Origin of the sequence: Acinetobacter sp. Res13-Abat-PEC15-P4-01, assembly GCF_015676285.1 — a bacterium.
Lineage (GTDB): Bacteria > Pseudomonadota > Gammaproteobacteria > Pseudomonadales > Moraxellaceae > Acinetobacter > Acinetobacter nematophilus.
This window is the reverse complement of sequence record NZ_JADAIN010000010.1, coordinates 57,524-288,209: the sequence shown is the minus strand read 5'-3', so window position 1 is coordinate 288,209 and position 230,686 is coordinate 57,524. Positions and strand designations below refer to the sequence as shown.

219 protein-coding genes and 2 pseudogenes (2 of these 221 cut by a window edge) are annotated in these 230,686 nt (G+C 38.3%); 135 read left to right on the top strand and 86 right to left on the bottom strand.

The features are described 5' to 3' along the window. The 5 genes and pseudogenes from IMO47_RS04190 to IMO47_RS04170 all read right to left on the bottom strand — a co-directional run. Window positions 1-1,475, bottom strand: partial view of a dynamin family protein gene (locus IMO47_RS04190; protein WP_196076675.1) — the 5' portion only. 166 nt of this gene lie to the left of the window's left edge; 1,475 of the gene's 1,641 nt are visible here — the first part of the coding sequence; its start codon is at window positions 1,473-1,475; its stop codon lies beyond the left edge, outside the window. Between the two features lie 164 nt (window positions 1,476-1,639). Then, window positions 1,640-2,251 (bottom strand): hypothetical protein, encoded by a 612-nt coding sequence (locus IMO47_RS04185; RefSeq protein ID WP_104794855.1) that lies wholly within the window; start codon window positions 2,249-2,251, stop codon window positions 1,640-1,642. Window positions 2,252-2,730: 479 nt separating this feature from the next. After that, window positions 2,731-2,871, bottom strand: a pseudogene (locus tag IMO47_RS04180) (IS5/IS1182 family transposase); the annotation flags it as partial. Window positions 2,872-3,058: 187 nt separating this feature from the next. Further along, on the bottom strand, window positions 3,059-4,327 hold the full coding sequence (locus IMO47_RS04175) for an integrase family protein (protein WP_196076674.1): 1,269 nt from the start codon (window positions 4,325-4,327) through the stop codon (window positions 3,059-3,061). A 576-nt stretch (window positions 4,328-4,903) separates the two neighbouring features. Beyond that, entirely contained in the window at window positions 4,904-6,088 is a 1,185-nt protein-coding gene (locus IMO47_RS04170) for a hypothetical protein (protein WP_196077851.1), read from the bottom strand. A 209-nt stretch (window positions 6,089-6,297) separates the two neighbouring features. On the opposite strand from IMO47_RS04170, the gene IMO47_RS19845 reads away from it, so the two are divergent. From IMO47_RS19845 to IMO47_RS04160, 3 genes are all read left to right on the top strand, one after another. Beyond that, window positions 6,298-6,429 (top strand): hypothetical protein, encoded by a 132-nt coding sequence (locus IMO47_RS19845; protein ID WP_262557078.1) that lies wholly within the window; start codon window positions 6,298-6,300, stop codon window positions 6,427-6,429. A gap of 70 nt (window positions 6,430-6,499) precedes the next feature. Next, window positions 6,500-6,658 carry a hypothetical protein gene (locus IMO47_RS04165; RefSeq protein ID WP_165382332.1) on the top strand — a complete coding sequence of 53 codons (159 nt, stop codon included), beginning with the start codon at window positions 6,500-6,502 and terminating at the stop codon, window positions 6,656-6,658. Between the two features lie 12 nt (window positions 6,659-6,670). Then, window positions 6,671-6,892: a helix-turn-helix transcriptional regulator gene (locus IMO47_RS04160; protein ID WP_196074540.1), complete on the top strand. Its 222-nt coding sequence runs from the start codon at window positions 6,671-6,673 to the stop codon at window positions 6,890-6,892. Between the two features lie 4 nt (window positions 6,893-6,896). Here IMO47_RS04160 and IMO47_RS04155 read toward each other — a convergent pair whose 3' ends face one another. Further along, window positions 6,897-7,151, bottom strand: a complete 255-nt coding sequence (locus IMO47_RS04155) for a helix-turn-helix transcriptional regulator (RefSeq protein WP_042089598.1) — start codon at window positions 7,149-7,151, stop codon at window positions 6,897-6,899. A 113-nt stretch (window positions 7,152-7,264) separates the two neighbouring features. Here IMO47_RS04155 and IMO47_RS04150 point away from each other — a divergent pair, with 113 nt between their 5' ends. The 6 genes from IMO47_RS04150 to IMO47_RS04125 all read left to right on the top strand — a co-directional run bounded on the left by IMO47_RS04150 (window position 7,265) and on the right by IMO47_RS04125 (window position 9,877). Continuing rightward, window positions 7,265-7,780, top strand: a complete 516-nt coding sequence (locus IMO47_RS04150; RefSeq protein ID WP_151798512.1) for a hypothetical protein — start codon at window positions 7,265-7,267, stop codon at window positions 7,778-7,780. A 19-nt stretch (window positions 7,781-7,799) separates the two neighbouring features. After that, window positions 7,800-8,102, top strand: coding sequence for a hypothetical protein (locus tag IMO47_RS04145; protein ID WP_058967725.1), 303 nt, complete (start codon window positions 7,800-7,802; stop codon window positions 8,100-8,102). 27 nt (window positions 8,103-8,129) lie between these two features. Then, on the top strand, window positions 8,130-8,579 hold the full coding sequence (locus IMO47_RS04140) for a hypothetical protein (RefSeq protein ID WP_042089601.1): 450 nt from the start codon (window positions 8,130-8,132) through the stop codon (window positions 8,577-8,579). Between the two features lie 74 nt (window positions 8,580-8,653). After that, window positions 8,654-9,223, top strand: a complete 570-nt coding sequence (locus IMO47_RS04135; RefSeq protein WP_151798511.1) for a hypothetical protein — start codon at window positions 8,654-8,656, stop codon at window positions 9,221-9,223. Then, on the top strand, window positions 9,198-9,539 hold the full coding sequence (locus tag IMO47_RS04130; RefSeq protein WP_196074541.1) for a hypothetical protein: 342 nt from the start codon (window positions 9,198-9,200) through the stop codon (window positions 9,537-9,539). The genes IMO47_RS04135 and IMO47_RS04130 overlap by 26 nt, the downstream gene beginning before the upstream one ends. Window positions 9,540-9,598: 59 nt before the next feature. Then, window positions 9,599-9,877, top strand: coding sequence for a hypothetical protein (locus IMO47_RS04125; RefSeq protein ID WP_151798509.1), 279 nt, complete (start codon window positions 9,599-9,601; stop codon window positions 9,875-9,877). 109 nt (window positions 9,878-9,986) lie between these two features. Here IMO47_RS04125 and IMO47_RS04120 read toward each other — a convergent pair whose 3' ends face one another. Then, window positions 9,987-10,460 (bottom strand): hypothetical protein, encoded by a 474-nt coding sequence (locus IMO47_RS04120; protein WP_058967722.1) that lies wholly within the window; start codon window positions 10,458-10,460, stop codon window positions 9,987-9,989. Between the two features lie 297 nt (window positions 10,461-10,757). On the opposite strand from IMO47_RS04120, the gene IMO47_RS04115 reads away from it, so the two are divergent. The 4 genes from IMO47_RS04115 (at window position 10,758) to IMO47_RS04100 (ending at window position 15,032) form a co-directional block, all read left to right on the top strand. After that, window positions 10,758-11,531, top strand: a complete 774-nt coding sequence (locus tag IMO47_RS04115) for a hypothetical protein (RefSeq protein WP_058967721.1) — start codon at window positions 10,758-10,760, stop codon at window positions 11,529-11,531. Window positions 11,532-11,643: 112 nt separating this feature from the next. Continuing rightward, window positions 11,644-12,840, top strand: coding sequence for a site-specific integrase (locus IMO47_RS04110; RefSeq protein WP_196077566.1), 1,197 nt, complete (start codon window positions 11,644-11,646; stop codon window positions 12,838-12,840). Between the two features lie 59 nt (window positions 12,841-12,899). Further along, a complete protein-coding gene (locus tag IMO47_RS04105; protein ID WP_242052596.1) occupies window positions 12,900-14,003 on the top strand; it encodes a DEAD/DEAH box helicase in 1,104 nt (367 codons plus the stop codon). A 423-nt stretch (window positions 14,004-14,426) separates the two neighbouring features. Then, on the top strand, window positions 14,427-15,032 hold the full coding sequence (locus IMO47_RS04100; protein ID WP_196077850.1) for a hypothetical protein: 606 nt from the start codon (window positions 14,427-14,429) through the stop codon (window positions 15,030-15,032). 272 nt (window positions 15,033-15,304) lie between these two features. On the opposite strand, the gene IMO47_RS04095 is transcribed toward IMO47_RS04100, so the two are convergent. After that, entirely contained in the window at window positions 15,305-16,492 is a 1,188-nt protein-coding gene (locus IMO47_RS04095; protein ID WP_196074404.1) for an MFS transporter, read from the bottom strand. A gap of 133 nt (window positions 16,493-16,625) precedes the next feature. Here IMO47_RS04095 and IMO47_RS04090 point away from each other — a divergent pair, with 133 nt between their 5' ends. Next, window positions 16,626-17,210 carry a TetR/AcrR family transcriptional regulator gene (locus IMO47_RS04090; protein WP_196074405.1) on the top strand — a complete coding sequence of 195 codons (585 nt, stop codon included), beginning with the start codon at window positions 16,626-16,628 and terminating at the stop codon, window positions 17,208-17,210. A gap of 308 nt (window positions 17,211-17,518) precedes the next feature. Here IMO47_RS04090 and IMO47_RS04085 read toward each other — a convergent pair whose 3' ends face one another. Continuing rightward, entirely contained in the window at window positions 17,519-18,049 is a 531-nt protein-coding gene (locus tag IMO47_RS04085) for a porin family protein (RefSeq protein ID WP_196074406.1), read from the bottom strand. A gap of 459 nt (window positions 18,050-18,508) precedes the next feature. Further along, window positions 18,509-19,615, bottom strand: coding sequence for an OmpW family protein (locus tag IMO47_RS04080; protein ID WP_196074814.1), 1,107 nt, complete (start codon window positions 19,613-19,615; stop codon window positions 18,509-18,511). An 865-nt stretch (window positions 19,616-20,480) separates the two neighbouring features. Between IMO47_RS04080 and IMO47_RS04075 the strand changes: the two genes are divergently transcribed. Continuing rightward, a complete protein-coding gene (locus tag IMO47_RS04075) occupies window positions 20,481-21,044 on the top strand; it encodes a 1-acyl-sn-glycerol-3-phosphate acyltransferase (RefSeq protein WP_196076919.1) in 564 nt (187 codons plus the stop codon). A gap of 106 nt (window positions 21,045-21,150) precedes the next feature. Further along, complete coding sequence (locus IMO47_RS04070; RefSeq protein WP_196076918.1) at window positions 21,151-21,900, top strand: YebC/PmpR family DNA-binding transcriptional regulator; 750 nt, start codon at window positions 21,151-21,153, stop codon at window positions 21,898-21,900. A gap of 614 nt (window positions 21,901-22,514) precedes the next feature. Here IMO47_RS04070 and IMO47_RS04065 read toward each other — a convergent pair. Continuing rightward, window positions 22,515-22,988, bottom strand: coding sequence for an Lrp/AsnC family transcriptional regulator (locus IMO47_RS04065; RefSeq protein WP_196076922.1), 474 nt, complete (start codon window positions 22,986-22,988; stop codon window positions 22,515-22,517). A gap of 249 nt (window positions 22,989-23,237) precedes the next feature. Between IMO47_RS04065 and IMO47_RS04060 the strand changes: the two genes are divergently transcribed. The 5 genes from IMO47_RS04060 to IMO47_RS04040 all read left to right on the top strand — a co-directional run bounded on the left by IMO47_RS04060 (window position 23,238) and on the right by IMO47_RS04040 (window position 26,771). Continuing rightward, window positions 23,238-24,020, top strand: a complete 783-nt coding sequence (locus IMO47_RS04060; protein ID WP_196076917.1) for a HesA/MoeB/ThiF family protein — start codon at window positions 23,238-23,240, stop codon at window positions 24,018-24,020. A 39-nt stretch (window positions 24,021-24,059) separates the two neighbouring features. Beyond that, on the top strand, window positions 24,060-25,358 hold the full coding sequence (locus tag IMO47_RS04055) for an AarF/UbiB family protein (protein ID WP_196076916.1): 1,299 nt from the start codon (window positions 24,060-24,062) through the stop codon (window positions 25,356-25,358). Between the two features lie 102 nt (window positions 25,359-25,460). Continuing rightward, window positions 25,461-25,841, top strand: a complete 381-nt coding sequence (gene folB, locus IMO47_RS04050; protein WP_196076921.1) for a dihydroneopterin aldolase — start codon at window positions 25,461-25,463, stop codon at window positions 25,839-25,841. Beyond that, window positions 25,798-26,235 (top strand): 2-amino-4-hydroxy-6-hydroxymethyldihydropteridine diphosphokinase, encoded by a 438-nt coding sequence (locus IMO47_RS04045; protein ID WP_196076915.1) that lies wholly within the window; start codon window positions 25,798-25,800, stop codon window positions 26,233-26,235. The genes folB and IMO47_RS04045 overlap by 44 nt, the downstream gene beginning before the upstream one ends. 11 nt (window positions 26,236-26,246) lie before the next feature. Then, complete coding sequence (locus IMO47_RS04040; protein ID WP_196076914.1) at window positions 26,247-26,771, top strand: hypothetical protein; 525 nt, start codon at window positions 26,247-26,249, stop codon at window positions 26,769-26,771. Between the two features lie 121 nt (window positions 26,772-26,892). Here the strand turns inward: IMO47_RS04040 and coq7 are convergent, their stop codons facing one another. Both coq7 and IMO47_RS04030 read right to left on the bottom strand, forming a co-directional pair. Beyond that, complete coding sequence (gene coq7, locus IMO47_RS04035; protein WP_196076913.1) at window positions 26,893-27,528, bottom strand: 2-polyprenyl-3-methyl-6-methoxy-1,4-benzoquinone monooxygenase; 636 nt, start codon at window positions 27,526-27,528, stop codon at window positions 26,893-26,895. A gap of 1 nt (window position 27,529) precedes the next feature. Continuing rightward, window positions 27,530-28,849, bottom strand: a complete 1,320-nt coding sequence (locus IMO47_RS04030; RefSeq protein ID WP_196076912.1) for an MFS transporter — start codon at window positions 28,847-28,849, stop codon at window positions 27,530-27,532. Between the two features lie 175 nt (window positions 28,850-29,024). Here IMO47_RS04030 and IMO47_RS04025 point away from each other — a divergent pair, with 175 nt between their 5' ends. The 3 genes from IMO47_RS04025 to IMO47_RS04015 all read left to right on the top strand — a co-directional run bounded on the left by IMO47_RS04025 (window position 29,025) and on the right by IMO47_RS04015 (window position 38,701). Beyond that, the gene (locus IMO47_RS04025; protein ID WP_196076920.1) at window positions 29,025-31,751 is read left to right on the top strand and encodes an autotransporter assembly complex family protein; all 2,727 of its coding nucleotides are present in this window, start codon (window positions 29,025-29,027) and stop codon (window positions 31,749-31,751) included. 35 nt (window positions 31,752-31,786) lie between these two features. Beyond that, window positions 31,787-36,328, top strand: coding sequence for a translocation/assembly module TamB domain-containing protein (locus IMO47_RS04020; protein ID WP_196076911.1), 4,542 nt, complete (start codon window positions 31,787-31,789; stop codon window positions 36,326-36,328). Window positions 36,329-36,844: 516 nt separating this feature from the next. Next, window positions 36,845-38,701 carry a M48 family metallopeptidase gene (locus tag IMO47_RS04015; protein ID WP_196076910.1) on the top strand — a complete coding sequence of 619 codons (1,857 nt, stop codon included), beginning with the start codon at window positions 36,845-36,847 and terminating at the stop codon, window positions 38,699-38,701. A gap of 106 nt (window positions 38,702-38,807) precedes the next feature. Here IMO47_RS04015 and IMO47_RS04010 read toward each other — a convergent pair whose 3' ends face one another. After that, the gene (locus tag IMO47_RS04010) at window positions 38,808-40,436 is read right to left on the bottom strand and encodes a long-chain-fatty-acid--CoA ligase (RefSeq protein ID WP_196076909.1); all 1,629 of its coding nucleotides are present in this window, start codon (window positions 40,434-40,436) and stop codon (window positions 38,808-38,810) included. Between the two features lie 676 nt (window positions 40,437-41,112). Here IMO47_RS04010 and IMO47_RS04005 point away from each other — a divergent pair. The 6 genes from IMO47_RS04005 (at window position 41,113) to IMO47_RS03980 (ending at window position 45,797) form a co-directional block, all read left to right on the top strand. Beyond that, a complete protein-coding gene (locus IMO47_RS04005) occupies window positions 41,113-41,325 on the top strand; it encodes a hypothetical protein (protein ID WP_196076908.1) in 213 nt (70 codons plus the stop codon). Window positions 41,326-41,454: 129 nt separating this feature from the next. Further along, window positions 41,455-42,174: a hypothetical protein gene (locus tag IMO47_RS04000; RefSeq protein ID WP_196076907.1), complete on the top strand. Its 720-nt coding sequence runs from the start codon at window positions 41,455-41,457 to the stop codon at window positions 42,172-42,174. Window positions 42,175-42,222: 48 nt separating this feature from the next. Then, on the top strand, window positions 42,223-43,191 hold the full coding sequence (locus IMO47_RS03995; RefSeq protein ID WP_196076906.1) for a D-glycerate dehydrogenase: 969 nt from the start codon (window positions 42,223-42,225) through the stop codon (window positions 43,189-43,191). 129 nt (window positions 43,192-43,320) lie between these two features. Further along, a complete protein-coding gene (locus IMO47_RS03990; RefSeq protein ID WP_227552289.1) occupies window positions 43,321-44,730 on the top strand; it encodes a M48 family metalloprotease in 1,410 nt (469 codons plus the stop codon). A 109-nt stretch (window positions 44,731-44,839) separates the two neighbouring features. Then, entirely contained in the window at window positions 44,840-45,199 is a 360-nt protein-coding gene (locus IMO47_RS03985) for a hypothetical protein (protein WP_196076904.1), read from the top strand. Window positions 45,200-45,245: 46 nt separating this feature from the next. Next, window positions 45,246-45,797, top strand: coding sequence for a GNAT family protein (locus tag IMO47_RS03980; RefSeq protein ID WP_227552290.1), 552 nt, complete (start codon window positions 45,246-45,248; stop codon window positions 45,795-45,797). Window positions 45,798-45,907: 110 nt separating this feature from the next. On the opposite strand, the gene IMO47_RS03975 is transcribed toward IMO47_RS03980, so the two are convergent. After that, window positions 45,908-46,354 (bottom strand): GatB/YqeY domain-containing protein, encoded by a 447-nt coding sequence (locus tag IMO47_RS03975; protein ID WP_196076902.1) that lies wholly within the window; start codon window positions 46,352-46,354, stop codon window positions 45,908-45,910. Window positions 46,355-46,393: 39 nt separating this feature from the next. Next, window positions 46,394-46,609, bottom strand: coding sequence for a 30S ribosomal protein S21 (rpsU, locus tag IMO47_RS03970; RefSeq protein WP_001136722.1), 216 nt, complete (start codon window positions 46,607-46,609; stop codon window positions 46,394-46,396). A gap of 145 nt (window positions 46,610-46,754) precedes the next feature. Here rpsU and tsaD point away from each other — a divergent pair, with 145 nt between their 5' ends. Then, window positions 46,755-47,780, top strand: coding sequence for a tRNA (adenosine(37)-N6)-threonylcarbamoyltransferase complex transferase subunit TsaD (gene tsaD / locus IMO47_RS03965; protein WP_196076901.1), 1,026 nt, complete (start codon window positions 46,755-46,757; stop codon window positions 47,778-47,780). Window positions 47,781-47,888: 108 nt separating this feature from the next. On the opposite strand, the gene IMO47_RS03960 is transcribed toward tsaD, so the two are convergent. The 4 genes from IMO47_RS03960 to IMO47_RS03945 form a co-directional block, all read right to left on the bottom strand. Then, window positions 47,889-48,989, bottom strand: a complete 1,101-nt coding sequence (locus tag IMO47_RS03960) for a DUF6670 family protein (RefSeq protein WP_196076900.1) — start codon at window positions 48,987-48,989, stop codon at window positions 47,889-47,891. A 320-nt stretch (window positions 48,990-49,309) separates the two neighbouring features. Beyond that, window positions 49,310-49,849 carry a hypothetical protein gene (locus IMO47_RS03955; RefSeq protein WP_196076899.1) on the bottom strand — a complete coding sequence of 180 codons (540 nt, stop codon included), beginning with the start codon at window positions 49,847-49,849 and terminating at the stop codon, window positions 49,310-49,312. Between the two features lie 122 nt (window positions 49,850-49,971). Then, window positions 49,972-51,030 (bottom strand): asparaginase, encoded by a 1,059-nt coding sequence (locus IMO47_RS03950; protein WP_196076898.1) that lies wholly within the window; start codon window positions 51,028-51,030, stop codon window positions 49,972-49,974. A 298-nt stretch (window positions 51,031-51,328) separates the two neighbouring features. Then, entirely contained in the window at window positions 51,329-52,564 is a 1,236-nt protein-coding gene (locus IMO47_RS03945) for a pyridoxal phosphate-dependent aminotransferase (protein WP_196076897.1), read from the bottom strand. Window positions 52,565-52,715: 151 nt separating this feature from the next. Here IMO47_RS03945 and msrB point away from each other — a divergent pair, with 151 nt between their 5' ends. The 4 genes from msrB (at window position 52,716) to IMO47_RS03925 (ending at window position 55,187) form a co-directional block, all read left to right on the top strand. Next, the gene (msrB, locus tag IMO47_RS03940) at window positions 52,716-53,135 is read left to right on the top strand and encodes a peptide-methionine (R)-S-oxide reductase MsrB (RefSeq protein WP_196076896.1); all 420 of its coding nucleotides are present in this window, start codon (window positions 52,716-52,718) and stop codon (window positions 53,133-53,135) included. Continuing rightward, window positions 53,132-53,614, top strand: a complete 483-nt coding sequence (locus IMO47_RS03935; RefSeq protein ID WP_196076895.1) for a glutathione peroxidase — start codon at window positions 53,132-53,134, stop codon at window positions 53,612-53,614. Before msrB ends, IMO47_RS03935 begins: the two co-directional genes overlap by 4 nt. Window positions 53,615-53,690: 76 nt before the next feature. Beyond that, window positions 53,691-54,518: an AraC family transcriptional regulator gene (locus IMO47_RS03930; protein WP_227552292.1), complete on the top strand. Its 828-nt coding sequence runs from the start codon at window positions 53,691-53,693 to the stop codon at window positions 54,516-54,518. Between the two features lie 48 nt (window positions 54,519-54,566). Further along, window positions 54,567-55,187 carry a LysE family translocator gene (locus tag IMO47_RS03925; protein WP_196076892.1) on the top strand — a complete coding sequence of 207 codons (621 nt, stop codon included), beginning with the start codon at window positions 54,567-54,569 and terminating at the stop codon, window positions 55,185-55,187. Window positions 55,188-55,258: 71 nt separating this feature from the next. On the opposite strand, the gene IMO47_RS03920 is transcribed toward IMO47_RS03925, so the two are convergent. The 8 genes from IMO47_RS03920 to IMO47_RS03885 form a co-directional block, all read right to left on the bottom strand. Beyond that, window positions 55,259-58,417, bottom strand: coding sequence for an efflux RND transporter permease subunit (locus IMO47_RS03920; protein WP_196076891.1), 3,159 nt, complete (start codon window positions 58,415-58,417; stop codon window positions 55,259-55,261). Between the two features lies 1 nt (window position 58,418). Then, entirely contained in the window at window positions 58,419-59,594 is a 1,176-nt protein-coding gene (locus IMO47_RS03915; RefSeq protein ID WP_196076889.1) for an efflux RND transporter periplasmic adaptor subunit, read from the bottom strand. 564 nt (window positions 59,595-60,158) lie between these two features. Then, entirely contained in the window at window positions 60,159-61,328 is a 1,170-nt protein-coding gene (gene dapC / locus IMO47_RS03910; RefSeq protein WP_196075752.1) for a succinyldiaminopimelate transaminase, read from the bottom strand. A gap of 28 nt (window positions 61,329-61,356) precedes the next feature. After that, entirely contained in the window at window positions 61,357-64,023 is a 2,667-nt protein-coding gene (gene glnD, locus IMO47_RS03905; protein ID WP_196075753.1) for a [protein-PII] uridylyltransferase, read from the bottom strand. 26 nt (window positions 64,024-64,049) lie between these two features. Next, on the bottom strand, window positions 64,050-65,258 hold the full coding sequence (gene purT, locus IMO47_RS03900; RefSeq protein ID WP_196075754.1) for a formate-dependent phosphoribosylglycinamide formyltransferase: 1,209 nt from the start codon (window positions 65,256-65,258) through the stop codon (window positions 64,050-64,052). A gap of 328 nt (window positions 65,259-65,586) precedes the next feature. Next, the gene (locus IMO47_RS03895) at window positions 65,587-66,102 is read right to left on the bottom strand and encodes a metal-dependent hydrolase (RefSeq protein WP_196075755.1); all 516 of its coding nucleotides are present in this window, start codon (window positions 66,100-66,102) and stop codon (window positions 65,587-65,589) included. A 139-nt stretch (window positions 66,103-66,241) separates the two neighbouring features. Then, the gene (gene ygaH, locus IMO47_RS03890; protein WP_196075756.1) at window positions 66,242-66,577 is read right to left on the bottom strand and encodes an L-valine transporter subunit YgaH; all 336 of its coding nucleotides are present in this window, start codon (window positions 66,575-66,577) and stop codon (window positions 66,242-66,244) included. 1 nt (window position 66,578) lies between these two features. After that, complete coding sequence (locus IMO47_RS03885; protein WP_196075757.1) at window positions 66,579-67,316, bottom strand: AzlC family ABC transporter permease; 738 nt, start codon at window positions 67,314-67,316, stop codon at window positions 66,579-66,581. 103 nt (window positions 67,317-67,419) lie between these two features. Here IMO47_RS03885 and IMO47_RS03880 point away from each other — a divergent pair, with 103 nt between their 5' ends. Then, window positions 67,420-67,902, top strand: a complete 483-nt coding sequence (locus tag IMO47_RS03880) for a hypothetical protein (RefSeq protein ID WP_196075758.1) — start codon at window positions 67,420-67,422, stop codon at window positions 67,900-67,902. A 67-nt stretch (window positions 67,903-67,969) separates the two neighbouring features. On the opposite strand, the gene IMO47_RS03875 is transcribed toward IMO47_RS03880, so the two are convergent. Together IMO47_RS03875 and IMO47_RS03870 are read right to left on the bottom strand one after the other, a co-directional pair. Beyond that, window positions 67,970-68,368: a hypothetical protein gene (locus tag IMO47_RS03875; protein WP_196075759.1), complete on the bottom strand. Its 399-nt coding sequence runs from the start codon at window positions 68,366-68,368 to the stop codon at window positions 67,970-67,972. A gap of 163 nt (window positions 68,369-68,531) precedes the next feature. After that, the gene (locus IMO47_RS03870) at window positions 68,532-69,239 is read right to left on the bottom strand and encodes a Crp/Fnr family transcriptional regulator (protein WP_196077229.1); all 708 of its coding nucleotides are present in this window, start codon (window positions 69,237-69,239) and stop codon (window positions 68,532-68,534) included. Between the two features lie 328 nt (window positions 69,240-69,567). Between IMO47_RS03870 and IMO47_RS03865 the strand changes: the two genes are divergently transcribed. Next, complete coding sequence (locus tag IMO47_RS03865) at window positions 69,568-70,110, top strand: Mpo1-like protein (protein ID WP_196077228.1); 543 nt, start codon at window positions 69,568-69,570, stop codon at window positions 70,108-70,110. Window positions 70,111-70,308: 198 nt separating this feature from the next. Here the strand turns inward: IMO47_RS03865 and IMO47_RS03860 are convergent, their stop codons facing one another. Continuing rightward, entirely contained in the window at window positions 70,309-70,920 is a 612-nt protein-coding gene (locus IMO47_RS03860) for a superoxide dismutase (protein ID WP_196077227.1), read from the bottom strand. A gap of 279 nt (window positions 70,921-71,199) precedes the next feature. On the opposite strand from IMO47_RS03860, the gene IMO47_RS03855 reads away from it, so the two are divergent. The 4 genes and pseudogenes from IMO47_RS03855 (at window position 71,200) to IMO47_RS03840 (ending at window position 76,004) form a co-directional block, all read left to right on the top strand. After that, a complete protein-coding gene (locus IMO47_RS03855) occupies window positions 71,200-72,450 on the top strand; it encodes a hypothetical protein (protein ID WP_196077230.1) in 1,251 nt (416 codons plus the stop codon). 445 nt (window positions 72,451-72,895) lie between these two features. After that, window positions 72,896-73,045 (top strand): annotated as a pseudogene (locus tag IMO47_RS03850) (hypothetical protein); the annotation flags it as partial. 171 nt (window positions 73,046-73,216) lie between these two features. Further along, window positions 73,217-74,269 carry a T6SS immunity protein Tli4 family protein gene (locus IMO47_RS03845; protein ID WP_227552291.1) on the top strand — a complete coding sequence of 351 codons (1,053 nt, stop codon included), beginning with the start codon at window positions 73,217-73,219 and terminating at the stop codon, window positions 74,267-74,269. Then, window positions 74,262-76,004, top strand: a complete 1,743-nt coding sequence (locus IMO47_RS03840) for a hypothetical protein (protein WP_196076713.1) — start codon at window positions 74,262-74,264, stop codon at window positions 76,002-76,004. The genes IMO47_RS03845 and IMO47_RS03840 overlap by 8 nt, the downstream gene beginning before the upstream one ends. Window positions 76,005-76,125: 121 nt before the next feature. Here the strand turns inward: IMO47_RS03840 and ychF are convergent, their stop codons facing one another. The 8 genes from ychF to IMO47_RS03800 form a co-directional block, all read right to left on the bottom strand. Continuing rightward, on the bottom strand, window positions 76,126-77,217 hold the full coding sequence (ychF, locus tag IMO47_RS03835) for a redox-regulated ATPase YchF (RefSeq protein ID WP_004831052.1): 1,092 nt from the start codon (window positions 77,215-77,217) through the stop codon (window positions 76,126-76,128). A 231-nt stretch (window positions 77,218-77,448) separates the two neighbouring features. Next, window positions 77,449-78,108, bottom strand: coding sequence for a methionine ABC transporter permease (locus tag IMO47_RS03830; protein WP_196076714.1), 660 nt, complete (start codon window positions 78,106-78,108; stop codon window positions 77,449-77,451). Continuing rightward, on the bottom strand, window positions 78,089-79,159 hold the full coding sequence (locus IMO47_RS03825; protein WP_196076715.1) for an ATP-binding cassette domain-containing protein: 1,071 nt from the start codon (window positions 79,157-79,159) through the stop codon (window positions 78,089-78,091). The genes IMO47_RS03830 and IMO47_RS03825 overlap by 20 nt, the downstream gene beginning before the upstream one ends. An 11-nt stretch (window positions 79,160-79,170) precedes the next feature. Continuing rightward, window positions 79,171-80,007 (bottom strand): MetQ/NlpA family ABC transporter substrate-binding protein, encoded by an 837-nt coding sequence (locus IMO47_RS03820; RefSeq protein WP_196076716.1) that lies wholly within the window; start codon window positions 80,005-80,007, stop codon window positions 79,171-79,173. 10 nt (window positions 80,008-80,017) lie between these two features. After that, window positions 80,018-80,899: a MetQ/NlpA family ABC transporter substrate-binding protein gene (locus IMO47_RS03815; protein ID WP_196076717.1), complete on the bottom strand. Its 882-nt coding sequence runs from the start codon at window positions 80,897-80,899 to the stop codon at window positions 80,018-80,020. A gap of 39 nt (window positions 80,900-80,938) precedes the next feature. Beyond that, window positions 80,939-82,372: an LLM class flavin-dependent oxidoreductase gene (locus IMO47_RS03810; RefSeq protein WP_196076718.1), complete on the bottom strand. Its 1,434-nt coding sequence runs from the start codon at window positions 82,370-82,372 to the stop codon at window positions 80,939-80,941. Next, entirely contained in the window at window positions 82,372-83,604 is a 1,233-nt protein-coding gene (locus IMO47_RS03805) for an SfnB family sulfur acquisition oxidoreductase (RefSeq protein WP_196076719.1), read from the bottom strand. Before IMO47_RS03805 ends, IMO47_RS03810 begins: the two co-directional genes overlap by 1 nt. 29 nt (window positions 83,605-83,633) lie before the next feature. Beyond that, window positions 83,634-84,839 carry an SfnB family sulfur acquisition oxidoreductase gene (locus IMO47_RS03800; protein ID WP_196076720.1) on the bottom strand — a complete coding sequence of 402 codons (1,206 nt, stop codon included), beginning with the start codon at window positions 84,837-84,839 and terminating at the stop codon, window positions 83,634-83,636. A 397-nt stretch (window positions 84,840-85,236) separates the two neighbouring features. On the opposite strand from IMO47_RS03800, the gene IMO47_RS03795 reads away from it, so the two are divergent. The 6 genes from IMO47_RS03795 to IMO47_RS03770 all read left to right on the top strand — a co-directional run bounded on the left by IMO47_RS03795 (window position 85,237) and on the right by IMO47_RS03770 (window position 92,917). After that, complete coding sequence (locus IMO47_RS03795) at window positions 85,237-86,001, top strand: glutathione S-transferase (RefSeq protein WP_196076721.1); 765 nt, start codon at window positions 85,237-85,239, stop codon at window positions 85,999-86,001. Between the two features lie 69 nt (window positions 86,002-86,070). Further along, window positions 86,071-86,445 carry a hypothetical protein gene (locus tag IMO47_RS03790; RefSeq protein WP_196076722.1) on the top strand — a complete coding sequence of 125 codons (375 nt, stop codon included), beginning with the start codon at window positions 86,071-86,073 and terminating at the stop codon, window positions 86,443-86,445. A gap of 69 nt (window positions 86,446-86,514) precedes the next feature. Beyond that, on the top strand, window positions 86,515-87,735 hold the full coding sequence (locus tag IMO47_RS03785; RefSeq protein WP_196076723.1) for an SEL1-like repeat protein: 1,221 nt from the start codon (window positions 86,515-86,517) through the stop codon (window positions 87,733-87,735). A gap of 168 nt (window positions 87,736-87,903) precedes the next feature. Further along, window positions 87,904-88,173 (top strand): hypothetical protein, encoded by a 270-nt coding sequence (locus IMO47_RS03780; protein WP_196076724.1) that lies wholly within the window; start codon window positions 87,904-87,906, stop codon window positions 88,171-88,173. A gap of 352 nt (window positions 88,174-88,525) precedes the next feature. Then, window positions 88,526-91,165 (top strand): bifunctional aconitate hydratase 2/2-methylisocitrate dehydratase, encoded by a 2,640-nt coding sequence (locus IMO47_RS03775; RefSeq protein WP_196076725.1) that lies wholly within the window; start codon window positions 88,526-88,528, stop codon window positions 91,163-91,165. 1,419 nt (window positions 91,166-92,584) lie between these two features. After that, entirely contained in the window at window positions 92,585-92,917 is a 333-nt protein-coding gene (locus tag IMO47_RS03770) for a helix-turn-helix transcriptional regulator (RefSeq protein WP_196077779.1), read from the top strand. A 336-nt stretch (window positions 92,918-93,253) separates the two neighbouring features. On the opposite strand, the gene mqo is transcribed toward IMO47_RS03770, so the two are convergent. Both mqo and IMO47_RS03760 read right to left on the bottom strand, forming a co-directional pair. Continuing rightward, entirely contained in the window at window positions 93,254-94,891 is a 1,638-nt protein-coding gene (gene mqo, locus IMO47_RS03765) for a malate dehydrogenase (quinone) (RefSeq protein WP_196075213.1), read from the bottom strand. 318 nt (window positions 94,892-95,209) lie between these two features. Further along, the gene (locus IMO47_RS03760) at window positions 95,210-95,695 is read right to left on the bottom strand and encodes an Lrp/AsnC family transcriptional regulator (RefSeq protein WP_196075454.1); all 486 of its coding nucleotides are present in this window, start codon (window positions 95,693-95,695) and stop codon (window positions 95,210-95,212) included. Between the two features lie 463 nt (window positions 95,696-96,158). On the opposite strand from IMO47_RS03760, the gene IMO47_RS03755 reads away from it, so the two are divergent. Together IMO47_RS03755 and IMO47_RS03750 are read left to right on the top strand one after the other, a co-directional pair. Further along, complete coding sequence (locus IMO47_RS03755; RefSeq protein WP_196075453.1) at window positions 96,159-97,142, top strand: ion transporter; 984 nt, start codon at window positions 96,159-96,161, stop codon at window positions 97,140-97,142. A gap of 75 nt (window positions 97,143-97,217) precedes the next feature. After that, complete coding sequence (locus IMO47_RS03750) at window positions 97,218-98,249, top strand: hypothetical protein (RefSeq protein ID WP_196075452.1); 1,032 nt, start codon at window positions 97,218-97,220, stop codon at window positions 98,247-98,249. Between the two features lie 5 nt (window positions 98,250-98,254). On the opposite strand, the gene IMO47_RS03745 is transcribed toward IMO47_RS03750, so the two are convergent. Next, window positions 98,255-99,241, bottom strand: coding sequence for a 3-carboxyethylcatechol 2,3-dioxygenase (locus tag IMO47_RS03745; RefSeq protein ID WP_196075451.1), 987 nt, complete (start codon window positions 99,239-99,241; stop codon window positions 98,255-98,257). A 323-nt stretch (window positions 99,242-99,564) separates the two neighbouring features. Here IMO47_RS03745 and IMO47_RS03740 point away from each other — a divergent pair, with 323 nt between their 5' ends. After that, the gene (locus tag IMO47_RS03740; protein WP_242052603.1) at window positions 99,565-100,365 is read left to right on the top strand and encodes a tetratricopeptide repeat protein; all 801 of its coding nucleotides are present in this window, start codon (window positions 99,565-99,567) and stop codon (window positions 100,363-100,365) included. 396 nt (window positions 100,366-100,761) lie between these two features. Continuing rightward, window positions 100,762-101,775, top strand: a complete 1,014-nt coding sequence (locus IMO47_RS03735; protein ID WP_196075450.1) for a sensor domain-containing diguanylate cyclase — start codon at window positions 100,762-100,764, stop codon at window positions 101,773-101,775. 40 nt (window positions 101,776-101,815) lie between these two features. On the opposite strand, the gene IMO47_RS03730 is transcribed toward IMO47_RS03735, so the two are convergent. The 3 genes from IMO47_RS03730 to IMO47_RS03720 form a co-directional block, all read right to left on the bottom strand. Further along, window positions 101,816-102,724: an alpha/beta hydrolase gene (locus IMO47_RS03730; RefSeq protein ID WP_196075449.1), complete on the bottom strand. Its 909-nt coding sequence runs from the start codon at window positions 102,722-102,724 to the stop codon at window positions 101,816-101,818. Between the two features lie 454 nt (window positions 102,725-103,178). Beyond that, window positions 103,179-103,637 carry a DUF441 domain-containing protein gene (locus tag IMO47_RS03725; protein WP_196075448.1) on the bottom strand — a complete coding sequence of 153 codons (459 nt, stop codon included), beginning with the start codon at window positions 103,635-103,637 and terminating at the stop codon, window positions 103,179-103,181. Between the two features lie 107 nt (window positions 103,638-103,744). Next, window positions 103,745-104,203 (bottom strand): Rrf2 family transcriptional regulator, encoded by a 459-nt coding sequence (locus IMO47_RS03720; protein ID WP_196075455.1) that lies wholly within the window; start codon window positions 104,201-104,203, stop codon window positions 103,745-103,747. Window positions 104,204-104,307: 104 nt separating this feature from the next. Here IMO47_RS03720 and IMO47_RS03715 point away from each other — a divergent pair, with 104 nt between their 5' ends. Together IMO47_RS03715 and IMO47_RS03710 are read left to right on the top strand one after the other, a co-directional pair. Next, on the top strand, window positions 104,308-105,216 hold the full coding sequence (locus IMO47_RS03715) for an NAD(P)/FAD-dependent oxidoreductase (protein WP_196075447.1): 909 nt from the start codon (window positions 104,308-104,310) through the stop codon (window positions 105,214-105,216). 103 nt (window positions 105,217-105,319) lie between these two features. Then, entirely contained in the window at window positions 105,320-106,042 is a 723-nt protein-coding gene (locus IMO47_RS03710; protein ID WP_196075446.1) for a 16S rRNA pseudouridine(516) synthase, read from the top strand. Between the two features lie 184 nt (window positions 106,043-106,226). Here the strand turns inward: IMO47_RS03710 and IMO47_RS03705 are convergent, their stop codons facing one another. The 3 genes from IMO47_RS03705 to IMO47_RS03695 all read right to left on the bottom strand — a co-directional run bounded on the left by IMO47_RS03705 (window position 106,227) and on the right by IMO47_RS03695 (window position 108,120). Then, window positions 106,227-106,670, bottom strand: coding sequence for a GNAT family N-acetyltransferase (locus tag IMO47_RS03705; RefSeq protein ID WP_196075445.1), 444 nt, complete (start codon window positions 106,668-106,670; stop codon window positions 106,227-106,229). A 95-nt stretch (window positions 106,671-106,765) separates the two neighbouring features. Next, window positions 106,766-107,077: a type II toxin-antitoxin system RelB/DinJ family antitoxin gene (locus IMO47_RS03700; RefSeq protein WP_196075444.1), complete on the bottom strand. Its 312-nt coding sequence runs from the start codon at window positions 107,075-107,077 to the stop codon at window positions 106,766-106,768. A 107-nt stretch (window positions 107,078-107,184) separates the two neighbouring features. Next, window positions 107,185-108,120 (bottom strand): pseudouridine synthase, encoded by a 936-nt coding sequence (locus IMO47_RS03695; protein WP_196075443.1) that lies wholly within the window; start codon window positions 108,118-108,120, stop codon window positions 107,185-107,187. Window positions 108,121-108,246: 126 nt separating this feature from the next. On the opposite strand from IMO47_RS03695, the gene tsaE reads away from it, so the two are divergent. From tsaE to hfq, 4 genes are all read left to right on the top strand, one after another. Then, window positions 108,247-108,711 (top strand): tRNA (adenosine(37)-N6)-threonylcarbamoyltransferase complex ATPase subunit type 1 TsaE, encoded by a 465-nt coding sequence (gene tsaE / locus IMO47_RS03690; RefSeq protein WP_196075442.1) that lies wholly within the window; start codon window positions 108,247-108,249, stop codon window positions 108,709-108,711. Window positions 108,712-108,766: 55 nt separating this feature from the next. After that, on the top strand, window positions 108,767-110,803 hold the full coding sequence (gene mutL, locus IMO47_RS03685; RefSeq protein WP_196075441.1) for a DNA mismatch repair endonuclease MutL: 2,037 nt from the start codon (window positions 108,767-108,769) through the stop codon (window positions 110,801-110,803). 6 nt (window positions 110,804-110,809) lie between these two features. Continuing rightward, window positions 110,810-111,754, top strand: coding sequence for a tRNA (adenosine(37)-N6)-dimethylallyltransferase MiaA (miaA, locus tag IMO47_RS03680; RefSeq protein WP_196075440.1), 945 nt, complete (start codon window positions 110,810-110,812; stop codon window positions 111,752-111,754). A gap of 91 nt (window positions 111,755-111,845) precedes the next feature. Then, a complete protein-coding gene (gene hfq / locus IMO47_RS03675) occupies window positions 111,846-112,358 on the top strand; it encodes an RNA chaperone Hfq (RefSeq protein WP_005029289.1) in 513 nt (170 codons plus the stop codon). Window positions 112,359-112,987: 629 nt separating this feature from the next. Here hfq and IMO47_RS03670 read toward each other — a convergent pair. Further along, window positions 112,988-114,304 carry a peptidylprolyl isomerase gene (locus IMO47_RS03670; protein WP_196074895.1) on the bottom strand — a complete coding sequence of 439 codons (1,317 nt, stop codon included), beginning with the start codon at window positions 114,302-114,304 and terminating at the stop codon, window positions 112,988-112,990. Then, window positions 114,304-116,769 (bottom strand): LPS-assembly protein LptD, encoded by a 2,466-nt coding sequence (locus tag IMO47_RS03665; RefSeq protein ID WP_196074896.1) that lies wholly within the window; start codon window positions 116,767-116,769, stop codon window positions 114,304-114,306. Before IMO47_RS03665 ends, IMO47_RS03670 begins: the two co-directional genes overlap by 1 nt. Window positions 116,770-116,888: 119 nt before the next feature. Between IMO47_RS03665 and IMO47_RS03660 the strand changes: the two genes are divergently transcribed. From IMO47_RS03660 to IMO47_RS03530, 27 genes are all read left to right on the top strand, one after another. Further along, window positions 116,889-117,902 carry a phosphotransferase gene (locus tag IMO47_RS03660; RefSeq protein ID WP_196074897.1) on the top strand — a complete coding sequence of 338 codons (1,014 nt, stop codon included), beginning with the start codon at window positions 116,889-116,891 and terminating at the stop codon, window positions 117,900-117,902. Beyond that, a complete protein-coding gene (gene murU / locus IMO47_RS03655) occupies window positions 117,902-118,591 on the top strand; it encodes an N-acetylmuramate alpha-1-phosphate uridylyltransferase MurU (RefSeq protein WP_196074898.1) in 690 nt (229 codons plus the stop codon). Before IMO47_RS03660 ends, murU begins: the two co-directional genes overlap by 1 nt. Before the next feature lie 86 nt (window positions 118,592-118,677). After that, window positions 118,678-119,310, top strand: a complete 633-nt coding sequence (rsmG, locus tag IMO47_RS03650) for a 16S rRNA (guanine(527)-N(7))-methyltransferase RsmG (protein ID WP_196074899.1) — start codon at window positions 118,678-118,680, stop codon at window positions 119,308-119,310. A 24-nt stretch (window positions 119,311-119,334) separates the two neighbouring features. After that, window positions 119,335-120,117 carry a ParA family protein gene (locus IMO47_RS03645; RefSeq protein ID WP_196074900.1) on the top strand — a complete coding sequence of 261 codons (783 nt, stop codon included), beginning with the start codon at window positions 119,335-119,337 and terminating at the stop codon, window positions 120,115-120,117. Next, window positions 120,114-121,004 carry a ParB/RepB/Spo0J family partition protein gene (locus tag IMO47_RS03640; protein ID WP_196074901.1) on the top strand — a complete coding sequence of 297 codons (891 nt, stop codon included), beginning with the start codon at window positions 120,114-120,116 and terminating at the stop codon, window positions 121,002-121,004. Before IMO47_RS03645 ends, IMO47_RS03640 begins: the two co-directional genes overlap by 4 nt. 35 nt (window positions 121,005-121,039) lie before the next feature. Continuing rightward, window positions 121,040-121,672: a MotA/TolQ/ExbB proton channel family protein gene (locus IMO47_RS03635; RefSeq protein ID WP_196074902.1), complete on the top strand. Its 633-nt coding sequence runs from the start codon at window positions 121,040-121,042 to the stop codon at window positions 121,670-121,672. A gap of 20 nt (window positions 121,673-121,692) precedes the next feature. Beyond that, complete coding sequence (locus tag IMO47_RS03630; RefSeq protein ID WP_196074903.1) at window positions 121,693-122,115, top strand: biopolymer transporter ExbD; 423 nt, start codon at window positions 121,693-121,695, stop codon at window positions 122,113-122,115. A 3-nt stretch (window positions 122,116-122,118) separates the two neighbouring features. After that, complete coding sequence (msbA, locus tag IMO47_RS03625; RefSeq protein WP_196074904.1) at window positions 122,119-123,849, top strand: lipid A export permease/ATP-binding protein MsbA; 1,731 nt, start codon at window positions 122,119-122,121, stop codon at window positions 123,847-123,849. Window positions 123,850-123,852: 3 nt separating this feature from the next. Beyond that, the gene (gene lpxK, locus IMO47_RS03620; RefSeq protein WP_196074905.1) at window positions 123,853-124,869 is read left to right on the top strand and encodes a tetraacyldisaccharide 4'-kinase; all 1,017 of its coding nucleotides are present in this window, start codon (window positions 123,853-123,855) and stop codon (window positions 124,867-124,869) included. A 4-nt stretch (window positions 124,870-124,873) separates the two neighbouring features. Continuing rightward, complete coding sequence (kdsB, locus tag IMO47_RS03615) at window positions 124,874-125,635, top strand: 3-deoxy-manno-octulosonate cytidylyltransferase (protein WP_196074906.1); 762 nt, start codon at window positions 124,874-124,876, stop codon at window positions 125,633-125,635. Window positions 125,636-125,980: 345 nt separating this feature from the next. After that, on the top strand, window positions 125,981-126,961 hold the full coding sequence (locus IMO47_RS03610) for a DNA polymerase III subunit delta' (RefSeq protein WP_196074907.1): 981 nt from the start codon (window positions 125,981-125,983) through the stop codon (window positions 126,959-126,961). A gap of 26 nt (window positions 126,962-126,987) precedes the next feature. Next, window positions 126,988-127,329, top strand: a complete 342-nt coding sequence (locus tag IMO47_RS03605) for a PilZ domain-containing protein (protein ID WP_196074908.1) — start codon at window positions 126,988-126,990, stop codon at window positions 127,327-127,329. Between the two features lie 27 nt (window positions 127,330-127,356). Further along, the gene (locus tag IMO47_RS03600) at window positions 127,357-128,130 is read left to right on the top strand and encodes a TatD family hydrolase (RefSeq protein WP_196074909.1); all 774 of its coding nucleotides are present in this window, start codon (window positions 127,357-127,359) and stop codon (window positions 128,128-128,130) included. Between the two features lie 88 nt (window positions 128,131-128,218). Beyond that, the gene (locus IMO47_RS03595; RefSeq protein WP_058971313.1) at window positions 128,219-128,833 is read left to right on the top strand and encodes a TetR/AcrR family transcriptional regulator; all 615 of its coding nucleotides are present in this window, start codon (window positions 128,219-128,221) and stop codon (window positions 128,831-128,833) included. A 5-nt stretch (window positions 128,834-128,838) separates the two neighbouring features. Continuing rightward, entirely contained in the window at window positions 128,839-129,405 is a 567-nt protein-coding gene (locus IMO47_RS03590; RefSeq protein ID WP_196074910.1) for a prepilin-type N-terminal cleavage/methylation domain-containing protein, read from the top strand. Further along, complete coding sequence (gspI, locus tag IMO47_RS03585) at window positions 129,392-129,781, top strand: type II secretion system minor pseudopilin GspI (protein WP_196074911.1); 390 nt, start codon at window positions 129,392-129,394, stop codon at window positions 129,779-129,781. Before IMO47_RS03590 ends, gspI begins: the two co-directional genes overlap by 14 nt. Further along, on the top strand, window positions 129,778-130,431 hold the full coding sequence (gene gspJ / locus IMO47_RS03580) for a type II secretion system minor pseudopilin GspJ (RefSeq protein WP_196074912.1): 654 nt from the start codon (window positions 129,778-129,780) through the stop codon (window positions 130,429-130,431). Before gspI ends, gspJ begins: the two co-directional genes overlap by 4 nt. Then, window positions 130,424-131,395 carry a type II secretion system minor pseudopilin GspK gene (gspK, locus tag IMO47_RS03575; protein WP_196074913.1) on the top strand — a complete coding sequence of 324 codons (972 nt, stop codon included), beginning with the start codon at window positions 130,424-130,426 and terminating at the stop codon, window positions 131,393-131,395. The genes gspJ and gspK overlap by 8 nt, the downstream gene beginning before the upstream one ends. Before the next feature lie 223 nt (window positions 131,396-131,618). Then, a complete protein-coding gene (locus tag IMO47_RS03570; protein WP_196074914.1) occupies window positions 131,619-132,215 on the top strand; it encodes a 6-carboxytetrahydropterin synthase in 597 nt (198 codons plus the stop codon). Between the two features lie 75 nt (window positions 132,216-132,290). After that, entirely contained in the window at window positions 132,291-133,004 is a 714-nt protein-coding gene (gene ung / locus IMO47_RS03565; RefSeq protein WP_196074915.1) for a uracil-DNA glycosylase, read from the top strand. Next, entirely contained in the window at window positions 133,001-134,122 is a 1,122-nt protein-coding gene (locus IMO47_RS03560; RefSeq protein ID WP_196074916.1) for an enoyl-CoA hydratase/isomerase family protein, read from the top strand. Before ung ends, IMO47_RS03560 begins: the two co-directional genes overlap by 4 nt. Window positions 134,123-134,128: 6 nt before the next feature. Further along, complete coding sequence (gene tadA / locus IMO47_RS03555) at window positions 134,129-134,653, top strand: tRNA adenosine(34) deaminase TadA (protein ID WP_196074917.1); 525 nt, start codon at window positions 134,129-134,131, stop codon at window positions 134,651-134,653. A gap of 86 nt (window positions 134,654-134,739) precedes the next feature. Next, window positions 134,740-135,174, top strand: a complete 435-nt coding sequence (locus IMO47_RS03550) for an SRPBCC family protein (RefSeq protein WP_196074918.1) — start codon at window positions 134,740-134,742, stop codon at window positions 135,172-135,174. An 11-nt stretch (window positions 135,175-135,185) separates the two neighbouring features. Further along, window positions 135,186-135,875 (top strand): (d)CMP kinase, encoded by a 690-nt coding sequence (gene cmk, locus IMO47_RS03545; protein WP_196074919.1) that lies wholly within the window; start codon window positions 135,186-135,188, stop codon window positions 135,873-135,875. Between the two features lie 119 nt (window positions 135,876-135,994). Then, window positions 135,995-137,671, top strand: a complete 1,677-nt coding sequence (gene rpsA / locus IMO47_RS03540; protein ID WP_004830978.1) for a 30S ribosomal protein S1 — start codon at window positions 135,995-135,997, stop codon at window positions 137,669-137,671. A gap of 159 nt (window positions 137,672-137,830) precedes the next feature. Then, window positions 137,831-138,133: an integration host factor subunit beta gene (locus IMO47_RS03535; RefSeq protein ID WP_004720793.1), complete on the top strand. Its 303-nt coding sequence runs from the start codon at window positions 137,831-137,833 to the stop codon at window positions 138,131-138,133. 21 nt (window positions 138,134-138,154) lie between these two features. Continuing rightward, window positions 138,155-138,520 carry a lipopolysaccharide assembly protein LapA domain-containing protein gene (locus IMO47_RS03530; protein ID WP_196074920.1) on the top strand — a complete coding sequence of 122 codons (366 nt, stop codon included), beginning with the start codon at window positions 138,155-138,157 and terminating at the stop codon, window positions 138,518-138,520. A gap of 70 nt (window positions 138,521-138,590) precedes the next feature. Here IMO47_RS03530 and IMO47_RS03525 read toward each other — a convergent pair whose 3' ends face one another. Then, window positions 138,591-138,923, bottom strand: coding sequence for an AzlD domain-containing protein (locus IMO47_RS03525; RefSeq protein WP_196074921.1), 333 nt, complete (start codon window positions 138,921-138,923; stop codon window positions 138,591-138,593). 1 nt (window position 138,924) lies between these two features. After that, window positions 138,925-139,587: an AzlC family ABC transporter permease gene (locus IMO47_RS03520; RefSeq protein ID WP_196074922.1), complete on the bottom strand. Its 663-nt coding sequence runs from the start codon at window positions 139,585-139,587 to the stop codon at window positions 138,925-138,927. Between the two features lie 116 nt (window positions 139,588-139,703). Here IMO47_RS03520 and IMO47_RS03515 point away from each other — a divergent pair, with 116 nt between their 5' ends. Continuing rightward, window positions 139,704-140,252 carry an XRE family transcriptional regulator gene (locus tag IMO47_RS03515; protein WP_196074923.1) on the top strand — a complete coding sequence of 183 codons (549 nt, stop codon included), beginning with the start codon at window positions 139,704-139,706 and terminating at the stop codon, window positions 140,250-140,252. 103 nt (window positions 140,253-140,355) lie between these two features. Continuing rightward, on the top strand, window positions 140,356-141,036 hold the full coding sequence (gene pyrF, locus IMO47_RS03510; protein ID WP_196074924.1) for an orotidine-5'-phosphate decarboxylase: 681 nt from the start codon (window positions 140,356-140,358) through the stop codon (window positions 141,034-141,036). Between the two features lie 109 nt (window positions 141,037-141,145). On the opposite strand, the gene IMO47_RS03505 is transcribed toward pyrF, so the two are convergent. Both IMO47_RS03505 and IMO47_RS03500 read right to left on the bottom strand, forming a co-directional pair. Then, window positions 141,146-142,054 (bottom strand): lysine exporter LysO family protein, encoded by a 909-nt coding sequence (locus tag IMO47_RS03505; RefSeq protein ID WP_196074925.1) that lies wholly within the window; start codon window positions 142,052-142,054, stop codon window positions 141,146-141,148. Window positions 142,055-142,138: 84 nt separating this feature from the next. Next, window positions 142,139-143,662, bottom strand: coding sequence for an NAD(P)/FAD-dependent oxidoreductase (locus IMO47_RS03500; protein ID WP_196074926.1), 1,524 nt, complete (start codon window positions 143,660-143,662; stop codon window positions 142,139-142,141). Between the two features lie 154 nt (window positions 143,663-143,816). Here IMO47_RS03500 and IMO47_RS03495 point away from each other — a divergent pair, with 154 nt between their 5' ends. Further along, on the top strand, window positions 143,817-144,827 hold the full coding sequence (locus tag IMO47_RS03495) for an AraC family transcriptional regulator (protein ID WP_196074927.1): 1,011 nt from the start codon (window positions 143,817-143,819) through the stop codon (window positions 144,825-144,827). 109 nt (window positions 144,828-144,936) lie between these two features. Next, window positions 144,937-146,091, top strand: a complete 1,155-nt coding sequence (gene zapE, locus IMO47_RS03490) for a cell division protein ZapE (protein ID WP_196074928.1) — start codon at window positions 144,937-144,939, stop codon at window positions 146,089-146,091. Window positions 146,092-146,262: 171 nt separating this feature from the next. On the opposite strand, the gene IMO47_RS03485 is transcribed toward zapE, so the two are convergent. Both IMO47_RS03485 and IMO47_RS03480 read right to left on the bottom strand, forming a co-directional pair. Beyond that, on the bottom strand, window positions 146,263-147,615 hold the full coding sequence (locus IMO47_RS03485) for a potassium transporter TrkG (protein WP_196074929.1): 1,353 nt from the start codon (window positions 147,613-147,615) through the stop codon (window positions 146,263-146,265). 8 nt (window positions 147,616-147,623) lie between these two features. Then, entirely contained in the window at window positions 147,624-148,274 is a 651-nt protein-coding gene (locus IMO47_RS03480) for a TrkA family potassium uptake protein (RefSeq protein WP_196074930.1), read from the bottom strand. Between the two features lie 234 nt (window positions 148,275-148,508). Here IMO47_RS03480 and IMO47_RS03475 point away from each other — a divergent pair, with 234 nt between their 5' ends. Further along, window positions 148,509-149,054 (top strand): hypothetical protein, encoded by a 546-nt coding sequence (locus IMO47_RS03475; protein WP_196074931.1) that lies wholly within the window; start codon window positions 148,509-148,511, stop codon window positions 149,052-149,054. Between the two features lie 51 nt (window positions 149,055-149,105). Further along, window positions 149,106-149,603, top strand: coding sequence for a hypothetical protein (locus IMO47_RS03470; RefSeq protein ID WP_196074932.1), 498 nt, complete (start codon window positions 149,106-149,108; stop codon window positions 149,601-149,603). A 390-nt stretch (window positions 149,604-149,993) separates the two neighbouring features. Here IMO47_RS03470 and ilvA read toward each other — a convergent pair whose 3' ends face one another. Further along, a complete protein-coding gene (ilvA, locus tag IMO47_RS03465) occupies window positions 149,994-151,532 on the bottom strand; it encodes a threonine ammonia-lyase, biosynthetic (protein WP_196074933.1) in 1,539 nt (512 codons plus the stop codon). A gap of 115 nt (window positions 151,533-151,647) precedes the next feature. On the opposite strand from ilvA, the gene rpiA reads away from it, so the two are divergent. From rpiA to IMO47_RS03445, 4 genes are all read left to right on the top strand, one after another. Beyond that, window positions 151,648-152,319 (top strand): ribose-5-phosphate isomerase RpiA, encoded by a 672-nt coding sequence (rpiA, locus tag IMO47_RS03460; protein WP_196074934.1) that lies wholly within the window; start codon window positions 151,648-151,650, stop codon window positions 152,317-152,319. A gap of 85 nt (window positions 152,320-152,404) precedes the next feature. Next, complete coding sequence (locus IMO47_RS03455) at window positions 152,405-153,079, top strand: SprT family zinc-dependent metalloprotease (protein ID WP_196074935.1); 675 nt, start codon at window positions 152,405-152,407, stop codon at window positions 153,077-153,079. A gap of 51 nt (window positions 153,080-153,130) precedes the next feature. Continuing rightward, window positions 153,131-153,511, top strand: a complete 381-nt coding sequence (locus IMO47_RS03450) for a VOC family protein (protein WP_196074936.1) — start codon at window positions 153,131-153,133, stop codon at window positions 153,509-153,511. Window positions 153,512-154,004: 493 nt separating this feature from the next. Then, on the top strand, window positions 154,005-154,391 hold the full coding sequence (locus IMO47_RS03445; RefSeq protein ID WP_242052593.1) for a GNAT family N-acetyltransferase: 387 nt from the start codon (window positions 154,005-154,007) through the stop codon (window positions 154,389-154,391). On the opposite strand, the gene IMO47_RS03440 is transcribed toward IMO47_RS03445, so the two are convergent. Further along, entirely contained in the window at window positions 154,386-155,207 is an 822-nt protein-coding gene (locus IMO47_RS03440; RefSeq protein ID WP_196074938.1) for an alpha/beta fold hydrolase, read from the bottom strand. The genes IMO47_RS03445 and IMO47_RS03440 overlap by 6 nt on opposite strands. Before the next feature lie 4 nt (window positions 155,208-155,211). Further along, a complete protein-coding gene (locus IMO47_RS03435; RefSeq protein ID WP_196074939.1) occupies window positions 155,212-155,964 on the bottom strand; it encodes an HD domain-containing protein in 753 nt (250 codons plus the stop codon). A 427-nt stretch (window positions 155,965-156,391) separates the two neighbouring features. On the opposite strand from IMO47_RS03435, the gene IMO47_RS03430 reads away from it, so the two are divergent. The 6 genes from IMO47_RS03430 (at window position 156,392) to IMO47_RS03400 (ending at window position 163,360) form a co-directional block, all read left to right on the top strand. Then, window positions 156,392-157,474: a GGDEF domain-containing protein gene (locus IMO47_RS03430; protein ID WP_196074956.1), complete on the top strand. Its 1,083-nt coding sequence runs from the start codon at window positions 156,392-156,394 to the stop codon at window positions 157,472-157,474. Between the two features lie 141 nt (window positions 157,475-157,615). Next, window positions 157,616-158,665, top strand: a complete 1,050-nt coding sequence (gene argC / locus IMO47_RS03425; RefSeq protein ID WP_196074940.1) for an N-acetyl-gamma-glutamyl-phosphate reductase — start codon at window positions 157,616-157,618, stop codon at window positions 158,663-158,665. A gap of 80 nt (window positions 158,666-158,745) precedes the next feature. Beyond that, on the top strand, window positions 158,746-159,489 hold the full coding sequence (locus tag IMO47_RS03420; RefSeq protein WP_196074941.1) for a DUF6776 family protein: 744 nt from the start codon (window positions 158,746-158,748) through the stop codon (window positions 159,487-159,489). Window positions 159,490-159,510: 21 nt separating this feature from the next. Continuing rightward, a complete protein-coding gene (clpS, locus tag IMO47_RS03415) occupies window positions 159,511-159,927 on the top strand; it encodes an ATP-dependent Clp protease adapter ClpS (protein ID WP_196074942.1) in 417 nt (138 codons plus the stop codon). A 9-nt stretch (window positions 159,928-159,936) separates the two neighbouring features. Beyond that, window positions 159,937-162,213, top strand: coding sequence for an ATP-dependent Clp protease ATP-binding subunit ClpA (gene clpA, locus IMO47_RS03410; protein WP_196074943.1), 2,277 nt, complete (start codon window positions 159,937-159,939; stop codon window positions 162,211-162,213). Window positions 162,214-163,006: 793 nt separating this feature from the next. Beyond that, window positions 163,007-163,360 (top strand): YnfA family protein, encoded by a 354-nt coding sequence (locus IMO47_RS03400; RefSeq protein ID WP_196074944.1) that lies wholly within the window; start codon window positions 163,007-163,009, stop codon window positions 163,358-163,360. 21 nt (window positions 163,361-163,381) lie between these two features. Here IMO47_RS03400 and IMO47_RS03395 read toward each other — a convergent pair whose 3' ends face one another. From IMO47_RS03395 to IMO47_RS03375, 5 genes are all read right to left on the bottom strand, one after another. Beyond that, on the bottom strand, window positions 163,382-164,449 hold the full coding sequence (locus tag IMO47_RS03395; protein WP_196074945.1) for a hypothetical protein: 1,068 nt from the start codon (window positions 164,447-164,449) through the stop codon (window positions 163,382-163,384). 156 nt (window positions 164,450-164,605) lie between these two features. Next, a complete protein-coding gene (locus IMO47_RS03390) occupies window positions 164,606-164,836 on the bottom strand; it encodes a hypothetical protein (RefSeq protein ID WP_004830945.1) in 231 nt (76 codons plus the stop codon). 243 nt (window positions 164,837-165,079) lie between these two features. Continuing rightward, on the bottom strand, window positions 165,080-166,162 hold the full coding sequence (gene trmA / locus IMO47_RS03385; RefSeq protein WP_196074946.1) for a tRNA (uridine(54)-C5)-methyltransferase TrmA: 1,083 nt from the start codon (window positions 166,160-166,162) through the stop codon (window positions 165,080-165,082). A gap of 158 nt (window positions 166,163-166,320) precedes the next feature. Beyond that, window positions 166,321-167,220 carry a LysR family transcriptional regulator gene (locus IMO47_RS03380; RefSeq protein WP_196074947.1) on the bottom strand — a complete coding sequence of 300 codons (900 nt, stop codon included), beginning with the start codon at window positions 167,218-167,220 and terminating at the stop codon, window positions 166,321-166,323. An 84-nt stretch (window positions 167,221-167,304) separates the two neighbouring features. After that, on the bottom strand, window positions 167,305-167,733 hold the full coding sequence (locus IMO47_RS03375; protein WP_196074948.1) for a guanosine-3',5'-bis(diphosphate) 3'-pyrophosphohydrolase: 429 nt from the start codon (window positions 167,731-167,733) through the stop codon (window positions 167,305-167,307). 134 nt (window positions 167,734-167,867) lie between these two features. Between IMO47_RS03375 and IMO47_RS03370 the strand changes: the two genes are divergently transcribed. Beyond that, entirely contained in the window at window positions 167,868-168,203 is a 336-nt protein-coding gene (locus IMO47_RS03370) for a hypothetical protein (protein ID WP_196074949.1), read from the top strand. 37 nt (window positions 168,204-168,240) lie between these two features. On the opposite strand, the gene IMO47_RS03365 is transcribed toward IMO47_RS03370, so the two are convergent. Further along, window positions 168,241-169,194 carry a LysR substrate-binding domain-containing protein gene (locus IMO47_RS03365; RefSeq protein WP_196074950.1) on the bottom strand — a complete coding sequence of 318 codons (954 nt, stop codon included), beginning with the start codon at window positions 169,192-169,194 and terminating at the stop codon, window positions 168,241-168,243. Between the two features lie 306 nt (window positions 169,195-169,500). Here IMO47_RS03365 and IMO47_RS03360 point away from each other — a divergent pair, with 306 nt between their 5' ends. The 3 genes from IMO47_RS03360 to IMO47_RS03350 all read left to right on the top strand — a co-directional run bounded on the left by IMO47_RS03360 (window position 169,501) and on the right by IMO47_RS03350 (window position 173,816). Beyond that, a complete protein-coding gene (locus tag IMO47_RS03360; protein ID WP_196074951.1) occupies window positions 169,501-170,724 on the top strand; it encodes an acyl-CoA dehydrogenase in 1,224 nt (407 codons plus the stop codon). Window positions 170,725-171,168: 444 nt separating this feature from the next. Beyond that, window positions 171,169-172,479, top strand: coding sequence for an MFS transporter (locus tag IMO47_RS03355; protein WP_196074952.1), 1,311 nt, complete (start codon window positions 171,169-171,171; stop codon window positions 172,477-172,479). A 107-nt stretch (window positions 172,480-172,586) separates the two neighbouring features. Next, entirely contained in the window at window positions 172,587-173,816 is a 1,230-nt protein-coding gene (locus tag IMO47_RS03350) for a CaiB/BaiF CoA-transferase family protein (RefSeq protein WP_196074953.1), read from the top strand. Window positions 173,817-173,957: 141 nt separating this feature from the next. Here IMO47_RS03350 and ppk1 read toward each other — a convergent pair whose 3' ends face one another. From ppk1 to IMO47_RS03330, 4 genes are all read right to left on the bottom strand, one after another. Continuing rightward, window positions 173,958-176,063 (bottom strand): polyphosphate kinase 1, encoded by a 2,106-nt coding sequence (gene ppk1, locus IMO47_RS03345; protein WP_196074954.1) that lies wholly within the window; start codon window positions 176,061-176,063, stop codon window positions 173,958-173,960. A 202-nt stretch (window positions 176,064-176,265) separates the two neighbouring features. Beyond that, a complete protein-coding gene (locus IMO47_RS03340; RefSeq protein WP_196074955.1) occupies window positions 176,266-176,736 on the bottom strand; it encodes a hypothetical protein in 471 nt (156 codons plus the stop codon). Between the two features lie 297 nt (window positions 176,737-177,033). Then, window positions 177,034-177,954, bottom strand: a complete 921-nt coding sequence (gene argF, locus IMO47_RS03335; RefSeq protein ID WP_196077670.1) for an ornithine carbamoyltransferase — start codon at window positions 177,952-177,954, stop codon at window positions 177,034-177,036. Window positions 177,955-178,078: 124 nt separating this feature from the next. Then, the gene (locus IMO47_RS03330; protein WP_196077669.1) at window positions 178,079-178,732 is read right to left on the bottom strand and encodes a TetR/AcrR family transcriptional regulator; all 654 of its coding nucleotides are present in this window, start codon (window positions 178,730-178,732) and stop codon (window positions 178,079-178,081) included. 236 nt (window positions 178,733-178,968) lie between these two features. Between IMO47_RS03330 and prpB the strand changes: the two genes are divergently transcribed. Together prpB and prpC are read left to right on the top strand one after the other, a co-directional pair. Then, window positions 178,969-179,853 (top strand): methylisocitrate lyase, encoded by an 885-nt coding sequence (prpB, locus tag IMO47_RS03325; protein ID WP_004830929.1) that lies wholly within the window; start codon window positions 178,969-178,971, stop codon window positions 179,851-179,853. Between the two features lie 4 nt (window positions 179,854-179,857). Further along, window positions 179,858-180,994 carry a 2-methylcitrate synthase gene (prpC, locus tag IMO47_RS03320; protein WP_196077668.1) on the top strand — a complete coding sequence of 379 codons (1,137 nt, stop codon included), beginning with the start codon at window positions 179,858-179,860 and terminating at the stop codon, window positions 180,992-180,994. Between the two features lie 48 nt (window positions 180,995-181,042). Here prpC and IMO47_RS03315 read toward each other — a convergent pair whose 3' ends face one another. Continuing rightward, complete coding sequence (locus IMO47_RS03315) at window positions 181,043-181,630, bottom strand: hypothetical protein (protein WP_196077667.1); 588 nt, start codon at window positions 181,628-181,630, stop codon at window positions 181,043-181,045. A 10-nt stretch (window positions 181,631-181,640) separates the two neighbouring features. Beyond that, window positions 181,641-182,264: a hypothetical protein gene (locus tag IMO47_RS03310; RefSeq protein WP_196077671.1), complete on the bottom strand. Its 624-nt coding sequence runs from the start codon at window positions 182,262-182,264 to the stop codon at window positions 181,641-181,643. Window positions 182,265-182,688: 424 nt separating this feature from the next. Here IMO47_RS03310 and IMO47_RS03305 point away from each other — a divergent pair, with 424 nt between their 5' ends. Beyond that, on the top strand, window positions 182,689-183,996 hold the full coding sequence (locus tag IMO47_RS03305) for a hypothetical protein (protein ID WP_196077666.1): 1,308 nt from the start codon (window positions 182,689-182,691) through the stop codon (window positions 183,994-183,996). A gap of 32 nt (window positions 183,997-184,028) precedes the next feature. Here IMO47_RS03305 and IMO47_RS03300 read toward each other — a convergent pair whose 3' ends face one another. The 4 genes from IMO47_RS03300 to IMO47_RS03285 form a co-directional block, all read right to left on the bottom strand. Beyond that, entirely contained in the window at window positions 184,029-185,699 is a 1,671-nt protein-coding gene (locus tag IMO47_RS03300) for an FMN-binding glutamate synthase family protein (protein ID WP_196077665.1), read from the bottom strand. A 486-nt stretch (window positions 185,700-186,185) separates the two neighbouring features. Further along, window positions 186,186-187,349, bottom strand: coding sequence for a cupin domain-containing protein (locus IMO47_RS03295; RefSeq protein ID WP_196077664.1), 1,164 nt, complete (start codon window positions 187,347-187,349; stop codon window positions 186,186-186,188). A 547-nt stretch (window positions 187,350-187,896) separates the two neighbouring features. Continuing rightward, window positions 187,897-188,490: a Maf family protein gene (locus tag IMO47_RS03290; RefSeq protein WP_196077663.1), complete on the bottom strand. Its 594-nt coding sequence runs from the start codon at window positions 188,488-188,490 to the stop codon at window positions 187,897-187,899. A 16-nt stretch (window positions 188,491-188,506) separates the two neighbouring features. Then, window positions 188,507-188,890, bottom strand: coding sequence for a DUF2237 domain-containing protein (locus tag IMO47_RS03285; RefSeq protein ID WP_196077662.1), 384 nt, complete (start codon window positions 188,888-188,890; stop codon window positions 188,507-188,509). Window positions 188,891-189,029: 139 nt separating this feature from the next. Between IMO47_RS03285 and IMO47_RS03280 the strand changes: the two genes are divergently transcribed. The 4 genes from IMO47_RS03280 (at window position 189,030) to IMO47_RS03265 (ending at window position 192,794) form a co-directional block, all read left to right on the top strand. Next, window positions 189,030-190,217 carry a phosphoglycerate kinase gene (locus IMO47_RS03280; protein WP_196077661.1) on the top strand — a complete coding sequence of 396 codons (1,188 nt, stop codon included), beginning with the start codon at window positions 189,030-189,032 and terminating at the stop codon, window positions 190,215-190,217. 148 nt (window positions 190,218-190,365) lie between these two features. Continuing rightward, window positions 190,366-190,644, top strand: coding sequence for a hypothetical protein (locus IMO47_RS03275; RefSeq protein ID WP_196077660.1), 279 nt, complete (start codon window positions 190,366-190,368; stop codon window positions 190,642-190,644). A 128-nt stretch (window positions 190,645-190,772) separates the two neighbouring features. Next, window positions 190,773-191,810, top strand: a complete 1,038-nt coding sequence (gene fba / locus IMO47_RS03270; protein WP_196077659.1) for a class II fructose-bisphosphate aldolase — start codon at window positions 190,773-190,775, stop codon at window positions 191,808-191,810. A 132-nt stretch (window positions 191,811-191,942) separates the two neighbouring features. Next, window positions 191,943-192,794, top strand: coding sequence for an EamA family transporter (locus tag IMO47_RS03265; RefSeq protein ID WP_196077658.1), 852 nt, complete (start codon window positions 191,943-191,945; stop codon window positions 192,792-192,794). A 351-nt stretch (window positions 192,795-193,145) separates the two neighbouring features. Here the strand turns inward: IMO47_RS03265 and IMO47_RS03260 are convergent, their stop codons facing one another. The 6 genes from IMO47_RS03260 to IMO47_RS03235 form a co-directional block, all read right to left on the bottom strand. Beyond that, the gene (locus IMO47_RS03260) at window positions 193,146-194,090 is read right to left on the bottom strand and encodes a phosphatidate cytidylyltransferase (RefSeq protein WP_196077657.1); all 945 of its coding nucleotides are present in this window, start codon (window positions 194,088-194,090) and stop codon (window positions 193,146-193,148) included. Then, a complete protein-coding gene (locus tag IMO47_RS03255; RefSeq protein WP_196077656.1) occupies window positions 194,087-194,827 on the bottom strand; it encodes a lysophospholipid acyltransferase family protein in 741 nt (246 codons plus the stop codon). The genes IMO47_RS03260 and IMO47_RS03255 overlap by 4 nt, the downstream gene beginning before the upstream one ends. A gap of 330 nt (window positions 194,828-195,157) precedes the next feature. Beyond that, entirely contained in the window at window positions 195,158-195,586 is a 429-nt protein-coding gene (locus tag IMO47_RS03250) for a hypothetical protein (protein ID WP_196076433.1), read from the bottom strand. After that, entirely contained in the window at window positions 195,583-196,938 is a 1,356-nt protein-coding gene (locus IMO47_RS03245; protein ID WP_196076432.1) for a phosphatase PAP2/dual specificity phosphatase family protein, read from the bottom strand. The genes IMO47_RS03250 and IMO47_RS03245 overlap by 4 nt, the downstream gene beginning before the upstream one ends. 78 nt (window positions 196,939-197,016) lie before the next feature. Continuing rightward, entirely contained in the window at window positions 197,017-198,765 is a 1,749-nt protein-coding gene (locus tag IMO47_RS03240) for a bifunctional alpha/beta hydrolase/class I SAM-dependent methyltransferase (RefSeq protein WP_196076431.1), read from the bottom strand. Window positions 198,766-198,793: 28 nt separating this feature from the next. Beyond that, a complete protein-coding gene (locus tag IMO47_RS03235; protein ID WP_196076430.1) occupies window positions 198,794-199,429 on the bottom strand; it encodes a CDP-alcohol phosphatidyltransferase family protein in 636 nt (211 codons plus the stop codon). Window positions 199,430-199,588: 159 nt separating this feature from the next. On the opposite strand from IMO47_RS03235, the gene ybaK reads away from it, so the two are divergent. The 17 genes from ybaK to IMO47_RS03145 all read left to right on the top strand — a co-directional run bounded on the left by ybaK (window position 199,589) and on the right by IMO47_RS03145 (window position 218,891). Next, window positions 199,589-200,056, top strand: a complete 468-nt coding sequence (ybaK, locus tag IMO47_RS03230) for a Cys-tRNA(Pro) deacylase (RefSeq protein WP_196076429.1) — start codon at window positions 199,589-199,591, stop codon at window positions 200,054-200,056. 317 nt (window positions 200,057-200,373) lie between these two features. Next, window positions 200,374-200,901, top strand: coding sequence for a DUF4189 domain-containing protein (locus tag IMO47_RS19540; protein ID WP_242052591.1), 528 nt, complete (start codon window positions 200,374-200,376; stop codon window positions 200,899-200,901). 177 nt (window positions 200,902-201,078) lie between these two features. Beyond that, window positions 201,079-201,579, top strand: a complete 501-nt coding sequence (locus tag IMO47_RS03215) for a hypothetical protein (RefSeq protein WP_196077797.1) — start codon at window positions 201,079-201,081, stop codon at window positions 201,577-201,579. Window positions 201,580-202,101: 522 nt separating this feature from the next. Beyond that, on the top strand, window positions 202,102-203,889 hold the full coding sequence (locus IMO47_RS03210; protein ID WP_196077064.1) for an IucA/IucC family protein: 1,788 nt from the start codon (window positions 202,102-202,104) through the stop codon (window positions 203,887-203,889). Then, window positions 203,882-205,351: a SidA/IucD/PvdA family monooxygenase gene (locus IMO47_RS03205; protein WP_196077065.1), complete on the top strand. Its 1,470-nt coding sequence runs from the start codon at window positions 203,882-203,884 to the stop codon at window positions 205,349-205,351. Before IMO47_RS03210 ends, IMO47_RS03205 begins: the two co-directional genes overlap by 8 nt. After that, window positions 205,348-207,189, top strand: coding sequence for an IucA/IucC family protein (locus IMO47_RS03200; protein ID WP_196077066.1), 1,842 nt, complete (start codon window positions 205,348-205,350; stop codon window positions 207,187-207,189). The genes IMO47_RS03205 and IMO47_RS03200 overlap by 4 nt, the downstream gene beginning before the upstream one ends. Window positions 207,190-207,243: 54 nt before the next feature. Then, window positions 207,244-207,897 (top strand): GNAT family N-acetyltransferase, encoded by a 654-nt coding sequence (locus IMO47_RS03195; RefSeq protein WP_196077067.1) that lies wholly within the window; start codon window positions 207,244-207,246, stop codon window positions 207,895-207,897. Beyond that, window positions 207,894-208,274 (top strand): hypothetical protein, encoded by a 381-nt coding sequence (locus IMO47_RS03190; protein WP_196077068.1) that lies wholly within the window; start codon window positions 207,894-207,896, stop codon window positions 208,272-208,274. The genes IMO47_RS03195 and IMO47_RS03190 overlap by 4 nt, the downstream gene beginning before the upstream one ends. Next, the gene (locus tag IMO47_RS03185; protein ID WP_196077069.1) at window positions 208,262-209,521 is read left to right on the top strand and encodes an MFS transporter; all 1,260 of its coding nucleotides are present in this window, start codon (window positions 208,262-208,264) and stop codon (window positions 209,519-209,521) included. The genes IMO47_RS03190 and IMO47_RS03185 overlap by 13 nt, the downstream gene beginning before the upstream one ends. 3 nt (window positions 209,522-209,524) lie before the next feature. After that, the gene (locus IMO47_RS03180) at window positions 209,525-211,780 is read left to right on the top strand and encodes a TonB-dependent receptor (RefSeq protein ID WP_196077070.1); all 2,256 of its coding nucleotides are present in this window, start codon (window positions 209,525-209,527) and stop codon (window positions 211,778-211,780) included. A 118-nt stretch (window positions 211,781-211,898) separates the two neighbouring features. Continuing rightward, window positions 211,899-213,149, top strand: coding sequence for an MFS transporter (locus IMO47_RS03175; RefSeq protein ID WP_196077087.1), 1,251 nt, complete (start codon window positions 211,899-211,901; stop codon window positions 213,147-213,149). Between the two features lie 345 nt (window positions 213,150-213,494). Next, window positions 213,495-215,090 (top strand): histidine-type phosphatase, encoded by a 1,596-nt coding sequence (locus IMO47_RS03170; protein WP_196077071.1) that lies wholly within the window; start codon window positions 213,495-213,497, stop codon window positions 215,088-215,090. 125 nt (window positions 215,091-215,215) lie between these two features. Continuing rightward, entirely contained in the window at window positions 215,216-215,884 is a 669-nt protein-coding gene (locus tag IMO47_RS03165) for a 2'-5' RNA ligase family protein (RefSeq protein WP_196077088.1), read from the top strand. Next, complete coding sequence (cobU, locus tag IMO47_RS03160; RefSeq protein WP_196077072.1) at window positions 215,872-216,393, top strand: bifunctional adenosylcobinamide kinase/adenosylcobinamide-phosphate guanylyltransferase; 522 nt, start codon at window positions 215,872-215,874, stop codon at window positions 216,391-216,393. The genes IMO47_RS03165 and cobU overlap by 13 nt, the downstream gene beginning before the upstream one ends. 72 nt (window positions 216,394-216,465) lie before the next feature. Beyond that, the gene (gene cobT, locus IMO47_RS03155; protein WP_196077073.1) at window positions 216,466-217,518 is read left to right on the top strand and encodes a nicotinate-nucleotide--dimethylbenzimidazole phosphoribosyltransferase; all 1,053 of its coding nucleotides are present in this window, start codon (window positions 216,466-216,468) and stop codon (window positions 217,516-217,518) included. A gap of 24 nt (window positions 217,519-217,542) precedes the next feature. Next, on the top strand, window positions 217,543-218,154 hold the full coding sequence (locus tag IMO47_RS03150) for a histidine phosphatase family protein (RefSeq protein WP_196077074.1): 612 nt from the start codon (window positions 217,543-217,545) through the stop codon (window positions 218,152-218,154). Then, window positions 218,151-218,891, top strand: coding sequence for an adenosylcobinamide-GDP ribazoletransferase (locus IMO47_RS03145; protein WP_196077075.1), 741 nt, complete (start codon window positions 218,151-218,153; stop codon window positions 218,889-218,891). Before IMO47_RS03150 ends, IMO47_RS03145 begins: the two co-directional genes overlap by 4 nt. A 297-nt stretch (window positions 218,892-219,188) precedes the next feature. Here the strand turns inward: IMO47_RS03145 and IMO47_RS03140 are convergent, their stop codons facing one another. The 5 genes from IMO47_RS03140 to IMO47_RS03120 all read right to left on the bottom strand — a co-directional run bounded on the left by IMO47_RS03140 (window position 219,189) and on the right by IMO47_RS03120 (window position 223,973). Next, window positions 219,189-219,722 carry a DUF2058 domain-containing protein gene (locus IMO47_RS03140; RefSeq protein ID WP_196077076.1) on the bottom strand — a complete coding sequence of 178 codons (534 nt, stop codon included), beginning with the start codon at window positions 219,720-219,722 and terminating at the stop codon, window positions 219,189-219,191. A gap of 15 nt (window positions 219,723-219,737) precedes the next feature. Next, entirely contained in the window at window positions 219,738-220,412 is a 675-nt protein-coding gene (locus IMO47_RS03135) for a YoaK family protein (protein WP_196077077.1), read from the bottom strand. 31 nt (window positions 220,413-220,443) lie between these two features. After that, window positions 220,444-221,640 carry a serine/threonine transporter SstT gene (sstT, locus tag IMO47_RS03130; protein ID WP_196077078.1) on the bottom strand — a complete coding sequence of 399 codons (1,197 nt, stop codon included), beginning with the start codon at window positions 221,638-221,640 and terminating at the stop codon, window positions 220,444-220,446. Window positions 221,641-221,809: 169 nt separating this feature from the next. Next, window positions 221,810-223,537, bottom strand: coding sequence for a sulfate permease (sulP, locus tag IMO47_RS03125; protein ID WP_196077079.1), 1,728 nt, complete (start codon window positions 223,535-223,537; stop codon window positions 221,810-221,812). A gap of 124 nt (window positions 223,538-223,661) precedes the next feature. Beyond that, window positions 223,662-223,973 carry a metalloregulator ArsR/SmtB family transcription factor gene (locus IMO47_RS03120; protein WP_196077080.1) on the bottom strand — a complete coding sequence of 104 codons (312 nt, stop codon included), beginning with the start codon at window positions 223,971-223,973 and terminating at the stop codon, window positions 223,662-223,664. 231 nt (window positions 223,974-224,204) lie between these two features. Here IMO47_RS03120 and IMO47_RS03115 point away from each other — a divergent pair, with 231 nt between their 5' ends. The 7 genes from IMO47_RS03115 to IMO47_RS03085 form a co-directional block, all read left to right on the top strand. Then, window positions 224,205-224,462 carry a hypothetical protein gene (locus IMO47_RS03115; RefSeq protein ID WP_196077081.1) on the top strand — a complete coding sequence of 86 codons (258 nt, stop codon included), beginning with the start codon at window positions 224,205-224,207 and terminating at the stop codon, window positions 224,460-224,462. A gap of 6 nt (window positions 224,463-224,468) precedes the next feature. Then, window positions 224,469-225,215, top strand: coding sequence for a zeta toxin (locus IMO47_RS03110; RefSeq protein ID WP_196077082.1), 747 nt, complete (start codon window positions 224,469-224,471; stop codon window positions 225,213-225,215). Window positions 225,216-225,385: 170 nt separating this feature from the next. Continuing rightward, on the top strand, window positions 225,386-225,802 hold the full coding sequence (locus tag IMO47_RS03105; RefSeq protein ID WP_196077083.1) for a YeeE/YedE family protein: 417 nt from the start codon (window positions 225,386-225,388) through the stop codon (window positions 225,800-225,802). A 2-nt stretch (window positions 225,803-225,804) separates the two neighbouring features. Then, window positions 225,805-226,215: a DUF6691 family protein gene (locus tag IMO47_RS03100; RefSeq protein WP_196077084.1), complete on the top strand. Its 411-nt coding sequence runs from the start codon at window positions 225,805-225,807 to the stop codon at window positions 226,213-226,215. A gap of 3 nt (window positions 226,216-226,218) precedes the next feature. Continuing rightward, window positions 226,219-227,088, top strand: coding sequence for an MBL fold metallo-hydrolase (locus tag IMO47_RS03095; protein WP_196077085.1), 870 nt, complete (start codon window positions 226,219-226,221; stop codon window positions 227,086-227,088). A gap of 323 nt (window positions 227,089-227,411) precedes the next feature. Further along, complete coding sequence (locus IMO47_RS03090; protein WP_196077086.1) at window positions 227,412-229,553, top strand: bifunctional diguanylate cyclase/phosphodiesterase; 2,142 nt, start codon at window positions 227,412-227,414, stop codon at window positions 229,551-229,553. A gap of 449 nt (window positions 229,554-230,002) precedes the next feature. After that, window positions 230,003-230,686: the 5' portion of a 3-deoxy-7-phosphoheptulonate synthase gene (locus tag IMO47_RS03085; RefSeq protein WP_196076883.1), read on the top strand. It continues 372 nt past the right edge of the window; the window shows 684 of its 1,056 coding nt (coding positions 1-684); the start codon lies at window positions 230,003-230,005; the stop codon falls past the right edge of the window.

The following is a 230,686-nucleotide window of genomic DNA, read 5'->3' as shown; positions in this document are numbered from 1 at the left end:
TGTTCAACCTGTTGTAACTGTGCCGTTAAAATTTGACGCAAATTTAATTCTACTTGTGCCATAACTTGTGGAATGAGGGTTGCTTGCACATAAGAGCGAGCTTGCTCACGTTGTTCAGCCCGTTGCTGTTCTTTCTGGCTATCAGAAATAAATTTTCCTAAAATTGTGGTAATAATTGGAATAATCACCGCAGCATAAGGGAAGCTTCTTAGCACGATAGGAAGTAGAGTTGCTGCACCAGTCAAGATTGTTGTATTCAATCCATCATTGTCAGAAGCTTCAAAATTAAAATTTTGATTGATTTTAAGTTGTTCAGGTAATTCTGATTCAATACGATGTAAATATTTTTCCACCAACGGTTTAAAGTAACGCTCCATACCCTCGGTCATGCCAATACGCACAGAGTAGGTAATCTGTTGTTGAATGTCGCTACCTTGATGAAGCACACTATTAGCGAAACTATCAGTTTCACCTGTTAAACGACTACGGATATGTTGAGTAATCTGTGACAATACATCATTAAAACGGCTGTTAATCTGTTGATGCTCTTGCTTTAATTTTTGCTGAAAGTGCTGCATTTCCTCCTGCATTTCAGTTCGTTTTAACTTCAAACTTTCGAGATCAAGGTTGTCCTGATTATTCAAAACTTCAATATGTTGTTGCAAAGTCGCAATCGTACCTATGGATTGATTGACCACCGTTTCTTTAAAACGTTGTTCACTACGTTGTTCCAATTCCTGTAAAGCAGCGATAACCGTATCAAAATTTTTACGAGAAGCAGCGACCACATTCAGGTAATTATCGGGTGGTAGGATTGCTTTTACCTGTTGTTTGACCTGCTGTTTAATTGCTTCTATATCTTCGGCAGAACGTTTGTCACTTTTAGAAATAATGACCAGTACAGGCGCTTGATGTAGGGCTAATTCTGCAAGAAAATTTTTAATACTTTCCTTGAGTGTACCCTCCTCAGAACTCACCATAATGCAGTAGGCAAGGCTACGTCCGAGATAATGATGAATTGCCTGACTATGTGCCTCTGATTTAGAGTCCAATCCTGGCAAGTCTGCTAAACATAAATGGGGTAAAGACTGGAGTAGTGGATTATTGAGTTTGACCTCAACATGACCATTTGCCCCCAAATCGTCAAAATCTTGAGATTTTAATTGTTCAAAGGATAATTCCTTAACAAACTGATTATCTTTAAACCCTAAAATTTGATCTGTTTCTGCAAAACTGATTTCTGTTGCCAAATTACTGGCTGGATCTATTTCAACTGCCAATAGTCTTTGAGCCAGTAACGCATTAATTAATGAAGATTTTCCTGCACTAAATGCACCAATCAAAGGAATGCGGACTTTAAAGTTCTGACTATTTTTTGTCAGTTCTTGAAATTTGTTGCTATCAAGCTGGTATTTTTCATACAGGTTTTGAATTTTTGGTAAATCCTGAATGAGTGTTTGTTGCTGTTGAAACATCTTAAACCTCTGATTGTATAAGTATAACTATTTATAACGAATTGATTTTTAATCTAGTGATGATTATAGGAGATAAATCATTTAAAAAAAGACTGAACCAAAAGGACTCAGTCTTAGTTTGATGCACTGGTTTGATAAAAATATTCAATTACCTGAAATCTGTACTATTCTTTCAGTGCTTGTGCCAGTTCGGGCATTTCATACTGTTCCAGTATTGTTACCAACTCTTGAAGAACCTTGCGAGTCTCTCTTTCATCAATATTAAAAGTATCACGATAAATTTTTGACACTTTATTACCCATACCATGAATAAGTTCACCAATGATAGAGGGTTCAACCATACCGTATCCACCACCACGAGGTCGATTAAATATGTCTGAAAGACTGGTATCGTTATTGGACATTGTTGCATTCGATGTAATTAATTTTGCCTTTTGCAATAAAGGAGCCAGTTCAGCAAGTGTGTGCTCAGGCAAAAGATCGCTGAGTTCCTCATCGATTAACCGTAAAATAAGGGCTTGAGTAATGCTGAGTCCCTTGACTGTGGTCTCAATCCGTTTCCAACGCCAGCTATATGGCATACAGTCACGACGACATTCCAGAGGAAATAACTTTTCTAGTAAATTTAAGTCACGCTGTATAGTACGCTGCGTAGCATCAATTCCTTGATTTCTTAAATGAGTTTCTATATCTGCGGTACTCACATATTTGCTATCCAATAAAAATTGAATAATTTTCCATTGTCGGCTGATAACTTTCGATGATTCTTGACTCATGATGTACCCAAGTAATTTTTTGCCAAGTGTAATCGTCTTTTTTAGGAAAATTAAGAGGATAAAGTTGTGAGTAGGTCGTAGTTTGACGTACTTAATTGATTGTTTTCTTTTATAATAATCAGCATGTAAAAATAAATTATTTTTTAAAAAGGGACACAACCTGTCCCGGTAGCAGGGTAGGATGACTGATTATTAATCTTCGGAGGCTGTTTCAGCAGATGAGGATGAGTTTTTCATTACAGCATCTATACCTGTATGAGGATCAACACCAAGGGCAGTACAGTACCGAATATATTCAATGACTGATGTGTGCTGAAAAAACAGGAGGTTTTAACTTGGTAAACTATGCATACTCATCAGGAGTTTACCATGAGCAAGAAACACAAGACGTATACGGCAGAATTTAAAGCTGAAGGGCTTTGTTGCATAAAGATTTTAAAGATAGAGCTTTCCTAAGTTGTTCAAATTTAAGTGACAACTTAGGTGTGAGGTCGGCCGAGCTCCCTAAACTTATTTAAGATGGCCACACGTGCATGAATCTCGTTGACTTGGCTATCAAAATTCCGAGCACTGAGCTTATCGCCTAATAATTTGATGCAGTGCATCTTGGTTTCTACTATATGCGGGCCAATTGGTTGTGCGGTAGATTTTGTGTGTAGGCTTCTTCATTTGGAAATTATATTGCCGAAGAAGCCTTTAAGAACAGCTTTGTGCAACAAAGCCATTCAGAATTGGAAAGCTGCCATGAATCACACACTTTAGTATCATGTTTGAAGAGCATGTAACCAAGTATTTTTAAAACTGTATTTACATAGAATTATTTACACCCTCATTAATGCCATTTCGCACTTGCTGCAAAATCCAATCCTCATATTCTTGCAGTGTTTCTCGTAGCATATCCATAGGTCGTACGATATAGTGTCTTTCAACTAATGCACTTGGTTTATGACCTGATATCTGGGCTAAAGATCCTTCATTGATTTTTGCCCATATAGCTAACGTTTTATATGATCTCCTCAATCCATGGGGAGTAAGTTCAATATTTAGTTTTTTACATATTTTTTCTAAGCTATCGTAAGGATTAACAATATGGCCACATTCAGCGCCCTTACTGCTAAATATGAATTTAGAATCAGAATTTTTCTTTAGTTCTAATAATAAGCTTTCAACATATGCAGTTAGAGGGATTAGGCGACCTTCATCTTCAATTTTATCTCTGACTTTTGCTGTTTTCCAACGAAAATCGACATCTGTCCATTTTAATGAAAGCAGCTCATTCTTTCTGCAACCAGTGATTAAACTACATATCAAAAAAATCGCTATTTTTCTGCTAGTTAACTTATTTACCTCTTCAAACCATGGTTTTAGATGCTGTTTCATCAAACAATCATTCTTGGCTTTTGGGGAAGGGACTTTATCTTTAACTTTTTTTGAGTTGTATGATTTTGGAGGCACTAAGTTTTCATAATCCTCGTGTTCATCACACCAATTCAGGAAAGCTCGTGTAAGTCTGTATGCTTTAGCTGATGTTGTTGGACGGAAGTCATTGTGATCAAGCCAATCGCATAATACATCTGCAGTTAATTCAGAAAGTTTGTACTCAAACAGTTGAAAAATGGGTTGACTGGTATAAACACTATTTTTTTCAGGATCGTAACCACCTCTAGATAATTCGATGTGGTCCTGATAACTTCTTGGTCGCCAATTAGGTTGTCTTGCTTTTAAATATTCAAACCATACATCTTTAAATTTAATAGTTTTGCGTTTTTCTTGTTTTAGCAGTTCTTTATTATCAGCTAAAGCTTTCTTACGCTCGATTAATGGGTCAATCCCTTTGTGGCACATAATCGCCAATTCTTGTGCATATTTACGAGCTTCATCTAATTTCCATACATCAACGTCACCAATTTTGATACGACGGTTTTGAAGACCAATACGGCCTTGGAAAATGTAGCTTTTATTATTTTTAGGTGTAACTTTGACGCCGAATCCTGGTGTTTTCTCATCCCAAAAAAAAGTTGGTTTATTTTTGTCTGAGCAATCAATTTTATCAATAGCAGGTTTTGTTAACTTCATTCTAGTAAGCATCTGGTAAGCAAGTAGTAAGCAAAATCAATATATATTAATCAACAAAAAGAGTGAATAGTAAACTTTGTAAATTAAATAAGTGTATGATATTATTAATTTATTTGTTATATCTTTTTGATTTTTAATCTTTATGTTAACGGACTCATAATCCGTTGGTCCCCAGTTCAAGTCTGGGCGGGCCCACCATATCAAACCTCATAGATTATTGATTTATGAGGTTTTTTATTGTCTGTTGTTTTTAGACCATCGGATTTTTCGGTCTATTTTGTGGTCCATCCGTTCGATAGTCCGTTGGTCTATATCCTACATGTAAGTTTATCCCCCACTAAACGTTTTCTAGCACTTCGGCTTTCCACTCGATCTACGATGAAGATGAATCTTCTATGATCTAGAACATCGAGGCGTAAAGCGTGTGGAAAACGAAAAGGCTTGGGGGAATTTGGACTTTATGCTGTTTGACCTTTTTCCCCTATCTGAATAGGAGATTTCTAATCGTGTTGTGGGGAGTTTTGCTATGAAAGTATTTATATTGTATTCGACTCAAAATAATCTTCATGACTAGCATTATCTTTTTATCTCATTAAGCCATTTGTAAATATAAGGGTCTTTTTTTAATAGACTAGCAATCATTTCATTCCGTTTAGATTTATCTAGTTTTAACAGAATGCTCTTAAGATCAGCATATATAGATTTTTCTGGCGCACCACGTTCCCGTGCTTTGTTATACCAATCATGCCCAAGAGTATATTCATGATTTTCCATATATATAGCTCCCAATAAAGTACATGGTCGATAGTCTTGAGAATTGTTTTCATGAGCTTTTACACCACATTCTATCGCTGTATCAACTTTTCTAATATCTCTTTTAACGCCACCTAATGTAGTAAAATATGCTGATAATAGTTTTTTATTTTTGTTTGATGAGATTTCAGTATTTTCTAGAAACCTTTCAGCCTCTTTACTTGCTTTAGCTTTTCTTAATTGACTAGAGGCATTAATAGCATGCCAATGTAATTTGGTTGTCTTATATTCATTAAGATAAAAATCAGCTTCTACACGATGAAATTTTATCTTAAGTTCATCTGTAAAAAATTGTCGTCCTTCCGAATTTAACCAAATAGCATCTTGTTCAGATAATCTCTGATTATTCTCTAATAATTTCAATATATTAATTAACTTTGATCTATGCTTATCAGCTGTGTCATAGAAATAAATATCATATTTTTTTATTAGTTTTTTTTCTTTTTGCCTCTCTATATATTTAGGGTCAGATTCTAATTTTTTCCTACGTTCACGTTCAGCTTGTTCTCTAAATTTTCTTTCCTGAGCTAATTTTTCTTGTTGTTTGTTTAACTGAATTAGTTCTAATTCTCTGACTTTTTCCAAGCGTAATCTTTCTGCTTCTAAATGTTCTTGATGTTTTATTCGGTCATTAACAACTTCTTTCTTATATTGATTAAAAGAAATTTTACCTTCAACTAGACTATGTAAAGCATTAAGATTTTGGCGAACTAAATAAGCTTTTTCTGACAATGTTAAACTATCGTTTTGCTTCAGTTTTAACTTTTGAATTATTTTATGAAGCATACTGTGTGGGATCATTGAACTTTCAATGTGATCTACACCATAAAAAACAGCATCTTTTCTCAGATCATCAAGATATGTTTGATGTTTAATAGCATCCTCAACAGATACTTTGCCTCGATAATTAGAATGGTATGTTTTCTTAAAAAATCTATTTTTGGACATTTCAATTATTCAAAAAATTATTACTATTTGATTTAACAATATTTCTCTAAATAAAGAAATAGCATCAATACAAATAAGCCCTGAAACAAAAAAAAGTGGTATTTTTGTTTTAAATATGGAGGGGAAAGAAATTACTTTGTCTTATATATTGCATAAATTTTAACTTTCAATATTACTAAAAGCTTAATAACTAAATTGAGAGTAAAAATATGCCATCTCCAAAAGATACAAAAGGTCCAGTTGTAAAAACAGGTCCAACTGCTGGTGAAAATCGTACACGTAATGATAATGGTGAATGGCGTAAAAAACGCTCTGATGCAGCGAAGCCTCGCAGTAAGTAAATCAATACGTATTTAACTATTTTTCGAACACATATTATTTTCATGGTCTTTAGCCAATAAAGGAGTGACCATGAAAAAACACTATCCAAAACTCGAATCTGTATCTAAAGTCATCGAGACTCTTCCACATCCCCAATGCAAATCTATAGCCAAAGCGATTCGGGTCTGTAATGATAAAAAGACAGACTTACCAACAAAGCTTTGTGCTGTTGCTCTTGTGTTTATTTGAATGGGGAAATCGATGATTATCTTGCAACAGTGGTTGACTGAGCAACGTCAGGCTAAAAACCTCACTTTGGAACAATTGGCAGATCGGTTAAATAAACCATTTACCTATGTTCAGGATGTAGAAAGCGGAAAATATCAGTTGGATGTTGTGGAGTATTTATTCTACTGCAAAGCTTTAGAAATCAACCCTCACCATGGGCTTGAGCTGATCCAGTCAAACCTAACCTCAATCTAGGCTCTCAGTCTTGAGAATCTAAGAGCACCTGCTCAATCAAAAGAAATCCATCTTGTGGATTAACGCCTAGCTTATGGCAATACCAAACATATTCAACCACATCTAAACGACGTTCGCCTTGTTCAACTTTTTGAACAAACGAGTGTGGTTTATCCATGCGTTCTGCTAATGCGCGCATAGAAAATTTTTGGTCCTGTCGTGCTTGCTTCAACCAGTTCGTCAAAGCCTGCATTTCTTTCGTATTGATACTTGCTGTCATGCGCTCATTATCGATACAATGTGGAATGTACCCAACTCGGGTACAGTGCTTTGATTTGGACTGTGGATTGATATTAAGTTATTACTTTATAAGCATATTTAAAGGAAAAATATATGGGGTTTTCTAATCTACTTAACTCCGCCTTGACAGCGGTAGCGACCTTTTCAGGTAATCCTGATGTACAACGTGCAGCAAACTCAGCCAATGATCTAGTTGTGTCATATCAAACGCAGCAACAGCAAGCAATGGCTGAACGTATATTGAAATCTCCTGATGGGATTATTCCAGTCACAGAAAAGGGAGTCACCGTATGGCGAGCATTGCAATATAACGGGTATGGTGAGGTTGTTGGCTTTTCTGACTTTAACAGTAAAGAGGAATATCTCTTGTTAAAGCAACAAGAGCTCAAAGCACAACAATTGAAACAGCAACAACGTCAAGCTGAACAAGCGGAAGCTCAACGTAAGTATGCAACTCAACAAACCAAGAAACAAGGTGACGTATCTATCTCCGATATTGACGCCTATGGACAAACACTGGGCGGATTAGAACGTGCGGTTATGGCTTGCGCAAAATATCGTGAAAATACACCGCCTTGGAACGATTGTATTTATCGTCAAGTGAATTAATTAAATCGTGAGATCATTTATGAAAAATTTCAAACTTTTATTTTGCCTTTTAACTGGTCTTGTTATTTCTAATGCTGCATTAGCAAAGACTGAACAAGTCACCCTTAAAAAGAACATCGTTTTTAGTGGTGAAGCAATCATTATCCAAACAACCAAAGGTGAAGTTATTTTGAATGCTTATATGCTACAAGACAAAGTAGCAAAGCAAATGAAACCATTTAAAAAGGGTCAATGTCTACAGATTCAATCTAAAAACGGATTTTTCAAAGATACCAATGATGGTCAGTACATTCAAAGCATTCAACCATGCGTGAAGAAGTAAAAGCTCTTCTAAAGAATAGGATTATTTATGAAAAAAATACTGTTTGTAGCATTATTGGCTGTTACTGGATTCACTTATGCAGCACCGAATGTATGGCAATCTGACTATGCTCAAGGCTTCTCTGAATATTCAATTCAAGATGTCAAGGGCAATACGCTTTGGGTGACTTGCAACGAGGGTGCAGGAGATATGTTTGATCATTCTGTACGCTTCCAAACACCGAAGAATAGCTATGCAAACTCTGATTCCAAATATCCTTTAACTTTCTTATTGGATGGAAAAAGCAAAGTAGCTGCATCTGCTTCTACTAAGTGGCGCAATGGTGCAAATGCTTGGTATGAACTTTCACAAGGAATTTCTAAAGCCAAAAAAATTGATGTGTACCTAAACAATAAAAAGGTCACAACATTTACCCCTAATCAACAAAGCATCAAATCAGTAGCGAAACATATCGCTGCATGTGAAGCAATGTTCTAACCCACAATCTTAAATTTAGGTCCCGATGTGCTCTTGCAGTACATCGGGATTTTTTATGCTTAAAGGAAGCCATTATGCAACCAAGAATTTTTGACAAAATAAACCAGACTCTCATTAAAACATGGAGTTGTAATAAGTTATCGGACAGGGCAAAAGGTCAGCTTAAATATCAACTCTGGCAAGATAATGACGATCAAAGCTTTGGTATCGCTCTAAGTGAAAATGAATCATCAGGTGGATTTAGTACAGAATTGATCAAAGTTGAGCAGATCATTTTAACCTTACAGAAGCTTTATCAATCAGCAAAGCCATTCCATGCTGTTGCATTGAAAGAATTATTCGTAGGTAAGTCAGTCAACAATGCAAGTTTTCTAGGAGCTGCTTTAGTTGATCAAGGTGTAATCCGACTGCATCCACAAACTGCGCGATTACTTGAAGTAAATGATGAATATGAACTTTGGCCAATTTCATTTGATGATGTTGTGCAACAAAGTTCATCAGCCTTTGAATCTTCTCATGATATTAAACCTGCAAGTGGGAAACGCGGTCCTAAACCAAAGAATCAGCAATCAACTCAGATTGATGACTCTGATGCCTTAGCCAATGTGGGGGATGAAAATGCAGTACATCAAGAGTCAATCTGACTTACAGCAAGTATCAGATGAGTCAATTCGAGCAAGTATTTCACTGCACATGCAGACACTCGATAATCAGTATGATGAACCTTATCAAGCCACCCTGCATGGGTGGTTTGTTATTTGTGAAGATGACAATGATTTAACTGAGCCTTTTCCTCAGCTCAGTTTCAGCTTATCTGAAAAGCTGTCATTAGGCGAAGTTGAATTTGTTGAGAAAAAGCATGATTGGTATGAGGTGTATATCATGCTGAACGACAATGAAGGCATTTTGATCTATGTACCGACTGAGATTTTAGAGCGCCATAAAATCAATCAAATCTAAACCTCTTCACAGACCACCGCCCGCACATTTTTCTATTAATTTTTATGTGAGACGTATTTATGACAAGGCAACGACTATTCGCTTTGGGTCAAGTTGTGTCTACACCCAATGCTTTGGCTTTTGCAGAGAAACATCAAACTGATTTACTCCAATTACTTTATCGTCATCAAACGGGTGATTGGGGCGATTTAGAAGATGAAGACAAAGAATCAAATGAGGAAGCATTAATTAATGACACTCGGATATTCTCTAGCTATTCGATAGCTGAAGATAAAATTTGGATCATCACAGAAGCAGATCGTTCTTTAACGACATTGTTGATGCCAAGTGATTACTGACTTAACCGTAAAATAGCCCCCAAGACCGTTCTGGCCTTGGGGTGATTTTATATCGTTTTAAGTGAGACAACCAATGATGCTTTGTACAAATAACCTGTCGGACGTTCTACTAGTCCTTTGGACTGTAATTAGGATTATTTACAGTATAGAAGCCTATAGGTTTTAATATAGAATTCATTATTTTTAATTTGTACTGTGACATATTAACTTCATCGCGAAACCTTTTAAAATATCGATTGAAATTTTGGTTAGATTGAGATGAATACATTGGGTGTTTTGCATAAAATTGATTTCTTAAATCAGGTGAAGATTCAAAACCATGAGTATTTAAACTAATACTCAAAAATTGATTTAAATGTTCCTGCTGCTCATTCCTTTTCTTCCATGTTTTAATATCAACTCTATTAATGGTGTGGTCAATTAAAACAATATCAGGATTTTTAATGCAAAAATTATAATTACTTTTATATCGATAAGCTGTCGATCTAGCACAATTCGTTATGTGCTGTATATCTTTTATAGGTAGGTCTGGATTTTGTTTCAGAGCATCATAAATGTTTTTTGGAAAATAAAATCGTTTCATACTGAACTTCTGGTTAAAAAATAAGCATTCAATTCCTCTTATTGTACATTTTGATTAAAAAAACCGCAACCTGATTCCTTAGAACATACCGAATGAGACACTTAATTATGGTTAAAAAAGTCAATAAATAACAAATGCTTACGTAATATTTATATTGAATTTTTCTTATTGGTTGCTATTCTTATTTACGCGGGTGTGCACAGGGGCAAAATAAAAAGTCTCAGATTCGACCCAAGAAGTTAACACTGTTAATCGCAGTCGTTAATAATCTTTCTTAAGCTATATAGGTAAATGAATATGACTACTTTCAAGACGAACACAGATGATCAAGGCCAAACTGATTTGGTTGCTTCATTAGATCAGCATAAAAATGATCCGCTGTTGGATATTAATGACAACTCTATTAATGGTGACTCTGTTAATGACGAAACTATTAATGATGACTTTATCAATTATGATGATCCTGATCACATCCTTGATATTCAAGAACGGATCGAGGGTGAAAAGTTACAGGCTTATTTTAAAAATCGAGAGATTAATGAATCTCAGGTTTTTAATTTTGACGAATCATTGGTTAATATTCATGAGAAAAATGAATTAGATCAAATTAATGCGGAGTCAAATATTGTTCTTAAAAAGGACAATATTGCAGATTCGAAATTCTGTGAATTTTTATTTAATGCTCTTTGGCATCTTGTCACACAATATGCTTTGAAAAATAACATTGGCTTATTGAAAGTTGATGAAGCCAAAGTTAAATCAATCTGGTGTGGTGGCTCTTGCAACTCATCAAGTCAAAGCATTCCAGACTCTATTGATTCTTTAGATTTGACTTTGTCCAGATTGAAGCCAGCGAAAATCGTTTATCTACAAAGCACAGATTACGCGAGCAATATGTGTAACGATTCTATATTTGGGTTTGGTCTCTATTTGCTTGATGAAAATAATAACCTTATTACTAAGCTGGTCTACAAGTTTATTGATGAAAGCATCGCTCCTGATAATGCTCGTAGACTGAATACACCAACTACTTTTGAGCAGCTAGATGACAGCTCAAGACCTTTCTTCTAAGTCGTAATTTCATCGGCTTAGCTTAACTATCTAAACGCACTTATTTTCTGATTCTTTGAAACATGGTCTCACGATCAGGGATAAGTGCGCCTTTTTTCTATAAGGAGAGCTCATGAACACATCGTTTCCACTTAAATCATCAGCGAGTTTTGGGATGTCACAGTTATTCAATATCGAACAACTCACGCTACCAGAGGATAAGTCCAAAGTTGAAATCTCGGTTCCCCATGTGAAAGGACTAAAAGTTGTAATTTCGAATGTAAGTAAGACCTTTATGTTCAGAGCTGTCTTTAAGGGAAAAAAGATCAGCACGACATTAGGTAAATATCCTGAAGTGTCCTTACAGCAAGTAATTAGTATTGTCGACAGCTACCAACTTATGTTGAGTAAAGGCATTAATCCTCTAGAGGAAAAAGCACGTATTGAAAATATCCCTAAGCTTGCAGATTTCTTTTATAAGGTCTACATGCCTATGGCGAAGTTAAATAAAAAGTCTTGGAAGGATGATGTTTCAAGGTTCAAGAATCACATTGAACCCACTTTAGGCAATATCCAGTTGAATCAGATTACAGCAGCAATGCTTAGTGATTTGATGCTTGAAATCAAAACCGAAGATCGTGCCAACGCAACAGTCAATCGAACACGAGCACTTTTAAGTAGCATGTTTAATGTGGCCTTTGAACGAGAGATCATCGAGCAGTCTCCGATGAGCCGTGTCAAAAAACTGGTTGAGCAGAATCAGATTGAACGTTATCTCAGTGATGATGAGCTAAAACGTTTAATGCATGTTCTCGCCAATCACCATGCTCATGATATCGATAACCAAATCATTGTCGGTATTGTGGAAATGCTGCTATTGACTGGTGCTCGCAAAGGTGAAGTGCTGAATCTTAAATGGAGTGATTTGGATGAGAACAACCATCTTTGGAAGCTCAATGAGAATAAATCTGGTAAACCGCGCATTATTCAGCTCAATAGTGAAGCTCAGCAAGTGATTCGCAAGATGTCACGAAAGTATGTGTATGTGTTTGCCAATCCGAAAACTGGACTGCCTTTTAATGATATACGAAAAACTTTCCAGAAAATTCTAGAAGCAGCTCAGATCGAAAACTTTCGTATCCATGATCTACGCCACAACTTTGCCAGTATGGCTGTGAATAATGGTTGTGACATTTATGTGGTTCAACATCTGTTAGGGCATGCATCACCAACCACGACTCAGCGTTATGCACATTTACGCCAAGATACGCTGCGCAATGCTTCTGAAATGCTCGCTGAACGTATCAACAACGCTCGTCCAAATCTCTAAATCTTAATTTCTACTAGTGTCAGGGCATATCGCAAATCGATATGCTTTATGGAGTTCTCATGTCTAAAATTTCCTTGCAGCTCAGTGTTAACCAATTTTTAACTTCATTAGGTATTAAAATTGAGCCAAATAAATCTACTTTCTTAGTTGCACCAACGGGTGCAGGAAAGACCACGTTCACTATGGAGGAGTTAAAAGCTCAATTCAAACTGGTACTCATTCTAGTGCCTACTCAAGCTAAAGTTATGGAGTTACAGCACGAATATTCAGGAAAAACCAAAGTCGTTTCTGAGTATTTGTTTTTTTGTGCAAACGAGAACCCAGACGATAGTTTGCGTAAGTTCAAAGGTGTCATTGTTGCAACCTATGATAAATTCGACAAAATTATTAAATTAATGTCTGATTCTCAAAAGAAAGCAGCTTTATTAGTCATTGATGAAGCCCATAAATTATATTCTGCTGGCTCATTTCGGGATGATGCTTTAACACCTGTGATTTGGCATCTACAAAAACGTTCAATACCTACTAGCCTATTTCTAACTGCGACCAAAACGACAGAGCTATTTGATCAGCTTAAAATAGATATTGATCAAGAAATTTATGTGACGCATCAAAATCCTCCTGTGCGTGATATCCGAGTGACATCTCTACCCAAAGGGGACCAATACACAGCAATCGCTATAATTGAGCAGAAAGTTAAAGGTTTGCTTAAAACATCGGATTCATCGAAAGGGAAATGCGGTAAAACGATTATTGTGCGCATCAATTCAAGAGATAAGTGCGAAAATATGAAACGCTATTTTGAGCAGCGTCATAAGCTCAAGTGTATTGTGGTACACAGTAAAACCAAAAATCAAAGTGAAGTTAAAGCAGTTTTTGAAACACAAAAGATTCCGACTGGTGTAGATATCGTATTTACAACCTCTATTATGGATGAAGCTGTTAACTTGAATAATCCTGAAATTGAAATTGATTCAGTTTTTATTTTAGGTAAACAGGCTCATGTTGAAGAATTGGTTCAATTTATTGGCCGATTACGAATTGCAAATGTGCCTTGTCACATCTTATTACACACAGGTCTGTCTAAGACTAATCAAGACCCTAAAAAGCTACACTGTAAGCACCAAAAACGGTTGAATGACTTTATTACTCGTGTATTCTAGGTTTTAAACTAGACATAACGTCTTACTTGCCTCACATGAGTGGAAGCATATTTATTCAAGATTAATTTTATCGGATATAAGTAATTGGAAAAAAGATCCGAAAGAATTGTATTTTATTATTTATTTCTAATGGATTAGATTGATTAGTAGATAGTCAGGAGGATGCATATAAAAAGTTTTTTAGAAAATAAACACCCTGATATAACTAAATCCTCGAAGAAACTCGTGAATTTTAAATAGTTTGAACACTCATATGGATTAAAGTTTTCCAATTTTTAAGTGCGGTATATGTATAAAGATCATGATTTTGAATTAAAATTTAAATTTGCTCAGGCTTATCAGCTTATTTATTGTTTTAAATCAATAAACAGCTCCTGAGTAGAACTGATTACTTCCATATCTAGAAAAGGGTACTTGCGTTAAATGATACCAACAAAGATAACTGTACTTGCAAAATTAATCTGTTTTCTTCAATTATTAATGATAATGAGCTTTTGTTATGCAGGTGATTGGCAGAAGCAGATTATTTCGGATAATTTCAAAGCGGTCGATAGTTTGAGGCTTTATAGCGATTCTGGCCATGAGGCAATTAGGCTATATCAGAAAGAAGGAAGTTTTGCTAAAGCACTGGGTTATCATGAAAAAGCTGTATTTTTAACGCTTTCCGTCACATTAAATGATGATTCGGGGGGCAACAAAACAGAACAACTCATTGATTCTAGTCAGCCTATATATGTCAGTGTGGATGGCGGTATGAATCAAAAAATGCAATCAACAGACTTTGCAGATGAGGGATTAAAAGCCATGCAAATTTTGTTTGTTGCGACCAATCCTCAGGAATCCTGCGGATTGATGGAAGCGTTAATACATTCTAAAAAATTTACAATCAGTTACCAACAGTTTGATTCTCCTAAAAAAGTTAACATTAATTTTACAACTCCTGAAAAAAATGAGTTGATCTATGAACTGTTTAAGTTGGATCAGGCGAAAGACTGCCTAAAATCGAAAAGATCATCAACAGAATCTTGAGCGTATTCTTATTTCAGTTATTTGAAATTAAAGATTTTATAGATCAATTCTAAAAAATGAACTTCAACTTGAATAATTTTGAAGTTCATAAGAGATTTAAAGTGAAAAATGCGCTGTCTCAAATCATTTAAAAAACATCATTTAATCTAAAAAGACTGAATCTAAAAGACTTTTCAAAGGAAGCATTGTTTTTTCTATTATTAGGATTCAAGTCTCATGATTTATTTTTAATGAAAGGTTATTAGCTGTATTGACTGATTTTAAGCTGACAATCATTGATCATGTCTTAAACGGTAATGTCCAAATATTGCAAGGATAAACACGACTGCACCTGCACCCAAGGCAATCAAGAATCCATAATCCAAACCATAATGATCGAGCATTTGTCCAGAGCTTGCCGCACCCAATGCAACACCAATATTTAGTCCAGCCAATAACCATGTCATCGCCTCAGTTAAGCGATGTTTAGGGACAAGACGTTCTACCAATGACATTGCTACAATCATTGTCGGTGCAAAAAATATTCCAGCCACAAACACAGCACATGTCAGGATAATGATACTGTCGATCCAGACTAAGGGAAGGGTTGCTAGAGCTGTAGCAGCTCCGCCACATAATAAAAGTCGATGTAAGGGGATTGAGAGTTTTATTGCGCCGAACCACAGACCGGATAGACATGATCCCAGAGCATAAGCAGAGAGCACTAGACTCGCGGTGGCTGGTTGAGAAACTGCCTCAGCAAAGGCGACACTCACGATATCCACAGTACCCACAATAACGCCCATGCTCAGCATAAATAAAGTAAGCAAACGTATATTTGCGACTCGGATAAGCGATCTGGAATTCGACGGGTGAGTATTTAACCGATCCAATTCAGGTTCGGTTGCACGTTGCAGAACCAATACAATAACGCCAATAATCAACAATATGATCGCAACGATTAAGCTGGCTTGAGGAAATAAAATAATAGATAAGCCTACAGATAAAGGCGGTCCAATAATAAATGATATTTCATCGAGTACAGTTTCTAAGGAATAAGCCGTCTTTAGTCTGAAGTGATCCCGATAAATTTCTGTCCAGCGTGCTCTCACCATTGCAGATATGCTTGGCATAAAACCTGCCAAAAATGCTCCAATAAATAAGATCCAATCAGCAGTCTGTTTCCAAGCGCTATAAATCAGGATAACAAAACCAACGCTGCTGATGATCGTTGCGACTGGAAGTATGCGACTTTGTCCATAGTGATCCACCAGCTTTGATGTGTGGGGTGAAATCAGCGCATAAGTTAAGACAAATGTAGCTGATACTATACCTGCAAGGGCATAACTATCATACAGCTTAGAAACCATGAGGATGATTCCAATACTGCTCATCGGCAAAGCAATACGTGCAATTAAACCTGCCACTGTGAATGTAGTCGTATGGCGTTTTAAAAATAAATCTCGATATGCATCAATCATTCGGTCTTCCTAAAAATGATTTCTTGTAAAGCTACAAGGATTTTGTAAAATACATACGCTGCGTATGAATAAAGCATACAATCATACGTAGCGTATGTAAATATTCATACGAAATGTATGTAAGGAGTTTTTGATGGTCCGTCGTACCCGTGCTGAAATGGAACAAACCCGAGCTGCTTTGATTGCAATGGCACGTATAGTGTTTAGTGAAAAAGGCTATGCAGAGACGTCAATGGATGATTTGACTGCTCAAGCAGGCTTTACCCGTGGTGCGCTCTATCATCATTTCGGCGATAAGAAAGGGCTTTTAGCAGCGGTTGTGAAACAAATTGATGGCGAGATGGATCATCAGTTACAGTTGATTTCTGATCATGCTGAAAATACTTGGCTTGGTTTTAGCCAACGTTGCCACCGTTATTTAGACATGGCTCTAGAGCCAGAGTTTCAACGTATTGTTCTCCTTGATGCCCGTGCAGTTTTAGCTGGAAGCTCATTGGAGTCACAAAAAGCCTGTATTCACTCGATGCAAAAACAGATTGAAAAACTTCTTCAAGAAAATGTGATTGAAACTGTTGACCCACAAGCAATGGCTTCTTTAATTTATGGCAGTCTAACGGAAACAGCATTTTGGATTGCTGATGGCGGTGATAATGTGCAAAGATTAGTACATGCACGAGCAGCTTTAGATTTATTATTACGAGGGCTGTTGATCAAGTAAAATTATGATGTATTTAATCCTGCGGAATATTTTGGATTGTTATAATACGAGAGTTTAATTTTAAGAATTGGATAGCATGTCTATTATGTCCGCTATCTTCATTTTTAAATTTTTGATTTTTTGCGAAGCGAAAAAAAATTACTCGGGAAAATTTAACAAAGATATTTTATTTAAGTGCTTAAAAGAATTTTAAACAGGTTGCTCATATTAAGTGATTGGATTATCCGTAGAGTGAATCATTATATAGTTTTACTTTGTTATATGATTTTAGAAAGAAGGATATTTTATCCTTCTTTCTATTGTTAAAATTAGAAGTTATATTTTAATTGAAGATTCACACCATTAAAACCATCAAAAGCGCTAATGTATGTGTATGCTAACTCAGCTGCGATGTTCTTGTTAAAGTTATAACCGCCACCCGCTTGAATAATCACCCCGGAATCATTTTCACTTTCAGAGACTTTATATCCTAAAAAATGAGCATCTACATCAAGATCAACACGTGTGTATCCAACCATGCCTTTAGCATAGAAATTGTTTTCCAAAGGATATTTACCCGTTAAAGCAATCCCATAGTATTGAACATCTACATCAGTTTTAATGCCGATATCTTCAAAATCTTCATCAACTTTAATGTCATTTACTGATTTGTTCCAGAACGCTTCGGCTCCAATATATTGGTTGAATTGAACACCCGCATTGAGTCCCAAAAAGTGAATATCAACATCATTATCTAAATATGTATAACCAGCGCCTACATAAGGTTGAATTTCAGAATTGGCTGCATGACTGGTTATTGATAGAGCACCTAAAATAGATACTAAAAGTAATTTTTTCATCTTTTTTCCAAAGTTTAGTCAGTATAGTTGAAAATTTTTAATGATATATATCTGTTTAAAAATTTTGCATATAATGAGATTGTTGATATGAAATTGCAACAAATTTTAAAAAAATATTGTTTTTGATGTTTTGTTTACTTGATAAGTAGTCGAATTTTATTTTTTTAATAAGTTTTTTAAATTTGGTTTTTTTGTATTATATTTTTTTAATTGTATTATTTAATTTTACTGTTCAAGTATTTTTATGGAAAAAGAAAATCTATTTTTTATAAAGTAACGTTGGTTGATCTTGATTGTATAGAGACAGAGTAAGAGAGAAAACTCATTAAAATTACAGATTTTAGAGAATTAAACTTAATTTATTTTCGAGCGTAATGTATTTTTAATAAGTGATAATTGAAGTCATTTTCTAACGAATATAAAAATGACTTCAATTTTTATGACTTTATAAAGCAAAAATCAGAAGCGATAACCCACACCAAGATAAGTGATAAGTGGATCAATCTCGATTTTTGTTTTTGCTTGTATTAATTTGGCGTTGTTATTGGTATTCACTACACTGATTGTGGCGGTATTATCCAATTTAGCATATGAAATAGAGGCGGTAGCAAACCAATTGGTTTTAAAGTCATAGGTAAAGCCAGCAGTGACAATCGGTGCAAGCGCGTCTGTTGCATCGACTTTAACTTTCATATTGCCACTCGATGGTTTACCTTCAAGTGAAGCACCGGCATGACCATCATGAATGTTTTGGATCATATGTCCAGCATTGACCAAATCATTCTTAATTCCTGAATTGATTTTAATGTCATTGAAATAAGCGTACATAACGCCTGCGCCGACGAAAGGTCTAAACTTATTTACACCAGATTTTCCAAAATAATACTGCGCTTGAATTGCAGGTGTCCAGGCTCTTGCAGACGCAGCAGTGTTATAGCGATCTAAATCTGTAATCAAAAGATTGTTTTTTAAGTATAGATCGCCAACCAAACCCTGAAGCGGTTGAGATGTAGCGGTGAAGGGTGCATATACAGCGCCTTTGCCTTTTAAATCAACTTTAGGTGGAACACCGCCAATCAATTGAACAGCAACATTGTCTGTAACATTATAGGTAAACATCAAACCGAGGGTATCAACATCTTCAACTTCTAACCCTGCGTTAGATGTCCAATTGGCAATACCATTGATTTCAGCAATTCCTGTCAATTGATCAATCAAAGTGGGGTCGTCTGCCATGATAATGTCGAGTAAATCATCAAATAAATATCGACCTTCTGTGTTACTTGGGGCATTGAGTAATTCGATGAGTGTTGGGTCCATTGCATTAATGCGAGATTGATCAACATTATCTAAAATAGTCTGACCTGAAATTACCCCTACCGCTGCCTTGGTATTTGCACCAACTGAGGTATTGATTCTAAACGGTTGTGCTTTTCCCAGAGAGGTCATATGCAACCAGCCTGTAGAAACAGAGAAGCGTTTAAAATCTTCAGCTTGACTTACCCCTGCAAGACACATTAGTGAAGTTGTGACGATGGCTTTTTGCAGCATCATTTTTGTTTTCATTAGATTCATCCTTTTAAAAATCATCATTGTCTTCTTGACAATGAGGTATTTAAAATTACATAAAATAATCAATAAGTAGAGTAAAAACTCTAATTTATAAATGTAATTAAGACTAAAAAAGTAATGAAAAATAAAGTATGAATAATATATATAAATAAAAATCAGAAATTTATTCAAAAAAATTATATTTTTTAGTTGATTTTTTATACAAATAAAATATTGCAAAATAGTGACATAGTTTTACTTTTTGATAAATTAACATTATTTTAGTTGAGAGTTAAGGATTTAAAAATAAATTAGTATTTCTAAATTTATTTTTAAGTTATGTTATTTTTCAGGTAAACTTTATATTAAATAATTGATGCTAAAAATAACTCGGCATACAGAAAATACTAGAGCAATAATAAGAACGGATTAAATATGAAATTCTCTTCATAGGATAAAACAGAAGAATGTTTCATAAATTACTTTTAAATTGATGTTGAGTTCGCTGTTTTTAACATGGATAGACATTCGGGCTATCTTGAGAAATAAGCATATCAACAGAAGGATATAAAAGGCTTTATTCTTCAATCTTTGGTTTATGTTTTAAATGTTTTATTTAAAATTTTTACATTATCAGGGATTCACATCCGTTTAAAGGTATCAGGTTGTAATGCCTATACCTCTGCCTCTGAGCATGATAAATGTCAGACACTTTGCAAATGTGTATAAATAAATTTATTCATACTGTGGTTGGTTTAAGAAAAGTTGATTGTGCCCATATGAAAATATACAAGTGTAAAAAAATAAGCGTAATTGTGATTGTTTTTTTTTGCTTTTGCTTAGACAATCCTCGAATTAATTTTTAAGGCATACAGGTTATATGAAAAAGTTTCTGGGAGAACTTACCTTCAAGCTCTCTGGCTGGTCTTATGAAGTAGATCAAAGTGTACTTGAAAAAAAACAAGTGATTATTGGTTTTGAGCACACTTCTATGATGGATGCTGTTCTTTCACTTGCTATATTTCAAATTTATAACATCAAAATCCATACTTTGATCAAGAAAGAACTATTTAAAGGACCCATGAAACCCATTTTGGAAAAAATTGGTGGAATTCCTGTCGATCGCAAATCAAATAAAGACATTGTTGCGCAGATGGTGGAATTGTTTCAAAGTCAGGATGAATTCAATTTGGTGATTGCGCCTGAAGCGACACGGGCCGAACGTGGTGAAGCACGTAAGCCGATCCGTACGGGTTTTTGGCATATTGCAAAAGCAGCGGGTGTACCGATAGTTTTAATGTACGCAAATTCAAAAACCAAGCAAGGTGGAATTTTTGGAAAAATTTATCCAACTGATCTAGATCAAGATCTCGCACAAATTAAACGGTTATATAAAGAGCATACAGGATTGGATATTGTAATTCCTGAGCCAAAAAATTCTTAATTTGCATCAAAACTAAAAAATAAGCACTTTCTCATAAAAAAGTGCTTATGTTAGAATTGCTGCAATTTGATATGGCATAAAGCCAATCTACAGGAGCATATTTCGCATGGCGGGTCATTCCAAGTGGGCCAATATTAAGCATCGTAAAGCAAAACAAGATGCGACGCGTGGTAAAGTTTTTACTAAATATATTCGTGAATTAACCACAGCTGCCAGACTCGGCGGTCCAGATGCAGGCAGTAACCCTCGTCTACGTGCTGTTGTTGAAAAAGCACTTTCTGTCAATATGACACGTGACACCATCAACCGTGCAATCCAACGCGGTGCTGGTGGGGACGATAATGATGATTTAAAAGAAGTCACTTATGAAGGTTATGGTGTGGGTGGTGTTGCAGTTCTCGTGGAGACGATGACCGACAATCTAAACCGTACAGTGCCAGATGTTCGACATTGTTTTTCTAAAACCAATGGTAACTTAGGTACAGCAGGTTCTGTTGCATACTTGTTTACAAAGCGTGGTGAAATTACTTTTGAGGATGTTTCTTTAGAAGACAAGATCATGGACATTGCTTTAGAGGCAGGTGCTGAAGATATCGAAGTCGATGAAGATGAAATCTTGGTGATTACTACCCCTGAAACATTTGGTGATGTACAAGATGCTCTAACGGCTGCGGGCTTAAAGTCTGACAATGCAGAAGTGGTCATGAGCCCTTCAACCAAAGCATTAATTTCAGATGTAGATCAAGCTAAACTGATTGTGAAAATGATTGATATGTTTGAAGATTTAGATGATGTTCAAAACGTATATACCAACGTTGAGTTTACAGATGAAGTTCTGGCTGAATTAGAAAATTAATTCTGATTTTTACAAAAGAAGCGCACTATCTAGTGCGTTTTTTTTATGGCTCGATTTCCTTTGTTAAATATGCTGTGGGAAATAATCTATAATAAATAAAATCAATAACTTATCGTTGTTTTTTAGCTGCAATGATCAGAGGCGTAACGATTTACTTTATCTCTATAACGCATACATCCTAAGTTTTGAAGCTTGAATAAGTCTTAATTTATTAAACATAGAAGCATTTAATCTATCGTATATTTAACATTTACTTAAAAATGTTTGACTTGTATCTCATTTTTGATTAATTTTAGATGAACGGTTGATCATTCAAACTGATTCATTCTTAAGGATAAAAAGTGCTTGTAAAATATAGAGATAAATACATCAATTCAGCAAACATCAAGTTTATGGAAGTCGAAACCATCCAAGGGAATATCCATCAGGCGAAAATTTTTTTTATTGATGGAAGCAATATCGATTTAAAGTTTATTGATAAAGTGCAGTTTGATTCATTTCTACTTAAATTAACAAATAACAATTAAAGAAATTCTGGTTTGAAAGCATGACATACCCACATAAGGGGAGGAGAGATCCTTCATTTTTGTAGAATGTCAGCACAGAATCAGCAACTAAACCCGATTCAATAAACCGGTACAGTTAAATACTCGATTATATTCTTTGATCACAAAGCTTGAGTGTAGTGCAACCACATGATCAATTTTACCAATACGTTTAAGTAAAATCTCACTGTAGTTTTCCATATCTTTAGCAATGACTTCAACCAAAAAATCTGCGGTTTGTCCCGTTACTAAAAAGGCATTGATTACTTCTGGAATATTTTCCAGTTCTTCTAAAAATTTTGCAAATGTATCTGTGTCATGTTTACTGAGTGAAATCTGTAAAATCACATGGAGCTTAAAGCCTAATTTTTCGAAGTTAATATCACGTTTTAGATTGGTCATGATATCCGTTTCAATCAAATGCTTGATGCGGCGGTGTACTGAACTCACCGATAGATTTATACGTTCTGACAGTTCATTTAAGTTAATATCTTCATGGGTTAATATTTCTAATATTTGTTTGTCGTAACGGTCAAGTTCCATAGCCATACTCAGTGTGAAATTTTTTTCTAAACTAATGTAGAATGAAATTTATAAATTTTCAATATTGAAATAATACTTGAAAAATATTTGCGATAAATAAAATAAACCAGCAACTTTCTACTTTTGATCCGCAGTTGAGCAAATACTGTTGTTCAAGCAGTTATTTTGGGTTCAATTTTACAATGTTCTACGTGATAAACCTTGAAAATGTTATATTGCATATGGGTAGAGTGGAATTGATGTTAGTACATGATGGATATGGATTTAGAACTGAACGAATCTGAAATGTATCTTTATTCACGCCAGATTTTATTGGATGGCTGGGATTTAGAGGCGCAGGAAAAATTAAAGCTCGCCAATATTCTGATTGTTGGCTGTGGTGGCATTGGTTGTATGACAGCTGAGCTGTTGGCGCGCGCAGGTGTAGGTAAAATTAGTCTGATTGATGCAGATATTATAGAAATGAGTAATCTACAAAGACAGATTGCTTATGTCGAGCAAGATATCGGTTTCTATAAAGCAGAAATTTTAGCCAAGCGATTGCGACAGATTAACCCATTTATCCAAGTGGAACATCATACCATCCAACTTGATCAGCAGAACGCACAAATGCTTATCTCACAACAAGATTTAGTGCTTGATGGTTGTGATAACTTTGCTACACGTTATCTGGTCAATCAAACCTGTACACATGCTCAAGTGCCTTTGATTAGCGCATCAGCAATTGGTTTTCAAGGGCAGTTGTTTATGGCTGAAGGGAATTCAGCCTGTTATGAATGCCTATTTCCCAAAGAGCAACAGCAAAATGAAAATTTACGCTGTGCCGACACAGGCGTATTGGCAACAACGCCAAATGTTATCGCCAGTTTACAGGCTCATCATGCACTTTTATATCTAGGTCTGGGAAAGACACCACTCAAGCAAAAATTATTGCTTTGGGATGGTTTAACAATGAAACAACGAATTTTAGCCTTTGAAAAAGATCAAGATTGTACAAACTGTCAGCTTAGCCATACTGCAAATGCTGATTAATTTGTTAAACTCCAACAAACTCAATTTAATGTTGACATTATGAAAAATAATATCTTTCTCGATGGTCTGCGTTCAGTCGCCCGCGTTGGGGAAACGGCTGTAATTGCAGCGAAAGCAGGCATTAAATATGCCACAGAAAAACCCAGTAATGCCAAACTGATGCGTGAAACCTTTGAATCATTAGGTTCAACGTATATTAAATTAGGTCAATTTATTGCCAGCACACCCTCATTATTTCCTCGTGAGTATGTTGAAGAGTTCCAAGGCTGTTTGGATCAGACGCCTTATTTACCATTTAGCTATGTGAAAGGGGTGTTGGAGCAAGAGTTCGCGGGGCGTGACTTAGCAGAGATATTTGCTTCTATTGATGAAAAGCCATTGGCCTCAGCATCCATCGCCCAGGTACATGCTGCACGTTTAGTTACTGGCGAAGATGTAGTCATTAAGGTACAAAAGCCAGGCGTTGAAACCATTCTTTATACTGATTTAAATGTCTTGCATTGGGCGACCAAGGTTTTGGAAAAAGCCATTCCTAAAGTTAAATTTGCTTCTTTGGCCGATATTGTTGAAGAAATCAAAACACGTATGGTTCGTGAAGTTGATTTTATTGAAGAAGCAAAAAATTTAGATGATTTTGTCAATTATCTGAATATTTCTCGCAATACTGCTGCGACAGCACCTAAGGTATATCACCAATTTTCAACACGTCGTGTACTGACCATGCAACGTTTGTATGGTGTACCATTGACCGATTTTGATGTTGTCAAAAAAGTTGCCAAAGATCCTTCACAGGTATTAATTACAGCAATGAATACTTGGTTTGGCAGTTTAATGCTGTGTCAATCTTTCCACGCAGATTTACATGCAGGCAACCTGATGTTGCTAGAAGATGGACGAATCGGCTTTATCGACTTTGGAATCGTTGGACAGTTAAAACCGGAAGTCTGGCAAGCATGCATGGCATTTATGGATGCATTGCAAAAGACCGATTACAAGTTGATGGCTGAAAATATGCTGCAAATGGGCATGACCAGTACCCAAATTGACACTCAGGTTTTAGCAGATGATTTGGAGCGTTTATTTAGTGGTGTATTGCTCGCTGATCCTCAGCAAATCATGACTTCGAATCCATCTGATCTTAACGATATCATGATGGATATGGTTGCTGTCGGAGAGCGTCATGGTATACGTTTCCCACGCGATTTCGCTTTACTGTTCAAGCAAATGCTGTATTTTGATCGTTTTATGCGAGTGCTTGCACCCTATACGGATATTTATGCTGACCAACGTTTACAGATGGTTCAAAATATCGACCCGGCATCATTATTAAAGCATTAATATTAAGCGCCCCTTGTGAGAAGTATTTCAAAGATTTGACTCAAGTCTTGGTCAATACATTTTCGCAAGGGTTTTTCATTGAACAAGAGAATTTTTTTAATCATGGATGCAATTATTATTGAAGGTTTGAAAGTCGATACTGTCGTTGGCTGTTTTAACTGGGAACGTCAAATTATCCAGCCTTTAATGCTTGATCTGCATATTCAAACGAATTTAGAGCAAGCTTCAAATTCAGATGAACTTGAACATACTTTAAATTATGCAGAGATTTGTGATATTTCAGCCAAAGTGATTCAAGATGCTGCCCCAAAATTGATCGAACATGCTGCGAAACTGGTATTAAATGCGCTTTTCACTACCTTTCCTGCAATTGAATCGATTATGATTACCATCCGTAAGCCTGCTATTATCCCGCAAGCAAATTCTGTAGGAATTCGTCTTGAACGCCACCGAAACGATATTCGCTCTAGCGCTAGCCAGTAATAATCAACCACAACATCATTTTCAAAAATCGCTGACTCAAATTAAAAAACTGGGAGAAGCAGTTTTTTCTCCTATTTATTTAATTCCCTGTCGTGATGGAATTGGTGCGGATTATTGGAATGCTGCCTGTTTATTAAAAAGTCATTTGTCTGTCGATCAGATGATTTTTCAATTAAAACAGATGGAAGCAGAGTCTGGACGTACCCGACCATCTCATCATATTTCTTTAGATATTGATTTAATCGCTTGGGGAACCAAGTTAAATACGATGCATTTTAATCCCAAAAAACTTCCACTGGCTTTAGACGTTAAAATTCCAATGTTTGATCTTTGGCAAGATGCCCGATTCAGCTATCCACCTCATCAATTTCCAGTGATTGATCTACCCGCATAAGGTGAGTACATTTGAACATTCAATCAATGATTTTAATGAGTGCTGCATTATTATTAACAGCCTGTACAGCGCTTCATGAAAAATCACTCCAACAGCCTGAGCTTTCTTCAAGCCGTCTGCAGTCATTGCAACAGCGTGACATACATTTAAAACAGCAAGTAGAAGCTTATACTCAGGGGCAGTCTACATTCAATGTCGCATTCAATGACCTGAATCAAGATGGAATTGAGGATGCGATTGTTTTGCTTAATGGACTGGATTGGTGTGGCTCAGGTGGTTGCAGTATGCTGGTCTTTAAAGGTGGAGAAAATCAGCAGTTTGAGTTTTTAAGCAAAACAACTTTGGTAGACACACCTGTATATGTGACCAGTTATATGCACAACGGTTGGAAGCAACTATTTATATATACACCGAAGCATGGGCAAGTGATGTTAAAATTTGATGGAAAACAATATCCCTTCAATCCATCTTTGTTGCCACTACAAACTGCAAAATTGGCTCCGAATAGTGCCCAATTGATATTTGGCGAAGAGTGATATTCAATCTAGGTAAATATGGGTTTTGTTCCGCATTTAACTATTCATAACGCTTAATGTGTTGAAAAAAAGATGTTAAAAAATAAGCCCAATTCAAGGGCTTATTTTTTGGATATTGTCATTAGATATAATAACTGGTCTTGGTCATCAGTTTGGAAATGGCAGTCATGGTAATTTTAACAGGGATTGGAAGTTCAACACCGCCCGCGGTTAAAGCTGTATCACGATGATGTAATTCGTCTTCATTCATCTGTACCAAGATCTTACGCGAACGTTCATCTTGAGCAGGGAGTTGACTGATATGATGCTGCAAGTGAAGACTCACTTGGCGTTCAGTTTCAGCCACAAAACCCAAACTGTATTTGTCGCCAGCGATCCCTGCAATTGCCCCCATACCAAATGAAAGACCGTACCATACTGGATTGAGTAAACTGGTATGACTGTCCAACTCTTTTAAACGGTCCTCACACCATGCCAAATGATCTTGTTCTTCAATGGCAGCAAACTCCATTTCACGACGGACATTGGGAAGTTTTGCGGTGAGGGCTTGTCCATGATAAAGGGCTTGCGCGCAGACCTCACCACTGTGGTTGACCCGCATTAAACCTGCTACATGGCGTGCTTCACTGACAGCCAGTTTAGTTTCAGTCTCAGTGGATGGATTGGCTCTTTGTGCAGATGTTGCTCCAGGAACTAAGCTTCTTAACGCTTGATCAAAAGAATGAATCAATTTATCAATGCCCGTATATTGACGCATATTAGTCCTCCAAAGAAACTTGAGTGGTTACGATTAAGGGTTTTAAACGAATTAATAACCATGTGCTAAACAAAGCACTTAACACAGCAGTTATGCAAAATAGAATTTTAATATCTATTTTTAATATACTTAAGATGATAATGGAAAAAATCGCCGATGAAACCATGAATATTGCATTAAAGATATTATTCGCAGCAACAACGCGCGCTCGATGTGATTTTGGTGCATACGCCTGCATCATGGCATACAGGGGGACGATATAAAAACCTCCACTAATTCCCAGTAAAGTCACAGCCAACATTACGTGATAGTATGGGGCGCCAGAACTAAACATATCTGTAACGGAAATCAAGTCACCGGTACGTTCAGGAACAAAAGCCAGACTGCCTGCAAGGTAAACTGCAAATAAAGTTAAGCCGATCGCACCCAGCGGTACCATTCTGATATGCACTTCAGCTCCACCGATTTTGCGGCACAGCAATGAACCAACACCAATCCCCACAGAGAAAAATGTCAGGAGCAGACTCACTACATTTTCATTGCCATGCAGGTTTTGTTGGGTTAATTGAGGGATTTGAGTAAGGTAGGTCGCACCATAGAACCAATACCAAGAATTACCTAAAAGTATCATAAAAATTAAAGGCAAACTTTTTGCATAGCGGATGGTTTCAAAACTGGTTCTAAAGAAATTCCAGTCAATCTCCAGATCTGTATTAGAGGTTGATTGTTTGAGAATAAAGCGACTCGATACATAGCCCACAGCTGCGATGGAGACAATGGTTAGACAAATCCAAATCATATGGCCTTGAGAGAGTGATATAACTGCACCACCCAAAATCATCCCGATTAAAATGGCTATGGATGTTCCAGACTGAAATAAGGCATTTCCTGACATTAACTCATTTGGTTTTAAAATTTCAGGCAGAATTGCATATTTAATTGGACCAAAGAAGGTGCTGTGCGTACCCATCAAAAACAAAGCAAACAGTAATATCCACAAATTACCCAGTAAAAAACCTGCCGACGCAATCAGCATAATGATGATTTCAAGAATTTTAATGTTTCTAACTAAAAATGAACGTTCATACTTATCTGCAATTTGACCCGCTGTCGCAGAAAAGATGAAATAGGGCAATATAAATAGAAGTGCGGCAAGGTTGTTTAAAGTGCTGACACTTGCTGATTGTTGCTGAATCCATCCATAGGTAATGACGAGCAATAAGGACTGTTTATACACATTGTCGTTTAAGGCGCCAAAAAATTGGGTGAGGAACATCGGTAAAAAACGTCGGGTCCCTAAAATATGCTCATTTTTTTCCATTGTTGAAGACTTCATTTAGTTATATATAAGAAATGTGTTGAAATGGTAACTATCTCTCAAAATCATGTATCATGTTTTTACCTTAAATCATGTGTAAAACCAATTGGTTTGAGTATTTGAAAGATTTTTAATCATGGATCTTTCTACAAATAAATTTAGGTCATTCGAGCGTGGTATGCCAGCAAAAATTAATTTTAAAAAATCTGTGCTTTCACATAGTGTTCATTTACACTTTGATCGTTATCATATCAATAAACTGATATGTTCAAGTGTTTTTTTAAGTATTTTTGTAGTACCTGTGAGTTACGCAGAGCAAGCACAGAATAATCAGAACATAAACTCAAATACTGTAAACATTACACATGATCAAGAACAATTAGAGTCGGCAGCAAGACAAGAAGGGTTGTCGAACGAGAAAATTGATCAACTCGATGAGAAAGTCAAACAGGCTCAACAGCAGCCTGAACAATTTGATAGTGTAAAGATGCTTGAACAGCAACAGCAGAATATTGGTGCTCAGGATGATTTCAAACCTATTGAATTTGAAGACTTGGAAGATTTGCCCGCGGTCAGTGTAGACCCATCAATGGCAAATGAAATTTACAGTGTGGCAGAACAGGCTAAAACCGAAGCACAAAATTTCCGTAATGGCGTGAGCAAAACGCCTGAGGTCGAAGTCAGTAACGCCACGCAACAAGAGTTAACCGAGATCACTCAGGCTCCTGTCAATGTTGATCAATTGATACAAACCATTCGTGCAGATAACCAAATTTCTGTCCAAGAAAATGAAGCGGGTAAAACCCTGGTTGATCATAGCGCAAACCTTCCCGAGGAAGAGCAACCCAAAAAAGGTTTCTTTAGAAATCTTGTCAGTAAAATTCGCGGACCACAGGACAATGGTGCTCCAATTGCAAAAATCAGTGTATCTGTTTCAGGCGCACCACCAGTTTTGGCAAACAACTTAAAAGCCAAACTCAGTACTTTTACTCAAGAAGCTTATTCTGATTTTAATGGTTCAGTGCCTCAGCTGCGCACACTTGCGGTTCAGGCGGCACAAGCTGTAGGCTACTACAATGCACAATTCAGGTTCAGTAAAATTGATGATAGTCATTTAGGTGTTAAAGTCACTCCGAATGATCCAGTTAAGGTCACTGAACAAAATATAGAGTTTACAGGTCCTGGTGCAAATCTTGCCCAATTCCAGGTGATTGGTGTATTACCTGACTTGGAGGAGGGTGATGTTCTCAATCATGGTTTATATGAAACAACAAAAACCCGAATAGCGGATGCAGCATCCAATAATGGATTTTTTGATAGTTATTGGCGTTTACATGATGTCAAAGTGGAGCAACCACAAAATAAAGCGCAGATTAATTTAAAGTATGAAACAGGCGAACGCTATAAATTAGAAGATGTCGAGTTTAGAATGAGTGACCCTTCTAAACCGTTACCGATTGATTTAAAAATCTTAAAAACTTTGGCGCCATGGAATGATGGTGCAGATTATACTGCCTGGCGTGTCAATGGTCTGGCAAATAACCTGACCAACTCTCGCTATTTTAATTATACGCTTGTAGATGCAGTTAAACCTGATGCGATCGTAAAACCATTGGAGCTACCGGCAGATTTGCAAGCTTTGGTCGATCAGGAAAATGTTGCTGAATCAACTTTTGCAGCACAAACAGATGCTGATAAGGCACATCTATCAGATAAAGAAGTTACCCAGAATGTAGTCAATGAAAATCAATTTGCCGGGACTCAAGGGGAAGAAGCCAACCCAAATTTAAAACAGCTTCAAGCACAGCAAAAAGAAAAAGAGTCTGATGAGGATCAGCTCAAGGATAAAGCGCGCGAAACCAAAAAAATCCCTGTGATTGTGACTTTAAATGCGGATCGTTTAAATAGTCTGGAAACAGGGATCGGTTATGGAACAGATACCGGTGTCCGTTTGCGTGGTCAGTATAGACGTGCCATTGTCAATCATCTGGGTCATTCCTTTGATGCCAACATGGAGTTGTCACAGATTCGTCAATCGATTGATGCGCGTTACAACATTCCTTATAAACATCCTTTAAATGATTATTTCAGTTTGGTTGCGGGTTATGAACGAGAAACTCGTGATGGTATTGGTAATGACATGGACCTGGTTATTGAATCTGCTGTTGCTGGGGTTGACCGCATTATCAAAGGATCACGTAAAGAGTGGCAACATATTTTGGGTGTACGCTATCGTTTAGACCGCGTCACACAAAATGGACCAGTCGATATTGCCAATATTCCTGACGCATTTTTGATTCCAGGCTCTGATCAAGAGCAAGAATCGTTACTATTAGGTTATGAAGCAACCAAAACAATCAGTGATAACCGTGTAAATCCAACACGTGGCTATAAACAAAGTTATAAAATCCAGCTAGGCAGCCAGTCATTACTGTCTGATACGGATATGGCAATCACCAGCGCTGAATGGAAAGGTTTGTATTCTTTTGGCGAAAATGACAACCATCAAATTTTGGGTGGTTTGAATGTGGGCTATATTTTTGCCAAAGATTTCGAAAAAGTACCTTATAACTTAAGATACTTTGCAGGCGGTGATCAAAGTCTCAGAGGTTTTGACTATAAAAGTTTATCGCCTGTTGAGTATGGGTATAAAGTGGGTGGACAAGGCTTAGCGGTAGGGTCTTTAGAATACAATTATCAATTTAAAGACGGTTGGCGTGGTGCTGTATTTAGTGACTTCGGTAATGCTTATGACAAGTCATTCAGCAATGATACAGAATATAGCGTAGGTGTGGGTCTGCGTTGGAAGTCACCGATTGGTCCGATTCGAATCGATGTTGCATCCGGCATATCTGATCCCGCGAAACCGATTCGTTTGCACTTCTTTATTGGTTCGCAACTTTAATTAACTAAAAATATAAGAGAATTACTGGAAATATTATGGCTGATGAAGAACATCAAGATGTTCAAAATGAACAGCAAAATGATCAACCCAAGCAGGAATTGATGCCGAAGAAACGTAATTTATTACGTAATATTCTGATGTCTTTACTTCTGGTCATTATTTTATTGATTGCTGCTTTGGCTGTAATGTTTAGTACCGATAAAGGCAGTAAGTTTTTACTGGACCGTGTTGCTGCAAGTCAAAAAATCATTGCTTATCAATATGAAAGTGGAAACTTGCTGCAAGGGATCATTCTTAAAAATGTCTTGGTTACCTTAAGTGCAGTGGATGTCAAAATTGATCGTGCTGATATTTCTTTAGGGTGGCGGGCAATTTTAGATAAAGAAATCCATCTGAGTCATGCGGATGTCAATAATTTAATCATTATCAGTAAGAGTCCGCCAAGCGATGAACCTTTTAAATTCAGTGAAATTAAATTGCCATTTGTTTTGCGTTTAGACAAGGCTGACGTGGATCATTTGCAATTCCAGACCAGTTCTTCAAAAGTAGATATCAATGATATTTATTTGGAAAATGCGTTGTGGTCTGGAACTGCACTGAAGTTTGAAAATTCAAAAATGGACATGGGCTATTTATCGGTCAAAGATGCCACTGGAAACATGGATTTTAAACAAGGTGATTATCCACTTAACGCCAAAGCTATTCTTCGTCTTCCTTCGTTAAAAAGTTTAAATGTTGAAGATATCTACGTGCACGCCCGTGGTTCTTTAGCCACCATTAAAGCAGGAGTGGCGACGAAAACCCCGGATTTGTTGACAGGTTGGGCAGTCATTCACCCAATGCAGCATGACGTTCCAATGAACGGTGCACTGATATTTAAAGATTATCATTGGCCATTGATGCTAGACCAACAACTTTTATCTAAAAATGGTATAGCTAAATTTCAAGGCGATGTAAAAGGTCTGAATCTAGAGCTCAACACCGACATCAGTGGTAAAAATATTCCACAAGGGCAATACACGGCTCTGGCACATACTGATTTGGTTAATCAACTGAATATCAACAATATAAATGGTCAGTTGATGGGCGGGGCGGTCAACCTTACCGGTTTAGTGGGTTGGCATGATGTAGTACATTGGGATATCCAAGGGCGTTTAGACCGACTTAATCCAAAAGATAAAGTGATACCTCAGGCGATTCAGGATTTTCTGCCAGCCTCATTGGATGCAAAAATTGCGTCGGTGGGTCAGTTAAAGCAGGGTATGCATTTAACAGCCAATCTTGATTTTGATAAATACGAATCATGGAAGGTTAAGCTTGATCAAGCTGAACAAAAAGGCAAAAAACCCGAACCAATGCTATTGGGAGTAAATTGGAATAACATCGATCGGGCGGTGCCTTATGTAGGCTGGTTGAGCAGTGAGCAGGGGCAAGTCAATGTTGCACTTGTAGAAGGTCAGCAAAATATTCATGTTGCGACTGTTGTTCGTCAACATGAAAAAGGCAGTTTGCCAGCAGGTAAATATAATGCTCAGGTCGACCTAAAAGGCAATGATCTACATATTCCTGCATTTGAATATGTTGCGACCAAAGGCAGTTTATCTGGAAATGCTGTGGTTGAATTACCAACTGAAAAACGTCAATTGAAGTGGAATGCACTGCTCAACGCAAAAGATTTTAATCCACAGAGTATTGTTGCCACTGCACCAGTGGATCTCTTAAATGGGCAAATCAAAGCCAATGGTTATGCGAAACCAAATCAACAGTTGATTAATTTGGAGGCGATTAATTTAACGGGACGTATTGCCAACCAAGCCAAAGCAGAAACCATTCAGTTAACCGGTAAAAGCACAGCAGCAATAATTTTCAATGATGCGAAAGCTGGTGGGGCATTTAAAGGTTTTGCTGTGAATTATGATGGTGCTTTAAATGCGTCACAAATGAAGCAAGGCAGTGGTTTGCTCAAAATTCGTGTTGCAGGAACACCTGAGCTGATTAAAATTTCTGAACTTCAACATGATGGTGTTGCCGGGAAAATTCTAGCCAATGGTTTAGTCCATATCAGCAATGGTGTGGGCTGGGATATCAATGCCTCTTTGGTGCGATTTAAACCTCAATATTTTGTGTCTTCAATTCGTGGAGAAGTTTCAGGCAATGTTAAAACTCAAGGTAATTGGTCAGATCGTTTAAAGAAAATCAATATTCAGCAATTGAATCTTGCAGGCATGATTAACAATAAGCCATTGCGAGGAAAAGGCAATTTAGCAGTCGTGCTTAACTCTGACCTCAAGGGGTTGATGCCTCAACAATTTGAAGCAAATAATCTATTTTTATCTTATGCAAGCAATCAGGTTCAAGCATCCGGAAATGCGCAGAATTTGAGACTAAAATTGAATGCACCTGCATTATATGAGCTTTACCCGGGGTTGCGTGGTACAGCGCATGGTTATTTAAATTTACAAGCACAGCCGCGTTTAAGTGCGACAGCCAATCTCGCAGTGGATGATTTCAGACTGAATGACAGTTTAAGCATCAAGAAATTAAGCTTAAAAGGTGAGTTACCAACATCGGAAACTGTACCATCTAAAATGGTTGCACAAATGGAAACCTTGCGTAGTGGCAATCGAGAGATTCAGCACGCAGGCATTACACTGTCAGGAACCCGTAAAGCCCATCTATTACAATTACAAGCATGGAACTATTATTCAAAGTTTTATGTGCAGTTTGCTGGTGGGTTCAATGCTCAAAATGATTGGCTGGGTCAGGTTCAAAAAGGTGAGTTCGACTCGGTGCGAGCGCATTTATTGCAACAGCAACATGCACCGGTTATTTTCAATGCAGCTAAATCAGAGCTATATGTCGGACAGCATTGTTGGTTGAGTCAACAAAGTCAATTATGTTTTGATCAACCCGTTCGTGCGAGTCAAAAGCATGGCAATGTTTCATTTGTCACTAAAAACTTAGACTTAAATGACTTTGCTGCATTTATGCCAGAAGGTTTAGCCCTCACAGGTAAGCTAAACGGTTATGCAAAAGCGTCATGGACACAAGGTCAGCAACCTAAATTGGATGCCAAATTGGTGACACGGAATGGACAGATTGGTATTGCAGCAGAAGATCCAAATGATCCATCAACATCAATGAACTATGATGAAGCCAGTATTGTAGTGAAAAGCATCAAAGATGGCTTGTTATTGCGTACTGATTTGAAAGCACCGAACGTGGGAACAGGATATGCGAGCGTTGTAGTCAATCCCTATGTCGACGCTAAACCGATGCGTGGGGAGGTTGCTTTTAATGAAGTTCAATTGAAAATTTTAAAACCATTTATTGCAGATGTACGCAAATTGGATGGAACATTATCACTGGCAGGTAAGATCAATGGTACGCTGACACAACCGTTATTCGATGGTGAAATGCGTTTGAAGAATGGTGAAATCAGCATGATTTCACTACCAGTCAACTTAAATAATATTCAGCTTTATACTTCAATTCGCCAAGATGTTGCCACAATCAATGGTGCTTTTAACAGTGGTCGTGGGGTTGGTAAGATTTCAGGCAGTGTGGATTGGAAAAATGATCCACATGTGCAAATGCGTTTGACTGGTGACAAATTATTGATTCGCCAAGCCCCTTTAATCACTGCAATTGTTGATACGGATATGGAACTTGATGCTTTGCCGTTAAGTAAAAAATTAACAGTGAAAGGTAAAGTGGATGTACCACAAGCACTGATTTCAATGCCGGAATCAAGTGCAACCGTGGTCAATGTATCACCCGATGTCCGTATCGTAAAAGAAGGACAAAATCAGCTTGCGTTACTCAAGGCGGCTCAGCCATGGGCAATCCGTGCTGATGTTTCAGTGAACTTGGGGGATAAAGTCATTTTCCAAGGTTTTAACAGCCGTATTCCTTTAGTCGGGCGTTTGTACCTTTCACAGCGTGGTTTGGAGACGGCAATGCGTGCCAATGGTGCGATTGGTGTCAGTCAAAAAGTGACTGTGGAAGCCTATGGTCAACGTCTTGATTTAAACCGGGCGATCGCGCGTTTTAATGGTCCTTTGTCGAATCCAACCTTGGATGTGGATACCAACAAGAGTATTTCGGGAAGTACGGTCGGTTTGCGTGTGACTGGAACAGCTTCAAGTCCAAATATCCAGGTTTATAATGATGCTGGACTATCAGATCAAGAAGCCATGAATGCGCTGATCACAGGACGTATCAATGAAGGTTCAAGCGGATTAAGTAATGCAGAAGGCTTTAAGTCTGATGTAAACAATACCATTGCTGCAGCAGGAATCAGTCTAGGCTTAGGCGGAACCCGCGCATTTACCAATCAGATTGGAAGAACGTTTGGTCTGAGTGGTTTGTCTTTTGATGCGCAGGGGACAGGTGATGATACTCAGGTGAGTTTAACGGGATATATTACGCCAGACCTATATATCCGTTATGGCGTTGGCGTATTTACTCCCGTGAATAAATTGACTTTACGTTATCAAATGAATAAACGTCTGTACTTGGAAGCAAGTCAGTCTTTGGAAAAAGCGATCGATTTGTTCTACCATTGGCGTTTCTAATTTGATCATCGTTATCGTTTTAACCGGACTTGGATTTTTCGAAATTTAATCTGTGAAATAGAAAGCCCAAATATCGAATATTTGGGCTTTCTATTTGAGAAAATCTAATAAAATTTTCAAAGCGATGATTGTTGTACGTATTTTTACACTAGATTTAAATGGATATGTATATGTTGGTTTTTTATTGAGTCACTTGGACCGTCTTCCCTACGGTTCAGCCTTTTCTTGCACCCGCAGTTTTATTTCCTTTTTCTTCAAAACATCAGCTTGCAAAGTCGATTGATTATTTTGGTGTCGTATTTTTGAAAGTTCAATAATGGCTTCTTTGGCTGATTATGCATCTAGATCTTGAGCGATAGAGCCTATAGAGATACTTTTTTAATTATCATTTTATTAAGCTGAATAAGTTGATATTAGATTTTAATTTCTGAGTTTTTTCGATTTAATCAATTGAAACATAATCAGGTCATTGATATAAAAGAATCTAATCATGAAAAGAATATAAGGACAATAACAATGTACAGTCAGGAAAGGATGACTCGACTTGAGCAAGAATTACGTAAAAATCCCAAGGCTTACCACCGAAAAGTAAAAATACTGGCATGGTTGGGAAACTTATATATAGCATTTGGTGTTGTGCTTTTGGTGGTTTTATTGATTTTAGCCTGTCTGTCAATTTTGGTTTTAAAGGCTTTTGCAATAAAGATCATTATTCCTGTTGCAATATTTCTGTATGTGATTGTTAAATCACTCTGGATTAGTGTAGAAAAGCCCCAAGGCATCTCTATTCAGGCGAAAGACGCGCCTGAGTTATTTAAAATCATTGATGAATTAAGTCTAAAATTAAATTCACCTTCATTTCATCATGTACTTATTACAGATGATTTTAATGCAGCGGTCGTTCAGACGCCTCGACTCGGTCTATTTGGGTGGTATGAAAATTATTTGATAATTGGTTTACCGTTGATGCAATCCTTATCCGTTGCACAGCTTACTTCAGTGCTGGCACATGAATTCGGGCATTTATCTAAAAATCATGCCAAAACAGCAAACTGGATTTATCGTCAAAGGATTCGATGGGCGCAGCTTTATCAACTTGTAGAGCAAAATGCCAGTCGGATAGATATTATTTTTAGACCGTTCTTTAAAATGTTTGTGCCATATTTTGCCTCTTTCTCTTTTCCTGTTGCCCGTGCAAATGAATACGAAGCTGATAAAATTTCTGTGCAATTGACATCTGCTGAAACTGTGGCACAAACCTTGACTACGGTAAATGTCGTAGGATGTTATTTAAGTGAGGAGTTTTGGCCAGCCATCTTTAAGCATGCTGAAAATATGCCCAAACCCATAATTTCTCCCTATCTCGGTTACGTCAATCAGCTGATTGAATTTTCTGAGCCGAATAAAACCAAGAAATGGTTGGATCAGTCTTTAAAATTACAAACCAGTTTGGAGGATACACATCCTTCTTTAATGGATCGCTTGGAGGCAATTGGTCAAACGGCTCAATTGGTATTTGCTGAAAAAGGACATACAGCCGATTTACTTCTGGGGGATCAGCTGGCAAAAATAACGGCCACGTTTGATCATCAATGGCAGAACAATGTTTTGGGCGTTTGGCAGCAGCACCATCAACATATCCAACAGCAAAAAGAATATTTGAAGCAATTGAATGAAAAGTTAGCACGAGGTGAAAAACTATCTACTGAAGAAAGATTTACACATGTAGAGCTCACCGATACCGTTTTGCATCAACCTGATATTGCATTTGATTTAATGAGAGAACTCTATGAGGAAGATCAAGAAAATGCCCTGGCCAACTATATCTATGGACGTCTTTTGTTAGAGCGAAAAGATCAATCCGGATGTGCTATTTTAGAAAGATCAGCACAAATGAATGAATTCTATCAAGTGCAAGTCTATGAAATGCTGTATCAGTTTTATCTAGCGCAGGATTTTGCTGCTGAAGCTGAAAAATATCAAAGACGCATGCTGGATCGCGTCGAGCTTGAACAGATGGCAATGAGCGAGCGTCAGGAGGTGAGTTTCAGAGATCATTTTATACCACATGGATTGACCCTTGAAGAATTGGAAGATTTATTACAGCAACTTAGAAAATATACCGGTATTCAACAGGTCTGGTTGGTGCAAAAGCAAGTGCAGCATCTTAAGCATATCCCTTGTTATATTCTAGGTTTCAGTCTGAAGAAAGGGTTTAACAAAGTGGATATTGAGACAATCGTACAGACCGCAAAAGTATTACAGGAAAATGTGGTCTTTCCCGGTGAAACATTCCTACTGTGTTTTGATGTTGATGAAAATCAGAAGATCAAAAAGAATGTTAGACAAGTACAATCTGCTCAAATCATTTAACTTTATTGATCTAAAAATATTTCAAAATTTCGATAAAATAAAACATCCCAACGAGCGATGGGATGTTTTAGGCTGTTTGAATTCTTTAATCAATACGTTACTCGAGTTAATCTGCTAATAAGACATCAGCATATTGTTCGCGTAAATCACGTTTCAACATTTTACCGGTACCTGTTAGCGGAATAGATTCTACGAATACCACTTTGTCTGGAATTTGCCATTTGGCGATCTTATCTGAATAATAAGCAAGTAAATCTTGCTCTGTAATTTGAGCACCTTGATGTTTGATCGCAATCACCACTGGGCGTTCATCCCATTTTGGATGATTTGCAGCAATCACCGCGGCCATCGCAATCTCAGGATGGTTCATGGCAATATTTTCAAGTTCAACCGAAGAAATCCATTCACCTCCAGATTTGATCAAGTCTTTGGCGCGGTCACTTAAAATGAGATAACCATCTTCATTGATTGTCGCAATATCACCTGTGTCAAACCAGCCATCCGCACTTAACGCGTTTTCGGATTTTCCATAATAAGATTCAATAATCCAATGTCCTTTTACCTGCAAGTTACCCGTGGTATGCCCATCACGAGCAACTTCATGTACGCCATTTTCCTCATCGGTAATACGCAAGTCTACTCCGAAAGGTGGACGACCCTGAGAAAGTCGGATTTTAAATTGCTCTTCAGCACTTAGATTTTGATGTTTGGCCTTGAGTTGATTGCCAGTGCCAAGAGGACTCATTTCTGTCATTCCCCAAGCATGAATCGTTTCACACTGATAAATGTCTCTAAAAGCTTTCATCATGGCAGGAGGGCATGCTGAACCGCCTACAACATTTCGTTTAAGGCTTTCCAGCGTGCTTCCTGATTGTTTTGCAGCAGCAAGTAAACCTTGCCAAATAGTTGGCACACCCAATGCAATACTGACTTTATAATCATCGATCATCTGCACCAAACTCGCACCATCCAAACCTGGACCAGGTAGAATCAGGGTACAACCCACCATTGCCGCTGCATAAGGTGTTCCCCATGCATTGACATGGAACATGGGAACTACGGGTAACATTATGTCTTTGGCTGATAAATTCAAAGAATCAGGCAACGAGATTGCATAGGTATGTAAAATCGTCGAACGATGGCTATACAAAGCACCTTTAGGATGACCTGTAGTACCAGAGGTATAGCATAATGAACTTGCAGTATTTTCCTCAAAGTTTGGCCATTCATAATCTCCCGCATTTTCAGCGATGAGTACGTCGTAAAATTTGGCGTCTGGAAGCGCATCTGCAACATCTTGGTCGAAAGCACCAAGATAGACAAAATGTTGAACATTTGGCGTGTGTGCTTTAACAGCACGAATTAAGGGAAGGAAAGTCTTATCAAATAACACCACCTTATCCTGGGCATCATTGATAATAAAAATCAGTTGTTCAGGAAAAAGTCGAGGATTAATGGTGTGGCAGACGAGTCCGCTACCTGAAATTGCGTACCATGATTCTAGATGGCGATGATTGTTCCACGCAATTGTTGCCACACGATCTCCTGAATCAAGCCCAAGATGTTTCAGTGCATTGGCAAATCGTTTTGCGCTTTCAGTAACATGTGTCCAATCTGTCTTGGTGATTGTACCATCGGTATTTTTAGAAATTATTGCGGTATCACCATGATAACGTGCAGCATGTTCAATCAAGCTGCTGATTAGCAACGGTTGTTGCATCATACGTCCTTGCATGAAAAATTCCTTTATGATCTTGTTGATAGGCTTAAATTTTGGTTTTTTCAAAAGCTTTCTAAATTAAAAATAGAGGCAAATAGAAAAAGCTATGATTTCATCCTATATAAAAGTCAGATTAAATCAAGCTTAAAAACCATCTTTTTTTCAACTATTTTTTCTTTTTTAAAGCAATATAAAACAAGTATTTAGGTGGATTATCATGATTTGAAAATTTCAACAGAAAAATAAGGATCTACGACTAAAGGTGAATAAAAAAAATTACGTAGCAACTTTTTAATATGATAAACATAACACATGTCTTGCAAAGACAGAGATGTTTCGGGATGAAACTTCGAATGAGGTAGGATTTCTAAAAAGGAGTTTGATAATGTTGCAAAAAATCAGAAAATTATTGTGTATCCACAGTTTTGAATATGAAATTGGTCAAAATATTGTGGTTAAAGAGTGCCGTAAATGCGGAGCTCACCATTAGTTTTCTTAAACTCTAGCGAAATATCACCATATGATGATTTTATGGAATCAGTATGGTGATCCTAAAAAAGCATAATAATAGAACTCATGATTTGAATATTTTCTTGGTGATCGCAAAGCAAATATATCTCGGGTTTATTTGACTGATCAAAGTTGTGTTAGATGCGTTACAATAGCATCAATTTTCTGATTCCTATCTGATATGTCAAAAGATTTCTTGGCTGAAAGCTATATTGTTGATGAACATCTTGTAGATACCTTAAATTGGCTTTGTCAGCATCAAGATTGTTATGATGCTTTGCAATTTGATGTACTTACCCAAGAGCTCAAAGTTCACCATGCCAATGGCACCGACATCATTCGTCAAGGGATGTATCTCACAGCAAAATACGGCATTTTAGTCACTTCACTTTAGCTGAAGGATGTTATTCATGGTGGTGGATGAGTATTTGCTGTTTTATTCTATTCCTGAAGCCTAATTTATCCGCTTTTTAGTGTGGATTGATGCGACAAAAAAAACAAACATCGCTAGAATATAGGGTGTATGAAAAATATTGAATCTGTAATGAATGTGAATGTATCAGAACATCAGCGTAGCATTTTGGCTGTAATGGGAATTGATCTGTGGATTAGCAAGGTCGATGTACAGACACGCCATTATCAAAGTGCTTTATATCGCGATATTGAACCTTCACATCCTGTCATACATCAACCGATTGAGTTTAAAGATCTATCATCCACACCTATTGATGCTGATCTAGCGAAAAAGACATCGATCCTGACCACTGAAAAGACTCAAATCTCTGAAGTCACTTTACTCAAGCGTAATCCTGCTACTCAGCAGACAGAAGAAGTTTCAATATCACAGCACATTCAGCAACAAACTCATTTTGAGACAGAATCCGTATTGGTGCTGCCGCCATTTGAAATTCAAGCCTTTGCGATTGAGAATTGCCTATTATTGGTTGAAACAACTGACTTGAATGCTGAACATTTGACCTTGTGGAATAATATTCAACGTGCAGTCAGTGGACATGCTTATGAATTAAAATGGCCTTTCCCTTTGCCGCAGTATCAAGATGGTCGGGGGGTAAACCTTTATATTCAAGGTTTTATCGACGCATTGAGAGCAGAGCGCAAAGTGATTAGTCTGGGACAAATTACTCATTTTGAACAGCAGGATATTATGGTGCTGTCGAGTTTGGATGAAATGCTGAAAGAACCTTTGCTAAAACGTAAATTATGGCAAATGATGCAAAAATAAATACTTTAATCCCATAAAATGGTTGTGCTGAAAGGGAGTTTGATCTAGATGAAACAAAAAGTCGTAGTTTTTAGTCAAATCGATTCAGAAATTCTGTCACTTTTAAATGATCAATTTAAGGTGGCTGTTTTAGACCCGAAACAGGGTGACATCAATCAACAGATTAGAAATGAAGTGGTTGACGCTGATGCTATGATTGGTGCAGGACGTGTACTGAATGAATCAAATCTAGCACCGGCACAGCAGTTAAAAGTTATATCTTCAGTCAGTGTGGGTTATGACAATTATGATCTCGCCTATTTAAACCAACAGAAAATATGGTTGGCGAATACCCCCCATGTACTGACAGAAACAACCGCAGATTTAGCTTTTACACTATTGATGAGTGCAGCAAGAAAGGTACCGTCTTTGGATCGGTGGACCAAGCAGGGATCATGGAAACGCACCGTCAGTGCGGATCAATTCGGTCAAGATATTTTTGGTCAGACTTTAGGGATCATTGGTTTGGGACATATTGGTGCCGCGATTGCCCGTCGAGCTTTTTATGGTTTTAATATGAATATTTTATATCATAACCGCCGTGAAAAAATGGAAGTCGCTCAGCAATTCAATGCACAGTACAAAAGTCTTGAAGATTTACTTCAGCAGTCTGATTTTGTAGTAACCGCAGTTGATTTAAATCAGCAGTCTCAAGCGCTAATCGGTGCAGATGAACTAAAACTTATGCAGAAGCATGCGATATTTATTAATATTTCTCGTGGTTCTGTTGTCGATGAACAGGCGCTGATTGAAGCTTTGACCAATCAACAAATTTTTGCTGCAGGACTGGATGTTTATCAGAAAGAGCCTCTGGCTGAGTCACCCCTATTTCAGCTTGAAAATGTGGTGACGTTGCCACATGTTGGTTCGGCAACTGCAGAAACCCGTAAAAAAATGGCCCAATTGGCTTATCACAATCTGATTGATGCCATGGCGGGCAATACGCCAAAATATTTGGTGAATGAACACTTCAATTAAGATGTAAAGTAAAGTTAAAACAATATAACACTTCATTGCAAATTCGTTCTAAATTCAATGTTATATTGAAAACTCTAAGATTATTGAGCCGATCTATTGAACAAGACCTTACTCAGCTTGTGTTTATGTTTGAGCATTTCAATCAGCTCAGCAGAGACATTTACCCAACATCAAAATGGGGGGCAATTTGATGTTCCTGAAATTGGTGGGGGGGTAGGGTTTATCGATCAACAAAAAGAAAAAACCATTGGTGAAAAAGTATATCGTCAAGTTCAACAGCAGATGCCTGTACTCCATGACCCATGGTTGGAAGACCAGTTTATGATGGTTTTCTCCAGAATTCTTAGCCAGACCCAACTTGGACAACCTGTCGGCTTGGTGCTTATCAAAGATTCACAAATTAATGCTTTTGCTGTTCCGGGTGGTTTATTTGCGCTCAATACCGGAATGGTCACCGCATCAAACAATATCGATGAAGTTGCCAGTGTGATGGGACATGAAATAGCTCATGTTACCCAACGTCATTTCAGTCGCTCGCAAGAAGCATTTAAAGGGCAGGGATTATTGGCACTCGCAGGTATTATTGTAGGGGCAGCATTGGCTTCCAAGGCAGATGGTGATGTCGGCGGTGCGGTGATGATGGGTACACAAGCGGCACTCATGGACAAGCAATTGAGTTACAGCCGTAACCAAGAACGCGAAGCTGATCGTATCGGTATGCAATTCATGTATGGTGCGGGTTATGATCCAGAAAGTATGGCTGACTTCTTTGAAATCATGCATCGAGCAACCAGTCAGCTCAGTTTTTTACCTGATTTTTGGCTAACGCACCCGTTAACCACAGAGCGGATGAGTGAGGCGAGATTAAGAGCAAATCAATTTCCTAAAGTCACAACACATAGCTCGCAACAAGAATTTGATATCATCAAATGGTACACCTTGGTGGTTTCTGGACAAGCCAATGATCGTCAGTTAATGGCTTTTGCACGAAAAAATAATTTTCCAGGTTTGCTGGCATTAAGTGAGTTTTATTTGCTTCAAGGCGATTATGACAATGCTCAAGCTCAGCTGAATTTAGCCAAACAAATCAACCCGGATCATACTTTGGTCAGTTTAATTCAAACCAATATTTATTTGGGAAAAAATAAAATTGATGATGCTTATCAAAGCATTATCTCGAAACAGCGTATTACACCTGAAAATCGGGCATTAAGTTATAAATTGGCTGAAGTGTATTTAAGACAAAATAAGCCGAAAGATGTTGAACAATTGGTTAATCGATTTGTCAGTAAAAACAATAAAGATATTATTGGCTGGCAGCTGTTACAGCAGGCAGCGAATTTAGACAAACAAAATCCGATGCGTACCGTAAATGTTTTAAGAAATAGGGCAGAAGCTCAGTACTGGACCGGTGATGAAGAAAATGCAATTAAATCACTTTTACATGCCAAGCGTCTTGCTAAAGACAACAATGCAATGAGTGCCCGCATTGATACACGGCTTAAAGTGATGCAAGATGAGAGAAAAATGAAGATTTAATCCTATTCTCTGTTTTAAACAGAGACATTAAAGAAAATTTACTTTCTATTCTGTCATGAACAGGTTAAGCTTCAAATATTGAGAATGTATAATAAAGTATTTGATTCACATGAAGAAAATTCTAATTGCTTTAAGCATTTTACTATTTACACATAGTCTATCGGCAGCAGTGCCAGAACAATATGTCCGTGAAGTAGAGCGTATTTCTGCCCAGTATAATGCTGATATGAAGTTTTTTTTGCGTAGTTTAGATCCTAAACTGACTCAATTTAATGAGCAACAAAAAGCCCAATTCTGTTCGATCGTTCAGAAATATGTGAACGATATGTATAAAACAACGGATGAAAGTCGACAGCATTTACCTTTGTCAGTGCAGTCGATGACTAAACAGCAAGTGATTGATAAAGTGATGGCATCCCCAGAAATGCAGTTACTTTACAAGTATAATATTCAATGTGATTTAAAATAGATTCGCGCTTGATCAAATTGTATCTGGGAAACACGAGCCTATGGAGATGATGCAGTTTAAAATTGAAAATGATCAAATCGTGCTGCAAATTATTCAAACCTCTGATGCACATGATTTATTTTCTGCAATACAAAATACGTTGACCGAACTGAGGAAGTTTCCTGCAAGCTTGGTCTGGGCGCTGGAAGAACCGAATTTGCAGGCGTCGAAAGCTTTTTGTCAATCACGCCTGATTGCATTGTTAAACCAAGAAAACTTTGTATTTATTATTCGTTTAAATACCTCAAATGATTTTTTGGGTGTGATGGATATTCATAATATTGATTGGCAGCTCAATACCGCATCGATTGGTTTTTGGGGAAATGCAAAATTCAAGCAAAAAGGTTATATGACCCAAGCATTGAGATTATTTATCCATACCTTATTTTCAAAATGGAACTTTGTTGTTTTAAATGCATATGTCGATGCTGAAAACTTGCCGGCACGAAGGTTGTGTGAAAAGAACGGGTTTTTACTGAAAAATATTGAATATGACTCTGTAAAGAATCCAGTTGATGGCAGTTTCAGAGACATTTGCCATTATCGAATTGAACGTTGAACTGAGATGATTTGAGAAGTGATTATTTGGACTATTCAATCTGTGATTATTTCATTGCAAAATAATTTGATTAAATAGACCAAATCAAACAGTTAAGAAGTGATAGGGGATTAACCAAGTTTTGCTTTAATTTTAGCGGAAACTTGTGCAGGATCGGCACGTCCGGCTATGATCGGACGTAGAGAATTCATCACCTTACCCATATCTTTCATGCTAGTTGCACCTTGCGCTTCAATTGTCTGCGCAATGAGAGAATCAAGCTCGTCCTCTGACATAGCTTCAGGTAGAAATTGAGATAAAACTTCAATTTCGGCTTGTTCTTTACTAGCTAAATCTTCACGGCCTGCGCCTTCAAAGGCTTTGACCGATTCTTTACGTTGTTTGATTTGCTTTTCAATGACCGCAAGAACTTGACTATCGTCAAGCTCTATGCGCTCATCGACTTCGATTTGCTTGATTGCTGCCTGTAGACTACGAATTACCGTTAACTTATCCATTTCTTTAGCACGCATTGTTGCTTTCAAAACATCAGTTATTTGGTTTTTTAAAGTAGTCATTATATTTTCCAGGTTGAGTCAATCAATCACAAATTAATCTTAGTAAAGGCGAGTTGTACGTACTGATTCACGCGCCAATTTCTTTTGGTAGCGTTTAACAGCAGCAGCTTTTTTACGTTTACGTTCTTGAGTTGGTTTCTCGTAGAATTCACGTTTACGAACGTCTGCTAAAACACCCGCTTTTTCGCATGAACGTTTGAAGCGACGGATAGCTACGTCAACTGGTTCGCCTTCTTTCAATTTAACTTGTGGCATGAAGAATCCTCATTAAGTTATGGATAAGATCAGGGTCGAATTACCCTAGATCACAAGTGAAGGTCAGTATTTTACTCATTTACATCTCATATCACAAGTCTATAATAGCTTTGGCAATATTTTGAAATAGGTAAAAGGCAATTTAATGATCGTTCTTGGCTTAGAAACTTCATGTGATGAAACAGGTTTGGCACTTTATGACAGTGAAGTCGGCTTAAGAGGACAAGTGCTATACAGTCAAATTAAATTGCATGCTGAATATGGTGGTGTGGTTCCTGAGTTGGCATCTCGCGACCATGTGAGAAAATTAATTCCTTTGATTAATCAGCTGCTTGAGCAGAGTAATGTGAAAAAGTCCGAGATTGATGCGGTGGCTTATACGCGGGGACCAGGCTTAATGGGGGCGTTGATGACAGGCGCTTTGTTTGGTCGAACCTTGGCTTTTGCTTTAAATAAACCTGCGATTGGTGTGCATCATATGGAAGGACATATGCTGGCACCATTATTATCAGAAAATCCTCCAGAATTTCCATTTGTTGCTTTATTGGTCTCGGGTGGGCATACCCAATTGATGGCTGCGCATGGAATTGGTCAGTATGAAATTTTAGGTGAGTCGATCGACGATGCTGCCGGTGAGGCTTTTGACAAAGTTGCGAAAATGTTGAAATTGCCGTATCCAGGTGGACCAAACATTTCAAAATTAGCTGAACAAGGCAGTAAAGAAGCATTTGAATTTCCACGGCCCATGTTACATCAGGGACTGGATTTTTCATTCAGTGGTCTAAAAACTGCGGTTTCAGTGCAACTCAAAAAACTTGAAACTGTACATGCAAATACTGAACACCATCATGCGGATATTGCAGCATCGTTCCAAGAGGCTTTGGTGGATACTTTGGTCAAAAAATCCCTAAAAGCACTTAAACACACTGGTATGAAAAGCTTGGTGATTGCCGGTGGCGTAAGTGCAAATAAGCGCCTAAGAGAGCGGTTAGAAGCAGACTTGGTTAAAGTGAAAGCAACCGTTTACTATGCTGAGCCTGCTTTATGTACGGATAATGGCGCCATGATCGCATTCGCTGGTTATCAGCGTCTAAAAGCGGGACAACAGGATGGATTGGCTGTGACCACAACACCGCGCTGGCCAATGACAGAATTAACACAGCCTGTTTAATTCAATTTTATAATTTGATGGTATTCAAAAAGAGGCAGAAGCCTCTTTTTTTAACTACAATATAGTTGTGGCAGTCAGGGCAAACTCAAATCTTTGAAATAAATACAATCAATCATTAAAACTATTCTGATCGACCATATCAACATATTCAATATAACCACGCCCTTCTACGGCATGCTCTAGATATTGCCCTGCAAAATTGTAGGCACTGGCATAGCCGCGACCGTGACCATAACGATAAGGACTGTCAATTTCAGCAGTAATCTCTAATACAAGTTCATCTACATCATTATGAACTGTCCAACTAAATAGACGTGGTAATCTCATCTTATGGCCGTCTGGAGCAACATAGTCGTCGACATCATGTGCGATCACTTTAAATTCTACGCGTGTATACACTTCAGCAGGGCGATCAGTATGTCGTATATGTAAGGTATACGCAGCAGCTTTTCCAAGCACATCAACTTTGGTTAACAGTAATTGTGTTGTACTGTCCAAATTAATGATTTGATAGGTAAAGAATGTTAAAGGAATTTTATTGTGCTCCTTAAGTAATGTTTTTGAAAGATTATATGGACCGACTGCACGGGCATATTCATACGTGCATAATCCTTCTGTAAGCGTACATTCACCTTGATATTCTAATTTTCCTTTAAAGCGGCTTAAAAGACTAAAATGATCGTAAACCGATGATTTTACGAACCATGACGCATGATCGGAAACATTTAAATCGAATTCAAAATCTAGTCCACAATAATGTCCTTGCAGATGAATATAAGGCAATTGACCAGAAATTGTGACTTCTTCTCCTAAAGCTATCAGATTATCTGAATCAGAAATATGCGTTTCTTGTGGAATCATATAGGCTTTGAGTAAATGCCGTTCCAAGGCTGCTGTACTGGAAAAGAGGGTAGCAGATCGTCGAGGATCTCCATGGGTAATCGCGTCATGATCAAAAGCCAAAACACCTGGCGTACCGATAAAAATCATAATATTTAAGTAGCGATGTGGTTCAGGCAATAAGGGAAAGAAAATTCCATAGTGAGTCCAGGAATAAAATTTATCATCTACTCGAGGGTGAATGATGTCTGCATCTGAAAATGGTAAAGTTGAATATTTAACAGCTTGATCAAGCAAAGCTTGTCCCAAAAGCAAACTCTTTCCAGAAAACTTACTCAATAATGAAAATTTAGGGAGTATTTTGTTCATTGTATTCAACTAAATTCTGTCATTTTTTTATCCTAGGGTGAATCGTATAGGCTCAGAATTGGAGTTTGGGACAAGTTTTATGCTTTACAGGACATCACGGATTTATTTTGTCTGACAATCTTATGCAAATGATAAACTAGCACAATGGGCTAAAATAAAAGATGCGGGATTGATTGACACTGTGGTTAAGCTGATTGAGCAGATAAGATCATTCAGTCGTGATGCAACCAAGATGAATTCACAGAAGTACTTCATCTTAAATGATTATTCAAGTTGGGAATGAGTATATATATTGGTATGAACCAAGGTTGTTAAATTGACTAATTTACATCGGGAGTCCAGGTCTTTTTTTTATCATCATACTGATATTGAACTTTGTCCGTATAAGTAGAATCAAAAGATGTAAATGAACGCTCTTTTTTAATGCTAAAACAGTTTCGGATATTGCTATAAGTTTCATGGGTACCCGGATGATCACCATCAAATTGCGACCCCATCAAACACAGTTTTGGGTCGTTTAAGGAAAATGTATAAGATGGTTTCTTTTTCACATCGCCTTGGTTATCTTCCCATCCGGTAAATTGATAATTGAGTGGGTAGGCAATACCGGTTTGGGTATCCAATGCAATCATTTCCAGTGAGTCAGAAGTGCCTGTATTCAACAGGATGTATTTTTTATCAAAATTAGCCTTCATGCCTTTAAGTGCAGTTTTATATTTGGCCACATTGGCTTTAGAGCAATAATTGCCATTAAAATAATCGCTATTACACTCGGATACTTTTTTAAAAGGGACATTGGCATATGGGATCGAAAGACAACAACCTGAAATTATGAGGAATGCCATCAGCTGTATTTTCATTATTTTCACCAAAATGTTGTTGTGGTTTTTGCTCAATATTTATTTTAACAATCATCATCAAAAATGCCACATATTGGCGATGCTAAACATCTCAATATGCGGCAAGTATTTAAACTAAAGAATTAATATTCCCAGAACATACGCTGGATTTCTTTTGGATCTTTAGTTTTTGTAAGCGCCAATGCTGCTAAAAGCTTGGCTTTCTGTGGGTTTAAATCATGTGCTACAACCCAACCGTATTTATCATCCGGCTGTTCGGCATTACGTAAAATAAAGCCTTGTGGAACACGTGATGAGCGAATGATCTGTACACCTTGTTGTTGAAGTTGGTTCAATGTTGGCACAATATAATTCGCAACAGAACCATTTCCTGTTCCTGCATGAATAATTGCTTTAGCTCCAGCTTTTGCATAAGCCAGATATGCATCTGGAAGCATATTGCCAGAACCATAGACAATTTGTACAAGAGGCAGGCTATCACCTTGAATATTTTCAATATTGAATTCAGAACTGTTGTTGAAACGTTTAGCTACATTTCTAAACCAATATGGCTTACCTTCAACTAAAGTTCCTAACGCACCCCATTGACTTGCAAATGCATCGGTATGGATATTGATTGCTTTGGTCACATCTCGTGCTGCAAAAATATCATCATTCATCAGCACAAAAACGCCTTTTCCTTTGGCAGTGTCGGAAGCAGCCAATGCAACAGCACTATAAAGGTTCAAAGGACCATCCGCAGAGAGTGCTGAAGGTGGACGCATAGAGCCAACTACGACAATCGGCTTATCCGTATGAACTGTGAGACTGAGAAAATATGCAGTTTCTTCTAATGTATCTGTTCCATGTGTAATGACGACACCATTTACATCAGGTTTTTTGACCAATTCATTGACTTTACGCGCGATGGTCAACAGTTCTTTATCGGTAATGCTTTCAGAAGCGACCTGTAAAGCCTGTACACCAGTCACATTGGCAAGGTTCTGGATTTGTGGAACAGCATTGAGTAAATCGTCCACGGGAACTTTTGCCGCAGTATAGGTTGCACTGTTGGTCGAGCTTGCACCTGCTCCAGCGATTGTTCCACCTGTTGCAACGACAACGACATTATTTTTTGCATAGCTACTAAAGGGCAAAATCATGCCAATTGCAAGCGCAAGTGCAGTAACCGTCTTTTTCATAAGTCTTCCTTTTCAGTCTTTGTTCTGATCATAAGCATTTTTTATGCCAGTTTTAAATCTATATAAATATTGGGGTGTTGCCCATACTTATTTAAAAATGCAACTTTCTAAATAATCATTCAAATTTATAGTTGCATACTCTTAAAACGAGATAAAGTCACCGTCAGCATGATTTTTCAGCATTCGATGAGTAGATTGTGCAATATATCGGCAACAGTGTTGTTTTAAGACATCTTGATCTATTAAAAAAAGGCATTCAAAAATGAATGCCTTTGGATATGTTTAAGATTGGAGATAATTAACGCATTTTAGCCAGAAAACGGCTTAAACGGTTCATGGCCTCACGCAATTCGTTTTCAGCAGGCAGGAAAACCACACGGAAATGATCAGGCGTAGGCCAGTTAAAACCTGTACCTTGTACCAGTAAAACTTTTTCAGCTTTCAAGAAATCTAACATGAATTTTTCATCATCTTCGATTGGATAAATTTCTGGGTCAAGTTTAGGGAAACAGTACATTGCGCCTTCAGGTTTTACACAAGATACCCCTGGAATGTCATTCAACATTTCCCATGCAATATTACGCTGTTCGTACAAACGACCACCAGGGCGAATCAAGTCATTAATTGACTGATAACCTCCCAAAGCCGTTTGAATCGCATATTGTGCTTGATGGTTGGCACACAGGCGCATCGACGCAAGCATGTCTAAACCTTCAATATAATCTGCAGCACGTGATTTATCACCTGTAATTGCCATCCAACCTGAACGGTAACCTGCAATACGATATGCTTTGGATAAACCATTGAAAGAAATACATAACTGATTTCCTGCCAGAGCAGCGACAGAGACGTGTTCGATGCCGTCATAGACGATTTTGTCGTAAATCTCGTCAGCAAATAAAATCAAATCATATTTTTTAGCCAGTGCAACAATTTGTTCCAATACATGGCGCGGATAGACTGAGCCTGTCGGGTTATTCGGGTTAATGACCACAATCCCACGGGTATTGGGCGTGATTTTACTTTCCATGTCGGCAATATCTGGATACCAATAGTTTTGATCATCACACTTATAATGGATCGCAGTACCGCCAGAAAGATTTACTGCGGCTGTCCATAATGGATAATCAGGCATAGGAACCAGCATTTCATCGCCATCATCCAATAAGCCCTGCATTGCCATCACGATCAGTTCAGACACACCGTTACCGATATAGACATCTTTGACATGTAAGTCCAGAATGCCTTTCTGCTGGTAATACTGACAAATGGCCTTGCGGGCAGGGAAAATACCCTTTGAGTCGGTATAGCCTACAGCATTTGGTAAGTTTAAAGCCACATCGTTGATAATTTCTTGAGGGGCTTCAAAGCCGAACGGGGCGGGATTTCCAATATTCAGCTTAATAATTTTGTGACCGGTTTCTTCCATCTCATTGGCCGCTCGTAACACTGGTCCACGAATGTCGTAGCAAACATGCTCTAGCTTTGACGATTTTTTGATTTCGCGTGGGGTTGTGTTACCTAAAACGGACATAATCTTATCCAATTATTCTGAGTTAAAAATATAGATTACTGAAATATCACAATCTATGTTGAAATTTAGCTAGAATTTTTCCAAGCTCTAGCGTAAATATGGAAGTACTGAAGCATGACATTGAATGTCAAAGATTTAAAGGAGTTTAATGATGGGAAAACTCAATAAAACAGACCGAGAATGGCAAAGAGAGTTATCACCTGAGGAATTTAGAATTACCCGACAAAAGGGCACAGAGGCTCCTTTTACAGGCAAATATTGGAATACCAAACAGCATGGAACCTATGTTTGTCGATGCTGTGGTACAGAATTATTCAACTCAGACACCAAATACGACAGTGGTTGCGGATGGCCAAGTTTTTTTAAGCCGATTAATAATAGTGTTATAGAAGAACAAGATGATCACTCTCATGGGATGGATCGTGTTGAAATTATATGCCATCATTGCGATGCACATTTGGGACATGTGTTTGAAGATGGACCACAACCGACGGGCTTACGCTATTGCGTAAATTCCGCTTCTTTAGAACTAAAATCACAAGAAAAAGGCGATGAGGAAACGTATCCATGACCAACATTTATCAGTTCGAGGCTGAGTTGTTAGAGGGTGAAAATAAATCTTTTTCAGATTTCGAAGGAAAAGTTTTATTGATTGTCAATACTGCAAGTAAATGTGGTTTCACTCCACAGTTTGCAGGATTAGAAAAACTTTATGAAAAATATAAAGATCAGGGACTTGAAGTTCTAGGTTTTCCTTGCAACCAATTTGGTGGGCAAGATCCGGGTACCAATGAACAAATTGGCAGTTACTGCCAGCGTAACTATGGTGTTTCATTTCCTATGTTCGCAAAAGTGAATGTAAAGGGACCGGAAGCACATGTGATTTTCCGTTATTTAACCAATAACAGTAAAGGTATTTTGGGGAATGGCATTAAATGGAATTTCACGAAATTCTTGATCAATAAAAAAGGAGAAGTGATCAACCGTTATGCGCCAACAACCAAACCCGAAGATATTGAGCAAGACATCGAAAAAGCCTTGGCTGAATAATCAGTGCGTATCTCAGTCCGATTGCTCAGATGATGTATTTAAAAAGAGTACGGTTGAATTTTGGAGTGATCCGCGAATGCCCTATGTTGAAACACGTAGGGCATGTCAAAGTCGGGTGTGCTATAAATCCCATAGCCATCCCACCTTTTCAATTGGGGCTGTAGACTGTGGTATCAGTCGATTCAGCAGTTATTTTGCTCAGGATGAACAAATACAGACAGGTAGTTTGGTTGTTATTCCCGCAGAAATTGAACATTCCTGCAATCCACTGGAAAATCAGGCGTGGAGCTATCAAATGATGCATCTCGATGCACATTGGGTTGCCCAACTGTTTTCAGAATTGATCGAGGATATTGAACAGCTTTATCCTCAGCATATTCCACTATTAAAGCCTCAGATTATTCATCATCCAGACGCCTATCAGTCTTTCACGCAACTCAATCAGGTACTATTTGATCCATCTACAGCAATTTCCTTAAAACAGCAAAAATTAGTCGAGGTCCTGTCTGAAATTTTGCTTTCACATTTTGAGTTGAATCTTTTAAAACAATCTGAATATTTTCAAAAATATTTGAGTAGAGTGATTGCTTATATTGAAACTAGCCAGCATATGCTTTCTTTGGATCAACTTAGCCAAACTGTGGGAATCAGCCGTTATGCGATCATTCGGCTATTTAAGAATAATTTTGGTCTTACACCACATGCTTACCAACTGAATCAAAAAATAAATACTGCCAGAAGCCTTTTAAAGTCGGGTGAAACAATCGTTCAGATTGCGCATGCTTTGGGATTTAACGATCAAAGCCATTTTCATCATGTGTTTAAAGCCCACACAGGCATAACACCGAAACAGTTTCAAATCCAATTTCCGAGCGCATCATTGCGCAATTTTTTACAAGATTAGATGGTCAGAAAATATTTAAGCTGATTTAAATATTTTTGGAATTGGCTAATGGAATTGTTTTTAGTTGTTGCAGTCACACATTTTATTGCTTTACTTTCTCCTGGACCTGATTTTTTTCTGATTTTAACCACTTTATTCAGAGAAGGACGGCATGCTGCAAGATGTGTATGCCTGGGTATTGTATGCGGCAACATTGTGGTGATTGGATTCGTCTTTGTTTCACTGTTTATGCTGGGGCAACTCAATCATGGCATTCTGGATGTGGTGAAATGGGGGGGCACGATTTATTTAAGCTATCTGTCCTATCGGTGTTTTGCATATGCATGGCATGCTGATTTTACTCCTGATACTCAAATGGACAGTGGTGGCCAGAAAGTCTCAGAAAAACTAAAATTACTCTTTTATGGTATTCAATCCAGTGTTTTAAATCCTAAAAATATTCTTTTTTACGCTACGATCATTTTAGCAATCTATCAACCCTATGCGGCTTGGAAACTATGCTTGGTCAGTGTATGGATGGTCTGTGTAGTATTGTTTTGGAATCTATGGTTAATTCGTCTGATGAGCCACAAAAGGGCATTAAATTGGTTTCAATCGAAAATAAAAATGATTTATTCGCTCTCTGGTTTATGTTTTGCCTTATTTGCCGGGGTGTTGTTGTTTAACTGATTAAAAATGCCGTTCCAGACTTGATTTGGAACGGCTGTAGATGACGGGTATTTTTTTTCACACCTCATTTATCAATGTGGGTGTATAGTGCTTGAAGATTTAGCCATTTTGTTACGCTTAAACAGTTTGTTGTGGATATCATCAATAAAGGTGTATACCACTGGGATCACCAATAATGACAGGAACGTACTGGTGATCAGACCACCTATCACAGAAATTGCCATTGGTGCCCTAAAGCTTGGATCAGTTCCGATACCCAACGCAATTGGCAACATTCCTGCACCCATCGCTAAAGTTGTCATAATGATAGGCCGCGCACGTTTATGACAGGCATCGAGGAGTGCATTGATACGGGAATACTGCCGTTCACTGCGGGCGATGATGGCATAATCCACCAATAAGATGGAGTTCTTACTGGCAATGCCCATCAACATAATCAAACCGATCAGACTTGGCATGGAAAAACTGCTCTTTGCCAGAAGCAATAATACAAATGCACCGCCCAGTGATAAAGGCAAAGCCACTAAAATTGTGATGGGCTGCAAGAAGTCTTTAAACAGTAATACCAGTACCACATAGATGCAAAGTACACCCGTTAACATGGCGAGACCAAAGCTCTCAAATAACTGTTGCATCACATCGGCATCGCCAAGGTTGGTACGTTTTACCGAAGGCGGTAAGTTTTTAATGGTCGGTAACTGTTCCACTGCATTGGCAACATCCCCAAGAGGTTGATCATTCAGTTCGATATTGAAGTTAATGTTCCGTAAGCGATTAAAACGGTCAATTTGCGAAGGACCACTTTCAATATTAACCTGAGCAATCGTACCGAGCATCACAGGACCTTTACTGCCTGTAATCATCAAGCGCTTAATCAGGTCTTGATCCTGACGTGCTGATAAAGGCAGTTTGATCACGATGGGAATCTGTCGCTGAGAAAGATTTAATTTTGCTAGGTTTTGATCAAAATCACCGGCTGTAGCGATGCGGACAGTTTCAGCAATATTTTGTGTCGTGATGCCTAAATCGGCAGCTTTTGCAAAATCAGGACGTATTACTAATTCCGGGCGAATCAAGGCTGCACTGGAGGTAATACTGCCAATATTGGGAATAGTGCGAATTTCTCGTTCGACTTGACGTGCTGTACTGATCAGAACATCAGGGTCATCTCCGGAAAGTGCAATCTGATATTGACTGTTATTGCCCGCAATACCTACTTGAATGCGTGCGCCGGGAAGTGGAGCTAAACGTTGACGTATATCGTTTTCAATTTTTTGCAGACTCGCAGAACGATCGGAGCGATCAGTGACTTGAATGGTTAATGTGGCTTTCCGGGGTTCACTGGATGCACCACCAGAAAATGGATCAGTTCCAGAAGATCCTCCCCCAATTGTGGTGTATACACTTTTAATTTCGGGATGGTCTGTGATTAAATTACGTGCATATTCAGCGGCTTTCAAGGTGTCAGGAAACTGGGAGCCAGGTGGTAACTCTACACGTACTTGAGTTTGTCCAGTATCTGGGGGTGGCACAAAGCCCGTTGGCAAGAGGGGAATCAGCATAATGGAGCCGACAAAAAATAAAATGGCACTCCCCAAGGTGATCCAACGGTGATTTAAACACCATGTGACCATTCGCATATAGGCTTGCATAAAGCGCCCGTCTTTTGCTCGATCATGTGCCAACTCAAGATCACCCTGATCATTGAGAGGTTGTATCGGTTTCACTTGTGCTTGTGGTTCTTCTATTTTACCGATCCATGGTTTAAGAATATAAGCCGACATCATTGGTGTCAGCAAACGTGCCACAAGAAGTGAAGCAAAGATGGCTAATGAAGCAGTCCAGCCAAATTGAACGAAGAATTTGCCTGCGATACCGCTCATAAATGCTGTCGGTAAAAACACTGCAATCAGGGTAAATGTTGTGGCAATGACGGCTAGACCAATCTCATCAGCGGCTTCCATTGCAGCTTCATAGGGTGTTTTCCCCATCCTGAGATGACGGATGATATTTTCAATTTCAACAATAGCATCATCCACTAAAATTCCGACCACCAATGACATCGCCAAAAGTGTGACAGTATTTAAGCTGAAACCCAGATAGTACATACCGATCAAAGCGGGTAGGATTGACAAGGGGAGTGCTGTTGCAGCAATGATCGTTGCCCGCCAATCTCTTAAAAACAGCCATACTACCAAAATGGCAAGAATTGCACCTTCATACAACAAAGACATAGAACCTTTATAGTTATCCACCACAGGATTAACAAAGTTAAATGCTTCGGTAATCTTGATGTCTGGGTGAGCTGCTTTTAACTGATTCAAGGCTGCTTTGACCCCTATTTCAACATCAACCTCACTTGCGCCTTTACTTCGTGTAATTTCGAACCCAATCACTGGATGACCGTTTAATAAAGCGGCAGAACGTCGTTCAGCAATCCCATCACGCACACTAGCAACCTGATCAAGGCGGATATGCCTACCATCACTCAGCGCAATATCCATGTCACCAATTTCAGCAGCAGTTTTAACGGTAGCAATGGTACGAATAGATTGTTCACTGCCTCCAATTTTCGTTTGACCACCTGAGGCTTCCTGCTGAATCAAACGTAGTTGACGGGTAATGTCTGTCGCAGTGGCATTGAGTGCCAGAAGTTTTTCGGGATCAAGTTCAACTTCAACCTGACGGGTAACTCCACCAACACGGGAAACGGCACCCACACCTTTGACTTTTAACATGGCACGGGCAATGTCGTAATCAACAAACCAAGACAGCGTTTCTTCATCCATTCGTGGTGACTGAATGGTATAGGTTAAGATTGGTGAACCGGATAAATTGATTTTACTGACAATAGGGTCACGTAAATCCGCAGGTAAATCTGAACGCACTTGTGAAACGGCATTACGGACATCATCGACAGCTTCCTGCAAAGGTTTTTCGAGCTGAAACTCGGCAGTAATGACCACTACACCATCTTGGATGTTGGTATATTGATTTTTAAGTCCTTGCAAAGTTGCAATTGAATTTTCAATTTTACGTGCCACTTCAGTTTCAAGCTGCGGTGGCGCAGCGCCTGGCAAAGCTGCTGTAACAGTGACCATTGGCAATTCTATATCAGGGAACTGTTGTATTTTCATCCAATGGAAACACATCAAACCTGCCAAGCCCAACATGATAAAAAGTAAAATGCCAGGGATAGGATTTTTAATTGACCAAGCAGAGAAATTCATATTATTTCTCCTGCGGGGTCACGAGTTGTTTTGTTAAGGGTGTATCTGGAATGGTTTGACCCAGCTTGACCAAATCCCCGTCTGCCAAGAACCCGGTTCCTGAAGCTACAATTCGAGTATTGGCAGGTAAATCAAGAATTTCTACTCGATCATTGAAACGTCTTCCAATGGTGACTTTTTGTTGAGTGACACGATTATCTCTATTCACAATAAATACATAAGAGAAGCCATCACGTAATAACACTGCAGTTTGCGGTACAGTTAAAGCAGGTTTTTGACCTAAATCAAATTCACCCTTCACAAACATACCCATACGAACTGCATCTGTCGTTGGAATATCAACGTAAACCAAACCATAACGTGTCTGTGGGTCAATTACAGGTGCAATCATGCGCACCGTACCTGTAACCGCAGAACGCTGCGGGTCAGGAGAGGTAATATGCGCAGTCATGCCTTTCGTCAGTTTGTATAAGTCAGTTGAGGTGACTTCTGCGCGCCATTCCAAACGATTATCGCGAATCAAGCGAAACAGTTCTTGACCTGTCTGCGCCAATGAACCAACCGTCGCTGTACGTGCGGAAATGACACCATGATCTGGGGAAATCACTTGGGTTTGTTTCAGGCGCAGTTGATTGCTGTCAATTTGTGCCTTGGCAGCATCTAAACGTGCTTGTGCGGTACTTTGTGAGGTCAGGTATTTAGTCGCTTCTTGTTGTGATATTGCACCTGTATTCTTGAGTTGTTGAATACGTTGATTGTTGATTGCTGCATCTGTAAGTACTGCTTTTGCTTCAGCATAATTGGCTTTTGCTGTTGCCAATTCAGCACGAATACTCTCACTATTGATTTCAGCAAGCACCTGTCCACGCTGAACAGAGTCCCCAACATTGACATTGACTTTGGTTATTCGTTGTCCGGATAGTTCACTACCGATGACCACTTCTTGCCAAGCCGCAATATTTCCATTGGCGGTAAAGTTTTGCTTCCAGTTCTGAAGCTCAGGCGCTACAACGGTAACTGTGAGTGAAGGTTTGGTATTCGAAGAAAGTGTCTCGACATTTTGTGAAGAAGCCTGTTTTTTATTTGAAGATTTCCACGCAAGTAAAATCACCAATAAAACAATAATAATCACTGCAACAATGATCCAAATTTTTGAATTTATGCGTTTTTTTTGCATCGGGTCATGCGATTTCATTTTAGTTTTGTAAATAGGGAAAGATAGTTCAGTATCTCTAAACGATCTAGGTTTGGTCAAGCTGCCAGTGGGTTGTATCTGTGATATTTTGCATATTTAAACGTATATTTTTCTTATCTTGAACATGCATTGTCTGGCTTATTCAGCATTCGATAGGGGCGTTTATGGTTATATTTTGAAGTGTTGAAATTATTTATATGTTTTCAGTATAAAAACAATCAATATCATGATGAGGATTGGGTGAAAATACAGCACAATATTTGATCCATCATTTTTTTAATAAATAGCATAATAACTTGAATGTTAATTTAAAACTGCAATTGAAATGAGCATGGGAATTTAAGTAACAGTTATTATGGAGTATTGCGGCATGATTTAGGCTGAGTACCTTTAAATATCTTGTCTAAACCTTAAATTCTTCATCCTAAAATGGCTATCGCTACAGGCACAGCCATCAATCATGTTCAACCACAAAAGTTTTGTTTTTGATTTATCTCCGTCGGGATAAAAAACTGCCCCATCATAGGGGCAGTTTTTTATTGTGGTCTACAAAATTGTTTTTAAGCGATGGATCACTTGTTCACATTGCGCAAGATCTGCAACCAATGCCATACGAACATGACCTTCACCTGGGTTGCCTTGAGCAGTATCGCGAGAAAGATAACGACCGGGCAAAACCTTGATATTGGCTTTTTCCATAAGCATCTTGGCAAAATTTTCATCGTGATCTACTTTTAACCAATAATAGAAACCTGCATCTGGTTTTTGTAAAGGTAAAAGATGACCCAATTCACTTTGGAACAATTCAAATTTTGCGCGATATAACTGGCGATTTTCTTCAACATGAGATTCATCATTCCAAGCGACAATCGAAGCCAACTGATGTTGAACAGGCATTGCAGTACCATGATAAGTGCGGAATTTTAAATAAGGCTTCAGCAAGGCTGCATCTCCAGCAACGAAGCCTGAACGCATACCTGGTAAGTTAGAGCGCTTAGAGAGAGAATGGAATACAATACAGTTCTTATAATCATCGCGACCTAACTCAGCACAGACTTCCAACAGGCCGGCAGGTGCTTCATCAAACCACAACTCGGAATAACATTCATCAGAAGCGATCACAAAATCATACTGATCAGAAAGCGCAATCAGCTTTTTGAATTGTTCTTTTGAAAGGACTGCGCCAGTAGGATTGCCGGGGGTGCAAACAAACAAGAGTGCGGTTCTTTCCCAAACTTCAGCAGGGACCGCATCGAAATCCCCCAAATAGCCATTTTCCTCGGTACAGTTGATAAAGTAGGGTTGAGCACCTGCCAGAAGTGTTGCGCCTTCATAAATTTGATAAAACGGATTAGGCATCACTACATAAGGTGCATCATCACGATTAATCAATGCCTGCACAAATGAAAAAATCCCTTCGCGGGTACCCGTCACGGGAATGACATGATCTTCAGCACTGATACTGTTGAGATGAAAACGCCGACTCAGCCATTGTGCAATACTTTCACGCAGTTCAACTAAACCTTTACTATTCGGATAGCTAGAAAGATGCTGAAAATTATCAATAATCGCTTGCTTGACAAACTCAGGCGCAGGATGCTTCGGTTCTCCAATAGAAAGTGGGATCAAAGGTAAATCTGCGGGTTTTACATCCTGAAAAAGTTGGGTTAACTTTTCAAAGGGATAGGGATGTAATAAAGACAAACTAGCGTTCATGAAACAATTACCACAATAGAATTAAAGATTAATGTTGCCCACAGATTTGATTTGATGCCTCATCTAAAGCCGCTTTTAATTTTGCGGTAAAGACTTCTGCTTCTGTTTCTGTAAGAGGAGTACCATCTTTTTTAGTGACGAAGAAAATATCTTCTGCCTTTTCGCCAAGTGTGGCAATTCGGGCAGAATGAATATCCAAACCTTGCATCATAAATAAGCCGCCAACACGTGCAAGTAAACCAGGTTGGTCGAGGGTTGAAATTTCAACCATGTTTTGTTGTAGCGCTTCATTGAGTGTTACATCGACAGTATTTTCAATATCAAAATGACGAAGCTGACGTGGAATGCGACGTTGCATCAAACCGGGATATTTATCTGATTCAGACAAGGCTTTAATTAAAGCCTGTTTTACTGTGTTCTCACGCTCTGGATCAGTTAAAAGCGTGCCAAAGCGATCTAGAACGACATAAGTATCCAAACTAAATGCTTTGGTGGCAGTAATAATCCGGGCATCTTGGACGTCGAGATTCATGCGGTCTAAAATGGCCACAGTGGTTGCAAATAAGTTAGGTTGATCTTGAGTATAGATAAAGATCTGAACCGCATCCTGTGCTGCTTTACGGTGCGCACGCATGAGCACGAGAGGAGCAGGGTTGTCGCCGTGCTGCAAAATGGCGCGAGTATGCCACGCAATTTCATCAGCAGATTCTTTAAGAAAGTACTCGTCTCCCAACTCCTGCCAAACCTTTTCCACTTGGTCGAGCGGGAATTCATCCACCAGCACTTCACTTGCTGAAAATTTAGTATCCTCTATCAGCATTTGGTAGTCCACTGGACGACCTAAACCAGAACGAATCACATCACGTGCATGTGTATACAGTTGACGCATCAAAGAAGAACGCCAGGTATTCCAGAGTTTTGGATTGGTTGCATTGATATCTGCGACAGTCAGCGTGTATAGATAATCTAAATGCTCCATATCTCCCAGTTTTTCAGCAAACTCTTTGACTACATCAGGGTCAGAAATATCTTTTTTCTGGGCAGTCATCGACATTAATAAATGATTTTGGATCAGCCAAGCCACCAAATTACATTCACGCTCCGTAAATCCGTGGGCTAAACAGAACTCAATGGCATCTTCAGCACCCAATTCACTATGGTCACCGCCACGGCCTTTGGCAATATCATGGAATATTGCAGCAAGAAAAACGATATCACGACGTACTAAACGCTGAAATACTGAACTCACAACAGGGTAATCTTTGGCAAATTCGGGTTCTTTAAAACGATTTAAATTGCGAATCAACAATAAAGTATGTGCATCGACAGTATAAATATGGAACAAATCATATTGCATCAACCCCATAATCTGACCAAAGGCAGGGATATAATTGCCCAGTACGCCATAACGTTTCATCGCCACCATGGTTTCGTATAAACGATAAGGGGAACGAATAATCGCCATAAATAAGGCTTGATGGTTCGGATTATCCCGAAAAGCCTGATCAATGCGTTTTGCTGCTAAAGTCAACAGACGTAAAGTACGTGCACGAATCCCTTCAATCTCAGGACGATTCGCCAAGATATAAAAAATTTCTAGAATTGCGCTTGGGTTTTCAGAGAATGTTTTATGTTGCTGAACAGCAAGTTTGCCATCCACCAGTTTAAAATGTTCGTTAATATTTTCAATTTTACGCTCATAGTCTGGTAAGCGTGGCGTAATTACTGACTCATTGAAATATGCCAATAACATTTCATTTAAGGTCGAAACCTGTTGAGCCGTCCGATAGTAACGTTTCATAAACTGTTCGATCGGATAATTGGGATGATGGTCATCCTCGCGTGTATAGCCAAATTTAGCTGCAATATCACGTTGATAGTCGAACAACAAACGGTTTTCATCGCGTTTGGTCAAACGATGTAAATGATGACGAATTTCCCAAAGGAAATTTTCTGCTTCTTCCAGTACACCCAGTTCAAATTCAGAAATAAAACCCAAATGGACCAAATCATAGATACGATTCACGCGAAAATGTCGCTTTGCAATCCAGCCAATTTGATTGATGTCTCGAATACCGCCTGGGGCATTTTTAATATCGGGTTCTAGGTTGCTTTCCGTGTTGTTGTGTTGGGCATATCGGTGTGCTTGTTCAGCCATTTTCGCATCAAAGAATGTTTTGTCCGTCCATGTCTGAGAAACAACGCGACGAGGCCATCTTGCCAGATGCTGATTGCCAATAATTAAACGTGCTTCGATCAGGGACGTGGCAACCGTCAGATCTGTGGTGGCCTGCTCAAAACAACTACGAATGGTACGTACACTGATACCTGGTTTGAAATTACCGACATCCCATAAAGTTGAAATGAATTGAGTCACTGTTTGTTCTTGTTCAGGGGAAAGATCTTCCTCTGATAAAATCATGATGTCTACATCAGAATAGGGCAGCATTTCTCGTCGCCCATAGCCACCAACAGCGAATAATCCCAAATCTGTCTGATCTAAACCCGCATGCTTCCATAAAAACATCAGGGCTTCATCTACCACATTCGAGCGAGCACGGAGAATCTCACGAATAGTTCGACCATGATCATAAGCCTCGTTTAACTGTTGCTCAACATCACTGCGCCATTGATTGATTGCTTTGATGTCGTTGCTGTCACTAACATATTCCAACAGAGGAGAGGTGTTGATCATGGATATTTTGTCCGCAAATTTATAGGCTATTTGTTTAAATGAACAGTCACTTTTGACGCAGCATCATGTGCAAGTTCACGTGCTTGATCTGTCGTTTCGGCACGGGCGGTTGCCACACCCATACGACGACGCTTAAATCCTTCAGGTTTACCAAAAAGACGTAAATCTGTAGCAGGATTTTGCAAAGCAAGATTTAAGCCAGAGAATGAAAGATTAGTTGCATCTTTACCCGCATAGATGACCGCACTTGCTGCGACGCTATGACGTTCAGTATTCACGGGTAATCCTAAAATAGCACGGGCATGCAGTTCAAATTCACTTTGGAATTGAGATGCAAGTGTAACTAAACCTGTATCATGTGGGCGGGGTGACACCTCACTAAACCATACTTTATCGCCTTTGACAAACAGTTCTACCCCAAAAATACCACAGCCACCTAATGCAACAGTAACTTTATTGGCAATCCGTTTTGCTTCATTCAAAGCTGCTTCGCTCATGGCTTGCGGCTGCCAACTTTCAACATAGTCGCCTGCATCTTGGCGATGTCCGATCGGGTCACAATACGAGGTTTCAATTTCACCAGTTTCAGAATTTTTTGCACGTACGGTAAGTAGAGTAATTTCAAAATCAAAGTCAATTTGAGATTCGACAATCACTGTTCCTTGATTTACACGACCACCAGTTTGTGCATATTCCCAAGCAGCATCGACTTCAGCATACTCTTTTACCCGTGATTGCCCTTTACCAGAAGACGACATGACAGGTTTTACAAAGTTCGGATAACCAATATCGTCACATGCAGAACGGAAACTTTCCAAAGTATTTGCAAAGCGGTAAGCAGAAGTGGGTAAGCCTAATTCTTCAGCAGCCAAACGTCTGATCCCTTCACGGTTCATGGTCAGATTTACTGCTTGAGCAGAAGGAATGACAGTGGCGATATTTTGCTGTTCAATTTCAATCAAGACTTGTGTGGCTATCGCTTCAATTTCCGGAACAATCAGGTGAGGTTTGACTTTTTCGATTAAAGCTTTAAGTTCATTTGCATCTGCCATATTCAAGGCATAAGAGAAATGCGCAACTTGCATGGCAGGTGCGTTTTCGTAACGGTCTGCCGCATGGACTTCCACACCAAGTCGTTGTAATGAAATCACCACTTCTTTACCCAGTTCACCTGAACCCAACAATAAAACTTTAAACGCAGATGATTGAAGTGGGGTACCAATAGTCACGCTCATGTGATTCTTCCATGCTTGTCTTATGGACTGTTAGCATAGCAGAAGTCAGACCTCTGTTCAGGATTGATTCACATAAAATAATGATATTGTCTAACAGATTTTTTTATATTGACTCAGACAACAGTTTTTTGAGGAGTTCCAATATCTTGAATGAAAAATTAATAGGCTAAAATTAGCACCATTATCCTGGGTTCGATAAAAATTCTTGATGAAATCTGATACTCAGAAATGTCGTCCTCAACTGACTGAGACAACTTGATCTAAAAATGGATGAGAATTGAGCTGTGCTTGAATAATATTTTTTCAAGCAGCTAAATTTAGGGGGACATTAACCGCACTTTTTTAAATTTTTTCTTTTTTGAATATAAAGCACCCATGCAATGATACAGATCAGAATTTCAACAAAAAAAGACCAATGTAAAATAAAATTGAGCCACCAAGGCTGATAACTAGCACTAACATTAAAGAAAACATAAGGTTGATCAATAAATGGTGCAAACAACCACACATCGCCTACAAAGCAATCCAAGAAAATATGCAGCAGTGCCGCAACTGAAAAAAGGCTGAGTATCCATGCTATTTTAGAGTTGTATTTTGATTTCACCAAATACAGGAGTGCAATCAGAAAGATGGGAATCCAAAATGAAAACCAATGTAAAAAATATTTGTGATGATGCACGGATCGATGGTCAATCAGATAAAAGTAAAAGAGATCTATATCTGGAAAGACTGCGCCAAGCATGATGATACCAAAGAATGCTTTGCGGCTGATTTTAGTGCGCTTGATCTTTTGATGAAGAAATTGGGCAAGTATATAACCTGAAGGTAAGTGTGCGATAAACATGTTGAATTTTTATTATCTGGTTAAAATGAAGACTACACAAATTGGCTGACACAAAAATGATGATTGCAAAAAATATTGATTGACTCAATCAATATTTAGTTTGCACTGATTTTGACAAGCCAATCACCCTATCGCTAAATTAAGTATAGGTATAGACCAGACCATAGGCAAGCGCCGCAACTAGAGTCGCCAAAACAATTCGTTTGAATTTAAAATACAACCCGGTCAGTACGATGAATCCCACCAGCATTGCAGAACTCTTGTTGGGCGTTTCAATTAATGGGGGAAGGGTTGCAACAATCAACATCGAGCTGATTGCTGCAATACCGATACTGCCCAACGCGATTTTTAACCAAGTTGAACCACGTGATTGTTGATGTTGCTGACTTTTTTGCAGTAGATAAAAAGGACCAAAGCGAGAGGCAAAGTTTGCAATACCCACCAAGATTCCGACCATAATAATCTGTAAGTCCATGTTATATACTCACTTCATCTTTTTGTTTTAAAATATAATATTTAAATAGTCCAGCCAGAATACCAGAGGCGATGCCGATAAAAATTGCTGCTGACATATTGATAAAATAACAAGCCAATGCAGAAACCACCAGAGAGACGACGACCACAAAAGTATGTTTTCTTTCAAAAGCTGCTAACAAAAAGCTTAAGAATAATGCAGGCAGTAAGAAATCTAATGCGGCTTGCAGGAATTGAGGCAGGTGAGTGACTTGATCAGCAAATAATCCGCCTAAAAATGATCCCAGTGCCCATGACATCCAACTAAACAGACTGAGTCCAAGCATCCAAGATTCTGACCATTCTTGGCGCCGTTGCGACAGTTTAATCATGCCTGCTGCAAAAACTTCATCGGTTAGCCCCCAAGCCCATACAGCAGTCTTTTTTAAGTTTAAACGGTCTTGAATAAGATTCTGCAAGGCGGGACCATAAAGGACATGACGAATATCAAGGGCAATAACGGTTAGTGCTGTCATCCAGATTGATGTGCCACTGCCCAATAACGCTACAACCAGAAACTGACTTGCACCTGCATACATCGAACAAGACAAGAACAGGGCTTCCCATGCACTAAACCCGAATTGGGTTGCCGATACACCAAAGGCAAATGAAACAGGAAGATATGTAAAAATAATGGCTTGGCTATCTTTTGCGCCTTGCCAGAAGCCAGCTGTTTGGACTGGAGGATTGTGCTCAGACACAGGACACCTAAAAACCAGAGTAAAACAAAAGGTAAAATCAAGATTGAGTATTCTACCTGAATTTACTAGCATAGGAGTGAAATGTTTATTTAGGCGTGACTTTATGTTCGCAAATCAGTCGAAATTATTATTTAGTATGACCTTGATTTTGGGTGTTTTAGGTTTACAAGCATGTGGTAATTCGTCTTCTGAACCTCAACAAAAGGTCGAAATTAAAGCAGCGCCAAAACTCACCAATGATGCAACCACATACGCTCATGCAGCTTGGAGCTTAATTAATCAAGTCGAACCCTATGTTTATCGAAAACAATTAAATTTAATCGAAGACAATGTGCGAAAACCCATTCGTAAGTTGAGTACTGATTGGCGGATCAATGTAAAAATGACTGATTCCGTGACTGAAGGAAAATATGCTTTATGTCGTAAAGCGATGACCAGTTTAGACAATTGGGCAAGATCTACACTTGAAAAAGATGGTGAAATGCAAAAAAATCAAGCGCAATATGAGCGAGATAAAGCACAATGTAAAGATGCAATTGATAATCCAAGCTTGGGAAATACCAAGGCAAATAATAATATTTTCTGATTTGTTATAAAAAATGGCGCAGATAAAGCGCCATTTTTTATTGATTAACTGAACTGTTTAGAGTTGATTAAGGTTTTAAAGGGTTTGTTGAAGTCGCTTTTACAGCTTTGTCTTTTGCTGCAGTTGTTTTTGCAGCAGTATCATTTTTGGCTTTTGTCGCTGCATCAGCTTTTACTTTTGTTGCAGTCTCAGCCTTTGCCTTCGTTGCAGCAGTTTCAGTTTTTGCAGCAGCTTTCGCATCTTTAGATTTTACTTCAACTGCTTTGCTGCTATCTGCTTTTGCTTTGGTTGCAGCAGTTGATGTTTTAGACGCAGCTTGCGCTGCAGGATTGGCAGCTACACACTTTCCGCCTTTATGGTTTGGACCCGTTCCGCCAACGAGTGTTGTACCTTTGGGACATGCAAAAGCAGAAGCGCTAAGTACAGTGAATAGTCCCGCCGTGAGAAGAGTTGTGATTTTTTTCATTTATTTCAACTTTTATTGAGATGGCATTAGCGCCTAATTCAAATATAAAACTATTTTTTAACAAGTTGAATAAATAAATTGTATATTTTATTTATGAAATGATTATATATTCCAACTATTTAAGCTTATTTTAATGTTTGTTGAAAAATACCGTGTAGAGATTTTAATGGGTACAATCATGGATTGAATGGGCAATTGCAGATAACTGATTGATATCTCGAATTTCAATTTTTTTAAAGGCAATTTTTAAAATACCCTTTTGCTCTAATAAGTGAAGTTCTTGGTTAATGGTTTGTCTTGAACATTTCAGCATCTGTGCCAATTGATCTTGAGACAAATGAACCGCGTTCTTTTCAATCTGCGCATGATTACCATAACCATTCAAAATAAACATTAAACGTTGAGCCAAGCGCTGCTGTATATGCTGGGTTTGAATCGAAATCAGTTCTAAAAATGCAAAACGAAGTTTTTGACTGGTTAATTGTGCGATATGGAACCAACACTGCGGTTGCTCTATTAAAAAATTCTGAATAACTAAACTTGGGATATGCAATGTTACGCATTTTTCTACAGCAATCGCATCATGTGAACGTGGCTGTTGGTCTACTAAAGATATTTCTCCAAACCACATGATCGGTTCTGCGATTGCAGCGACAGATTCATTGCCATCTATATCAATATATCCTAAACGTACACGGCCATTCAAAACAGCATAAATACCATTGAACAGATCTCCAGATCTGAAAATAGCCTGATCTCGATCAAATGCCCGACAAACTGAATGTTGTTGAATAAATTGCTTGAATATTGCAGGCAATTGAGCGTACCAGATGTTTTTATTTAATAATTCAAGGTCTGTAGAGTTCAGCACAAAAGTTCCTTTTTTATTCCGCTGAGTGTATGTCTGATATTTCCGTTGTATCACATCATGTCGGATCAGTCATCGCAGTTTTAAAAGATGAGTTAAGCCCTATAAATTGCATTAAATAGACCCTTTTTAGGGCGAAATAGGCGATTTGAGTTTATTCAGCATCATAAAAATTGCAATGAATTTGATCTTTTCCATATCAATATGTTGAATCAAAAAACGCATACATTGTTTCGCCATCATACTAAAAAGATTCATTTGTCAGCTAGCCGACAACTTTTATCTGCAAGATTTTATATAGTGGCTAAAGTAATCAACAAGGATGCTGAAAATGAATCGATTAGAACAATTGCTAAGCCAATACGCAGCATATCATTTGGATCAAAAAAATGTGCTAACTCATTTTATAGGTATTCCCATGATCGTATTTTCAATCATGTGTTTAACTGCACGAGCAGGTGTGATGTGGTCTGGTTTTGAAATCACTTTAGCCCTGGTGCTATTGGTCTTGAGTGTGATCTACTATTTAAGACTGGATAAATCTTTAGGCTTTTTGATGTTATTGATTTATGCAATCGCCTATCCATTTGCCTATAAGATTGCCCAATTAAATGTGGGTACATGGCTTACGATTAGCATTGCTAGTTTTGCTGTTGGATGGGTGTTCCAATTTGTCGGACATTTTTATGAAAAGAAAAAACCAGCTTTTGTCGATGATATTGTTGGTCTCGCGATCGGTCCTTTGTTTGTCCTTGCAGAATTTGTCTTTTTACTCGGTTTCCGTAAAGACCTACAAAGAAAAATGTTGGCAGAAGCCAGAAAACAACGTAGTGCAATGGATCAAAAATCGTTACAGACACTGCACGCAAAATAAAATCAGCTTGCGAGTTAAATCAACCCTCTTTGAGTGAGCGATTCACCAAAAGAGGGGAATCGCTAAATTTTTATACAATATAATTTTTGATGAAGATGACGAGACCAAAAAAAAGTATGGCACAGCCAATATAGAATTTTATTTTTTTAATTACTGAAAAATGAGACATTGGCATGAGCATAGGATCTATATAGGATTTCATTTAATCGCTTCTAAATAACGGCGATTCACTTCTTCCCAATGAATGACATTGAAAAATGCGGCAATATATTCAGGACGACGATTCTGGTATTTTAAATAATAGGCATGCTCCCACACATCAAGACCCAACACTGGAATATTGCCATTCATCAGAGGAGAGTCTTGATTGGCACTGCTTTCAACGATCAGTTTTTTTTCTGGTGTGACGCTTAACCATGCCCAACCACTGCCAAACCGTGTTAATGCTGCTTTGGTAAATGCTTCTTTGAATTTTTCAAAACCACCAACATCTTTTTCAAGCGCTGCTGCAATCTGTTTGATTGGCTCTCCACCGCCTTGCGGAGACATGACTGTCCAGAATAATGAATGATTGGCATGACCACCTGCATTATTAATCACATTATTTTTTAACTCAGCGGGGACTTCATTTACTTTTGAAACCAATGCTTCTACAGACAGCTTTTCCCATTCTGTGCCTTCGATCGCTGCATTGATATTATTGATATAGGTTTGATGATGCCTGGTATGGTGGATTTCCATGGTTTGAGTATCAATATTGGGTTCAAGTGCATCATAAGCATAAGCCAGTTGTGGAAGAGTGTAAGCCATGAAACAATCCTGTTTAAGTTAAATATAATGCGAATGTTAATAATTATCATTATTATATAGGATTTAAAAAAGTGCAACCAGTGATCGCCGATTCTTGTTGGTATATTTTCAAAATACGAACAATGCAATGGTGAAAAATTCAAAAAGGTAGAAAGGTGTGTTACCACCACGAAATGAATGAAAGTTAATATAAATTTAAAAAATTTTAAATAAAATGCTTTTATTGTTAAGTAAATATTGATAAAAAGTGATTAAATCCAGATTGTAACGATGGCTGTGATGTTTAAAAAATATAAACTTTATCCAATAAAGACGATTAAAGATTGGCAAGGTGAGGATTGGGATGTTTATGAGGAACGAAAGTCGCTTTCAGGTATTATGATTTATCAAGGCTGGCCATACTCATTAACACCTAGAGATGGAATTGGTGGTCAGTTTTCATATATTTTAAGTCCTGAGATTGCAGAGTTTCTTAAAGTACATTCCATTATGGAGAGTGAACAGCAACTTGGTCTAAGCAACAGTATGGTTGCTAAATTCAGAAGAAGGCTGGGTATTCAAAACAAGTTTATTTATCGAAATGATCAGTGGATACTTGAGCATAAAGACGAGCTTCTTTATGACAGTCTTGATACACTAAAAGCAAAATATGGGCTTAAACGAACCCAAGTTTACCAACATAAAGAATGGTTGTCAGAGTTAATTGATATACCTAAAAACAAAAAAATGAGAAAAACTTCAGCAGATGATCTGCAAGAACAATGGTTCCAAAAGCATAGAGCGCAAATGACAGAAATGGATGTAGAAGAAATAGCTTTAAAGTTTAATGTTAGTCCTTTTATCGCAACAAAAACCTATAATCGTATTCGGCAAGAACTTGGAGAGTTAACTTTTTCAGCACAATTTCAGCAAGACAGGCAGGATAAATATCAATGGCTACTAGATCACCAAGATGAATTATTAAATTCGGGTAAAACAGTTGCAGAACTGGCTGAGCAATTTCAAAAGACACATGGACAAATTTTAAGAGCGAAAGCAAGATTAAGAGAAATCTTAAAAATACCCAAAGTTCAAGATCAAAATCGCGAATGGTTGTTGGCAAATCAAAACATTCTACTTGATTCAAAATTAAGTAAAGAGGAAATTGCAAAAAAGTTAAACATTGAGCTCAGCCAGCTCTATAGAAAAAAAGGGCAACTGAAAAAGCTGCTGAATATCCCACATTACAATGATCAAGTTCAGGCTTGGCGTTTAGAGAATCAAGCGGTTTTACTTTCTCTGCATTTGTCGATTTCTGAAATTGCTAAAATACTCAATCGCAAAGAGAACTATATTGTCAGAAATAGAGTGATTCTTCGTAAATTTCTCAATATTTCATTCAAAGATCAAAAAAAAGCATGGGTGCTTGAACACCAAAGTGATCTAGAAAATTTAACAATGGGCGAACTCCAAGAAAAATATAGCATTGGGAAACGTACCATTCAAAGATATCAAAAGCTTTTAAGCGACCTAAACATAAAAGAGAAATAATTCAGAGTGGGCTAAATCAACTCTAGCACTTTAACCACCAATAACTTCTTTTTTGGATTTATCGTTTTAGAGGTTGTACTCGGTATGTAGCAAAGTGGTAAATGCTATGGGTTTAAATTATTAGGCTTCTTGTTAAAACAAACTTTGGGCATTTTTTAAATGTGGTTCAATTTCATAATAGAAAGACCATCTATATTTTAACTAAAAACCATATCGCGATCATAGGCTCATTTTTTAACTCAGCTTAGAAGCTTATTTTTTAAACGTTGATTTGAATTTTAATAATTATTTGATGATCGTCTCAACAATAAGAAAAAAACAAATAAATGTCTAATTGATAATGAGATTTTTTAAAGACCATAAGCTTAAAAATGTAATTGATTATTATTTGAGATATTCTTCACCTTGTGTTAAGTTTTTCTTTATTAAATATAAGGGCATAATAATGCTTAATAATATTTTTACTTTTTTCGATAGATTGGGATATACAACACAAAAACGTGCCATTCGTGTTCAGTTTTCAAACTCACAACTCAATGCCCAAGTCATGCTGCAATGTATTGATGGTTATCATGCCATCAATGCGGGATTGTCCTTTGCATTATCCCGATGGAATGCCTGCAAAAAAAATTGAAATATAAAATAACTGCTGATGATGGGCAAATATTTGAAGGTGTTTCAGATGAAAATGGAAAAACAAGAATGCAAAACTCGAATTCAATGAAAATTTAAAAATTGAAATTCTAACCGACGAATGAGATTGCGAATGAAAAAACTGAAGATTTTACTGCTGCTGTCTTTAACGTTGCTCGGGACATCTTGCTCAAAATTTCAAAGTGAGGATGAAAAAAATAATATGATTAATTTCAAAGATACAAAAAATATTTGTTTGGGACGTATTGAATTTACTGTGCCGAAAGAAACTGATGTTAAATTTGGTGCATTTTCGTTTGATGGAAGTGATTTTGAAATTGTTGAAGAGGTAACAACCCTTGATCAGTATGATCAATTTATCAAAGATAAAATACAAACCTTAAAACAAGAAAAGCACGAAATAGAGGGCAGTTTACTTAAACTAGAAAAAATGGGCAGTTTAAAGCTGAACCAAAGATCAATTAGCCATATTATTGTTTATAGACCTACTGAGTACACTGATGGTTTGTTCTTTATAGATGCGTTTATTTATTTAAATCGAAAATTAATAAGGATGAAAAGCCCCGTTGACACCGATAAATTAATGGATGGTCTAAGAAGAACAGAAAATATTATTCAAAACTTTAAATTAAAACCATCCAAAGGTCCAAATCAGGCAGGCTTATGCTGGAAAGATTATTTTATTGCAGATGATATGACTGAAAACCGTTTCTTTTTAAGTGAAGCATTTTTATCCTTTCCTTCTTATCCAGAAGTGACCATGAATATTGAAAATAGAGCAAGGGATGAGTCGGATTTACCTTTAGTACATATGATTCAGAAAAATAGGGAACAAATACCAGAAGAACTCAAAAAAGTATTTAAAGTCATTGATATTCGATCTGGTTCTAAAGAAATTAATGGCATGAAAGGCGAAGAAGTGATGACCCATTACCAGCAAAGATTAAGCTTTGGTCGAGGCTTTGAATCTGGTGCTTGGCAATATTTAGGGACTTTGGATGATCCTAAAGATCCGTATATATATTTAGGCTTAGAAAGTGTCGATAAAGTCATCAACAAAGCGCTAAATGCGCCTCTAAATCATAAAATCGTGCTTGGATTAAATGATTTTGTTTTAAATAGCATAAAAATAGCGGCATTTAACCAAGGAAAACAACATGATTGAAAAAAATAATAACATTCACGCGATATCAGCAACCAGTCCAAGCAGCAATAAAACAGGAACATGGGTAGAAATTCCCAAACCTGATACCATTCCTATTATCTTTATTCCCGGGATTATGGGATCAAACTTAAGAAACAAAACTGACAAAAAACCCGTTTGGCGTATAGGCAATTATGCTGGAGCACTTGCAACAGTTTTAGAGCAGGCCAGAAAATCACCTGCCCAATTGCAAAGAGAATTGGATGCTCAGGAAACCGAAGTTGATCCAACAGGTGACTTATATATCGATCCAAGAGCAAAAATTACCAGCGAAGAAGCCAAAAAGCGACTATGGGGAACGGTACATTGGGAAAGTTATGGACCCACCTTGATGTTTTTTGAAGGGGCGCTTGCCAATGTTCGTTTAGAGGCAACCGACAAAAGTTGGTTGGAAAGTCGACGAGGTTACCAGTTAATCGTTCAAGATGATAAATATACACCCGAGTGGTTAAGTTTATTGAGTTCAAATGAAAAACAGACATGGCACCCTCAAACTGGGTTTGAAAGTATTGAGAAAAATGATATCGAAAAACTCAAAAATTTTAATTTTCCCGTTTATGCACTGGGCTACAATTGGCTTCAGTCCAATGCACTGTCAGCAGATGACATTGTAAAAATCATGAAAAGTATAAAAGCCAAATATGGGAGGAATTTTCATAAATTTATTGTGATTACACATTCGATGGGCGGTTTGGTGGGGCGAAGCTTATCTCAAAAAATGGGAGAAGATATTGCAGGGATCATCCATGGGGTGATGCCTACTGTAGGTGCGCCTGCTGTATATCGTCGCTTGGTTGCCGGTTCTATTGAGGGAAGTGATGTAAAAGATATCGTAGCTGGACTGGTTTTAGGAAAAAACACAGAACATGTAACTGCAGTATTGGCAAACTCTCAAGGTGGCTTGGAATTACTTCCCAGTAAAGATTATCGCATTATCAAAAAAGACAAAACAACAACTCCATTTTGGTTGAGTTTACGGGGTGCCGATGAAAAAGGCACCATCCATGTTGTCAATTTGCCCAAAGCTGATCCTTATAAAGAAATATATAAAGCCCACAATGTCTGGTGGGAAATGGTCAAAGATGAACTGATTAATCCACTTAATAAAAAATATCCTGTTGGTTCTCCAAGAGCTATGTTTAATACATTAATTGATGGAGTACAAAAATTTCATAAATCTATTGCAACACATTACCATCCCCATACCTATGTACATTTTGGTGCTGACCCTAAAAACCTGACTTACGGTACACTGCACTGGAGTCTAGATCGACCTTTGACAGGTCTAAACCCAACCCAATTACACACCTTACCGCGTGTAAATGGGCAAGAAATTGAAAATAAAAATAACCAAGTACTAGCCCAAATGAAGCAGATCAAAGACAAAAAGGAGAAAAAAGAATACCTTGATAAAAATTTTATTCCGAACAATGGATTTAGATATATAAGGTTAGCGAGTGGTAAATATGGAAAATTTACGATTTCCAGTAAGAATCTATATGGGGATGGGACTGTTCCATTTTTTTCAGGTGTTGCTCCAATATCACCAACTAAACAAAATGGCATCAAACAAGTATTTCAAATGGAAGGGTTTGATCACCAAGGGAGTTATGCTAACCAACACGTGAGAAGAAGTGTCTTATATTCAATTGTTAAGATTATTAAAGACAATAACATTCAGCCTAGAAATCGATAAATATTCTGATACAGACTGATTGCGATAAAGAAAGATTAAATGATCTGATCATCACATTGCATGATGAAATTTGAATCAAAAAAACAGGTTGAAGAAATCTTCAACCTGTTTAATGAGTGTGTTAAACGTTAAAACGGAAGTGCAATACATCGCCGTCTTGAACGATGTATGTTTTGCCTTCTAAACGCCATTTGCCTGCTTCTTTCGCACCATTTTCACCATTGAATTGAATGAAGTCATCATAAGCAATACATTCTGCTCGGATAAAGCCTTTTTCAAAGTCAGTGTGAATTACACCAGCAGCTTGAGGAGCAGTTGCACCCACTTTCACAGTCCAAGCACGAACTTCTTGTACACCCGCGGTAAAGTAAGTCTGTAAACCCAGTAAGCTATAGCCTGCACGAATCACCACATTTAGACCTGGTTCTTCCATTCCCAATGCTTCAAGGAATTCTGCACGATCTTCATCATCCAACAGGGAAATTTCAGCTTCGATTTGATTGCAAAGCGGAACAACAATAGCATTTTCCTCAGCAGCTAACTTTTTCACAGCTTCAAGGTGTGGGTTGTTTTCAAAACCATCTTCTGCAACGTTTGCAATATACATGGTCGGTTTTAAAGTCATTAAACCAAAACCACGAACCAGTTTACGCTCATCATCATCTAAATCAGCAGCACGTGCAGGTTTACCTTCATCAAGCAATGGTAAGATTTTGTCGAGCACAGCCTTAGTTGCAACAGCTTCTTTGTCGCCACCTTTTGCTGATTTCGCTAAACGGGTAACCGCTTTGGTCACCGTTTCCAAGTCAGCGAGCGCAAGTTCAGTATTGATGGTTGCAATATCATCGAGTGGATCAATTTTACCATTTACGTGGATCACGTTTTCATCTTCGAAACAACGAACAACATGTGCAATCGCATCAGTTTCACGAATGTTTGCAAGAAATTGGTTACCTAAACCTTCACCTTTCGATGCGCCTGCAACCAAACCTGCAATATCAACGAATTCCATTGTGGTTGGAATGACACGTTGCGGTTTTACAATGGCAGTCAATTTGTCTAAACGTGGATCAGGTACAGGAACAATACCCGTATTCGGTTCAATCGTACAAAATGGGAAGTTTTCCGCAGCAATAGCAGCTTTAGTCAATGCATTGAAAAGAGTAGATTTACCCACGTTCGGCAAGCCGACAATACCGCAATTAAAACCCATGAAATGACTCACAAAGTGTTATATAAAAATTGCCAGTGATTTTACATGAAAGCCATAACAAAGTCAGGTCTACGCGCTATAAGTTTTTAAACAGATCATGTCTATTTGGAAATGGTGATCGATTTTTAACTATAAATCGAGTTTTTATTGGGCAAAATAGAGATGCTATTAGCGTTAAATACAATTTTATAAATAAGATCTTAGCGATCTTATTTATAAATGAAAGATCATTTAAATTTTTCGTTTGTCCAGTTGATTTGCCAGACTGTCGCCAAAAGCTTGAACAAGCATGACCAATGCAACTAAAACCACGATGACAGCAAACATGATTTGCATATCAAAACGCTGATAACCATAGCGGTATGCGATATCTCCCAAGCCGCCTGCACCGATTGCCCCTGCAATAGCAGATGAATTGATCATGGTGACAATGGTAACCGTAAAACCTGCAACAATTCCGGGTAATGCTTCTGGTAAAAGTACATGCCAAACAATCTGTTTACGGTTACACCCCATGGCTTGCGCCGCTTCAATTAAGCCTTGATCGACTTCACGTAAACTGACTTCAGCGATACGGGCAAAAAATGGGGTTGCCGCCAAGGTCAAAGGAACAACAGCAGCCCATACCCCATAACTCGTTCCAACAATCCAACGGGTTAAGGGAATCAGAGCGACCATCAAGATAAGAAATGGCACAGATCGGGTAATATTGATCACTGTGCCTAAAGCATGGTTGATCTTTTTAGAGGGATAAATTCCTTGCTCCGATGTGTTGACCAACACAACAGCCAAAGGCAATCCAATTAAAAAAGCAATAAAAGCAGAAACACCCACCATCAGGAGTGTGTCAATTGTCCCTGTAACCAGTAAGTCAATGAGTTGGTCTTGCATAACCCAATACCTCTATTTGTGCAATGTGATGCTTTAATTTTTCTTGTAACGCTGCAAGGTCAAGGTCGATTTGTTCAGTACCTACAATCAATGTACCGATCAAATGATTTTGAATACTGTCGATATGGCTTTGATATAAATGAACCGATGCTTCAAATGCTTGAAAAACTTGCAGCAGATCAGGAGAGTTTTTTGGATCTGTTTCGTAGCGTAGTTTTAAAATACTATGCGTTGAATCTGGCTGAGGTACTTCAACTAGACCAAAAGGTAAATCAAGTTGTTCCAAATTTAATAATTCTTGGGTAATTTTTTGTTCAGGATGAGAAAACACAGACCAGACTTGACCAGATTCTACGATTTCTCCATGTTCAATCACCACCACTTGATCGCAAATTTCACGAATCACTTGCATCTCATGGGTAATCAAAACAATGGTGATACCTAATTCCCGATTGATTTTTTTTAATAGGGATAGAACCACTGATGTACTTTCAGGATCAAGTGCAGATGTGGCCTCATCACACAGTAAAATTTCAGGATGGTGTACCAATGCACGTGCAATACCGACACGCTGTTTTTGACCGCCTGAAAGTTGTGAAGGGTAGTTTTGGGCTTTGTTGCTGAGTCCAACCAGTGCCAATACTTCATTGACACGTGTTTCGATTTCGATTTTATCGACTTGGGCGATCTTTAAAGGCAATGCTACATTTTCCCAAACAGTCTTGGCTGACATTAAGTTAAAATGTTGAAAGATCATGCCAATTCTTTGACGTGTCTGGATCAATTCTGCATGGCTCAATTCTGCCAAATTCTGTTGATGGATATGAATACTTCCATCAGAAATACTTTCAAGACCATTGAGTGTCCGAAGTAGTGAGGATTTACCTGCACCACTTTTACCGATTATGCCGAAAATTTTGCCTTGAGGAATATCCAGATTGATATTCTTCAATGCATGAACTTTTTGATCCTGTCCCGCATAAAACTTGTTTAAATCACGGATTTTGATATGGGGGACTGAAAAGTCAACCTGTGAACCGAAACTCACCATTTCTATGCTCCTTATTTCCAGCCTGCAAACCACATATCTTTGCCGAAATCTTTATCTAGAATATTTCGAACTTGCTGTGAGTTTTGGAAAGCTTGAATAAATTTCTCTAACTTTTGATTCTTATCTTGATAATCACGACGTGTAACAAAAAGAATGGCGTATTTTTTGTCAATCGGATCTAAGAACAGCGCACTATGTGGATCTGCTTTTTTTGCCATATTGAGGTAATGGGGAAAACCAAAGATGAGGTCAGCATCATCATATGCCAATGCCGTTTGAGGACCTTCAACTTCTAAAAACTTCAACTGTTTAGGGTTTGAAACAATATCTTGCAAGGTTGAAAGTTCATTGTTGACATCTTTAATCTGAATCAGTCCAGCTCGATGGAGGAGAATCAATGCACGTGCAGAATTTACAGGGTCGCTTGGAATCACTACGCGTGCGTGCTGCGGTAAGGCGTCTAAGGACTTGTACTGTTTTGAATACAGACCGACATGACTCCCACTTCCAATACCAAAAGCATGTAAATCATAGTTGGTCTGCTGAATGGCATTTTTTAAAAAGACACTTTGCTGGAAAAAATTAGCATCTATATCGCGGTTTTGAACTGCAACATTGGGTGCTTGCCAATCTGAGAATTCAACCAGTTTGACATGAATGCCATCTTTCTCGACTTCATTGGCAACCGTCTGTAATAACTCAGCATAAGGCGGACTGATACCAATGGTAAGGACATTGTCTTTTTGCTGATTCTGTAGATAACGATAGCCAAATAAACCGAATATCACGACCACAACAGCAAGACCAATCCATAAATTTTTGTTTCTGAGTTTGGAAATTTGAGACATGAATATTTCCTTATTTCCAACCAGCGAACCATAAGTTTTCACCAATATCATCATTTAAAGCTTGTTTGACTTTGTCGGATGTTTGATAAATCTTGATAAATTCTTTAAGTTGTTTGGCTTTGTCAGGATGTTGCTGTTCATAGTCGTCTTTTACTACAAACAAAATCGCATAGCGTGTATTGGTATTGTCATCAAGTAATAATGCTTTATTTGGATCAATGGTTTTTGCCAAACGTAAATAAAGCGGATAACTGAATACAAGATCAGCATCATCTACAGCACGCGCAGTCTGTGGACCTTCAACTTCAATAAATTTAAAATTCTTGGGGTTTGCCGTGATGTCTTGTAGGTTGGATAAATGATTGTTGGGATCTTTTAAACTAATCAGTTTGGCTTGTTGCAAAAGTAATAATGCACGACCTTGGTTAACAGGATCATTGGGTATCACCACACGTGCATGTTCTGGTACAGCAGTCAATGTATCGTATTTTTTAGAATATAAACCCACATGTGTTGCCACACCCGTTGCAATCGGTTTGAGTTTAAAGCCAGTTTCTTTTAAAGCATTGCTGAGAAAAGGTTGATGCTGGAAGTAATTCGCATCTATATCACCATGATTCAGGGTGATATTGGGCGTATTCCAGTCTGAAAATTCCACAAGTTTAATATGAATACCTTGTTTCTTTGCTTCTTCTGCTGCAACGAGTAAGGGTTTGGCAAATGGCGGACTAATCCCAATCGTAATCTCTTCCGATGCTGTTTTTTTATGTTGATTCCAATAAAAAAGCCCTGCGATTACAGCTATAACAACAATACCAAGCAGAATAAACCTGTTCTTGGCATTGTTTTTTTGGGACGAGTGTCCATTGCTTGGCGTGTTTGTTTGTGTCATGTATGACCCCTTAAAATCAATAATATAAGTCAATGATGTTTAGACAGTTTGTGGCTGTAGATTTTCCGTTTCGATGCTGTTTTTTTGTTTGATGTTATGACATCGGAAATCAGCGGCAGGATGTTGCTGATTTAAATAGTGACCCTGATTAAAGATTTTGTTGCGTAAAGTACCGTTTCCATATTGTGTTTTAAATCGGCCACGCTGTTGCAATTGTGGAATTACCAAACGAATAAAATCCTGATGGGATTCTGGTGCTACGGTTCGAGTCAGGTTAAAGCCATCGATGCCTGTTTCATCGATGAGTTGAATGAGTTTTTCTGCAATAGATTCGCCACTGCCGACAATCAGTGGATAACGACCGCCCAATTGATGTTGCGCCCTGAGATCATTTGGGGTGATCTTATTTTCTTTAAACTTATTGTTGACCGAAGCAATACTGTTGGTTTGGCGATAAGGAATCGCCTCATCATCTGCATATTGTGAAAGGTCGATACCGACTGAGCTGGAGTAATGTGCCAAACCTGCCTCAGGACTTGCATAACTGGCATATTCAGCTAACTTTTGTTGTGCCAGCTGATCTGTCTCAGCAGTGACCACGGTGATGCCGACAAAGATTTTAATGTCTTGTGGATCACGCCCTTGTTGCACAGCCAATTCTCGAATCTGATCTACTTGCCGTTTGATCTTTGCAGGTTGATCACCACCAATAAATACGCATTCAGCATGTCGGGTCGAGAAGGCTAATCCGCGTGGAGAAGCGCCTGCTTGAAAGAGTACAGGAGTACGTTGTGGAGAAGGTGAAACTTGAAATACCCCCTGACTTTGATAAAAGCGACCTTGGTGATTGATCTGATGTACTTTTTTCGGATCAGTAAAGATACGCTTTTGCTTGTCTTTTTGTATGGCATCATTTTCCCAAGAGCCTTCCCAGAACTTATAGCAAAGTTCTAAGAACTCCTCAGCTTGCTCATAACGTAAATCATGATCTTTTAAGCCTTTTTCTCCAATCAAACGCTCTGCACTGTCTAAATAACCTGTCACAATATTCCAGCCAATACGACCTTGTGTGAGATGATCTAAACTCGCAAAACGTCGTGCAAATTGGTAAGGCGTTTCGTAACTTAAATTCACGGTCACCCCAAAACCTAGATTTTGAGTCACTGCGGCCATTGCCGAAATCAGGGTAGAGGGATCATGACTCGGCAATTGAATGGATTCTTTTAAGGTTAAATCAATCCCGTTCTGATAAACATCATAGACTCCTGTAATATCAGCAATGAATAAGCCATCGAATAGACCTTGTTCCAATGTTTTGGCAAGATCAGTCCAATAACTCAATTCATTAAATCGATGCGATTCATCACGTGGATGCGTCCACAAACCATGATTAATATGACCCACACTGTTCATGTCAAAGGCATTGAGTAAGATTTGCTTTTTATGATTTGATTGTTGAGATGTATTTGTCATTACAATGTCCCTCTACGTGGTGGAAGGATGCTGTTTAATACATAGTTTCCAATAAAATAATATTTCCAGCGTGAGGCATCATGTAATGTATGTACTCGTGCATTACGCCAATATCGATCCAAGCCATCTGCACGTTGGCTACCACGGCTTCCCGCCAATTCAATCAATTTGGAGGAAGCTTTTAAGGCAGTTTCAGTGCTGTGTGCACGGACTTTAGCAACATCAATCGATGCTTTTGCAATATTTTCAGCTGTCGGATGAGGCTTGGCTTGGTCTATGGATTGAGCGGCTTGTTTCAATAAAGCTTCGCTTGCGCGTACATCAGCAGCCACACGGCCTAACTCATAAATAGTCAGCGGATCTTGATCGGCACGTTCTACATTGGCATCAATCCAGGCACGCGCTTTTTTAATACGCTCAATGGTTTCTTCAAATGCTGCACGAGCTATACCCGTTTCTATCGCTGCGTGCATGATTTGTGCAAATGGACCTACCAAAGTAGGTTCTGTAAAGGCAACATCAAAGCGAATCACATCTTCAGCTTCAACAAAAACCTGATTAAATTTGACTGTGCCGCTCCCTGTTGTCTTTTGACCGAATCCAGACCAATCATTGATTCGTTGTAAACCCTGAGCATCTGCTGAAATAAAAGCCAGATATTCTCGATCTTGTGCATCACGTACCAATGTCGGGATACGATGCGCAAAAAGACTGCCTGTGCAATAAAATTTTTCACCATTGACCACATAACCATGTTCAGTTTGACTGATTTGGGTATGTTTTTGTGCTGCAGTTTTAGTTTTAAACTCTGCCAAGGCATTACCAAAGCGAGCGCCGTCAAGGACTTCTTGATAAAATTTTTGTTTTTGTCGTGCTGTCCCTGTATTGCGCAAGACTTCCAAAGCATAAAAATGATTTTGTGGAATTTGACCGATTGAACCATCTACACCACTGAACAAGGCAATTACTTTGGCAACGGTATGGCTTGATACTTCCGCACCTCCATATTGTTTTGGAACGGTGATCGCCCATAATCCAGACTGGCTGAAAGTTTCAATTTCCTCAAAAGGCAAAATGCGCTCAGCGTCACGTAAAATGGCATTTTGCTTAAATTGCTGACTCAGTTTTTGTGCAATCTCTAAAGCTTCAGCATCAGTTTTAATGATGTGTGCCTTGGCAAATGCGTGGTTTGGTACATTCAGTGTTTTACTGATATTCTGATAAGTGCTCATATATTTCCCCTGAATAGATAATCAGATTTTTAAATCCATGCGTGGCGTTGGTCTTGTTTGCCATTTAAGTAGTAGTTTCCAATGGCATGCAATTTCCAACGAACAGGGTCATGTAGGGTATGTACACGAGCATTTCGCCAGTGTTGGTCAAGATTGTGGGTAGACAGGCTGGAACGACTGCCGCCTAACTCAAGCAGCTTTTCAGAAATCTGTAATGCGGCATCATTGGCGTACACTTTTGCTTCAGCCACAATAATGGATGCTTTGCTGGCTTGTTGTGGCGTGACAGTGTCTTGAGCATCTAACTGATCTAAATATTCAGCGGCTTCGTCTAACAATAAAATCGATGCATCAAGTAAAATATTGAGCTTGCCGACTTCTTGTAGTGTATAAGCTTCGAAACTGGCTTTTTCCACATTGGCATCTACAATTGGACGTGCTTTATGTATTGCAGACAAAGTATCGTCAAAAGCTGCTTCAGCAATTCCTACATCTATCGCAACTTGAATCAGTTGAGAGTAAGCGCCTCGATATTTTGATGCATCCGCAAGTGGTTTTTCATCCATGATCAGTTCTGGATTGACCACCACATTTTTTAAACGTACTGTGCCGCTGGCAGTCGTGCGTTGACCAAAACCATCCCAATCGTTCGCTATCTCTACACCTTGAGCTTGGGCATTGATTATCGTGAGGACAGTATGCCCCAAAGGATGAATTGCACGTATTGCAAGCCAATCTGCAAATGATGAACCTGTTGAATAAAATTTTTCACCATTTAAAACATATTGACCATTCAGCTGATCCAAGCGGGTTTCTATGGTTTTGGTATCCTTGCTATGACGTTCAGGACCGCCATTGGAAAGACGCTTACCTTTTAAAATTTCAGCATAAATAAACTGTTTTTGTGATTCGCTGGCAATGTTTTCGATGGCATTTAATAAACCAAACTGATTCTGGGGAATCTGTCCAACGCTGGCATCTGCCTTAGACAGAATACGGAAAACATGCGCAAGGGTTTTATTGGACACCTGAGCACCGCCGTATTTTTTTGCAATACGAATTGCACCTAACCCTTTAAGACTAAATTGTTGGATGACATCAACAGGTAAAATTCGTTGTTGATCACGTATATTTCGTTCTACCAAAGCAAAATCAGCAACTTGGTAAGCTGCATTAATCGCCTGTTGATCATTTTGGATCACTGTGGCTGAGGTAGAAGAATTCAAACTAGACATATCGGCACCTTCTTATAGATACCAAAACGCTAAGCAATATTGCGGGAAAAATTAACCGAAGTATTGTGCTTAGCTTATCTCTAATTATTTTTAATAAAAAAACAGCATAGTATTTTATAAAATAAGATAAATTAAGTCTTTGATATTTATGTTTTAATTTTAAAAATGATTGATTTGTATTTTGTTGAAATGGGTTCCTTTATTCCTGATTTAAATAAACACTAAAGAAACATATATAACTGTCGAATAAGCAGTGGGTCAGATGACGAGCGATTGATGTAAAAAGTACATTGTAATTCAAGTCATGAATGTCTAAAGTATAGAGGATTGCTCAGGATTCATTCCTGTGGTTTGAGGTTTTCTAAGCCTTTAATTAAAAAAATAATTTGGAGATTACATGCGTACGTTGTACCAATTCCCACTCTCACATTACTGTGAAAAAGCGCGTTGGTTGCTTGATCATAAAGAATTGGATTTTGTTGCGCAGAATTTAATACCGGGTGTGCATCGTGCTTTTGCACAATTAAAAACAGGGCAAAATAAATTGCCTATTTTAAAAGATGGTGAACGATTTATTGCAGGCTCTACACAAATCGCCTTATATCTTGATGAAATCTATCCTGAGCATCGTTTGATCCGCCATGATCCTAAATTACGTGAGCAAATCTTAGAAATTGACCAAATTGCCAATGAATTAGGCATTCATGTACGTCGTTGGGGACTGGCTCATGCGTTGGCGGAAGGTGATGAACCTTTAGAAATTATGATTGGCGAAAAAGGCTATCTGCGTCAATTTGAAAAAATTTCTAAACCCATACTTAAAACCTTGGTGTCCAAGAGCTATCAACTTGATCAAGAAAAAGTAGAAGAGTCGAAATATAATCTCGACTTGACCATTGCCAGTTTAAATCAAACTTTGATTGACAATGGCTGCCGTTATTTTGTCGGTGATCGTTTTGGTTTGGCTGATATTTCTGTCTGCTCAATGCTGGCGCCTTTATTGGAACTTGATGCTACACCGTGGGAAAAAGAGGACGCTGAACATATTTCGCAAGCGTTTGTTGATTTCAGCCAATATTTACTTGAATTACCTTTAGGACAGTATGTCAAAAGAATTTATGCTACTGAACGTAATGCGCGTGTAGATTGGCGTGGTATGTAACATCACATCAATAAAGACTCCAATTTACTGAAAAATTCAGTATCATAGTCAGGAATTGGAGATTTTTTAATGCAGAAATTCATGATTTTGGGTGCAATAAGCACTGTTTTATTGATGGTCGGTTGTACTGAAAAAAAACCTGCAACGCCTGAAGAAATTTGGAAAGGTTATTGTACCAGTATTGGTAATGCGGCACGCTCAATTACTTTAGACCGTCAAAATGGTATCACCAAGAAAGAAGCACTTGACTATGCCGATAAAGTCACTGATCCAACCACAAAAGGTTTTGTACTGGAGTATTTGGAAAAAGTTTATGCATTGCCCGATGCTGAATTAAAAGCAGATAAAGATGCAGTCCAAGCAAAATTTAAAAATGAAGCTTATGAGCAGTGTGTCAATACGCCACATGATCCCAAAAAAATGCCAGATTACAAACCGTTCTAAGGAGCGGTTTTTTATTGTTTAAATCACATCCTTTCTAATAATTACAGTCAATCAGCACTGAGTTTAATCATGCCGAATAAAAGATCGATATCAAAAATTTCTTTACTCTCATTTTTCTTGACTTTTTCAGTCATGGGGCAAGCTGAAGAAACCCAAACCGTGACCAGACAAGTTCAAACAACCCAGCCTGATATCGCACAACTAGAAACACAAGCAGACAAGGGGCAAGCCAAGGCACAGTACCAACTTTTTTTGTTTTATAAAAACCTAGATCCAATCCTGGCGCTCCGTTATCTCAATCAAGCTGTTCAACAGGATTATCCTTTGGCTTTGAATGCGATGGGCTGGTTGTATTATAAAGGTGATGGCATAACTCAAGATAACCAAAAAGCTGTAGCGTTTCTAAATAAAGCTAAAGATAAAGGTCAAGTATTTGCTTATGTTAATCTGGCAACATTGTATGCACGTGGTGATGCTGTTGCTAAAGATGAAAGAAAAGCAGCAGAATTATTGAGTTATGCTGCTGATCATGGTGACTCTGGTGGTGCTTTTAATTTAGCTTTAGCCTATGCACAGGGAGTGGGGGTGCAACAAGATACGGACAAGGCGATTTTTTATTTAAAAAAAGCTGCGGAAGGTGGATTGGCGCTTGCTCAGCAAATGTATGGAGACATGTTATATAAGGGGGAAGTTGTGCCACAAAATATTAAGCAAGGTCTCCATTTACTGACACTATCTGCTGAACAGGGCGATGTAAAAGCTCAAACTATTTTAGGCGGATTATATGGCGCTGAAAATGAGTATGTTGAGCAAAATCCTGAGTTGGCTTTCAAATGGACAGAACGTGCAGCTCAACATAACGATATAGATGCATTGGCTAATCTTGGCTGGATGTATTATCAAGCTGTCGGTACTCAAAGAGATGTGCAAAAAGGTATTCAAATGCTGATTCATGCGAGCGAACATGGCAGTGTTCAGTCAGCAATGAATTTGGGGATGATTTATGCTAAAGGGGAATATGTCAAAAAAGATGCAAAAAAAGCCTTTGATTATTTTTCCAAAGCTGAACAAGCTGGAGATATCAGTGCAAATTTATTTCTGGGCGATGCCTACTATCAGGGTAAAGGTGTAAAAAGAGATGAGAACAAGGCATTAGAAGCTATGCTCAAAGCTCAAAAAGCAGGTTATACGTTGGACCTTGCCACCATGAAAGAATATGATTTATGCAAATTGGAATCACGAATGGTCAGTGGTCGATATATACATGCTTTTGAATGTCCCATATCGTAATTTAACCAGATTTTATATAGACCGTCTAATGGCGGTCTTTTTTTAACCGGAGTTATCAGAAATATCGCTATATTCTGTAAAGCTCGCCATAAAAAATGATTAGCATAAAAAATGAAAAGCATATATAAAATATAGAAATAGAAAATAAAAAAAGTCGAGGAGTGTGTCATGGAAGTGGTTGCATATTTACATAATGCGGATTTGCTCTTAGAAGATGAACAGGGTGTTGCTGTGATTAGCGGAAGTCATTATGTGCTGAGTTTAGGTGATCAAGTTTTTTTTCAAGACCTTATTGATGAGCAGGCAAAATTGTATCAGGTCAAAATCTCTTTCGCTTGTGCTGAACATGCCATGTTGCATGAAGATGAAGTGCAGATGAAATTTGAAGGCTGTCGAACAGAATTTCAAAAGTATGTAGACAGTACAACAGTCCACTAAGGTGGAATGGACTTATCCAACAAAAAAAGGCAACATCAGTTGCTTTTTTTATATGTGAAACAAGTTCAAACCCATGCCAGACACTTTGAACCGGAAGTGCTTTGTAAAAAATGATCTTATTGTTTTATTTCTTAAGCAAAGAATGATCTTCAATGCACACTGAAAGTGAATGAAGGTTGAAGAGTGAAAAAACCATGAGTATTTATTTACAAAATAATGGGCATCACGAATTAATACGCTCATCGCATTAACTTTTGGCTTGATTTTTAGTAAAATTTGACAGTCCATATTGCCTGTGAAGCTTTTATAAGCAGGAATTCACAGGTAAATTTTTAAAAAGAGGAATAACACCGTGCTAGAAGCTTACCGCCAACACGTTGCAGAACGTGCCGCACTCGGAGTCCCACCGAAGCCACTTGACGATGCTCAAACTGCTGACTTGGTTGAATTATTAAAAAATCCACCAGCAGGCGAAGAAGCATTTTTAGTAGATTTGCTTGAAAACCGTGTTCCAGCAGGTGTTGACCAGGCAGCCTATGTAAAAGCAGCATTTTTAACAGCTGTGGCTAAAGGTGAAACGACTTCTCCATTAGTTTCTAAAGAACGCGCGGTTTACTTACTAGGTACTATGCTTGGTGGTTATAACGTAGCTCCGTTGGTTGAATTGCTTGATGACGCTGCACTTGCTGAATTAGCTGCAGAAGCATTGAAGAAAACTCTTCTTGTATTTGATGCATTCCATGACGTTGCTGATAAAGCGAAAGCTGGTAACGTACATGCGAAAGCAGTAATGCAGTCTTGGGCAGAAGCTGAATGGTTCACTAGCCGTAAAGATGTTCCTGAAGAAATCAAACTGACTGTTTTCAAAGTTACTGGCGAAACGAATACTGATGATTTGTCTCCTGCACAAGATGCTTGGAGCCGTCCAGATATTCCATTGCATGCCAATGCGATGTTGAAAAACGTTCGTGATGGTATCAATCCAGAAGTTCCGGGTGAAGTTGGTCCACTCAATCAAATTAAAGAACTCATTGCGAAAGGCAATCAAGTTGCTTATGTTGGCGATGTTGTGGGTACAGGTTCTTCTCGTAAGTCTGCAACAAACTCTGTTCTTTGGTTCTTTGGTGACGATATTGCTCACATCCCGAACAAAAAAGACGGTGGTTACTGCTTAGGTTCTAAAATTGCACCAATTTTCTTCAATACAATGGAAGATGCAGGTGCATTACCTGTAGAAATTGATGTTGCGAACATGAACATGGGCGATGAAATTACGCTTAAAATTGATCATGCTGCTGCAAAAGTTACCGCATTTAAAGCAGGTGAACAAATTGCTGAAGCTGAGTTGAAAACGCCAGTTCTTCTAGATGAAGTACGTGCTGGTGGTCGTATCAACTTGATCGTGGGGCGTGGTTTGACTGCGAAAGCTCGTGAAGCGCTTGGTCTTCCTGCTTCTACTTTATTCCGTACGCCAGTTCAACCTGAGAATACAGGTAAAGGCTTTACTCAAGCTCAAAAAATGGTTGGTCGCGCTTGCGGTCTGCCTGAAGGTCAAGGTGTTCGTCCAGGTACTTACTGTGAACCTAAGATGACTACTGTTGGCTCTCAAGATACAACAGGTCCGATGACACGTGACGAATTGAAAGACTTGGCTTGCCTAGGTTTCTCAGCTGATCTCGTGATGCAGTCTTTCTGTCACACTGCTGCATATCCAAAACCAGTTGACGTTCAAATGCAACACACGCTTCCTGATTTCATCATGAACCGTGGTGGTGTTTCTTTACGCCCAGGTGACGGTATTATTCACTCTTGGTTAAACCGTATGCTTCTTCCGGATACTGTTGGTACTGGTGGTGACTCACATACGCGTTTCCCAATCGGTATTTCTTTCCCTGCGGGTTCTGGTCTAGTCGCTTTCGCTGCTGCAACGGGTGTTATGCCACTTGATATGCCTGAATCAGTGCTTGTTAAGTTCAAAGGTAAAATGCAGCCTGGCATCACACTACGTGACCTTGTACATGCGATTCCTTACTATGCAATTCAAGCGGGTGACTTAACTGTAGAGAAAAAAGGTAAGAAAAACATTTTCTCTGGTCGTATCTTAGAAATCGACTTAACAGAAATGGAAACTGACTTAACTGTAGAGCAAGCATTCGAACTTTCTGATGCTTCTGCTGAACGTTCTGCTGCCGGTTGTTCAATCACACTTTCTGAAGCGAAAGTTGCTGAATACTTACAATCTAACATCACAATGTTGAAGTGGATGATTTCTCAAGGTTATGGCGATGCACGTACTATGGCGCGCCGTGTTGAGAACATGGAAAAATGGTTGGCAAATCCATCACTTCTTAAAGCTGATGCTGATGCTGAATATACGAAAGTGTATGAAATTGATCTTGCTGACATTAAAGAACCTGTTCTTTGCTGCCCGAACGATCCAGATGACGCTAAACTTCTTTCTGACGTTCAAGGCGTTAAGATTGATGAAGTGTTCGTTGGTTCATGTATGACCAACATCGGTCACTTCCGTGCTGCTGGTAAGTTGCTTGACAAAGTACCTGGTGGTTCATTGTCTACGCGTTTATGGTTGGCTCCACCAACACGTATGGACGAGCATCAATTGATGGAAGAAGGCTTCTATAACATTTATGGTAAAGCTGGCGCGCGTACTGAAATGCCAGGTTGTTCATTATGTATGGGTAACCAAGCACGTGTAGCTCCGAACACGACTTGTGTATCGACTTCTACACGTAACTTCCCGAACCGTTTAGGTCAAGGCGCAAATGTTTACTTGGCTTCTGCTGAGCTTGCATCTGTTGCTGCGGTATTGGGTAAATTACCTTCTCCAGAAGAGTATCAACAATATGCTGCGCAAATCGACAGCATGTCTGCTGACATCTATCAATACTTGAACTTCGACAAGATGGGCGAGTATACAGATGCTGCTAAAGACATCGATACTAAGAAAATTGCTGCTGCTCAATTAAGCTAATCTATTGAAAAATAGATTAAATTGAGTTAAAACAAAGGGCTGATTATTCAGCCCTTTGTTTTAGAAAATATATAAATCAATTTAAAACTACTGAAAAATTAATCACCCTTTTAAAGGGGTTATCTGAAGAAAGCAGATTTGAAAATCACCAATGAGACCTATCAGAAATTGTTATATAGAAATTACAGAATCAAATAATTCAATATTTAAGCAAATATATATTTAAAAGAAAACCTATGTTTCATTGTACGGAAAAGCATAATTTAAATCATTGTTATTCAATCATTTTACAATCAGATGAAAAAACATCATGCAAACAGAATCTGACGAATGATGAAAGAGCGATAAAGTTTATTGAAGAACTTTAAACTACACAATTGACGAAGAATTCTTTTGATCGTACTTCATTATTTTCTAAAGTTGCTTCCATTTACTGATCCAGATCATTTTTCAATTTATGATTCCAGTGCTAGCTATGCATTAAACTGGTTGATTTTGAATTATGCGTCTGAAATACACTTATTTATCCGAACCTTAGGCAGCTGTACAGTGAGAGCCAAATATGATGTGTAAACGCTTTTCCGGCTCATTCGAAAAATCATACCTATACAAATCGTAAAAGTGTCTATCAAGATTATTGTCGGTGAAGCAAAAATTATCCATAGAGATTTATGGAACAGGAACTAAACCATACCTATTGAAAAGGTTAATTTATATAATTGCTCCAACAAAAAAACTCAAGATATTGAACAAAATGTAGCTATTATGATTAATATATGGCTTGTTATAACTATTTGAAGTCGTACGTATTCTATTTCATTAATTGGATACTGATTGCTGTGAATCATAATGAAAACTTATGAAATATATAAAATTTCTATAATATCAGTCATCATCTTTTTAAAATCCAAAATAACGATCATACTATTGATACTTGATGGATCAAAATCAGTATTGATAGAGTCAAAAAGTGCCAAGAGCACTGGATAGATGTGTTGATCATCAATGAATAAAGTTTTATTTGGATTAAAAATTGAGAATAATAATCAATCTTAATATCTGCGTATCCTGAATTTATAAATTGAGAGAACATGAATTTTTTATCTACTGCACATAATTTATTTGAACAGATGGTAAATAATAATGCTGTACAAAAATAGTCAAATTCTTCTTTATTCACGACTTTAACATTTAAGTCTGATAAATAATTTTCGAGGTAATTATGAATAATAATAAAAGTCTCAGCTAATTCTTTTGATATTTTTTTAACAATATTTGAATGCATCATCATTTTTCTAAATTTTAGTGAATGAGTGGGTATTGTATTGCAAAACTATTGTTTTGTAAAACAATACTTTTGATGCAGAATATATTGCATTGCAATACGCTTCGGATACTTTGTTAAGCTAATATCAAGGAATGGATATAGGTCATGCAATACGTTATTTGCGAAAACGGAAGGGCTGGACTCAACAGCAACTAGCCGATTTTTCCAATACTTCAAAAAGTAACATTTCCAATCTTGAGAATGGCAATCAAGGGTACAGTCCTGCAATACTCCAGTACCTTGCGGAAGCTTTTAATTGTTCTGTCGCACAACTATTCTTGTTGGCTGAAAGTTTGGATGAAGAAGAGAATGTCTCAGAAAATTGGGATAAGATGCCTATCGATGCTTTATTTATACAATTACCCAAAGATATTCAAGACAACTTAAAACAATTGATATATAGCTTAATACAAAATAAATCCTGATCATCTATTCTTATAATCAAATAAGTACACTCAAATCTTTTATTATTCTAAAATTTTAATCATGTGTTTTAAATCAATTCACTTCATTTAAATATATAAAGTCTTTGCTCAATTTTTAGATATTAATTGATTGAGTAAAGTTGAATTTATTTTAATAATCATTTGCTTAATCAGAAAATTTTGCGCGCGCATTAAAAAGCCCCATTTTCAGGGGCTAGTCGTATAGCTGACGCTATACTCATATAAGGCTCATCTCATACTGCATATATTAAAACATAAAATGAATCTCTCAGCCATAAAAAGATGAGCCTAAGCTCATCTTCTTATCAATGCAAATTAATGTGCATTTGCTACAGCAGCGGCTGTCGCATCATTTGCAGCTTTACGTGTAGGCGTATAATTTAAACCTAAAGTTGAACTGGTATAGGTACGTACTTGATCCAGTAGAGCAGGGTTGGTATTTAAATCCTGTTGATAAGATTTTACAATCTCGTGTAACTTAGGATTCCATTTACCTTTCACTTGCTCAGGGAACGCTTTTTCCATCAAGCTCAACATAATGTAAGGAGAGGTTGATGCGCCTGGTGAGGCACCGAGAAGCGCAGTGATTGAACCATCTTTAGAGCTAAAGATTTCAGTACCAAACTGAAGTGTAGCAGGTTTACCTGGTGCTTTTTTGATGATCTGAACACGTTGACCGGCTTGACTTAAAGTCCAGTCTTCAATTTTCGCATCAGGGTAATACTTTTTCAGTTCATTGAACTGATCCTGCTTAGACATTGCAACTTGACTCACCAAGTATTTCACCAAGTCCAGATTTTCCATACCAATGGTGGCCATTGGAATGACATTGTTTTTGTTGGTCGCATCAATCAAATCAAACTGAGAACCATTTTTAAGGAACTTGTTTGAATAGGTTGCGAATGGACCAAACAACACATACTTTTTACCATCAACATAACGTGTATCAATGTGTGGAACAGACATTGGAGGTGCACCTAACTCAGGCTTACCATATACTTTTGCAGTGTGTTGTGCGGTAACAGCAGGATTATCTGTCATCAAGAAGATACCACCGATCGGGAAGCCAGCATATTGCTTGGTTTCTTCAAGACCTGTCATCTGCAATAATCTGATTGCAGCACCACCCGCACCAATAAATACATGGCGAGTTTTAACGTGGCTTGCTTCATTGGTTTTCAAATTCTTAAACGATACAGTCCAAGTTTTATCTTCATTTTGACTAATGCCAGTGACTTCAGTCGATGTTTCAAGCTTGAAGTTTGGTTGCTTCTTCAAATGATCAACCAATTGTGTGGTGATTGAACCATAGTTGACATCTGAGCCTACATCCATACGCGTCGCTGCAACTTTTTGGCTTGCATCACGACCTTGCATGACTAACGGCGCCCATTGTGTGATTTCATCAGGATTTTCAGTATATTTTAATCCTTCAAACATTGGACTTTGACGCATTGCATCGTAGCGCTTCTTCATATAGTTCACGCTATCGCCCCACACAAAGGCAATATGAGGAACAGGATTAATGAAGCTTGAAGGTTGACCCAATACGCCATTTTTAACTTGATATGACCAGAATTGCTTACTGACTTCAAATTGAGATGCAGTATCAATGGCTTTTTTAATATCAACTTTACCGTCTTTTTCAGGGGTATAGTTCATTTCCATAAAACCTGAATGTCCAGTACCTGCATTATTGAATCCTGCAGAACTTTCCTGACCCACTTGATCCAATCTTTCATACATATGGACCGTCCAATCAGGTTCAACTTCATTGAGGTATGTCCCCAATGTAGCACTCATAATTCCACCACCGACAAGTACGACATCTAACACAGGCTCATCTGCTGCTGTAGTGACTTTTTTAGAGCTAATTGGTCTAAATAAAAAGATCAGTCCAATAACAAATACAACTCCGATGACAATCAGTAGGTATTTCAAAAATCTCTTCATATATTTCCTGTTTCATCAAGTTTTAATAATATTGTAATGTAGAAAAGTTACATAAATGTTGGTTTGTGTAATGTTTTTTTGCGTAAATGATTTAAATATATGAAATAATTTGCTTTTAAATTTGTAAATTGGTGGGTAAAAAATAAACAGATTAAATTTTGAATAGCAAATTTGTGTGATATTTATACGAAAAATGCTTAGACTAAAGTATTATTTTTTGTAGGTGTTGGTCATATTGTTGATTGATAATGTATAAATAACACGCAAACAAAGAAGAGTTTTTGATCATCTGTTTTAAAACCCTTCTTTAAAATTTTGCTATTCAATCAGCATGAGATCTGATTTATTTTCTAATTTTAATGGACGTAAGGCAAAAATGGATCGGGTATGACGAATGCCTTTCATTGAGTATAAATTTTTACGTAAAAAGCGTTCATAATGTTCGGCATTTTTAACCGCGACCTTGACCAAATAATCATAATCTCCAGTCACCAAATGTGCTTCTACCACTTCTGGCATTTGACTGAGCGCATCGCTAAATTGCTCTAAGATTTCATCATCATGACGTTCCAATGTGATTTCAATAAAGAACAGCTCGTTAATTCCGATTGCCTTGGCATTGATTGTCGCAGTATAGCCTTCAATCACATTTAAGGATTCAAGACGTTTGACTCGTGTCCAACATGGAGAAGAGGAAAGCCCGACAAGTTCAGAGAGTTGAGCAATAGTTAAACGCCCATCTTGACGAAGTGCCGATAAAATTTTGCGATCAATTCGGTCTAAGGTGTATTGGCTATCATTCATAAGCTGTACCACAGAAAATATTTTCGAAAAAAAGCAGATATTTGAAAATTCATTCCGAAAATATTAAAGATTTATATTAAATACGGAAAACATTCTATCCAACATGGCGCTAAAATAAACTTATTAAATCAAAGACATTTGGGAGACTGGCTTTGATTTGGCGGATAGTATCTTTAGAGGAAGGGTGCCTTTAACGATACTGTCCGCTGCCTATTTTTCAAGCTTGCAAAAAGACTTTTTAATCTTCTTAGAGATCGTATGTTCATGCAGCCATAGTGAATCTAGTGTATCAACCTTTGTGATTATATAATAAAAATTTATGAAATAATGAAAATATATTTATGCTTTTAATAAAGCTTCATTGCCGAGTTCAGGCTATAAATTTGTAAAGCTCAGAGCAGGATGATGTGCAATTCTGCCAATCCGTATTAAAATGACTCATCTTTAAAATAAAGAACAATAGATGCGCTTCACAGTTTGGTACACGCTCAGAAAATTTATTTATGACAATTTACATAATGAAGATTATGAAACATGGTTTAGTCGTGCGATCAATTTTTCGCTTATTTTTCTGATTATTGGAAATGTGATTGCGGTACTCTTAGAGTCCATTAATGATGTTTATAAAGCGTATCAAGTTTATTTTGATGTATTTGAAAATATATCGATTGTGGTCTTTTCTGTTGAATATGTTTTACGTTTTTGGAGTGTTGTAGAAAAAGAACCGTTTGAAGCAGGGTGGAAAGCTCGTTGGAACTATGTGACAAGTGGAGCTGCAATTATTGATTTATTGGCAATATTACCAGCCTATATCAATTTCTTTGTGCATATTGACTTAAGATTCCTCCGAATTTTACGTTTGTTGCGTTTGTTAAAACTCACCCGATATTTTATTTCACTACAAATTCTCCTACGTGTAATTGAGCGTGAAAAAGGTTCATTTCAAGCTGTCATTTTTATTTTGGTGATTATGATTGTGATGGCAGCAGCAGGAATTTATGTGGTGGAAGGGCGAGCACAGCCTGAAGTATTTAGCTCTATTCCTGCATCCATGTGGTGGGCAGTCGTGACATTAACCACAGTAGGTTATGGTGATGTTACACCTATTACCCCATTGGGACGTTTTTTGGGCGCAATGATCACGATTCTTGGGGTGGGGTTAGCGGCTTTGCCAGCAGGTATTTTAGCCAATGGTTTAGCCAATGAACTTGAGTTAAGAAAACAGCAATTAGAGTTGAAATTCAGAGATCTATTACAGAGTTGTGAAATTGATATCATCCATGATGAAGAAAAAATAGATAACATTCGCCGAGAAGTTGGGCTATCTACAGATCAAACCCGTGATATTGTTTTGCAACTCATTCGTGAACGTAAGGAAGATGAGGAGGAAAAGGAAAAGAATAAATATTGTTTTTGCCCACATTGCGGTCATAAGCTACCCGAATGATATTGAGTCAAGCTGTTGTAAAATATCATTTAAGTCGGTAGAATTTTTTATACTTGATTCTAATTAATTTTATCAATGATTAAAAAAACTTTAATGGCTGTACTGGTTGCAGTCCATATGAATACTGTTGTTTATGCTGATGTAACACAACAAGATTACAAAAAGCTTGGAAAAATGACCATTATCCGTGGTGATACTTATAGTGAAGCATTAACGATCAAAGAAGAGATCATGTCATTGCTCGCGAAAAAGCAATTTAAGGCCTTAGACCAGCTTATTGCTAAAGAATTAAAGTCGGAAGCCATTTTTTTAAATGGTAAAAATAGGCATACCATATATCTGGAAAAACTTGCTGAAATAACAGAAAGATATAGAACGCGGGATGAGTCAGTTTGGGATCAGCAACAACAACTTGCTGATGAGTGGTTAAAGGCTACGCCTAAATCACCATTACCATACTTGTTTAAAGCGTATCTGTTGGGTGCGAAATCATGGGTGTATAGAGGTGGAAATTATATCCATGAAGTCTCGCAAGATGACCTTGATATTTTTATAAAATTACAGATGCAGAGAATTTCTTTTTTGCTTGAACATAAAGAGATTGCTTCCAAAGATCCATTTTATTATGTTGCTTTATTAAAGTCATACCAAAATTTTGGAGCAGTCAATGAGGCTTATGCAACATATAAAGAGGGTATTGCAAAATTTCCATCTTATCGTCCGATTTATAATACCTATATAGCGATTAATGATTCAAAATGGCTCGGTGGCTATCCCGGAATGATGGATGAGGTTATCGCTGACATCCAGCGGTTAAATCCTGGTCCAAATCAGGACATGTATTATTATCTGATTGTCTTTACGGCTACAGATCGAGGGAACCCATTTCAGCTTGAAGGTAATAGCATCGACTGGGAGCGAGTTGAACGTGGTTCAATACTCGCCTTGGAACGTTATCCTTCATTTAGCCGAATCACTCAGGTTGCAGAGTTAATGTGCTCTTTTAAGGGCAATAGAGCACGTGTAAATCGCTTATATAGTGCATTTGCAGTTGAACAAATACCTGAATCCCTAAAGAATACAATGATCAACAGTTGCCCAGAGTAACTGTATTAAATCAAATCTCGCGACGGTTCGAAGCTTCCGGTCATCTGTTGCAGTGGTTCTGCGGTCATCATTCCCATGCCTGCAATCCATTCTTGAATCGGCGCGTAATAAACAATCTCAGCGTGATATGCACCATATGCGGAAAGTGCAGAAAATGCAGCCATCCAAGTTCGAATTTCCTGACCACCACGACCACCGTGAAGAAGAATGTCTTCACTGGTCATTGAGCCAAGATAATTAAAATCTGCATCTTTAAATCGCTGTAGTAATGCTTTGTCCCATGTTGGGTTAAGCGGCAATGTCAAACTCTGGTCTCCATGGGCAAGACCTTGACCTACAGCAATCACCTTGGCTTGACGCTGCTGACGGGCTTCCGTGCTAGGATTTCGACCAGCAATCAAAAATTCTTGGACTTCTTGGGATGCCGTGTGTATTTGCGGTGTAGGTGGGTCATGAGATAACCCTCCAGAGCCGATAATTAAAATGCGCTCATCTAAGCCTTTCAGATATTTGCCGACAATCTGTCCCATCTGAATCACACGTTGTGTTCGGGGCAAGGGATTTGCTGCACTATTGATAAAAATCGGTATTACTGGGTAGCGGTCAAGTTGACCATCACAAAATAAATCTAAGGGTTGAGTAATGCCATGATCTGCCTGCATACGATAAGAATATGACATATCAATATCATGTGCTAAACAGTAATCAGCCAAAGCAAGCGCTTTTGCTTCGGGAACATTCAGTGTTCCGGGACCATAGTTCCAATCCCCTGCAGCAGTTGCACGGGTACCCAGACAAAATGCTGGCATCAGATCATAAAAGAATCCATTAAAATGATCTGGACCAAAAATAACAATGAGTGTGGGATCATAAGCCTTCACTTGATCAGCAAGTTGGGTAAACACTGCTCTTGCTGAAGCTTCAACATCTGGTGCCGGTGAAGCAAAATCAAGTAATGGCGTGTGGGAAACACAAATTAGTTTTACAGACATTCAAGGATCTCACGCTGTTCTATTCCAATCACAAGCATAAAAGGATCAGCAAAGTGAAATACAATACAAATTTTTGATTCAAAGATCGTTTTTAACTTGTTTCATTGCGTTGAGTGAATAAGTGATCACATATTTGACCAATTTTTATAAAATCAGGAGAGTCAAAGCATATTGAATTATATTGCAGCGGCATGTCTAGGTATGCTTTTACCCTATATATTTGCAAAACTGCACGTTGAGAAAAAATGCGATTTCCAGTATTTGAATGCAGCTTATTTTTGTTTAACATAGTTTACTCTTAAAAAGGGTATGCGTTGCTATCAGTGAAAATAAGAAAATTTATATGCATTTCAACTTTAAAGCTGCTGTTACTGAGCGGCGCTGTGTATTCAGCTGATCCTGAGATTAATGTGGCAGACATACAGCGGAAAGCAGCATTAAACCAAAAACAGGCACTATTTGATTTGGGATATTTGACTCAGACAGGTCAAGGTGTTGAACAGAATCTAGCTAAAGCAATAGAGCTGTATAAAAAGGCGTCAGAATTAGGTCATCGTTCAGCTAACCACAATTTAGGCTTAATTTATTTTTATGGAAAAGGTGTCAAACAAGATTATCTTGAATCCGCCAAATGGTTTAAAATTGCCGCAGAAAGAGATGTTACTGACTCTCAAAGAAATCTCCTCAAGTTATATTATCAAAATCTTATTCCGCGTGATGAAAAATATATAGAGCAGTTGCTCAAGAAACTTGCCAATAAGGGAAATGATGAAGATATTTATGCCTTGGCGCAATATTATTACTTCGAACGTGAAGATATTGCCGCTGCTGAACCTTATTACCTGGTACTAGCAGAACAAGGAAATACCAAGGTCTTCAATCGGCTCGGTTCTATTTACTTCAAGGGAATCGGTGACAAGCGCAATTATGAAGAAGCCTATAAATGGTTTAAAAAAAGTGCCGAAGCTGGTGATAAAGATGGACAGTATTTAACTGGCATGATGCTTATGGGGAATTTTGGAGTCTCTGAAAATAAAGAGACAGCCATCTACTGGCTTAAAGCCGCAGCAAAGCAAGGTCAAACTAAAGCCTCAGAATATCTTGATTTAATTCAAAAGCAATAGTCCAATACTTTGGATGATAATCGACATCCTTCTCCTAAAGCCTTTTGATGCATTATTCTTTGGGTATCTGTTTGTGTTTTTCAGGTCAAAAAATATTCAGCTAATATTAAGGAAATCACATTATTTTGAATACTGCGTTGAGAAAAACCAACATTGCAAATGAAATGCGAACACAGCTCAATAACATGGTCTAAATTGAGCATTTCATCGTGAATTTAGTGAGCACAGTAATATACTTTAAATATGAATCATCATAAGATGTGTTTCAGAATTTTAATGCGGACTCAGTGTATTTCATTCATATTTTTCAAGTAAGCAGAAGCAAAAATATGTTTGATGAAATATTGAGATCACTGTGTATTTCCTCTTGTATTGTAAGCTCGTCTAGGATGATGTATGTCTAAAACGAAACAACCAACAGCCAAGCAATTGCTTTCCGTCATTCAAACCCAGACGGCTATTGCTAAATTGGGTTTAGACATCAATGCGGTAATGACATTGGTGGCCGAACAAGTCCAACTGATTACTCAAGCCAAAGGCGCAATTGTCGAACTCGCCGAGCAGGGGGATATGGTTTATCGTGCTGTTTCGAACGGTGCAACCGAATTTTTGGGCTTGCGTTTAAAAATGGATTCTAGTCTTTCTGGATTATGTATAGCGCAAAATTGCACATTATATTGTAAAGACAGTGAAGCAGATGAGCGTGTTGATCGAGAAGCGTGCAGAAGAGTAGGCTTACGTTCAATGGCTGTCGTTCCATTGATTCATTATGATGAACCCATAGGCGTATTAAAAATCTATTCTGAACGTGTAAATGCGTTTAAACAAGCAGATATCAATTTATTGACACTTATGTCGGAGTTGATTGCAGCGGCCATGTATCATGCTTCGAAATTCGGTGCGCAAGAATTATATAAATTAGCAACCCAAGATACTTTAACCGGGTTGGCGAACCGTGCTTTGTTTCTAGATTGTTTAAGACAAGGGGTAGAAAAAGCAAAACGTACTCAAAAACTTTTGGGAATACTGATGATTGATATGGATGGTTTGAAACCAATCAATGATCAATACGGTCATCGTTTAGGTGATGAAGCATTAAAGGAAATAGGCAAGCGTATCGTAAGTATTACTCGACAAGACGATCTGGTGGCACGTCTTGGTGGTGATGAATTTGCGGTAATCTTAAGTAGTTTGGGTGATCAGGATTTGGCAAAGAAAGTGATGAACCGTATAGTGGATGCCTGTGGACTTCCTTTTGTATTTGAAAACGTTAGATTGAACATGGGTGCAAGTGTGGGATTAGCTTTATTCCCTGAAGATGCTTTGGAACTGAACAAGCTGATAGAGTTTGCCGACCTTAAAATGTATGAACATAAACGTGCCCGTAAAGTGATAAATTTAAATGTATAGGGGTTAACCACAATCTTAATTTTCAAGTGATTCCAATAGATTATTGATAGTGGCTAGTCAGAACATCTTTATAGGCTTTGGGATTGTGCAGCCAAGGTAAATGACCTGAATTTACAAGATTGAAGACAGTCGCAGTGGGGTAGCGATCAACCACAAAATATTTGCTGTTGGTGTATATGTCGTGCTCGCCATATAGGATCGTAATTTTAAAATCTGGGTTTGGCAACCCTGTTAATAGCGGATATTTAATAATTTCAGGTCTGGTTTTATTAATTGGAGCTGCTTTTAATAAATTAAAATCTTCTGTTATATCAAGCTGGTCTGTTGATATAAATGTATGATTATAATTTTTCATCACTTGCTTGAAAAGTCGTTGATACGCTTTATCACCACCAAGCCTTCCTAAAAAGCTGTTGATTCCCATTAAAGTCCATTCCCAAGAACTGACTTTGGACTTATTGAATTGCATTACTTCATTTTCAGTTTGCTGCCATTGTGTATTTGTGCCAGATCCAGGGTTGCATAAAAAAAGACTGAGCAAATGATCGGGATATTTTTCTGCATATACCTGAGCATAAAGTCCTCCCCAAGAATGTCCCCATAAATGAAAATGCTTGATCTTATAAAATTTACGTACAGTTTCAATATCATTGATATACGCATCTAGTGTGTAATCTGCACTTGTACAAGCTGATCTCTTTGTTCCTCTCTGATGAAATATAATGACCTGAAACTGGGGAATGAAGTGTTCTGCAATAATATTTAGATCGTTTGGAAATCCCGGTCCGCCGTGTAATAAGATAATGCTTTCTTTTTCTGGAGCTGCATAAATGCAACTGAATAAGGTGTCACCGCGATAATCAATGATATTTGATTCTAGGTATTTGTGAGTTTTTACCAATTGTGGCTTAGGTGCTTCTTTTAACATTGTGCTTGTATTTGTTGTCATATGAAAAATAATGCCTCATACAAATGAGTAAAATTTAGGTGAAAAATCATGCTGTTTAATGCTGCTACAGTCATTACAAAATTGTTTATTTGTGACCTAATCTATTTTTATATTACTCAATAAATCCAAGCGTTTGGTTGAGGAAAAATCAACATTAAGATTGCATTTTTGTACTGTTCACACTGTGTAAGATTGTTGTTATGTTTATAATTTTATTTAAGATTTTTCATGGATATGGGTGGGTGGTATTGTAATTCATCAGGAGAGTACAAAAGCATCATTATTTTATTAAAAACGTCAAAGTTTTAACTTGACCAATTTAAGAAACTTTATGAGCAGATCAGTTCTATTGATTTTTCCTGATCTTAACGGTGCCGATAGACATGCTGAGTAATCTAAAGCTGGTAAGGATGGGATGTTTTTTAAATTTATTAAGTATTTCTGTTTGATGGTTTTAGGATTTACCAATCAATAACGATAAAATGCCGGCTGCAATCAGTGGACCCACAGGAACACCTCGAAGTAATGCTACTCCTGCTACTGTACCAATCAGTAAACCTGCTACGACATTCGGTTGGCTGGTCATTAAAGAAACACCACGCCCGCCTAACCATGCGACCAACAATCCAATTGCAATGGCAACTAGTGATTTCCAGTGCATAAATGATTTAAGAATGACATCGCCTGGAATTTTTCCACTGGCAATCGGGGTAAGCACACCAATTGTTAAAATGATAATTCCAACCTCCAGACCGTGAGTTTGTAATAAAGGGAAAAACTCACTTAATGGTGTGATGCGGAAGACAATTAATATGCCAGCAGCAATAGTCACTGCTGTGTTGTGACTGAAAATACCACAAGCCAATAAAACAAGAAGCACAATTAAATTTAAATCTAGACTAGACAGGCTCATCAATATTCATCATTTACAATTCATTCCAACACAGCATTATACTAAAAACAATGGAAGCATGGAGTGGAGACAGCTGTTTATTGGTATTAAAATGCTCAATAAAAAAATCAATGAAGTGAAGCATGAGACGGTTTAGTTTCCATTAAATCCCATTCATACTCAAAATCTTGCGCCAGTCTGGCTAGATTTGTCGATTTAAGTTGCTGTATTAAAATGTTTTGTGCTTCAAACATTGCTTGATTTAATGCATTGTTTACTACACGTTCGACAAGGCAGTTTGGGGTTTCTTGTTCATTGCCCATAGCAAAAATTGTTGGTTTACCGACAGCCTGATAAATATCGTATAACGAAATTTCATTTAAATTCTGGATCAATGTCCACCCCCCGCCGGGACCTTTATCGGCATGTACAAATCCTGCTTTTTTTAGCCCTGACATGGTACGTCTTACCACCACTGGATTGGTGTCGAGCATTCCTGCAATCTGTTCTGATGTGAATGGTCTTTTTTCACGTGCCATATGTAATAACACATGTAACATCCGAGAAAGTTTGCTGTCTTTACGCATGGTCATCGTACTCGTCAATTTACTTTTAATTGTAACATCAGAAGTTGCAATTTTAAAAATAAAGAAATATAGTAACTTTAAAAGTTACATATAGGCTTATAAACATGAAATATGATGTGATTATTATTGGCGGGAGTTTTGCGGGTTTATCTGCGGCTTTACCCTTGGCAAGAGCCAGAAAAAATGTGTTGGTGGTAGATGCAGGTTTGCGTAGGAACCGTTTTGCAACGCACTCTCACAATTTCCTCGCGCAGGATGGACATGAACCTGCCTCCATCATAGCGAATGCCAAGCATCAGTTAGAGAAATATTCAAGCATTGTTTGGTTGAATGCATCTGTTATCGACGTTCAGGTCAGGATCAATCATTATGAGGTTTTTACAGAAGCTGAAAATAACAATTACACAACATTTCAGACCGAAAAAATTATTATTGCAACAGGCGTAAAGGATGAATTACCCCAAATTGACGGCTTGGCCGAGCGATGGGGAAAGAGCATTTTCCATTGTCCTTACTGTGATGGTTATGAATTAAATCTTGGTCAAATTGGAGTGCTGTATTCAGGTACTCATTCTCTCCATATGGCATTGATGTTGCCTGATTGGGGGAATACAACATTATTTCTCAATGGTATAGTTCTCATTGATGCAATCGAACCAGCTCTACGAGATCAGTTAAAACAGCGTCATGTGAAATTGGATACGCGCAAAATAGCCAAAATTCAAAATCACTGTGAATTAAAATTTGAAAATGGTGATCAAACTCAGTTGGATGGGTTATTTATCTCGACTTTTATGAGAATTCAATCTCCTTGGGTAAGGAGATTAGGTTTGAATATTGACAGCAATGAGTATGGTGAAGCACTCTCGACCAATACATTCAAGCAAACCAATTTAAACAACATCTATGCATGTGGTGACATCACCCGTTCAGGTGGTTCAGTTGCATTTTCTGTTGCTGATGGTGCAATGGCTGGAGTAGCAGCCCATAAATCATTCGTATTTGGTGGTTAATTTCTATGCATGAGTGGTTGAGAATGCTGAAAAAAGTGAATCTTGATTGGGTTTGGCTTCACGATGCTTTAAACTGTGTCGTGAATTTTTAAGGTATTGATTTATGTTTTTGGAAAAAATGTTGCAATCACAAGGTTTTGGCTCTCGAAAGCATTGCCAGCACTTAATCAAGAATGGTGCAATACAAATTCAAAACGAGGTTATTACTGATCCAAAGTTTAAACTTGATTTAGATCATTTAGAATTTTCGGTGTATCAGCAAACGTTTCAATATCGGGAAAACGTTTATATTGCTTTAAACAAGCCGCAAAATTATGAGTGTTCACATCAATCTACGCATCATTTCAGCGTTTTTGACTTGTTTGATGATGTGTTGATGAATCGTGGTCTACAAAGTGTAGGGCGTTTAGATCAGGATACCACGGGCTTATTACTTTTCACTGATAACGGTCAGTTTTTACAAGCCTTGACGCATCCTAAAAAGCATGTGCCTAAAGTTTATCAGATACACACAGCTGACCCGATTACTGATGATCAAATTCAGCAGCTTGAACAGGGCGTTGAACTGCGTAATGAAAAAGGACTCTTTGCTGCAACAAATGTGCAGCGTCTTGCAGAACATGAGTTAAAAGTTACAGTACATCAAGGTGTTTATCATCAAGTGAAACGAATGCTCGCTGCAGTGGGTAACAAAGTTGAACGTTTACATCGTGTGCAGGTCGGGCAATTAGTACTCAGTCAATTGCCTGAGGGGGAATGGCTTTATCTGAATGAGGCTCAAGTAGAGGCTGCAAAAAATAAATCAGACAATATATCTGGAGTCTAATGATGATCATCGAAGCCTAACTGAGGATTCACAGCTTATCAGGTTTAAATATAGGTCTAGTGTATTATCATCTTCATCATTGATTAATGTATTGAAAAATAGATATATTTTTAAATCGAAATTTAAAGTCTAGTTGGATCGGCAAATAATCCACAAATAATATTTATTACAGTGGATGTCAAAATTATTTCAAGAAACAGTGGTAGGTTTGAAACTCGTTGTCTTTAACAAAACCCATTTGTTCATACAATTGATGGGAATGGTAATTGTTTTTTTGTGTTTCTAAACTAATACGCTGTGCATCTTCATGTCTTGCAAATAGAATTGCAGTATCAATCAGCTGTTTGGCAGAGCCTTGCCGACGAAACACTGGCGTGACATACACATCATCTAAAATATAGTATTTAGAACAGGATACAGATGTAAAACCTTGATAGAGGAGGACAAAACCCGTAAAAACATCGTCTTTTACATGGATGAAGATAACACTTTCCTTATTCTCAAAACGTTGTTTAAGAAAATCAAGAGATTGTTTAAGATTAGAAGATGCACCATAAAATTGACGATATTCATCAAATAAAACAGCAAGTTGATCTAAATCTTCTTTGGTCGCGCGTCTCACGATCATTTATATACTCCTTGCAATGATTTTTATCTTTGCAAAAGAGCATAACTAAAAAATAGAAAAGTAAAGTTAATTAATTGTTTAAAAATGCGACACTGTTAATTTTTGTCACTTTCTCCCAGAATTGCATTTAACTCTGCAAACAAATCTTCGTCATCATCACTTAATTCAATGGTAGTGCTGGTCTGTCCATTCTGTTGTTCTTGCTTGAGTTTCCTTAATTTTAATATCTGGTCCATATTGATATTTTGGTTTTCAATTGCAAATGGAATCGATTTGGTAATTACGACTTGCTTAAAAAAAAGTCGAACTGCTTGAGCAGGAGTAATGCCTAATTGTTTAAAAACGGCAAAAGCAAGTTTTTTTTCTTGTGAATCAAGGCGTACTTGATAAACTTCGGTTTTTCTCATGAATGTTAACCAAACAAAATTTAAGTTTGAATGTCTATTTTAATCAAAGCTTTCGGAAATTCAATCTTTAATCATCAAAAAGTCCCATATTTGTCATTACGTCAACATTACAGTGTCAATTCATAGGCAGAACAAAAACATAACGCCTGCTGTGTAATGGGATCAACAAACTCAATTTTTTGAGCTAAAAGTTGTAGAGGTCGTGAGAAGTCATGCAGATCTTTATGCACTACAGTTGGATAGAAGGGATCATTTTTAATGGGTAATTTAAGCCAATTGAGATGCACACGTAATTGGTGCTGTTTTCCTGTGACCGGTTGTAATAAATATTTTGCCCACATCTGATCATGTTCGAGAAGATGAATTTCAGTCTGTGAATTGATTTTGCCTTCAGTCACTTTCATGGTGTAGAAAGGCTCACCTTTCTCCATTCTTAATGCAACCTGACACGGGAAACTGAGCCCGGGATCATAAGCTGCAATGGCATGGTAGGTCTTTTTTACATGACGATCAGCAAACATTTGTTGGTAAATACCGCGAGTTTGTGGACGTTTGGAGAATAATACAACTCCCGCTGTTTCACGGTCTAAGCGATGTATAGGAGTCAAGTCTGGATTATTGGTCTTTTTCTTTAGACGGACCAAAAGTGTTTCTTGAATATATTGCCCCGATGGGCTGATGGTCAGAAAATGGGGTTTATCAACCACCAGCAGATCATCATTTTCATAAAGAATCTTTTCTTGAAACGGCACCTGAATTTCGTGGTTGAGAAAACGATAATAATAAATATGGGTATTCTCGGTATAAGGATGCTCTATGCATAGTTTCCGACCATGCATATCCAAAATTAACTGATCATCAAAACGCTGTTTCCATTCATTGGCGCTAATATGTGAAAAGTGCTCACATAAAAAAACAAATAGGCTTTGGGGTAATTTTTCTAATTTGGGTAGATATATTTTAGAAGCTGTTACACCATCTCTCATCGGTGGTTGAAATGTTGAAAAAGAATCGTGCTGTTTCATGGTGATAATGAATGTCATTAAGATTGCTGTTGATATTGAACTCAGACCAAATATGTCAAAGCATCTTTTCTCAACAATGCAACATAGGTTTTAAAGTCGTGCAATGCTATCATATTGTCTGGTTTGAATCATGTTGTGAGCGTTATGCAGTATTCTTCTAAATTAAGTCTAAGTCATGAGCAAGATACTCAAAAGTTGGCGCAAAAACTGGCGCAGCATATTGCAAAAGGCGTAATTTATCTTATCGGTGATCTTGGTGCAGGCAAAACAACATTAACGCGCTACTGGTTGCAGAGTTTAGGACATCAAGGTGCAGTTAAAAGTCCAACCTATACTTTGGTGGAGCCTTATCACATTCAAGGTAAGGATGTATTTCATTTTGACTTGTATCGTTTAAATGATCCTTATGAATTAGAGTTGATGGGAATACGTGATTATCTAGACCAAACAGATGCATTATTCTTGTTTGAGTGGCCATCGAAAGGCGGAGATGAAATTCCAAAAGCTGATCATGTGATCACTATTTTAAAAACAGCTGATGAAACTGTACGTGAAGTAAGTATAGATAGTACATCTTCTGAGTTGGTTGAAGCGTTAATGCGCTTTTAACCAGATAAATCCCAATTACAAAAACTTTATTTTTAATAATGATCAGGTGAAGTGAATGCAGCGTGAAGATATTACTTTAAGACGTATCCAAACTCTGAACCCAGCATTGGCAAACCAAATTGCAGCAGGTGAGGTAATCGAACGCCCATCTTCTGTGGTGAAAGAATTAGTCGAAAACTCAATTGATGCGGGTGCGACTGAATTGATTGTTCGTGTTGCGAATGGTGGCAGTACGCTCATTGAAATTATTGACAATGGTCGAGGAATTCATCCTGAGGATTTAGCGCTTTCCGTAACACGACATGCCACCAGTAAAATTCAATCTGCTGAAGATTTACATGCAATTGTGAGTCTGGGGTTTCGCGGCGAAGCGCTGGCATCGATTGCTGCTGTTTCTCGTTTAACCTTAACCAGCAGCCAAGATGATTCTGGGGTAGGTTATCAGCTAGAAGTCAATGGTACCGCATTTGATCATCAGGATATACAAGCTGTTGCAGCACAACAAGGCACCCATATTCGTATTCAGGATTTATTTTTCAATGTACCGGCACGCCGTAAATTCTTAAAAAAGCCAGGTACTGAGTTTGGGCATATTGAAGAAATTGTCCGTCGAATGGCGTTGACCCATTTTGACATACGTTTTGTATTGGAACACAACGATAATATTCGTTTGAATTTACCAATTGCCGACAGTGGCGAGTTGAGATTTCAACGTGTACAGCAATTATTGGGGCGTCAATTTACTGAAAATGCTTATTGGATTGATGCTGACAGTATTAATATGCGTTTATCAGGTTGGCTGGGACATCCATCAGATGCACGTGCCCAAGCTGATTTGCAATATGTGTATGTAAATGGACGTATTGTTAAAGATAAAACCATTTCACATGCGTTACGCATGGCATACGATGGGATTCTCCATGGACATCAACATGCTGCATATTTGCTTTTTTTAGAAGTTGACCCTGAAAATATCGATGTCAATGTTCACCCCACTAAACATGAAATTCGTTTTTTAAACCAGCGCGAAGTGCATGAGTTCGTACGCCATTTTGCTAAAGAAACTTTGTCAAAATTCCAAACTGCGACAGCAGAATTGTCTACAGCAATGAAACAAGAGGAATCTCAACAAAATCACTGGCAACAACCTCAACCGCGTTATCAAGAGCAGTTTCAACTTCATCGTGATCGTGCAGCTTCAGATACGATTAATCAGCCGCAGGGGTATGGAAATAGTTTAAATGAGCCAGATTCCGGGATTATGCAGAACGACGGTTTGACGGATTTTAGCCATGCACAGCCACAAACAGTGCATTATGCTGCAAATCAACCTCAACAGCAGTATTATGGATCACAGCAGTTGAACAATGCCTTGAAGCGTTATCTGGCACCGCTTCGTGAAAATGATGACATTGCCGAACAGGATCAACAACTCGCAGATCAAGCCTCATATGACCAGTCTGTACAGCAAATTATCAATAAGTCTAACCAATCGCAGATTGATGAATATCCTTTAGGCATTGCGATTGCACAATTACATGGCATTTATATTCTTGCTCAAAATACAGAAGGGTTAATTATCGTTGATATGCATGCAGCGCATGAACGTATTCTTTTGCAACAAATGAAATCTGCATGGGACAAACCTGAGTTTTGGACTTCTCAGCAATTGCTTATTCCTAAAGTTATCTCAATTACACGCATGCAAGCCACACGTGTCGATGATTTGAAGCCGCAACTGGAGCGTCTGGGTCTGGAAATAGACCAATACGGGGATGATCAGGTTATTGTCCGTGGAGTACCTGCTATTTTGCATAAAGCTGACTTTGAAGCTCTGGTTCCTGAGTTGCTTAATGATCTGGATCCAAATGATGAAGCACAGGCACTTCAACAAAAACGGGATCAAATTTTGGCAGGTATGGCTTGTCATGGTGCAGTAAGGGCACACCGCATGCTAAGCCTCTCAGAAATGAATGCTTTATTGCGCCAGATGGAACAAACAGAATTTGCCAGTCAATGTAATCATGGTCGACCAACGTGGCGAGCATTCCCACTTTCACAACTTGATAAATTATTTGCTCGAGGAGAGTAGTTTTACATGTCGAATCAATTGCCCGTGATCAATTTAATGGGGCCAACTGCAAGTGGAAAAACCGCTTTGGCATGTGAATTATACGAACAGGGAGATTATGAGTTAATTTCTGTGGATTCAGCACTGGTGTATCAAGAGATGGATATTGGTACAGCAAAGCCAACTCAAGCGGAGCAGGAGCGTTATCCGCATCATTTAATTGATATTATTACACCTTTGGAAGTTTATTCTGCGGCTGAGTTTGTTGAAGATGCAAGCCGTTTGATTGATGATATTCATGCAAAAGGGAAAACACCAATCTTGGTAGGCGGAACAATGCTCTATTTCAAGGCATTACTTGAAGGACTTTCCAGTAATTTACCTAGTGCTGATTATGAGATTCGGGCTGCGATTGAATTCAAAGGCGAAACTGAAGGCTGGCAAGCAGTTTATGATGAATTAAAATCCGTAGATACATTGGCTGCCGAAAAATTTAAAGTCAGCGATAAACAACGAATTATCCGTGCTTTAGAAGTTTACAAGATTACTGGTCGCCCAATTACACAATTACAGGCAGAACAGCCTAAAAAGCAACCTTATCGTTACAATTTTTATAATTATGCTTTGGTTCCTGACAGAGTAGAATTACATAAACGTATCGAGTTGCGATTGGAAAAAATGTGGGAAATCGGTTTTTTAAATGAAGTCGAATACCTTATGAAAAAATACGATCTCGATGAAAATTTACCCTCAGCACGCTCGGTTGGTTACCGTCAAGCGATAGATTTTTTAAAAAACAGTGATTTGAGTCAAGAAAAAATGCAGGAAATGAAGGATAAAGCGCTTTTTGCGACACGACAATTAGCCAAACGTCAATACACTTGGTTACGTTCTTTGCAAGAATTACACTCTTTTCAAACTTATTTCACGATAAAGCAGGCTCAAGAAGACTTGCGAAACTTATACGGATAAAGCAAAATTTAACAACTGCCTTTTTTATAAATTTTAATTGAAAAATAAAGGCAGTTTTTGCGCTGATTTAAAATTTTTTTTGGAGTATAAAATGTCTAAAGGTCAAACTTTACAAGATCCGTTCTTAAATTCTCTCCGTAAAGAACGCATTCCGGTTTCTATCTTTCTTGTAAACGGTATCAAATTACAGGGTCACATTGAATCTTTTGACCAGTATGTTGTGTTGTTGAAAAATACTGTAAGCCAAATGGTTTATAAGCATGCGATTTCTACTGTCGTACCTGCACGTAACCCACGTCCTGCTGGTGCTCCTGCTGGTGCTCAAGGCGCTGCTGGTGGTTTCGGTGGTCAAGCTGGTGGTTTCGGTGGTCAAGCGGGTGGTTTCGGTAGCCAAGGTGGTTTCGGTGGTCAAGGTGGCTTTGGTGGTCAAGGTGGCTTCGGCGGTCAAGGCGGCTTCGGTGGTCAAGGCGGCTTCGGTGGTCAACAAGGTGGCTTCGGTGGTCAAGGCGGCTTCGGTGGTCAAGGTGGCTTCGGCGGTCAAGGTTCTGACTTTGGTGGCGAAGGTAAATTTGAAGATTCACAAGAAGATGAAAATAATCGTTAATTTCTAAATGTAGAAATTAATTGAATGAAGGAGACTGTTTTAAAAGTCTCTTGATTCATGAGAAACCGTAATATGTTTGATCATATTGCGGTTTTTCTTTGTTTATTCTTTTTAATTTTATGTGGATTTTAGGTCAATATTGTTGATTAAAGAGAAAACTTTAATAACCTTTATTGATACTAAAAATACAAATTAATCTTGTACTTTGATTTAGCTAAATAAAATCAGGAACAATACTTTTAGGGATTCACAATAATCAGCTTATATGTAATGTAAAAATTAAAAAGTCAGAGCAGCTTTATGTGGTCTTAAAGTATAAGATTTGTTGAATGAGTGCAGAAATGGCAAAAACAATTTAGAAAATTTTTGAAGATATTGAAGTAGCCAAAAAGAGTTAAAGGATTGGTGGAAAACAGTCCAGATTGAAGACATTCAGATACACATTTATATTGATATGATAAGAATCTAAAATGAGGATGATGATTTTAAGCAATAACGATGATTGGCGGTAGCCCAAAGAAAGAGGCTTTATGATTAGCAAACATGTTCTGGCCCGTAGAGTCGAATCTCTCGGTATTGTTTTTAATCCAATAAAAAACCAGTGCTCGGCACTGGTTCCTATTTAACGGTTAATTCTCATTTTTCTTTGGATCTAAACTAGGATCTTTAATTTCAATATAAGTATTAGCGCGTAACTCCCGTAACCAGCTGTCATATTCAGATTCAAACTGGCGTTCACCTAAAATCTGGCGAGCCATGCGTTTCTGATATTCTGAAGTCATGTCCTGCTGACGCTTGCCAGTAACTTGCAAAATATGCCAACCAAACTGGGTTTCGAATGGTTTACTGATTTCATTGACTGTTGCGCTTTGCATCATTTTATCAAATTCAGGAACCATCATACCGGGACTTACCCAGCCTAGGCTACCACCATCACGTGCTGAACCTGGATCGTTCGAATATGTTGATGCAAGTGTTGCAAAATCTTCACCTGCTTTGAGACGATTATAGATACTCTCAATCATTTGCTTGGCATTTTCAGGGCTAACGACTTCTGAGGTTTTAATGAGAATATGACGAGTTTCAAATTGAGGAACAAGCGCTTTCTGCTCATTTGATTTCTTTTCAAGTAGTTTTAAAACATGAATACCGTCTTTGGCTTGGACTAATTCAGTTGTTTGCCCTGGTTCAAGAGAGCTTACTCGAGCAGCAAGTTCCGTTGGAATTTCTGACAGTGGACGGAAGCCCATGTCCGCGCCGTCTACTTTGATTTGCGCTGTGCTGAATTTTTTCTCTAAACTTTTTACATCATCCGTGCCTTTTAAATCAGTACGAACAGACTTGGCAACAGCCTCTAGTTCAGCTGCTGGGGCATTGCCAGATATACGCATATGTAGGACATGTGCTTGACTTCCAACAGCAGCTTGACCTTCAGGCGATTTTAAAAAGTTTTCAACATCCAGATCAGTAATTTTAATACGAGACATCACTTGCTGTTGACTGAGGCGCTGAATTAACAAATCTTCTGAAACACGATTACGTAACAATTCGTATGTTCCAGGTGCAACGCTATCCAGTTTCTGTTGGAAAGCTTCTAAAGAATTCGAACCTGACTGTTGAGCGACTTTAAGAACAGCTTCATTTAAGCTTTTTTCATCCGCTTTTAAACCATATTTTTTAACTTGCTCAAGTTGGGCATCATGGATGATGAGCTGATTAAGTACTTGCTGTTGCAAGATCGTTTGTGGAGGAAGTTCTTTTTTTTGTGCTTGGAACTTATGTGCAGCTTCAGCAACACCTTGGTCTAAATCACTTTTTAAAATTGCTGTAGAACCAACAATGGCAATGATTTGATCTTTAGGTGCTGCATAAACAGATAACGATGTAGAGATGAGTAAAGCTAAGGTTGATGCTTTAAATAGTTCTTTAAATTTTTGCGTCTTCATTAATGAGTCCAAGATTGATTAGCTTTATCAAAACCTAAAATACGATTTTCAAGTAATGAACTTAACTTGTTGTTCAAACCACCTAGTCCTTTGAGTGTGATTTCAGCCATAACTGCGCGTTTTGGCTTGGTATCCGGGAGAGAAACATCATCTAGATCATTGAAGTAAGAACGACCATAGACCGAAATTCCCCAACAACAAGATTCATAATTCACACCTAATAGATATTCGCGTGCAACATGGTTGTCAAGGTCATATTGAACATGCCCCATAATACGCCAGTTATCTTTTACGGGTTGTATAAATGATGCAACTGCTTGATCGTATTCTCGTTGGCGATCTGGTAGGTTGTTTCTATAAAAATATCCAACGTTGTACAAATTGCCTTTTTCACCCGTGTAATACATTTGGATATCGTGTTGCGCACTGTCACCATTCGACATCCAGGCTGAATTGGTGCTTACAGTAAAGTTTTGCGAAAGCTGACTGGAAATGCTGATTACAGGACCAGTATGTTTTTCTTTATCCAACTCATCTGTATTGTTGAGTAAAGTAACTTTACGGTCATCAAAATAATAACTTTGACCAATACTCGCTCTTAAGCGCTCCAGACCCACCGTATCAAATAGACTATAGCTTAGCCCGAGTGATAAGAAGTTGTTGTCTTCAAGTCGGTCATGACCATAAAAACGATAAGGGCTGAACAACTGATCATAGCTGATTGATGCCGTGGTCGAATCAAAGTTTGGATAACCCGTTTGGTTTTTATACGGCGCATAAGCATAGAATGCGCGGGGTGTAAGGGTTTGAAGGAATTTTCCATCCTTTTCAAAGGTTAGGCCGGTATCCAAAGTAAACTGAGGTACAACCACTGATCTGTTTTTTGAATCTTGACTTTGATTGTTGAGGTTTAATTGATCAACTGTTGTTTGGTCATAGAACGTATTTAAACTGCGAACAGAAACTTCTGGAATAACAAACGACCATGGATTACGGAAGTTATAACGTGTCGCAAACTGATTGTATAAACGTGTACCACTAGGTTGGTTGCTGTAATCGGCATCTTTAATGTCTTTTTTGAAATATGCGGTATCGTTGTTAAATTCGTATTCCCAACCTTGATAGTCGCCACCCACATAATTCAGCAGGAACTGCGGTAAACGAGCATAAGGCTTGTCAACATCCTTTACGGTTTTATCTAAGGTTTGGAAATCTTCAACCTTTAATTGAGCTTTTAAACCAGGAATACCGTGGTTATAGTTGAGTTCCCAAGCACGTCGTTGATTCAGTTCAGTACGTGAGTTCGGATTACTGTCTAAGTCTGAAAAAAAGTCTTTATCAGAAACGTAGTTATATTCTAAATTGGTAGACCACTGTTTATCGATATTCCACTTATGCAAAAAATGCAAATCTTTACGGTCTTCATCATCGTAGCCACGATCTGATGGTAAGTAACTTCCCCAAATGCTGCCTGCACCAAAATTCTCTGTTAAATAGCGAAACTCGCCCTGAGCCATCAGACCCCGGTCGGTAATCAGTCGAGGAGTAATGGTTGCATCATAATTAGGTGCTAAGTTCAAATAAACGGGAACTGCAAGTTCAAAGCCTCCATCATTGGTAAACCCGAAGCTTGGACTGAGAATCCCTGTGGTACGACGATCATCAATCGGGAAATTGAAGTAGGGAACAGCAAGTACAGGGACATCCTTCACATACAACTTGGTCCCACGTGTAACACCACGCCCAGTTTCTTGATCAAGCTCAATTTTATTGGCCTGGATTTTCCAAGTTGGTTTCTGGTCAGGTGGACAGGTACTATAACTGGCATTTTCAAGTACGATATTTGTAGGGGAGGTTCTTTCAATTCTTGCTGCATGACCATGCGCATGTGTGACTTCAGCAATATAAAAACTATTGTTTAATTGCCCGGTTTCATTTTTTAAGTTGTAATCAATCTGATCACTTTGTGCAATGATACCACCTTGTGCCATTTGGACATTGCCTTTAGCTTTCGCAAAAGTCTGTGTTTTATCAAGGGTTACCTCATCTGCACGAATCATTCGTCCAGATTGATCAATCATGACATCACCAGACAACACAGAGTCGCCATTGGGATTGTAATAGGCTTGATCAGCTGTAATCACAGATGACGCTTCTTCAGGATCAACAGTTTTTGCCTGTGTGCTAAATGGTGTAACCCAAATCCCTTCACAATAGCGATTACTCGCATTCTTTTCGTCACGCACTTGGGCTTCAGGTGCATTTTTGTCTATATAGTATTGTTCAAAAAAGTTTTGACCAGGGTAGCTTTCTTTAATCGCTGCATTTAATTGTTTGTTATTTACTTTGGAGACAGCTGCTTCTGAAGCAGGCGTTGTCGATTCAGCATAGCTGGATACTGAACTTCCACAAAGAAGTGTCAAAATAGCAGTCGCTAAAGGATTAAATTTAAACTGATGCTTCATTTGTCTCATTAACCAAATATGCTAATCGCAATTAATTATTGTCGCATCATAGAGAAAAAGTTGATAAGTAGCTACACTTAGCACTTCAAAAATTCAGCCTGAATTAGATTAAATTGCAAATGAATACACAACGTGAACACTTGATACAAACATGGATAACATCTGTACTCAGTTCAGATCAATTTGAAATCAATTTTTTAGCAGGCGATGCGAGTTTCCGTCGTTATGCACGAATTACTTTGAATAATAAAACATTTATGCTGATGGATGCACCTCCTGAGAAGGAAGATTGTCGTCCTTTTGTTGCGATTGATGAATTCTTTGACTCAAATGGAGTCAGAGTTCCGCATATCGTCGCCAAAGACCTGGAACAAGGTCTGTTGTTGCTTGAGGATTTTGGCGATGTTTTACTGTCTACGCAATTGGATGAACACAATGTAGACGCACATTATAGACAAAGTTTTAAACAGTTGGTGCATTTGCAGTCAATTGATGGTGAAACACATCTACCTGCCTATAATTATGAAAAATTGATTTCCGAGATGGAGTTGCTGACAGATTGGTTGTTGCCTTCATTACAAATTTCAGTCAATGATGAAGAATCGGCACTGATCAAACGAACTTATGCCATTTTGGCAAATGCTGCGCTTGCACAACCTCAGGTCATTGTTCACCGGGACTTCCATAGCCGTAATTTGATGATTCTTGAAGGTCAGGTTGAACAGGGTGTCATCGATTTCCAGGATGCAGTGATTGGTGCAGATACCTATGATTTGATTTCGATTACTCGTGATGCTTATGTGCAATGGAATCCTGAACGTGTGTATTCATGGTTTAAGCTGTTTTATGACATGCTACCCGCGTCAGCCAAACTTGATCGTAGTTTTGAACAGTTTAAGCACGATGCCGATTTGATGGCGATTCAGCGTCACATCAAAATTTTAGGTATTTTTGTACGTTTATTTGAACGTGATGGAAAATCAGGCTATCTCAAAGATTTGCCGCGTGTGATGTGGTATTTACTTGAAGAGTCTAAGCCATATGCGGAATTACAGCCATTTATGAGCTTTATATATGCCAAAGTTTTGCCAAAATTTGAAGATAAATATGGAAAATATGAGGTGGCTGCATAATGAAAGCAATGATTTTAGCTGCTGGATTAGGCAACAGAATGCGACCTTTAACGCTATATAAGCCAAAACCTTTATTGGAAGTGGGAGGGAAAGCACTCATTGTCTGGCATATTGAAAAATTAAAAAAAATTGGTGTAACTGAAATCGTAATCAACTCTGCTTGGTTGGCAGATATTTTGATTGGTTCATTGGGGGATGGCGCTCAGTTTGGTGTAACAATTCGCTGGACCAGAGAAGATGAAGGTCTGGAAACTGCTGGGGGGATCATCAATGCTTTGCCTTTACTGGGCGAAGAGCCTTTTATTTTAGTTAATGGTGATGTTTGGACCACCTTCGATTTCGCTGCGTTACTTGATGTAAAGCTTGACAAAGATTTAGCGCACTTGGTTTTGGTTCCAAATCCTGAACAGCATCCACAAGGTGATTTTACTTTAATGAATGATCGTGCCTATACTTTTGATCAAGAACAACTTGGTGAAAATCTTACGTATAGTGGTATCGCTGTGATCCATCCTAAAATATTTGATGGTTTGCCACAGGGTAAACGACCATTGGCGCCATTACTCAAACAAGGCATGTTGGACGGCAAGATTTCTGCAGAAAAAATGCATGCGGCATGGGTAGATGTAGGGACTCCTGAGCGTTTAACCGCCTTAGATTTGCAAATTAGACAGGGTGTATATGCTTAACTGCATATTAACTCATCGTTAACTACTGTTCCACGGGCGAGAAATCGGTATACTTTCAGCTAATTTTTTAGAGATGTTATTCGATCATGCATCCATTTTTTCCAGAGTTAAAGCAAGGTAGCTTAAAGCTTGGCTTAGAGCTGACTGATGAAGCATTAGAATTGTTATTACGTTATCAAGATGCACTCGTCCTGTGGAACAAAGCATATAACTTAACCGCAATTCGTGATCCCAAAGAAATGTTGGTTAAACATTTGCTGGATAGCCTGAGTATTTTAAATGATTTACCACAAGGGCGCCTGTTGGATATCGGAACAGGTGGAGGGATGCCTGGGATGATTATTGCGCTATGTCAGCCAGAACGTCAATGTGTCTTGCTCGATTCAAATGGTAAGAAAATTCGTTTTCTGAAACAGTTTATTGCAGATTTAAAACTAAAAAATGTTGTTGCGGTGCAGACGCGCGTAGAAAATGAAGACAGTATCAATGAGCTTGGTCAGTTTGATGTGATTACCAGTCGCGCATTTGCTTCATTGACTGATTTTGTAACTGCTTCAAAACCCTATATGCATGAGCAAAGCATCATTGCATCAATGAAAGGGGTGGTGCCAACAGAAGAGATGGATGCCCTGAAAGATCATTGGCAGTGTGATATTGTGGAGCTGCATGTGCCACGATTGGATGAACAACGTCATTTACTTTTATTAAAACAGATCTAAAACAGACTAAGGATTGGGGTTACCATGGCTCAAATTATCGCTATCGCAAACCAGAAAGGTGGCGTCGGTAAAACCACAACAGCCGTAAATTTGGCTGCCTCTTTGGCGGTATTAAAAAAACGTGTTTTATTGGTCGATATGGATTCTCAAGGCAATGCCACAATGGGGTCTGGAATTCAAAAAAACGATTTATTATATTCAGTCACGGATGTGTTGCTGAGCGAAGTTCCAATTGAAACGGCGATTACCAAAGCTGAAGTGGGTTATAAAGTTTTAGGTTCAAATCGTGATCTGGCTGGTGTGGAACTGGCAATTGCAGAACAAGAAGGACGTGAATTTATTTTACGCAATGCTTTACAGCAAATTGAAAAAGACTTTGATTACATTATTGTCGATTGTGCACCAAGTCTTAGTTTGATTACAGTAAATGCATTGGCTGCGGTTGATGCTGTCATTATTCCAATGCAATGTGAATATTATGCACTTGAAGGTCTTGCAGATTTGACACAAACCATTGATAAAATTCAGCAAGCATTGAACCCACAGTTGGAAATTATCGGAGTGCTTCGGACCATGTATGATGCACGCAATGCATTGACACGTGATGTTTCTGCTGAACTTGAACAGTATTTTGGCAAAAAGCTTTATGATACAGTGATTCCACGTAATGTACGTTTGGCTGAAGCGCCAGCGCATGGTTTGCCGATTATTTATTTTGAGAAGAGCTCTAAAGGTGCAATTGCATATTTAAATTTAGCAGCTGAAATGTTGAAAAAGAGTAAAGTGAAAAAAGGAAATAAAGCATGACCGTTAAAAAAAGAGGCTTGGCTAAAGGTCGTGGCTTAGATGCATTGTTGGGTTCTATTCAAAAAGAAAAATTACAGCTTGAAGTTCAGGCTTTGGACCACGGTCAGTTAAAACAGATGGATGTAAATCAATTAAAACGTGGCGCATATCAACCACGCCGTTTTATTGATGAGCAGGATTTGCAGGAACTCGCAGCTTCGATTAAAAAACACGGTGTCATGCAGCCGATTGTGATTCGTCCAATTGAAAGTGCTGAAACACCTTATGAAATTATTGCGGGTGAGCGTCGTTGGCGAGCTGCGCAATTGGCAGGCTTGACAGAAATTCCTGCTATTGTTCGTGATTTAACAGATCAAGTCGCAATTGCGCTGGCACTGATCGAAAACATTCAGCGACAAGATCTTAATCCTGTAGATCAGGCTTTAGCATTGCAACGTTTTCATGATGAATTTGGACTCAGCCATCAAGAAATTGCGGATACTGTAGGTAAAGCACGGACTACGGTGAGTAATTTATTAAGACTGCTCAGCTTGGATGATGAAATTAAAAATCTAATGCAACAGGGTTTATTGGACATGGGGCATGCACGTGCCATACTGACCTTGAAGGCCAAAGACCAATTGCAAATTGCAAAAATGGTGATTGATCGAAACTTATCAGTTCGTCAAACTGAACAGCTGGTACGTGATTGGAATACCCCTAAACAGGAAAAATCAAAAGATCCACTTGCGCCAGATGTACAACAATTGACCCAGAAACTTTCGGAACGTTTCAGTGCCAGCGTGAAATTGGATTATAACAAACAAGGCAAAGGAAAGTTGGTCATCAGTTATAACTCACTTGATGAGTTGGATGGTATCTTAAATATCTGTTTATCAGAACAATAATTTTTTTAATGATTGATTAATTCGGGGAACTAAAGATGTGGGAACTTGTTAAAGCCGGCGGTTGGTTAATGCTGCCATTGGTTTTATGTTCGATTTTTACAGTTGCAATTTCGATTGAGAGATTTATACGACTAAAACGCTCTTTAGTTCTGCCTAAATCATTGATGCTGTATAAAGGACGAGATATTGATGAGGTTCTTGATGTGTTGGAACAGGATCAATCGGCTCGCCAATCAGCTTTGGGGTATATTTTTAAAGATGCCGTGGATGCTTATTCGCAAGGTGAAGAATATGCACGTGCACAAATGGAAGTGACTGCTTCACGGGAAATTGGATATTTAGAAAAAAATATCAATTTCTTGGGAACTTTAAGTGCCGTTGCTCCTTTGTTGGGGTTATTGGGTACGGTAATTGGGATTATTGAATCATTTTTAGTGATTGACTTGGGTTCAACTGCAAATCCAACCATGATGATTCCAGGGATATCAAAAGCGCTGATCACAACTGCTGCCGGGATGCTGATCGCAATTCCTGCTCTATTTGCCTATCGTTATTTTCAACGTTTGGTACAGGAGTATGTGGCTGAATTAGAACAGCAATCAACGTTATTTCACGCAGCATTATTTTTTCAAAAACATCTTGAACGTGCACAAAAAAAAGCTGGTTAAGGCTGAGCTAGAGGTGTTTTATGAAATTTAAACGTAGAACGGTGGAAGATATTCATATCAACCTTACTCCACTGATTGATTGTCTGTTGTTTATCCTGGTGATCTTGTTGTTGACGACTACTTTTAATCAACAGAGTCGCATCAATCTTTCTTTACCTGATGCGCAAGGTGTTCCGCCAAAAGAATACAAACATAAGATCGAAGTCATGGTAGACTCGACAGGTCATTATGCGGTAAACGGTCAGGCACTTTCGAGCAAAGAGTCTGCCGATTTAAGTACTGCGATCAAACAAGCAGCCAATGATAAACGGGATTTAATGTTTGTTATTGCTGCTGATGCGAAAGCCACCCATCAAGACGTTATTCGAGTAATGGATGTCGCAGGACAACTGGGCTTCGTCAATATCAATATCAGTACTAAAGTTCCATCTCGAGGTTATTAATTCGTGAATCAAGATTTTAAGGTTTATATTCGCCTACTGGCATATTTAAAGCCATATTGGGGGGCAGCCTTACTCGTTATTGTCGGATTTGGAATAAATGCAGCCACTGAAGTCTCAGTTGCCAAGTTACTCAAATATATTATTGATGCTATTCAGAGCGGTAGTCGGAGTGACCTTGATTGGTTTCCGGCATTGATTATTTTTCTGATATTCTTTCGTGGGTTGGGTTTATTCATGGGCGGCTATTTCACCGCTGTGATTTCCAGAAGTTTGGTGTTTAGTATTCGACAAGAGATTTATGCCAAACTGCTGAAGCTGCCTGCACAATATTATCTTGATAATTCATCGGGTCATATTACAGCAAAGATCATGTATAACGTTGAGCAGTTAACAGCTGCTTCCTCAGAGTCGCTGAAAACAATCATTCGTGATGGTACGATTACACTGGGCTTATTGGGGTATTTGCTTTATACCAATTGGCGTTTAACACTGTGTATTTTTATTTTTATGCCGATCATTGGTTTACTGGTACGTAAAGCTTCAAAGCGCATGCGTAAGCTTTCTATTCAAGTACAAAACACAATGGGAGATGTGAACCATATTGTACATGAGACAGTAAATGGTAATGCAGTTGTTAAAAGTTTTGCCGGTGAAAACAGTGAACAAGCTCGTTTTTATAAATCATCACAAGAGAACTTAAGACGCGGCTTGAAAATGGTGGTGGTACAGAATTTAAATAGTCCACTGGTGCAATTGGTCATGTCCTTTGCATTAAGTATTATTATTTGGTTGGCACTGCGTCCGCAAATTTTAGGGGATACTTCCGCAGGTGAATTTGTTGCTTATATTACTGCAGCAGGTCTGTTGGCAAAACCGATTAAAAATTTAACCGATATCAATGAAAAATTACAGCGCGGTATGGCGGCAGCATATTCAGTGTTTGAAGTTTTGGATTTGCCACACGAAGAAAATACAGGCACAAAAACACCAGACTTAAAAGGCAATATTAGGTTTGAACATGTTGATTTAATCTATAAAAACAATGTCAAGGCTATTGATGATTTGTCCTTGGATATACAAGCAGGGCAAACTGTTGCACTGGTTGGTCGTTCAGGGGCTGGAAAATCCTCCCTCGTGAATATGTTGGTGCGTTTCCAAGAGAAGAATGCTGGTGAAATATATTTAGATGGTTTACCTATTCATGATATTGAATTGACATGTCTGCGCTCACAGATTGCGATGGTTAACCAACAAGTGGTCTTGTTTGATCGGACAGTCCGGGAAAATATTGCCTATGGTCAGTTGGGTGGTGCATCCGAAGAAGAAGTTATTGCTGCGGCAAAAGCAGCTTATGCACATGATTTTATCATGGCATTGCCTAAAGGTTATGATACCCCTCTGGGTGCCCAAGGGTTGAGCCTTTCTGGCGGGCAGCGTCAACGAATCGCAATCGCACGTGCCGTTCTAAAAAATGCTCCTATTCTTATTCTGGATGAAGCGACCAGTGCGCTAGATAATGAATCTGAGCATTTTATTCAGAAAGCCTTTGATGAAGCAATTTTAGATAAAAACCGAACAACCATTGTCATTGCGCATCGTCTTTCGACTATTGAAAACGCAGATAAGATTGTGGTTATGGATAAAGGGCGTATTATAGAACAAGGAAACCATGCTGAACTGTTGGCAAAACATGGTGCTTACTATCAGCTACACGAACGCAATTTTGAGGAATAACTGATGTCTCTCGCGCAAATCATTCAAGATGCTTGGAATAAACAGTCCAAGTGGTTGATTGTACTGCGTCCCTTGTCATGGTTATATCAATTTGGTTTTGCGCTGAATAAACAATTGTATCAATTTGGGCTCAAAGAAACCTATAAAGCACCAGTTCCAGTGATGATCATTGGAAACATTACTGTAGGTGGGAGTGGTAAAACCCCACTTCTGATTCAGTTGGTTAAATATTTACAACTTCATCAGGTTCGTGTTGGTGTGATCAGCCGTGGTTATGGTGGAAAAGGTCCATTTCCAGCACTGGTTACATTAGATTCCTTACCTGAAGTGGTGGGTGATGAACCTTGCTTGATTGTTCAATCGACTGCTGTGCCTATGGTGGTTGGTGGAAATCGTCGAGCAAGCATTGAGTTGTTGCTTCAGCGCTATGATTTGGATTTAATTATCAGTGATGATGGTTTGCAGCATTGGGCATTGCAGCGGCAGATTGAATGGATTGTATTGGACAATAATCGAGGCTTAGGCAATAAAAAATTGCTTCCTGAAGGTTATCTGCGAGAACCGGTCAGCCGTCTAAAACAAAGCACAGTGATTGAACATGCGCAACAGCCAGATTCGCTCTTGAACATGCATTTGGAGGTGGCTGAGCCTTATCTGTTAAATCCTTTTTTTGATCAGGCCCAACCTTTTGATTCCGAGCTTGATTATTATGCAGTGGTGGGTATTGGCTTTCCGCAACGGTTCTATAATACTTTGGAAAGTATTGGTGTGAGCCAATTTCAATGTCATGAGTTTCCAGACCATTATGATTATGAAATTGATGATTTGCAGTTTGAAGATGCAAATCCAATCATTACCACTGAAAAAGATGCAGTGAAACTACTGGCTTTATTAAAAAATCATCCTGAATTTAATCGTGAAATTTGGGTAGTTCCTGTGGGTGCAGTGTTATCAGATGATTGCTATCTGCTCCTCAATCAACAACTCTCTCAGCTTGGTATTGATCTAATACAAGGTTAATTTGATGAAACATATTGTTATTCCTGCACGTTTTTCCAGTACACGTTTACCAAGAAAGCCGCTTTTAGAAATTCATGGTCGTGCAATGATTTTGCGTGTCGTTGACCAAGCAAAAAAAGTTCAGGGATTTGATGATCTCTGTGTGGCAACAGATGATTCACGTATTGCTGAGATTTGCCGTCAGGAAGGTGTAGACGTGGTCATTACAGATCCCAATCATCCATCAGGTACTGATCGTCTGAGTGAAGTTGCTCGAATCAAAGGCTGGGGTGCAGATGACATTATTGTCAATGTGCAGGGTGATGAACCGTTGCTGCCCGCACCCTTGGTAACGCAAGTGGCAGAACTGCTTGCCAATAATCCGCAATGCTCAATGTCAACGCTATGTGAACCCATTCATCAAGTTGAAGAATTCCAGCGTGAAAGTATTGTTAAAGTGGTCATGTCTAAGTTAAATGAAGCGCTTTATTTTAGTCGTTCACCGATTCCATATGAGCGTAAAACTGGACAGCTGAACGATCAAACATTACATCAGTCGGCATTTCGACATTTGGGGCTATATGCATATCGAGTGAAGTTATTGCAAGAATATGTGACTTGGGATATGGGGACTTTGGAGCGTTTGGAAAGCCTTGAGCAATTACGTGTTTTAGAGAATGGACACCGTATTGCAATAGATATTGCACAAGTCAATTTACCGCCTGGCGTGGATACCCAAGCTGATTTAGATCGTTTAAATGCCTTGGATATTTCTGTGTTTGAGTGATTTTATCTGAGTTTGATAAAAATTCTCGATGAAAAATGATATTCGAAAAAACCCTCGCATTGGTTTGAGCAAATACTTCTATAAGCTATGCTCTGCAATTGATTAACAATGTTGTTGGTTATCGACGAGTCTTGCGGTGAACAGTGATGTCATTGTGCAAGATGCTTGTTCTTGTGGAGCTTTACTGCTTAGATAGAAGTAACAGTATGGCGAGTGGCAGGCTGACCCCAAAAAAGATGAATACCCAGCAAGGTTCTGTCAGGATCTGTTTTTTCAATCAGTTAAAGAATGAGTTTCATCAAACTCACGTTAATTTGTATTTAAGCTTTTTTAGGTCTTTCATTTATGGATGCTTCAAGTTCTCAGGTTTACCCTTGGCAACAACAGACATGGGAAACATTGACGACCCGTTTTCCTAAATTAGGACATGGTCTGCTATTTTATGGTAAAAAGGGCTGTGGTAAAGATGCTTTTGCTCAGCATTTTTTGTCATGGGTTCTATGTTTAAATAAGACATCACAAGGTGCTTGTGGTGAGTGCAGCAGTTGTCAGTGGTTAAAATCGGATACCCATCCTAATTATGTCAATATCACGACCGATGAAGAGAATAAGAAGCAAAACGCGAAAATTAAGATCGAGAAGATCCGTGATTTACTACCATTTGTGCAACAGACGGTAGATGGTTGGCGCGTTATTGTGATTGAACCTGCTGAGGCATTAAATATAGCTTCAGCAAATGCGTTGTTAAAAACCCTCGAAGAGCCTGGTGAGCGGGTACTGATTATTTTGTTGGCGGATCATTATCTAAAGCTTCCTGCAACTATTCGTAGTCGACTGCAACACTTTGCGATGGACCGTATTACTCCAATGCAAACGGAGCAGTATTTGCAGCAACGACTTCCTGTGGAAAAACACGCTCAAATTCAGTTGCTAATGAATTTATCCAACAATATGCCTTTAGAAGCACAGTCCCTTGCAGAATTGGATTGGTTGAATCGTCGTGGTGAGTTTTTGCAAGATTGGTTCAAACTGGTCAGTCAAAAAAGCATGCCGATGCAGTTTGCCTCAAAATGGAATAAAGAGTTGAATTTTTATGACCTGATTCAAATGTTTGAATACTTGTTGTCAGATATAATTTGTGTCAAGCTGAATCAGGTTGTCAAAAATTCAGATTTGGTGTTTTCAGAGATTGCAGGACAGTATGATTTGCAAACACTGTTCTCCATTTATGAAAACTTACAACAAGCGAAACTCAAAGTTGATCAAAATGTACAAACAAATCTAATTATTGATCAACTGACCATTCAGTTAATGAATGTGACATAAAAATTGAATATTTAAGGGGAATAATCATGCAACCACGTATGGGCGGTTTGATTCAAGTCAACATTGCTGATCGAGCAACTCTGCAGGCAAGTTATATGCCATATATTTTAGGTGGCGGTTTGTTTGTACCTTCGAAAACACCTGTCAAAATGGGTGACGAAGTTTTCGTGCTTGCAAGCTTACCGGATCAATCCCAAAAAATTCCTTTAACGGGTAAAGTGATTTGGATCACGCAAAAACAGAATGGTATGAAACCTCAAGGTTTTGCAATTCAGTTGACGGGTGAAAAAGGCGTCTATTACAAAATGGAAGCAGAAAAACTACTCGCTGGGAGTATGTCTTTGGATCGTCCAAGCTTTACAATGTAACCCAATTTAGAATATTTAGGAAAGCCTGTGTTTGTTGATACGCATTGCCATTTAACCATGTTAAATCTTGAACCCTATGCAGGTAATTTGGATTTGGCATTACAACAGGCACGTGATGCTGGGGTTTCTAAATTCATGGGGATCTCAGTGGATTTGGATGATCATCTTGTGCTTGCTGAAATTGCAGTGCGCCATGCTGATGTTGGTTACAGTGTCGGGGTACATCCTTGTGAAGACCCGGAGATGATGCAACGCGCAACAGTCGAAAAGTTGGTTCAACTTGCTCAAACTGATAAAGTTTGGGCATTGGGTGAAACAGGCCTGGATTATTTTCACAGTACTGAATTTATTGAGGAACAGAAACAATGTTTTGCGCGACATATTCAGGCATCACAAATTGTCAGAAAACCTGTAGTTGTACATACCCGTTCAGCAAAGCATGAAACTGTAGATATTATTCGCGCAGAAAAGTCGACGCATGGTATTTTGCACTGTTTTACAGAGGACTGGGAAACTGCTAAAGCTGTTCTGGACTGCGGTTATTACATTTCATTTTCCGGGATTGTCTCTTTTAAAAATGCACAGGATTTAAGAGAGGTAGCCAGACAAGTACCACTTGATCGTGTCCTTATAGAAACAGATAGTCCTTATCTAGCGCCTATGCCTTATAGAGGAAAGTCTAACGAACCTAAATACGTCCCCTATGTAGCAAAAGCCTTAAGTGATGTATATGATAAAACACTTGAGGAGATGGCTTTCATTACCACGCAAAATTTTGAAAATCTTCTTCAACAAAAGTAATCAAAGCGCCAATGATTGATAAAGTCATGACTAGAAGTGCGGCAATTTATTAACGGATAGAATTAACAAGAGAGTTTATCGGGTGAAGATGGATCGACAGGCTCAATTTAGAGCAAGAGAAGCTTTAATTTTTCAGGTTGCTGAACAATTGCTTTTAGAAAACGGTGAAGCGGGGATGACATTAGATGCACTCGCAGCGGAACTAGATCTAGCGAAGGGAACACTTTATAAACATTTTCAGAGTAAAGATGAACTGTACATGCTACTGATTATTCGTAATGAGCGCATGTTGTTAGAGATGGTACGTGATACGGAAAAGGCCTTTCCTGAACATTTGGCTTTTTTTATGCTGCATCATTTACATCATCCTGAGAGAGCAGTGTTATTTCATCAAATTGAAGAACGTTTATCTACCACGGGACAAGGGATTTATCACTTGTTTAATGAACTTTATCAGGTACGCAAACAACGTCTTCGCCTGATCATTCGCATGACTGAAAGTTATTTGGAGTCTATACAAAGTTTGATGTCTGTACGTGATTATTTGGCTTCGATTTGGTCAATAACGCATGGCGGTGCTGCAATCTTGAATTCAAGCTTTTATCAACGTTATTTGGGCTGTAGAGATACTTTGCGTGTGGCACTGATTGATCAAGCCCTGGCGATTCCTAAACATCCGCAAGCTTCAGAACAAGTGGCTTAATTCTTATGAAGCGTATGCCATCATCTCTCAATAATAAAGGCTTTACCTTGATTGAGGTGATGGTTGTCATTGTTATTATCAGTATTATCGCATCATTGATTGTTTTAAATATTGATGGTGTAGATCAACGTAAGGCAATGCAGGCACGTGAGATGCTATTGCTGGATTTAAGGCAAATCAATCGTGAAGCCAATGATCAATCCCGTATTTATGCTTTGGATTTTCATCCTGCAACCGATGTGGCTACTGCACAATATGGATTGGTTGAATATATTCCAAGGCAGCAGGGCACTGAACAAGGCATAAGAGTTATTGATTCTAAACCTTGGAAAGAGGTTACGGACTTTAACCGTCGAACTTTACCTGATCAGGTTTCATTTTTAGTTGAACCTCAAGATCATCGGTTTCAAGATGCGAACAATCCAGATCTATTGGGAAATAATGCGCCGCAGCTGATTTGGTTTGGCAATGGAGAAACCAAGCCCGTCACAATTCAAATGTATTATCAACAAAAGCCTGTAGGCGGTGTGATTCGGGTAGATTATTTGGGTAAAGTAGATGAAGAAAAATAGCGGCTTTACCTTAATCGAGGTAGTGGTGGCACTGGCTATCTTTGCTGTTGCAGCAATGGCCTTGACCAAGGTTGCGATGCAATATACCCAATCTACAGCCAACGCGATTCTACGGACCAAAGCACAGTTTGTTGCACAAAATGAAATTTCAATGATGATGATTAACCGAGAGTGGCTAACGGGTACGGCTTCAAAACAGATCACTGCTCAAGGTGAAACATGGCAGGTGGATAAAAAAGCAGAATCTACGCTAAGTCCTGATGTGCAAAAAATCGATGTGCAGGTCAGCTTATTTAATACTGATACAGGTAAAGTTGAAGCTGGAATTACCAATATGGTGTTTTATAATTATCCAATTAAAGAAAAACAGTCATGAAATTCACCTCCGATAAAAACAATAATGCTGTAAATGTCAGAAAAAAATCAGGTTTCACATTAATTGAATTGCTGGTGGCAATTGCTATATTTGCTGTACTTTCTGCCTTGGGGTGGAAGATATTTGACTATTTGATTAAGGTCAAAGATCGCAATGTCATGCATGAAGAGAATTTGGAGCAATTGCAAGGTGCATATCAGCAAATTCAGCGTGATACCTTGCAAATCGTTCCGATTTCAGCCCGGATTGGTGAACAAATCGAACCGGCTTTGCGCTTAGACCGGCAAAAAATATCATTCAGTAAAGCCGGTGTTACAGATCCTTTAAAGCAAGGTCTCTCACCTTACGAGCGAGTAGAATACAGTTATGACCAGCAAGCAAAAAAACTCTATCGATTAAAATATTCAAATCTAAATCGGAATAGCTCGGAACAACCATTATCTAGTGTAATGTTGACAGATGTAGACAGCTATCAAATTGAAATACTTAATCCAAATGAGTCAGATCGTTGGCCAAATGACTTAACTAAAAATGACAGCCAATTGCCACGTGGGATTAAAATGAAAATTATGATTCGGGACGTAGAATACGAATGGATTTTCAGTTTATTGAATACTGATTTTTTGATAAAGAATAATCAAAATGGTTAAATCATTTATACAACTCAGACCACAGCAGGGAATCGCCTTAATTACTATTTTGGTGATGGTGGCTTTGGCAACCATTATTGCCGCAGCAATTGCGAAACATCAAAGTTATACGAATCAAAGCACGGGTTTTTTAAAACGTCAAAGCCAAGCCTTATTTTATGCTCAAAGTGCAGAAGCTTTTTATTCAGAGATATTGGTTCAGGATAGTGAGAATGGTAAGCAAGCGGACTATCTTCAAGAAACATGGGCAAAACCAATGCCAGCATTTCCTGTAGAAGATGGGTATGTTTCAGGTGTACTGGAAGATGAGTCGGGTAAATTCAATCTCAACAGTTTATTGAACAATGAGGGTAAACCGAATGAGGCAGCACAGAAATATTTCTCTAAACTGTTGGTGCGTGTTGGGTTGCCTGCCGATAATGTTCAAGCGGTTATAGATTGGCAAGATCCTGATAATGAAACAATAGGAGCAATGGGAGCAGAAACAAGCTATTATCAAGGGCTTGCTAAACCTTATTCTGCTGCAAATCGCAAATTTGCCAGTATCGAAGAGTTAAAGTTGGTACGTGGTTTTGAAGGGAGCAAATATGATTTGATTGCACCTTATATATCGGCTTTACCAGACATCAATACTCGAATTAATGTAAATACAGCACCTGCATTGGTTTTAGCTGCATTTGATGAAAAATTAGATGTGAATAGCATTCAAACTGCTTTAAATGCACGCCAAGAAAAACTTGAGTATTTTGCCAATGTTGGAGATTTGATGAAAATATCGCCATTTGATACTCTTGAGGCGGCGGCAAAAACGGAAGCGGATAAAATTTTTGGTGTCAGATCGAATTACTTTAAAGCGAAAATCGAAGTTTTATTAAGCAATCGCAAGCGTCAATTTACCAGCCATTTGCTAAGAAATGATCAGTCACAAGTATTTGTATACTCGCGAAGCTTGGCACCATTTTAGCAAGAAAGATTAAGAAATATTTGTAAGTATATTATTTTAAAAGAAATTTAAAGGTTGTAAAAAGGTTGGTTGAGATATTTTATTGAATTGGTTAAGCTCAATCCAAGCCAAAAAAAGGGGTATCCTTTTGGCTAATTGTAATGAACGAGAAAATTAATGCTCAGGGTTCGAGTTTTGCTTTATAATCGAGTTTCTTAACCGCTTTGTTTATAAAATTTGGCTCATGTTAATTCGTAAGTTATTTAAGTTTGAAAATGCACATATTGTGCGTAATTGCACATCAGATCGTTGCAAACGATCTATACATGGGCATAGCTATAAAGTTGAATTATTACTGAAAGCTTCAAAACTTGATCATGGTCAAATGGTATATGATTTTGGATTGCTGAAGGGAATAATCAAAGAAATTTTTGATAGCTTTGATCATGCGATCTGTTTTTGGCAAGAAGATAGTGCTGAGTATATTCAAGCATGTAAAACATTTAGCGCACGTTGGGTGGCATTGCCAGTTTCACCTTCAGCTGAGCAGTTTTCCCGTGTATTTTTCTTTCTTGCGCAACAGGTTCTAAAATCAACCATTACCCAGAATGGTGAAGGTGATGTTGAGGTTTATTCTGTCATCGTGCATGAAACAGATACTGGATATGCACAGAGTTTTCAGGAAGATATTGAAAATGCGCAGATGGGACTGTTAAGTTTGGATAAAATTATTTTCTCTGAACAAGTTCAAGCCGAGTGGACAGATCCTGAAATGTATGAAAAATTGAAACAAGGTGTTCAATTTCAAAACCCTGAGGTGGATTTACAGGTTAAAATATAAATGGCGATTTCAGTAAAGAAATCCATTTAGATATAAATAAGTTTTTTAGGAAATTTAAATTTAGGATGAAAGTTGATGCAATTGTCTGAACTCGAACAAACAAAACTAAATCAAGTTCGGTTAGATCAAAGTTGGAAAGAAAGCTTGGCGGATTTTCTTTTAAGTCAGCAAATGGATGATTTACGTTCTTTTTTAGTGGCGGAAAAGAATGCAAATAAAACCATTTATCCTCCAAGTTCACTTATTTTTAATGCCTTAGACACGACACCTCTTCCAAATGTTAAAGTGGTGATTCTTGGACAAGATCCCTATCATGGTCCTGATCAAGCGCATGGATTAAGTTTTTCTGTGCAAAAAGGAGTCGCCTTACCTCCGTCTTTGCGCAATATTTTTCATGAACTGAATACCGATTTAGGTGTTCCAGTCTCACGACATGGTGATTTGAGTAAATGGGCACAACAAGGCGTATTGCTGCTTAACAGTGTATTGACCGTAGAGGCAGGGCAGCCAACTTCACATCAGAAACGTGGCTGGGAAAACTTTACCGATCATGTCATTGATGTACTTAATCAACAACGCGAGCATATTGTGTTTATCCTTTGGGGTGCATATGCTCAAAAAAAAGGACAACGTATCGATCAGAACAAACACCTGGTACTAAAGGCTGCTCATCCATCTCCATTGGCAGCAAATCGTGGTGGTTTTTTTGGTTGTAAGGTTTTCTCTAAAACAAATAATTATCTGAAACAACATGGCATTGAGCCAATCGACTGGCAGCTGGACGCATGACAAATTCTCCCGAAATAAATAACTACCACCCTGATTTGATTATCGATGAAGCACAAAATGGCTGGCGGATTATTCGTTTAAATCGCCCTAAATCGCTTCATGCCCTTGATGAATCCATCGTTGCAGCACTTTTAAAACTGTTTCAAGATTTTCATCATGATGATTCAGTCAAGGCAATTTGGTTGGATTCAACGACACCTAAGGCATTTTGTGCGGGTGGTGACGTGCGTAAGCTTCGTCAGTTGGTGATTAACAATGAGGTTGAAACTGCCAATCAATTTTTTGAAACTGAATATGCTCTAGATTTATTGCTGCATAACTACGCTAAGCCAATAGTCGTGTGGGGCGAAGGGTATGTGATGGGTGGTGGGCTAGGTTTGTTTATGGCTGCGCCATTCCGTTTGGTGACTCCTTACTCTCGTTTGGCTATGCCAGAAGTGAATATTGGACTTTATCCAGATGTAGGCGCGACGCGCTTCTTGGCTGATCGTGGTCCAATTGGATTGTTTACTGGTTTAACGGGTTCAATCATGACTGCTGCTGGTGGTTATGGAATCGGTTGGGCAACCCATATTTGTGATGCACAACGTGATGTTGTATTGCAAAAACTGCTTGATATTGATTGGGATCATTATCCTGCGGGTGATTTCCGTGCTTTGGATGACACATTAAATAGTTTACATCGCCCGGTATCACCTGGACCGTTACAAAATTCTTTGGATGTGATTCACAGTGTTTGTCGTGGTGTGAACTTTGAACAAGACTACGAAGCGATCATCGGTTTAAGTGATGCGCGCAGTGACTGGTTGCGTCAGGCCAGTGAGAATTTACAAAAAGGCTCTCCAAGTACGGCTGCAATTACATGGCTATTATGGCAATGGGGGCGTCAAGTTCATTCTTGGGCTGAAGTATTTGAATTGGAAAAACAAATTTCTGACTGGAAAATTCGCCATCCAGATTTTGTTGAGGGTGTGCGTGCGCGTTTAGTGGACAAGGATTTATCTCCTGAATGGGAGAAGATTGAATCAAGAACATTGAAAGGAATTCTTGGGCATAATCCACCAAAAACGAGCATAGAAAGCTGGAATAGTTTGCTTACTCAGTATGGCATCCTTTAGAGTGCCATGACTCAAGAACTTCAGCAAAGTATCGATGAGAAATGGATGCAGCTTGCTTTGGAGCAGGCTGCATTCGCAGCTTCCTTGGGGGAGATCCCAGTCGGTGCTGTAGTGGTGAGTCAAGGTCAGGTAATTGGCATGGGATACAATCAACCCATTGCCAGCCATGATCCCACAGCACATGCCGAAATTCAGGCATTAAGAAAAGCATGCCAAAAGATTCAAAACTACCGCCTTCCAGAGGATGCTACTTTATATGTCACCCTTGAACCCTGTACCATGTGTGTGGGTGCATTAATACATTCAAGAGTACATCGGGTCGTATTTGGTGCAGAAGAACCCAAAGCAGGGTCGCTGGTCAGTAGTCGAAAGCTATTGGAAACGGGTTATTACAATCATATATTTCAATATGATGGAGGATGTCTGCAAGAACAATGTTCACTTCAACTGTCTAATTTCTTTAAAATGCGTCGTGAACAAAAAAAACAATTAAAGCAACAACAAAAGACCTTAAATGACACATTAAAATGATCTAGAATACTGATGGTTTTAATGACAATTGATATTGTCAAAAATAAATGCAACAAAATATATGACCGTCATAGAAGGGTACAATAATGAATTCTATTCAAGTAAAACAAGACTTTGATGCACCAGTCGAGCAAGTTTTTGAGCTGCTGTCAAAACATGCAACCTACAATGTAGCATTTGCGCCAGTACAAGTGGTACGGGTAAAAGATGCGGCTGATCCTGAACGTCCAGATGGATTGGGATCCATTCGTCGCATGGGGTTTGGTCCAATTAAACCGATTCAAGAACAAATCACTTTTTTAGATGTCAATAAACGTATTGAATATAAATTGATTAAAAATCCCTTAATCAAACATCATATTGGAATTATCGAGTTTGAAGCACTTTCGCCAAATAAAACCCGTGTCAACTATACGATCGAATTACAAGCACGTGCGCCCTTTATCAGTAAATTAATACTTGCACAGCTTAAACTAGCGATTACACTTGGCTTTAAGAAACTTGCAAAGTCTGTAGCTTAATTGGAAATACAATGACAATTCAAATTATCACGATTGATGGGCCGAGTGGTTCTGGAAAAGGAACATTGGCTGCAAAACTCGCAGATCATTATCAATTTCATCTCTTGGATTCAGGTGCGCTTTATCGTCTGCTTGGGTTGTCATTGCATCAAAAAGAATTACTTGATTCACTAGACTCAGCAACTGTCCTTGCACAAAGCGTTACAATTGCAACAAATCTGGATATTGTGTTTAAGACCACGGATGTTGGTACACAAATTTTGCTGGATGGTGAAGATGTCACCCAAACTATTCGTACTGAACGCGTAGGTGAGTTTGCTTCAAAGGTTGCTGCAATTCCTGAACTTAGAGCGGCTCTGGTTGAGCGCCAACACGCATTTGCCAAACAACCTGGTTTGGTGGCAGATGGTCGAGATATGGCGACTTCGCTCTTTCCACAAGCGCAGGCTAAAATCTATCTCACCGCATCGGCTGAGTCCCGTGCAGCACGTCGTGTAAAACAGTTGCAGGGAATGGGGCTGGATGTTAAAATAAGCGACATTTTAGCTAATATACAAGCTCGAGATAAGCGAGATATGGAACGCGCAGTCGCTCCACTCAAGCCAGCAGTAGATGCGTATATCATCGATAGTTCAGATTTGAGCATTGATGAAGTGTTCAAACTGATGACTGATTATGTCGATGCCCATTTGGCTAAGTAACGAATATTTTTATTAAATATTAGCAAAAGCATAGCTTGATCAGTTTTATATGGACTATGTAGATGCTTAACTAAACCGGCCTTGTCTGATCCAAGACCGCTGACTTTTCTAGGTATATCATGACCGAATCTTTTGCAGCCCTCTTTGAAGAAAGCGAATCAACTCTTAATATCGACAAAGGTGCCGTTATTAAAGGTATCGTTGTTAGCATCGACTCTGACTGGGTTACTGTTGACACAGGCCTTAAATCTGAAGGTGTTGTTGCACGTTCAGAATTCTTAAACGAACAACGTGAACTTGAAGTTCAAGTTGGTGACGAAGTTGATGTTGTTGTTGAAGCGCTTGACAACGGTATGGGTCAAACAGTTTTATCACGTGAAAAAGCAAAACGTGCTGAAACTTGGACTAAACTTGAAAAAATCTTTGAAGACGGCGAAATCGTTACTGGTGTTATCTCTGGTAAGGTTAAAGGCGGTTTCACTGTTGACATCGGTCCAGTTCGTGCATTCTTACCTGGTTCATTGGTAGACACTCGTCCTATCCGTGACACAACTCACCTTGAAGGTAAAGAGTTAGAATTCAAAGTAATCAAACTTGATGCTAAACGTAACAACGTTGTTGTATCTCGTCGTGCTGTTATGGAAGCTGAATCTTCAGCTGACCGTGAAGCGCTTCTTTCTCAATTGGAAGAAGGTCAAACAGTTACAGGTACAATCAAAAACCTTACTGATTACGGTGCATTCGTTGACCTTGGCGGTATTGATGGTCTTCTACATATCACAGATATGGCTTGGAAACGTATCAAACACCCTTCAGAAGTTGTTGAAGTGGGTCAAGAAGTTACTGTTAAAGTACTTAAATTCGACAAAGAACGTAATCGTGTATCTTTAGGCCTTAAACAATTAGGCGAAGATCCTTGGTTAGCGATCATGAACCGCTATCCTAAAGGTTCTATCGTTAAAGCACGTGTTACTAACTTAACTGACTACGGTTGCTTCGCTGAAATTGCTGAAGGTGTTGAAGGTTTAGTACACGTTTCTGAAATGGATCACACTAACAAAAACATCCACCCATCTAAAGTTGTTCAGATTGGTGATGAAGTTGATGTTATGGTTCTTGAAGTTGATGAAGAGCGCCGTCGTATTTCATTGGGTATCAAGCAAACTCGCGCGAACCCATGGGAAGAGTTCTCTAAGTCACATGACAAAGGTGAAAAAGTTTCAGGTACAATCAAGTCAATCACTGACTTCGGTATCTTCATCGGTTTACCAGGCGGTATCGATGGTCTAGTTCACTTGTCTGATATTTCTTGGAACGAACAAGGCGAAGACGCGATTCGTCGTTACAAGAAAGGTGACACGGTTGAAGCTGTTATCTTGTCTGTAGATGCAGAAGGTAACCGTATCAGCCTTGGTATCAAGCAAATGAACAGCGATCCGTTCAATGACTTCTTAGCTGCTAACGAACGCGGTGCGTTGGTTAAAGGTACAGTAACTGCAGTTGATGCTAAAGGTGCTACTGTTAAGTTAGCTGATGAAGTTGAAGCTTCTTTGAAAGCATCTGAAATCAACCGCGATCGCGTTGAAGATGCAACTAAATTCTTAGAAGTTGGTCAAGAAGTTGAAGCTAAAATCATCAATGTAGATCGTAAATCACGTTCTATCAACTTGTCGATTAAAGCGAAAGACGAAGCTGAAGAGAAAGAAGCAGTAGCTAACTTGAAAACAGCTGCAAATGGTCAAGACAATGGTCCTAAGACAATTGGCGATTTGATCAAAGCGCAAATGAACCACTAAGTTATTGTTAAGAAGTATTATTTAATGTAATTAATTAATATTTTTTATTCAAATACTGTAAAAGGTAGCGTAGTATATGATGACTGCGCTACCTTTTTGTATTTAAAAAGGATATTATCTAGTGTATGTCAAATAGCATTAAAATTAATGAGGTCTTAAATGACAACTGAAGCACTTAATAAGTCTGACTTAATAGAAAGAATTGCTCTCAAGAACCCACATTTGGCAGAGCCATTGGTTGAAGAAGCAGTAAAAATTATGATTGATCAAATGATTGCATCATTGTCTTCAGATGATCGTATTGAAATTCGTGGTTTTGGTAGTTTTGCACTGCACCATCGCGAGCCACGCGTAGGCCGTAATCCTAAAACTGGTAAGTCTGTAGAAGTTGCAGCGAAAGCAGTACCGCACTTTAAGCCTGGTAAAGCATTGCGTGATGCAGTAAACGAATCTGCCAACTAATAAAATTCGAATGGGGTGATTATGCGCTATTTCTTAGTTGCATTACTATTGGTAATATTTGGCTATGCTTTAGCATTAGTCCTACAGAATCCTGCCGAACTTCCAGTAGACTTGCTGTTTACTCAGGTTCCTGCAATGCGTTTAGGGCTATTACTATTATTGACTTTATTCCTCGGAATTGTTCTTGGATTGTTGCTTGGTGTGCAGGTTTTCCGTGTATTCCAAAATGCATGGGAAGTTAAGCGTCTTCGTAAAGATATTGATCATCTCAGAAAAGAACAAATTCAGACTGCGCAATTGGCTGCTGCTGAAGCTGCTGCTAATGCACGTCATGAAAAGACGGTATTAGATATTCAACCCGAAAACAAGAATTCTAATCCTCTTTAATCATTATGCTAAAAAAGCGCTTTTCTTTACAGGAAAAGCGCTTTTTGTTTGGGGTATTGATTTTTAGATCTCAATTAAAATCGCACGATATGATCAATCGGAACAAAGTCGTGGTCAGTGTTGCAATAAAAATAATGGTGATCAGTGAATAATTTTTCCATATCAAATATAAGGCAACCAACACACCACAGATTCTTGCAAAATCAGCCCATCCGTTAGCTTCAAAAAAAGTACTCAAAATAGCAATAGAAAAAAGTAATGTTGTTGCTGCATCATTAAACAGCTGTTCTTGTTGTTTGCTGATGGAAAAATATTGATTAAATACAAATCCCGAATATCGAATGAGATATGTACCTATTGCAAGAAGTAGAATCCCTATAAGAATAATCATCTGTTGATTCATGTTATTTTCTTCCTGCAATTAGACCAAACAATGACATGAGTATGGGGATTCCTGTGGGTAGAAAGGGGACTGTTGCTAAGCTAATCATTGCCCCTGTAATAGCAGATTTTCGGGTTGATTTTTGCTTTAATGCTTTAAACGTAAGTGCAAAGAGAACCACCGGAAAAATGGTGTCAATACCCAATAGCTTTGCATAAGCTAAATGGCTTCCAACAAAATAACCTGTCAAAACACCAATGGGCCAAGCAAATAAAATACCGATTCCACATAACCAATAGGCACTACGTTTTAGCTCATGTGTAGGTTGAGTTAGTCCAAATAGCACGCTTTCATCATTCATAATATGTGTTGCAAAGTATTTAAATTTGTTATTTTCAATAAAATCGTGAATTACCAAACCAAAAGGAAGATGGCGTAAATTAATTAATAAGCCTGCAATCGCAGCAGTAATGGGACTGCTTCCAGAAGCAATCATTCCAATGAAGGTGAATTCTGCTGCGCCTGCCAGCACACAGGTGGATAGCAACAATGGTATCCAAATAGGGAGCTGATAGCTTATGGCAAGTGAACCAAGTGAAATACCAATCATGGCGGTTGCTATACAGATGATTACAATCGACTTTACGATGGGCCTGGGTAAATTTCTAATTTCTTTATACTTCATCTGAATTGGCCTTGATTTAGAGTACAAAACTGTTCGATATGGCGAACGCTCATTTGTTATAATAGTGATATTATTTTTGTTCGTCAAATCGAACGATCGTACTTTTTGAGGTGAAAATGTCTATCCCAATTGAAATCATTGCAAAAAACTTGCACACAGAAAGAACGAACGCTGGATTATCATTGGGTGAAGTTGCTAGGCGTGCTGGCGTTGCAAAGTCAACACTTTCTCAACTTGAGTCTGGGCAAGGTAATCCTAGCCTAGAGACCCTATGGGCATTATGTGTAGCGTTAAATATCCCTTTTGCTAAATTAGTCGAGGCTCAAACACAAACATCTCACATTATTCGTTATGGTGATGGCGCATCTGTAACATCTGAAATATCAAATTATCAAGCAGTTTTGTTGGCAACTTGCCCACCGAATGCAAGGCGTGATGTGTATATTTTAACCACTCAACCTGGTGAGCCACGTTGTAGCCAACCGCATCCTGTTGGAAGTGTTGAACATATTATTATTATGCAAGGATCTGCCAAAGTGGGTTTAATCGATGCCAGTGAAGTTCTTAATGCTGGAGATTATATGTCTTATCCTGCAGATCAAGAACACATCTTTGAAGCACTAGAGCAAGATACACGCGCAATTTTAATTTCTGAACAGAGATAGAGATATTTTGCCATGTTAGATTGAGTTTTTTGCTGATGTTGGTTTTCTGCTTTTGTTAATCACTTTATAATGTGCCAAATTTTATGTGATGGAATGAAGATCTGTGAGTATTATTGTCGCCCTAGATGCAAAAAGCCAATATGACGCCCTAACAATTGCCGATCAGTTGGATCCATCACTATGCCGCTTAAAAGTAGGCAAAGAATTATTTACTCATGAAGGTCCAAGTGTAGTAAAAGCATTGCATGATCATGGCTTTGAAGTTTTTTTAGATTTAAAATTTCATGATATTCCAAACACGACTGCGCAGGCGGTGTGTGCCGCGGCTGACTTGGGGGTATGGATGGTCAATGTACATGCTTCTGGTGGCCGCAAGATGATGGAAACTTGTGTAGAACGTTTAAAAGCGGGTAATTATTCTACACAGCTGATAGCCGTAACTGTTTTGACCTCAATGGGACGGGAAGATCTGCGGGATATTGGTTTGGATATTGAGCCTTTTGAACAGGTGAAACGTCTTGCTAAACTTACTCAAGATAGTGGTTTGGATGGTGTAGTGTGTTCTGCACAAGAAGCAAAAATGTTGCGTCAAGATTTAGGTGCAGAATTTGCTCTCGTTACACCTGGCATCCGCCCGGCAGGTACAAATGCAGATGATCAAAAAAGAATTGTAACACCGAAGCAAGCCATGTTGGATGGTTCAACACATTTAGTGATTGGTCGACCAATTACTCAGTCAGAGAATCCGAGTCAAATGCTCAAAGATATTTTAGCGACATTATAACTTAGTGGCAGGCTAAAAAACCCTCTTTTCTTAATCAGGAACAGAGGGTTTATTTTTTAACGGGAATAAAAATCTATTTATAGAATGGGTCCAATAAAATCATATGCATTTAAAGTGCTGCCAATACACTCACCGCTATCGGTGCAAGTACAGAAAGGATAAAACCACTGACCATGGCATGCGGAATAAAATCATTTCCACAGGCTTGTTTGACCATAGGTAAAGTAACATCCATGGCTGTGGCGCCTGCTGATGAAATTGCTGAACGAGGGTAGCGCCAACCGATGAGGTACATCAATAAAATCGCAAAAATTTCTCTAAACAAATCATTCATTAAGGCAATACTGCCTAAGTGTGCATTCTTCAATTCAGTGACTACAATCCCAGTCATAGAGTAAAATCCATAACCTTGTGACAACATAATCATATCTCGCATGCTGATATCGTGAACCAAGAAAAAAGCTGCAAAGGCTCCTAATAACGAACCGATCACACAAGCCAATGGGACAAGCATGATTTTCCAGTTTAACCATGAACGATCCAGTGGCGAATAAGCCAAATCTAAGCCAATCAATAGCATATAGAGCAATAGTAAGTTCCATGTACTGATATGCAAGGGGACACTGGCATAGTGCGCAAACTCTGCCACAGCATAACCCACAGCCAAAGCAATAAATGCATAACTAATATTCAATAAAGAACCAAGCAGTAATTCGGCAGAAACTTTACCTTGAGCAGGTTTAAGACCAATGGCTTTAAACACCAGATAGCAACAGACAAATGCTCCCAGTGAAGTGCTCAGTGCAATGGTTGCAGCACTGGTGAGAATCTGTGTGGGACTGGTAATATTATGAATGGTTTGAGAAAATTCAATTGCAATGGCAATCAACAAAATATAAGTAAAATAAGGCAATATCTTGAATGCGATTTTTTCGATAACTTGAGGAATTCTTCGAGCGAGAACAAATCCAAAAAATAAGCAAAATAAGAGTTGGAAAATTAACCAAAGCGATTGCATAAAAATAGATAGGTAGTGAGAACCTATCTATTATAACGGAGCTTTTAAAAGCTGTTTGCAATATTGTGATCAGATCATAAAAAATTATGCAGCTTGAGGTTTGGCCTGAACCTTTTGTTGTTTGCCCAACAACCTAAAATTGCCTGGGTTGATCTTGCGTGTTTCTAACCAAAACTTCCAAGTATATGTTGGCCAAAGTGCAAAGTTTTTACCGCCATCCTGTTGATACCAACTGACACATCCGGATTGCCAAACCGTACCTTCGAGCTGCTTTTGTACTTTGTCATTAAATCGATCTTGAATTTCTGCTTTAACCACAACAGCCTGGGTTTGGGTGTTTTGCACCATCTGAATCAATTGTAAAATATAATTGACCTGAGACTCGATCATGAAAATAACAGAATTATGCCCTAATACAGTATTTGGTCCAAGCAATTGGAATAAGTTTGGAAAGCCTTTGGTAATGACGCCATAGTAGCTTTCTGCACCGTCTTTCCAAGCTTGTTTTAACTCAAGACCATTTTCCCCATAGCAATCAAAAGATTTTAAATAAATACGGGGATCGGTAATAAAACCAGTGCCATAGATTAAGCAATCAATTTGGCGTGCTTTACCATCTTTCGTGATGATGCTGTCCTCGGTTATTTCTTGAATGGCATCAGTGATCAGTTCAACATTGTCGCGATTGAAAGTTGGGAAATATTTATTTGAAATCAAAATCCGTTTACAGCCCATAACATAATCAGGGATGAGTTTTTGTGCGGTTTGCTGATCTTTGACCTGAAATCTAATAAAGGCTTCAGCAAGTTTTTGACCGTATTTCATGATTTGTGGCTTGACAATTGGGACCACACGCGACTCATTTGACCAATATAAACGGGCACGATGCAGTTTTCTAAACCATTCAAAGCGTTGAAATAGTTTTTTATCAAGAGCATTGTATGCGCGTTCGTCACGTGGGATTACCCAGGCGGGTGTTCGTTGCAACACATAGAGATTTTGAACTTTATCCGCGATTTCGGGAATATACTGAATTGCACTTCCTCCTGTACCAATAGAGGCAACATTCTTTTGATTCAGGTTATATTTATGGTTCCATTGAGAAGAGTGGAATACTTCACCTTTAAATTTTTCAATGCCTTTAATCTGTGGTATTTGTGGAACATGCAGGGGGCCCGATGCAAAAATAACAAATTGAGCGTTAATTTGCTGACCATTTTTTAATGCTAAATGCCAATTAAACCGATCTTCATGATAATGTGCGGCAATGACTTCTTGATTAAATTGGATATATTTTTTTAAATCGTATTGTTGAATCAAATCTTGAATATAATCAAAAATTTCAGGTGCTTCCGCATAACGTTTAGACCAATCTGTTTTGGGCGCAAATGAAAGTGAGTACATGTGCGACTGAACATCACAAGCAGCACCTGGATACTGGTTTTCACGCCATGTTCCCCCAACATCATTGGCTTTTTCAACAATAATAAAATCATGGATGTTGGCTTTTATTAAGCGGATTGCCATGGCTAATCCTCCAAAGCCGGCACCAATGATGGCAACCTGTGTTGTTTGTGTGTTTGCTTGAACCGCAGATGTTGTACTCATTTTTCTTCACTCTGAGTTTTCCAGTTTTGCATAGAATATCGAAACTGTTGGATTTGAAATATGATTGCAATGACATAAAAATTGATATATTCGGCAATTCCCAAAATGTTGACTTTGTAGTAAAAAGTTTGGGTGAAAATGAAATGATGATGAAATGAAGCGATCGATTCTCGGTTTGATGTATTTAATTCATGGTATGCGTAATGCGGGAATTGATGTGGACTCTCGACTTGCAAGTGTCGGGATTAAAGCTGACGCGCTTGATCCGAGTTCAATTATTCATCCCAGTTTAGAGTGGGATATCCAGAAAATTATCGGTCAGGGTGTGCAACCTGAAACAGGATTATTCATTGGTCAGCACTATTCGCTTGCAGGATATGGTCCCTTATTGATGTTATTGGTGACTTGCAACAATGTCGGTGATGCAATTCAAAATGGGATTCGTTATCAAGGTTTGACCTATCTGTACGGAGTACTCGGGCTTGAAAAAGGTGACCATCAAATTGCACTGACCTATCAACCAGTGGATTTGGAAACCGAAATGGGATTACTTCGGGCACAATGTGAAATTTCAGGCACTTATAAATTTCTCGACGATATTTATAAAATGATGGGATTAACTGCACCAAGTGTCAGAATTGAATTGCCATTTCAGCAACCTCAAGACCCGGTTATTTTAAAACAATACCATGATTATTATGGTTCAGATTTACACTTTAATTGTGATAAAGCTGCATTTTGGATTAATGAAGATGTAATGCAATTGCCCATACCTTCTGCTGATCCCATTACCCATCGGGTTTATGAGGCAAAATGTATTGCTGAAATTGAACGCTTGAATGCTGAAGAGCAGAAAGTGGCTCCGCTGATTCAACGGGTGAATGATTATTTGGAATTACAACAAGGCGTCATTCCATCTATGGCTGAGGTTGCACAGGCTTTAAATGTTCCTGAGCGTACTTTGCGTCATCAGTTGCAACAATTGAATACGAGCTATAAACAGATTCGAGAGCAGCTCATTAAACATAAAGCTTTACGTTTGATTGAATATAAAGAGTATTCGATTGAAGTGATTGCCGAATTGTTGGGCTATTCAGAACCTGCGGCATTTAATCATGCCTTTAAGCGTTGGTTTGGACAAAGCCCTCGACAGTACGGTAAATAAACAGGTGGTGTTAAAAATGAAATACAGTATAGAAATTATGCCAAAGTTTTATTTATCAAAAATAAATCTTCGCTATACTTCCTTCAGCCTTTAAAAGTAACAATACGATATGTTATTAGATCAGAATAGAACTTCCTCAACAGCATTTACTCCCGTTTCACCTGCTGAGCGTTATGCAAAAGCATTATCCTCTGGGCAATTTTTACCCGATGATGCTCAGGCACAAGCAGTACATGAGCTGGAACGTGTATGGCAAGAGCTGATTAATCGTTATAAAGCTTCAAAAAAGGCTTTCCGTCGTTTCCGTCGTCAAACAGCGCCCAAAGGTGTCTACATGTGGGGCGGGGTAGGACGTGGAAAAACATGGTTAATGGACCAATTTTACGATTCCATTCCATTTCGTCGAAAAACACGGATGCATTTTCATCACTTTATGCAATTTGTTCATAAAGAACTCAATAAATTATCTGGTCAGCGTAATCCTTTGGATATGGTGGCGGATCAGATTTACAAAGAAGCTGTTGTCATCTGCTTTGATGAATTCTTTGTATCCAATGTAACTGATGCGATGATTCTGAGTGACTTGTTTCAGAAGTTATTTACTCGCGGCATTACTTTGGTGGCGACATCAAATATAGCGCCAGATGGCTTATACAAAAATGGTATCCACCGCGATCGTTTTATTCCAACCATTGAAATGGTAAAAACCCATTGTGTGGTTTTAAATGTCGATGCGGGTGTGGATTATCGTTTACGTGTATTGAAGCAGGCCCAATTATTCAAAGCACCGCTTAGCGATGATAATAAAGTTTGGATGGCAAAGCGATTTAGTGCTTTAACCGCTTCACAGACAGTGTCGGAAGAACCGATCACCATCAACAATCGTATTGTTGAAACTCTGGGGCATACTGAGGATGTATTATGGTGTGATTTCCGGGAGCTCTGTATGAAGCCGCGAAGTCCATCGGATTTTATTGAAATTGCAAATATTTATAATACTGTGCTGGTGAGTAATGTCCCACATTTGACTGATTTGCTTTCAGAAGGAACACGGCGTTTTATTTATCTGGTCGATGAGTTTTATGATCGTGGAGTAAAATTATTGTTGACCTCTGAAGATTCAATTATTGAAATTTATCAAGGTGAAAAACTTGCCTTTGAAATTGAACGTACCCGTTCACGTTTATTGGAAATGCAGTCTGATGAATATTTACAGTCAGAACATCGTCTGATTAAAGGAAACAGTGAACTGGAAGTTGAATAATTCATTCAAAGAGATAAAAAAGCGATCTCAGTCAAAAATAAGATCGCTTTTTTTTAATGCTATCAGTACAGCTTATTTAAATATAGACAACAAACTTAACACTGTCTTGGCAAAATAAGCTGGTGGCTATGTGTTGAATGATCTTTAGGCATTTGTGTACCAAGACAGAAGTTAACCCACTTGAATTTCTGTAGTGGGATGGCGCACGCGACTTTTATTTGGTGTCGCAATCAGATAAGCCAATGTAAGTGGACCAAGACGTCCAGCAAACATGAGACAGATCAGGGCAATTTGACTGCCTGCATGCAGGTTTTCAGTTATTCCTCGTGATAAACCAACAGTACAAGCTGCGGAAACGGCTTCAAATAATAAATCTAAAAACTTTTTATCCGGTTCAAGAATCAATAAGGTAAAAAAGCCAATCAAAATCAGAAGAGATGTGATTGCAATGACTGCCAGTGCTTTAAATGTGGCTTGATGAGAAACGGAATGACCAAATACGGTAATTTCATCTGAACGTTTTAAAAAAGTGATGACGCTCAAGATCATAATGATAAATGTACCCACTTTAATCCCCCCAGCTGTACTGAGCGATCCACCCCCAATAAACATTAAAACCATGGTGATTAAGGTGGATGCATTGGTCATACTGCTGACTTCCAGACTGTTAAAGCCAGATGAACGGGGAACGGTTGCATGAAACCATGCATTGAGTGCCTGATCACCGAATGTCATCGGTGCCAGTGTGAGTGGATTAGATGCTTCAATCGCCCAAATCACGATAAATGCAAAAAGATTGAGCCCGGCAATGGTAGATAGAATTAATTTGCTGTTGGTTGAAAGCTTCTTCCAGCGCTTGGCTTTCTTGATGTCCATCAACACAACAAAACCGATACCACCAATGATATACAGCATACTGATGGTAAAAGTCACCATATACTGATCTGAGAAACTCATTAAACTGTTGGGGAATAGCGAGAATCCACCATTGTTAAATGCAGAAATACTGTAAAACAGGGCATAGAAGAAAGCATGCTCTAGATCATAATGATGTGACCATGCCATGGTTAAAATACCCGTGCCAATCGCTTCAAAAAATAAGGAATAGAGAAAAACACCTTTAACCGTAAAAGTTGCTCTTGCTAGACTGGTTTGCCCAATGGTTTCTTGTGCCATGATTTGCTGTTTCAGCCCGATTTTGGAAGATAGGCTCAGGGCAGCGAGGATTGCAAAAGTCATAAATCCCAAACCGCCGCATTGAATCAAGATCATGACCACCACTTGACCGAATGTAGTCAGTGATTCACCGATATTGACAACAGAAAGTCCTGTAATCGTTACTGCAGATGTCGCCGTAAAGAGAGCATCAACCCAAGTCAAATCACCTTGATGGGCAAAAGGGAGTTTCAGTAATACTGTTCCAATAATAATAAAGCTCAAAAAACCTAAAGCAAGTAAACTTGGTGGGCTGAGATTAATACTATTATGTTGCTTGTTGATCAGTTCTTTTTTAGATAGACGCATGATTATGACTATAAGAAGCGAATCGAAAATTGTCTGAGCATTTCTACAGGACCTTCAAGAATTAAAATGTCTTTTTCCTGTAAAATTGTGCCAGGTGCAATATCATAGAGAACATGAGATCCGCGTTGTAACAATAATGTGGTTAATTCGGGAGTATTTTCCATGACGGTTTGAAACTGAGCGCCCTGTAAATTTGCACCGATTTCGATTTTTACGATATAACGATCATTGTTCAGCGCCATGTAGCGTCTGACCATTGGATAACTTAAAGACTGGGCAACCCGGATGCCCATATCCTCTTCAGGATGAATAATTTTACTGATTCCCAAATGCGATAAAATCATGTGGTGGGATTTAGATTTGGCTTTGACAAAGATTTTTTCAATGCCTAAGTTTTTGAGATGGAGTACACACAGGATACTGGCTTCGATATCTTCACCGATCGCAACCACCACAGCATCACAATTTTTAATATTGAGTTCATCTAAAACATGCTCATCAGTTGCATCTGCGATGACGGCATGACTGATTTGGTCTGCAATATTTTCAACATTTTTCTTTAAGGTATCAATGCCAATCACATCGTGATTTAAGTTGGTCAGTTCAAGCGCAACAGCTTCACCAAAACTACCTAAACCGATGACAGCGAACTGCGCCATTCTACAAAATCCTTATCTCAGCACTTGAATTGTGCGAGCATTATCATCTTCAATTTTTATATATTTTATAGTTAAAGTATTCAATCGCCAATCTCGAAACCTTGAATATAAACTGATATATGTAAATAAAACCTGAATTATGTCATAAAACCTTCAAATGAGTTAGCTATGCTCAATCAAGGTATTCAAAATTGATCTTCATCAATATTCGCTTGTTTGATTAAGTATAAGAAAATGGACGATAAAAAAATTTATAAAATACTCCAACATTGGTTTCCTGAATTGAAGCAAAGGGATATGCCGAAAAAGAAGTATCGTAAAAGTTTTGAAGCGTTTTTAAACTGGCTTGCTGCAGAAAAATTCGGTGGTCGTTTCCGCGCCTATTTGATGAAAATAGATCGCATGGAGTTTCATGAAAATCAGATTGAGCGAAGTGCTGTATTTCATGAATATGCCGTTGATAGTCTAGGCATTCAAAGCAAGATTCGCCAAAGAGCTCAACCTTTATTTGATCATTACGAATTGCACAAAGATGTTATCGGGCGTTATTATAATGTGCAAGATCAAGTCTATGATATTGTATTTGAAGAAATATTAACCGAGGCAAAACAACATCATCATGAGTTGCTTCTAATCTACGCTGAAGATTATTATTGGTTAATCGTTCCGAACCATGAGCACAAGATCGAAAAGTTTTGTAAGCATTTCAATAAACAGTTTCATGATGAAGATATCAGTATAGAGCACTATGCATTGTTTGATTGTTCCAGATCGACCTGATTTTTAAAGTTTTACTTTTCACTTTATAATAAAGCCATGAGAGAGATCCGCATGTCACATAAAATTTACTCACTTCTTCAAGCCACTTTTGCTGAATTAAACATGCAGCCCATCCCAGTAGACGATGAATTCCATACATTTGATGAATGGATCAATGAAGATCAAAATTTGCTGCATTATATTGAATTAAAAGAATACAGTGACAATGGGATTGAAGATAACTTTTATTTTAAAAAGTACAATGTTGACACTGAGCAATTGCAAAATGAGATTGAAATTGCCGTTCAGGAATGCTTTGAACAACTTCAGGAAGATGACGATATTTCATTTGAAGAGCAAATGGATGTCATGGAACGTACTGAGGAAATCATTTTTGATGCCATTAAAAATCTGGCAGACCAGCACCAGTTATCACTCTTGGTGGTTTATCGAGAAAATCCATATTGGATGCTGGTACCTACGCAAGATGAACAGCAATTAATTCAAATTGTTGATGCTTTTAATGAAGCATTTAATGAGGATGGTGATTTAAATATGGCAATATATTGATTATTGGTCGCTTTATTTCATCAATCCATTTTAAAACCATAAATCGGCATAAAATACGCCTCATTCTGACCTTCTTCATGTGAGGGAGAGAGAATATGAGTATTCTGATGATTCGTTGAACCCGTTTATTTTTATTTGATGAAAGAGATCTATTTTTCAATATTTGATGTCAATGTTGTATGGGTTGAAGCATTGCGGTGATTAAAAATTGAAGTGTATCAAATTATAACCCTATTAAAAGATTCTTCCTGACGAGCAAAGGGCGAGACTAAGAGGCTATTCTATACTGAGTGGTATTCCGCAAAAGGGGTTCAGGCAAATCGACTGTAATGTTGGAAAATTAATCATCAACAGCCTGTAAAATTATTACAGGCTGTTGATAAAATTCATTTATTTCAAGAAACGTTGATAACCTAGATTATTGGTAATTTCCTGATATGGATAATTGATATTTTCTAAGGTTTCAATTAAGCCATCTGGATTCTGTACAGCATCTTCCGCATCCAACCCAACCAGGACACGACCTTCCGCTGCACCATGGTTACGATAATGGAACAAGCTGATGTTATGTGTAGGACCCAAACGTTCAAGGAAGGTTAATAATGCGCCTGGACGTTCCGGAAATTCAACACGGAATAAACGTTCATTGGCGATATCTGCATGACCGCCAATCAAATAGCGAATATGCAGTTTTGCGACTTCATCATCAGATAGATCATCTACATCATAATGAACTTTTAACGCTTCATAGATGTCATGACGTTCTTTCTCACCAAATTTTAAACTAATGCCGACAAAAACCTGTGCTGCTGAAGCATCACTTGCACGATAGTTGAATTCGGTAATATTTCGTCCTTGTAAAGCACGGCAGAAGTTAAGGAAAGATCCTTTTTCTTCAGGGATGGTAACAGCAAAAATTGCTTCTTTACGTTCACCTAATTCTGTTCTTTCTGCAATATAGCGTAAACGGTCAAAGTTCATGTTTGCGCCACATATAATCGACACCATGTTCTTGCCTTCAAGCCCATGCGTTTCTACATATTTTTTGATACCAGCCAATGCCATAGCACCAGACGGTTCTACGATACTACGGCATTCGTCATACGTATCTTTTATCGCTGTACAGATTTCATCGGTGTTGACCAGAACAACTTCTGGCTCAACTATGGGGCCAGAAAGATCTGATTTTTGTAACTGAATGACTTCAAAAGGTTTCTCACCAATCTGAGCCACAGCTGTTCCATCTGCAAATAGACCAACAGAAGGTAAGATAACCCGTTCTTTGGCTTCTAAAGCCGCTTTTAGACAGGCAGATTCGTCGTATTCTACAGGGATGACTTTGACATGTGGAGCGACATCACCTAAATAAGCGGCAACACCTGCGATTAAACCACCACCACCCACTGCAACGAATACATATTCTACATCACGCCATTGGCGTAAAATTTCATTGGCAATTGTCCCTTGACCCGCCATGACCAATTCATCGTCATATGGCGGAATAAAGGTCATGCCTTCATCTGCTGCACGTTGAATGGCATATTTGTTGGCTACATCAAAAGAATCGCCGTGAAGCACCACTTCACCACCTAAGCGCTTAACGGCCTGTACTTTAATATCGGGTGTGGTTTTGGGCATCACAATAATGGCGCGAATACCTAACTTTTGACCAGATAATGCCACGCCTTGTGCATGGTTACCCGCAGAAGCAGTAATAACGCCACGTTCCAACTGAGATTTCGGTAATTGGCTGATACGGTTATAAGCACCGCGCAGCTTGAAAGAAAAGACAGGTTGTAAGTCTTCGCGTTTGAAGCGAATGTTATTGTTTAGTTTTTCACTAATTCGTGGCGCTGCTTCGAGTGGGGTTTCGATTGCAACGTCATAGACCGTTGCCTGTAATATTTGTCGAACCAAACGAGACAGCATGTTAATTTTCCATCTAACAGTTTAAAATGAGCATCCATTGTAACAAACCGTTGCACCTTTGCGTTTTAAAATTATGCAAAATGTGCAGGAAATTGAAATTTAATTGAGAGATGTCATGAGCCTTTATGCAACCCAGGATGAGAAAAAACAAGCTGCAGCCCAAGCCGCTTTAAAACACTTACCAAAAGGGGGCATTTTGGGTGTTGGAACTGGAAGTACGGTCAATTTTTTGATCGAGCTTTTGCCACAACTTCAACTTGAAGCTGCGGTGGCAAGTTCTGAAGCGACTGCGCAACGCCTTAAAAAGTTAGGAATTGAAGTGGTTGACATGAACCATGTTGGTGGTCTGGATGCCTATGTGGATGGCGCAGATGAAATAGACCGTCATATGCACATGATCAAAGGTGGTGGTGCTGCACTGACACGTGAGAAAATTGTTGCTTCAATTGCAAAAAAGTTTGTCTGTATTGTGGATGATTCGAAATGGGTTGAGCAATTAGGACGTGAGTTTCCGTTGCCTATCGAAGTAATTCCTATGGCACGTTCTGCTGTTGCCCGCAAAATTGTGTCTTTAGGGGGTGACCCGACTTATCGTGAGGGAGTGGTTACTGATAATGGCAACGTGATTTTAGATGTTTTTAATTTGAATATTTTAAATGCGCTTGAGTTAGAAAAAACCATTAATGATATTCCTGGGGTTGTGTGCAACGGGATTTTTGCAATCAATAAAGCAGATATTGCAATTGTTGCGACCAACAAGGGTATTGAAGAGCGTACAGCAATCTAAATATTCGATTTCTCTCTGTTAAGCCCTTCGTAAAGAAGGGTTTACTTTCTTCTGAAGCGTTACGGTAAATTAAATTTAGAGTCATATGGCAGCCACATTTCCTGAAATTAAAATTACCCATCATGCACGTGCTACACGTTTGCGCTTACGTGTTGAACCTAGTCAAATTAAACTAACCGTCCCCAAATTTTGTACTCAGCGTCAAATTGATGATTTTTTAAAACAGTCCGAATCCTGGATGATCGAAACTTGGCAGAAACAGCAACAAAATATTGCGCTTGCTGACCGAAGTTTACCCTCTACATTGACGCTTTTTAATCTGCAACAACCAATAAAAATTATTTATCAAAAGCAAAGACCAGCCTTCGTTTTTGATGAGCAGGCGCTAACCGTATTGATCAGTGACCAACAAGCTGAAGTCTATTTAAAAAATTTTGTAATTCACTATGCCAAACAGCATTTACCAATTTTTTTACAGCAAATCAGTGAAGAAACAGGTTTGAAATTTAACCAATGTGCGATTCGACAAGCTAAAACACGTTGGGGAAGTTGTACCGTAAAGCATGATATTATGTTGAATAGTACATTGGCTTTATGTGGTTTCAATATTACGCGCTATGTCTGTATACACGAATTGGCGCACACTCGTTATTTTGACCATAGTACGGCATTTTGGTCTGAAGTCGCAAAATATGATCCGAATTATAAACAACATCGTCAAATTTTAAAAAATGGAACTTTACCGTGGTGGTGGAGCTAATCAAATTGTAAAATAAAGCGCAGCTTTTAATCAGTGATGCAGGGAAATGCCATGGCAATAAAAAGAATCGTCAGTAATATTCAGGCTCCAGATCTGAGGTCGGCACAAACCTTTTATGGTGATTTTTTAGGTATGCAGTTAGTCATGGATCATGGATGGATAAAAACTTATGCAAGTCATGAAATGATGAGCCCGCAAATTAGTATTGCCTCCCAAGGCGGAAATGCAACAGAGGTCCCTGATTTTTCAATAGAAGTCGATAATGTGGATGAATTGTACGCTAGAGCTCAGCAATTCAATATGGAAATCATATACCCATTAACCATTGAGGAATGGGGGGTAAAACGTTTTTATTTAAAAGATCCTTTTGGCAAGACAGTCAATCTATTGCAACATATTGAACCCCAGATTTTTAAAACGACAACACGATAGGTTTTAAATGCAACGAAAGAAATCGGTTCCAGAATGAATCTTCAAACATTTGCATGATAAGTGATCAGCTTGGGGCAGCCGATGGTTTTTCTTTAATATCCCAGCATTTGGAAGAAAAATCGTATATTAAGATCTTAATGGTGTGTACTGTATCTTGAAACAATAATAACAAAGACGATGGCTTATATCTTGGGTGGATTATTTATTGGATGAGGCATAAGCTTTTAAATCGAGATTGAGCAGCTTGATAAGATTTCAACAGGTTTAAGTTGGGTTCTATGGTTGCTGTTTAATGAAGCTGAACAACGTTGCTTCGCGCAAATGATACAATATTGTAAAACAATTTTCAGTACAGGATTCAAATGGCTCCATGAGGTATTATGGAGGCATTTGGAGAAAGGCAGATTCAAGTTGATTAAGAAATGAAATGCCATAAAAAAAGCTTGGGATGATGATGAATATCCGATATTTTCGGCAAAAAGATAGAGAGCCATTGAGTCAACTTTTTCTGCAAACTCGTAAAACAAGTTGGTTGTGGATAGATTCCTCAAAATGGCAATTGAGTGATTTTGAAAAATATACACAGCATGAAATTATTTTAGTTGCAGTAAACGGTCAACAATATTTAGGTTTTGCTTCTATTTATCTTGATGATAATTTTTTACATCATCTATTTGTTGCGCCCGATGTGCAAAAAAAGGGAGTAGGCTCAGCATTGCTGGCATCAGCAGAACAACTGTTTACTGGAACTGGCTATCTAAAGTGTTTATTGGAAAATAAACAAGCATTGAATTTTTATCAGCGTCATGACTGGACAGTGATTGGTACCGGTAACAGCGAAGAGGGCACTTATCTATTGATGTCCAAAGAAAAATTATGACTCAAAATGATTTATCCAATCCGTGATTTTTTGTACAACCTTTTCCGGCTGTTTAATCCAAACGCTATGCTGATTTCCTTGGATGGTTTTAGACAGATCTAAAGTTTGAACGACGGGCTGTTTGAAATAACGGCTTAAAGCCAACATAGATGACATGGGCGCAAAATCGTCATCTTTTAAAGCGATAAACAAGGCTGCGTTTTCCACAATTTGTTCTTTACTGATGATGTGTTTATAATTTCCTGTAAAGACGACTTTTGACCAGTCTCGCATCAAGGATTTGGCTTCTCGATTGCCAAATGCAATTTTATATCCTGCAAAGTAACCATCCTTTAAAATCATGGCATTAATAACAGTGACTGCTTTTAAAATATTGATTTTACCTTTTAAATCCCAATTTTTTAGTCCGATATTGCCTGTGGCTATACCAATGACTGTATTGTCATGGCTCTGTGCGTACAATGTAGCCAAATGTCCACCTAAGCTATGACCCAATAAAATAGGGGAATGAAGATTTGCATCCACGGCAATCTTCTCAAGTTGTGCAATAAAACCATGGATGAGATCGGCGTAACCATAATCTATTTGGGCTGATACATGAGGCGTGTTCCGTCCACAATAGGGATAATCTGCGACAAGAAGATTAAAACCATGATTTGCCAGTAAACCAATTAACTTCTCGTATTTATTGATTGTTACGCCTAAAGCCGTCAATAAAATAATCGTGTGTTTATTCTGTGGATGGACATAGAGGTCAACAAGGATAGGATGTTGTTGAAAATATATCGTTTTCTGTATTAAGTTGTTGTTTAACATTTGATTACTCCTTAAAAATATTAAGCTGAATCATGTATGGTAGTCCTAATCCAGACAACAGAGCTGTGCGGGATTGAGGGTGATTGAGCGACTCCTTATGTAAAAGTTTTTTGAAATGTGAATTAAATTGAGTTCGAGGATGTTCTGTCAAAACATCTTCAGCATAAGTTTTTGAAAACCGTACATAATCTGTGCCAATAACGTCACATGAAGTTGCCTGATGCAGTAACAGCGCTTCTATCGGCAAATTTTGATTAGACTCATCTAAATAGCCATTCATATGAAGGCAAATCGCTTCAGAAATAATTTTTGTACGCGATTCATCGTAACGGTGTTTTAGACATAAACGTTCTGAACGTAAGGCACTCTCATAAGTAAAGCAGTGACAGGAATATTGATCTAGATGTGCAACCAAGCCCAAATCGTGCATTAAGCAGGCAATTAAAAAGCTTTCTTGGTCAAATTGCCAGTCTTTACTTTGCGCGATGCCTGCTCCCCAAAAAAAGCTACGCCAAGAATGATGGAAAATAGCTTGATCCCGTGCGTTTTCTAGCTCAGCTATTGCCTCTTTGACAATAGGTGTATCGGGAATTCGGACATCTTGTATGGCAATATGAGCCGGCTGAATATGGGATTGTATAAAGGTCTTGGAGTACTTGTAGGTGATTGGCAGTAAAGTCTGTTTGATCAGATTTATTTTTTCTTTAAAGCTCAGGCTTCCTTGGTTGATTTCCATCCATTTTCGGGATCCGATCATGGGACATGATTCCTATTGTTAATAATTAGAGTAATTACTCTAATTATTCTCTCTGAATTGAAAAGAAAATACAAGTTGCTTTAAAACAACGTGGATAAAACTGAGTAGGGTGAGATTGGAATGAGCAAATTCAGTTGGCTTTTGATTCTAGCTGAGGCTATTTTATTGCCCGAACTGTTATGGGAATAGCCTAAAATAGGAGCAAGCGAGCAGTAAAAATAGTAAAGAATTTAAGTTTTAAGCAGATATATGAAATTAAATTACAAAATAATGTGACTATTTTTAATCATTGATTGGGCGCGTATAAAAAAATACTCTAAACTTATCGACTTTCCGATATTTCCTATTTCTTATCATAAAGATATCAGACGTGAATTTTGCAGATACCCATTACTTTATTTTAATTGTGCCCATCTGCCTGATATTAATGGGTAGTTTGCTTCTGATTTGTCATTTCTTTTTTAAAGCACCTGCATATTTATTTTGGTTGGGGCTTGGATATATTGTGCCGTCATTTTCTTTGGCTGCGCAAAGCCTTATGACCAACCAGCAGTTGACATTAACAGCACCACTTTTAGGCTGTTTCTATTTATTCGGCGCTTGGACCAGCGCTTATGCAATGGCATTACGTAAAAATGGAAATGCTCATAATTTATTGGCAGTTGTTTTAACTGGATTAACATTGCCATTCCTCATTTACTTTTCATATGTTGATGAACAGCTTTGGGTCAGAATGCTGATTTTAAATCTAGCCATTGCAATGATTGAGTCTTTGGTCTTGCCATCGCTTTTTAAAGATTATCAACATCGGGACTGGTTGAATAAATTAGTAGATTATTCTTATCTTTTCATAGTTTTATATACTTTTGCCCGTAGCGTTATTGTCTATTGTTGTCTGCAAAACGTTCAAACCAATATGCTTGTAGATTCTGTGTGGTGGCTCATGATGCTAGCCGCAAGTATTCTGTTGAGTTTATGGTTTGCGATTATTGTTGTAGGAACTTTGGTTCGCGATATTATTTTAAAATTGAACGATGATCGTTCAAGAGATCCACTCACACACCTGCTCAATCGCCGTGGGTTTTATGATGCTGCCAAGACAAGCTTAATTGATTTATCCCAAACCCAATATTTTTTACTGATGTGTGATGTAGATCATTTTAAAAAAATTAATGATACCTATGGACATCTGATTGGTGATCAAATTTTACAGAGAGTCAGTAATTTGGTCAGTCAAAATGTTGGAAAAGAAGACTTGGTCGGGCGTTTCGGAGGTGAAGAATTCATTGTTCTATTGCACGTTGCCAATGCTGAAATTGCATATGAAATTGCTGAGAAAATCCGTATCAGCATTGAAAATGAAGTTTTTTCTTCGAAAAATATTGTATTAACTGCCAGTTTCGGACTTGTTCAGGTGCAGTATCGAAATCTAGCACTCGGCATTGAATCTGCGGATAAATGTTTATATGCCGCCAAGCGTGCTGGTCGGAATTGCATTATTCAAGGCTAATGAATGCCTGAAACGATGCAAATTAAGATTTGCAAGGCGATTAAAACGATAAAAAACCAAGTAAAACAGTTTAGAAAGCATAAACTTCCTGTCATACTACAGTTCATACAGAATGGATACATTTAAATCGAGGTAAAAAACGTGATTTCAGTGGGTATTGTCGGTGGAACGGGTTATACAGGCGTTGAATTGTTGCGTCTTTTACTGCGACATCCAAATGTTCAAGTGAATGTACTGACATCGCGTACTGAAGAGGGTCGTCGAGTAGATGATATGTTCCCTAGTTTGCGTGGACATACGACACTTAAATATTCAGATTTAAAAATTGATGAACTCAAAAAATGTGATGTAGTATTTTTTGCAACGCCGCATGGTGTTGCAATGAAACATGCCGAAGAACTATTGGCATCAAATACTAAAATTATTGATTTAGCAGCTGATTTTCGTTTAAAAAATTTAACTGAATTTGAAAAATGGTATGGAATGCAGCATGCTTGTCCGGACATTTTAACCGATGCCGTATATGGTTTGTCTGAGCTTAACCGCGAACAGATCAAGCAAGCGAAAGTGGTTGGAAACCCAGGCTGTTATCCGACAACCGTACAACTGGGCTTAGCACCACTATTTAAACAAACTGCAACATTGGTTAAACCTGAAAGTATTATTATCGATGCAAAATCAGGTGTGTCTGGTGCTGGACGCAAAGCCAGCTTAGGTATGATCTATTCTGAAAATGCCGACAACTTTAAGGCTTATGGCGTTGCAGGACACCGTCATCATCCTGAGATTGTCGAGGCACTTGAAAATATTTCAGGGCAACGAGGGGTATTTGATCATATCCTCTTTGTCCCTCATTTAGTGCCGATGATTCGCGGCATGCTCAGTACGATTTATATTGATCTGACGGATGAGGGTGAACATGCAGATTTACAAACACTTTACGAGCAGTTTTATACTGATGAAACATTTGTAGATGTCATGCCGGCCAACAGCTCACCTGAAACGCGTTCAGTACGTGGTGCCAACCAACTAAGAATTGCATTGTACAAACCACAGCCAAAAAAACTGATTGTTTTATCGGTGCAAGATAATTTGGTGAAAGGGGCTGCGGGGCAGGCAGTACAAAATATGAACTTAATGTTTGGTTTTGCTGAAGATGCTGGTTTACAAGGTATCGGATTATTACCATAAAAAACGCTTTATAACTTCCCACACATTTAACTTTGCGGTTAAATGTGTGTTTTGATGCGATCAATACTTTAGAGATGACGATGCAGAACACAGAAACAAATACCGCGTCACAACCAGCTCAAACACCCAAAAAACCTTTTTTAAAAGGCAATATGCCATTGGTGATCGGGGGTGTCGTATTATGTGCGGGTAGTGTACTTTTAGGCTACACGGTTGGACACCGCCAAGGACTTACGGTTGTTGGTTTTGATGCAGACGCGGAACAATTGGTAGAAGTGGTTAAACAACAAAAAACGACACTGGCTACGTTAAATAAAAACTTAAATGCCACTGTACAAGAGCGTGATGTGGCTGTTTCTAATGCCAATGACTTACTAGAAGCATTAAATAAAGCCAATGCAGAAAAATCACAAATCGATGTAATGAGTGCAATTTACCGTGAAGTGTTAAAACAACGCGGCGGTTTAAGCTTGACGATTCAGAATCTTGCGGTTAAACCTTTGCCTGAAAATGCTTACGAATATCAACTCGATCTTATCCAAGTGAGTCCAAGACGTGCTACGGGTACAGTAGAAATTCGTTTAATCAGTGGTACAGAAGTGTTGACTGTACCTATGGGTGATGCTAATTACAATTTTACTGATTATGAGCGTTTGACAGGTCGCTGGACGATGCCGAAAGGCTTCAATCCACAATTTATCGAAGTGCGTTTAAATGGTGCCACACCAGTCATCAAGCGATTCAGTTGGTCACGCGGAAAGGCGGTAGACAGTGCAGCCGCATTTGCTGCTGAGGTACCTCAAGCAGAAGCTAATTCTCAATAAATCATAAGTATTTTGGAAAATATGCGAACTAATAAGCGTCAAATGAGTTTAAATGAAGTGAAATCATCGTTCCGTGATTCAGGATATGTAGATTGGCATTTGAATATTCGTGCAAGCCAATCAGAAGATCCTCATCACGAACAGGGGGATGTTGCTGTCCAAACAGCTCCCCCTGAAATAAAAAGACCACCGATGTATTCAGTCATTTTGCTAAACGATGACTATACGCCAATGGACTTTGTTATTGAAATTTTACAACAATACTTTGCTTTGAATCTTGACCAAGCCACTCAAGTAATGTTAACAGTACATTATGAAGGCAAAGGTGAAGCTGGCGTATATCCGAGAGATATTGCGGAAACAAAAGCCAACCAAGTAAACAACTATGCTCGATCTCAAGGTCATCCATTACTTTGTCAGATTGAGCCAAAAGAATAAGGGGGTTTCATGCTCAGTCGTCAATTAGAAGTTTCACTCCGTTTGGCTGTTAGCATGGCTCGTCAAAAGAGACATGAGTTTCTTACGGTTGAACACTTATTATTAGCTTTACTCGACAATGATTCAGCCGTAAATGCCTTAAAAGCATGTGGTGCTGAAATTATCAGTTTGCGTAAAGAATTAGAAGAGTATGTTGAGCAACATACACCTAAATTAGGAGAAAACAGCGACCAAGCCCCTCATCCAACAGAAAGTTTTGATCGTATATTGCAACGCGCAATTTTCCATGTTCAGTCGAGTGGCGGTGACCGCACGGTTGAAGGTGCAGATGTCCTGGTGGCGATGTATTCTGAACGTGATTCTTTTGCTGTTTACTTACTCAAACGTCACCAGATCAATCGTTTAACGTTAACTCAGTATTTATCGCATGGCGCACGTAAAGAAGAGATTCAGGTTGAAGAAGAATCTGATGACTTGGAAGGTGAATCAAGTGCTTCAGCAAATGCAGGTCCGCTTGAGTTATATACTTTAAACCTAAATATTGAAGCTCAAAAAGGTAAAACTGATCCTTTAATCGGTCGTGAGAAAGAAATTGAGCGTGCTGCTCAAATTCTTTGCCGCCGTCGTAAAAATAATCCTTTACTGGTGGGCGACCCAGGTGTGGGTAAAACTTCGATTGCAGAAGGTTTAGCTTGGCTAATTGTCAATGGTAAAGCGCCTAAACCACTTGCCAATGCTGAAGTCTTTAGTTTGGACATCGGTGCGTTGGTTGCAGGAACTAAATATCGCGGTGATTTTGAGAAACGATTAAAACAACTGCTGAATGCTTTGAAAAAGAAATCGGATGCGATCCTGTTTATTGATGAGATCCATATGATTATTGGTGCCGGTTCAAGTATGGGCAGCACGATGGATGCATCAAACTTAATCAAACCAGCATTGGCGAATGGCACTTTACGCTGCATTGGCTCAACCACCTTCCAAGAATACCGTCAAGTATTCGAAAAAGATCATGCTTTATCACGTCGTTTCCAAAAAATCGATGTGAATGAGCCATCAATCTCAGAAACAATCGATATACTGCGCGGTTTAAAAAGCAAGTTTGAAGACTTTCATCATGTCAAATACGATGACTCTGCTTTAATTTCTGCTGTTGAGCTGTCTGCTAAATTTATCAACGATCGATTCTTGCCAGACAAGGCGATTGATGTGATTGATGAAGCCGGTGCACAACGCCGTTTAAAAGCAGAACAGGACGATACATTGATCACTGTTGAGAATATCGAAGATATCATCTCTAAGATTGCACGTATTCCGCCAAAAACTGTTTCTAAAGATGATAAATCTGTATTGGAATACTTAGAACGTGATCTGAAACGTGTTGTCTTTGGTCAGGATGAAGCAATTACAGCGCTTGCATCTGCGATCAAGTTGTCACGTGCCGGTTTAAAAGCACCAGACAAGCCAGTCGGGAGTTTTGTCTTTGCCGGTCCAACAGGGGTTGGTAAAACAGAAGTCACCAAACAGTTGGCAAAATTGTTAGGTGTAGAGCTTGTACGTTTTGACATGTCTGAATATATGGAACGTCATGCTGTATCACGATTGATTGGTGCACCTCCAGGTTATGTAGGTTATGACCAAGGTGGTTTACTGACAGACGCCATCCATAAAAATCCGCACTGCGTACTATTATTGGATGAAATTGAAAAAGCGCATCCTGATGTATTCAACTTGTTATTACAAGTCATGGATCATGGGGCGTTAACCGATAACAATGGACGCAAGTCTGATTTTCGTAATGTGATTATTGTACTTACTACCAATATTGGGGCAGAAAGTATTTCTCGAACCAGCATTGGATTTACAGAACAAGACAACAGCAATGACAATCAGGAGGCGATGAAACGTGCATTTGCACCTGAATTCCGAAATCGTTTGGATGGTGTGATTCAGTTTAAAGCTTTACCTACCACAGTGATTGAATCAGTGGTTGACAAATTCTTAACTGAGTTGCAGGCACAGCTTGATGACAAGAAGGTGGTGCTTGAAGTTGATCAATCTGCGCGTGACTGGATGGCTGAAAATGGTTATGACCGTTTGATGGGTGCTCGTCCAATGCAACGCTTAATCCAAGAACATCTGAAGAAACCACTGGCTGAAATGATCTTATTTGGAGAGCTTGCCGATCATGGCGGAAATGTAGCCGTTTCAGTGAAAAAAGAGAATGGTCAAGCTGTTGGTTTAACACTTGAGGTTTTTGAAGACCAAACTGCTGAACCAGCATGATGATTGATGATCTGGATATAGGTGCTGTAGAAAATAACCCGTATTGATTACGGGTTATTTTTTGTCTGAATATTCAACCGGCAAAATATTAATTTTTTTCAAGCATGCGAGTAATAAAGTAGGCCATTGCATTGTTTCGGTATTTGCTTTTCCTAAGCCCCAACCATGTCCTCCTTTTTTTAAATAAATGAATTTCATAAGAGATACTGTTGTTCTCTAAAGCTATTTGCATAACTAAACTATGCTGAACAGGGACTATCGGATCATCAATCGAATGGGCTAAAAAGATAGGTGCTGTAGAAACTCTGATGTGGGTGTACTTTCTTTGGCGAGTTCTTCTCGGGCATATCCGCCACCGCTAATCGTCAGAATCGCCACATGATTGCTATGTTTGGGTAGCTATACCCTGAGATAGGGAAAGTCAATGTGGCTAACTGCACCATGTTTAACAACTGTATTTGGATTTTGTAGTGTCATGGATGCGTACGTCCAAAGCGGAAGTGTGAATGCTGCTGCTCTTGTTGACTGAAAAAGAGAATCACCAACAAACCACATCGCATATAGTGGATGTTCATTTGAACCGCCATGATTCTAAAGTTTTTGAGTTTAACGCATTTGTTTGCATATAAAATAATCGATGGATGCTTTAATGTAGGATTTTCTTTTTTTAGTTCAACATAGGCAATAGGTGGATACTAAAAATTGAATCAGGCATCAAGGATGATTAAATTTATTGCGGATATTCTGTGAAAATCCCCTATACTTTTACAACATCAATTAAGCTTGAGTAGAAATGGATATTGCATTTAATAAAGTATTCACCACGATTTTATTATTTTTAGTCACTGCCGTAGCTGAAATTTTAGGATGTTATTTTCCTTATCTGATTTTAAATCAAAATAAAAGCCAGTGGTTATGGATCCCGACGGCATTGAGTTTGGCTGTATTTGTTTGGCTATTGACCTTACATCCGGCAGCATCTGGGCGGATTTATGCAGCTTATGGGGGAATCTATATTTTTTCAGCATTAATGTGGCTGAGATTTGTTGATCAAGTCAGTCTCAGCCGTTGGGATTTACTCGGCGGGTGTATTGTGATGATTGGTGCTTTAGTGATTATTTTACAGCCACAAGGGCTGATTCGTTAAATGTTTTTGCCACAAGTCAATTTAAGGTACTGGGTTTTTCGTTGTTTCTAACTGACTGATTCTACAAACTTCAGGTAATGCTTTCCGGTATTCTTGATAATCTTGAGTATATTTTTTAAACCATTTTTGATATTCAGGGTTCAATCTTAAATTTGCTAGATTGGGTTCATCTTCAAAAGAAGAGGGTTCAGTGCTGTTCTCATCTGAAAATTCTAATTGCTTTAAATATGAGAGTGCTTTAGCGGGTTGATTCAATAAGGCATAGAATTCAGCTAAAAATTCATTTTCACGCTGAGTATGCTTACGATTTTTATTGACCACTTTTTCAATTTTTTGTTGATTATCTCTTAACCATTTTTCAGCTGCTTCGGGGTTCTCTCTATTTAAACCTTGATAGTATTGCTGTGCCAGAATAATAAAGTTACCAGAATCAAAAGCTTGTTCAGGATGAGATAGATACTGAAATAAGGGCTTTTTGAGGATATTCACCAAACGTTTTTGTTCTTCCGTATCTCGATGATACTTGTATAGCAACATTAACTTATCGCTCAATACGGCATAATAATTTCTTTCATATTCTTCATTCTTGGGTTCAATTTGAATCAAGGTTTCAAATAATTGCTCCGCTTTAAGCAAATAAGTTAAACGAGGTGTTGGATTGCTATTTTTTCGATAATAAACAGACATTTGTGCATAGAAAAGTCCAAAATTATTTAATGCAATGCTATCTTTAGGATCGCGTTTCTGTAATGCAAGATAGGCTTGTTCAGCCAGTTCTTGGATCGGATGTGAAATTTCTGCACAATCTTGATCAAGCAAATACTCAGCATATCCAGAAGTAATGATTGCATAATTATGTAAATAGACGGAATCATTATAATTAATTTGTTCAGCTTTGAATAATTGTTGCACAGTGGGTTGTGATTTTTTGATTTGAGCTTTGATCTGGGGTTCCAGTTGGGCTAGTTTTTTATTTCCCAAAACCTGACCCGTTAAATTTTCAATGGTTTGAAGATCATCATCGCTGATCTCAGCGTAGGCAATAGAGCAACTCAGCCATAATAACAAGAAGAGGTTTTTTATTTTCAAGATCAATACTTCACTTTTATATTATTGCAAATTATTGTATAGAAGCTTAGGACAAACAGCAAAATTTGCTGCAACTGGGTTATAGAAAAGGCAGTCAAGGCTGCAATAAAAAAGCATCCAGTAAACTGAATGCTTTTTCTTAGCGGTCATCCATGACTATTGAATAGGTGGATGCTGTAACTGGTTTAACTCTTTTTTACTGAAACCTCTTGAGATCAGTACTTTCTTAATTCCAGTAATCACATCTTGATCTGTAGTATTCATCAACGCAGATAAGAGTTGATCATTGGATTTACAAGAGCAATCATTTTCAACGCATGCAATCTGATTTTTATGTTCATTTTGCACAGTATCTTTAGCCATAAACAGCTTTTGCCAAAAACTCATAGAGCCTTCATACGCAACCTAACATAGTTCGAAATATAGACGTTTTTTTATAAAATTCAAGATAGCAGGCATGGTAAATGGTCGAGTTATAGACTGAATTTGCCAATCATTAAATATTTTCTAAGTGGTTCTTTTAAGTTTAAATATAAGAAAATATTATATGTTATTGATATATATAAGCATTGGTGAAAAATAAAAATGCCATGAAATCTTTCATGGCATATCGTGGTTGTAATAAATTGTTTAAATCTTTTTAAGCAAAACCCCAGATTCAACATGATGGGTGTAAGGAAACTGATCAAACATCGCAAATTTAACAATTTTATGGGTTTTGGTAAGGGTTTCCAGATTACTGTATAAAGTATCTGGATTACATGAGATATAAAGAATCGTATCGAAACCTTGCAGTAATTTGAGCGTATCGTCATCAATCCCTGCGCGTGGAGGATCAACAAAAACAGTATCAAATTGATAGCTTTGTACATCAATTTCTGCTTCCTGTAAACGGCGGAATTCACGCTCACCATTATACGCTTGGGTAAACTCTTCAGCAGACAGTCGTGCTACCTGAATATTATCAATTTTGTTCTGCTCAATATTCCATTGTGCAGCATAGACCGAAGACTTTGCCAACTCAGTTGCCAAAACACGCTTGAAATTTAACGACAAGGGAAGGGTAAAGTTACCATTGCCACAATACAGTTCCAGTAAGTCTTGATTGTCGCCATCTACTGCTTGACAAGCCCACTCCAACATTTTTTGGCAGACTTGTGCATTTGGTTGAGTAAAACTACTTTCGATTTGTTTATATTGAAATTTTCTTTCGAATACCTGTAATTCTTCAACAACAAACTCATCGCTCAATACGATTTTTTGGCCACGGCTACGTCCAATAATTTTAATATTCAGTTTGTCAGCCAATTGTTTTGCTAAAACTTCCCATTCTTCATTTAAAGGAGCACGGTAAATTAACGAGACCAACATCTCACCTTTCAGTGTTGCAAGAAAATGCACTTCGAAAAGACGTTTGGATAACTGCGGACAGGTTTTCAATTCAGCCAATAAAATGGGCATAAGTTGATTGATGCTAAGATCTGCTATAGGAAATTCATCAATACGTGCAACTGTTTTCTGCTGATTTTCATCTCGCTCAAACATGGCGTAGAACATATCGTCTTCCGTATGCCAAATGCGGAATTCTGCACGCATACGAAAGTTTTGTTCAGGCGATACAAAGACTTCCAGTGATGGTGGATTAAATTCTGCAAATTGAGATTGAATACGTTCAATTTTGGCATCAAGTTGTTGTTGATAAGATGAAGTCATATAAATCAGAAAAACGTTGGAATTAAGCAGTGGTGATGGTATCAAAAATAGCTATAGATGGACACCGAATAACGCCCCATCTTACTTAATTTATTCTGCTTAGACTTTGAATCAGATTCCGCAAATCCTTATTTTCAACTTTTGAGTAGAATCTGCGCTTAACGGTTACTGAGATGTTCGACTAAATAATCAATAAACACCCGTACAGCAGGGAGTAAGCCACGGCGTGAAGGGTAAACTGCATGGAAAATACCATGTGGCGCTTTCCAATCAGGCAATACACGTACCAGCTCACCTGATGCAACAAAATCATTGGCAATTGTATCTGGGAGTAGGGCGATGCCACAGTTTTGGCTGGCTAATTTTGCAAGCATCATTAAATCTGATCCCATAAGCACAGGATTGACTTTAATTTTTTTCTGTTGGTTTTGACCATCATGCAAAATCATTTGCTGATCCAAATGTTCATCGACCATACTTAAAATACGATGTTCAGTTAAATCTTCAGGTTTTTTCAGCATCCCAAATTCATTTAAGTAAGCTTGGCTTGCTAGCAGATGCTGTTCAATATTCCCAAATTTTCTCAGAACTAAGCTTGGATCATCATCCAAATTTGCTCGGACACGTAGGGCGAGATCAAAACCTTCATTGATAATGTCAACACGACGGTTGCTGACCAAAAGTTGCACTTTAATTTCAGGATAGGTTTTTAAGAATGCAGGTAAAATTTTGGATAATTCACTTTGCGCAACAGTAACAGGTACGCTGACTTTAATTACACCTCGTGGTTGTTCACTAAGATGATCCACCAAATCATGTGCAGACTGAGCAGCATTCATCATGACTTGCGCATGGCGATATATGTTCATGCCAATATCAGTTACAGCAAAATGACGGGAACTGCGTTGAATCAGACGTACGCCCAGTTTTTCTTCAAGATTATAGACTCGGCGACTCAGTTTAGACTTTGGAATATCGGTTGCACGTTCAGCAGCACTGAATCCACCGTGTTCAACAACCAAACCAAAACAATAAAAATCATCCAAATCAGTCAGCATGAGACATTCCATTATTGCGACAATTTGGCTTTTTTAACCTTAATCGTTGCATCAAGTCAATTGTAAATTGTGAAAAAAAGGGATTTAAGCTGTACCCGCCATTAGAATATATTGAACCTGTTTATATTCTTCCAACCTCAAAAGATCTTTGGTGGTGGGATGTGGAATACGGGAAAGATCCATATTGTCTGCGACATCTGCTAATTTGACAATTCTCGCAATGGGATTTTTTACCGCACGATATGCTGCTTCGATACGAGATTCATTTTCTTTTTTAGTCAATGCAAGTATGGCATCAACAATTTCTTGACTAAAACCCAGAGAAATCAAATCGACCACAGTGGTATCGGTATCTTCTAAGATATCATGCAACACAGCAACTATCTGCTGTTCAGCAGTTTTAACTTTAAACATTAGTCTCAATGGATGAAAAATATAAGGTTGCTGTCCTTTATCTTTTTGACCTGCGTGTTTACGAGCTGCTAAAGCAATCGCTTTTTCAATCGTTGACATAGTATCCTTATTTATATTTTCTCTATTTATAAAAGATTTAACAAGCAATTTTAAACTGGCAAGAGTCGTGTTTAAATCCCGTGTTTAATTTTGCCAACTGGTTTAAAATACAATTTTATTTTGTTCTAAAGCGTATGCCATTTCAACTGATCACTCTAGAAAATTCTCAAGAAAATGTTACATGCCCGCATTGCACACATGCAGTGATTGATTGGAATGAAGAACAATATCTTCAACCTTGCGAGCATACTTTATTTATCGCTATGGATTTGGGTTTCGAATATATTGCAGATGAATTTGAACAAACGATGCAACGCAGCGTGGATGAAATCCATCAGCATGATGATCAAGGATTAAATATTTTTAATGAGCTGGGTCAAAGTACATATGCAAACTATATGATTTATAAAATAAGTCTAGGTTCAGTTGGTTCTCAAGAAATTTATCGCTATATTGGTTTTAGTGCTTAAATGCAATCTAAACCTATTTGAGATGGGGATAGGCTGTTTATTTCATAAATGTATTTTTGGAAATTTCTACTTCAGCAAGAAGCCATTCAACAAATTTTGCAATGAGTGGTGATTGCTGCTGCTCAGCATAGACAAAATAATAAGCTCGTGAGCCTTTAAGTTTAATATTAGAAGCAATCACCAAATCACCTGAACGTAGTTCTTTTTCCAGAAGTTTCTGAGGAATAAGTGCAACACCCATGTGATGTGTGGCTGCTACAGCAAGCATTGAAAATAATTCATGTCGTTGCCCTTCCAGAGCAAAAGGGTGTTCATAGCCGTTCACTTCAAACCATTCTTTCCAAATATAAGGCCGTGTGGTTTGTTGCAGTAGGGGTAAGCTGGCGATTTCTTCAGCAGTGAGGCTGCGACTTAAATGTCCTGAGGTCGTTTTTAATTCGGGGAAATACTTAAAAATTAATTCAGCTGAACAGACGGGAACGACATCTTCATTCATTAAGAAATGAATTTTTGCCCCTGGCCAATTTTCGATTTGTGCCGGTGTTCCTGTATAAATTGCAGCATCAAAAATATGTTCGCTGAATAAGAAAGGTTTGGTACTGGTTTCAAGGTGGATGGTAATTTCTGGATAGACTGCATTGAACTTGTATAGTCGGGGCAGTAACCAGCGTGTTGCAAATGTAGGAACGACACCGAGTTTTAATGTGCCGCCTAAACCTTTATGACTGATTAAATCAAGCGTACTTTGCTCAATGCCCAATAAATGAGATTTTATATTTTTATAATAATGTTCACCTGCTTGGGTCAGTTCAACACCATGTCGAGTTCGATTGAATAAATGTAATCCCAGAAAATCTTCCAATTGCTGCACTTGACGAGAGATTGCACTTTGAGTCAGATGTAATTCTTGTGCTGCAAAGGTATAACTCAAATGTTTGGCAGCAGCCTCAAAACAAATTAAAGATTGTAATGAAGGGATCATTCTACGCATATTCATTCCTTGAATATCTGGGGCTATTTTAAAGACCGATTTAACAGGGTTGGCTACAGTGTTGACAAAAATAAAATCATCAATACTTCACGTAACTTTAAGTGGTATTTGTAAGTCTATGAAAATAAAACAAGATGACTGATTGTTTAGATCTGTCAACAATAAAAGGTGTTCTATTACTGAATTTATAAAAACATAAGATATGCGTAAATGGAATATCTGAGTGAGAATTTATCGTTTGAAAGAATGATTTATCACACATAACATCAACTGCAACAAGACAAAATACATCAAGCAGAGGATGCGATGAATCAAATGGTCAATTCAGCGAAAAAACCACATGTACAGTTTAACTGGCAGGATCCCTTTTTATTGGAGCAGCAACTCACTGAAGAAGAACGCATGATTCGTGATGCTGCCAATGCTTATTCACAAGATAAACTCATGCCTCGAGTGCTTGAGCAGTTCCGCCATGAACAGACAGATATTTCGATTTTTCGTGAAATGGGTGAGTTGGGTTTATTAGGACCTACAATTCCAGAGCAATATGGCGGTGCAGGACTTAATTATGTGAGTTATGGTCTGATTGCCCGTGAAATTGAACGTGTGGATTCTGGTTATCGGTCAATGGCGAGTGTGCAAAGTTCATTGGTGATGGTACCGATTAACGAATTTGGCTCGGAACAACAGAAGCAGAAATATTTACCAAAACTTGCATCGGGTGAGTTTATAGGCTGTTTTGGTTTAACTGAACCTGATCATGGATCTGACCCGGGAAGCATGATTACACGCGCTAAAAAAGTCACAGGTGGCTATCGTCTGACGGGTGCAAAAATGTGGATTACCAATAGCCCAATCGCTGATGTGTTTGTTGTCTGGGCAAAGGAAGTTTCTGCTGAAGGTCATGTAGGAGAGATTCGTGGTTTTATCTTGGAAAAGGGATGGGAAGGACTTTCCGCACCAGCCATTCATGGCAAGGTGGGATTACGTGCCTCAATTACAGGTGAAATTGTAATGGACAATGTTTTTGTGCCTGAAGAAAATGCATTTCCTGAAATTCGTGGCTTAAGAGGTCCGTTTACCTGCTTAAACAGTGCCCGCTATGGCATCGCTTGGGGTGCAATGGGGGCTGCTGAGTTCTGTTGGCACACTGCCCATCAATATACTATGGATCGTAAACAGTTTGGTCGTCCTTTGGCTGCAAATCAATTGGTACAAAAGAAATTGGCAGATATGCAAACCGAAATTGCATTGGGTTTGCAAATTGCTCTGCGCTTTGGACGTATGAAAGATGAAGGAATTGCTTCGGTCGAAGGAACCTCCTTAATTAAACGTAATAACTGCGGTAAAGCCTTAGATATTGCACGCGTTGCACGAGACATGATGGGTGGAAACGGTATTAGTGATGAATTTGGTGTTGCCCGTCATCTAGTTAATCTTGAAGTGGTGAATACCTATGAAGGTACTCATGATGTACATGCTTTAATTCTTGGGCGTGCACAAACAGGCATTGCCGCTTTTTCTAATTAATTTATTGGTTTTACAACAGGGATGTTAAATCAACATCCCTGTAGCATCTTTTACCTTAAATTCAGTCATGATTTAGGTAAAAATATCAACGATAGAAGGATTCATCGTGAAAATATCTCATTATCTTTAAGGACTGTCGCCATTTCATACATGGCTTGCCCTGCAAATAAAGCAAGGCAATACGCAGCGGGGGGATTGTGTTTTTACTAGATCATCGCTCCCTTAGCAAACAGTGTTGATCATTATTCAGCATGACTAAACTTCATACTTCGCGCCTCATATCGTTTAAAAACATATCTGGTCGCAAACATGGAAGAATTGTGAACAGCCCTTTAATACTCTTACTTCATTCCTAAACGATATTGAATAAAAACAATAACGGAATCAGTAGAGAAAAGATGAAAGATACCCGATGACTCATTTGGGAAAATGAGGTAAAGGAAAATGAACAATGAGGTTCAATCAGTTGCTATTACAGCAAAAGGCAACCTGCCGTCGAATATTGGTACTTATGAAAAAATAGGACCAAACACGTGGAAATGGGCGCTATTGTTTGCATATTTTGCCATGGTGGTTGATGGCGTAGATATTATGTTGTTGTCCTATAGTTTAACCAGTTTAAAAGGTGAGTTTGCATTATCTACTTTTCAAGCGGGTGCTCTGGGCAGTGCTTCACTGGCAGGGATGGGAATCGGTGGAATTTTAGGCGGGTGGGCGTGTGATAAATTTGGTCGGGTACGTACCATTGCAAATTCTGTAACCTTTTTTTCAGTGGCGACCTGCTTATTGGGTTTTACACAGAGCTTTGAGCAATTTATGGCGCTGCGCTTTATTGGTGCTTTAGGGATTGGTGCTATGGCATGTAATACCTTGATGGCTGAATATGTACCCACCACTTATCGAACAACGGTACTGGGTACATTACAAACAGGGCAAACAGTGGGCTATATTGTAGCAACCCTTTTAGCAGGTGCGATTATTCCGGAACACGGTTGGCGGGTGCTATTTTTTATTACAGTCATTCCAGCGTTTATCAATATTTTCTTACAGCGATTTGTACCAGAACCAAAATCTTGGCAACTGACTAAAATCGAACAGCTTCAAGTGAAAAAGAAACCTGATGTAGTCGTTCAAGAAAAGCCCAAAAGTGGCAGTATCTACAAGCAGATTTTTGCCAACTTCAAGCACCGTAAAATGTTTTTACTGTGGATGACGACTGCATTCTTCTTACAGTTCGGTTATTACGGGATCAATAACTGGATGCCAAGCTATCTTGAAACTGAAGTGCATATGAATTTTAAAAACCTAACCAGTTATATGGTGGGTTCATATACAGCAATGATTTTAGGGAAAATATTGGCAGGCTATCTGGCAGATAAATTCAATCGTCGAGCAGTATTTGTTTTTGGCACCATCGCCAGCGCAGTTTTCCTTCCAATCATTATTTTCTTTAATACGCCTGACAACATTTTGTATTTATTGATTACGTTTGGCTTCCTGTATGGAATTCCTTATGGTGTAAATGCAACCTATATGGCTGAATCATTTTCAACTGATGTCCGCGGTACAGCAATTGGTGGAGCATATAACATCGGGCGTGTTGGTGCTGCAATTGCTCCTGCAACCATTGGATTTCTAGCCTCAGGCGGGACATTTATGACAGCCTTTATTGTCATGGGGGCTGCTTATTTTGTGGCTGGTGTACTGCCAGGCCTATTCATTAAAGACCGTCAATACGATCCGCAACAACAATAGTTATTGGTCAAGCATAAGCGGCTTAGGACACAACCCATTGTTATTAGGTTCAATTCAATCATGAATTTGTGGGAGCGTTAACTGCTCCTCGGATAGAGGTAAAACAGATGAGTGCATTACACGGTATACGCGTATTAGATCTCAGTAGAGTACTTGCTGGTCCATGGTGCGGGCAAGTTTTGGCAGATTTGGGCGCAGAGGTGATTAAAATCGAACGCCCCAAAGTGGGAGATGATACCCGCATGTGGGGACCTCCTTGGATGCTTGATCAACAAGGGCAACCCACTCGAGAGTCGGGCTATTATCAAGCCGCGAACCGTAATAAATCTTCTGTTGCGATTGATATTGCAACAGAAGAAGGTCAAAAACTGGTACAACAGATTGCCCAAACAGCAGATGTGGTGATTGAAAATTTTAAAGCAGGGTCGTTAAAAAAATATGGTTTGGATTATGCGACTTTAAGTCAAATCAACCCAAAATTGATTTACTGTTCAATTACTGGATTTGGACAGGATGGACCTCGTGCTGAGGAGCCAGGTTATGATTTCATCATTCAAGGTATGTCAGGCTTGATGAGTATCACGGGACAGCAAGAAGGTGAGCTGGGTGCAAGTTCACAAAAAGTCGGTGTGGCGGTGGTGGACATTCAAACCGGATTATATGCAACCATTGCGATCCAAGCTGCGATTATTGCTCGCCAACACACAGGAGTTGGACAGTATATTGATTTATCACTACTTGATGTGCAGGTAGCTGGATTAGCCAACCAAGGCATGAATTATTTAAGCTCAGGTATTGCACCGCAACGGATGGGCAATAGTCATCCCAATATCGTGCCGTATCAGACTTTTAAAGCTCGAGATAAGGAATTTATCATTGCCTGTGGAAATGACAAGCAATTTAAAGATTTGTGTATGGCGATAGGCAAACCTGAATTACTGGACAATCCTAATTACATTCGGAATCAAGATCGAGTGAAATATCGGCATGAATTAATTGCAGAGCTGTCTGAATATTTCTTGAATAAAGATGCGAAACATTGGGTAGATGCCATTCATGCTGTCAAAGTGCCTGTGGGCATGATTAATTCTGTTGCCGATGCCTTGCATGAGCCACAAATCCTGTCTCGTAAAATGGTGGTCAATATTCCGCATACGGAGAATAGTGAGTTTAAAATGATTGCTTCTCCGATCAAAATGTCAGGAACACCGATTCAGTATCGCAATGCTCCTCCACGTTTGGGAGAGCATACAAAAGAGATTCTAGGAAAATTCTATACGAATGATCAATTACAGCAATTGAAACAGCAGGGCATCATTGATGGGATGGGGCTTTAAACTCAATTAGAATGAATAGGACAGGTTGTACATGATAAGCCCAGTTCATCTGTAAGGATCAAAATAGCCTTTCTCCTAAAAGTTAAAGAAAGGCTGGATAATGACCATGATTTTGCTGAGTGATAGTGATGTAATCTTTGTCTACGCCGAGGTTGGAAGAGTACGTTGTTGCATTAACACTTGTTGTGCAATATGTGCTTCTTCTCCATCTTTTGGGCTTACTGCATGCCATTGATCATTTGCATCCAATTCCCACGCACGCACATTGTCTTTAAGATAGCTGAGTAAACCATAGTCAATGATTTGCTTCTTCAGCTTTTTATCCTCGATTGGAAAACAGGTTTCAACCCGTGAAAACAGATTTCTACCCATCCAGTCCGCACTAGCACAATACAAGTCTTCCTGACCATCATTATGGAAATAATAGACGCGAGTGTGTTCCAGGTAGCGACCTACAATCGAGCGCACGCGAATATTTTCGGAGAGCCCTTGTATCTGTGGTCTTAAACAGCAGATTGAACGTATGATCAAATCAATTTTTACACCCGCCTGTGAGGCTGTATACAATGCAGAGATGAGTTTTGGCTCAGTTAAAGCATTTACTTTAATGATAATTCGGGCCTTTTTACCTGCTTTGGCATGTGCAGTTTCCTGCTCGATCAAATGCACAAGCTGGGCATGCAAGGTGAAGGGTGCATGAAATAACTTTTTCAGCTTTAACAGTTTCCCCATGCCAGTCAGTTCTTGGAAGATTTTATGAACGTCCTCACAGATAGCTTCATGTGTTGTCAGTAAACCGTAATCGGTGTACATCCGTGCATTTCCAGCATGATAGTTTCCTGTGCCCAGATGAACATAACGTTTCAGTTTTCCAGCTTCACGCCGTACGATCAAAATCATTTTGGCATGGGTTTTGTAGCCAACAATTCCATAAACTACAACAGCACCGGCTTCCTGTAAAAGATTTGCAACAGTAATATTGGATTCTTCATCAAAGCGTGCACGCAGCTCAATGACCGCTGTGACTTCTTTGCCATTCCGGGCTGCTTCTGCAAGTACTTGTACAATTTCAGAGTCGGGACCACTGCGATATAGAGTTTGTTTGATTGCAAGCACATTCGGATCTTGTGCTGCTTCACGCAGTAAGTTGATGACAGGTTTAAAAGAATCAAATGGATGATGCAAAAGCACATCCTGTTTGGTTAAAGTTTCAAAGATCTTGTTTGAATTTCTGAGTGCTTTTGGAATTACTGCTTGATAGGGTTTAAAACGCAGTTCAGGAATATCGAAATTGGTGATCAATCGGGTTAAATTAACCGGTCCATTCACTTGATAAAGATGTTGTGGATCAAGATCAAATTGCTCCAGAAGATAATCGTTGATCGAGTTTGGGCAATTGCTGGCAATCTCTAATCGAACTGCACGACCAAAACGGCGTGAGGATAACTCATCTTTTAAAGCGACAGCGAGGTCATCAACATCTTCTGCTAGAGTCAGATCGGCATTTCGCGTCACACGGAATTGATAACAGCCCGTTGCAATCATTCCTGGGAATAAATCACTGATATGTTGTTGGATGATTGCAGACAACAAAATGTAGTGTTCTTCACCATCCGTCAATTCGTCCGGTAGACGTACTACACGCGGTAAAGAACGCGGAGCAGGAACAATTGCCAATTCAATTTGTCGACCAAATGCATCTTTTCCTTCCAAACTCACAATAAAATTTAAGCTTTTATTGACCAGTCGAGGAAAGGGATGTGCGGGATCCAAGCTAATGGGTGTCACGACGGGTTGAACTTGTTTAAAGAAATAGTGCTTAATCCAATCCAGATGTTTTTCTAAGATATTATGATATTGAATGAATTTAATACCGTAATTTTCAAGTTCTGGTAAAAGTATATGATTCAGCGTATCGTATTGTTCTTGAATCGCGAGGTGAGCACTTTCTGAGATTTGTTCAATGATCACTTCATTGGGAATACCGTCAGGCGCTGTGGTAATGGTTTTGAAGTCAATCTGCTTCATTAATCCCGCCACTCGAATTTCAAAAAATTCATCTAAATTACGTGAAAATATAATGAGGAAATTTAAACGTTCAAGCAAGGGATGATTTTTATCTTTAGCTTGTGCCAACACACGCTTGTGAAACGCCAGCAATGAAATTTCACGATTGATGTAGCTACTTGAACTATGTTGAAATTCAACTGGGGATAAATTTTTTGAAGCGGGCATGATCTGCGTCATTTGAAACTGTCTTAACGACCTTGATGGGCATAGTAAGTATTCTACATGACAAAATTGTTACAGCTACTTAAAATATTGAAAATTATTTCAATTTTAAATCTTGGGTAAATCAATGCTTTTAACCAGCTTGTAACAATTGCAAACACATCAATTTTCACAATTTATAAATGTATCAAGATATTGAATAACAAAAATGTCATTTTTAAAAGCTGCATTGATCATTTTTGAGTTTAAGTTGATAGTTTTTTTGTTTAGAACTTAGTTTCATTTTCACGTAATAAGGATTATGCCTTTGAAATTCATTTTCAAAGATTAAATGGCAGTTCTCAAGCATGCCTTGCAGCAGGAGTTGCTGTGTCTTTTCATGACCGATACTGTCAGAAAACTGTTTGAAATTCTCAGATGTAATTAAACCTTCTAAATCGATATGATCATGATACATACGTATTTTTTCAATCACTGTATTTTGATCTATTTGTACAGGAAGTACGCGGGAGTCTTCATCACTCAAGGCATTTAAAACTTCATCTAACTTTTTAGAATCCTTGATTTTATAATTTTTTTCAATCAATTGGTTCTGAATAAAATAATCATCCAATTCAGTTGCATAACTTGGGATCGATTGAGTGAGTAAAAAAGTAGTGATCGATAAAGATATTATTTTGAAATTCATTTGAATAATACACTTATTAAAAATATGGATTTATTATACTGAAACAAACACTATCTACTAGCCTTGCAGCTAATTTTTATTAAAAATCTTACATAATTTTCAGATATGGATCGGTGAGAAAATACAGAATAATCTGTTGAAAATCCAGACAGAGTGAAACTGAGCGTGTTTCAATGAGTTAAAGAATTTTAAGAATACATAAAATTTAAATTTTATCGATCACAGATTACAGATAAAAAATAAGCACCTGAATCGGTGCTTATTTTATGGATATGATTTGATCATAACTTTAGAAAACTAATCTTTTTTTAAGTTTTCATTGATCAAGAATTCAACCAATGCTTTTTGTGCATGTAAACGATTTTCTGCTTCATCCCAAACAACTGCATTTTTGTGATCCAGCATATTCTCAGAAATTTCCTCACCGCGATGTGCAGGGAGGCAATGCATAAATAAACAATCTGGATGTGCTAAATTCATCAATTTTTCATTGACCTGATATGCAGCAAATGCTTGCTCACGAATTTTCTGCTCTTCTTCTTGTCCCATACTTGCCCAGACGTCAGTGACAATCAAATCAGCATTGACCGCAGCATCTTCAGCAGATTCAAACAGTTCAACACAATGAGCGAATTCAGAAAGAAACTCCGGTTTTGGTTCATAGCCTTTTGGAGAAGCAATCTTTAATTTAAAACCCCACATATGAGCTGCTTCAATATATGAGTTACACATATTATTGCCATCACCTATCCAGGCAACTGTTTTGCCTTCAATTGAACCGCGGTGTTCAACAAAAGTCTGAACATCGGCCAGTAATTGGCATGGGTGGTGGTCGTCGGTCAGCGCATTAATGACGGGTACAGAAGAATATTCAGCAAAACGCTCAACAATATCGTGACCAAAAGTACGAATCATTACGATATCGAGCATGCTGGAGATGACACGTGCTGAATCTTCAATCGGTTCACCACGTCCTAGCTGTGTGTCACGAGATGATAGGAAAATTGCACTGCCGCCAAACTGGCTCATACCGGCTTCAAAGGATACACGCGTGCGGGTGCTCGACTTTTCAAAAATCATCCCCATGACTTTTCCAACGAAAGGTTGGAATACTTCGTTATTGTGCTGTTTTCGCTTTAACTCTAAAGCACGTTCAATAATGCGATTCAGTTCAGCAGTGGATAAGTCACGTAAAGTAAGAAAATGTCGTAGAGCCATGGTTACTCCACAATAATTGTCTAGTCAAAGCCAATAGCGAATTGACCAACAATTCATTGTTGGTTGATGAAAATAGAAAGGAGAATCATCTAATATACTATATCAATATGAAAACGCAAAAAAATTAGACCTTTTGATGCCCTTGAAGGAAGCGATCTACGCAATAACTGATGCAATCGAGTATTTCTTGATCAGAATCTTTGATTTCGATCCCCATCAAGATTCGCCATTCTAAATTTCTGAGAATCCCAAAATAGAATTGTGCTGAATAGAGTGGATTTTCACAAACCAATTTCTGATTTTCTGCATAACGTTCTAAAGCACTGGCAATCGAGAGTTGGACTTGTTTAGGTCCCTTTTCATGAATATAAAGAGCCAGTTTTGGATCTTTTTGTGAGCGTTCAAAGATCAAACGGATAAATGCAATATTTTCAGGCATGATCATATGCTTATAGAAGGTGATCAAGGTATTAATCAGATAAGCACGAAGATCATTGCATGTCGGATTGAAAGGTCGGCAGATATCTTTGAAAAAAAGATCACGCCGATAGTCGCAAATTGCAGTAAACAAGCCTTCTTTATTGCCAAAATATTTATAAATCGAAGCTTTTGAACCACCTGCATGATTTACGATGTCATCAAGTGAGACTGCATCATAACCATGCTCCAAAAAAAGTTGATTTGCACTAATCAATAATGCCAAACGACGTTCATGACCACGCTTTGTTTGTGGGAAATCACATCCAGAGGCTTCAATATGTGCTAAATCTTGGTTCATAAATGGCGGAAAAAAAGTACGTTGTCATTATTATAGCAAAAATGTCAATAAATTTCTTTATCAGCATTGATTTGACACAGTTGTCTAAAAAACAATCAATAAATTAAAAAAATGAATCAAAATTCATTTTTCTTTGACTAAAGTTTTAGAGTAATATACCTAAATGGTCATATGCGGTTTACAAATTATGGCTATACTCAAAACTCAATAAACAAGTGACCACTGTGGAAGGGAATATGACACAACAAACGTCTGCAGGCTTAAGATTTAGACAAGCGCTAGAAGTGGAAAAACCATTACAAATCATTGGTACAGTCAATGCCTATGCCGCGATGATGGCAAAGCAAGTGGGTTATAAAGCTATCTATGTCTCAGGTGCCGGAGTAGCCAATTATTCATACGGCTTACCGGATTTAGGGATGACAAGCTTAGACAATGTATTAGAAGATGTTCGCCGTATCACAGAACGTGTAGACACCCCATTATTGGTCGATATTGATACAGGTTGGGGCGGTGCTTTTAATATTGCACGCACAATAAAACAAATGATTAGTGCAGGTGCTGCTGCTGTTCATATTGAAGACCAGGTGGCACAAAAGCGTTGTGGGCATCGTCCGAACAAAGAAATCGTTTCTCAACAAGAAATGGTGGATCGTATTAAAGCAGCAGTGGATGCTAAAACTGACTCGAACTTTGTGGTGATGGCGCGTACAGATGCCTTACAAAAAGAAGGATTGCAAGCGGTGATCGACCGTGCATGTGCATGTGTTGAAGCTGGTGCTGATGCAATTTTTGCCGAAGCCATGACTGATATTACCATGTATAAAACGGTATGTGATGCTGTCGGTGTTCCTGTACTTGCCAACATTACTGAATTTGGTGATACCCCTTATTACACCACCGAAGAGTTGGGTGAGCAGGGCATCAGTATGGTGTTATATCCACTATCTGCAACACGTGCCATGCAAAAAGCTGCACTCGAAGTTTTTCGATCTATTCGTGAAAATGGTACTCAAGTCAATGTATTGGATACCATGCAACAACGTAAAGAACTTTACGAATTCCTTGATTATCACACTTTTGAAAATACTCTAGACAAGCTGTTCACGCAGGAGAAATAATAAAATGGCTGAAGGAAAAGTACTTACAGGCGCAGGATTGCGCGGTCAGGTCGCAGGTAAAACCGCACTTTCTACAGTAGGTAAAAGTGGTGCAGGTTTAACCTATCGTGGTTACGATGTACAAGATCTTGCCGAAAATTGCCAATTTGAAGAAGTTGCTTATTTGATCTTTTTTGGTGAATTACCAACAGTAGAACAGTTGGCTGCCTATAAAGCAAAATTAAAATCTTTACGTCAATTACCACAAGCTTTGAAAGAAGTATTGGAACGTATTCCTGCCGATTCACATCCTATGGATGTTATGCGTACAGGCGTATCCATGCTGGGTAATCTTGAAACTGAAAAATCATTTGAAGAACAGCAAGATGTTGCAGATCGAATTCTAGCGACTTTGCCTGCAATCATTTGTTATTGGTATCGTTTTAGCCATGATGGCGTGCGTATTGAAGAAAATACGGATGATGATTCAATTGGTGCTCAATTCCTGCATTTACTTCGTGGTGAGAAGCCAAACGAGTTGCATGAACAAGTCATGAATGTTTCTTTAATTCTTTATGCAGAGCATGAGTTTAATGCATCTACATTCACTGCGCGTGTTTGTGCATCAACCCTGTCTGATATGCATTCATGTATTACGGGTGCAATCGGCTCACTCCGTGGTCCATTGCATGGCGGTGCAAATGAAGCGGCTATGGAAATGATTGAAAACTGGACCTCTCCTGAACAAGCTGAGCGAGAAATGCTGGGTAAACTTGAGCGTAAAGAAAAAATTATGGGCTTTGGTCATGCGATCTATAAAGACAATGATCCTCGTAATGGCATAATCAAAATTTGGTCTGAACGTTTAGCAAAAGATGTGGGTGATACAGTACTTTATCCGGTATCTGTTCGTTGTGAAGAAGTCATGTGGCGTGAGAAGAAGTTATTCTGTAATGCAGACTTCTTCCATGCATCTGCTTATCACTTTATGGGCATTGCGACTAAATTGTTTACCCCAATTTTTGTGATGTCCCGTGTGACAGGTTGGGCTGCACATGTGATGGAACAGCGGGCAGACAATCGTATCATTCGCCCAAGTGCGGACTATACAGGTCCAGAACTGCGTAAAGTTGTTCCAATTTCAGAGCGTTCAGCTGCGTAATTGCTGTACCCAAAAATGATCAAAATAAAGCCTTCATGAAGGCTTTATTTATTGAGGAAGCTGACGATGAGGAAACAGGATTATTGCTTCTTCACGTGTATATCCCTCATCAAAAGGCAAGCTGAGGGATTCAAAAGTGATCAAGGCACCTTGGTTTCTGGGAAGTTCAAACGCCTGTTTAAGTTTTATATTGGGACTGTAACTGGTTAAGTTCATCACTTTACTTTGATTTTGACTATCCAGAACTGTGAATATTGAACTGTATACGGTCGTTAGAGGTGTTGAATCTTGTTGTGATGACTGTTTTTGTTCAACGAGATTGAGCTTGAAATTTCCAAGATCCAATGCTTTAAGTGGCTTAAGTTGGGGCTGAATCTTGGCGAGTGTTTGCTTAAACTTAACTTGATCGTTGATTGCTGTGAATCTTTCATCATATTTTGGCAAGTCATACTTTTTTTCGTTCATAGGGTAATAATAAACTTTAGGAACGGAGTAACTTTTTGAATTTTCAACAACATATATATGATTAGTATTTAAATCATAACCTAGGACTTCGAGTGTAATATTACTGTACTCATTTGCGAAAGCGGTACAGCTAAACATCAATAAAATACTGGACGCGATTATTCTTGACATTTTTGCCTCATCATTTTTTAGGTAATAATAAAACCGGATCTTCAATATCATAACCCGTTTCTTCAGGAATACCGTAGTATTTGATCACTACTAACATCTTATTCTGATGGGGTATGACATAATTCTGAATGATTTTTATTGTTGGAGAATAATGTACTACCTCTTGACTGCCGCTTTTTAAAGAGCCAGTGCTCACCCTATATAGGGTTTTGTACTGAGGAATCTTTTCAGAGGGATCATCCCAAGCAGGAACATACTGAGTTTGGCTTTTTACGATCTGAATTTTTGCGGTAATGGCATTGCTGATCAGCAATGGTGTTAATCGTTTTTTTATTTTAGCCAGGTCTTTTTCAAATTGAGTAGCATCTTGATCATAATCAATTTGATGGGTTTTAGGATTAACATACAGCGACTTAACTTCAATCAAACGATCTGGTGATCTGCTATTCAACTGATAATAATACAATTGTGCTAAGCGTCCACGCTCATCTTGAAAATGTCTGAGTAAATAAAGCTTTTGTTCCATCGCTTCATAGCCGAGCACTTCAATGTTCTGACCGCCACCAACAGTAGCATTACAATGTAATGACGTTGTAAGAGTGACTCCAAGGAGTAGGTATTTTAAAATCTGCATTTGTGAATTTTTATTGTGTTGCATGATTTTTGTCCAATCAAAAGTAGTATTTAAGAGATTCATTTAATGTAGAACGATGGAGTTTATTTGTACACATTTTTCAACGCGTGATTTCATATACAGGCTTTCTCTCCGAGCTTTTTAAAATGAGTTGAATTACTAAAAATATGGGTATGTTTTTTACTGTTTAGGATTGTTTTTGATTTATGGAATATGGTTGACAAACATCAGCTTGAAGATGCAAAAAGTGCTCAGGTACTGTTGTTTCAACCGAGTTGATGCGTAAAAAAAGATGATTCAAAACTTTGATTTCATATGGCGTATCTGTATCTATCCATATTTATTAAAGCTATAATTCATTCCAATTTTTAATATTAAACAAGGTTTTATTCAACAAGACCTTTAGAATTAAAGTTTATAAGAAATGATGCATATAGAAAATCTTGCTGAAGAAAGTGGAAATATTAGTTTTATAGAATATACGGCGACCGGGATATTTGTCTTAAAGATAAAAAGCAGAAAGTATCGCGGCACGAAAATTCAATCAAAAATTTTTGAATTAGAGGATGATGTTCAGGTAGTTTTCAATGCTCTGGATAAAGATATATATGCAGTATTCAATAAAACCAAGCAAATACTTTATTTGAATGATCAGATTGAATCAGTTGAACACTTTGACGCTGTATTGAATCTGCGTAAATCACTCAGTTTCAGTATGGCTGTTTTGATTTTTGCACTGGGTGCATATCCTTTTTATCAATATTTTATGGATGGAACTGTTTATTATTTTGATACGTTCATACATTTGACCATATTAACTTTGGGCAGTTGCTTTGTTTATTTTATTTATGAGGGGCTAAAATTAAATCAACAAAAAAGCCGCAATATTGAAGCGTTGTTTCATATGTTGGATCTGCCTATATTGAGTAAAAGAACGCTTGAGAGTTTAAAACTCATCAATTCATATTTTTATGAGTTTGATCAATTGTATGATTTAAGCTTAATCAATCATTTGAGGCGCAGTCTAAATAATACCGCATTAAAAACTCAATTACAGCAGCAAACCCAAAAATTGTTCCAGTTTGGTTTAACCCAACATGAACTTGCCAAATTTAAACTGGAGACTATTTCTGGAAGATTGGATCAATATGTGATCGAAACGCGGGAATCAACAACTGCCCATCCAGATGCTTTAACTGAAGTAAAATTTAATCTGCAGGGGATAAATTTCTATAGCTATTTAGACGACTTTTTCTTTGTCCAAGGTACTGATGTAATGATGATCATTTCTCAACAATATGATTCAACAGGACAATATGCTTGGTTGATTCATGATGGTCATGATTATTTAAGCATGGATGAAGAATTGGTACAGGTCATGCAAAGACCGCAATTCCCGCAGACTCACCACGAAAAATATATGCAAACTTTAAGATTAATAACAGGCTTCATTGTTTTAGTCAGTTTTATATTGTTTGACATTTTTGCAGCATTGGTTGCATTAGCTATAAGTATCGTGAGCTATTATTATTTTCAATTTTGTCATGCGGTTTTCTTAAAGTTTTCATTCAGCAAAGATATTTACGCTTATTTGGGATTTCAATCACTTCAATTATTTCAAGTGCTCAATCTTAAAAAATTAAAGTCAGATAATTTTAAATCTGTTTATCTGACTTCAATTGCACGACCAAGTCGAACAGGATTTAATATCGAAAAAAGGAGATCAAGATGATCTCCTTAATCAGGACTTCGTGATGAACATGGTCAGAAGCGTTCAGCGTTGGCTAGATTCCACATTCTAAAATAGAAATTTTCTTCATCTTTATTTTCACAACTGAGTAGTTCACCATCTTTCATCCAAAAATGTAACTGCTCATAGTTTTTAATTTCACGGTCATTGATTCGCTGAGCAAGATGGTGTGCTTTAATTTCAGCTGGATGTTGCAATCCTGCTGCTGCAATCATCTCTGCAAGTGCTTTTAAGGTGTTTTTCTGGAAGCTGAATACTCGATCTGCTTTTGATGGAACATCAAGTGCTTTTTGGCGCTCTTTGTTTTGAGTTGCAACACCGACGGGGCATTGGTTGGTATGGCAGCTTTGCGCTTGAATACAGCCTACGGCAAACATAAAGCCCCTCGCTGAATTGACCCAATCTGCACCCATGGCCATTGTACTTGCAATATCAAATGCACTGATAATTTTACCACTTGCCCCGATTTTGACTTGTGAACGTAAACCTGCACCAACAAGCGTATTGTGAACGAACAGCAGACCTTCACGCAAAGGAGTCCCCATATGGTCAATTAATTCAATTGGCGCTGCACCTGTACCCCCCTCTGAACCATCCACAACGATAAAGTCAGGGACGATTTTGGTTTGCAACATCGCTTTGACTATACTCATAAATTGCCAAGGCTGACCAATACACAATTTAAATCCGACGGGCTTACCATCAGATAATTCACGTAATTGTTGAATAAAATGCATCATTTCAATCGGTGTACTAAATGCTGAATGTGATGCAGGCGAGACACAGTCTACATCCATCGACACACCGCGGATTTCAGCAATTTCCTTGGTAATTTTATCTTTTGGTAGAATACCGCCGTGACCGGGTTTTGCGCCTTGTGAAAGTTTGATTTCAATCATTTTGATCTGTGGCAAAGCTGCTTGCTGTTTGAACTTTTCGGGATCAAACTTACCATCCAAAGTACGACAGCCAAAGTAACCACTGGCAATTTCCCAAACAATGTCACCTCCTGGTTTAAGGTGATAGGGGCTTAAACTTCCTTCCCCCGTATCATGATAAAAGTTGCCTTTTTTTGCACCTGTGTTTAAAGCTAAAATTGCGTTTGCACTTAAACTACCAAAGCTCATTGCAGAGATGTTCATGATAGATGCACTATAAGGCTGCTTACATTGATCATTACCGATACTGATTCTAAATGTATTAAAGTCAGCTGGAGTTTTTGGTGTCATTGAGTGGGTCAAAAAACGATAGTCTTCCTGGTATACATCAATAATCGAACCAAAAGGTTTATCCGCATTTTCATTTTTGGCACGCTGATAAACAAGGCTTCGTTGTGCACGTGAAAAGGGTAAAGCATCATCGTCAGATTCGATAAAGTACTGACGGATTTCAGGGCGTATATCTTCAAAGAAGAAACGAAAATGACCCATTAAGGGGTAATTTCTTAAAATGGAATGCTGTGTCTGAATAATGTCTGCAAAACCTATCGCAGCAAGAATTGAGAAAATAACCCAAGCCAAATTCAGGACGGTATCTGAAAAAAAGTAATAGATATAGTGACCTTCATTAAAGAAAATAATCCAAGTCAAAAATAAACAGAGAAAAATACAGATAAACCAAACGGAATAGCGAGAGAAAAAAGTGTTTAAAAGTTGATGTCGAATTGCTTGAGCAGGACTTGCCATACAGGAAATATCTCTTTCGTTATATGCTGTTAAAATTGCCTAAATTTATGAAACAGCTCAAGTAATGATTTGTTAGACTTGAGAATGGTTCTAGATTAATACATCAATGATTTCTTTTGTTCATCATTAAAGACAACTTGCTTAATCATGGGTTGAATAATTTTTGCAAAATAAAAAGGAGAAATCTATGTTTGCGGAATTTCAGAACAAATTGTTAAATCCGAATACCAGCTTTTAAGCCATCTATGTTTCCATCATTGTAGTTTTGTCTTATATCGGGCTTTTACTACAGTTTTTATAAATAAAAAGATGAAGTCAGACAATCAAGCTTTAAGGCATCCGTTAAACTCTCGATCGCACTCAAACAGCAGTTTGAATAAAGATAAGGGAATTATTTCTTAAAATTATCCTAAATGTAAATCCGTACAGAGATAAAGCCTGAATTTTCAGGCTTTATTCGAAATGAAATCTCTGAAATTGCGAATTTTATTCTTCAGTAGGCACCAGCATTAGAATGGATTCATTCAGTAAACCTGCAATATCTTCTAGGATTTCCTGTTCGGCTAATTCATGATTTAACGATACGGTTTGACCATCAGCAATCTGTTTTAAATAGGGGGTAAATTGATTAGAAATACATATCGATTCGCCATTTGCCCAGAACAATAATTGATTATTTTTTTTAAGATAGATCAGTCTTGAAGCAGGTTCGATTTGCAGTAAATAGCCTTGTTCAAGAACTTCTTCCAAATCTCCCGTTCCTATAGCGTCTGCATCTGGAATGTTTTCAGGATATTTTGGTTCAGCCACTAAACTCATGATTGCATCTTCCAAGACTTCAGAATTGTTTAATTTTGCCAGCAATTCTGTTTTCAAATAATCAAGTTCAGCTTGAGTGACTTGCCCAATCGGGTTTTGCTTGTTGCGTAATATGTCCAGTAGTGGATTGCGTAACTGTTGATCTTCAACAAATTTATCACTTACACGATCCATCATGTCTGCAATATTCGGCATACGAAAGCCAAAAGAGTAGGTCAGACAATCGTCTTCTGCGACACCATAATGTGCCAAGCCTGGTGGAACATAAAGCAAATCTCCCGGTGCTAGAACTTCATCAAAATTGATCTCTATGTTGGACAGTAATTTTAATGGTTGTCCTTCAACAAACTCAGTCTCGGCATCACACATTTGTCCCAATTGCCAACGTCGATGTCCATAACCCTGCACGAGAAAAACATCATAAAAGTCAAAATGCTGACCGACTGAACCGCCTTTTGGCGCATAAGACACCATGATGTCATCACGGCGCCATTGTGGAATAAAAGGAAATTTCTTCCAAAGTTCAGCCAAGTCAAATGAATAATGGTCGACTGCTTGAACCAACAAGGTCCAGAGCTTCGGCATTTTTTGAAAATCACCTTTGATGAGAGGCGATGTTTTAACGGACCATTGATTTGGATCTTTATCTTTTTGTTTGATTAAACGAGCAGTAATGTTTTCATCCAGGGCGAGTTCCATCACATCATCGGGTACCAAAATCTCTGCAATTTCGGGAAGTGCATTACGAACCAATAATGGTTTTTTTTGCCAATATTCTGTGAGGAATTGTTCGGCAGTTATTTCGCCAAGAACATCTAAAGGTTGAGACATGAAAATAGCCTAAGCAAATTTAAATCTATAATGTGCTATTGTCTTATGAGATGAATGGAGGTGCAAGCATTTGTAATTTTATCCAAAATATATTGATATAAAAGGACCGTCATTCATACTTTTTAGAAGTGAAGAGCACGATATCAGTGATGATTGTAAAAATGCCAGACAATTTTTTTGATTTAAAAAATTTTTTTATCGGATAGACGCATATGGGGGTGTTCCTATTTCTTATCGTGCTGATCCAAAGCAATAGTACTCAAAACGCTTCAACTGATACGCCTGTACTGGCAACTCACTATCAAAGGCAAAAATTTGTCTTTAGCACAATCGACAGTTGATGAAACACAGCTAAATGATTGAAGTGAAGCGCAGTTGAATCTGATTTAGTGAGCGTATTTAAATAAGATGATCCTTGTCTTTGATTTAGTCTTGGCTGGGGATGATCAAACTCGCGCCCAAGCCAAAATTAAAGAAGCCTTCATGTGATTTGCAATGAACTGATGGTTATTTCTCAAAAAATGCCAGTGATTTAAGGGCATGATCATTAAGGCAGTGATATTCCCAATTCCCTTAAAATTCTACAGAGTTGAATCATGGGCATACCCATTAAGGTTGTTTGATCTTGACCAATCATTTGTTCAAACAAACTGATCCCTAAACTTTCACATTTAAAACTACCCGCACAATGTAAAGGTTGATCGATTTCGATATAGCGCTCTATTTCTGCACGCGTTAAATCACGAAATTTCACATGATAATGTTCGACTAAGGTCTGTTCATAACCAGACGCCAAATGCTGCACGCTTAAAGCAGTACTAAAAAAGACATTTTGACCAGAATTTGCCTGTAGCTGTTGAATTGCCTGATCTTTGAACAAGGGTTTTCCAATAAAATCCTGAGGTGCATGTTCACGCCAAGCCACCTGATCTGATCCGATCACAATAGCATTTGGGCAGTTTTGAGCAATAAAAAAAGCCTTTTCAAAAGCCAAGCGTTTCGCAAGTTGATCTGCATGAGATTCATTTTGAGGAGATTCGTCAATATCAGGTGAAATACAGCGATAGTCCAAACCTAAACGATTCATCAAATCCTGACGGGTTTGACTGGAAGATGCCAAGATAATTTCCGAATGTGCCATGTCTTCGTTTTTCCAGTTATACCGCATATTCCATTAAGAGGTCTAAAGGAACATAAGCCAAAACAGCTTGATGGCATGCTTGTAGTTTCACACGCGGTGCCATATCGTTTTGGTAGGCTTCGACCCATCGAGTAACACATAAACACCAAAAATCACCAGGCTGTAGACCCGGAAAGCCGTGTTCTGGAAGAGGGGTAATCAGATCATTACCGATTTTTTGGGAAAAGTTAAGAAATTCAGAGGTCATTTCAGCACAAACCGTATGCTGACCTAAATCGGTTGTTGCAGTATGGCAAAAACCATTACGAAAATAACCCGTGATGGGTGAAAAGCAACAACTTGCTAGAGGTTCACCTAAGACATTTAAACCATTGATTTTAGGATCTGGATGAAAAGACATAAGCATATAAAATTAAAAAGTTTGCCCTATAATAATCAAATCTCAACATTTCTACAGCTTTTCTACAAAAGTATCTAACCTTTTTTTGTGTAATCATTTAGAATCTACGCGATTTTTAATATCTATAAGAGAGCTATACATGAATTTTCAGCGTATGACTGACCTTGATTTAGCAGGCAAGCGTGTACTTATTCGTGAAGACTTAAACGTACCTGTTAAAAATGGTGTGATTACCAGTGATGCACGTTTACGCGCTGCGTTGCCAACTATTAAACTAGCGCTTGAGAAAGGCGCTGCAGTAATGGTTTATTCCCACCTTGGTCGTCCAGTTGAAGGTGAACCAAAACAAGAACAATCACTGGCTCCGGTAGCCGCTTATTTGACTGAAGCACTCGGTCAGGAAGTTAAATTATTTACAGAGTATTTAGATGGTGTCGATGTTGCCGCAGGACAAGTGGTATTGCTTGAAAACTGCCGTTTCAATGTCGGTGAAAAGAAAAACAATGCTGACCTAGCAGCAAAATATGCGGCACTTTGCGATGTATTTGTTATGGATGCATTTGGTACTGCACATCGTGCGGAAGCTTCAACTGAAGGTGTTGCACGTTTAGCAAAAGTTGCAGCGGCAGGGCCATTGCTTGCAGCTGAATTGGATGCTTTGGGTCGTGCGCTGCAAACACCTGAAAAGCCAATGGTTGCCATTGTTGCAGGTTCCAAAGTTTCAACCAAGCTTGATGTCTTAACATCACTTTCAGACATTTGTGATCAATTGATTGTAGGTGGCGGTATCGCCAATACTTTCTTGGCCGCAGCAGGTTTCAATGTCGGTAAGTCATTATGTGAAAATGATTTAATTGATACTGCCAAAGCAATTGCAGCTAAAGTCTCTGTTCCACTTCCAACAGATGTTGTGGTTGCAGATGCCGCTGAAATCGATTTTGCAGATTTCTTGGGTTCATTGGCGAAAGCAAAAGCTGTTGTGAAAAAAGTGGAAGATGTCGCTGACAATGACATGATCTTGGATGTTGGCCCAGAAACAGCGAAAGCATTCGCTGAAATTCTAAAAACATCTAAAACGATTCTTTGGAATGGTCCTGTAGGTGTATTTGAAGTGGATCAATTCGGTGAAGGTACAAAAACACTTTCATTGGCCATCGCTGAATCTGAGGGATTCTCGATTGCAGGCGGTGGGGATACATTGGCTGCAATTGATAAATATGAAGTTGCGGATAAAATTGGTTATATTTCAACAGGTGGCGGTGCATTTCTTGAGTTTGTTGAAGGCAAAACCCTTCCAGCTGTTGCAGTATTGCTTGAGCGTGCATAATTGATATTTTAGCGCAATTATGACGTTTTGATGAAAGGCTGGCCATGTGTCAGCCTTTTTCATCAAGCTGATTCACTGTAAAGTAATAAAAATGAAATATAACTGCAATAAACTAAGTTAAATCCAATCACCAACACTGGGAAATGTGATGAAATTAAAATTTGCACTTGTCGCTCTTATTCTTGCTCCTTTGGCACTTACTGCATGTTCTAAAAAAGAACAGGCGCCAGCTTCAGAACAAACTGCTACTTCCGAAGCCGTTGCAACTGAATCAGCAAATACGACTCCAGAACAACAAGCTGCGATTGATGCAATTGATCAACCTGTTTTGGATGAAAAAAATACGGATGTCCCAGCTGAAAAAGCAAATGCACCTGCTGATGCAGCGACGCCTGCAACTGAAGAAGAAGCACCGAAAGCTCAATAATCTTTTTAAATGTTGTTATTTGTTAAAAGTCCTCGCAAACGCGGGGATTTTTTATGAAATAGTCAATATTGTTGCTGAATTGAAATAAATCAGCATGTAGAATATGGGGCATTACTTGGGAGGATATTATGGCTCTTATTTCATTGCGCCAACTCTTGGATCATGCCGGTGAGCATAGCTACGGTGTTCCAGCGTTTAATGTAAACAACTTAGAACAAATGCGCGCAATCATGTTAGCCGCTGACGAAACCAATTCACCTGTAATCGTGCAAGCTTCTGCTGGTGCACGTAAGTATGCAGGTGCGCCGTTTTTACGTCATTTAATTTTAGCTGCCATCGAAGAGTGGCCACATATTCCAGTGGTGATGCACCAGGATCACGGTACAAGCCCAGACGTTTGCCAACGCTCAATTCAACTTGGCTTTTCATCGGTAATGATGGATGGTTCATTGGGTGCAGATGGCAAGACACCAACCTCTTATGAATATAACGTTGATGTAACCCGCCGTACTGTTGAAATGGCGCATGCTTGCGGTGTTTCTGTAGAAGGTGAAATTGGTTGTCTCGGTAGCCTTGAAACAGGTATGGCTGGTGAAGAAGATGGTGTGGGCGCTGAAGGCGTTCTTGACCACTCTCAGCTGCTGACTTCTGTAGAGGAAGCTCGCCAATTTGTATCTGATACCAATGTCGATGCTTTAGCCATCGCTGTGGGTACGTCACATGGTGCGTACAAGTTTACACGTCCACCTACAGGCGATATCTTGGCAATTGACCGTATTAAAGAAATTCATGCGGCACTTCCAAATACTCACCTTGTTATGCATGGTTCAAGCTCAGTACCACAAGAGTGGTTGGCTGTAATTAACCAGTATGGCGGCGACATCAAAGAAACTTATGGTGTTCCTGTTGAGCAATTGGTTGAAGCAATCAAACATGGCGTACGTAAAATCAACATTGATACAGATTTACGTTTAGCTTCTACTGGTGCGATGCGTCGTATGATGGCTGAAAAACCAAGTGAATTTGATCCGCGTAAATTCTTCGGTGAAACGGTCCAAGCAATGAAACAAATTTGTGTAGATCGTTATACAGCGTTTGGTACTGCAGGAAATGCTGACAAAATTCGTCCAATTTCTTTGGAAAAAATGGTTGATCGTTATAAATAAATTTTAACGATAATAAACTACAGAAAGCCCACTCCAGTGCAGTGGGCTTTTTACTGGCCAAATACTTGATAACTTTGTAATAGGATAAATTTTGAAAATTTATCCATCATATTGATCGGATGAAACCCAATTATGGAACTGATATTTTCAGCTGCTTTGTGTAGTGTATTGGTCTCAATGCTTTTAAAATTTACCAAGCAGAAAGGCTTTGATGCATTGCAGATGATTGCTTGGAATTATTTGGTTGCCAGTTTATTGAGTTACCTTTGGTTTAAGCCAGATTTGGTTCATATTTCAATTTCAAATACACCTTGGTGGCTGATTGTTGCACTGGGGACTGTATTACCCAGTATTTTCTTTTGTCTGTCGCAATCATTACACAGTGCAGGAATTCTGAGAACAGAAATTGCACAGCGTTTATCTGTTGTCCTATCGCTTCTGGCTGCATATTTTCTATTTCAAGAACAGTTTAACCAATTAAAAATGTTCGGTATTGGTCTTGGGATTTTTTCAGTTTTATGCATTGTACTTTCTCATTCAGAATCATCAAATCAGTCAGTCAATAAAAAGGGCATGCTGTATTTACTCAGTGTATGGGTAGGCTATGCCTTGGTTGATATTTTATTGAAATATACAACCAGTTTAGGTCTTCAATTTCCAGTCACATTAACGCTGGTATTTATTTGTTCTTTTGTCTTATCTATAGGCTATTTACTGCTACAGAAGACACAATGGAAAATCCAGAATGTATATACAGGATTGGCGTTAGGTGTTCTAAATTTTGCCAATATCGCACTCTATGTAAAAGCTCATCTTTTGCTGAAAGATTCTCCTGCGATTGTTTTTGCGGGCATGAATATTCTAGTGGTTTTGATGGGCGTAATCGCAGGCTTGGTTATTTTTAAAGAAAAACTCAAAATTGTTACAGCTTTAGGTTTGGTGTTGGGCTTGCTCGGTGTGATCTGTTTAGCTTTGGCGATTTAAGACTTCCTGAATCGGATTATATGTTTCGAGTGTAAAACTTGAGAATAAAAAAACTCAGCTTTATCTATACTGCATCACAATTCTGCCGCTCTTTTCTTTACTAAAGTTCGTAAAAAAAATTACTGAGTATAAGGAAATTTCCCCTGTTTCTGAAAGATGAGAGGCACTGCTTCGCAAGGTTTAGATTTTATAGACCTCTGGCATTGTTTGAGATTCGAGTAGGGATGGCTTTTGATTTAGAAGCTGTCGCATCAAGCACAAATGAGCAAAAACCTACTTTCGCAAAAGACCTAATATAAAATATTTGAACTTTTACTCTTCATTTTTTACAGATTAGCCGATGATGGCAGATTAACTCCACCAATATCTTAAAATATGGAAAAAGATCGGTGCTGAAAAACAAATAGAATCAATACGATCTAGCATACCACCATGACCATGAATCAATTGTCCCCAATCCTTAACACCACGATCACGTTTGATCGCAGACATAACCAAACCACCAAAGAAGCCAAAAATACACACCACAAGCCCAATAAATGCTGCCTGTAAATAACTAAACGGGGTCAGCCATGCCATAGCAACACCTAGAGCAGTGGCGAGGACGATACCGCCAAGCAAACCCTCTACAGTTTTAGAAGGAGATAAAACAGGGGCAACCTTGTGTTTGCCAAAAAGCTTTCCGCATACATACTGCAAAACATCTGATGCCTGCACAACCATAATCAACCAGATTGCCAGCCAAATTGGTTCACCCTTAAAACCATGTAGCTTTAAATTAAGTAGTGCAGGGACATGAGAGATACAGAAAACACAGACCATCAAACCCCATTGAATTTTAGAGCTGCGTTCAAGAAAATGCTTGGTGTCTTCTTGTTTTAAACTGGCAATCGGAATCAGTAAAAACACATACAGTGGAATAAAAATAGAATATAAGCCATACCAGTCGATAGCGATTAAATAGTATTGATATGGAATCACAAAATAAAAAGCAATCAACAGCGGAAAGTAATCACCACGCCGTGTCGGCAACAAACTGATAAACTCACGCAATGCAAAAAGCGAAATAATGCCAAATAAGATAATAAATGCAGTTTGACCAAGAAGAATTGCTGCACCAATGACAATTAACATCACCCACCAAGCATTGATTCGAGCATTTAAGTTATCAATGACTGGCGCAGGCTGATGTCCCGCTTTTTGTTTAAGAATAAATCCCACTGAGGAGGCAAAAACCAAAATGCCCGCAAAAATGCCAAATAAAAGATAGGTCTTATATAGATTATCAAGAATCATTGATTTTCAACCTCTTTTAATTGCAATAATTGTTTTTGGGCATAGTCAATAAAAGCGGTCTTATCCATCTCTAAATGTTGCTCTAAAGGGCAGCCAAAACATACTGTAGATAATAGAGGTAAAGGTATAAAAGAGCCTTTAGGCATGACACGTCTTAAGTTTGAAATCCAAACAGGTACAATTTCGATTTCGGGGAATTGCTTATGCAGGTTATATAAACCACTCTTAAATGGCAGTAATTCAACATCATCGTCCAGATTGCGTGTACCTTCAGGGAAGAAGATAATCGAATATCCTTGTGCGAGAGCATCTTTTACAGGCTGTAATGGATCTGAACCATCTTCTCGGTTACGTTGAATGGTGACTCCATTAAAAGTATCTTTTATCAAAAATTGGCGAAAACCATCTTTCAGCCAATAATCCGATGCAGCAACAGGTTTGGTCTTTCGACGCATTAATTTGGGAAGTGAAGACCACAATAAAATAAAGTCGATATGGCTGTTATGATTGGCATAGTAGATTCGTTGTTTCATTTCAGGCTGACAACCAATCCACAAACTGCGCGCACCTGTGATCAAGCGCGCACCACGACGGGTTAAAAATGCAATAAAACGAGCAATCGAACTAGATGCCAGATTTCCACGAGGTGGCTGTAAAGCCTGCATTTTGTTCTGCACAGGCGCATTATTCTCTATTTTTAAATCTTGTTGGGGACGCTGTTCAGGTAACTGATTCATTATTTAAGCCAATTGATATTAAATCATTTTTGTACTATTCATACGAATGATGAAATGATAAGAAAGTAAATCTCTACTTTTCAAAAGTACAAAATTATATTGAATTCAACGATATATTCATTATCGATTTTAAATTAACAGTTTTGAATAAAAAGTAAAAATCATTTATATCTAAATGTTAATTTATCATTTTTACTTTTTGAATCATAGCGTAATTTAAAGCAATTTATCGATCTTAGTCTTTCAAATATAGGCATTTTAGCCCCTAGCTTAGTTTGAGTTTTAATCTAAAAATTAACCATCAAAGATTGCTTAAACCAAGGAGCCAACTTAGATAATTCGATAAATTAAAATCACTAAAACCAGATATTGTATGAATAGGAGTGCAATTTGCAATTTGATCAATCGAAAACAACCTGCAAAACGCAGGGACCAATCACGACCTACTTTGTGCGCTGGGAGCAGTTTCATCTCCACTAAAGTTTGATCAAACTGTTGTGTAAGATTTTCAATCGTATCTGTTTGGGATTTTTTTGCAATCATTTCAATCAATTGAGCATCAAATTTGACTCTAAAAGAGAGATAATGATGTGCAGCCATCAGCAATAATGTAATGACAATGAATATCCAAAACTCAAACGATTGCCAACCTTTGAATAATATTGCAAAAACAGATAAAGCAAATGCCAGATAACCTGAACACATTAAACCAGCGCTTGCAGACAAAAGTTTAGCAACCACAAAGAAATTCATTTTCATGGTGCTAAACCTTTTAGTTTAAGCTGATAAATTTGCAGCTCTTCAATTTGAACAGCTTTAAGCACCACCCACGGACGTGCTTTACGAATAATTTCAATCACGTCTTCAACAGTTGCATCTTGATTTTGCTGCATTAACCAAGCAGCGAGTAAAGCACTACTTCTTGAATATCCCAGAGCACAACAGACAAGAATATTTTGTGACGGACTGTGATCAATGTTTATCAGTAACTGATTGAACCGATTCACTGCATAGTCAAGCTGATTGGCTTGTAAAGGAATCAAATCAAGGCTTGGATACTGTTGATACTCAGATTCACTGTTTAAGGGTAACTCTGCAACACAATCAAAAATTGCGGTATATTTTTGGCTGTCTTTTTGAGTGGGAATCCGCCCAATAAAGATTTTTCTGTTTTCCGAATCAATCACCAATGAATCTTCAGGATGTTTTTTAGTCCAAATTCGGCTATTGAGCCATGCAAAAATAAGGTATGGTGCAAGTAGAATCTGTGCAGCGACGGTCATTTTTCCATTGGTTTGTTTTTGGAAAAAGTGAGGCCGTACAAAACTATAGCTATGGGCAACGATAAATAAGCTGACGGCTGGATAAATCAGCCATAATCCCCAGGGTCTTAATTCATATGCCAAGATCAAGAAAATTACAGCTCCACACAGGTAATAACTGCCTAGTTTTAAATGTTTTGCTGTAAGCTGCTGTAAGCCATCTTTTCTGAATGGTGATTTAACCGTTATTGGAAATAACCACAAACACAAAGCTCCGACTAAAATCCCTGTAGGAAGGTCGATAAAATGATGCTGCCATGTGGTAAGGATAGACAGTCCGATCAACGCACTCCAAAAGTCCACCAAGTATTTCCATGAGCCTTGTACATGTCGACGATAAAAATCCCAAAGAATGACCATTAGAACAATATGCAAAGAAGGCGCTTGGTTAAAAGGTTTATCGAAGCCCATAAGAACATCAAACCAAAGACCGAAAAAACCATCCAAAGCAGGTCGTTCAAAGCTGAATTTTAATGGGAACAGTAAAAAGCAACTGATTGAAATCACTTGTGCTAAAAACAGTCTGAGAGCCTGTTGTTTGAGTTCAAACTTGTTCCAGCACAGTAGCAGGGATAGACCATAAAACAGGTCAATTGACCAGTAAGGCACAATAGTCCAAGGCCAGAGCGGAATATTTTTTTCCCAGTCAAAAACAATACTTGGAACATCCGTTAATGCAGATGCGTATTGATTTGCAAAGCCATAAGTGAGGAAAAAGAAAGGTGCAAAGAGAACCAAGCAAAGCAAGCCCCATTTCCAGGTTCCTGATTCTTTGATGAGTGTTGGCATACGACATCCATTATTATTTTAATCAGCATTGATGGCTGAATAAAATTACTATTCAGCCAAGAAATCTAATAACAGCTTTTATAGCTTTTGTGCGACTGAAACTGTAAATATTCCAAACTCATCAATACACTGATCAACCTTCTTAAAGCCGGCAGCTTCAACCAGCGCATCCATTTCTGCCTGTGAGCGCAAACGCATTACCCATGCATCACCTTCGCGATGTGAAGTAAGCGCACGAGCAATAAACTCTTGTTGTGGGTGCCAGATTTGACCTGTGTAAATTAGATAGCCATCTTTAAGTATCGCTTTACTTAGTCCATCAAGAGATTGTCGTAATAAATCATTGTCACTGAACAGTTCGTACAAACCAGATACCACGGCTAGAGAAGGCTTTGGTTTTACCGAAGCTAATGACGCTGCGTCAAAAGCATCTGCTTGAACAAATTCAGCGATATGACTTAATCCACGTTCTGCAATCATTTTCTGACCAGCATTTACATTGATGTCACTATAGTCACGTAACAAAATCGAATCAGGTTGTTTAGGCAATTGAGCAACCGCATCCAAAATATAGCGCCCGTGTCCAGATGCGATATCCATAATCCGGAGCGGCTTGCGTTTTTTAATCAGAATATCTGCATATTTTTGTAGTAAAGATTCAATATTCTGTTTGCGTACTCGAATACCACGCCAACCAATTGCATTCAGATATTGGCGATCAATGATTTTACCAATCGGGTTAGTGCTTTCAGTTTGATTGCGGTAGACAAAATCTAAAGTACTGCCTGAGTCATATCCTGTATCTTCACCAATTTTTAAACCTTGGGATAAATGGCTTCCAATTTTTAAGTTCTTTTTGGTCAATTCCCAAAATGCATTCTTTATTGATTTAGCGGGTAATGGGGAACTGAGATCTTCTGCAATCGCACAGCTTGAACCAATTTTATCGGCATTTAAAACATCTGGTGCCTGATATGCTGTTGCAAAGCATTGTTGAATAAATCGGTGTATTTTTTCGGTTGCAATATGTCTGTCTTTTTCACCCAATGTATCGTGGAAGAAACCATCTAAAATGTGTAATTCTTTTTTAGGATGTGGAAGTTTTTGATAAAACTCACGTTGTGGTTTTTGGAAAACGACGAAATCTGAACCTGAACATAAGACTTGGGTTGGTACAAAGATATTTTGTGAATCAGCAACGATACGTTTTGAAGCATCGTAAAGCCCGAGTAACATTCTTACTGAAATTGCTTTCGCAATTTTCGGATCCGTATCATAGCTTGATGCACGTTCTTCATCATGAGTGAGCATTTTGGCTTTGACATAACTTTGAATAAAGAAGTTACCGCGCAGCTTTTCCATAACTCTTAAGCTTGGTTCTGCAAAGGGTACATAAAGCTTGATGTCAAAAGCAGGTGAAGCCAAACACAGGGCACGGATTTTAGGTGCATAATCATGTACCCATGTGGCTGCAAGTACCGCACCAACACTTTGCGCTACAACGGCAATATTCTCAGGGTCAATTGCATAGTTCTGCTGAATATGTTGGACAAAATATTGAATATCTTTTACACAGGCAGAAAAGCTCGGGGCATCTCCACGCTCACCCGGAGAATCGCCATGACCACGGGCATCCCATGCAAAGAAATCAAAGTCTGATAGCTTAAGTTCGTCAACTAAATGCGCCATTCGGCCAGAATGTTCATGTCCACGATGAAATAGGATAATGGCTTTCTTGCTTTCAGAAGGTGTTTTTGTTGCCCAGTGTTGATAGAACAATACTGTGCCATCGTGACTGGTGAAGGTGTGGTGACTATTGTTATACATACCAATTTACCCTAAAGATGAAACTATTTTATGAAGCTGTTTTTAAACTATTTTTAATTCGGTTATAGATTGTTAAAGCAAGTAACACACCCATGAGGCTGAGTATGCCATTACAGATTAAACTGAGTAGTTGTAAATTTGTATTGAACAATGGAAAAACCATAATCAGCACTGTAATTAAGCTAAACCAAAATGCACGGTCACTTTTTCCCATCGGGCCATCGTAACGACGTTGTTGTCCAATCAATGGAGCCATTACGCCAGTGTATTCACTTAAAATAGCAAGAAAAGCCACCAATAACAGTAGTTTTGCATGGATAAAGCCAAATGCAATCAAGCAAACATAAAGTGCTGTATCTGCAACTACATCGCTTAATTCATTGTAAAAAGCACCTAAATTGGATTGTTGGTTAAACTCTCGTGCCAATATGCCATCAATTGCGTTAAATGCCATTCGAATCAGCATCCATAATGGAAACAGTAATAACCACCAATTCACAGGATGATTCAAATAATACACATATAAAAAAATGCTTAAACCCAATGAAATAAACATCGCAAAAAGTGTAACTTGATTTGCAGTAACACCGCGCTTGAAAAGCCATTGTACCAAAGGGCGCAATAAGTTTTGAAATGCTGGTTTTAATTGATAGATAGATGGCATTGTTCTATTAAAATGAAGTCTTTGAGATGATTTTAATCAGGTTGTTCAAGATTTTACAAGTGATAATTTTGAGCAATCAATGTTGAAAACGAATTTAAAATTTTTAACAATCGTCCTATAATTACAATATCTTTTTAATTTCCACCTCTTGTTGATCTTATGACACCAGCCTGTAAAGTTTTAAAATCAAATAAAATTGAATTTTCTATTCATGAATATGAACATGACATGAATGCAAAAAGCTTTGGTTTAGAAGCTGCAGAAAAATTGGGATTGGACGTGAAAGAAGTGTTTAAAACACTCATGGTAACGGATGACAAAAATTATTTCGTTGCAGTACTCCCTGTCAATCATCAACTGAATTTGAAGAAAGTGGCGAATGCTTTTGGCTGTAAAAAATTGCATATGGCAGATCCAAAAGATGCAGAACGTTTAACAGGTTACTTGGTTGGCGGTATTAGTCCGGTTGGTCAGAAAAAACGTTTAAAAACGGTTATTGATGAAAGTGCAGAGGCATTTGCAAAAATTTATGTAAGTGGCGGAAAACGAGGACTTGATATCGGACTTAATCCTCAGGATTTAGCACGTGTTTTAGGTGCAAATTTTGTTGATGTTTTGGATGAATAAGCAATCCTGAAAGAAGTTTTAGAATGTCACTCAAAAATATTTTTATTATTTTGTCAAAATTGCTTTATATATAAACAATCAATATGATTCTGCTGAATCATCAACGATTCCAACTTTTTCCAAAATGAAAAGTAAGTTTTTATATCTAATTATATTTCTTGTCAAAATAGAATAATTACAAAATAATTTACATGATTGTTGTAGCATAATAGCTTGGAAATAATTTTTGATTTATGATTGATCAGTGACAAATTGATAATATTCAAAAAGATGCATAAGTTTTATTTAACATTTCACTTCCCAAAGGAATAGATAAAGTGATCATAACCAAACATCAGATTTTAAAATTTCCTATTTTTATCAGTCTCTTAATTTTTTTAGGAATTTCCAATACTCATGCTGAAGGTAATTGTCCTTCGGGATATTATCCAGTTGGTGGGCAAGGTGTTCAAGGCTGTGCGCCGATTTCAGGTGGAGGCGGTGGAAATTATAATCAAAGTCCAGCACTGTATCCTATGGCTGAAAACTTATGGGGAGCAATTGCTGAAGAAAAAGGCAGGGAATTAAAGGGGCGTTCGGTTGGTTTTTCAAAAAACCATAGAGCTAAAGATGAGGCGCAAGCTGATGCATTAAAAGCATGTCAACAGCATGCTGTACAAAAGTGTGAGCTTACGCATACCTATAAAAATGGTTGCGTTGCCGTGGCGGATCCAATCAATGGCGGGCAAAAATCGGAAATAAAATATAATGTTTCAGAGGATAAGGCCAAGGATGCTGCACTATTGTTTTGCTCTTTAAGCAATCAGCAGTCATGTCGTATTGTTTATTCTGGATGTAGTTTGTAAATGCTATTGCCAAGATTGGACAAAGTGTTTGAATTTGATCTTTATAGTGAATTTAAATCTAGGATACTGCAATACAATACAATAAACATGATGAATGAAATCAAGACTATATTTACTTATGTAAAATTATGTATATAGTGGGTTATATTATATTACAAAACTCAACACATGATTTCGATGAATAATTTTTTTAAAATTTCCACACTGGTTTTTTCATTGTCAATAACTGGATGTGCAAGTATCATCTCAGGTTCAACTCAAACACTTTCTTTTAAAAGTGTTCCTGAAGCTAGTCAAATTAGTATAACCAACAGGAAAGGAGAAAAGGTACATATTGGACAAACCCCAGTCACAGTTACTCTAAACAAGAGTGCTGGGTATTTTAAAGGTGAAATCTACAATATAACATTTACAAAAGAAGGTTTTCAGCCTAAAACTATAGAAGTAAAAGCAAAAGTTAGCGGTTGGTATTTTGGTAATATTGTTTTTGGTGGGTTCGGGCTGATCGGAGTACTGATTGTGGATCCTGCTACAGGTGCAATGTATACATTAACGCCAAAAGATGTATCTGCTGTATTAGACCAAGAAGGTTTAGTTGCTACAGATAAAACACTTATCGTTAGACTTAAACAAGACATATCTCAAAGCATTATGGCTCGTGCTATTGAAATTAAATAATGTTTTCTATTTAAATTTTAACCTCCTTAAGGAGGTTTTTTTATGCAATACAATATTGAATATTATCTAAAACTACTGATTAAATTTATGTTAAAAATAGAACTATTTCTTAGATAAACATAAATTAAATTTTACACTAAAAACACCTTCCTAATTTCTATCCTGATAATTTTCTGTTTTTAAGCTAATTTGTGATATTAAGCACGAAATAACTTAAATAATGCAATTTAATGAAAATTTTCATGAAATCTCTCAATCCTAAATGAGAATATTATCATTTAATACCATTAAAAATTTTAAGATAGGGATGTTCAGAAAAAATACGATTTACGATAAAAATTCATAAAATCATCAAATTAACTATCCTAATACATGAAAAATACAAAATTGCATTCTTAAATGAGAATTATTAACATTAAGATCGATTTGTGCTGGGCATGACAGCATGATCCAAGAAAAAACATAAATTAAATTTAGAACTTTTTAGTGCAGTAAAAAGTCTTGTATAGAGGATATGGTCAGATGAAAGAGCTTGCCAGCCGATTGGCGATGCAGCACCTAATCAATGCATACTCACAAGAAACAGGCAGTGGAATTTTACTTGAAAAATATCAACAAAATTCTACTCAACTCACGTTTAGCCAAGGCTTGACGTTGTTAGTAATTCCTTTGGAATCAATTCAATCTCAATTATTTGTTCCATTGTCATATCGCAGTTTTGTTGGCAGACATAGAATCGCCAGACTTCCACAACTATTTATTAGAGGACAACTACAGCAGTTTAGTGCAATTGCGATGGTCAGCTTACTGTTGGAAGAGTTGGTACAAAACGCTTCGCAAACATTGGATTGCGCATCACTGGTGGAAAAGTGGATTCAAAGTCGAGATGCATTGCTTCAGTTTTTAACACATCGAGAGCCTGATTTTGATCGCTTGATTCAGGCAAAACAGGATTTCATTCAATCAGAACAAGCATTAATTCTAGGGCACAGCATGCATCCCGCACCTAAAAGTAGGTTGGGATTTATACATGAAGACTGGCGGAAATTTTCTCCTGAACATCAAGGTCAAACCCAGTTGTACTACTGGTTGGTTGCACCAGAATATGTCGCTGAAAGCAATGCTTCTTGTGAAGAGAACATCACATCACAACTCAAGCAAAAGATACAATGGTATTTAAATGAAGCTGAAATCACATTACTGAATACCTATTCAAGCTATAAGTTACTGCCTCTACATCCTTGGCAAGCGCGATATTTACAAAGTAAAGACTGGTACAAGGAGTTAACAGCCAAAAAAAAATTGATCGATTTTGGTGAAAAAGCTTGGCAGTTTTCAGCTACAACTTCAGTAAGAACTTTAGCCAGTTATGCCGCGCCGTGGATGGTCAAGCCGTCCTTGTCAGTAATGATTACCAATTCAATCCGCATCAATTTAGCCAAAGAGTGCCATCGTGGCGAAATGACCCATCGCTTGTGGCATGGGCCGATGGGGCAGTCGATTGTTGAACATTGTCCTACGCTTAAAGCGGTTAACGATCCGGCATGGACTGCGTTGAAGCTGGGAGAAAGTATTGTCAATGAAACCATCTGTATTTTCAGAGATCAACCTTTTGACAAAAAGCAGCAGGTCACCTGTATTGCATCTTTATGTCAGGATCATCCTGAAAAGGATTTAAATCGTTTTGATCATTTGTTTGAAGAAATTGCTCAAGCTGAACCTCAGCACAATATTGAACAAATTGCATTAAATTGGTTCAAGCAGTTCTTGGAAATCAGTTTAGTGCCCATGATGTATCTCTATCATCGTTACGGCATGGCATTTGAATCACATCAACAGAATGTCTTGGTTGAGTTGGAAAATGCCTATCCTAAAAATTTATGGTTAAGAGACAATCAGGGGTTTTACTATATCGAAGAATATGCGACTGAAATATTAAAAGAATTTCCTGAGCTTGATGAAAAAGCACATGCTGTTGGACCGAAGTCTTTTGTAGATGAACGGTTTAGCTACTATTTCTTTGGCAATACTATTTTCGGCATTATCAATGCAATCGGTGCAACAGGCAGTATTTCTGAGCAAAGACTCATTCATGTGCTGCAGGATAAATTATCTGACTTGCTCAAACAATATCCTGAAAGTACTTTACTGCACGCTTTGTTATATCAGCCAACGTTGCCTTATAAAGGTAATTTACTGACGCGTTTATATGAATTGGATGAGCTGATCGCTCCCGTTGAACAGCAATCAGTGTATGTCCAATTGCCCAATCCTCTATGTCTTAAACAGAAGGATGCCATCTATGCTTGATTTTATTGCTGTTGGCTTAGGTCCGTTTAATTTAAGTCTGGCCAGCCTGTTACATAAAAAATCTGATTTGCAATATCTCTTTTTCGAAAAAAAGCAGCAGTTTGATTGGCATGCGGGGATGCAGTTACCGAATACCTTGTTGCAGGTTCCATTTATGGCAGATTTGGTCTCCATGGTAGATCCAACCAGTCCATTTAGTTTTCTCAATTATTTAAAAGATCAACAACGCTTATACAAGTTTTATTTTCTTGAACAGCCCCATATTCCACGTAAGGAATATAACGATTATTGTCAATGGGTGGCGGATCAACTTGAGTGTATTCAGTATTTGTCGACAGTGACGGATATTATTCCTAAAAGCTATGGCTTTGAGGTGTCTGTGCATCAAGATGGTATTCAACAACGTTACAATTGTCGAAATCTTGTATTGGGGGCTGGTAACGCTCCTTATGTACCGCAATGTATGCGCAAGTTCATGCATGAGCACCCTGAACGCTGCAAGCATTCAGCAGACTATCTTGAGCATTCAAAACAAGATTTACAAGGCAATGTGGTGGTTCTAGGTTCTGGGCAGTCAGCAGCTGAAATCTTTTTGGATTTATTTGATCGTCAGTACCGATTCGATCAAGTGTCTAAACCTCAGTTCAACCTAAACTGGTTGACACGTGCCAATGGCTTTTTCCCGATGGAATATACGCCTTTGGGTTTAGAGCATTTCAGTCCAGATTATATTCAGCATTTTTATAAATTTGATGTTTTAAATAAGGATTTGCAATTAGGAAAACAGGCATATCTCTATAAAGGTATTAGTGCCCAGACCATTCGAGAAATCTATAAAAAACTTTACCATCGAAATATTGCCAATCAACAGCTGGCGACACATTTACATAGTCAGTCTAATTTAATAGATGCAGCATTGACATCTGAGGGGAAAATCAAACTGATTTTTCAGGATCGTGTTGGCTTAAATCATTTCAGCATTGACAGTGATTATGTCGTTTGTGCGACAGGTTATATGAGTCCAGAGTTTGAGTTCCTCAAACATATTAAACCGCTGATCCAGACCAATGCACAAGGACATTGGGATATCACTATAGACTATCGTAGTGCATATACAGGTGTAGGCGAAATCTATGTACAAAATATGGAAATGCACAGTCACGGTGTCGGTACACCAGACTTGGGCTTGGGGGCATATCGTGCAGCAACGATTGCCAATCAGCTATGCGGTTATGCCTTGTATGATCTTCCTGAGCAATCGCAATGTTTTCAACATTTTGATCCTTTCCACAATCCACAGGTTCAAGTGATTCCAAAAAATCCAGCGATACAGTCTTACAGACCGACTAAAGAGATTGAGCATTCGGCAAAAAACCTGAAAACCTCATCAGCAACTTTACCGCAATGTGCGCAGCATAAACAAAACCAACAACGATATTCAAATATTGAGAAAAGCATATGAATTTTGCCCAATTAAAAATTAACCAGAAGCAGTGGCGTAGTGCAGGACAGCGCCTGATCGAAATGGCAATTGCTGAATTTTTATATGAGGAAATTATTCAGGCAGACCACATGGGAGGCAATTTATTCCAGATCACTCTGGATGATCAGTGCTATCAGTTTAATGGCAGACAATATCTACTGGGACATTGGTGGATTGAAGAAGGTTCTGTCCGCAATGTAAATCAAGACGCCATTGAAGTTGCTTGGAATTTACACCAATTCATAGCAGCATTTTCAAATCAAGCCCAAGTAAAACCCTTTACCAAAGCCTATTTGATCAAAGAAATGAATAATACCTGGCTTGCAGAAGCGCATGTCTTTGATGAAAACCGCTTAACGAGCTCAGCTGTATTGACTGAACCACACTATAGCATTGAAGGTATGTTACGTGGACATCCATGGCTCATCATGAGTAAGGGACGTATGGGATTCGGTTATGATGACTATCTCAGTGCAGCCCCCGAAATTTCACCCAGAGTAAAACTACTTTGGTTGGCTGTACATGCTGATTTGGCGGAGTTTCGTTCCACCAATGAATGGCAAGCAATAGATCTATATCGGCATGAATTTGATGCTGAGGAACTTGATCGCTTCCGTGAAAAAATGCATAGCCTGAATTTAAATGCCGAAGACTATTTTTTAATTCCTGTGCATGCTTGGCAATGGCATCAATGGATTGTACCGACTTATAGCAATGAAATTGTCCATCAACGAATTGTAGAGCTTGATATTGGCCAAGATGATTATGTCCCAATGCAGTCCATTCGGACATTATGCAATACATCAAACACACAACGTCATTACATTAAACTGCCAGTGAGTATTTTTAATACAGCAGTTTACCGAGGTTTGCCGTCGAAACGAAACCTTGCAGCACCTGCAGTTACAGCTTGGCTAAAAAAATTGCTCGATGAAGATACAGATTTACAAAATACTGGTGTGGTGTTTCTCGGTGAAGTCGCAACATTGACCATACAGCAGCCTTGTTATGATCAAATCGAAGGTGCACCTTATCAATTCAAGGAATTATTTGGTTGCCTGTGGCGAGAAAGTATAGATCCTTTTGTCGAAGATCATCAGCAAGTGCTATCTCAAGCTGCGTTATTACATCGAGATATTCACGGTAAATCTATTCTTGAGGTGCTGATTCAAGCCTCGGGATTGACAGCATTGGCGTGGTTAAAGCAATTTGCCGTTGTAAGTTTAACGCCCTTACTGATTTGTTTGTATAAATATGGTCTAGCGTTTTCCCCACATGGTGAAAATACCATGCTGATCCATGAAAATGGTAGACCTCAAGCAATGGTATTAAAAGACTTTATTGATGATATCAACCTAGTGGATGAAGATTTCCCAGAACTGTCCGGACTGCCAGAAGAAGGAAAAATATTACTTCGCCATTCAGCCTTGGAACTCAGTCACTTTATTTTTACAGGCTTATTCATGGTGCATTACCGTTATATCTGTAATGTATTTTTACAGGACTTCCCCGCGCATAGCGAAGTGGAATTTTGGCAAACAATTTCGGATGTGATTGCTGAGTTTCATCAAAAGCATCCTGAACTATCGGCACGTATTGACAAATTTGCAATGTTTAGAAGCCAGTACGACAAGATCTGTCTAAACCGCGTGCGTCTGTTTACCACCAGCTATAACGATGAAGCTGAACGTCCTGTTCCTGTTTTTTTGGATTTGATCGCAAATCCTGTCAGTCCAACCACATTGCAGCAGTGGGCGGAACAACAGTTGCAACAACAGCATTTCACTCAAAAGCATTCAGCTAGCCTGTCTGCATAGTATCCAAATTGAATCTTAAATATTGAAGCAATACATTTTATCAAGGTGACATCAATGAAAACATTATCACAGCAATTACCAGATTTTTATGAGTATTATGAAAATGGGACACAGTTTTACCTGCGCCAGGTGCAATATCCTGATGATATGGCACTGTTACACAAGTGGATGCATGAACCCCATGTCATTCCGCAGTGGCAATTGAATAAGTCTGAATTGGAACTCAAGGTGTATTTTGAAAAGCAACTGGCTGACGACCATCATCGTTTGTTAATCGTCGGTGTAGACGGACAAGATGTAGGTTATAGCGAAATTTATGAAGGAAAACGTGATAGATTGGGGCGTTATTATAAGGGACATGAATTAGATTTAGGTTGGCATCTGCTTTTTGGTGAAAAATCAGCATTTGGTAAAGGTTATCTGAGAGCAGTGATGCGTTTGTTGAGCTTTTATATCTTTGAAAATGCAGCCTCATTGAAAATCGTGGGTGAACCTGACTCTAAAGTCAAACCTTATGCAGCAGTAGTAGAAGACATGTGCTATGAAGCTCAGGGTATAATTCCAATGCCTGAGAAAGATGCCATGCTGTATTATTGTTTTAGAGAGACCTTTTATCAAAAATTTGGGGATTATTTAACGCAGTCTCAGCAGTATCTTGCGCAAAAGAAATTTCCAAACCAAACAGAGCGAGTTGAACCCTCCATATGAGTTACCAGTCTACACATATTCAAATTATGGATATGACGTTTTCAAAAGATGTATCAATTGCCGAGTTTGAGCAGTGGCTCACTGAAGTTGAAAACTTTTTGCATCATCAACAGAATTTTGCACTGGTGATGCAAAGTCTAGATGGTACGACTTTCCCAGAGGAATATCGCCAAGTTCAAGCGGCTTGGTATAAAAAAAACAAAGTCAATTTTTTTAAATATTGTGTGGGCTTGGTGAGGATTGCGTTGGATGATGCAGATCAACAACGCTTGAATTCACCCGCTTTACATGTGGCTTGGCGCGTTCCTTATTATGTTACGTTGGATCGTTGTGATGCTCTGCAGTGGGCGGTGCAGAGGTGGATATGCAGAACATAAAGAATTCAAAACCTACAGCAATGACGCAGCAGATTTCAGTATTGAGTTTGAGTGTTGTAATTGTTCTGTATCTGGCTCACGCTTTGCCTTTGTATTTTTACAATGTGGCACTGCCTGCAATTTTAAGGCATCAAGGGGTAGATCTACGTTGGATTGGAATGTTGTCGCTGTTATATATTCCATGGGCGTTTAAGTTTTTTTGGGCACCGTTGATTGATCGAATATATGTTCAAAAATTAGGTAAACGGAAAACATGGTTGCTGTTTACGCAAATTGCTTTGGTGCTTGGGGTATTGGCACTGGCATTTACCCAGTTTTCATACGGCTTGGCTGTATTTGTAGTAATTGGACTCTGGATTTCAACTTTTGCTGCGACCCAAGATATTGCCATTGATGGATATACTGTAGAAGCGTTCTCGGAACAGGATTATCGTTTTGGCAGTATGGCACAAAGTATTGGTGTTGCCATCGGTAGTATGATTGGTGGCGCTGCGACATTATGGATCTATCAATATTATGGCTGGCAAACTGCATTAACGTGTTTAGCGGTCATGACCGCTTTAACCATGCTGGCTGTATTTCAGATCAAAGAAAAACCGAAAGACCATATTGCGCAGAATCCGCCAAGCCTGATTCGCGCATTTAAACGACCAGAAATTCGTTGGGCTTTATTGTTGATTGTCTGCTATCGCTTTGTCGAAGCACCTGCAATGGCAATGCTTAACCCAATGCTCATCGATCAACACTGGTCGTTGTCACAGATTGGTGTACTGATGTCTGTAGTGGGGGCTGGGGTAGGCTTATTGGCTGCAGTTTCAGCTGCAGTTTTACTCAAAAAAATAAAGGCAACACAATTGCTGATTTGGGCAGGATGGCTCAGAACTTTAATTTACGGATTATTAGGACTTGCTATTTTACTCGGTTGGTTAAACCAGTGGCATTTATTACTGGGGCTTTTTGTCCTTGCTTTTCTGGCAATTCGTTATATAGCAATGACTTCGCTTTATGCATATTTCATGCAAAACAGTTCAAAAGAACAAGCAGGAACTGATTTTACAATTCTGGTGTGTTTTGAATTGTTGGTCTATTTCATTGGTGGGGCAGGCTCAGGTTTTCTGGCCAAATCATTAGGCTATGGCAATTTTTATATTGTACTGGCCTTTGCATCTGTAATGAGTGTAATTTTATCGCATCTCATTATTTCAAAATCGCAAATAAATCCAAAATCAAAGATTACGGAAGGATAACATATGAGAAAAAAATCGATACACATTCCCTTGACCTGTTTAAGTCTGGCCATATGTACTCAACTTTATGCACAAGAGCCTGCGAATAATAATGACGATACCGTATCAGAAGTGAAAAGCTTGGCACCTATCGTTGTTACCGCAACACGTTCTGCAAAAAGTATTTCCGAAATCGCTGGAACAGTGTACAGCATTGATCATGCTGAGATCGAAAAACAGGCAAATGCGGGTAAAAGTACCGCGGATATTTTAGGTTTGTTGGTACCTTCTTTAACGCCGAATACAGGTACAACATCAAACTACGGTATGACGATGCGTGGTCGGGTAGTGCAATACATGATTGATGGCGTCCCTCAAACTGGTTATCGGGATGGTTCACGACAACTCAATAGCATTAGTCCATCTATGATTGAGCGAATTGAGGTTGTTTCAGGTGCAAGCAGTATTTATGGTTCCGGCGCAACAGGTGGGATCATTAATATCATCACCAAAAATGGTGGTGAAGCACCTTTAAGTTTTGAAACCAAAGTCGGTGTCACTTCTGGCAATAATTTTAAAAGTGATGCAATGGCTTATGAAGCCTCACAAAGTATTTCATTCAATCAGGATGCTTTAAAGGGAACACTGGGTATCGGCTATGCTAAACGTGGAGAAATTCAAGACAGTCATGGGGATCGAGTCGGACCTGAAGTTGCACAGACAGATCGCCAAGATACCGAAACCTTCGATGTGAATGGACGTTTGACATGGAAAATTGCAGATGGTCAAAGTCTCAGTTTTGGTGGTCAATATTACAATGATGAACAAGACAGTGATTATGGTCCAGACTATGGTCCCGGGCTTGCGGTCTTATTTGGTGCGAAACCAAGCCAAAAAGCCGTGAAAGGCTTACTGCTCGACGATCAGCCAAGAACCAAACGCTATAGTTTTAATACCCAATATCAAAATGATGACTTCTTTACACAGATATTAAATGCGGAAGCCTACTATCGTAATGAGAAAGCCCGTTGGTATCCGGCAGTGAATCCTATTGCTCATACAGCATTGCCAGCGCCAGGCAGCACGTATTTAGTCTATCAATCTGATACTGATATTGATGTGTGGGGGGCTCGACTTGCTTTACAAAAGGATTTTAATTTACAAGGTCGTAAGCTGGGGCTGACCTATGGCGTAGATTATGAAAATGAGCAAGATCTTCAGGATATGCAACGTTATGATTTAGCGACTTTTATGGCGAGTAATGGTTTATCCTTTAAACCGCTTAAGCGCTATCAATTCGGTCCTGATGTAGAAACCAGTAAATTAGGCTTTTTTGCACAAAGTCAATTGGACATCAGCGATCGTATTGATATACAGGCAGGCGTACGTTATGAACGTGTTGAGAGTGATGTAGATGCTTCAACACCTTATACTGAAGCAGTTGTGGCTGATCTTGTTCCAACATATCAGGCGAAGACCTTAAATGGTGGTACGGTCAAACATGATGCAACCCTGTTTAATATTGGTGCTGTCTATCATCTGACCGATGCGCAACAGGTTTTTGCCAATTTCTCACAAGGTTCAAATTTACCAGACATCCAACGTATGCTACGTGATGTACCCGCTAACTTTGTGGTGAATAGCCAGACAATTGATCCAATTAAAGTCAATAACTATGAATTGGGGTGGAGAATTCAAAGCGCTAAAGGCTTAAATGCTGGTATTACTGCGTTTTACAATGACTCAGACAAGAGTTTGAAATTTGGACCACCGAATTATGCTATAGAGGTAATTGATACAGACGAACGTGTGTATGGTGCTGAAGCCAATCTCTCTTATCCAGTTTCATCGAATTGGACTGTCGGCGGAACAGCAGCCTATACCACAGGGCAATATAAGAATACTCAAGGCAAATGGCAGGAATTGGATGCCATTCGCATTGCCCCATTAAAAGGAACAGTCTATTCAGATTGGCAGTTTGATGATGGAATTGGTGTACGTATCCAAGCTTTAGCAATAGGTGGCACAGACAAAGCGCGGCAAGATGCGATTGAAAGTGGTTCAACACGCCCACCAGCTGAAATTAAAGGATTTACCACAATGGATGTGATTACCAATGCCAAAGTTGGACCAGGAACACTTGGGTTTGGTGTTTATAATGTCTGGAATACAGATTATAAATCGGTCTATAGTCAAGCTGTATCATCTGTGTATGGCGCACTATCAAGCTTACCGGCACAAGGACGTACCTACGGTTTGAGTTATACTTTAAAGTATTGATGGATAAACCAAGCCTCTTACGCATTATAAGAGGCTTTTTTATTGAATATGCATAGAAATGCGTCTCAGTCTCAAAAAATCTAATCTCAGTACATTGGGCTATTTGAATAAGGTCAATATGAATAAAAATAATACGATTCTGTTGTTGGCAAGTTTGGCGAATGGCATGAGTTTTTCGATGATTTTACCCTTACTTGCACCTCTGATTCGACAGCTCAAAATGTCAGAACTTCAGGCAGGCTTATTGGTGTCCGCAAGTGCCTTATTAATGAGTTTAACGGCAATGTGGATCTCTAAAAAAACCAAATTACAGAAAGAGTATGGTTTACTCAGTCTTGGTTTTATTGGGATGACCATCACTTGGGGACTATTTTCAGGTGTACTCAGTTATGGGCTGAGCTATGCAATACCGATGGGGCTGTTATTTACTTTACTGTTATTGAGTCGTAGCAGTACAGGTATTTTTATGGCAATGCCGCAGATTGCTTTACAAAGTTATGTGATGACACGCTATGCGGAAGAAAAACAACGTAGTCAAATGATGGCAAAATTTGGTGCATTCAATAGCTTGGGTTTAATTTTAGGACCATTCCTAACCACATTATTGATCGTTTATGGGATATTGCTTCCCATGTGGCTGGCTGTGGCGATTCTGGCAATTTTGAGTATATTGATCGTATGTTTTTATCAAAAAAATAACCACATTTCAGTCGAGCATCCACAAAAATCATTTCAAGACCATACAGATTCAGCCTGCGAACAACTTGATCTCAATGATCAGCCTCGAGCAAAGATTAACAATAAGCATAAATTAAACAATGCCTTGGTATGGCTGATTTTAGGATTTAGTTTATATATTGCGATTGTTACCCTTAATCTAACGGCTGGTTTCTATATTCAAGACAAATTCAAATTTAGTATCGAACAAAGTGCGCTGTATTTTTCCCAATGCTCATTAATTGTTGGCATTGCACTGGTTAGCATGCAGGTGGCAATTTCTAAATGGTTGAAATGGTCATTACAACGCCTTTTATTGGTTGGATTATCAGCAATGCTGATCGGGTTGCTGATGTCGATCTATACCCAACAGATTATTGTCTTTCAGCTTGCTTATATTTTTTATGGAATCGCCGTAGCGTGTTTAATGCCTGCATTTACTACAGGTGCTTCACAATCCGTGCCACTGGCAGAGCAAACAAAAATAGCAGCCTTATGCACGATGGTGCAGGCGTTGAGTTTAGTGATTGCACCTTTAATGAGTACAGCACTGTATCAATTCAATATTATTTTCCCATATTATTTATTGATTGGCATTTTTGCACTGTTCTTATTTTATTTTATTGTTTTTAAATGCAATGCAGAGAAATAATGTCAATTAAGGTTATTCATTTAATAGTAATCAAGTGACAAAATTTCTTTTACTTTTCCATCAGTCAATTTTAGCTGAAATTGCAGTCGCATTTGGCGGTAGGGATGCTGCCTTTGGTCCTTGAGGATATGGATTCCGCTTTGACAGAGATAGCGCTTTTTACTACTTTTTGTCCGTGAAAATTACGGTGCCGCCTGTACAAATCAATTGAAACTCTTCACAAAATAACGTACTTAAACATGATTATACAAGTTTTCAAGAATGATGAAATTTCTTTAAAGTCATACCAATGTCATATTATTGAACTAGTTTCTTCGGCATTTAGTCCAATTTGACACTGTGCTGATGAAAAATTTAAAAATTAAACACTCTATATTTATATGTTTGAGTTCTGGTTTATTCCTGACTGCCTGTAATGATGATACGGACAATAAGAACTCTGCTACACCACCACAAACAGCTACATCTCTATATTTGCAGACCAAACAACCTTATTTACCACAACAGAAATTAAGCACTTATGAGGCTCAACCTGCTGGCTATCAGGCAGTTTTTACTGAACTTGTTGCACGACATGGTTCACGTGGTTTATCGAGTATTAAATATGATCTAGCACTTTACAACATGTGGCTAAAAGCCAAACAAGAAAATGCTTTAACGCCATTAGGTGAAAAACTCGGTGCTGATCTGGAAGCAATGATGAAAGCCAATATTTTATTGGGTTATAGGGTCGAAGGTATCCGCCAATACGGATATGGCAATGAATCATCGATAGGGATTAAAGAACATCGTGGAATTGCAGATCGACTGTTAAAGCGTTTACCTGACTTGTTTATTCAAGCCAATCAACAGGGTAAAAGCATTCAAATTGTCAGTTCAGGCGTGGATCGCGCCGTAGACAGTGCTAAATTTTTTACCCATGAATTGTTAAAACAGCAACCGAACTTAAAGGATTCGATTACACCCGCAAGTTATCAAAGCTTGAGCAGTGGATCTGTACCCAGTATTGCTGATGGTGGTGTAAGTCGCTTTAACTTATATTTTCACAGCTTGAATACACAGGATGATCTTAGCAACATCAAAACGGATGTAGAAAAGCAAGTCTATGATGCAAGCCTGAAATATCAAGATTTTGAAGAAAATGATCTAAGTTTAAAACAAAAGCTTAAAGAATTGAGTGTCGACAATAATGCTCAAAAAATTGCATCAACGGTGTTAACGCCTATTTTTAAAGCAGCGTTTATTCAAAAAATAGGTCAAAGCGGTTATACCTTTAGCAATACAGGGTCGTTTACTGTGACCAGTCCTCAAGGTGAGCAAATCACTGAAAAAGGTAAAGGCAAAAATACCATTGCAAGTGCAGTGGATGCCGCGGCTTATTTATATGAGTTATATTCAATTACAGGTGGCATGCAAGACGAGTTAGGCGCTACAGATTTTAACAAATATATGCCAATCGATGCCGCCAAATTTTATGCCCAATATAACGATGCCGGTGATTTCTATAGTAAAGGACCAAGTTTTGATGCCGGTAAAGCGATTACCACCGATATTGCACGGTCACTTAAACAAGATTTATTTAAACAAGTCGATGATGTGATCAATAAGCGTCAAAAGAATATTGCCGTGCTCCGTTTTGCACATGCTGAAATTATTATTCCTTTAGCCACCAGTCTAGAGCTAAAAGGCATGATGCAATCTGTGCCATTTTCACAGACCTTTAATTACGATAACAGCACATGGCGCGGTGAAGTTATTTCCCCAATGGCTGCAAACATACAGTGGGATATTTACCAAAACTCACAAGGTCGAACCTTATTGAAAATGTTATACAATGAGAAAGAGACCAGTTTTAAAAAAGACTGTGATTATGCGCGTTATAAAGTCAACAGTTACTACTATGATTATTCAAAGCTTAAACAATGCTATAATATTCAATAAATTGCTTTTTTGATGCAAGGGAGATACAGGTCTCCCTTTAATTGAACAACACTCATGCAATTTAGTAATTAAATCAGTTCATTCCATGCTTTAATAGAACAATTAAAATGAATGTGAATTTGACTGTGTTTTTACATTCCCAAAGCTTAACGATAGCAACACAAAAGCATGATTATCCTGAGTGGCATAAAGGGAGGAAAGATTATGCTTTGTGGTATATTGAAATTAATCATCCGGAATTGCTCAATTACCTAAATGAATTAAGACGGCAATTTTCAAAGTTTTTATTTCAACCTAATACGCGACAGTTTCATATCACATTATATGTTTGTGGTTTTTTAACAGATCTATCTCCGCAATTTAATGATGATTTTCAACTCAAACAATTAAAACAGCAACTACAGGATTTAAAGAAAAGCAATATTCAAGCATTTCAACTCAAGACAGGCAAGATAAACAGTTTCAGCAGCGCTTTATTTGTTGATATTGAAGATGATCAAAATAGCCTAAGTAATATAAGAACGATTTTATCCAGTTCTACCCGTGAAATTGCACCGACAAATTATTGTCCACACATTACGCTAGGTCTTTACAATGCAGAATTTCCTTCACAACAAATTTTAGAAGAGATTGAAATGACACAGCAACAACAGTTTGAAATCACGGTAGATCAACTGCATTTTGGTTTTTATAAAGCAAAACATCTACAGGGTAAATTATTTGATTTAGACTATTATTCAATCAATTCAGATACTAAAAATGCATCTTTGGAGCAGAATACATGCTGCAATTAATTTTGGGTGGAGCACGTTCTGGAAAAAGTAAACTTGCGGAACAGATTGCAAAAGAAACGTCGTTAAATGTGATTTATATTGCCACAGCACAAGCTTGGGATGAAGAAATGCAACTGCGTATTGCCCATCACCAGTCGCAACGACCAAGTGAATGGCAATTGATTGAAGAAACATATTATCTTGCCGATACATTGAAAAAAAATGATCAAGAAGGACAGTTGATTCTGGTTGATTGTTTAACATTGTGGATGAGTAATTTACTAATACATGATGATCAAAATCTACAGATTCAGGAATGTCAAAAGCTATTACAAGTTCTGCCTAAACTGCAGTCTCAGGTGATATTGGTAAGCAATGAAACCGGACTTGGAGTTGTTCCTATGGGAGAAATCACTCGCAAATTCGTCGATGAATCGGGGCGTTTACATCAACAGCTGGGACAACTCGCCGATAGAGTTGTGTTTTGTATTGCTGGTTTCCCGATGGTTTTAAAAGGTGAAAGTCTATGATTTATATTGTTTTAAATCATATATTTAATTGATTTTTTTATACGTTTAAAATGATTGAAATGGAGAAAAACAATGAGTTGGTGGTTAGAAGCATGCAAAGTTCCAAATGCCGAGATGAAACAACAGGCAGAAGAGCGTCAGTCCCAATTGACCAAGCCGACAGGTTCGCTTGCTGCACTAGAAAATGTTGCTGTGCAACTTGCAAGTCTACAAAACAATTCCAAACCACAGGTAGAGCATCCTTGGATTACAATTTTTGCAGGTGATCATGGGGTGATGGCAGAAAATGTGTCTGCCTATCCGCAAGCGGTAACACGTCAAATGTTGCAAAATTTCGCCACAGGCGGTGCATGCATCAGTGTGATTGCCAAAGAATATTCAGCAACATTGCAAGTGATTGATTGTGGCACGGTTGGAGATGCTTATGAATATCAAGGCGTTGAACGTCACTGTATTGCGCCAGGAACAGCAAACTTTGCAAAACAAGTGGCGATGACTGAAGAACAATGTGCTCAGGCTATGGATTTAGGACGTGAAAGTGTTGAAAAAGCCCTTGCCAATCATGCTTCGATTTACATTGCTGGAGAAATGGGAATCGGGAATACCTGTGCTGCATCCGCCGTGGCAAGCTTTTTATTGAATGAACCGGCAGAGCAATTAACTGGTGTAGGGACAGGAATTCGAGAAGAACAATTGATCCACAAGAAAAATATAATTAAAAATGCTGTTGAAATGCATAAAAATTATGTTAAAAGTGATGTATTTAAGGCGCTTTGTGCAGTGGGTGGCTTAGAAATTGCAGCAATGGTTGGTGCATATATTCGTTGTGCTCAGCTCGGTTTGGCTGTGATTGTGGATGGATTTATCAGTTCTGTTGCAGCTTTGGTGGCAGTTCAGTTGAATCCTGCAGTTCGTCAGTGGATGTTGTTTGGGCATCAATCTGCTGAATATGGTCACTTGCGTATATTAAAACAACTTAATGCTGATCCATTACTAAAATTGAATTTGCGCTTGGGTGAAGGAAGTGGAGCAGGGGCTTCACTAGGGGTTATCAAACTCGCATGTAGCTTACATAACAATATGGCAACATTTGCTGAAGCTGCTGTGATTGGTGAAAAAGTTTAAAATATTCAAAATAAGAGCAGATAAATGAAACTGAGGGTTGATCTACTACGTCACGGCGAAACTACGTTAAGTCATACCTTGCGTGGTTCGACTGATGATGATTTGACAGAATTGGGCTGGCAGCAAATGCACCAGAGTATATTCTTAGATCAAAACTCAGTTCATACAAAGTGGGATTATATATTTAGTTCACCTTTAAAGCGTTGTGCACAATTTGCGCAGTCTTTTTCACAACACGTCAGCATTCCGCTTCTGCAAGATCAACGACTTCAGGAAATACATTTTGGTGACTGGGAAGGTATTTCTGTTCAGCAGATTTATACAGACGCCCCTGAGCTTTTGGCAAATTTTTGGCAATATCCTACTCGTTTTACGCCACCCAATGCTGAAAAATATTTAGATTTTCAATCTCGAATCAATCAAGCATTGCATTCGATTCAACAGCATATGTTGGCTTCAAACAGCCAGTCGGCTTTGGTGGTTACACATGGCGGTGTAATTAAATTATTAAAGTGCATGGCGCTGCAACAATCATTAGATGATATTTTAAAAATGACTGCTGATTTAGGGCAATTAAATCGCTTTATTCTAGACAGTGAAACCATGCAACTAGAACTTTTGGAGGATGTTAAATGACTCCATTTTTTATTGCACTGCAGTTTCTAACGATTTTTCCTGTTCACTTAAAAACATTACCTTCACCACAACAGAATGGCTGTTCATTATTATTCTATCCCGTGGTGGGGCTATTAATTGGCTTAGTACTTTATGCTGTAGCGAGCCTATTGCATGTTTTACCCATTGTTTTATTAAGTACTTTTATTTTGGTAATCTGGATTTGGTTAACGGGTGGTCTTCATCTGGATGGTTTGGCAGATACTGCTGATGCTTGGGTGGGTGGCTTCGGTGACAAAGAAAATACCCTCAGGATAATGAAAGACCCTGCCTGTGGGCCTATTGGCGTATTAAGCCTGATCATCATTTGTATAATTAAATGGTCTGCCTTGTATGTTTTACTTGAAAAACAACTTTATACTGCTTTGGTGCTATTTCCTGTTTTTGGACGTTTAACGCCACTTTTTTTATTTCTGACGACAGAATATGTTCGTGAAAAGGGCTTAGGTTCTACCATTGCGCAATATATCCCAAAAACATGGTCAATCATTATCTTCAGTATCAGTTTATTGGCAGTCGGATATTTTGTCTGGGTTGGTTTAGCCACTGCAATTCTCTTTATTCTGACTCTGATTTATCTCCGACATAAGTTTATTCAGCGTATTGATGGTATTACAGGCGATACGATTGGTGCGAGTATTGAGATTGCTGAAACTGTTTGTTTGCTCAGTTTTGTGATTTTGGGCTTTTATCTTTGATTGCATTCAGCACCCCATGATGAGGCTGTTGATCAAAATATCATCTGAGTAATGAGCTTTAAAAGCAAGTTATGAGCAAAGATAAGCTATATCGATGCAATGATGAGATGACGGAAAAGATCATCTGCAACTTTTCGGAGCAGGTGATTGTTCAATACGTTAAACATATCGCTAAATTGAAATGATGTTATTTATATTCAGTTATGTAAGTTTAAATTAAGATTGTGCCTAATCAATTGATCTTAGAGCACAATCCATGTTGTAAATAATGACAGATAGTTTTAAGCTGCCCCAAAATTACCACATTAAATCATCTGGAATAATGTAAGCGGCATAAGGATCTTCTTCATCCGTTATCTGTTCATTTTTTTCAGAATTATTGACAATAATAAAGCCAGCCATTTTCTCGTTGATACGGTCAGCTAAGGCTTTGGGTAAAATCGCATAAGCATCGTGATCATGCGCAATTACGAGACTACCAGAAACCAAAGCATTATAAACCTGTTGATTGATGTAAATTTTCTTAATTGAACCATCAATAAACTGGTAAGTGACATCGCCATCGGTATCTTTGATTTTATGTTGATTAATCATCTGGATGATTGATGCTTTTAATGCTTTTTCATCTAAAATTCTTTGTTTTTCTTGATTGAGTGCTTGGTCCTTAGATACTTTTTCCTGTTTGTCTTGCTCAATTTTTGCTTTCAGTTCAGCTTCATTACTCTGACCAGTACGCTGTTCATGTTGTGCTTGCTTAGAAAGTTTCTTTGCTTTTTTATTATCAACTAAGCCAGCTTTGAGTAACTGCGCTTGTAATGCATTTTTAACCATAATAATAACCAACGATTAACTGTGTTTCGAGCCATGTCGAAAATAAATAAACCAATACACTAAGCTTAATATTAAACTTAATCCAGCAGGGATAAGGAATGCATTCAATTGTAAATAAGGATGAATGATACTGGCAATGATTCCACCAAGAATAAATCCAAAAAGAATCAGCAAATGCAAAGTTACCCGGCGTCTTTCAACCACAAGCCCTCTGAAAAAGTAGCCTAATGCCAAACCTAAATCTGTTAATACACCTGAAAGGTGTGTGGTACGAATAATTGTACCTTTGTAATGGCTCACCATGGCATTTTGTATACCCATGGCGGCACTTGCCCAAAGTAATGCGTATTGAGGGTGATAGGGAATAAAGATCCAGCATAGAAAGATAAAGATACTGACTAGACTCAGCGGGATGCCGTATCTGCGACCAAGTTGAAAATGACTATTACCCAATATGTAGCCACTATAACTTGAACCGAGTACATAACAGATCATAATCAGTAAGAGATAAAGCACATGACTATACTGTTGATGTACCAATGCTTGCGCAAACAGACTGGCATTGCCGGTCATATGAGAAATGGATTGGTGTAGAACCGTGATTAAGCCCAATACATTAATTATGCCTGCATTGATTGCAAGCATAAAAGCACCAAGCTGAATCCAGGCTGGTAAATATTGAAGAGGCATAATTCCTTCTTTTCTTCATATGGTCGACAAATTACCTTTTTGACAGGTCAATTGCTGCTGTAAATATAACATCAGTAGATGAATTTAATGCAGTTTCTGTAGAATCTTGCAATACACTGATGACCATTCCAATAGCCACTACTTGCATCGCGATTTCTGAAGGAATCCCAAACAAACCACATGCAATTGGAATCAGTAATAAAGAACCACTGGCAACACCTGAAGCCCCACATGCAGATAAAACAGATACAATACATAAGATAACCATGGTGACAATATCAACATGAATATTGAGGGTATGTACTGCTGCAAGAGAGAGTACCGTAATAGTGACTGCAGCACCAGCCATGTTGATTGTGGCACCTAACGGAATGGCAACATTCGCAGTGGTATCATTTACACCCAATCGTTTTGCGAGATCAAGATTGACAGGAATATTTGCTGCAGAACTACGGGTAAAGAAGGCAGTAATTCCACTTTCTCTTAAGCACTTGAGTACCAAAGGATATGGATTTTTACGCATCACAATACCCACAATCAGTGGATTGATGACCAATGCGACAAACAACATGGTTCCCACAAGGACTGCAATCAAATGTGCATAATTTTTTAAGGTTTCTAAACCGGCTTGTGCGAAAGTAGCAACCACTAAACCAAAAATACCTACTGGCGCAAATGAAATCACAATACGAATAATACTGTTAACTGCATCTGCTACATCTGTAATCATTTGCTTAGTCGTTTCTGATCCGTGACGAAGCGCAGCGCCTAGACCAACAGCCCAAGCCAAAATACCAATAAAATTGGCTTCATGTAATGCTGTAATGGGATTGGTAATAAAACTCAGCAGTAAATTTTTTAATACTTCCGCAACACTTCCAGGGGGTTGCAAAGCAGCTTCACTGGCATGAGTGAAAATAAGTGTACTTGGAAATAGGGTACTAATAATTATTGCGCTAATCGCAGCCAATAACATTCCGATTGCATATAAAATAAGAATGGGTCTTAAATTACTTGCTCCGCCACCGACTTTAAAATTAGCGATCGAAGCGAGAACCAATACAAATACCAGAATGGGTGCAATAGATTTTAATGCTTTAATAAAAAGCTCGCCTAAAATATTGAAATATTGGGCTGAATTTGGGAATAAATACGCAACTAAAAAACCAAGAATGATGGCAACAAGAATACGTGTAACTAAACTTAAACGTGCTAGGGCAGCAAACATATTGAACCTTTTTGCCTAAACTGGTCTAAAATCAATGAACAAGCCGGCTATTCTATACCTAAAAGCGAAAACTTAAATACCACATTTTCGCCATAAAAATTAAGATATTAAAAAATATATAGCTTTTTCAGCAATCATATTAAAATTTGTTGATAAATTAAATGATTTTTTATCTGAAAGTTTTAGCATCTAAGGCATGCATCGCCTGATAATGGGTTAAATAAACTGTCCCACTCAGTTCATTGATTAAATTCGACTGTCTTAAACGATCCATGACAGGTCCTTTAATCTCGGTAAGATGCATTTGAATGTTTAACTTGCTCAATTCACTATTAATTTCTTCTAAAGTTTCGAGCGCACTTGCATCAATATTGCTGATACTTGAACAATTGATCACAACATGATGCAGTTCAGGATGTTGACTGACTTCAAAAATCACAAATTCTTTTAGTGTATTGGCATTTAAAAAAGTTAAATTTTCATCGATACGAATTGAGACAATATTGGTGCTGGTCAACACGTCATGCCGTGAAATGTTGCGAAAGTGCTGTGTACCTTCAACTAGCCCGATTACAGCAATATGGGGGCGACTAATCCGCCACAATAACAAAATAAATGTCGAAATAATGCCGATGATTAAGCCTGTAGAAATATCGATACACAACACTCCCCAAAAGGTCACCCACATTGCAATTCCATCTGCTTTGGAATAACGCCAAGTTTCGATAAAAGGCTTAAAATCGACTAATTTCCAAATCGATACCATAATGGTTGCTGCAAGTATTGCCAAAGGTAAGGCTTTAAATAGACCTGTAAAATATAAGCTGACAATGACAATAAAAATAGACGATAAAACTCCGGCCATTGGCGTTTTTGCACCAGCATCGGCATTGACTACAGTCCGGGAAAGGCTACCCGTCACAGGAAATGCCGAAGTAACACCTGCGCTAAAATTGGCGAGACCTAAGGCAATAAGCTCTTGATTGCTGTTTAATTCACTGCGCTGTTGAAAGGCAGTGGTCTGAGCTATAGAGATAGACTCAACAAAACTGACCATTGTAATCATGGCTGCACCGGGGAGAAGCTGAACCACCAAATCCCAGTTCCAGTAGGGTATGGCAATCGGTGGAAATCCTGAAGGAATTTCACCTACGGTTTTAATTCCATATTGATCCATATGAAAAAAATGAATCAGTGCAATTGAAATAAACACCAAGAGAAGGGGGAGTGCCTTGATCCAAAATTGCACAGAATTTGAAAATGCGTGACATATTTTTGACTTCAAGACATTTGGCATATAAATCAAAAACAGTATTGCAGTAATACCAAAAACCAGCGTTTCAATACTGGTAAATCGAAGATATTGCCAGGCACTTTGAATAAACTCAATGATATTTCCTGATTTTAAGGGAATATCCAACATAAACTTGACTTGGCTAAGGGCAATCAGCACAGCAGAAGCGATAATAAAACTTTTAATTACAGGATGACTGATTAAACGAATTAAAAAACCAAACCTAAAAATGCCAAGTAGGGTCGAAAGTATGCCGACTAAAATTGCCAATAAACATGCAGCTTGAATATAAACAGGAGAGCCAACTTCATAAAGAGGCTCAAGCGTTGCAAAGGTCATCATGGAAATCAGTGCAACAGGACCAATGGATAAAGTTGCACTTCCGCCAACAATGGCATAGATAATCATGGGTAGAATACTGGCATATAACCCTGTGACTGGCGGTAAGCCTGCAACCATTGCATATGCCATTCCTTGTGGAACAAGCATGGCAATAACGATCAAAGCGGCGAGTAAGTCCGCTCGAAATTTAGGAACAGTATAGTCTTGTAACCATTGCCAAGCAGGGAGAACTTTATTGAATTGCAATCTAGGAATAGCCATTGAATCGTCATTATCACATTTTCATATATATTATGCAGAAAAAATGCTAAGAAAAATAGCGACAATAAGTGCCTGAACAATAAGTCTCTGTTTTTATTTTTAATTTTTTAAATTATTGCAATGTTTAAATTTTAGGACAGTAAAGATCGTAGAGCATTTTTAAGACAGTCGTGAGTTTGTCGTCTTTAATTGAATAAAAAATTTGTTTTCCATCTCTGCGCGTCGCAACGACATCACTTTTGCGCAACATCATTAATTGCTGTGAGAGTGTAGGTTGATTAATTTGAGTATGTTCTTCTATTTGCGAAACATTCAACTCTTGTTGAGCCAAATGACACAAAATGAGCAAACGATCAGTATTGGCTAAAGATTTTAGGATCGTAACGACTGATGAGGCTGAGTCACGCATGACATCAATTTTAAGATCGTTGGGCATAAAACGGTTCCATCATGGTTTGGCTTAGTATAACTGTGTCCAAGCATGTCGCATGGGTTAGAACATATGTTTTTTCGTGAATTTCTAAATCAATTTTATAAATATATACGCGTTGATGTCGATACAATATTAACGGTATATTGACATGTATGAAAGATGTTGAATAAATAGACAAAAATACCGCTTATGTTATGATAACTCAAACAGCACACATAGGCTGGGAATTTTTCCATGCGCCAATTTACAGTTATGAAAACGACATTGCGTGAAGAAGCAACGATTCCAGTGCTTGCTATTGATGCATTTCATCATGCATTTAAACAGGCGAGTTTGTCTGATATGGGGGTCACTTATGTGAAAGACGGTCAGCTTGTGCAACAATTACATGGTGAAATAACCGTTATTCAAGACTTATCGGCAGCATATACATTGCCTAAACTCAAACGTAGTGTTTTAAAGCGTAAAAAGAAACAAGAGGTCTTGGCATAATTTTACATGCGACCACCAAGAATAAGAATGTTTGCTGGTCCGAATGGATCAGGTAAAAGCACCATCAAAGACTATTTAGCGCCGAATCAAATTGGAGCGTATTTAAATGCTGATGAACTGGAAAAGCAGTTGTATGCGACTCAGCAACTTCGTTTAAGCGATTATCACACAGATTTATCAGCTTCTGCTTTATTAAGGTTTCTAAACCAAAATAAGCGTAAAAGAAATGAAAAATTAGTACCACTATTATCCTCTCAACCCAAAATCATGAATGATCAAGTGATCGTTTTTGAATTAGCAGAAATAGATTCTTATCTTTGTGCGCGCATCATTGATTTTATTCGGATGGAATTTTTAAAGCTCAAAATAAGTTTTACCTTTGAAACTGTAATGTCGCATGTCAGTAAAGTCGATTTTTTACGTGAAGCGAAGCGTCAAGGGTTCAAGACATATTTATACTATGTTGCGACTGTAGATCCTAAAATAAATATTGCACGTGTTAAGTATCGTGTATATACAGGTGGGCATGATGTTCCGGAAAAAAAGGTCTATGAACGTTATCATCGGAGTTTGGATTTATTGATGTCAGCGATTGAAGTTTCTGATCGCGCATATATTTTTGATAATTCAAGCGAAGGGGAAAGGGCATCTTTCATTGCTGAAATCGAGAATGCTGAAGTATTAAAATTAAACCCAGCTGTCCATTACTTTCCTAAATGGTTTGTTGACAAAGTTTTGAATGAATTCACTTGACGTTCAAGAGAGGATCTTTTTTCAGTCAAGCTAAAAACTCCCATTGCAAATGTGGTTGTACTTTGTTTTAGCTCCTATCGATTAGGAGTTTATGTCCTTATACAAAAATGATCTTGTATAAAGTATAAAAATATATATTATAAAAACATATATTGTTTGGGTTTAAAACGATGCATGATTTTATCCTTGCTTTCATTGGCGGCGCTTTACTTGGACTGGCTGTTGTCGGCTATCTACTGGTAAATGGACGTATTGCTGGTATTAGTGGCTTGGTTGCCCAGGTATTAAATCCTAAAATGCTGTTGAAGACGCCAGCCTTATGGTTTTTATTAGGTTTGTTGATCACACCATTTATCTATACTTCCATTGTTCATCCACAAATTGAAATGATGACGACAGATCCAATTTTATTGATCATTGCAGGTCTTTTGGTTGGATTTGGTACGCGACTGGGTTCAGGCTGTACCAGTGGACATGGTATTTGTGGGATTAGCCGTTTATCCAAGCGTTCAATTATTGCAACCTGTACTTTTATGCTGGCAGGATTCATCACTGTTTATGTGATGCGTCATCTATTGGGAGCATGAACATGAAAAATTTATTTGCCTTTGTTTTTGGTGGTTTATTTGCAATTGGTCTGATGCTTTCTGGGATGTCGAATCCTGCAAAAGTTATTGGTTTTTTAGACATATCTGGTCATTGGGACCCTAGTTTGGCTTTTGTCATGATCGGAGCGATCATGGTCGCATTTTTACCATTTCAGAAAGTAAAACGTCAGCCAGTCACACTATTTAATGAAAAAATCGACTTACCGACCAATACGAAAATTGATACAAAGTTAATCCTTGGCGCTGTGCTTTTTGGAATAGGATGGGGAATTGCAGGCATATGTCCAGCCCCCGCATTTACTTTGATTGGCGCAGGCGTTTATTCGGCTATGTACTTTATTGTCGCCATGTTGGTTGGTGTGCTTATTCACCGTAAAATTGCAGGAGTTTAGGTGGTGTTGAATCCAATAGTTCAAGATTTTTTTGATGAAAACAGCAACACGTTCAGTTATGTTGTGACCGATCCAACAACTAAATGTTGTGCAATTATTGACAGCGTATTGGATTATGATGCAGCATCAGCGACAACCAGTACAAAGCATGCAGATCGCATCATTGAATATGTTCAACAAGAGCAACTTTGTGTTGACTGGATTTTGGAAACTCATGTACATGCTGATCATTTAACGGCTTCTCAATACTTAAAGCAAAAGCTCGGTGGACGAATTGCAATGAGTGAAAAGATTGCCATCGTACAAGACACTTTTAGCCGAATTTATCATGTCGATATAAAAACATTAAACTCACATCACTCATTTGACTATTTGTTTAAAGACCATGAAGTTTTTAAAATAGGTCAATTAGAGGCTTACAATATTCCGACACCTGGTCATACGCCTGCATGTTTAACTTATGTGATCGGCGATGCGGCATTTGTTGGTGATACATTGTTTATGCCAGATTATGGTACTGCTCGTTGTGATTTTCCTAAAGGTAGTGCAGCACAACTTTATGATTCTGTCATGCAGATTTTTAAACTGGCAGATGACACTCGTATTTTTTTATGCCATGACTATCTTTCTGAGTCACGTACAGACTATCGCTGCCAAACCGATATCAAAACCCAACGCCAAAAAAATATTCATATCCATACAGGTGTTACTAAAGCAGCATTTATTGACATGCGTGAACAACGTGATGCAACTTTATCCATGCCTAAACTGATTCTTCCAGCGATTCAAATCAATATGGATGCGGGTAAGTTTCCGGAAGCTGAAAGTAATGGGATTCGTTACCTAAAGTTACCGCTAAATTATTTTAAATGATGGAAAATTTTCCAGAAAAATAGGCGCTTGCACCAAGATTAGTATAAAAAACTTGCATTGATTATTGCGAATAAACATGTCCGCAATAATCAGATATAGATAGGTTGAAAAAAACTAGCAAGTCATTTAAACATAGATTTTATCGCTCATTTTGTCTATAATTTTACACTCTTCTTTTGAAGTGTGATCTGATTCAATTTATTTCCTGATAAATGAAAGGCTTAACATTTCTGTTAATGATCGCAAAATAAACATGTGACTAAAATATATCATCTAGAAAAAGAGTTTATATTGAATTTGCACTGATATTATAGGATTAATCTATGGCTGGCGCTCATTTACCTTATGATCGTAATATGAATCAGGTGAGTTCGTCTCGGAATTCTATAAAGCCGCAGTGTGTGCAAATTTCAAATGAAGTTAAGTTTACTTTAGATCAACTTCCACATTTAATTTGGATGACTAAATTTGGTGAAACTTATTCTAATACCGCTTTAAAGCAATATTTCGGAATTGATCATAATAATATTGACGTTCATCAATGGATGGATTTTTTATATCCAGAAGATAGAACGCTTATCCATGACATTTGGACCAAAGCTCAAAAGACAGGTCAGCGTTTTGAACAAGAATGTCGTATCAAACGACATGATGGTGAATATCAATGGTTTTTGTTAATTGCACAAAGCACGTTATATCAAAAGAAATATTTCGATTGGACAATCACCTGTACCCACATTCATGAGCATTTTTCAAAATTACATGAAACCCGACAACTATTAAAAGCCAATACCGACATGTTGGATGTCAGTGTTGACTGTATCAAAATCATTAGTCCTGATGGTTTTGTTTCACATATGAATAAAGCAGGCTGTCGGGCACTACTTGGGCAGGAGAACGTCACTGCTTTTGGTATGCAATGGCTGGATCTGTTACCTCCTGAAGTGAGAGAGCAGGGTAAAAAGGCAATCAAAGAAGCAGCAAAAGGGAAAAATGTCCGATTTGCCGGAAAGAGTGTTTTTAATAATGTCACGATGTATTGGGACAATATATTGACGCCTATAGTCAATGCACTAGGACAAACCACCAGTATTCTGTGTGTATCAAGAGATATTACCAAACAACGCATTGCTGAAGAAAAGCTAAGACTAAACAGCGAATTTGATGAAATGACGAGTCTGATGAACCGTCGTATATTCAAAAAAAGACTGAAATCCTCAATTGGTAAAGCCCGAGATTGCCGTGGCAAAATTGGATTATTGTTGCTTGATCTCGACCATTTCAAACATATCAACGATACTTTAGGGCATTCAGCGGGAGATCATTTACTCAAGGTCCTATCGAAACGACTAGCCAATTGTCTTGATGAACATGCCTATATTGCGAGACTGGGTGGAGATGAGTTTGCAGTGGTGATTGAAAAAGTAGAAAGCCATCAACGAATTGAAACAATCTCAAAAAAATTATTAAAACAATTAGAAGCTCCAATTACTTATAGTGGCAAGCTATTAAACGGCGGGATGAGTATTGGTGGTTCGATTTATCCTGATGACGCGAAAGATGGTTCGGGACTTTTAAAATGTGCAGATACGGCATTGAATGATTTAAAAGAACGTGGGCGTGGTGGTGTACGTATGTTTGGGGCTGACATGTTTGAAACAGCACAGCGGAAAGCTAAACAATTACATACTGCACGACACATGATTCGGAGTAATCAGGTAGAAACATTCTATCAGCCTAAAGTAAAACTCGATGATTGTTCAATTATTGGATTTGAAGCGTTACTGAGATGGCGAGATCCGGAGGGAGAGGTGTATTTCCCTTCTACTGTCGCAGAAGCATTTAATGATTTTGAGTTGGCTACTAAAATCAGTGAAATTATGCATGATCGTATTTTTACCGATATGTCGTACTGGATGAGTCTGGGATTAAAGGTGGTTCCCATTTCGATTAATGCATCTCCGGTAGAGTTTATGCGGGATAATTATGCTGAAACTTTACTTAAACGACTAATGAACTATGCAATTCCGACACATTTGATTGAAATTGAAATAACTGAGCATGTGCTTGCAGATCGTGGTTATGAATATGTGGTTCGGGCATTAAAAAAACTTAAAAATGCAGGGGTGCGTATCGCATTAGATGATTTTGGGACAGGGCATTCTTCAATGTCACATATCCGAGATTATCCAGTAGATAGTCTGAAGATCGACTATAATTTTGTGAATCGTATGCATGAGGAAGATTCAATCAAGGCAATCGTTGAAGGAATTGCCAAACTGGGTCCAATTCTATCTTTAGATATTGTTGCCGAGGGAATCGAAACCACTCAACAATTAGACAGTTTAATTGCGATAGGATGCAAATTCGGTCAAGGTTTCTTATTTAGTGCAGCGATCACCGCAGATCAAGTCAAAAAAATGTTGGCTAGAGAGATTACCGTTTCACCATATGTATATTACTAAAGATATGCCAAATTCAGGGTATTTATATAAAATCAAAATTTTTTTAAAAATAGCTTGAAAAGTCATGACACACCGAGTATTGTAAATTCAATACAGATTTTATGAACGATATAAAGATGTTAAAGCAAGCTACAATCGCTACTTCTTATTATTTCTGGCAATTCTTTAGATAGTTGCCTGAAGTCGTTCGGGCACTGAAATGGTTGCCCATCCAAGTTAATACCTGATCGGGCAACCCCGGTCAGGTTTTTTTATGCCTAATATTAAAGATTTTAAATCGTTTTAATTTAAAGATTTTGGAGAATATCATGATGAAATTTAACGCAGTATACTTTAGTAACTTTTATTGGTTTTACTTTGGTCAAATGAACAATCTGATTGCCCATTTGAATAGATCCCATACGCTCAAATAAAAGTTAGGACTGATTGAGAGTCCAAAGGAATACGTGATGAATGCTCTAAATATTGCTTTACAACAAGATCAAACCATAGAAACTCAGTTGGCTCTGCCTGTTGAGTTAAAAGAAAAATTCCCATTACAACATAAGCTTGCCTTACAAATATTTGAACAACGTCAAACAATTCAAAACATTCTGGATGGTTCAGACCACCGCTTGCTTGTGATTACAGGCCCATGCTCAATTCATGATGAAAAATCTGCACTTGAATACGCAGATCGTCTTATCCAACTACAAAAAAAAGTTTCAGACCATATTTTTCTGGTGATGCGTGCCTATATTGAAAAACCACGTACAACTGTCGGCTGGAAAGGTTTCTTATATGACCCGAATCTAGATGGCTCTGCAAATATGCAGTTGGGTTTGGAAAAGTCACGCCAACTGTATTTACAAATTATAGAAAAAGGTCTGCCGATTGCCAGTGAAATTTTAAGTCCAATGGCAACGGCATATTTTGATGATTTATTGGCATGGGGCGCAATTGGTGCACGGACCAGTGAATCACAAATCCATCGTGAAATTTCAAGTCATATGCCTTTCAACATCGGCTTCAAAAATGGTACCGATGGCTCGATTCAAATTGCTTTAGATGCAATCCAATCTGCAAGCCATCCGCATCAATTCCTTGCGATGAGCCAAAAAGGTACACCGTGTATCGTACATAGTCAGGGCAAT

Bases quoted from the DNA above. Each gene is read 5' to 3' on its own strand.
- miaA (WP_196075440.1), top strand. From the start codon at position 110,810: ATGTCGAATCAATTGCCCGTGATCAATTTAATGGGGCCAACTGCAAGT.
- folB (WP_196076921.1), top strand. From the start codon at position 25,461: ATGGATGCAATTATTATTGAAGGTTTGAAAGTCGATACTGTCGTTGGC.
- rpiA (WP_196074934.1), top strand. From the start codon at position 151,648: ATGAGCCTTTATGCAACCCAGGATGAGAAAAAACAAGCTGCAGCCCAA.
- IMO47_RS03530 (WP_196074920.1), top strand. From the start codon at position 138,155: ATGCGCTATTTCTTAGTTGCATTACTATTGGTAATATTTGGCTATGCT.
- IMO47_RS04110 (WP_196077566.1), top strand. From the start codon at position 11,644: ATGAACACATCGTTTCCACTTAAATCATCAGCGAGTTTTGGGATGTCA.
- IMO47_RS04030 (WP_196076912.1), bottom strand. From the start codon at position 28,849: ATGGAAAAAAATGAGCATATTTTAGGGACCCGACGTTTTTTACCGATG.
- IMO47_RS03380 (WP_196074947.1), bottom strand. From the start codon at position 167,220: ATGCTGACTGATTTGGATGATTTTTATTGTTTTGGTTTGGTTGTTGAA.
- fba (WP_196077659.1), top strand. From the start codon at position 190,773: ATGGCTCTTATTTCATTGCGCCAACTCTTGGATCATGCCGGTGAGCAT.
- IMO47_RS03610 (WP_196074907.1), top strand. From the start codon at position 125,981: ATGGATGCTTCAAGTTCTCAGGTTTACCCTTGGCAACAACAGACATGG.
- IMO47_RS03805 (WP_196076719.1), bottom strand. From the start codon at position 83,604: ATGAGCACTTATCAGAATATCAGTAAAACACTGAATGTACCAAACCAC.
- msrB (WP_196076896.1), top strand. From the start codon at position 52,716: ATGGGAAAACTCAATAAAACAGACCGAGAATGGCAAAGAGAGTTATCA.
- IMO47_RS03665 (WP_196074896.1), bottom strand. From the start codon at position 116,769: ATGAAGCATCAGTTTAAATTTAATCCTTTAGCGACTGCTATTTTGACA.
- IMO47_RS03275 (WP_196077660.1), top strand. From the start codon at position 190,366: ATGAAATTAAAATTTGCACTTGTCGCTCTTATTCTTGCTCCTTTGGCA.
- IMO47_RS03825 (WP_196076715.1), bottom strand. From the start codon at position 79,159: ATGGTGAGTTTCGGTTCACAGGTTGACTTTTCAGTCCCCCATATCAAA.
- IMO47_RS03210 (WP_196077064.1), top strand. From the start codon at position 202,102: ATGAAAGAGCTTGCCAGCCGATTGGCGATGCAGCACCTAATCAATGCA.
- IMO47_RS04005 (WP_196076908.1), top strand. From the start codon at position 41,113: ATGTCAAAAGATTTCTTGGCTGAAAGCTATATTGTTGATGAACATCTT.
- IMO47_RS03735 (WP_196075450.1), top strand. From the start codon at position 100,762: ATGTCTAAAACGAAACAACCAACAGCCAAGCAATTGCTTTCCGTCATT.
- IMO47_RS03770 (WP_196077779.1), top strand. From the start codon at position 92,585: ATGGATATAGGTCATGCAATACGTTATTTGCGAAAACGGAAGGGCTGG.
- IMO47_RS03745 (WP_196075451.1), bottom strand. From the start codon at position 99,241: ATGTCTGTAAAACTAATTTGTGTTTCCCACACGCCATTACTTGATTTT.
- IMO47_RS04150 (WP_151798512.1), top strand. From the start codon at position 7,265: ATGGGGTTTTCTAATCTACTTAACTCCGCCTTGACAGCGGTAGCGACC.
- cobU (WP_196077072.1), top strand. From the start codon at position 215,872: ATGCTGCAATTAATTTTGGGTGGAGCACGTTCTGGAAAAAGTAAACTT.
- IMO47_RS03995 (WP_196076906.1), top strand. From the start codon at position 42,223: ATGAAACAAAAAGTCGTAGTTTTTAGTCAAATCGATTCAGAAATTCTG.
- rpsU (WP_001136722.1), bottom strand. From the start codon at position 46,609: ATGCCACAAGTTAAATTGAAAGAAGGCGAACCAGTTGACGTAGCTATC.
- IMO47_RS03550 (WP_196074918.1), top strand. From the start codon at position 134,740: ATGAATTCTATTCAAGTAAAACAAGACTTTGATGCACCAGTCGAGCAA.
- sulP (WP_196077079.1), bottom strand. From the start codon at position 223,537: ATGGCTATTCCTAGATTGCAATTCAATAAAGTTCTCCCTGCTTGGCAA.
- IMO47_RS03980 (WP_227552290.1), top strand. From the start codon at position 45,246: ATGATGCAGTTTAAAATTGAAAATGATCAAATCGTGCTGCAAATTATT.
- IMO47_RS03705 (WP_196075445.1), bottom strand. From the start codon at position 106,670: ATGATCGTGAGACGCGCGACCAAAGAAGATTTAGATCAACTTGCTGTT.
- IMO47_RS03795 (WP_196076721.1), top strand. From the start codon at position 85,237: ATGCGTACGTTGTACCAATTCCCACTCTCACATTACTGTGAAAAAGCG.
- IMO47_RS03955 (WP_196076899.1), bottom strand. From the start codon at position 49,849: ATGAAAATACAGCTGATGGCATTCCTCATAATTTCAGGTTGTTGTCTT.
- IMO47_RS03115 (WP_196077081.1), top strand. From the start codon at position 224,205: ATGCGCCAATTTACAGTTATGAAAACGACATTGCGTGAAGAAGCAACG.
- IMO47_RS03205 (WP_196077065.1), top strand. From the start codon at position 203,882: ATGCTTGATTTTATTGCTGTTGGCTTAGGTCCGTTTAATTTAAGTCTG.
- IMO47_RS04025 (WP_196076920.1), top strand. From the start codon at position 29,025: ATGCCAGCAAAAATTAATTTTAAAAAATCTGTGCTTTCACATAGTGTT.
- IMO47_RS03250 (WP_196076433.1), bottom strand. From the start codon at position 195,586: ATGAAAATGAATTTCTTTGTGGTTGCTAAACTTTTGTCTGCAAGCGCT.
- IMO47_RS03350 (WP_196074953.1), top strand. From the start codon at position 172,587: ATGAGTGCATTACACGGTATACGCGTATTAGATCTCAGTAGAGTACTT.
- tsaD (WP_196076901.1), top strand. From the start codon at position 46,755: ATGATCGTTCTTGGCTTAGAAACTTCATGTGATGAAACAGGTTTGGCA.
- IMO47_RS03750 (WP_196075452.1), top strand. From the start codon at position 97,218: ATGATTAAAAAAACTTTAATGGCTGTACTGGTTGCAGTCCATATGAAT.
- IMO47_RS03570 (WP_196074914.1), top strand. From the start codon at position 131,619: ATGTTAATTCGTAAGTTATTTAAGTTTGAAAATGCACATATTGTGCGT.
- IMO47_RS03280 (WP_196077661.1), top strand. From the start codon at position 189,030: ATGAATTTTCAGCGTATGACTGACCTTGATTTAGCAGGCAAGCGTGTA.
- clpS (WP_196074942.1), top strand. From the start codon at position 159,511: ATGCGAACTAATAAGCGTCAAATGAGTTTAAATGAAGTGAAATCATCG.
- IMO47_RS03360 (WP_196074951.1), top strand. From the start codon at position 169,501: ATGAATCAAATGGTCAATTCAGCGAAAAAACCACATGTACAGTTTAAC.
- IMO47_RS03935 (WP_196076895.1), top strand. From the start codon at position 53,132: ATGACCAACATTTATCAGTTCGAGGCTGAGTTGTTAGAGGGTGAAAAT.
- IMO47_RS03260 (WP_196077657.1), bottom strand. From the start codon at position 194,090: ATGATTCTTGATAATCTATATAAGACCTATCTTTTATTTGGCATTTTT.
- IMO47_RS03860 (WP_196077227.1), bottom strand. From the start codon at position 70,920: ATGGCTTACACTCTTCCACAACTGGCTTATGCTTATGATGCACTTGAA.
- ygaH (WP_196075756.1), bottom strand. From the start codon at position 66,577: ATGGACTTACAGATTATTATGGTCGGAATCTTGGTGGGTATTGCAAAC.
- IMO47_RS03355 (WP_196074952.1), top strand. From the start codon at position 171,169: ATGAACAATGAGGTTCAATCAGTTGCTATTACAGCAAAAGGCAACCTG.
- lpxK (WP_196074905.1), top strand. From the start codon at position 123,853: ATGTCTCTCGCGCAAATCATTCAAGATGCTTGGAATAAACAGTCCAAG.
- IMO47_RS03670 (WP_196074895.1), bottom strand. From the start codon at position 114,304: ATGAAGACGCAAAAATTTAAAGAACTATTTAAAGCATCAACCTTAGCT.
- clpA (WP_196074943.1), top strand. From the start codon at position 159,937: ATGCTCAGTCGTCAATTAGAAGTTTCACTCCGTTTGGCTGTTAGCATG.
- IMO47_RS03500 (WP_196074926.1), bottom strand. From the start codon at position 143,662: ATGAGTACAACATCTGCGGTTCAAGCAAACACACAAACAACACAGGTT.
- IMO47_RS03605 (WP_196074908.1), top strand. From the start codon at position 126,988: ATGCAACCACGTATGGGCGGTTTGATTCAAGTCAACATTGCTGATCGA.
- IMO47_RS03505 (WP_196074925.1), bottom strand. From the start codon at position 142,054: ATGCAATCGCTTTGGTTAATTTTCCAACTCTTATTTTGCTTATTTTTT.
- IMO47_RS03845 (WP_227552291.1), top strand. From the start codon at position 73,217: ATGAAAAAACTGAAGATTTTACTGCTGCTGTCTTTAACGTTGCTCGGG.
- IMO47_RS04010 (WP_196076909.1), bottom strand. From the start codon at position 40,436: ATGCAAGGACGTATGATGCAACAACCGTTGCTAATCAGCAGCTTGATT.
- IMO47_RS03730 (WP_196075449.1), bottom strand. From the start codon at position 102,724: ATGACAACAAATACAAGCACAATGTTAAAAGAAGCACCTAAGCCACAA.
- prpC (WP_196077668.1), top strand. From the start codon at position 179,858: ATGGCTGAAGGAAAAGTACTTACAGGCGCAGGATTGCGCGGTCAGGTC.
- IMO47_RS04020 (WP_196076911.1), top strand. From the start codon at position 31,787: ATGGCTGATGAAGAACATCAAGATGTTCAAAATGAACAGCAAAATGAT.
- IMO47_RS04160 (WP_196074540.1), top strand. From the start codon at position 6,671: ATGATTATCTTGCAACAGTGGTTGACTGAGCAACGTCAGGCTAAAAAC.
- IMO47_RS03110 (WP_196077082.1), top strand. From the start codon at position 224,469: ATGCGACCACCAAGAATAAGAATGTTTGCTGGTCCGAATGGATCAGGT.
- IMO47_RS03390 (WP_004830945.1), bottom strand. From the start codon at position 164,836: ATGAGTTTTTGGCAAAAGCTGTTTATGGCTAAAGATACTGTGCAAAAT.
- IMO47_RS03925 (WP_196076892.1), top strand. From the start codon at position 54,567: ATGGAATTGTTTTTAGTTGTTGCAGTCACACATTTTATTGCTTTACTT.
- IMO47_RS03470 (WP_196074932.1), top strand. From the start codon at position 149,106: ATGTCACATAAAATTTACTCACTTCTTCAAGCCACTTTTGCTGAATTA.
- sstT (WP_196077078.1), bottom strand. From the start codon at position 221,640: ATGTTTGCTGCCCTAGCACGTTTAAGTTTAGTTACACGTATTCTTGTT.
- IMO47_RS04085 (WP_196074406.1), bottom strand. From the start codon at position 18,049: ATGAAAAAATTACTTTTAGTATCTATTTTAGGTGCTCTATCAATAACC.
- IMO47_RS03235 (WP_196076430.1), bottom strand. From the start codon at position 199,429: ATGCCATCTATCTATCAATTAAAACCAGCATTTCAAAACTTATTGCGC.
- ybaK (WP_196076429.1), top strand. From the start codon at position 199,589: ATGACACCAGCCTGTAAAGTTTTAAAATCAAATAAAATTGAATTTTCT.
- IMO47_RS03375 (WP_196074948.1), bottom strand. From the start codon at position 167,733: ATGTCAACGATTGAAAAAGCGATTGCTTTAGCAGCTCGTAAACACGCA.
- IMO47_RS03180 (WP_196077070.1), top strand. From the start codon at position 209,525: ATGAGAAAAAAATCGATACACATTCCCTTGACCTGTTTAAGTCTGGCC.
- IMO47_RS03945 (WP_196076897.1), bottom strand. From the start codon at position 52,564: ATGTCCGTTTTAGGTAACACAACCCCACGCGAAATCAAAAAATCGTCA.
- IMO47_RS03215 (WP_196077797.1), top strand. From the start codon at position 201,079: ATGAATAATTTTTTTAAAATTTCCACACTGGTTTTTTCATTGTCAATA.
- IMO47_RS03630 (WP_196074903.1), top strand. From the start codon at position 121,693: ATGAAATTTAAACGTAGAACGGTGGAAGATATTCATATCAACCTTACT.
- IMO47_RS04120 (WP_058967722.1), bottom strand. From the start codon at position 10,460: ATGAAACGATTTTATTTTCCAAAAAACATTTATGATGCTCTGAAACAA.
- IMO47_RS03640 (WP_196074901.1), top strand. From the start codon at position 120,114: ATGACCGTTAAAAAAAGAGGCTTGGCTAAAGGTCGTGGCTTAGATGCA.
- IMO47_RS03300 (WP_196077665.1), bottom strand. From the start codon at position 185,699: ATGGCAAGTCCTGCTCAAGCAATTCGACATCAACTTTTAAACACTTTT.
- cmk (WP_196074919.1), top strand. From the start codon at position 135,186: ATGACAATTCAAATTATCACGATTGATGGGCCGAGTGGTTCTGGAAAA.
- IMO47_RS03400 (WP_196074944.1), top strand. From the start codon at position 163,007: ATGGATATTGCATTTAATAAAGTATTCACCACGATTTTATTATTTTTA.
- IMO47_RS03525 (WP_196074921.1), bottom strand. From the start codon at position 138,923: ATGAATCAACAGATGATTATTCTTATAGGGATTCTACTTCTTGCAATA.
- IMO47_RS03815 (WP_196076717.1), bottom strand. From the start codon at position 80,899: ATGACACAAACAAACACGCCAAGCAATGGACACTCGTCCCAAAAAAAC.
- IMO47_RS03440 (WP_196074938.1), bottom strand. From the start codon at position 155,207: ATGTTAAACAACAACTTAATACAGAAAACGATATATTTTCAACAACAT.
- IMO47_RS04080 (WP_196074814.1), bottom strand. From the start codon at position 19,615: ATGAAAACAAAAATGATGCTGCAAAAAGCCATCGTCACAACTTCACTA.
- IMO47_RS03790 (WP_196076722.1), top strand. From the start codon at position 86,071: ATGCAGAAATTCATGATTTTGGGTGCAATAAGCACTGTTTTATTGATG.
- IMO47_RS03200 (WP_196077066.1), top strand. From the start codon at position 205,348: ATGAATTTTGCCCAATTAAAAATTAACCAGAAGCAGTGGCGTAGTGCA.
- IMO47_RS03090 (WP_196077086.1), top strand. From the start codon at position 227,412: ATGGCTGGCGCTCATTTACCTTATGATCGTAATATGAATCAGGTGAGT.
- IMO47_RS03800 (WP_196076720.1), bottom strand. From the start codon at position 84,839: ATGTCTAGTTTGAATTCTTCTACCTCAGCCACAGTGATCCAAAATGAT.
- IMO47_RS03560 (WP_196074916.1), top strand. From the start codon at position 133,001: ATGACAAATTCTCCCGAAATAAATAACTACCACCCTGATTTGATTATC.
- IMO47_RS03435 (WP_196074939.1), bottom strand. From the start codon at position 155,964: ATGATCGGATCCCGAAAATGGATGGAAATCAACCAAGGAAGCCTGAGC.
- IMO47_RS03950 (WP_196076898.1), bottom strand. From the start codon at position 51,030: ATGAAAAAGACGGTTACTGCACTTGCGCTTGCAATTGGCATGATTTTG.
- rpsA (WP_004830978.1), top strand. From the start codon at position 135,995: ATGACCGAATCTTTTGCAGCCCTCTTTGAAGAAAGCGAATCAACTCTT.
- IMO47_RS04090 (WP_196074405.1), top strand. From the start codon at position 16,626: ATGGTCCGTCGTACCCGTGCTGAAATGGAACAAACCCGAGCTGCTTTG.
- IMO47_RS03865 (WP_196077228.1), top strand. From the start codon at position 69,568: ATGAATCGATTAGAACAATTGCTAAGCCAATACGCAGCATATCATTTG.
- IMO47_RS03515 (WP_196074923.1), top strand. From the start codon at position 139,704: ATGTCTATCCCAATTGAAATCATTGCAAAAAACTTGCACACAGAAAGA.
- IMO47_RS04100 (WP_196077850.1), top strand. From the start codon at position 14,427: ATGATACCAACAAAGATAACTGTACTTGCAAAATTAATCTGTTTTCTT.
- IMO47_RS03195 (WP_196077067.1), top strand. From the start codon at position 207,244: ATGAAAACATTATCACAGCAATTACCAGATTTTTATGAGTATTATGAA.
- IMO47_RS03660 (WP_196074897.1), top strand. From the start codon at position 116,889: ATGAATACACAACGTGAACACTTGATACAAACATGGATAACATCTGTA.
- cobT (WP_196077073.1), top strand. From the start codon at position 216,466: ATGAGTTGGTGGTTAGAAGCATGCAAAGTTCCAAATGCCGAGATGAAA.
- IMO47_RS04125 (WP_151798509.1), top strand. From the start codon at position 9,599: ATGACAAGGCAACGACTATTCGCTTTGGGTCAAGTTGTGTCTACACCC.
- IMO47_RS03520 (WP_196074922.1), bottom strand. From the start codon at position 139,587: ATGAAGTATAAAGAAATTAGAAATTTACCCAGGCCCATCGTAAAGTCG.
- IMO47_RS03450 (WP_196074936.1), top strand. From the start codon at position 153,131: ATGGCAATAAAAAGAATCGTCAGTAATATTCAGGCTCCAGATCTGAGG.
- tadA (WP_196074917.1), top strand. From the start codon at position 134,129: ATGACTCAAGAACTTCAGCAAAGTATCGATGAGAAATGGATGCAGCTT.
- hfq (WP_005029289.1), top strand. From the start codon at position 111,846: ATGTCTAAAGGTCAAACTTTACAAGATCCGTTCTTAAATTCTCTCCGT.
- ung (WP_196074915.1), top strand. From the start codon at position 132,291: ATGCAATTGTCTGAACTCGAACAAACAAAACTAAATCAAGTTCGGTTA.
- IMO47_RS03145 (WP_196077075.1), top strand. From the start codon at position 218,151: ATGACTCCATTTTTTATTGCACTGCAGTTTCTAACGATTTTTCCTGTT.
- IMO47_RS03310 (WP_196077671.1), bottom strand. From the start codon at position 182,264: ATGCAGATTTTAAAATACCTACTCCTTGGAGTCACTCTTACAACGTCA.
- ilvA (WP_196074933.1), bottom strand. From the start codon at position 151,532: ATGCTGTCTCGTTTGGTTCGACAAATATTACAGGCAACGGTCTATGAC.
- IMO47_RS03420 (WP_196074941.1), top strand. From the start codon at position 158,746: ATGCAGAACACAGAAACAAATACCGCGTCACAACCAGCTCAAACACCC.
- IMO47_RS03645 (WP_196074900.1), top strand. From the start codon at position 119,335: ATGGCTCAAATTATCGCTATCGCAAACCAGAAAGGTGGCGTCGGTAAA.
- rsmG (WP_196074899.1), top strand. From the start codon at position 118,678: ATGCATCCATTTTTTCCAGAGTTAAAGCAAGGTAGCTTAAAGCTTGGC.
- IMO47_RS03365 (WP_196074950.1), bottom strand. From the start codon at position 169,194: ATGCGTAGAATGATCCCTTCATTACAATCTTTAATTTGTTTTGAGGCT.
- IMO47_RS03330 (WP_196077669.1), bottom strand. From the start codon at position 178,732: ATGAACCAAGATTTAGCACATATTGAAGCCTCTGGATGTGATTTCCCA.
- IMO47_RS03895 (WP_196075755.1), bottom strand. From the start codon at position 66,102: ATGTTTATCGCACACTTACCTTCAGGTTATATACTTGCCCAATTTCTT.
- IMO47_RS03495 (WP_196074927.1), top strand. From the start codon at position 143,817: ATGAAGCGATCGATTCTCGGTTTGATGTATTTAATTCATGGTATGCGT.
- IMO47_RS03140 (WP_196077076.1), bottom strand. From the start codon at position 219,722: ATGGTTAAAAATGCATTACAAGCGCAGTTACTCAAAGCTGGCTTAGTT.
- IMO47_RS03840 (WP_196076713.1), top strand. From the start codon at position 74,262: ATGATTGAAAAAAATAATAACATTCACGCGATATCAGCAACCAGTCCA.
- IMO47_RS04075 (WP_196076919.1), top strand. From the start codon at position 20,481: ATGAAAAAGTTTCTGGGAGAACTTACCTTCAAGCTCTCTGGCTGGTCT.
- IMO47_RS03190 (WP_196077068.1), top strand. From the start codon at position 207,894: ATGAGTTACCAGTCTACACATATTCAAATTATGGATATGACGTTTTCA.
- IMO47_RS04000 (WP_196076907.1), top strand. From the start codon at position 41,455: ATGAAAAATATTGAATCTGTAATGAATGTGAATGTATCAGAACATCAG.
- IMO47_RS03820 (WP_196076716.1), bottom strand. From the start codon at position 80,007: ATGTCTCAAATTTCCAAACTCAGAAACAAAAATTTATGGATTGGTCTT.
- IMO47_RS03480 (WP_196074930.1), bottom strand. From the start codon at position 148,274: ATGGCGCAGTTCGCTGTCATCGGTTTAGGTAGTTTTGGTGAAGCTGTT.
- IMO47_RS03150 (WP_196077074.1), top strand. From the start codon at position 217,543: ATGAAACTGAGGGTTGATCTACTACGTCACGGCGAAACTACGTTAAGT.
- IMO47_RS03695 (WP_196075443.1), bottom strand. From the start codon at position 108,120: ATGACATTCATTATCACCATGAAACAGCACGATTCTTTTTCAACATTT.
- IMO47_RS03710 (WP_196075446.1), top strand. From the start codon at position 105,320: ATGTTTTTGGAAAAAATGTTGCAATCACAAGGTTTTGGCTCTCGAAAG.
- gspJ (WP_196074912.1), top strand. From the start codon at position 129,778: ATGAAATTCACCTCCGATAAAAACAATAATGCTGTAAATGTCAGAAAA.
- prpB (WP_004830929.1), top strand. From the start codon at position 178,969: ATGACACAACAAACGTCTGCAGGCTTAAGATTTAGACAAGCGCTAGAA.
- IMO47_RS03915 (WP_196076889.1), bottom strand. From the start codon at position 59,594: ATGCAAAAAAAACGCATAAATTCAAAAATTTGGATCATTGTTGCAGTG.
- IMO47_RS04165 (WP_165382332.1), top strand. From the start codon at position 6,500: ATGAAAAAACACTATCCAAAACTCGAATCTGTATCTAAAGTCATCGAG.
- IMO47_RS04015 (WP_196076910.1), top strand. From the start codon at position 36,845: ATGTACAGTCAGGAAAGGATGACTCGACTTGAGCAAGAATTACGTAAA.
- kdsB (WP_196074906.1), top strand. From the start codon at position 124,874: ATGAAACATATTGTTATTCCTGCACGTTTTTCCAGTACACGTTTACCA.
- IMO47_RS04145 (WP_058967725.1), top strand. From the start codon at position 7,800: ATGAAAAATTTCAAACTTTTATTTTGCCTTTTAACTGGTCTTGTTATT.
- IMO47_RS03715 (WP_196075447.1), top strand. From the start codon at position 104,308: ATGAAATATGATGTGATTATTATTGGCGGGAGTTTTGCGGGTTTATCT.
- IMO47_RS03875 (WP_196075759.1), bottom strand. From the start codon at position 68,368: ATGAAAAAAATCACAACTCTTCTCACGGCGGGACTATTCACTGTACTT.
- gspI (WP_196074911.1), top strand. From the start codon at position 129,392: ATGAAGAAAAATAGCGGCTTTACCTTAATCGAGGTAGTGGTGGCACTG.
- IMO47_RS03535 (WP_004720793.1), top strand. From the start codon at position 137,831: ATGACAACTGAAGCACTTAATAAGTCTGACTTAATAGAAAGAATTGCT.
- IMO47_RS03370 (WP_196074949.1), top strand. From the start codon at position 167,868: ATGCCATTTCAACTGATCACTCTAGAAAATTCTCAAGAAAATGTTACA.
- IMO47_RS03920 (WP_196076891.1), bottom strand. From the start codon at position 58,417: ATGAATTTCTCTGCTTGGTCAATTAAAAATCCTATCCCTGGCATTTTA.
- IMO47_RS03590 (WP_196074910.1), top strand. From the start codon at position 128,839: ATGAAGCGTATGCCATCATCTCTCAATAATAAAGGCTTTACCTTGATT.
- coq7 (WP_196076913.1), bottom strand. From the start codon at position 27,528: ATGCGTCAATATACGGGCATTGATAAATTGATTCATTCTTTTGATCAA.
- IMO47_RS03855 (WP_196077230.1), top strand. From the start codon at position 71,200: ATGTTTAAAAAATATAAACTTTATCCAATAAAGACGATTAAAGATTGG.
- argF (WP_196077670.1), bottom strand. From the start codon at position 177,954: ATGGCTCTACGACATTTTCTTACTTTACGTGACTTATCCACTGCTGAA.
- glnD (WP_196075753.1), bottom strand. From the start codon at position 64,023: ATGATCAACACCTCTCCTCTGTTGGAATATGTTAGTGACAGCAACGAC.
- IMO47_RS03975 (WP_196076902.1), bottom strand. From the start codon at position 46,354: ATGACTACTTTAAAAAACCAAATAACTGATGTTTTGAAAGCAACAATG.
- IMO47_RS03725 (WP_196075448.1), bottom strand. From the start codon at position 103,637: ATGAGCCTGTCTAGTCTAGATTTAAATTTAATTGTGCTTCTTGTTTTA.
- trmA (WP_196074946.1), bottom strand. From the start codon at position 166,162: ATGACTTCATCTTATCAACAACAACTTGATGCCAAAATTGAACGTATT.
- IMO47_RS03105 (WP_196077083.1), top strand. From the start codon at position 225,386: ATGCATGATTTTATCCTTGCTTTCATTGGCGGCGCTTTACTTGGACTG.
- dapC (WP_196075752.1), bottom strand. From the start codon at position 61,328: ATGAACGCTAGTTTGTCTTTATTACATCCCTATCCCTTTGAAAAGTTA.
- IMO47_RS03755 (WP_196075453.1), top strand. From the start codon at position 96,159: ATGCGCTTCACAGTTTGGTACACGCTCAGAAAATTTATTTATGACAAT.
- IMO47_RS03315 (WP_196077667.1), bottom strand. From the start codon at position 181,630: ATGTCAAGAATAATCGCGTCCAGTATTTTATTGATGTTTAGCTGTACC.
- IMO47_RS03290 (WP_196077663.1), bottom strand. From the start codon at position 188,490: ATGGCACATTCGGAAATTATCTTGGCATCTTCCAGTCAAACCCGTCAG.
- IMO47_RS04060 (WP_196076917.1), top strand. From the start codon at position 23,238: ATGATGGATATGGATTTAGAACTGAACGAATCTGAAATGTATCTTTAT.
- IMO47_RS03305 (WP_196077666.1), top strand. From the start codon at position 182,689: ATGATGCATATAGAAAATCTTGCTGAAGAAAGTGGAAATATTAGTTTT.
- IMO47_RS03930 (WP_227552292.1), top strand. From the start codon at position 53,691: ATGCCCTATGTTGAAACACGTAGGGCATGTCAAAGTCGGGTGTGCTAT.
- IMO47_RS04070 (WP_196076918.1), top strand. From the start codon at position 21,151: ATGGCGGGTCATTCCAAGTGGGCCAATATTAAGCATCGTAAAGCAAAA.
- IMO47_RS04175 (WP_196076674.1), bottom strand. From the start codon at position 4,327: ATGAAGTTAACAAAACCTGCTATTGATAAAATTGATTGCTCAGACAAA.
- IMO47_RS03295 (WP_196077664.1), bottom strand. From the start codon at position 187,349: ATGTCTCAACCTTTAGATGTTCTTGGCGAAATAACTGCCGAACAATTC.
- IMO47_RS03720 (WP_196075455.1), bottom strand. From the start codon at position 104,203: ATGCGTAAAGACAGCAAACTTTCTCGGATGTTACATGTGTTATTACAT.
- ppk1 (WP_196074954.1), bottom strand. From the start codon at position 176,063: ATGACGCAGATCATGCCCGCTTCAAAAAATTTATCCCCAGTTGAATTT.
- IMO47_RS04130 (WP_196074541.1), top strand. From the start codon at position 9,198: ATGCAGTACATCAAGAGTCAATCTGACTTACAGCAAGTATCAGATGAG.
- IMO47_RS03170 (WP_196077071.1), top strand. From the start codon at position 213,495: ATGAAAAATTTAAAAATTAAACACTCTATATTTATATGTTTGAGTTCT.
- IMO47_RS03780 (WP_196076724.1), top strand. From the start codon at position 87,904: ATGGAAGTGGTTGCATATTTACATAATGCGGATTTGCTCTTAGAAGAT.
- IMO47_RS03455 (WP_196074935.1), top strand. From the start codon at position 152,405: ATGGCAGCCACATTTCCTGAAATTAAAATTACCCATCATGCACGTGCT.
- IMO47_RS03810 (WP_196076718.1), bottom strand. From the start codon at position 82,372: ATGACAAATACATCTCAACAATCAAATCATAAAAAGCAAATCTTACTC.
- IMO47_RS03595 (WP_058971313.1), top strand. From the start codon at position 128,219: ATGGATCGACAGGCTCAATTTAGAGCAAGAGAAGCTTTAATTTTTCAG.
- IMO47_RS03635 (WP_196074902.1), top strand. From the start codon at position 121,040: ATGTGGGAACTTGTTAAAGCCGGCGGTTGGTTAATGCTGCCATTGGTT.
- IMO47_RS03240 (WP_196076431.1), bottom strand. From the start codon at position 198,765: ATGTATAACAATAGTCACCACACCTTCACCAGTCACGATGGCACAGTA.
- IMO47_RS03185 (WP_196077069.1), top strand. From the start codon at position 208,262: ATGCAGAACATAAAGAATTCAAAACCTACAGCAATGACGCAGCAGATT.
- IMO47_RS03700 (WP_196075444.1), bottom strand. From the start codon at position 107,077: ATGAGAAAAACCGAAGTTTATCAAGTACGCCTTGATTCACAAGAAAAA.
- IMO47_RS04140 (WP_042089601.1), top strand. From the start codon at position 8,130: ATGAAAAAAATACTGTTTGTAGCATTATTGGCTGTTACTGGATTCACT.
- IMO47_RS03100 (WP_196077084.1), top strand. From the start codon at position 225,805: ATGAAAAATTTATTTGCCTTTGTTTTTGGTGGTTTATTTGCAATTGGT.
- IMO47_RS03880 (WP_196075758.1), top strand. From the start codon at position 67,420: ATGTTCGCAAATCAGTCGAAATTATTATTTAGTATGACCTTGATTTTG.
- purT (WP_196075754.1), bottom strand. From the start codon at position 65,258: ATGAGCGTGACTATTGGTACCCCACTTCAATCATCTGCGTTTAAAGTT.
- IMO47_RS03475 (WP_196074931.1), top strand. From the start codon at position 148,509: ATGGACGATAAAAAAATTTATAAAATACTCCAACATTGGTTTCCTGAA.
- gspK (WP_196074913.1), top strand. From the start codon at position 130,424: ATGGTTAAATCATTTATACAACTCAGACCACAGCAGGGAATCGCCTTA.
- IMO47_RS03245 (WP_196076432.1), bottom strand. From the start codon at position 196,938: ATGCCAACACTCATCAAAGAATCAGGAACCTGGAAATGGGGCTTGCTT.
- IMO47_RS03255 (WP_196077656.1), bottom strand. From the start codon at position 194,827: ATGAATCAGTTACCTGAACAGCGTCCCCAACAAGATTTAAAAATAGAG.
- mutL (WP_196075441.1), top strand. From the start codon at position 108,767: ATGCAGCGTGAAGATATTACTTTAAGACGTATCCAAACTCTGAACCCA.
- IMO47_RS04135 (WP_151798511.1), top strand. From the start codon at position 8,654: ATGCAACCAAGAATTTTTGACAAAATAAACCAGACTCTCATTAAAACA.
- IMO47_RS04055 (WP_196076916.1), top strand. From the start codon at position 24,060: ATGAAAAATAATATCTTTCTCGATGGTCTGCGTTCAGTCGCCCGCGTT.
- IMO47_RS19845 (WP_262557078.1), top strand. From the start codon at position 6,298: ATGCCATCTCCAAAAGATACAAAAGGTCCAGTTGTAAAAACAGGTCCA.
- IMO47_RS04155 (WP_042089598.1), bottom strand. From the start codon at position 7,151: ATGACAGCAAGTATCAATACGAAAGAAATGCAGGCTTTGACGAACTGG.
- IMO47_RS04105 (WP_242052596.1), top strand. From the start codon at position 12,900: ATGTCTAAAATTTCCTTGCAGCTCAGTGTTAACCAATTTTTAACTTCA.
- IMO47_RS04065 (WP_196076922.1), bottom strand. From the start codon at position 22,988: ATGGAACTTGACCGTTACGACAAACAAATATTAGAAATATTAACCCAT.
- IMO47_RS03265 (WP_196077658.1), top strand. From the start codon at position 191,943: ATGGAACTGATATTTTCAGCTGCTTTGTGTAGTGTATTGGTCTCAATG.
- IMO47_RS03340 (WP_196074955.1), bottom strand. From the start codon at position 176,736: ATGAATTTCAAAATAATATCTTTATCGATCACTACTTTTTTACTCACT.
- zapE (WP_196074928.1), top strand. From the start codon at position 144,937: ATGTTATTAGATCAGAATAGAACTTCCTCAACAGCATTTACTCCCGTT.
- IMO47_RS03485 (WP_196074929.1), bottom strand. From the start codon at position 147,615: ATGCGTCTATCTAAAAAAGAACTGATCAACAAGCAACATAATAGTATT.
- IMO47_RS03830 (WP_196076714.1), bottom strand. From the start codon at position 78,108: ATGCAAGACCAACTCATTGACTTACTGGTTACAGGGACAATTGACACA.
- IMO47_RS03285 (WP_196077662.1), bottom strand. From the start codon at position 188,890: ATGTCTTTTCATCCAGATCCTAAAATCAATGGTTTAAATGTCTTAGGT.
- IMO47_RS03960 (WP_196076900.1), bottom strand. From the start codon at position 48,989: ATGAACAAAATACTCCCTAAATTTTCATTATTGAGTAAGTTTTCTGGA.
- ychF (WP_004831052.1), bottom strand. From the start codon at position 77,217: ATGGGTTTTAATTGCGGTATTGTCGGCTTGCCGAACGTGGGTAAATCT.
- IMO47_RS04095 (WP_196074404.1), bottom strand. From the start codon at position 16,492: ATGATTGATGCATATCGAGATTTATTTTTAAAACGCCATACGACTACA.
- IMO47_RS03985 (WP_196076904.1), top strand. From the start codon at position 44,840: ATGAAGAAAATTCTAATTGCTTTAAGCATTTTACTATTTACACATAGT.
- IMO47_RS03785 (WP_196076723.1), top strand. From the start codon at position 86,515: ATGCCGAATAAAAGATCGATATCAAAAATTTCTTTACTCTCATTTTTC.
- mqo (WP_196075213.1), bottom strand. From the start codon at position 94,891: ATGAAGAGATTTTTGAAATACCTACTGATTGTCATCGGAGTTGTATTT.
- IMO47_RS03135 (WP_196077077.1), bottom strand. From the start codon at position 220,412: ATGCCTCTTCAATATTTACCAGCCTGGATTCAGCTTGGTGCTTTTATG.
- IMO47_RS03120 (WP_196077080.1), bottom strand. From the start codon at position 223,973: ATGCCCAACGATCTTAAAATTGATGTCATGCGTGACTCAGCCTCATCA.
- tsaE (WP_196075442.1), top strand. From the start codon at position 108,247: ATGCAGTATTCTTCTAAATTAAGTCTAAGTCATGAGCAAGATACTCAA.
- IMO47_RS03430 (WP_196074956.1), top strand. From the start codon at position 156,392: ATGGGTAGTTTGCTTCTGATTTGTCATTTCTTTTTTAAAGCACCTGCA.
- IMO47_RS04115 (WP_058967721.1), top strand. From the start codon at position 10,758: ATGACTACTTTCAAGACGAACACAGATGATCAAGGCCAAACTGATTTG.
- IMO47_RS03760 (WP_196075454.1), bottom strand. From the start codon at position 95,695: ATGAATGATAGCCAATACACCTTAGACCGAATTGATCGCAAAATTTTA.
- murU (WP_196074898.1), top strand. From the start codon at position 117,902: ATGAAAGCAATGATTTTAGCTGCTGGATTAGGCAACAGAATGCGACCT.
- IMO47_RS04170 (WP_196077851.1), bottom strand. From the start codon at position 6,088: ATGTCCAAAAATAGATTTTTTAAGAAAACATACCATTCTAATTATCGA.
- IMO47_RS03175 (WP_196077087.1), top strand. From the start codon at position 211,899: ATGAATAAAAATAATACGATTCTGTTGTTGGCAAGTTTGGCGAATGGC.
- IMO47_RS04185 (WP_104794855.1), bottom strand. From the start codon at position 2,251: ATGAGTCAAGAATCATCGAAAGTTATCAGCCGACAATGGAAAATTATT.